This is a genomic window from Qipengyuania pacifica (genome assembly GCF_019857205.1).
Taxonomy (GTDB): Bacteria; Pseudomonadota; Alphaproteobacteria; order Sphingomonadales; family Sphingomonadaceae; genus Qipengyuania; species Qipengyuania pacifica.
Genome location: NZ_JAHWXO010000008.1, coordinates 1 through 162,414, shown reverse-complemented (window position 1 = coordinate 162,414; position 162,414 = coordinate 1). Strand labels below are relative to the sequence as shown.

The following is a 162,414-nucleotide window of genomic DNA, read 5'->3' as shown; positions in this document are numbered from 1 at the left end:
TGTGGCCGGACGGTGTTGTAGTGGATACGCCAGCGCTCGATCAGGATGATTGCCTCCTTCAGAGTGTAGAAGATCTCCCCGTTGAGAAGCTCATCCCTGAGCTTGCCGTTGAAGGATTCGTTGTAGCCATTCTCCCATGGTGATCCGGGTTCGATGTAGAGAGTCTTCACACCAATCCGCCAGAGCCAGTCGCGCACGGCATGAGAAGTGAACTCAGCGCCATTATCGCTACGGATGTGATCAGGCGGACCATGGCGTTGGAACAGCTCGGTCAGCACGGCCAGGACATCATCGCTCTTGAGCTTGCGCTGGACATGGATCGCCAGGCACTGGCGGCTGTACTCGTCGATCACGGTAAGCATGCGGAAGGCCTTGCCGTCATGGGTGCGATCCATGACGAAGTCGTAGCTCCACACATGGCCACTATATTGCGGACGCAGCCTCACGCATGATCCATCGTTGAACCACAGACGCCCGCGCTTTGGCTGTCTCTGCGGAACCTTGAGCCCTTCACGGCGCCAGATCCGCTCGACCCGCTTGGCGTTCACCAACCAACTTTCATTGCGCAGCAGCGCCGTGATCCGGCGATAGCCGTAGCGACCATATTGCTGGGCCAGCCGGATGATTGCAGCTGTCAGCGGCTTCTCGTCGGCTGGTGGTGCGGGCAGCTTGCGCTGGGTCGAGCGGTGCTGGGCAACGACCCGGCAGGCACGGCGCTGGCAGATATCCAATGCCTCCTGCACATGGTCGATGGCCAGCCGACGCCGTGAAGGGCTCAGTACTTTCCCTCGACAACCTCCTTCAGGATCAGCGCATCGAGCGTAAGATCAGACACCGCCTTCCTGAGCCGCTGGTTCTCCTTCTTGAGATCCTTCAATCGCCGAGCCTGGCTGACCTTCAGCCCACCGTACTCGCGTCGCCAGCGATAGTAACTCTGCTCCGAAATCCCCAGCGATCGGCTGATCTCCCCGATCTTCTCTCCGTGCGAGAGCCGAACTTCGGCCTCACGCAGTATCCCGATAATCTGTTCCGGCGTGTATCTCTTCCGTGCCATTCATCAGCCCCTTTCAAGCCGTAAATAGCCGAAATCCTAACTCTCAAAACGGACCACTTTTCGGGGGGAAGGTCACCTCTGGCCGATGGGAAGGACGCTGACAGGCTGGAAACCGCAGTTGGGCGGTTGGGGCTTGATCGACCTTAGAAACGCGCAATCGGTCGATCCGTTTTCCCTGGCCTCAGATGAACTCATTGAGGTTACCGACTGGGAACTACTTGATTTTGCAGTTCAAGTTGTCAAGCAATGGCTCCAAAGGAAGGGTTTCGAGATCATGTCCACTCACTCAAATCCCAACGTCGATCCGAACATCTGATTTGTCGGAGACAATGGACCCGAGTGGGTAATCGTACGAGCAGCGCGATATCCAGAAAAGGTGGCTCAGATCCCGAGCAACGTAGAGGCCATCGCTAAGCAATGCGAAGCTCTCAGTCACTTGGGGAATTTCGCATCTTTTGGCTTTGCGTTGGCGGAAAACGTTGAAAGGCCCATCTGGCGGGGACACGCTGCCGATGTCCAATTCGAAGGCTTTAAGCCGATCTGATCCGGAAGCTCTCATTGCTCCACGCAGGTGTGCGATCTCTTGAAGAATCATGCGGCCATATTCGTGCTCGGCGGTCGCTTTTGGGGTGTAATATAGCCGCCGCTCTGCGCCAAAACACCAGACGTCCAGACCGGTAACGGCGTGGGCTGTAGACTGGAGTTCGTTCGACCTGAGGCCGGTCGGATTACGACTTCTTACCAGTCGTCGAAACTTTGAATTTTGCTCAGATTGGAAACCTCATTCAAGTGCGTTTCCAAGTGATGGCGTTCCTCATCCCAAACCGCAAACAGATGTTCTGCGCCAGAATTCTCAATGTTGTTTAATTCGAAATCGTACACATCGAGAAACAATTGCTCGTAGTACTTAGAGAGACGATTCTCCATGCTGGTGAATGTCACGTATAGCTGGGCATTCTTCGGCCATTTTTTTGACGTGGCTATCAACGCGAAGCTCAGCAAACCCTTTCCCGACATACACGCATAACATCGTGTAATTGCCATGGTCGTCGCAGGCGTCATAGTCTACCCACAGGTGATAGAGGCCTGTCTGACCACGGAGGAATTTAAGATAGAGCTTGTACGTTATGTTCCCAATACGAAGTTCGTCGTCGACCGGCAGTTCCGCACAAAATGCGCTCTCGTTCACCAACTCATGGGCAGAAATTGGCTGGCTTAGTTCTAAGAGCGCTATTTGATCGAACGCATCGTACTCTTGATTTTGACACGGGAAATCTTGTTCGATGCACTTTGTCATGATCGGCTCGACCTACTCAATATTGTATGTTCCTTAATAGGCGCCGGTGGCTTCCGAAATCAGCTCGGTTCTTGCAGCGACGAGCGCTCCCAATACTCGAGGGTATCGGGCCGACTGCTTCGATCCGGCGACCGCGCAAAGGATGCCTTTGACTGCCCCTGTCGATGGCACGTCCGCCTCCAACCAGTCAGCTCCAGACCAATAAGCGGTCACTTCAGGCGGTCCGAAATCCAGGCCTCCACTTCGTCTTCTGCCCATGCGACCGCATATCCACCCAGCTGCACGGGCTTCGGAAACTTGCCCTCGGCCATCCAGCGATAGATTGTCGAACGGCCAAGCCCGACGCGATGCTGAACTTCGGGCAGGCGAATGAGCCGCGTCACCCGCCGGGTTTCGGTCGCTCCTTTGTCTATCTCTTCACCCACGATGGCCTCCCTCGGCACCGGCAAAGACATCGCCAAGCAGCGCATCCTTGCGTTCGAGCTCGTCGATGTGGTCGGAGAGCAAGCGGGCGACGCGGTGCGCGGTCCCCTTGGCCCAGCGCGGCTTCACATCGTGAACCTGGTTGCCCAAGACACGCTCGAGCGCTGAAGGCAGTTCGCCGGAAAAGTCCTCGAAGAATTGCGCGAGGTCCGATTGCAGCCACGCAATCGCGTGATCGCCGCCGCTGACGAGGAACAGGAGCAGGTGTGCGTGCGGCGCGACGCCGCTCGCGGCAAGAATGCGCAAGGCTTCGCCGAGGCTGGCCGAGCGTTCGCCCGCAAGAACACGGCGCAGGGCATCCTTATGGATCTGCGCGTCGCGAGCGATGTCGCAGCGGGCACGGCCGCTGGCTTCGACGGCGGCCAAAAGCAGCCGGGCGAGGTCGGCGCGAACCTGTTGTTCGGCAAAGAGCGCCATGTTGGTCATCGACGAATCCTTATCTCCAGAGTGATCGACTCTCCGGCTAACCGCGAAGGAAGCCTGTAGGAAAACAAAAAGAACATTTAGAGAACATAGAGGAAGGAACGATCAGCTTCCTCCGACGATTCGCGCGAATTTCGGTCGCCTGCGCGCATATCGCGGCTCTCTTCGCTCAGATGCCGGCACAGTCAGCGCTGTTGCGCGATCAGCCTGCGCGAATCCCGTGCATCGCACCTCCCGATGTCGCTTTTTGCTTGGTCGAAAGCCCCAAAATCCAATTCCCGATTTCCTACAGGCATATGTTCTACTTATGTTCTATATCGATTCGAATCAATGGAGCACCACTCGAGATGACCCGCCTCAATCGTCGGACCGCGATAGCGGTCGCCTGTTTGGGAATGATCGCGACCTCCTCTCAGCAAGTCCGCGCCCAGGATTTCACCTTGTTCGAACACGCGGTCGTTCCGCCGAAGACGGACCAGCAGCCGGCAAGGCAATATCTTCCTGCAATCTACCAGGCCGAGCCAGCAAACATATCCTATCGGGAAAGCCTGTATATGGCGGCGATAGCCGAGGCTGAGCGCCGTTACGGGCTTCCGACCAACCTGCTTCGTGCTCTTATCTGGGCTGAATCCCGCTTTAATCCGATGGCTGTGAGTCCAGCCGGTGCTGCCGGGCTGGCGCAGCTTATGCCGGCCACGGCGCGCGAACTGGGCGTCCGGAACCGTCATGACCCTCTTGCATCGATCGACGGTGGCGCCCGGTATCTTCGCGATATGTTGGACCGGTTCGACGCGGTCCACCTGGCCTTGGCTGGTTACAATGCGGGCCCAGGTGCCGTCTCCCGATCACGCGGCATTCCCAGCAACGGTGAAACACCGCAATATGTCCGGTCCGTGTTGGGACGTTGGCAAGCAATTGGTACGTACAATTGACGAAACTGCCTGATTTCCGGCTATTGTCTGAAATCATGTGCCGGAATGAAAACGGACAACGCTAGTGAATGAGACCCCCGGTGAGCCGTTCGATTTTCGCAAGTCGTTGAAGGCACAGAAGCGCCGGAAGCTGAGAAAGGAGATCGCGTTGGGATTGGGAGCATTCGCGATCGTATTTGCTGGAGGGATGCTGGCACTCACCTGGCCAGTCCATGATGCCAGCATTGCTAACGACGATCAGCAGCCTCAAACTTTATTCCAGCAAGCGAGCTTCCCACAATTCGACATTTGCGGATCCGTCCGGCGCACATGCGTCGTGGATGGAGATACCTTCTGGCTTGATGGCGTAAAGATCCGCATTGCTGACATCGATACACCAGAGATCAGCGAGCCTCGTTGCGATTATGAATACCAACTCGGCATGCGCGCGACGCATCGCCTTGTCGAATTGCTCAATGGCGGACCCTTTGAACTGAGGACCATCGGAAGCAGAGATGAGGATCAGTACGGTCGTAAACTGCGGGTCGTAACGCGCGGCGGCCGCTCGCTTGGCGATCAGTTGGTCAGCGAAGGGCTGGCGCGGACCTGGACCGGGCGACGTGAACCATGGTGCTGAACCGCGATCAAGAATTGTGGGCCGTTGCACTTTGGGTCGAAAAGAACCATGGCGAAGAGGGAGCCGCGTTTATCGCAAAGCAGATCCAGCGACTTTCCAACGAAGGGGACGAGGCAGGCATAGCAACGTGGAAGACTGTTGCTGAACGGTTCGATCAGCTTAGCTGCCAAAGCTCTGCGAACTGAGGCTCAGCACGATGCGGAAGTGGCTTAAAGTCTGGGGCATCAGAATTGAGTTCGCCTTGCTCGCGTCAGTGTCCCTGATAGGGCTCGTCCTGAGCCTTCAATCCTGCACTGGCTGAGAAGAAATTCGTTCTTCCGATCAACCATTCGCAAACTTTCCCATGATGACCTTTCCTCCTGTCCGGAGCTCATCGAGGTAGTCGCTCCACCATTGAGCCATGCGCACGCGCTCTTCCCAATGTTTGCCGCGATGGTAGATGCCACGCACAACATTGCTGTCGCCATGTGCCAGGGCACGCTCGATCGCATCGGGATTCCAAAGGCCCGACTCGTTCAGGAATGTCGATGCTGTCGCCCGGAGTCCATGCGCGGTGACTTCTTCCTTCGAATATCCCATGCGACGAAATGCGGCATTGAGCGTGTTTTCACTCATGGGACGCTTGGAGCTGCGCGCAGACGGGAAGACATATCCTTCGCGGCCGAGCATCTCGGCCAGGTCTGTGAGATAACCTCTAACTTGCTTGGACAGCGGGACGGCATGCGCTCGGCGCGCTTTCATTTTACCGGCAGGGATCTTCCAGACCCCATCGACCAGGTCGATCTCATGCCATTCGGCGTGGCGGAGTTCGCCGGGACGTACGAACACATGCGGCGCGATCTGCAAAGCAAACTTGGTCACCATGTAGCCAGTGAAGTCGTCGATTGCGCGCAGCAGCCCGCCTAGCTCGGTGGGCTCGAGGATTGCTGCATAATGCGTGGCTCTCGGCGTTACGAGAGCGCCCTTCAGCATACTGGTCGGATCGGATTTGCAGCGGGTGGTAGCGACACCGTAACGAAACACGCGGCCTGCGAACGAGCGGCATTTCTTCGCAGTCTCGTGCTTACCAGTGGCTTCCAGTCGTTTCAGAGGAGCCAGGACTTCGAACGGCTCGATCTCGTGGATGGGTCGGTTACCGATGGCAGGCGCAAGCTTGTCGAGGAAATAATTGGCCTTGACGATCGTGCCATCGGCGCGGCCATTCTGGACCATCATCTGCTCGATATATTCACGCGCGACTGCCTCGAACGTCTGTGCAGAAAGGAACTCGGCGCGGATTTTCCGCTTCCGCTTCTCAAAGGCCGGGTCGCCCCCAGAAGCAACAGCTCGTCGTGCCTCGTAGGCTGCGTCTCGGGCTTGCTTGAGGCTGATGTCAGGATAGCTGCCGATGCAGAGCTTCTTTTGCGCACCACCGATCCGGTATCGGAATCGCCAAAGCTTGCTGCCGGTCGGCGTGACCTCGACATATAGGCCGCGCTCATCGGTTACCTTGTACGGTTTGTCCTTGGGCTTGAGAGCGCGGAGGCGAGTATCTGTCAGCGGCATGTGGGGGCCTTTTCATCTGGGCCTTTGCGAAACGGCCTCAAAAGGCCCACAAAAGTGTCTGGAACCCCCGAGAACAGGCGGGACGATCCGGAACGATCCAAGGGCCAAATCCCTAGGATTTCTGCGGGTTTTATAGATTATTTGGGAGAACGTGAGAAGAACAAATGGTGCCCAGAAGAGGACTCGAACCTCCACGCCCTTGCGAGCGCCGCCACCTGAAGACGGTGCGTCTACCAATTCCGCCATCTGGGCACACTTGTCGCAAAGCCGGTCTTCGAAGCACGGCTGCGGGTAGGCGCGGGCCACTAGCGAAGGGCGCCCTCCTCTGTCAATGGCTTTCGCACATGTCGGAACGCTTGCGGCACAGCGAAGGTTGGGGCTAGGGGCGCAGCAACGATTCCACCTTCGAGGATACAGGCGAATACCATGGCGAAAAGCGGCGCGTTGAACGGCAAGCTGGTAGTGCTGATGGGTGGCAGCGGTTTTCTCGGCAATTACGTTGCCCAGGCCCTGCTCGAACGTGGCGCGCGCGTCCGCATCGCCAGTCGTAATCCCGACAAGGCTTTCAAGCTGAAGCCCCTCGCCAATCTCGGCCAGATCCAGTTTGCGCGCTGCAATGCGGCAGATCGCACGTCAGTAGAGCGTAGCATCTCCGGGGCCGACGCGGTCGTGAACCTGATCGGTGCGTTCGATGGCAATCTGCGCCGCCTGATGGGCGATGCGCCAGGCTGGATGGCCGAAGCCGCCGCAAGCACAGGCGCCCGCGCCTTCGTACATGTCAGCGCGATTGCGCCCGAACCGGACGAAGATGCCGAAATCGAATATGCAGCAGCCAAGCGGCTGGGCGAAAAACAGGTTCTTGCGGCCTTTCCGAAAGCGACCATCCTTCGCCCCAGCATCGTGTTCGGCAAGGACGACAAGTTCATCAACATGTTTGCAGGTCTGATTTCGAACCTTCCGGTGCTGCCCGTTTTCGCTCCGGATGCCAAACTGCAGCCGGTCTATGTGGACGACGTGGCCGAAGCCGCCGTCCGTGCGCTCGAGCAACCCGATGTTTTCGGCGGCAAGATCTACGAGCTCGGCGGTCCGGAACAGCTTTCCATGATGGACATCAATCGCGCGATCGCAGAGGCGCAATACCGCGATCGCAGCTTCCTGCCGATGCCCGATGCGATTTCGGCGATTTTCGCGGCCCTGCCCGGCACTCCTATGGGGAGCGACCAGTGGGAACTGTTGAAATCCGGCAATGTCGTTTCGGGCGACCACCCCGGCTTCGACAAGTTCGGCATTTCGCCGCGGCCGCTAAGCCTGTTCCTCGACAAATGGATGGTGCAGTACCGCAAGCACGGCCGCTTCAACGAACGGGCGAGCGTCTAGATCAGGCGTCTTTCGCCGCGCTGCCGTCGAGCAAGGCGACCGGCTCCACCAGCAGATCCGAGCCCCTGCTCCCGATGATGCGTACGCGCGTGCCGATATCGGCATCGCTGCCGCGCGCGTTCCATTCGCCGTCTCCCACCTTGACCCGGCCCGAGCCGCTTTCGATCACTTTCGTCACCAGTGCGGTTTCCCCCACCAGCCTGCCGGTCCGATTGTTCAGCAGCGGGTCGGAGGAGATGATGGGCCGATCGCGCAGCCAGCGCTTGGCGGAAAAGGCAAAGATCAGCGACAGCGATACCCAGGCGATGATCTGCATCGCGAGCGGCGGCCCGGAAACGAAAGCCAGCGCGGCGATCGCCAGTGCCGCCATCGCCATCCAGATCAGATAGACCCCGGGCACGATCATCTCGAGCGCGGCCAGGGCCAGTCCCACGATCAGCCATATCCAGTATGTTTCGATGCCGTCCATGGCCCCGCCTCTATCCGTTCCTGGACGGGGGAACGCTGGGCCGGCGTACCGGGGCGCGGTCGCGCGGTTCGGCGATCGGTGTGCCCGTGTCGGCCGGTCCCTCCGCCTTGTCGAAGGCGCCCCGCATCAGTTCACCGATCCCGCCGAGCGAGCCGATGAGCTGGGTCGCCTCGACGGGAAACAGGATCGTCTTGGCATTGGGACTATCGGCGAACTTGCCGACCGCCTTGGTATATTCCTGGGCGACGAAGTAATTGATCGCCTGATTGCCCGACGATGCGATCGCGTTCGACACCATCTCGGTTGCGCGCGCTTCGGCTTCGGCTGCGCGTTCGCGGGCCTCGGCATCGCGGAACTGTGCCTCGCGCTTGCCTTCCGCCTCGAGGATGGCCGACTGCTTGCGGCCTTCTGCGCGAAGAATCGAACTGGTCTTGTCGCCTTCCGCCTCGAGGATTTCCGCACGCTTGAGCCGTTCCGCCTTCATCTGGCGCGCCATGGCTTCGGAAATATCCATCGGCGGACGGATGTCCTTGATCTCGACGCGGGTGATCTTGATGCCCCAGGGCGAGGTGGCATGATCCACTACGCTCAGCAGACGGGCATTGATCTCGTCGCGCTTCGAAAGTGTTTCGTCTAGGTCCATCGAACCCATCACCGTGCGCAGATTGGTGGTCGTCAGCGCCAGGATTGCATTGTGCAGGCCCGACACTTCATAGGCGGCCTTCCCCGCGTCCAGTACCTGAAAGAACACCACCGCATCCACGCCGACCATGGCGTTGTCCTTGGTGATGATCTCCTGCCCGGGAATGTCGAGCACCTGTTCCATCATGTTGATCTTGTGCCCCACGCGGTCGATGAAGGGGATGATCAGATGCAGGCCGGGATCGGCGGCAAGTGTGTATTTGCCCAACCTCTCGACCGTGTAGACATACCCCTGCTTCACCACGCGCACGCCCATCATCAGGAACAGTATCGCGACCAGAACAATCAGCGCCAGAACGAGCGTACCGCCCATGTTGGAAACCCTCCTCTATTCGGGGGGTATCGTAGCGAACGCAGGACTGGCGGCAAGCGAAAGCGGCGCTGCTACTTCGCCCCGATGTAATCGGCACCATAGATGGCGTCGCGAATATCGTGGTGCAGCGTGCCGTCGAAATCGATTTTCTGGGTCGCGAACACCACGGCCATGTCCTGCACCGGATCGACCCAGAACAGCATGGACGGCAGCCCGTCCCAGAAGAATTCGCCGGTCGTGCCGCGGTTTTCCTCGGCATCGAGCGGCGGTCCGGTGCGGACGAAAAAGTCGAAACCGAAACCGCCGTTCCCCTTGCCGACCAGCCAGCTGCGGTTTTCGGGCCCGATGCGCGGGTCCAGGTGATCGGTCGCCATAAGCTGCACCGTGGCAGGTTCGAGTATGCGCACACCATCCAGTTCCCCCTCGCCCAGCAGCATGCGCGCAAACCGCATGTAATCGTCGACCGTGGTGACGATGCCCGATCCGCCCATCGTCATCGGCTTGCCCATGAAATTGGCCTTCAGCCATTCATCGCGCGGCATGGGTTCCAGCGTGCCGTCATCCTGCGCGATGTAAATGCGGGCGAGCCGGGCCAGGTCCGCCTCATCGCGCTTCCAGCCGCTGTCGGCCATGCCCAGCGGGTCGAAGATATGCTGCTTCACATAGCTGTCGAACGGCTGGCCGGAGAGGACTTCGACCAGCCGGGCCTGCACATCGACCCCGGCGGAATAACTCCAATGCGTGCCCGGTTCGTAGAGCAGGGGAACCTGCGCCAGCTTCTGCGAAAACTGCGCCAGGGTATTGTCGGCGCTCAGCGGGTCCAGCTCCTGCCATGTGCGATCGGCAGCATTCTGCGGCTCGCCGCCCGGGCCGTAGCTGAAACCGGCCGTATGGCGCAGCACGTCGCGCACTGTGATGGCGCGTCTGGGCTGTGCCACGATGGCGCTGCCATCTTCGCCCTCGCCCGTCAGAACGCGGGTCGCCTGATATTCAGGCAGGTACCAATGCAGCGGATCGTCGAGGCCGAATGCGCCCTTCTCCCACAATTGCATCAGCGCGACGCCGGTGACGGGTTTCGTCATCGAAAACACCTGCACCAGCGTATCCCGGGAAAACGCCTTCCCCTCTTCGCGAACAGCATCGCCGGAAGCCGCGAAGCAGGCCTCCTCGCTGCCTTGCCATATCAGCACGGATGCACCGACGGTGCGGCCTTGCTCAACGGCCTTGCCGAGAAATTCCTCGGCCGCGGCGCAATCGGGTTCGAACTCCTGCGCTGCCAGTGGTGTCGCCAGCACCAGAGCAGCAAGAGCGACCGAAAGGCGCATCAAAGCGCGGCGGAATACAGGCGAAGCAATCTGGCCCATGCCCGTTCCGCCTGCTCGCGGTCATAGGCAGTGGAATCCGGCACGCACCATCCGTGGTCGGCGGGATAGACTTCTATCTCGGCCTCGCACCCGGCAGCAGTCGCCGCATTGCGAAGCGCGGTCTTTGCGCCCGGCGCCTGGGCATCGTCATCCTGCGCTATGGCGATTAGGTAATGCGCATCGGCGCGCAGCATGGTGTGCGGGCTCGGCCCGTCTTCGCGCACCAGTCCGCCCCCATGGAAACTGGCGCCCGCCTGGATGTGGTCGTCTGCCGACGGTGCGACCACGGCGAAGCTGCCCGTCATGCAATAGCCCTGCGTTCCGATCCCGCGATCGGTATCGACTTCGGGCTGTTCCAGAAGCCACTCGGCGCAGGCGCGCGCATCGGTCTGGATTGTCGCCGGTGTGAACTTGCTGCGCCAGGGTTTGACCCTGTCGAAACCGCCATTGGCGGCAAAACTTGCAAAATCTTCAAACTGCTGCCCGGCAACGTCGCGATAGTACGGGTTGGCCAGCAGAACCGCGTAACCCTCACCGGCCAGCCGCTGTGCCATCTGCCGCTTGGCCGGGCGAATGCCGGCGATATCGGGCCACAGGATTACGGCAGGGTGCATGCCGCTGGCGGGATGAAAGAATTCGCCATCCATCGTGCCGGCAGGTGTTGCGAAAGTGACCTTGCGTCCGCTCCTGTTCTGCGCGGCCGAACTTTCGGCTGCCCGCTCTACAGGTGCACAGGCCACGGCCCCCGCTGCCATCGCGCCCGCCCCGAAACCGCGCCGCGTCATCGCCTGCCGTCCCCAGCGGGCCAGCATTTCTTGGTCGCACATCGTTCGTCTCTCCTCTGTCCCGTCAGTCCGGCACTGTTGCAGCTAGCCAGCGTATGGACAAGCTTTCGCTGGAGAGGCAAGATAGGTTGCATAGAGCGACGCAAATGTCGCCGGGGGAGAGAGCGATGCGAGGGATCGGTTGGGCGGCGCTGGCCGCGCTGGGGTTTGCGGGCGTCTTGTCGGGATGCAGTGTGGGCGCGGCCGAAGAACCGGCAGGCGGCATAGACAATATAAGGCTGATAAATGCGGCCGACGATCCGGCGAACTGGATTACGCATGGCGGCACATATGCCGAACAGCGCTTTTCGCCTCTCGACCAGATAAACCGCGAAAACGTCTCCGGGCTCGGCCTTGCCTGGTTTGCCGACATGGACACGGCCCGCGGGCAGGAAGCGACCCCGTTGGTGATGGACGGCAAACTCTACGTCACCAGCGCATGGAGCAAGGTCTTCGCCTTCGATGCCGCGACCGGGAAGGCATTGTGGAGCTACGATCCCGAAGTACCCGGCGAAACCGGCGTGAAGGCTTGCTGCGATGTGGTCAATCGCGGGCTCGCCGCCTGGGGGGACACGCTTTTTCTCGGCACGCTGGACGGGCGGCTTATCGCACTCGATCGCAATACCGGCAAAGTCGTCTGGGAAAAGGTCACCGTCGATCAGTCCAAAAGCTACACCATAACCGGCGCCCCGCGCGTGATCGATGGCAAGGTGCTGATCGGCAATGGCGGCGCCGAATTCGGCGTACGCGGCTATATTGCGGCCTATGATGCGAAGGACGGTCACGAGCTCTGGCGTTTTTACACTGTGCCGGGCGACGATGGCGATGACGCGCCCGAATATCTGAAGGCAGCTCAGTCAACCTGGAGCGGCGATGCGCTTTCGGGCGAAGACGGGATCGGCGGCGGCGGGACCGTGTGGGATTCCATGGCCTATGATCCGGATCTCGATCTGCTCTATATCGGGGTTGGCAATGGCAGCCCGTGGAACCGCGCCTATCGCAGCCCCGGCGCCGACGGCACCGGCGAAGGCGACAACCTCTATCTGTCCAGTATCGTCGCCATCCGGCCCGATACCGGCGAATATGTCTGGCACTACCAGACGACACCGGGGGAAACGTGGGATTTCACTGCGACCCAGCACATCATCCTGGCCGACATGAAGATCGGCGGGCGGGATCGAAAGGTGCTGATGCAGGCGCCGAAGAACGGCTATTTCTACGTTCTCGACCGCGCCACGGGCGAATTCATTTCCGCCGAACCCTATATCCCGCTCAACTGGTCGACCGGGATGAGCGCCGACGGCCGGCCGCAGATGAACCCGGAAACGCGCATCGACATCACCGGCAAACCGGCGCTGGTCATGCCGGGGCCGCTTGGCGGGCATAACTGGCATCCCATGGCTTACGACCCGGGCGAAAACCTCGTGTACATTCCCGCATTCGAAGCGGCGATGCTCTATTCCCCCGAAGCGAACTGGAAACCCGACAGGGCCCGCGGTTTCAACATCGGCTACGATCTGGGCGCGGGCGATCTGCCGCCCGATCTGGGTATCAGGCGCGAAGTGCAGGGAACGATCAAGGGGCGGCTCGTCGCCTGGGATCCGGTAGCGCAGAAGCCGCGCTGGACGGTCGAACATCCCGGGCCATGGAACGGCGGCGTTCTGGCGACAGGTGGCGGGCTCGTATTCCAGGGCAATTCGGGCAGCGACTTCGCCGCCTATAATTCCGCGACCGGGGATCGTTTGTGGCGTTTCGCCGCGCAGACGGGCGTTGTCGCCCCGCCCATCACCTATTCGGTTGATGGCGAGCAGTATGTCGCAGTCCTCGCCGGATGGGGCGGTGCTTTCGCTCTGTCGGTCGACGGGGAACTGATCGACAACATGCGCCCGGTTCGCAACATAAGCCGGCTTCTCGTGTTCAAGCTCGGGGGCAAAGAGCAATTGCCGGCAGAGCCGGACTTTGCCCTGACCCCGCTCGATCCGCCACCTTCGCGCGCCACTGCAGCTACGATAGAACTCGGCCGCACCAAATATGCGCGCTATTGCGCCGTGTGCCATGCTCCCGGTGCGGTTGGATCGACCGAGCTTCCCGACTTGCGGCGTTCGGGTGCGCTGGACAATCAGAAGGCCTGGGTTCAGATCGTCCATGGCGGGGCACTGGAAGGAAACGGCATGGCCAGCTTCGCCAAATCCCTGTCGGAGAGCGAGGTCGAGGCAATCCGTCAGTATGTGATCAAGCGCGCCAACGAGGACAAGGCCATGGAAGCCCAGCGCGCCAAAACCCGCACCGCCGCGCAGTAGGCATGGGCGATCCGTCCGATATCAGAAACTGGCGCAGGCGTTCGGACGCGATCACCACTTCCGGCAGGTTGGAGGCCGGTGATCCCGCCAGACTGGCGGCCCTGGGCGTGCGTCACGTCGTGAATCTGGCGCTCGACGATCACCCCGAAGCGTTACCCGATGAAGCGGAAAAGCTGGCAGCCGAAGGGATCGGCTATTCGCACATTCCGGTTCCCTTCGATGCGCCGCGGCGCGAACATGTCGCCGAACTGGCACGCGTGCTGGCCGATACGAAGGGCCCGGTTCATGTGCATTGCATCATGAACTGGCGGGCGACGGCGTTTTTCTACTTGCTGGACCTCGAAAACGGCGTTCCCGAATACGAAGCGCGCGCACGCATGGCCACGGTATGGGATCCCCTTGCCAGCGACGATCCGCGTTTGGCGCCCTGGAAGGCGTTGCTCAGCTCCTGAAGACGACCGTGCGCTGGCCGTTGAGCAGAACGCGGTCTTCGAGATGCAGACGGACGGCTTCAGCCAGAACCCGGCTTTCGATATCGCGACCCTTGCGCACCAGCTGATCGGGCGTGTCCGCATGGCTGATAGGCTCGACGTCCTGATGGATGATCGGTCCTTCATCGAGGTCGGCAGTGACGTAATGCGCGCTCGCGCCGATCATCTTGACCCCGCGCTCGTATGCCTGGTGATAAGGCTTTGCGCCCTTGAAGCCGGGCAGGAAACTGTGATGGATGTTGATGCACCGCCCGCTGAAATGCGCGGCCTGTTCGTCGGACAGGATCTGCATGTACCGCGCCAGCACGACCAGCTCGGCCCCACTCTCTTCGGCGATTGCGCGCACCTTTGCCTCCTGCGCGCTTTTCTCGCCGCTCGTCACGGGGAGGTGATGGAAAGGGATGCCCCCCAGATGCGTATGCTCGATTGCCGCGCGCGGATGATTTGAGATGATCGCCACGGGCTCTATCGGCAATTCGCCGATCCGCCAGCGGTATAGCAGGTCGGCCAGGCAGTGATCGAACTTGCTGACCATGATGAGCACCCGCCGCGGCCGGTCGCGCAGCGCAAGCTCCCAATCCATCGCGTGTTCGGCGGCAATCGGTGCGAACTCTGTCCGAATCATTTCGCGCGAAGCCTCGCCCGGATCGAACTCGACCCGCATGAAGAAGGCATCGCTCGACCGGTCGTTGAACTGCTGCGCTTCGAGAATGTTGCCGCCGCGTTCGAACAGGAACGACGTGACGCGCGCGGTGATGCCCGGGCGATCGGCACAGGACAGGGTCAGGACTAGGGGCTCGGACATCCCGTTTCCATGTCCTGCCATTGTGGGTCGGTGCAAGCGCTATGCGCTTGGGGCGCGACAATCAGGAATTCATCCGTCGAATTCGAACACCACCTTGCGCATGCCCGCTTCGATCAGCGCGGTCCGCACGACCTCCATGTCGGCCTCGCCCAGCGGGGATTCGCAGCTGACCACCCGCGCGATCGGATCGCGCAACGAAAAGCCGCCGGTCGCGATGACCTGCCGGATCCCACGCACGATCGTGTCCTCCAGATAGCGCGGGTTGGCGACTACGGAACTGTCCGAAGAGAACGCATATTCCGCGCGCTGGTCTACGAACGTGTCGGTGGGGCGATGCGTCACCTGCACCCGATCGCGATAAATCGCTATATCGAGATCGAGGCGATGAATCGTCATCTCACCGGCGCGCGAGCGCTTCCTCGCTCTGGCTCATCAGCTTTTCGATGATGACGGCCACCGGCTCTTCTTCCTTCAGCATGCCGACCGACTGGCCCGCCATGAGGCTGCCGTTCTCCACATCGCCATCGATCACGGCGCGGCGCAGCGCACCGGCCCAGTAATGTTCGATCTGGAGCTGCGCTTCGGCCATCGCGATTTCCTCGCGGTCGAGCACGCCTGCCACCTCGATCTGCTTGCGGGTGAACTCGTCCGTACCCTTGTTCTTGAGCGCGCGCACCGGGATCACCGGCAGCCTCGGGTCGACCTGCACGCTGGTGATGGCATCGCGCGCGCTGGCGCGGAAGAAAGCCTTCTTGAAGTTGGGATGCGCGATGCTTTCGGTGGCGCAGGCGAAGCGCGTGCCCAGCTGGACGCCCGCCGCGCCCATTTCCAGATAGCCGGCGATCGCCTGGCCGCGGCCGATCCCGCCGGCGACGAAGATGAGATGGTCTTCGGCAAGTTCGGGCAGCATTTCCTGCGCCAGGACGCTCGTGGAGACAGGGCCGATATGGCCGCCCGCTTCCATGCCTTCGATCACCAGCGCGTCCGCGCCGGAGCGCAGCAGCTTTTTGGCGAGAGCCAGCGTCGGCGCGAAACAGATCACCTTGGCGGGGTTCTGCCCGCCCTTGATCGCTTCGACACTGCCCTTGGGCGGAATGCCCCCGGCCAGCACCACATGGCCCACGGCGTGCTTTTCGCACACGGCGATGAGGTCGAAGAGCTGCGGGTGCATGGTGATGAGGTTCACGCCGAACGGGCGGTCGGTCAGCTTGCGGGTTTCGGCGATTTCGGTGTCGAGCAGATCGGGCGTCATCGCCCCGCAGGCGATCACGCCGAACCCGCCGGCGTTCGAAATGGCAGAGACGAGATTGCGTTCGGACACCCAGCTCATCGCCCCGCACAGAATGGCGGTTTCGCTGCCGAGAAAATCGCAACCGCGCTGCATCAAACGCGAAGTCTTGGAGTAACTGTTCATGATGAGATCGCTTAAGCCCACCCCGCAATCCTAGCAAGCACATGCACTCATTCGATTTAACTAGGCATCCCGTACTTTTACTGTAGCCGACATTTGAATGCCATCGCTTCTACCTGATTCGGTCGCCGCTTATCACCCGCTCATCGGGCTGATACTCCTTTTCCTCCTGTTCGCCGGCTTCGTGGTGGAACGTCTGCCGCCGGTGGTCGTGGCCACGCTCGGCGCGCTGATCATGCTGTTGCTGGGGTTCATTTCCACCGACGAACTGCTCGGCGTGTTCTCGAACCCCGCGCCCATCACCATCGCGGCGATGTTCGTGCTGTCGGGCGCGCTGCTGCGCACGGGCACGCTGGAAGAAGTGTCGGGCTGGATCATCCGCCGCACCCGGCGCAAGCCCCGGCTGGCGCTGGCGGAAATCGGCTTCGGCACCATTGCGGCCTCGGCCTTCATGAACAACACGCCGGTCGTTCTGGTGATGATCCCGGTGGTCAAACGCCTCGCCCGCTCGCTCGGAACCGCGGCCACGCGCCTGCTGATCCCGCTTTCCTACCTCTCGATCCTGGGGGGCACGCTCACGCTGATCGGCACCTCGACCAATCTCCTCGTCGATGGCGTCGCGCGCGAACAGGGGCTCGCTCCGTTCGGCATGTTCGAAATCACCGGCGTGGGTCTCGTCGCGGCGCTGGCAGGCACCGCCTATCTCGTGCTTGCCGGGCCCCGGTTGCTGCCCGATCGCCCGCAGCGCGCGCTCGACGATGATACGGAAAGCGATTTCTACCTCTCCCACCTCGTCGTTTCCGAAAACAGCCCGCTTATCGGCCAGGAACTCGGATCGACCAAGCTGGTGCGCCGCCCCGGCGTGAAGATCATCGGCATCAAGGCCGGGGGCGAGGTGATCCGCAAGGATATCGGCGAACATATCCTCGGCGTGGGCGACCAGCTGGTGGTCGGGGCCAGTCCCGCCGAACTCGCTTCGCTGGCGGAAGCCTTCGATTTCCGCACCGGCCTTACCGGCGTGGGCGGCGGCGTCGATACGGCGGGCAGCGGGCGTCCCGCCGACCTGTCCCTGATCGAAGCGGTCGTTTCCAGCTCCCACCCCATCATCGGGCGGCGGCTTGCGGAAATTCCCATGCTTGCCAAGCTCAAGGTGCGCGTGCTGGGCCTGTCGCGTCCGCGCCATATCGCCGGTCCGGAACTTGCCGAAGTGCGCGTGAGGGCTGGCGATCGCCTGCTGATCGCAGCCGGTGCCGATGCCGTGCAGGCGCTGCAGAACAACGTCATGCTCGGCACGGTGACACAGGCGCCGACCCGCGCCTTCCGCCGCGCCCGCGCCCCGATCGCCATCGGCACGCTGGCCGCGGTCGTCCTGCTCGCGGCGATCTTTTCCTGGCCGATCCAGGCGCTGGCCCTGATCGGTGCAGGTCTTGTGCTGGCGACGCGCTGCCTCGAACCGGAAGAAGCGTGGTCGGCGATCGACGGAAATACGCTGGTGCTCATCTTCGGCATGCTCGCCTTCGGCGTCGGGCTGGACAATGCCGGTACGGTCGAACTGATCGTGGCGACCCTCGAACCGGTCTTCGCCAATGCGTCGCCGCTGCTGCTGCTGATTGCGATCTACGCCCTGACCAGCCTGCTGACCGAAAGCGTGACCAACAATGCCGTCGCGGTCATTCTGACGCCCATCGCCATCGGCCTTGCCGGGGTGACGGGCGCCGATGCGCGCGAACTGGTGGTCGCGGTCATGCTCGGCGCCAGCGCCAGCTTCGCAACGCCCATCGGATATCAGACCAACACGCTCGTTTACGGCGCGGCGAACTACCGGTTCATGGACTTCGTGAAGATCGGCCTGCCGATGAACGTGGTCGTCGGCATCGCAACCTGCTTCGCCATCGACGCCTTCTTCGGCTGATCAGTCGCCGTAGACGATCCGCACCTTGTGTGCCGCTTCGCGCGCCTTGCGCCGGGCTTCGTCGGTATCGCCAGCCGTCGCCAGGGCCACGCCCATCCGCCGATAGGGTCGGCTGTCGGGCTTGGCGAAAATCCGCAGGTCCGCTCCATCGGCCATCGCTTCCGCCAGCCCTTCGTAGGACAGGCTCTTCGAATCGCGCTCGGCCAGGATCACGGCGCTTGCCGCCGGGCGGGCGCGCAGATCGGCCGGAACGGGCAGGCCCAGCACGGCGCGGGCGTGCAGGTCGAATTCGGTCAGGTTCTGGCTCACCAGCGTGACCATGCCGGTATCGTGCGGCCGGGGGGACAGCTCGGAAAAGATGACCTCTTCGCCCTTCACGAAGAACTCGACCCCGAACAGGCCATAACCGCCCAGATCGTCCACCACGGTCCGCGCCATTTCCTGCGCCTTGGCGATGGCCTGATCCGACATCGGCGTCGGCTGCCAGCTTTCCTGGTAATCGCCGCGCTCCTGCCGGTGGCCGATGGGCGGGCAGAAGGTCACGCCGTCCCTGTGGCGAACTGTCAGCAGGGTGATCTCGTAATCGAAATCCACGAACTGCTCGACGATCACGCGCTGCCGGTCGCCGCGCATGTTGGCGTGGGCATAATCCCATGCCGCCTCCAGCCCGGCCTCGTCGCGCACGGTCGACTGGCCCTTGCCGGACGAGGACATGACCGGCTTGATCACGCAAGGAAAGCCGGTGTGCTGCGCCGCCGCCTTCACCTCTTCGAGGTTCTTGGCATAGTGATATTTCGACGTGACGAGGCCCAGCTCATGCGCCGCAAGATCGCGGATCGCATCGCGGTTCATCGTCAGTTGCGCCGCGCGGGCCGACGGGACGATGGTAAAGCCCTCGTCCTCCAGTTCGGCCAGCACGGATGTGCGGATCGCCTCGATCTCGGGGACGATATAGTCGGGCCGGTGCTTCTCTGCCGCTTCGCGCAGCTTTTCGCCGTCGAGCATGGAGAACACCTCGCGCGCATCGGCCAATTGCATGGCCGGCGCATCGTCATAGGCATCGCATGCCACCACATAGGCACCCAGCCTCTTTGCCGAAATGACGAATTCGCGGCCCAGCTCGCCCGAACCGAGCAGCAGGATTTTCGCGGTATGGCTCATGTGCGCGTCGCTCCCAGACCGATGACAACCCCGGCCTCATAGGCCAGATAGACCAGACCCACCGCCACCAGCACGCTTGCAATCGCGGTTGCGACGCGCCGGATCACGCGACGGCCTCGTCCACCGCATCCAGCCCGTAGGCGGTGTGGAGGACCCGGACCGCCAGTTCGGTCTCGTCCTCGTCGATCATCACGCTGATCTTGATTTCGCTGGTGGAGATCGCCTGAATGTTGATCCCGCGATCCGACAGCGCGCGGAACATGGTGCTGGCGACGCCTGCATGGCTCTTCATCCCCACCCCGACCACGGAAATCTTGGCGATCTTGCTGTCGGTGATCAGGCGGTTGAAGCCGATGTCCTCGCGCTTGTCTTCCAGCAGCGCCTGCGCGCGTGCCAGATCGGTCTGCGGCACGGTGAAGGTCACGTCGGTCTCGCCCTTGTCGCGGCCCACGTTCTGGATGATCATGTCCACATTGATGGACGCCGCCGCCAGCGGTTCGAAGATATGCGCCACCGCCCCCGGCTTGTCGGGCACGCGGGTAAGGATCACCTTGGCCTCGTTCTTGTCATGCGCGATGCCGGTCACGTGCTGGCGTTCCATATCGCCCTTCTCCACCAGTTCGTTCATTTCTTCTTCCGACACGATCATCGTACCCGGAAGGTCGTCGGCAGGGATGGCATCCTCGCCGACGAAGCTGGAAAGGACCTGCACCCGCACGCCCTCTTTCATGGCAAGCCCGACCGAACGCGTCTGGAGCACCTTGGCCCCCACGCTCGCGAGCTCGAGCATTTCTTCGTAAGTGACCGCCTTCTGCTTCCTCGCCTTGGCGACGATGCGCGGGTCGGTCGTATAGACGCCGTCGACGTCGGTATAGATATCGCAGCGATCGGCCTTGATCGCCGCTGCCACGGCCACGGCCGAGGTGTCCGAACCGCCGCGTCCCAGCGTGGTGATGCGGCCATCGTCGCCCACGCCCTGGAATCCCGGGATCACGGCGATCTCGCCCGCTTCCATGCTGGCGATCAGCGCATCGCCATCGATCTCGTCGATGCGCGCCTTGGCGTGGGCCTCGATCGTGCGGATCGGCAATTGCCAGCCGAGCCAGCTTCGCGCCTGGCTGCCCAGCGATTGCAGCGTCAGCGCCAGAAGGCCGCTGGTCACCTGCTCGCCGCTCGCGACCACCACGTCGTATTCCGCCGGATCGTACAGCGCATTCGCCTCGCGGCAGAAATTCACCAGTCGGTCTGTCTCGCCCGCCATGGCCGAAACGACCACCGCGACCTCGTGTCCGCGCGCCTGCTGTTTGCGCACGATATTGGCCACGCGCCGGATGCGCTCGGTCCCCGCCATGGAGGTTCCGCCGAATTTCATCACGATACGGGCCAAGCGAGGAGGTCTCCGTGCTGGAATAGCTGGGTAACGGCTGCTAGCCAGAGCGCATGAGTGATGCAACCACGCAACCGCGAAGCAATACTTCGGGCGGCCAAACGATCCGCCCCGATGAAGCCGCCCATTTCGGCAAGCTGGCCAAGGACTGGTGGGACCCGAAGGGGTCTTCCGCCATGCTTCACCGCCTCAACCCGGTCCGGCTCGCCTTCCTGCGCGAATGCGTGGATATGCATTGGGACGGCGATATTTCTCAGCGTCATCCCCTCGCGGGCAAGACCGCGCTCGATGTGGGTTGCGGTGCGGGCCTCCTGTGCGAACCCATGGCGCGACTCGGGGCAGATGTAACCGGCGTCGATGCCGCGCCGGAAAACACCGCTGCGGCAGCCGTCCACGCCGATGGTGCCGGTCTCGATATCCGCTACATCGCGGGTGAAGTCGGCTCACTCGACATCGGCACCTTCGATCTGGTCACGGCGATGGAAGTGATCGAACATGTCGCGGACAAACCCGCCTTCATCGCCGCGCTCGCGGGCAGGCTGGCATCCGACGGGCTGATGGTCCTGTCCACACCGAACCGCACGCCGCAGTCGCGGTTGCTGATGATCGGTGCGGCAGAAGGCCTCGGCTTGATCCCCAAAGGCACGCATCACTGGGACGATTTCATCACGCCGGAAGAACTGGGCGCGCTGCTGGACGATGCCGGGCTGGAGATGGGCGAACCGCGCGGCATTTCCTTCCGGCCCGACAAGGGCCTCCACCTTTCGGCCGATCTCTCGCTCAACTATCTGGTCACGGCGCGGTACCGATAGGCTCGGCAAAGTCCCGCGATGGCTGCCTGACGTCGATCAGTCGCCTGCATTCATGGCCGGAACCACCAGTCCGGGATCGTCGGTGAAAACGCCATCGAGCCCGGCCGCCCTCAGCAGTGCGACCATCGCCGGCACGTCGCCTGCCGCATTCTCCGCACTGCCGCGACGCAGTGCTGGCGGCAGGAAGGCGTTTTCCTTGCGCAGCGTCCAGCCATGCAGCTTCAGGCCTGCCCCGTGCACCTTTTCTGCCAGCCCGGTCGAGGTCCCGTCCGCGTTGAATACCAGCCGCAGGTCGGCCCCGATGGCATCGGCATATTTGGCCACTTCCGCCAGCCCGGCAGGTGTCAGCATTTCTTCATAGGACAGGGCCGGTTCGTCCGCCGGGCCGCTACCCGGCGTCACCAGCAGCACCAGCGGCACCTCGACCATCGTGTTGAGGCGGCGCAGCGTGCCCACCTCGAAGCTCTGGATGAAGACCGCATCCTCCGCATCGTCGAGATCGGCCTGGCGCAAGGCGGTGACCAGCAGGTCCACCGTGTCGAAACCCTGCTGCAGCAGGAAATCGGGATGCTTGAGTTCGGGATAGATGCCGACGCGCCTGCCCGTCTCGGCTTCCTTGGCCTCCACCAGCTGCAGGATCTCGGCAAAGGTGGGAATGGCATAGAGACTATCGAACTGCGCATTCTTCGTCCGCAGGCTCGGCAGGCGTTCCTTCGCGCGCAGGGTGCGCAGCTCGGCCAGGGTGAAATCTTCGGCGAACCAGCCGCTCACCAATCGCCCGTCGATGGTCTTGGATCGCTTGCGGTCGGCAAATTCCTCATGGGCGGCGACATCGGTCGTGTCCGACAATTCGTTTTCATGGCGCGCGACCAGCACCATGTCCTTGGTCACCACCAGATCGGGTTCGATATAATCCGCCCCCTGATCGATCGCGCGCTCATAAGCGGCCAGCGTATGCTCCGGCCGTTCGCCGCTGGCGCCGCGATGCGCGATCACGATGAAGTCGGAAGCCTGCAGCGGCAGCGCCGTCAACAGCACGGCAAGGAGCGCGATCGATCGAAGCGCAGGCCAATGGGCGAAGATCGCACGGATCATGGTCGACAAAGCTCCTGTTCGTGGCCGTTTCGTACTGTTCGGCAGGGATGTTCGGCGCAGATCAAACGCTCGATTAACATGCATATCGCCAACCGTATGGTGCCCGGCCGGTCGTTACTTGAGGGCAGCGGCCCATTCGGTTTCGTCGAACCCGACCAGCAGGCCGCCGGCATATTCGACCACGGGCCGCTTGATCATGCTGGGATTGGCCTCAAGCAAACCTACCGCTTTCGTCTCGTCGATATCGGCCTTCTCCGCGTCCGCCAGCTTGCGCCAGGTCGTCCCCCGGCGGTTCAGGATGGTATCCACGCCCCTGGCCCCGATCCATTCCCGCAGCTTTTCCGGATCGGCACCCTCTTTCTTATAGTCATGAAAAACATAGGGAATTTCTTGCCCATCGAGCCATTTTCGGGCCTTCTTGACCGTATCGCAATTGGGGATGCCATAAAATTCGATCGTCATAACGTCCTCGTCAAATGGGCGTCCGCAATGGCCACCGCCAGCGCATCGGCCGCGTCCGCTCCCGCGATTTTTACGCCTGGTAACAAGACCTTGACCATCGCCTGCACCTGCGCCTTCTCCGCTGCGCCGGTGCCCACCACCGCCTTCTTCACCAAGCGCGCAGCATGCTCGTTGACCGCCAGCCCCGCCGTTCCGCACGTCGCCAGCACAGCCCCCCGCGCCTGCGCCAGCTTAAGCGTCGTTTGTGCATTTTTGTTGACGTAGATTTCTTCCGCCGCCGCCCGGCCGGGCTGGTGGACGGCAATCACTTCCGCGAGCGATGCCTGCAACAGCCCCAGCCGCTGCGCCATGCTGGCTTTCGGATCGGTCGGCACCTGCCCGTTGGCGATATGCGTGATACGTGCGCCCTCGGACCGGATCACGCCCCACCCCGTGCAACTGAGCGAGGGATCGAGACCGAGGATGAGCACGGCTGGTTTAATCCAGCTTTTCCATCACTTCATCGGAGATATCGTAATTGCCCCACACGGTCTGCACATCGTCATCGTCGTCGAGGGCGTCGATCAGCTTGAGCAGGGTGGACGCATTCTTCTCATCCATGTCGACGGTAAGGTTCGGCTTCCACGCCAGCTTGACGGTTTCCGCTTCCCCGAGCGATTTCTCGAGATCGGAGGCAACCTGGTGGAGATCTTCGGCCGCGGTCCAGATTTCGTGGCCGTCATCCGAACTCGCGATATCTTCCGCCCCGGCTTCCATCGCCGCTTCGAGGATCTTGTCTTCGCTGCCTGCTTCGGCCGGGTAGAAAATCAGGCCAAGGCGCTCGAACCCGTGGGCAACGCTGCCCTCGGTGCCAAGATTGCCGCCATTCTTGGAAAAGGCGGTGCGGATGTTGGTCGCGGTGCGGTTGCGGTTATCCGTCAGTGCTTCGACGATAATCGCGCTGCCGCCCGGGCCATAGCCTTCGTAACGCACTTCTTCGTAGTTCTCGCCGTCCTGCGCGCTCGCCTTATCGATCGCGCGCTGGATGTTGTCCTTGGGCATGGACTGCGCCTTCGCCGCGTTGACCGCCAGGCGCAGACGGGGGTTCATGTCCGGATCGGGCATGCCCATCTTCGCCGCGACCGTGATTTCGCGGGACAGCTTGGAAAACATCGCGCTGCGCTTCTTGTCCTGCGCGCCCTTGCGATGCATGATGTTTTTGAATTTGGAATGACCGGCCATGGTTTCGCTTCGTAGCTCGATTGGTTGGGACGTTTCTCGTCAGAGATTCTCGGGGGTCGCCTTAGCCGCATGAACGCCGGAACGACAAGTCTTGCGCCTGCGATTTCGATGCGCAGCGAATGGGTTCAATTCGCCCGCTTTCTGAAGCGCCCGACATTGCCCGCCCGCGCCCCCTTGCCAAAAATCATGAGCCTTATCGCCGTACTTCGGCTGTTCGTCCTCGATCTGATCGTAATGAGCGTGCTTCTGGGGATCGCCGGAGCGGCGATGTCGGCCGGTATCGACGTGCCCGAAACGGCGCTTGCGGGCATGGAAATCGGCCCGGCCATCATATTTGCGGTAATCGTGATCGCTCCTCTGGTAGAAGAGACTCTATTCCGCGGCTGGTTATCGGGGCGCCCGGGCCACGTTCTTGGAATTCTTCTGGCCGTTCCTGCCGGCTTGCTGGCGGCCGGTATCTTCACAGCCGTCGGCGGCGGGACCTTCGCTAATCCATGGGCCGGAATGGCTGGGGCCGTGATGGTGGGACTTATTGTGGCCCTCGCATTCGTTTTCCTGCTGCGCCGACGCGATGCCATGCGTTGGTTCAAACGCTTTTTCCCGCTGTTTTTCTGGTTAAGCACGCTGGGTTTCGCCAGCGTCCACCTGTTCAATTTCCAGCCCGGTCAGATGGCCATGGCCTTGCCGCTGGTGCTTCCGCAATTCGCGACGGGCACGATGTTAGGCTATTTGCGGGTCAGATACGGGCTGTGGTCAAGCATCCTTCTGCACATGCTTCACAACGGGGCGTTCATTTCGCTGGTGCTGCTGGCGGGAAGCGCCGCCTAGATCTTTACGGCCGTCCCGCTAGCACTGACCATCAGCATGGAACCGGTATCGCCGATTACCTCATAATCGAGATCGATACCGACCACGGCATTGCCGCCCAAGCCCCCGCATTCAGCCTGAAGTTCCTGAATGGCCTGCTCTCGTGCGTCGCGCAGGATGCGTTCGTAACTCCCGGAACGGCCGCCCACGATGTCTCGAATATTGGCAAACAGGTCGCGGAAGAGATTGGCTCCGACGATCACTTCACCGGTGACGATGCCGAGATAGTCCTGGATGGGCTTGCCCTCGATAGTCGGGGTTGTTGTGACGATGATGCCGCGAGCATCTTTCCAAGGGCCTGCCATATCCGGATCTCCTGTTCCTTGCTGTGTTGCCAACATAGGACGGCTGACACGGTGATCAACCGTTGACGATAATGCCCCCGTTGGGATGAAGAACCTGTCCTGACATGTAAGAGCTGTCTCGACAGGCAAGAAACAGGAAGGCGGGCGCCACTTCGTTCGGTTCGCCCGGTCGGCCCATTGGCGTGTCTTCGCCGAAACTGTCCATATTTTCGGGCGGCTGCCCACCCATGGGATTAAGCGGCGTCCAGATCGGACCCGGTGCAACTGCATTAACGCGAATACCCTCGCCGACCAGATTTTCAGACAACGACCGGGTAAACGCCGTAATCGCCCCCTTCGTGGCGCTGTAATCCAGCAGTCCGCCAGAACCCTGATACATCGTTACGCTGGTACAATTGACGATCGCCGCCCCGTTCTTCAGATGCGGACGCGCGGCCTGCGTCATGTAGAACATCGAAAAGATGTTGGTCTGAAAGGTGCGCTGTAGCTGTTCGGTCGTGATATCGGTTATGTCGTCGTCCGGATGCTGTTCGCCGGCATTGTTGACCAAAATGTCCAGTTGGCCCCATTTCTCGATGACGGCCCGAACCAGTCCCTTGCAATGTTCCGGATTGCCGACGTCGCCAGCGGAAAGGAGCACTTCGGCGCCTTCCTTTTCGCATGCATCCCGCGTAATTTGGGCGTCGTCGTGCTCTTCGAGATAGGCGATCGCGACCTTCGCCCCTTCTCGGGCGAACAGCACCGCGGTTGCTCGCCCTATGCCGCTATCGCCACCGGTTACGATGGCGACCTTGCCTTTCAATCTTCCCGATCCGGGATAGCGCGGCTGCCATTGGGGTTTGCGATCGAGATCGGTTTCCGATCCCGGCATCCGCGGTTCTTCAGGTGTTTCTTCGATGAAGGCAGTATCGACGGGCTGGGTGTTGGCCATGGGTGAATTCCTTTCACCCGACCAACAGCTTGAAGCGGCGCCGTGTTCCGACAGCCCGCCGCAGCAAAGCGTCAGCCCATGCCAAGCGCGGCCTTGTAGGTATCGAGAATGGTTTCCTGCTCGCTGCGCTCGTCCGGCTTCATCTTCCGCAGACGAATGATCTGGCGCATGATCTTCGTATCGTAACCGACCGCCTTGGATTCCGCGTAAACGTCGCGAATGTCGTCGGCGATGCCCTTCTTCTCTTCTTCAAGCCGTTCGATGCGCTCGATCAGAAGGCGCAGGCGGTCGTCGGTGGCTTCTGCCATCTTGTAAAACTCCAGAATTTGAGAATCGGTTGGCGGCTCGATAGCCAGCCTGTCGGCGGTGGTGAAGGCGGCGACTCGCTACTCCACGCGATTTTTCGCAATGCTGGCCTCCATTCGGGCAAGCTGTTCTTCCGTCGCCGGGGCCTGGCGGGTCGATTTCCATTCATCCATCGGCATTCCATGGATCAGCTCCCGCGCCGCCAGTTTGTCGCCTTCGAACCCGGCATCGCGGATCCAGTCGGCAAGACAGTTACGGCAGAATCCGGCGAGGCCCATCAGTTCGATATTCTGCGCATCGTGACGGTGCCGAAGATGGCGTACCAGCCGCCGAAATGCCTCTGCCGCTACGGCATCGTCGAGTTGATCGAGGGCATCGGGCGCATTCGTAGTCATGTCTCTATCGTCCTTGCTTTGTCGCATAGCAGTGCCATAGGCCATTCCCATGGCCAATTCCGCCCCCAAGCTCGATCCTCGCGGCCGCAAGGTCAAGATTCTCGCCACCGTTGGTCCTGCCAGCCGCTCGCCAGAAATGCTCGCCAGGCTGTTCAAGGCCGGGGTCGATGCGTTTCGCGTCAACATGAGCCATGGCGAACATGCCGATCATGCAAAGACGATCGAAGCCATCCGCGCGATGGAAAAGCAGTTCATGCGCCCGATCGCGATCCTCGCTGACCTTCAGGGTCCAAAGCTACGCGTAGGCAAGTTCAAGGACGGACAGGCGGTCATCCGCCATTCCGGGCATTTCAAGCTCGATCGCAATCCTGAGCCCGGCGACGAGACGCGCGTCGAACTGCCGCATCCAGAACTGTTCGGCCTGCTGGAGAAAGGCCAGCGCCTGCTGATCAATGACGGCAAGATCCGCCTGAAAGTGATCCGGGCCGACGAGAATGAAATTCTCTGTTCTGCAGAAGTCGGAGGAGTCATTTCGGACCGCAAGGGCGTCAATGTACCCGATGCCGAAGTGCCGATCCCGGCCCTTACCGACAAGGACCGCAAGGATCTTGCCTTTGCAGTCAGTCAGGGCGTCGACTGGATCGGCCTAAGCTTCGTACAGCGCCCGGAAGACCTTGCCGAAGCCCGTAAGCTGATGGGTGGTTACGGCGCGCTGTGCGCCAAGATCGAAAAGCCCATGGCCGTTCGCCGGCTCGACGAAATCATCGACATGAGCGACGGCATCATGGTTGCTCGCGGCGATCTGGGGGTCGAACTCGAACCGCAGGAAGTCCCGCCTCTCCAGAAGCGGATCGTGAACGCCACCCGCCTCAAGGGTAAACCGGTGATCGTGGCGACACAGATGCTGGAAAGCATGATCGAAAGCCCTGCCCCGACCCGGGCAGAAGTCTCCGACGTGGCCAATGCAGTATACGACGGCGCCGACGCCGTCATGCTTTCCGCAGAAACCGCTGCGGGCGACTGGCCCGAAGAAGCGGTCACCATAATGCACAAGATCGCACGCCAGGTAGAGGGCGATGAAGCCTATCTCGCGCGGGTACGGTTTCTGGACACGCCACCGGACAGGACAACTGCCGACGCACTGGCGCATGCCTGCATGACCGTGGCCGATACGGTAGCAGTTAGCGCGATAACGGTCTTCACAGGTTCGGGATCTACCGCCCGCAGGGTTGCGCGCGAACGCCCCAGTGTGCCCATGCTCGTGCTGACACCGAGTATGAAGACGGCGCGCCGCCTGGGTCTGCTATGGGGTGCCCACGCCGTCGCGACCAAGGACATTGGCAGTTTCGAAGAGATGATCGCCAAGGGCAAGCGCATGGCGCTGCGTCATGGCTTCGGGGAAGCGGGCAGCAAGCTGATCGCACTGGCCGGCGTCCCGTTCGGCACCCCCGGTTCGACAAACCTTCTGCATGTCGTGACGATCAGCGGTGACGAACTGGACAAGCACGACGTGCAACCGGAATGACGGGCGGACACTTTCTTTAAAAGCACCGCCCGTCTTCGGATTATCAGGCGCCGATCGCCACGATTGTAATTCCGCCGAGCAGCAGGATTCCTGCCAAGACGGTCAGAACCATTTCGACCAATCCAAGCCTGTCGATATGGGCGGATCGAAAATCGCTATACTGCTGCCGCAAGCGTTCCTTGCTGGCCAGGCTGGCGACTTCGAGCGCCGAAGCCTCTTTGTCGAACCAGCGTTTTAGATCGGCCAGCTCCGTACTGTCGATTTCCGGATAACGCAGTAAGGTCGCCTCGATCTGGTCGAAGCGGTCGGTGACGGCACCGCCGTCGATATCGGTTGTCATTGTAAAGATGTCCTGTCTGAACAGAATTGGCGCCCCACGGGGACGCGGCGGCTCAGATCAGGCGGGGTGGTTCCCGTGGGGATGCCAGAGAACGTGGCGGCGGCTTCAGCGGAGGTGCGCGGGGCCCATGCGCCGGCCAGGGCTTTTGTTGCAGGCCCGCGTGCAGGCTCGCCTTAGGTGTCAGAATACTCGTGAATGGAGCTGTTTTGTCCGGACATGGCTGCGCTACCGTGCAGACGATGCCGGAATTGTCCTCCCTCGGAGGAAGCGTGACTTCCGCCGTTGCCGCACTGAATACCGGACCACGTCCGCGATCGAGCGAGATGGGCTGGGAAGGAATCGCGTGCGCGAAAAGAACCGCCAGTAACAGCGCAACCAGCGGGCGCGCCCGGGATCTGTTCAGCACATCGAGCATGGTGCCCCAAGGTAAGGGCCGCCGCGCCATGCCGCAAGTCGGCGGAAATCTAGCTGGTCGCGGCCTTGGTCAATCGCGCGCGGGCTTCCCCCTCGCCGATCAGCGGCAACAGTTCCCCCATGTCCGGCCCGTGATCCATACCCGTCAATGCCTGGCGCAACGGAAGGAACAGCGGTTTGCCCTTGCGACCGGTCGTATCCTTGAGCGCGCCGGTAAGCGAACGCCACGGATCATCGCTCCAAACGAGCGTGTTCGCTGCTTCGGTGAGATAGGCACGATCATCCTGCGTAAATTCCGGCTGGTCAATCGGGCCGGTGACCAGCGCCCACCACTGCCCCGCCTCGTTTACATGCGCGAGGTTCGGCCTGATGGCATGCCAGCCAGCCTCGTCCATACCCTGCGGCAGCCTGTCGGCGACCTGGGAAAACTCCATCTGATGGACAAGCGCTGTGTTGATACGGTCAAGTTCCGCATCGTCGAACTTTGCCGGCGCCCGTCCGAATGTCGAAAGATCGAAAGTTTCGAGAAGCGCCTCGATTTCGGCGATTGGTTCGACGGGAAGCGATGTGCCGAGGCGCGCCAGTAGCGCGATGATCGCTTCCGGCTCGATACCACGTTCGCGAAAGGCATCGCAGCCAAGCGATCCGAGCCGTTTGGATAATTTGCCTTCGGCCCCCACCAGCAAAGCCTCATGCGCAAAGCTGGGAATTTGCTGCGCTCTTCCTCTTGCAGCAATTAGTGCGGTAAACATCTGAATTTGCACCGCAGTATTGCTTACATGGTCCTCTCCGCGCAGGACGTGGGTAATACCCATATCGAGATCGTCCACCGCACTCGGCAGCATGTAAAGCCAGCTTCCGTCTGCCCGCCGCACGACCGGATCGGACAACTGCGCAGCATCGAATTTCTGTGGCCCTCGCACCCCATCGTTCCAGGCGATCTGCTCGTCATGATCGAGCATGAAACGCCAATGCGGCACGATACCCTGCGCCTCCTTGGCCGCACGGTCTTCCTCGCTCAGTTCAAGGGCCCCGCGATCATATATCGGCGGCAGGCCACGTCCGAGCCGGATCTTGCGCTTCAGCTCGAGTTCCTGCTGCGTTTCGTAGCAGGGATAAACGCGGCCGGCCGATTGCAGCGAAGCAAAGGCCTCTTCGTATTTCTCCAGACGCTCTGACTGACGCGCTTCGTCATCCGGCAGAATTCCGAGCCACGCCAGATCCGCCCGGATCGCGTCGACATACTCCTCGCGGCTGCGCTCGGCATCGGTATCGTCGATCCGTAGTATGAATTTGCCGCCAATCTTTCTCGCCAGCATCCAGTTATGCAGGGCGGTACGGATATTGCCGACATGAAGCCGCCCTGTAGGCGACGGAGCGAAACGGGTGACAGTGGTCATATCCGCGCCGATAGCGGAGGGCGGCTGGCTTGGCGAGAGGTCAGCTGGCGCGTCGTGGGCTTTGCTTCACGCTTGCCTCGCGCGTGCGGCGGTAGGCCAGTATCCCACTGACCGCCCCACCGCGCATGGCGGCATCGACGGCATCGGCCGTGGCGAAGTTCTCTCCAGGCACCGGTTCGCAGATCAGATAGCCCTGCGCTTCCTGACACCCGAGCCTGCGCAGGAGATCGAGCTGGTCGCGCGTTTCGACGCCTTCCGCCGTGGTCGCCATGCCCAACGCTTCGGCAAGCTTGGTGATGCTCGAAACGATCGCCTGGTTGTCGGCAGAACTCTCCACTCCGTCGACGAAGTCCTTGTCGATCTTGATCCGGTCGAAGGGAAAACGGCGCAGGTAACTCAGAGAAGAATAGCCGATGCCGAAATCGTCCAGCGCGATGCGGCTGCCCAACTCCCGAAGCTTCTGGAGATTGCCCATGCTGATGGAGCTTTCCTGCATCAGGACATGCTCGGTGATTTCGAACTCCACCCTTTCGGGCGCAATGCCATGTGCATGCAAAGATTGGGCAATCACCTTCACCAGATGCGGGCTGCGCACCTGTGTAGGCGAGAGATTGATCGCAATACGGAAATGGCCTTCCCACTTTGCCGTTTCCGCAAAGGCCTGCCGGATCGACCACTCGCCAATCGGAACGATCAAGCCCGTTTCTTCCGCAACTTCGAGAAAATCCGCCGGGCCGATAATTCCGCGCTTGGGATGGTACCAGCGCAGGAGCGCTTCATATCCGACAACCGAACCCGATTGCAGGTCGATCACCGGCTGATAATGGAGGTTGAGCTGTCCTCGGGCCACCGCTTCGCGCAAATCGATTTCAATTTCGCGGCGCTCTCGGGCCGCAAGATCGATGGACTGATCGTAGAGTGCGAGAGTGTCGCGCCCTTTGTTCTTGGCAGCAAAGAGGGCAAGATCCGCGCGGCGCATCAATTCCTCGGCATCGCAGCTTCCGTCACTGCTTCTGGCGATGCCAACGCTGCCCGACACGCGATAGATCTGACCATCTATTTCGAATGGATCTCGGATAGCGGCAAGGAAACTGTGCGCCCTTTCGATAAGCATGCCGGCCCCGGAACGCGTTTCGACGAGGATGGCAAATTCGTCGCCCCCCAGCCTCGCGACCAAATCCTGGCCGCGGACTTCCTGTTCAAGCCGTTTACCGACCTCGCGGAGCAACCTGTCGCCCATGAGATGTCCGCGCGTGTCGTTGACAGCCTTGAAGTCGTCCAGATCGAGGTAGAACAAGGCAATATTGCGCACCCTCTCGTTCTGATCCAGGGCAGCACGCAGGCGTTCGTTAAAGAGATAGCGATTAGCGAGCCCTGTCAAATTGTCGTAATGCGCCATGAAGGCGACGCGCTCCTCGATCATCCGATCGCTCGTCACATCCCGTGCAACGCCGCTGATTTGGCCATCGTCGCGCGGCCTTGCGGAGAGCTTCCAGTAGCGCATCTCCCCATTGATCCTCAATTTGAGCACCAGATCGTGGAAGCGGCTGCGTTCAGTGAGATGCCGCGCAAAAATGGCGCGGTTCGCATCCGCCATGAACATGTCGATCAGCGGCTTTCCTTCGAGCGTTTCGGCAGGCTTCTCGGCTGCCATTGCGAACCGCTCAGCCACGTTACGGAGATTGCCGGCTTCGTCGACCGTCCAGAGCCAGTCGGACGAATGCTCTTCGTAATCGTTCAGCAACAAGCGAACCGTGTCGGTCGCTTCACGGCGATTCATCTCGGCTTCGAGCCACTCGACAATCTGCCGCTCCTGCTCGCGCGTCGAGCCGAGCAGCGCGATGACGAAAAGGGCGAGCAGGATCAGGGCAGGCAAACCCGCCATACCAGTGCCGGTCCAGATAGCAGCGGTGATTGAAATTGCCATCACGACTACGTGGAAGATCGCAGCACTCGGCGCCGTTCTGTGAACCAGCAAAACGCCGCAAAGCACGGCGATTGCCACAACTGCGAGCACAACTGCGTCCAGACCATGTGCGACCGGCGCCAAATACGGAAAGATTCCGGCCCAGGCCAAGGAGCCAAGCCATTGCAACAGAACGAAACGGCGCCAGTGTCTGCGCAACTCCCCTAGGGAGGGACTTTCACGGTCGAGAATGCTGTCAAAGACCACATAGACCGCGATCAGCACCAACTGCATGGTCGCCCAACCTATCAGGACCGCAAGATCAACCTGATCGCGGAAGGTGTAGACAAGCGCCACAATCGACCCGAGCGCTGGAAGCAGGGACAACGTCGCCCCGGTCGTGAAATCTCTCATTCTGCGGGTCAGCAGAAGTTGTCCGACCGCAGCGTGCCCGTCCGGACTTCCGCCGGTTCCATACGCTTCGGTATCGGGCCCTTCTACTGCCACGAAATTCCCCGCATTGCGGTCACTTTCCCCCATGTGCCGATAGTTAAGGTGCAACTACTCAAACCTGCCGTCAAGCAAACAAGCGCGGGCGTGCTTTGCGCCGAGTACAACGAAAAGGCCCCGCCGGATCGCTCCAGCGGGGCCCTTTCTGTGCGGTTGCCGTAAGGCGGACTTATTCGCCGTCTTTCGCATCCTCGTTCAGGTAGTCGCCTGCATCGGCGTCGGTGCCGTGGGTTTCCCCTTCCATGGTCGCCAGCGGATCGTCGCCGATTGCCGCCTCGGGTCCCTGCGCAAGTTCGGCTTCGTGCTCTTCCGCCGCGGTATTGGCAGCGATGATCGCATCCTGAGCCTTCTTCCACTGGGCCCGCAGAGCAGCATCGCGGCTCGACGCGGTGATGCGCATGCGGTTCATGCCGGCACCCGTGCCTGCCGGAATGAGGCGGCCAACGATCACGTTTTCCTTCAGACCGACCAGCGTGTCCTTCTTCCCTTCGACCGCGGCCTGCGTCAGCACGCGCGTGGTTTCCTGGAACGAAGCCGCAGAGATGAACGAACGCGTCTGGAGCGAGGCCTTGGTGATGCCGAGCAGGATCGGGGTACCCTTGGCGGGTTCCTTGTTCCTGCCGAGCTTCGCATTGGTCTCGTTCAGTTCTTCCAGATCGACCTGCTCACCGGGAAGCAGAACGGTGTCGCCACCGTCCGTGATCTCGACCTTCTGCAGCATCTGGCGAACGATCACCTCGATGTGCTTGTCGTTGATCTTCACACCCTGCAGTCGGTAGACTTCCTGGATTTCGTTGACGAGATACTCGGCCAGTGCCTCGACGCCCATGACTTCGAGAATGTCGTGCGGGTTGGGCGAGCCGGAAATCAGGGTATCACCCTTCTTCACGAAGTCGCCTTCCTGCACGTCGATCACCTTGGTCTTGGGGATCAGGTACTCGACTGCATCACCTTCCTCGGGGACGATCGCAATCTTGCGCTTCGCCTTGTATTCGCGAACGAATTCAATCTTGCCCGAAATCTTGGCGATGACCGAATTGTCCTTCGGCAGACGCGCTTCGAACAGTTCGGCGACACGCGGCAGACCGCCGGTGATGTCGCGGGTCTTGGCAGCTTCACGCGAAGCACGGGCCAGGATGTCACCCTCCGAAACCTGCTGATTGTCTTCGACCGAGAGAACGGTACCGGGTGCCAGCATGTAACGCGCGGCTTCGCTTTCGTCGCCGGCATCGTTGAACAACGTCAGACGGGGACGCAGATCATCCTTCTTGCGACCAGCGGTACGCATTTCGGTGACGACGCGCTGAGCAATGCCGGTAGCATCGTCGACGCGTTCTTCCATCGTCGTACCGTCGACAAGGTCCTGATACTTCACGACACCCGACTGTTCGGTGATGATCGGCAAGCTGAACGGATCCCATTCGGCCAGACGATCGCCTTCCTTCACCTTGCCGCCATCCTTGTGCATCAGCACGGTACCGTATGGCACCTTGTGGATTTCGCGTTCACGGCCTTCGGCGTCGATCACAGCCAGTTCGCCGTTGCGGGCGAGCGACAGTATCCGACCCTTCTTGTCGACGATCGTCGGCATGTCGCGATACACGACCTTACCGTCCGAGATCGCTTCGAGATGGCTCGTTTCGTTAAGCTGTGCAGCACCGCCGATGTGGAAGGTACGCATGGTCAGCTGCGTGCCGGGCTCACCGATCGACTGCGCGGCGATCACACCGACAGCTTCACCGATGTTGACCGGCGTACCGCGAGCAAGGTCACGGCCGTAGCAGGTGGCGCAAACGCCCTGGCTTGCTTCACAGACCAGTGGCGAACGGATCTTGGCCACCTGTACTTCGGCAGCTTCGATTTCCTTCACCATCGGCTCGTCGATCAGCGTACCGGCCTTGACGATGACCTCATCGGTCGCCGCGTTGACGATGTCCTCGGCCGTGGTCCGGCCGAGAATACGTTCGCCAAGCGAGGCGATGACCGAGCCGCCCTGTACGATAGCGCGCATTTCCAGCGCATTCTCGGTCTTGCAGTCTTCCTCGATGATGACGCAGTCTTGCGACACGTCGACGAGGCGGCGGGTCAGGTAACCCGAGTTAGCCGTCTTCAACGCGGTGTCCGCGAGGCCCTTACGGGCGCCGTGGGTCGAGTTGAAGTATTCAAGGACGTTCAGGCCTTCCTTGAAGTTCGAGATAATCGGGTTTTCGATGATTTCGCCACTCGGCTTGGCCATCAGGCCGCGCATGCCGGCCAGCTGCTTCATCTGAGCGGGCGAACCACGCGCACCGGAGTGCGCCATCATGTAGATCGAGTTGATCTCGGCCTGAACACCATCGTCGCCGATCGGTCGAGCCTTGATCTTTTCCATCATCGCATCGGCCACGCGGTCGCCGCACTGGCTCCACGCATCGATCACTTTGTTGTACTTTTCCTGCTGGGTGATCAGGCCGTCCTGGTACTGCTGCTCGTAATCGGCAACCAGCGCCTTGGTCGTTTCGACCATGCCTTCCTTTTCTTCGGGGATGATCATGTCATCCTTTCCGAAGGAAATGCCGGCCTTGAACGCGTGGCGGAAACCGAGCGACATGATCGCGTCGGCAAACAGCACGGTGTCCTTTTGGCCGGTGTGACGATAGACTTCGTCGATTACGTCGGCGATGTCCTTCTTGGTCAGCAGGCGGTTCACGATGTCGAACGGAACCTTGTGGTTCTTCGGCAGACATTCGCCGATCAGCATGCGGCCGGCAGTGGTCTCGAACCGCTTCATGGCGATATTGCCATCTTCGTCAGCCTGCGGAACACGGGCGAGGATCTTGGTGTGGAGCGAGACCTGCTTCGTTTCCAGCGCCTGATGAACCTCTGCCATGTCCGAGAACATCTGCAGCTTCTCGACCTGGTTGCCGTCTGAATCCTCGGCGAATTCGGGCGTCTTTTCCTGGCGTTCCATCGACAGGTAATAAAGGCCCAGGACCATGTCCTGCGAAGGCACGATGATCGGCTTGCCGTTGGCAGGCGAGAGGATGTTGTTGGTCGACATCATCAGGACGCGCGCTTCCAGCTGCGCTTCGAGGCTCAGCGGAACGTGAACGGCCATCTGGTCGCCGTCGAAGTCGGCGTTGAAGGCGGCGCAGACCAGCGGGTGAAGCTGGATCGCCTTGCCTTCGATCAGCACCGGCTCGAACGCCTGAATGCCAAGACGGTGGAGCGTTGGTGCGCGGTTCAGGAGAACCGGGTGTTCGCGGATGACTTCATCCAGAATGTCCCAGACTTCCTTGCGCTCCTTCTCGACCCACTTCTTCGCCTGCTTCAGCGTCATGCTGAGGCCCTTGGCGTCGAGGCGGGCGTAGATGAACGGCTTGAACAGTTCGAGCGCCATCTTCTTCGGCAGGCCGCACTGATGCAGCTTGAGTTCCGGGCCGGTCACAATGACCGAACGGCCCGAATAGTCGACGCGCTTACCCAGAAGGTTCTGACGGAAGCGGCCCTGCTTGCCCTTGAGCATATCGGAGAGCGACTTCAGCGGACGCTTGTTGGCGCCGGTGATGACGCGGCCACGACGACCGTTGTCGAACAGCGCGTCGACCGCTTCCTGAAGCATGCGCTTTTCGTTGCGGACGATAATGTCCGGGGCGCGCAGTTCCATCAGCCGCTTGAGGCGATTGTTACGGTTGATCACGCGGCGATAGAGATCGTTGAGATCCGACGTCGCAAAACGGCCACCATCGAGCGGCACCAGCGGGCGCAGTTCGGGCGGGATGACCGGCACGACTTCGAGGATCATCCACTCGGGGCGGTTGCCCGATTCGATGAAGCTTTCGACAACCTTGAGCCGCTTGATGATCTTGGCAGGCTTGAGCTTCGACTTGGTCGTCGCCAGCTCTTCCAGAAGGTCCTCTTTCTCACGGTCGAGATCGAGATCCATCAGCATGAACTTGACCGCTTCCGCACCGATACCGGCGCTGAAGCTGTCTTCGCCATACTCGTCCTGCGCTTCGAGCAGTTCGTCTTCGGTCAGCAGCTGGAATTTTTCCAGCGGCGTCAGGCCGGGTTCGGTGACGATGTAGCTTTCAAAGTACAGCACGCGCTCGAGCTGCTTAAGCTGCATGTCCAGCAGCAGGCCGATGCGGCTGGGAAGCGATTTCAGGAACCAGATATGGGCAACCGGCGCGGCCAGTTCGATGTGGCCCATGCGCTCGCGGCGGACCTTGGTCACGGTCACTTCGACGCCGCACTTTTCGCAGACGACGCCCTTGTACTTCATGCGCTTGTACTTGCCGCAGAGGCATTCGTAGTCCTTTACCGGACCGAAGATGCGCGCGCAGAACAGGCCGTCACGTTCAGGCTTGAACGTGCGGTAGTTGATCGTTTCCGGCTTCTTGATTTCGCCGAAGGACCACGAGCGGATGCGCTCGGGGCTGGCGATGCCGATCTGGATCTCGTCGAAGGTTTCGGGCTTCGCGAGCTGGTTGGTGAATTTGGTCAGTTCGTTCATGACTTAATTCCCTAAACGGGTGAATTCTCTGGGACGGAAGCGGTGGGGGCCGAAGCCCCTATTCCGCCGCTATAGCGAGGCCATCGTCGTCATCGTCGGTCAGAGACTTGAGTTCGACATTGAGGCCCAGGCTGCGCATTTCCTTGACGAGCACGTTGAAGCTCTCCGGAATGCCCGCTTCGAAGGTGTCGTCGCCCTTGACGATGGCTTCGTAGACCTTGGTACGTCCGATCACGTCGTCCGACTTCACGGTGAGGATTTCCTGCAGCGTGTAGGCAGCGCCGTAGGCCTGAAGTGCCCAGACCTCCATTTCCCCGAAGCGCTGGCCACCGAACTGCGCCTTACCGCCCAGCGGCTGCTGGGTGACGAGGCTGTAGGGACCGATCGAACGGGCGTGGATCTTGTCGTCGACGAGGTGGTGCAGCTTGAGCATATAGATGATGCCAACGGTGACCTTGCGGTCAAAGGCTTCACCCGTGCGCCCGTCGAACAGGACCGACTGGCCGGAGCTGTGCAGACCCGCCTTTTCGAGCTCGATCGTTACGTCGCCTTCGCGCGCACCGTCGAACACCGGCGTACCCATCGGAACGCCTGCGGTCAGGTTGCTGGCCAGTTCGACCACTTCGGCGGTCGAACGGCTGTCGATCGCGTCGTGATACTCCTCGCCGTACACCTCCTTCAGACGGTCGATAACGGCTTCGGGCGGCTTCGCCTGGGCATAGTCTTCCGAAGCGTTGGGGTTGGCCTTCTTCCACTCTTCAAGCTGCTCACCGATCTGGTGGCCCAAATTGCGGGCCGCCATGCCGAGATGCGTTTCGAAGATCTGGCCGACGTTCATACGACTGGGAACGCCGAGCGGGTTGAGCACGATATCGACCGGTGTCCCGTCTTCGAGGAACGGCATGTCCTCGATGGGCAGGATGCGGCTGATGACGCCCTTGTTCCCGTGACGGCCGGCCATCTTGTCGCCCGGCTGCAGCTTGCGCTTCACCGCGACGAAGACCTTGACCATCTTGAGCACACCCGGAGCGAGTTCATCACCGCGCTCGAGCTTTTCCTTACGGTCTTCGAACTTCTCTTCGATGATCTTGACCGCTTCGTCGTACTGCGACTTGACCGCTTCGAGTTGCGCCTGACGGCCATCGTCCGCCACGGCGAACTTGAACCATTCGTGCCGATCGATTTCGTCCAGAAGCTCTTCGGAAATCTCCGTGCCCTTCTTGACGCCTTTCGGCGCTGCCGAGGCGGTCTGCCCCGTGAGCATATCGCGCAGGCGGTTGTAGGTCGCCCGGTTGAGAATGGCGCGCTCGTCGTTCGAGTCCTTGCGGAGACGTTCGATTTCCTCGTTCTGAATCGCGCGGGTACGGTCGTCGATCTCGATACCGTGACGGTTGAAAACGCGAACCTCGACAACGGTGCCTGCAACGCCCGGGGGCAGGCGGAGCGATGTGTCGCGCACATCGCTGGCCTTTTCACCGAAGATGGCGCGCAGAAGCTTTTCTTCCGGTGTCATCGGGCTTTCGCCCTTCGGCGTGATCTTGCCGCACAGGATATCGCCCGGATGCACTTCCGCGCCAATGTAGACGATGCCCGCTTCGTCGAGGTTGCGCAGGGCTTCCTCGCCGACATTGGGAATGTCGCGGGTGATGTCTTCAGGGCCGAGCTTCGTGTCGCGAGCCATGACTTCGAATTCCTCGATATGGATCGAGGTGAAGACGTCGTCCTTCACGATCCGTTCGGAGATGAGGATACTGTCCTCATAGTTGTAGCCGTTCCAGGGCATGAAGGCGACGAGGCTGTTCCGGCCCAGTGCCAGTTCGCCCAGATCGGTCGAAGGACCGTCAGCGATGATGTCGCCTGGCTCGACCGTTTCGCCCACCTTCACCAGCGGACGCTGGTTGATGCAGGTGTCCTGGTTCGAACGCTGGAACTTCTGCAGCGTGTAGATATCGACGCCCGACTGTCCGGCCTCGACATCGCCGATCGCACGGATAACGATACGCGTGGCGTCGACCTGGTCGACAATACCGCCTCGCGTCGCTGCGATGGCAGCGCCGGAATCGCGGGCCACGGTTTCTTCCATACCGGTACCGACCCAAGGCGCTTCAGCCTTGACCAACGGAACGGCCTGACGCTGCATGTTCGATCCCATCAGCGCGCGGTTGGCGTCATCGTTTTCCAGGAACGGAATGAGCGATGCCGCGACCGAAACGAGCTGCTTGGGGCTGACGTCCATCAGGGTGATGGATTCGCGCGGCGCCATCAGGTTGTCGCCGTCGTGACGGGCCGAAACCAGTTCCTCGACGAACGAACCGTCCGTGGTGAGATCGGCCGAAGCCTGCGCCACCGTGTGCTTCTGCTCTTCCATCGCCGAGAGATAGATGACCTCGTCGGTGACCTTGCCATCTACGACCTTGCGGTACGGCGTTTCGATAAAGCCGTACTTGTTGACGCGGGCGAAGGTCGACAGCGAGTTGATCAGACCGATGTTCGGGCCTTCCGGCGTTTCGATCGGACAGATACGACCATAGTGCGTCGGGTGAACGTCGCGGACTTCGAAGCCTGCGCGTTCGCGGGTAAGACCGCCCGGGCCGAGCGCCGACACGCGGCGCTTGTGGGTGACTTCCGACAGCGGGTTGGTCTGGTCCATGAACTGCGAAAGCTGGCTCGAACCGAAGAACTCGCGCACGGCGGCCACGGCAGGCTTCGCATTGATCAGGTCGTTCGGCATGACGGTCGATACATCGACGCTGCTCATGCGCTCCTTGACGGCACGCTCCATGCGCAGAAGGCCAACCCGATACTGGTTTTCCAGCAGCTCGCCCACCGAACGCACGCGGCGGTTGCCGAGATTGTCGATGTCGTCGACGTCGCCCTTGCCGTCCTTGAGGTCGACCAGTTCCTTGACCACGGCCAAGATGTCTTCCTTGCGCAGCGTGGTCACGGTGTCTTCGGCGTCCAGCTCGAGACGCATGTTCAACTTCACGCGGCCGACGGCAGACAGGTCGTAACGCTCACTATCGAAGAACAGGCCTTCGAACAGGGCTTCTGCAGTTTCCTTGGTCGGCGGTTCGCCTGGACGCATGACCTTGTAGATCGCCTCCAGTCCTTCGTCACGGTTTTCGGCCTTGTCGACCTTGAGCGTGTTGCGCATCCACGCGCCGGTGCTGACGTGATCGATGTCCAGCAGATCCATCGCATCGATGCCGGCAGCATCAAGGACTTCGAGGTTTTCTGCCGAAACTTCGTCGCCCGCTTCGATGTAGATACGACCGGTCTTCTCGTCGATCATGTCACGCGATGCATAATGGCCGAAGATTTCCTCGGTTGGCAGCAGCAGCGTTTCGAGACCGTCCTTGGCAGCCTTGTTGGCCGCACGCGGACTGATCTTCTGACCGGCGGGGAACACTTCCTCGCCCGTCTTCGCATCGATCAGCGGGAAAGCCGGCTTCTGGCCACGCCATTGCTCGGCGACGAAAGGAATATTCCAGCCTTCACCTTTCTTGCCCGTCGCCCGCTTCCAGGTAACGGTGTTGTAGAAGTGCGAGAGAATGTCTTCGTCATCCAGGCCGAGCGCGAACAGCAGCGACGTGACCGGCAGCTTGCGCTTGCGGTCGATACGCACGTTGACGATGTCCTTGGCGTCGAATTCGAAATCGAGCCACGAACCGCGATACGGAATGATGCGGGCAGCGAAGAGGAGTTTGCCCGAAGAATGCGTCTTGCCGCGATCATGGTCGAACAGCACACCCGGCGAACGGTGCATCTGCGACACGATCACACGCTCGGTGCCGTTGATGATGAAGGTACCATTGCCCGTCATCAGGGGCATGTCGCCCATGTAGACGTCCTGCTCCTTGATATCGAGAACCGAGCGCGTTTCGGTTTCCTGGTCCACCTCGAACACGATCAGGCGCAGCGTGACCTTCATCGGGGCGGCATAGGTGATGCCGCGCTGGCGACATTCCACGATGTCGTATTTCGGCTGCTCGAGCTCGTAATGCACGAAGTCGAGTTCGGCTGTCCCGGCGAAGTCGCGAATCGGGAATACGCTGCGAAGAGTCTTCTCGAGGCCGGAAACGTAATCGATTTCCTTGTTCGAACGCAGGAACTGTTCGTAGCTCTCGCGCTGGACCTCGATCAGGTTCGGCATATCGACGACTTCGTGGATGTCGCCGAAGATCTTGCGGATACGACGCTTCGCCGTGCCCTGCGCGTTTGCGCCCCGGGTTTTCTTCGGAGCTTTCGCCATGGTAGCCATAAGGGGTAGTTACCTCTTCTCGTGTGCGCCGGCACCTGCGCGGACAGGGCCGGAATTCGTTTCTCATGCGCGTGAGATCATAGCCGGGACGCGAAAAGGCCGCAGCGTCCTGCACACCGGTTCCGGTGGCCTGCTGCAGCTTCTCTAGCGTCGCGATTATGGAAACGCCGCTTCCATCCTGTGTCCAATTCCCGCGCATGAATCGGACTCGCTCGAAGCGTGCGGTCGAAGGGGCATATAGGAAGCAAGCCTCGCACGGTCAAGTGACGCGGATTTCGCGCTCCTTATCGAATAACGATATTATTGCTTTACAATAAGGTCGGCTAGATGCATATCGATTTTCGATAAGGGAGGAGTTTTTATGTTTTCCGCGATCACTATCAGCCTGCGCATTGCAAACTGGCTCAACTGGTTCTTCGGTGCCCTGCTAATGGTTACGCTAAGCGCCATAGTCGGCGACTGGGCGGGCCTTGGGACGATGGTCTTCACGCATATCGAACCCGCCAGCACGCACAACGCGATCCGAGGGTATTTGTTTGCGATGGTAGTGATGATGCCTCCTGTTATGGTGGCAGTGCACTGGATACTCACCCGCCTCGCCGCCCTGGTCCGCGACGCGGCCGTGGGTCACGCGCTTACCGATGCTAATGCTGCGCGGCTTCGCGCGATCGCTTGGGCCACGCTGGCGATCGCCATCGTCGACCTTTGCTTCGGCTGGGTATCCGTGGCCACTAGCAAGGCCACCGGGGAATATTTCGGATGGTCCCTCTCACTGACCGGCTGGATCGCGGTGCCTTTGCTTTTCGTACTGGCCCACGTTTTCCGCGAAGGCGCTGCGATGCGCGCCGATCTCGAAGGCACCGTCTGATGCCCACCGATGAAGCCAGTGCTATTGCCATTCGCCTCGATGTCTTGCTGCAGGATCGCGGGATGACGCTCACCGAACTCGCCGGCCGCATTGGCATTACTCTCGCCAATCTGTCGATCCTGAAGACCGGCAAGGCCCGGGCGATCCGCTTTTCCACGCTAGAGGCAATCTGCCGCGAACTTCAGTGTCAACCTGGCGATCTGCTACAGTACGAAAGGAATGGGCTATGATCTGGCTTCGGCGCTTCTTCGCGGATATGATCGGCTCCTATCTCGATAGTCTCCGCGCGCTACGCGCTTTGCCTTGGTTGTTCGCCGCTATCGTGCTGTGGGAATTTGCCCAGCATGTTGTCGAAGTGCGGATCGGCATGTTCGAAAGCCGGGACATGGCCCGTTTGACGAACGATAATGGCCTGCGCATGGCTTTCGGCTGGATCAAGATGACTTCGATCTACGTGGGCGCGTTCTTCGTTATCCGCCATTTCGCCAGCCAGCGCGAAGGGCGTGTGCTCGCCCCACTGGATACCGCAGCGCTGCGCTTCTTGCCCTATGTTCTTTATGCGCTCGTTGTGTTCGCAGCAATGTTTTACGCTCGCGCACTCGTGCCCGAGGTGCACGTCACCGCGTTACGCAGCGCCTTGGGCCTCGGCCAGTTGCTCATCGAGCCTCTGCTAATGACCTGGGTGGTTGCCGCCGCGACTGACGGGCGCGTCGCCAACCCGCTCGTCTCGGCGCGTCGATTAGGATGGCTGTACGGTCTCGCCTTGCCGCTGTACATCCTGACGCGGCTGCCGTTCAGTCTGCTTCACCAGCAGTTAAATAGGCTATCCATTGGGGAAGCGGGGATCCAGCTTTGGGGACTGCTAGCGCTCGATTCGCTGGTAGTTGGCTTGATCGTGGCAATCTCACCATCGGCGATGGTACGCATCGCGCATTGGACCGAACTACGTCAGGCTGGCGCTAAAACGCGAGAAACGGCGGTGGTTTCCCCCTAATCAATAAAAAAGAGCGCGGTTTTGCAGAATGTGTCTTTTCCCGGGCAAAAATATGGCTATTTTAAGGCTACGCCAATCAGGGCGTTACAGGAACATTGTCACATGAAGAAGATCGCTCTCGTCGCCGCACTTCCGTTCGCGCTGACTCTCGCCGCTTGTGGCGAACAGGCCGCTGACGAAACCACCGCAGACGAAATGGCTCCGGCTGAAGCAGTCGACGAAACCGTTGTTGTCGAAGAAACCCCGGTTGCCGATCCGATGGCAACCGAAGGCGCCATGATGGAAGAAACCGTCACCGCCACCGAAACGCCGATGGCTGAAGAAACCACTCCGGCTGAATAATCGGACTTCCGTTTACCGCGCCCTGCGCGAAACGGTACGATTGACGAAAGGCCTGTCCCTCATGGGGGGCGGGCCTTTTTCGCGTCAAAAGGGCTTTTTTGGAACCGATGGCAATTGTGGCGGTTTTATGGCCATGCTCTCGAAAGGAGATTATGACATGAAGAAGTTTGCTATCATCGCCGCCCTCCCCTTCGCCCTTTCGGTTGCCGCCTGCGGCGACTCCGTTGACGGAACCGACACCACGGATCTCGAAGCCAATGCTGTCGAGCCTATGGATCAGGGCATGAGCGATCCGATGGAAACGCCCGCACCGATGATGACCGGCACCGAAACCGGTACCATGGACGATACCATGACCACTCCGCCCACCGACACCGCTACGGGTGAGCCCATGGAATCGGATCCGATGGCCGAATAACGCCGGGGTCGATGACTCACGCGGGTTCTGCTTGACAGAATCACCCAAATCCTTAGAGGCCCGCCACCGAACGGCGGGCCTTTTTGGTTTGCCCGTTCATCCGTCCGAGACAGTTGGTGACCGGAATGTGCCGGTCTTAATTTCCAGCCTAGACGGGGAACAGAGATTTCATGACGATGTTCTCCATCGTCGTTTCGCGCCTGTTGGTGCACCTCCTTCCCCCTCAACGGACTCGCCCGTGTCGCTTCGGCGGCGCGGACAAACGTAGCCGGTCGTTCGCTGCAAGCGAACGGCCATAGTGAAGGAGTATGGCATGGATCGTTCGCAGAAAGCCGATGCGGTCGCCCAGCTCAGCGAAGTCTTCAACCAGGCTGGCGTGGTCGTCGTGACCCGCAACCTGGGCCTTACGGTCGCTCAGTCGACTGAACTGCGCTCGAAGATGCGTGAAGCCGGTGCGACTTACCAGGTAGCGAAGAACCGTCTCGCCAAGCTCGCCCTGAAGGACACCGACTACGCAGGTCTCGACGAGTACCTGTCCGGTCCGACCGCCCTCGGTTATTCCGAGGATCCGGTTGCTGCGGCCAAGGCCGTGGTGGATTTCGCCAAGACCACCGACAAGATTGAAATCGTCGGCGGTTCGATGGGCGCGCAGAAGCTCGACGAAGCAGGGGTCAAGGCACTCGCCTCGATGCCGAGCCTCGACGAACTTCGTGGCACGATCGTGGGCCTCCTCAACGCGCCGGCGACCAAGGTCGTCCGCACGATCAAGGAACCCACCTCGATGCTCGCACGCGTATTCGGTGCCTACGGCGCCAAAGAAGCCGCGTAAGAGCTGGTTCCCGCATAGAACACATATTCATCGGGGCAGACCCAATCGGGCTCCCCGGCCTTATATTTGGAGTGAAACATCATGGCCGATATCGCCAAGCTTGTTGAAGAACTGTCGAAGCTGACTGTCATGGAAGCCGCTGAGCTTGCCAAGGCGCTTGAAGAAGAGTGGGGCGTTAGCGCTGCTGCTGCTGTTGCCGTTGCTGGCCCGGCTGCCGGTGGTGACGCTGGTGCGGCTGCTGAAGAGCAGACCGAATTCGACGTCGTCCTGACCGGCGACGGTGGCAAGAAGATCCAGGTGATCAAGGAAGTCCGCGCCATCACCGGTCTGGGCCTCTCGGAAGCCAAGGCTCTCGTCGAAGGCGCGCCCAAGCCGCTCAAGGAAGGCGTCAACAAGGCAGAAGCCGAAGAAATCAAGGGCAAGATCGAAGCAGCCGGCGGTACCGTCGAGCTCAAGTAAGCCTTTCGCTTACGCTTCGATCTCGTTTCGAGATCACGAAAGGGCGGCACCGCAAGGCGCCGCCCTTTTAGTTCCAGTTCGTGAGTAGCGCTAAGGACGCCACTGCCCTAACCGGCTGATTGCTTCCGGCTTATCCTGGAATGATATCAAACTGGAGATGATTGGTGTCGAAACCGTTCGCTCCGGGGGCAATGGAAACATCGCAGCTTCTTATTCTCGGCCCCGCACTTCGGCTGAGTACCGCACGACCAGACCCGTCAAGAATGATCGAATCCGATCCTGCCGCCAAGATGGCCCCCCGGAGCGCGCCCGGAGTATAGTTCACCTGGACCGTATATCCCCTTGGCGAGTTACAATATTCCCTGAATGTCCCGAGCGAATACGCATCTCCGACGCGACTGATCGAGCCCGCCGGAATGTGCCCCAACTTGCACAATTCCGGTACAGTTAGGCGCAAATTGAAAGTCTGGCTGGCGGCGGCAAAGGCTACGACAGGCTGCAGGAGCAGCGCTGCGGTCCCGGCAGCGAGAATGGTCGTCCTGTACATCACGCGTCCTTTCAGTTCGGCTGAACTTCAGGACGATGATTACGCCGATGACCCTAAAATCCGGTAAATCGCCACATTCGGGTGGCCTCTGCCGGTTATCTGTTCAACGAGCTCTGACTGAAATCGATAAAGTGTCCGTATATGAGCCAGCCCGGACATCGTCGATCTTTCCGATTACAAACCGCATTGGCAGCGAATCCCGCCTCAGCCCGCTCTCCGGGCGATTGGCAATCGATGCCGGCGCCCCAAGATTCGTAACCTGGCCATCAATCGCGACGGAATAGGGGATCGACCATTCGCTCGAACCGAGGCGCAAACGCCCATTATTGGCCGATACGATGTCGATTTCGTAAGGCCCCGTGCTGCTTAGACGCAACTGAAGGGGGACGGGTGCCACACCTTCGCGCAGCGGGCCGAGATCCACGGTCGCCTGGCCTCCGGAGACTGTGTAGGCCCCGGATAGACCGATGCGGGCCGATGGTAGCACGGTCAACCCCAACGCTAACGGTGCGCCGCCAATCGTGTTGAAACGCCGGTCGACGGCCTCGATCGTAACTTCTTGCGAGAATGTGCCATCGCGTTTCACGCCTCTTGTGTCCGGTACGAACCTGTAAAGGATCGTCCGGCTTTCACTCGGATCGAGAGAGATCGTCGCGCTAGCATTGCGGGCAAAAGTACGGCCGCTGCGCGGTGTTACATCGCGTGCTTCGGTCAGATCCACAATGGCGTATTTGAGGGGTGCTTCCAAACCGTCGGAAAGGCCCAGAGGCGGCTCACGCAGCTCGAAACTCGGAGTGAAGGCGCACACGCCGTCGCTGTCGTTGACGTAGGTGACACTGTACGTCCCTTGTGCCTCTTCGTTGGCGAACGGATCGTATCCGGCGATAATCCAACTCGCCGGACTCGGCGTGACACGAATGCGGCAACCCGTCGTTGGCAACTCGCTGGGATTTCCTTGCGGCTGGGCAGCAACGGGGATGGCGACACAGGCCATCAGACATGTCGTTAGGAAGCGGGCTATCATGTGATATTACCTTCCGGTTTCGAATAATCTGATACGATCAACTTTCGCATCAAACTGCATCCGTTTGTTCAGATGTCGGTGCCGATCCGTCACGATCGTCGAGGGTCGCCACCACGACGGGTCGGGGCGATCGCCGAGGCGAAGCGAATACCTCGCTGAGAAGGCTCACCTGCGGTGCCGTTGAAACAGCGTCCTCGCGCACCTCGAGTGCTTCCGCAGACTGATCCACTTCTCCAGCGGGCCCCTCGATCTCATCGCTCTCCGGCGTAGCTTCTGGCGGGGTGGCTTGATCTTCGCCGACGCTTGCCCCGGTGGGCCCTATCCGTCCCAGATCGAACAGTCCGTCCGTATCCTTCGGCACAGTGAAGTCGATGCGATATCCGATAGTACCGTTTCGGCCATATGTCTCGATCAGGTATCGGCGACCCGGAATAAGGCCCGATATTGCGAAGCGCCCTACCGAATTGGTGAAGAACGGTAGCGGCTGCGGATTTTCACCGTCCTGGACATCCTGAAGCGTGACGCGCCCGCCCACTAGCGACACGGGGTTCTTCGGCGTGAGGAGCAATGTGCCCATCGCACTTGCATAAGCCTCCGTACCGATGCGCGCAGCGTAACCACTCTTGTAGGGCGGATGCACCCTGAATACGCCGGGTCCGGTATCATACCCCGCGGGTGGATCTTCGACATCGTATTGCACTGTCTGGTTGGCGTAGGATCCGAGGAAGTTGTTCACCGCCGCGCCCAGGGCACCGCTTTTTGCGATGTAATCATTCTGGGCCAAGGACTGGCCAGCGACAACGCTTCGTCCACCCAGGTTCTCATGAGGGTGCAGCAGCATGAAACTATCGTTGATGCGCCGGCCAACGCCGAAAATGCCGTCGGCAAAGGCGATGGTCGTTCCTACACGTGCACTGGTGGCGTTGACGGCCGTAAAGTCGGACAGCGACGGACCAAAGCTGGCATGGCTGGCCGATACGTCAAACCGGTTGGCGGCGTAGAAAGCGTATCCTTGCGCCAGCGCCTGCCCGTCCTGGCGCGACACTATCCCGCCGAAGCCAACGCTGTTCAGATTATTCAGGCCGCTCTGGTTGTAGGAAAGTTCGCTCAGATTGTTTCGACTCTCGTACCGCGCCTCTGCGCGGCGGCGGTAATCCGGCTGGAAGACCAGACCGATCGAAAGACTGATTCCATCACCCTGAACGAAACGGCTGGGGAATTTTGCATATTCTGCTCCGGCTCGCAGCGACCATTTCCGGTCCAACCGGTAAAAAGCCGTGGTGCCCAAGCGATAGCTGTCGCCGAAGCCTCCTCGGCTCTTTATGTAGGAGGCCGTCGACGTCGAAGTGAGCCGCAGGTTCAACTGGCGCGTGTACTGGGCAGAAATCGTATAGGCCGTCGAATTGAAAGCTTCCGGATTGCTGAGTGTAGCGAACTGGTCCGATATGTAGTCGGCGCGCAGCGTCAAGCTGTCGGTCAGCCCGACACGGTCGAAATAATGTTCATAGCTTGCGCCCGCTGCAAAACCTTGGCCCGCCTCGTCCGAATTACTGACCCCGCCATCGAGCAAGAGGCGTCCGCCATTGGGCAGAATGAACTGCGTCTGGCCGGTCAAAGTCTGCACGTTCTGGCTCGCTTGCAAGCCAATTCCGATGGCCGGGCGATTGAAAAATGCCTTGCGAAAAAAACCTGTGAACGCAACCGGACCGGAATAGTCCGGCGACCCGGCGAAGGTCCGGCTGGTCGGGCCGACATATGCGCCGTATTCGTAATCTCCCGGATCGAGATCGATCGGGTCCAGATACTGCTGGTAACCCAGATTCTGGATTGCGCCTGTATCGTCGATGACCTGGATGTCGATGTCATTGCTTCCCGCGATCAGGGGAAGCGAACTATAATCGTACCGGCCAGGGTCCAGGCGAATTTCCCGGTACAACGCTCCGTTTCTTAGGAAGCGAACCGTAGATTCGCGCTGTATGATCAATTCCCGGTTCGACTGAAGGACCGCCGAACGAAACGCATTGAAGCGTCGGCGCTGGCGCAGGACCCCGACCCCGCCCATGGAAACATAGGATTGCTGTCCGCGCGTTTCCGGATCGAGATCACCGGCCACCCATCGGCGAAACTGCTCGGGTTGGTCGTAAACCAGCCGCGCGTAATTTCGTTCGAAGGTATAGCTGCTGCCAGATAGTTCCGAACGTTCGCGGAACTGCGCATCTCCTTCGAAGACGAAACGTCCGACGCGCACGGCTCCGTCGAAAGTAACCGTCGGCGGTCTGACGCTCTGGTCTTCCCAGATGTGGGTCTGGGACACGTTTAGGTTGAGATAGCCGGATACATGTGCGGGATGCAGGGAATTGTCGGTCACGTCGTCGCGGGGCGGCGCAAAAAGATCACGCACCGCGCGCTTCTCCGCGTCCACCTCAATGACCACGACCGCCAGGGTATTGGGATCGTAGGTGATCCCTACGCCCGATCCGGCGAGGTCTGTCGTTTCAAACTGATCCTTGCCGGCAAGTTGGGATGCCAGTTCAGCATGAGCTTCCGCGTTCAGAATCGTCTCGACGAGGCCGAGGAACTCACGCGTTCCAAGCAGTAGCCGATCATCTGCCGTCAGCCTGATCGGCACCTCACCAAGACTGTCCGACTGGAACGTGAGCGGGACGGTCATGTCTATGTCGCGGTCGTAGGGATTGATGTCGGGGCGCCCATGCTCGCCAATCGGCAGTCCCTGAAGACCTGTGGGGTCGGGTTCCATTGCCGGCTCTTGTCCGGGCAAGGTAACGATTACCGGATCCGCAGGATCAGGAACAGGCGGATCATCAACCCCTGGCGCAGGCTTGGGCTCTTCGACAGGAGTGGTTGGCAGTATGACTGTCGTCTGCGCGAAAGCGCTCCCCCCCAGAACGGAAGGCAGCGCGATCGAACAGAGAAGGAGTGACCGAAGCCTCACTGCTGGAACGTCAACTTGATCGGTTCCGGGCCGAAACCGCTTATCGGCAGATAGAATTTGCGCGAGCCGAGAGCGGGCACATAGCCTGTTCCGACCGCAGTCGTCAGCTCTTCGGGCGATACATCAACCCTGAGCCACTGCCCACTCTTGTCCTTACCTTCAATCTTCCAACCGAAATTGGACATCATGGCGTGGCGACGGCCTTGGTTGGTCAGAATAACTTCTACGCCTTCGACGGGCGCAGGGGCTTCGCTCTGACCCTCGGCTGGGCGAGGCTGATAAACTATGGGTCTAACCGAAGTCGCGCTTACCTCCGGCTTTGCTCCCGGAGGGGCAACAACGGCGAGTGCGCGCATATTATAGAGTACCTGGACCTTTGCAGCTACAGCGTCGTCCGAGCCAGGCGCCAGCGTAACCGGCAGCTGCTCCACAGAGATATAGTACGCCTCCGATGTTGCAGGCGTGGGATCTCCAACCCACTGTAAGCGCAAAACCTGTTTGCCACCGGGCGGAAGTGCACCTTGCGGAGGAAAGACGAGAAACTGGTCGTCCGCGGGGGTTTCCGTCATCTTTCCGTCTTCATCGATCTCCATACGGAAAATGCGAGTCTCGAACGGAAGTGTGTCGGGGCCGGTATTCTGGACTTCGATACGCGCGACAGCATCGGATCCTTGCGATTCCATTTCCACGACCATCGGCGATACGCGCATGGCAGCAGCTGGCGACACGATAAGGGCCGCCGAAAGGAATGAAAGGCAGATGGCGAAAAGACGCGCGCTGCGTTGAATAAGACGCATGCAGACCCCCTTGTGGACAGATACGGACTGTCTGGCAGAAAAATCTAAAAATTTGACAACAAGGCAGGAGAAAGCGGTTCGCCTTCTCCTGCCCATCGTTGTTTAACCCTGAGGCTTAGAGAGCGCGCAAGGTAAGCGTGGTCTTGCCGGTGTAGGTACCAGCGACCAGGCCCTTGTCCTGGATAACCGGAGCATTGATGTCGATGGTCATTGCCGAACGCCATGCGCCCTGCAGCTTGGTTGCGCTGTTCTGCGCAAGACCGACTTCGAGCTCCTGATTGGAACCAGCAGCGATGGTGCTTACGCCAACGCCATTCCACCTGGCGGTGACGCTGTAAGGGATGTTCGCCTGGAATTCGTTGGTGTCGTAACCGCTTCCATCGACGTTCACCATGCCGCGAACATCGTCCTTGTTGATTTCAACGGCATTGTTGAAATTGCAGCCCGCAGTCAGCGTCTGGATTTCGGCTTCTGCAGCGCCGACCATCTGAAACGCATTATTGACGTTTTCGTTGTTGCCCGTGCGGACGCCAATCACGCCGAAATCGATGTTCCGTGCGCCGGCCGTATTGCCCGAATAGAACGAGCAATCCTTGTTCACCGAACCTGTCAGCGTGAAGACGACGTTCACGGTGCGGGTCGCAGCAGTACTGTCGGCGGGAGCATTCGCTTCCGTCGTGTAACGCGTACCGATACCGTTGGCGAGAGCGAGCTCATTGCCAACAATGATAAGGCCGTCAACGAAGTTATAAGGCGCGCTAACAGTGCCAGTTGCGCCAATGTTCGGGCGTGCATAGTGGATCTGGTCTGGCTGAGCAGCAGCCGGAGTTGCAGCGATAGCTCCAAGAGCCACGGCGCCAAGAAGAAGTTTTTTCATCGTATTCTACCCTCAATTTGAACTGCCGGATTAAGGTGGCAGCTCGGTTGTGCATCGTTGGATAACGAAGCCGGGTGCATGCGATGCCCATCGCAACCGGCATAATTCCGCTCGCCTCGTCCGGCGAACGAAGCTCTAAAGTGGCGACACGGTGATCGTGATGGTTTCCGAATAATCTCCGGCCAGCAGTCCCGCTTCGCCGGTGCCGTTTCCGATTTCCACGCGCAGCGTCATGCCGTCGGTCGCAATCCCGCCATTGCTGGAAAAATCGCCGCCGGATTGCAAATTCCTGCTATCGAAAGATCGCTGGAGCACGCGGGTCGATGGGTAGCGCACCGGCATGGTCACGCCGATGCTGTAAGGAACACTTCCCCCATACGGACCCTGCCCCGATGGCATTACAGTATGGATCAGCGCACCGTTGGCGCTCTTGATCCGCATGTTGAAGGGGACGTTGCAATTGAAGGCGACCGGCGTTTCCGCGCGTAGTCCTTTCCGCTCCAGATTCCCGAAATCGATATTGGCAATCGATCCCATCGAGCAATGTTGCGGAATGGAACCCTTTACCGCGAGATCGAAGGATTGTGCATTGTCGATTTGTTCTGCGCTTACAGGCGCAGCGATGATGAGCGTCAGAAACGCAAAACGGGTCCAGCCCATTGCCCCCTCCCGCCAGTCCGGTTCGGACTGCGAATAATTAAGAAATGTGCAGTGGAGCCCGCGACCCATCGGTTCCGCTGTCTGTTCGGTTAACTTCCAAGTAACCTAATTCCCAAGCCTGTCCAGCCGTCCAAAAGTTAAAGCACCCATCGGACGACCATCCGCCTCCAATCAAGGGGCTATTAAGCCATTGATTGATAGCGAAAATATGAAATCTCCGGGATTCTGATCGAGCATCGCAATCTGGAAGGTGTTCAGAAACGGGACGCCCAAGCTCTTACCAAACTTGGTTAAAAGTTACCTTTGAGGCAACGGATGGAGGTTGCTCACCAAGCGCAGGCATTCGGCCCGGGATCGTTACCCAAGCGAATCGCTCCTGTTCTTCCCTGAAGAAATTCAGTCCCAGTCGATCGTTATAACGACTTTGGAAGGATCGACGCCGGCGCGCCGGGCAATGCGGGATCGGCACCGCCCGATACATTCGGGCAGGCTTTCCCCTTTATCCGGGCCATCTTCGGCTAGCGCCCGCGGCGACGGCGTAAACCCTGACGGTTCGTCGGCACCGTATAGAAGCAGGGCAGGGGTCGTGTTCAGCGCCTGAGCCAAGGCATCGAGAGCTCCTTCGCGGGGGCGCGCCTTGCCCGATTCCCATTTCCACACGGTCGGCTTGGAAACCCCGACGATTTTTCCCAGCTCCAGCATAGTCATGTCCGAAGCGCGGCGTAGCTGTCGTATTCGCGCGCCGAATGCCTGAAGGATTTCCTGGCCGATCGGGTCGTTGACCAGATTGGATGGCCTTGCCCTCAATGCCGCATGGGCAAGTTCGGCTGGCGTCAATGCGCGTTCGAGATAGCATCCCAGATTCTCGCCTGCCGCCCATGCGACAGTCGCTATTATGTTATCCTCCGCGCGATCGCTCAGTTCGATCTCGACCTTGTCGCCCTGATCCAGCGGAACCGCTCCTCGCAGCAGCATGCCGCGTTGCGATATATCCATTATCTCAAGCGTATATGTCCGATCCCCACCTCGCGCACGCGCCAGCAGACGCACGCGCCGCCGCTCGCCGCTCCTCCGCTCGGAACTACCCGATCCGGTCGGCAAGGCCGGCTTCAGTTGCATTCGTTTCTCCGATGTAGGCCACCTTGTTAGCACATCTGGCCCGCGAAAGAGACTGTGATATTTTGGTGGCAGGTTCGCAACAGAGTCTGTGCAGGGTACAGGAACTCATTGGTCTTGGACGCTTGGCACAATATCCGGGCCGGCTTATCATGGCAGACCTAGCCCCTCTGACACCCCCGCGGACACGCGGCGACGGTTGGCGCGATGAACTTCGCGCGACGCTGCGGCTGAGCTGGCCGTTAGCGACGGCGAACCTGTTGCAGATGCTCACCTACGCCATCGATGTGATTTTCATTGCGCGGTTGGGCGAAGACCAGCTGGCCGCGTCGGCGCTGGCCGTGGCCGTGTTCGGGCTGGTCATGTGGGCTCTGTGCGGCCTGACCGGCGCTGTGGCCCCGGTTGCGGCGGCAGAGCTCGGCGAGCGCGCCCCGGCCTTGCGGCCCGTGCGCCGATCGGTTCGCATGGCGCTGTGGCTGGCCCTGTTTGCCGGCATCGTGGGCATGGGTCTGTGTCTTCTACTCGGCCCATTGATGCGCGTGACAGGGCAGGAACCCCAGATCATCGCGCTGGCGATCGAATATAATACGCTGCTCGTCCTTTCGATGGTGCCGATGCTGTTCAACAACGTGCTGCGCAGTTTCGTCTCCACTCTCGACCGCCCGATTTTCGCCACGGCGATCACTGCCGGCGGCATCTTCGTCAATGCGGTGGCAAATTACGCCTTTATCTTCGGCAATTTCGGCGCGCCAGAGCTTGGCCTGCAGGGGGCCGCGGTGGCGACGATCATAACGACTTTCACGACGCTGCTTGCCTATATCGTCGCCATCCGGCTCGATCCGCGGCTGCATCGCTATCACATCTTTGGACGTTGGTGGTCACCGGACTGGGCGCGCTTCCGGCATATTGCTGCCATAGGCACGCCAATCGCGCTTACAATCACAGCAGAAGCCGGGATCTTCGGAGCTGCCGCCTTCCTGATGGGCAATATCGGCGCGAGCGAGCTCGCCGCTCATACGGTGGCCCTGCAGATCGCGGCGCTGGCTTTCCAAGTGCCGTTCGGCGTGGGACAGGCTGCCACCATCCGCGTGGGTTATTTCTATGGCGCGCGCGACGAGGGCGGCATTCGGCGCGCGGGATGGACCGCAATCGTGGTTGGTACCGGCTTCATGGTTCTGACCGCACTTGCCATGGTGGTCATCCCCAAGCCGCTGATCGCGATCTACGTCGATCCGTGGGATCCGAAAAACGCCGTCTTGGTCGGCTTCGCGCTGCAATATATCGTCATCGCCGCCGCCTTCCAGCTGTTCGACGGGATGCAGGCCGTTGCCGCCGGCGCATTGCGGGGATTGCAGGACACCCGAATTCCCATGTGGATTGCCGCCTTCGCCTATTGGGTACCGGGTATCGGAACCGCGCTGGTGCTGGGCTTTGCCACCCCGCTCGAAGGGACGGGCGTCTGGATCGGCCTTGCAACGGGCCTGACCTTTGCAGCGGCCCTGCTGGGTTGGCGCTGGCATCGACGCGAGGCGCTTGGTCTGACCCTGCGCCCCGCCAGTCGATAGCTCAGGCGCTGCGCTGCCAGATGTCGCGCTGCGGGAACGGGATCGAAATACCGACGTCGTCGAAACGCGCCTTGGTCGCCTCGGTCAGATCCCAGGAAAGCGCCAGATAATCACCTGTGGCGCACCACACGCGCATGCCGATGCCCACCGAACTGTCGTCGAGCGAGCTGACGAAGGTCTGCGGTGCCGGATCCTTCAGCACGCGCTCATCCGCTTCGGCCAGTGCCAGCAATTCCTGGCGCGCCTGCTGCATGCTGTCATCATAGGCAATGCCCACGATCAGTTCGAGCCGGCGGGTCGGATGACGATTGAGATTGACGATCGCCTGGTTCCACAGCTCCGAATTGGGGACCATGACGAACAGGCCGTCGAACTGCTTGAGCTCGGTCGTGAACAAGCCGATCTGCTGGACGGTACCGGAAATGGAACCGGCATTGATCGATTCCCCGATCTTGAACGGCTTCTGCACCAGGATCATCACACCCGATGCCACATTGCTGAGCGTGCCTTGTAAAGCCAGGCCAACGGCCAGCGCCATACCGCCCAATGCAGCGAGGATGCTGGTCGTTTCCACGCCGAACTGTGCCAGCACGGTGACCAGCACCAGCGCCCACAGCGCATATTTGACCAAGTTGGAAAGAAAGTTGGCGACCGTGGGATCGATGCGGTCGGACCGGTTCAGTGCGCGCGCCACCCAACCCGACAGGATCCCTGCCAGCAGCAGGCCGATGACCAGCACGGCGAAGGCGCCGGCGATTTCCACCATGTTCAAGCGCAACCACAGCCAGATCTGTTCGGGAATGGTCAATGCGGCAATGGTTTTGTCGGTCGTCATGACGGGCTGGCCTCTTGCTGGCTAATCTGGAAATTGGGGCGCGCGATAGGGAACCGGGCGCGTCTTGGCCACCCCCTGCCCCGGCCTGTCGCGCCGACCGAATTTTTTCCCTCTGCCCCCGTTGACACCCTTGGCGCCTGACCCCAAATGCCCCTCGCTGGCACTCTCGATGTGGGAGTGCCAACGAACATTCACACTCATTCAAGAGGTCACACACAATGGCATTTCGTCCGCTGCATGACCGCGTACTGGTCCGTCGCATCGAAGCTGATGAGAAGACCGCAGGCGGCATCATCATCCCCGACAGCGCCAAGGAAAAGCCCAGCGAAGGCGAAATCGTCGCCGTCGGTTCGGGCGCCAAGGCTGAAGACGGCACGGTTACCCCGCTCGACGTCAAGGCTGGCGATCGCGTTCTGTTCGGCAAATGGTCCGGCACCGAGGTCAAGCTCGATGGCGAAGACCTGCTGATCATGAAGGAAAGCGACATCATGGGGATCATGGGCTGAGCCCATCTCCTTCGTCATGACACTGTCAACTGTGTCAACTTCAGTAATCTGATCGAATAGAAATCTGAACGGAAAGGACAGCATTATGGCTGCCAAAGACGTAAAATTCAGCCGCGATGCCCGCGAAGGCATTCAGCGCGGCGTCGATATCCTCGCCAACGCCGTCAAGGTGACGCTCGGCCCCAAGGGCCGCAACGTCGTCATCGACAAGAGCTTCGGCGCTCCGCGCATCACCAAGGACGGCGTCACCGTCGCCAAGGAAATCGAACTCAAGGACAAGTTCGAGAACATGGGCGCGCAGATGCTCAAGGAAGTCGCTTCGAAGTCGAACGACGCCGCCGGTGACGGCACCACCACTGCCACCGTGCTTGCCCAGTCGATCGTGACCGAAGGCATGAAGTCGGTTGCAGCAGGCATGAACCCAATGGACCTCAAGCGCGGCATCGACATCGCTGTCTCGAAGGTCGTCGAAGACCTCAAGACCCGTTCGAAGGACGTGTCCGGCTCGAATGAAATCGCACAGGTCGGTATCATTTCGGCCAATGGCGACCGTGAAGTCGGCGAAAAGATCGCCGAAGCCATGGAAAAGGTCGGCAAGGAAGGCGTGATCACCGTCGACGAGAGCAAGGGTCTCGAATTCGAGCTCGAAACCGTCGAAGGCATGCAGTTCGATCGCGGCTACCTCAGCCCCTACTTCATCACCAACCCGGACAAGATGACGGTCGAACTCGAAAACCCGTACATCCTGATCCACGAAAAGAAGCTGTCGAACCTTCAGGCGATGCTTCCGGTGCTCGAAGCGGCTGTCCAGTCGGGCCGTCCGCTGCTGATCATCGCTGAAGACATCGAAGGCGAAGCGCTGGCTACCCTCGTGGTCAATAAGCTGCGTGGCGGCCTCAAGGTTGCTGCGGTCAAGGCTCCGGGCTTCGGCGATCGTCGCAAGGCGATGCTGCAGGACATCGCGATCCTGACCAAGGGCGAAATGATCAGCGAAGATCTCGGCATCAAGCTCGAGAACGTCACGCTCGGCATGCTCGGCGAAGCCAAGCGCGTCACCATCGACAAGGACAACACCACCATTGTCGACGGTGCCGGTGACGAAGGCGACATCAAGGCCCGCGTTACGGAAATCCGCACGCAGATCGACAATACCAGCAGCGATTACGACAAGGAAAAGCTGCAGGAACGTCTTGCCAAGCTCGCTGGCGGCGTAGCCGTCATCAAGGTCGGCGGTGCTACCGAAGTCGAAGTGAAAGAACGCAAGGACCGCGTCGACGATGCGCTGCACGCAACCCGCGCAGCTGTCGAAGAAGGCATCGTCCCGGGCGGCGGTACCGCGCTGCTCTACGCGTCGAAGGCTCTCCACGGCCTTTCCGGCGAGAACGACGACCAGACCCGCGGCATCGACATCGTCCGCCGTGCGCTGACCGCTCCGGTTCGCCAGATCGCAGCCAATGCCGGTCACGACGGTGCGGTTGTTTCGGGCAAGCTGACCGACGGCAACGACGAAAACCTTGGCTTCAATGCCGCTACCGACACCTATGAAAACCTGGTGTCGGCTGGCGTGATCGACCCGACCAAGGTGGTGCGCACTGCCCTGCAGAACGCTGCATCGGTTGCCGGTCTACTTATCACGACCGAAGCTGCGATCGTCGACAAGCCGGAAGACAAGTCGTCTGCCCCCGCAATGCCCGACATGGGCGGCATGGGTGGAATGGGTGGAATGGGCTTCTAAGTCCTATTCGACCAACCCGGAGATTGGGCCCGGCAGGAGCGATCCTGCCGGGCCTTTTCTTTAGAGATTCGCAAGTGTCGCCCAACTTGCTGCACTCAACTCATCGCAGGTGAGCGACATGTCTGGGTATCTGCCTTCCTTTAGACACAATTGAACCCACCAGCTGTTCGCAATGCCGACCATCATGCGCATATCGGTTGCACAGGGGACACCAGTCCAAAGGAAAACACTATGAAAACCCTCAATATTCTTCTCGCAGGCTCCGCCATGGTTCTTGCTAGCGGTGCTGCCGCTCAGTCCATGGAAGAACAGACCGCGGATCCGGCAACCACTATGCCAGCCCAGGAAGCACCTGCTCAGGATGCGCCGGCAAGCCCGGCAATGGGTGAACAGTCCTCTGATGCAGAATTTACCGATACACAGGTGAAAAGCTTCGCTGCAGCGGTCGTCGAAATTCAGACTCTGTCGGGTGATGAAGCTGCCAAGCAGCAACAGGCTGCGCAAATTGTTGCCAACTCCGGTCTCGATGCCGAAACATTCAATGCAATCGGTACGGCAATGCAAACCGATCCGGCGCTGGCCCAGCGTGTACAGCTCGCGGCCGCAGAAGTGCAGTCCCAACCCGCCGGCTAGGGTTCCAATCCCTCATATCGAAAGGCCCCCGCTGATCCGATCGGCGGGGGCCTTCTCGTTAGCGCAGTCGAGACGGAGAATTCATCCGCCTTTGCGGCTGTCCTCGGCTGCCGCAACCAGCGCGTCGGGCCATGTCACCTGGGTCTGTGTTTGCGGGTTGAAGACGCCATCGGCGTACAGCGCACCTTCTGCAGCCGCGATCTCCTCGGCCGTCAGGAATTCGCTCGGTTCGAGTGCGAACACATCCAGACCGCGGCTGATTTCCGTCGCATAGATCCGCCCCTTGTACCAATAGGCCGACCAGTAACCGCCCGTGACGAGTTGATCCTTGTCGATCGGCCCGCGGTCGAAATAGGCGATTTCGTGGATGTTCTGATCGTCGGTGAAGTCGATCACGCTGATGCCGCCCTGATACCACGCCTGCACGAAGATATCGCGCCCGGGAACGGGGATGATCGATCCGTTATGGGCAACGCAGTTTTCCTTGTCGCCCTGCGGCGCCGGAAGTTTGTAGGTCCCGCGGTAAACCAGTTTGCCGTTCTCGATTCCGTAGAACGCGTCCGCGCCCCAGTTTTTGGGGTCGCCGGCCTGGCAGCGCGGCCGGCCGCCCCCGCCCCATTCGTCGGTGAATAGCACTTTGGTACCATCATTGTTGAAGGTGGCCGAATGCCAATAGGCAAACCCTTTGTCGGTCACATCGTCGATGCGCTGCGGCTTCAAGGGATCGGAGATGTCGAGAATGATGCCATTGCCCGAACATGCCCCGGCCGCCAGCTTCTTTGCCGGGAAAACGGTAATGTCGTGGCACTGGTTCGTCTGACTGGTGTCCTGCGTGCCGTCGCCGTGATCGCCCCCGCCCCACAGACCGGCAATTTCGCCATCGCGGGCAAATACCCGGGGCCGGTCAACAATGCGGGCTTTCGATGGATCGGCGACGGGAATCTCGATCACGTCGATGCTGAAGAGCGCCGTGTTATCACCGCCCGCGCTGAAGCAACCCGGAACCTCTTCGGAATCGCGCACATAGCTTGTGCCCGAATTATACACGATCAGACGGCGATCGTCGGCGTCGACGATCGAATGGGTATGGCTGCCGCGACAGGTCTGCACCAGACCGACCTGCTTGGGACGCGTGATGTCGGAGATGTCGAAAATACGCAGCCCGCGGAAACGCTCGTCGCTGACCTTGTCATCCACTCCTTCAAGGCCGCAGTCGATCCGGCCCCGGCGATCTTCGACGCTCATGACCAGCAGATTGCCGGCAATAGATACATCGCCCTGTCCGCCCGGGCACACGACCGAGCTGATCAGTTGCGGCACGCCGTCCTGTCCGAGACGATAAGTGTTGAAACCGTGGTAACTACCCGCAACCATCATATCGCCGCTGAAAGCCATATCGGTGAAGGCAAAGCTCAGCAGCGAACCGCGCTCGCCGAATTGAGGCTCGTCTTCCTCCTCGTCGCCGTCCCTGCGAGAGGTATTCTTCGCTTCGTCCTTGCCTTTGTCGCGCTCCTTGATCGGCTGCAACTGAGCCGGGTTTTCGGGGTCGAAGAATCCTGCAGGCTTTTGCAGCGCCACCACGTGGCGCATATTGGAAATCGCCTCGCCCGCGTCGCGAAAACCGGGCTTCAGCGTTGCGCGCGGATCGGTCGAGAGCGTCGCAAGCGTTGCATTCATTCTATCGATTTCGGACCGCTGGTCGCTGACGACATCATTGGTGAATTCGTACATCACCGGATCGTAGGCGCTGCCCGACACGCCATGCAGTTCATCCACCATGTCAACCGCCCCTAGGTGGTGGGCGACCATGAGCTCGAGAAACAGGCGGTCGAAGGCGGTGCCGTTCGCGGCGGCCAGTTCGCGCATCTGCTCCGGCGACGCCATTCCTTTCATCGTGTGATGGGCATGGCCCATGCCCTGCATGGCCACGTCAAGATTGCGGTCCTCCAGCCAGGTCCGCATGAAATCCATTTCGTCTTTCTGCCCCGCTTCGATCCGATCGGCCGTCTTTAGCACCGCTTCGTTATTGGTGCGCTGCCGGACCAGTTTCGCCATATCGACAGCTTGCTGATGATGGACGATCATTCCCTGCATGAAAGACACATCGGCTGGCGAAAAGCGTGTATCGGAAAGAGCAATGGCTTCTGCTGCGTCGATGACGCGGGGCTCCGCGCCCGGCGCACCCGGAAGCACGATCGGCGCCCCCTGTGCAGCGAGCGGTGCAGTGGTCACGAGCAGTGCGGCAACCAGCGATATACGTGCGATCATTGATAACTCCCTCAAGTCGCTGCAATGGCTAGCATCCCGGGGGGGCTTGGCAATGTCGTTTGTCGATCACCCGTATTTCCCGCGCTTCGGACCAAGGTAGCCGAACAGGTACGCAGCCACCTTACGCATCTGGATTTCCTCCGCACCTTCGGTGATGCGGTAGCGGCGATGGTGGCGATAGATGTGCTCGAACGGCTTGTGGCGTGAGTAGCCGATGCCGCCGTGCACCTGCATCGCCCGATCCGCGGCTTCGCAAACCAGCCGGTTTGCCCAGTAGTTGCACATCGAAACCTTGTCGGACATCGTCTTCTCGATCTCCTCATGGTCCAGTGCGTCCATTTCCCATGCGGTCTTGTAGATCAGCAGGCGCAGCATTTCGCATTGAGTGGACAGTTCAACCAAAGGGAACTGAATAGCCTGGTTCTTCGCCAATTCTTCCCCAAACGGCTTTCGCTCTCGCGCATAGCGCACGCTCTCTTCGATACAGAACTGGGCTGCGCCCAAGCTGCTTGCCGCCTGGCGGATACGGTTCTGGTGCACGAAGCTTTGCGCCAGTGCCAAACCGCGACCTTCCCTGCCGAGGATGGCGCTGTCCGGGACCCAAACCCCTTTTATCGATAGGCGAGGGTGGTCGGTGGGCATGTTGAAGGTCCACATCCATTCTTCGATCTGCAGCCCTTCGGTGGGATTGGGGACGAGAAAGCAGGTGATCCCCGTGGCCTCGCCATCTTCGCCCGAGGTACGCGCGAACATCGCGCAATGCGTGGCCACGTGCATTCCGGTGATCCACATCTTCTCGCCATCGATCCGCCACCCGTCCACGCCATCGCGAGTCTCGCGCACAGCGGTCGTTTCCATCCAGGTCGCGTCGCTGCCATGATCGGGTTCCGTCAGCCCGAACGCGACGCGCCGCGTCCCTTCGAAACCGCCACTGATGAATTCCCGTTTCTGCTCCTCAGTCCCGAACGTTTCGAACATGGCGACGAAGGGAAAGTTTCCGACGATGGAATGCTCGTTCTGCAGATCGTTATGGAGACCAAGGCCGCGCTGCGCGAAGCGATCACGGATGACAGCCATCCACAGGTTCGAGCCGTCCTTCCCGCCGTATCTCTTCGGAGCAGAAAAACGCCAGTGACCCGCCTCGTCTGCAGCCTTCCGGGCCTGGCCCAGCAATTCCTCCCATAGTTGGGACGGCAGCCCGCCCCGCTCCCAATCCGTGCGTGCGTCTTCCCGACGGTGGTCGAAGAAACGCTGATTGTCGTCTTTCGCCACCATCGGCTCGATGACCGTCCCGATGAAGGTTTCGAGTTCGGCGTAATACTCCTCGAGCGCTTGCGGTATTGCGAAATCCATCAGTCCTCTCCTGTCCACTTTGCGCGAGCACGTTCGAGCATTGGGTATTTGGGCACGTCTGCAACAAGCTTGTCCAACGCGGCACGGCGAAGGGCAGCAAGCACCCCGGGATTTCTCAAAGAGCATTCCCCACGGAGCAATTGCTGCGCGAGATGTCTGTCTTCGCATTCAGACACAATCTGGTCGCCCCGCGCCAACATGCCCAGCGCATTGCGTGCCACTGCAAGCTGGAACCGGTCATGGCCTTCCATGCGATCTTTTATCGTGGCCAACCATTCCGAAATCGCACTTGCGATTTCGCCCATACTCGCCTCCCCCTGCGGCTCTGGCCGTTTCTCAATCGGAGGCACCGGGCGTGCCCGCTCCTCCTCGGGCGAGTCCTCTTCCAACAGCAGAAGCAGGTCGAGCTCTTGTTCGCTCGTGCGGCGCGAGATCACGACGCGTTCAAGCATGCGGTCATCGCCGCTACGCCAAAAACTCGCCATGCGGAGGCAGCCGAGGGCCCACCAAACCGTGCGATAGATCAGCCAGAAACGGAAGCGATCCAGGTCCACGCCAAAACCGCTCTCCTGCTCATATGCAACCACATAGTCTTTTAACGAGCCAAGCCCCAGCGCGAGGCGATCAATCCGCGAAAACCGCCAGACGGCCATACATCCAAAGGCGAGATCTTCGTGTCGGTCCCCGAAGTGGCATAACTCCCAGTCCAGTACGCCGGTGAGATGTGAATCTTCGGCAAGCAAATTGCCAAGACGGAAGTCGCCATGGTTGAGCACTGGCTCGACAGGCTCCGGCAAATGGTCTCGGAGCCACTTGAGGCCAAGGGCAATGATAGGCCGGTCGCCGCCAGAGTCTTCGAATTGCTGTTTGAGGCCATCGACGGCTTCTGCGTAATCCAGTTCCGGCACATCGTCGGGTAGTGCGGAGCGAGGTATGGCATGGATTCGCGCAAGGTCGCGGGCGACTTCCTCAAGAAGCCGCCCCGGCTGCTTCATATCCAAGATAACGCGCGGTTCTGCCGTACCCGGCAAAGCTCGCATGACGAAGCCACTGCCGATCCCATCGGCCGGCTCCAGCCCGACAACCACCTCCGGTGCCATCACGCCCGCATTGTGAGCGGCGTTTATGATCGCAGCTTCGACTTCATGGCCGAAGGGTCGCCCCTCCATGAATGACAAGCTGGGTGCGCGGCGCAGGACAAAATCCTCGGCGCCGCTGGAGAAAAACCAGCTTTCCATCGTGGCCCCGCCGGTGAGCCGCCGCAATCCTTCTGGTGCAGCCAATCCTACGCGTGCAAGCGCTTTCGCCAGGCCGGGTTCAAGCGCGCTTGCGCCGTCGATCTCTCCCATGCGGTCAATGTGTGCCGCGAAACGCTCCGACGCTCAAGTCTGGACCTCTTGGCACTCTCGCTCGTTCCATCTCGTGCAAACGAAAACAACAGGAGACAAATTCCATGCGCCTTCCCAACAATGCCCATGTTGCCATCGTCGATGGGGAAAATTTCATCGTGATGCGTAACAGCGGCACAGCTTTGGAACCCAAGCTCGGATCATCCGAAAAACCGGATCTAAGTGTCACGAACTTCAGTGCAGGAGTGAAGCATCAGGATCCCGTCAGCCAACAGCACGGCCGGACCGATCTGAACGAGCTTGCACACGGCGCTGCAGCGGCAGAATGGCTGAACGAGAAATCCATATCCGGAGAGATTTCGGACGTGCTCGTGATCGCCGATCCTAAAACGCTTGGCGAAATGCGGCGCCATTATCATTCGGAGTTGGAAAAACGCCTGGTCGGTGAAATCGACAAGACATTGTCGGGTGAAACCACGGCGAAAATCGAACAGGTTATTGTCAATTCCTAGCGTCTTACGCGGTCAGTTGTAACAACCGGACGGAATGAACTGTCTTCCTGACGACACCTTTCGTCGCCATGCCCTTGTATCGACACATTTTCGAGGCATTAATATTTGCCTAACCATAGAGGGTGTATGGGGTCGATATGGGAAAAGGAATTTTCGGACGGTTGCTTGCAATCGGGGCTATGGCCTTTGCCGCCCCGGCGCTCGCACAGGGAAGCGGCTTCGAAGCGCAATTCGACAATACTCTGGGCACCGAGTTGCGCGTGCCTCAGAGTCAAGGGACGCTCTATTCTTCGCCCCTTGAAAGCCGGATTGCTCAGCTTGCCGATGGATCGAATGGGCGGATCGGTGTCTATGCGGTCGATCTGACGTCTGGCCGGGAAATAGGCGTACTCGCCGATCAGCGGTTTCCCTTGGCAAGCACCAGCAAGGTCGCCATTGCAGCTACCTATCTCGCGGGAGTGGATGAGGGCCGGTGGAGCCTCACCAGCGAATATCGGCTTCCCCGCCCCGGCGGCGCATATATGCCTGCATACCGCCACCTCAGCCTGATGATCAGCAAGAGCTGCAACGACTGCACCGATGCCCTTCTTAACGCAGTTGGTGGACCGTCCGCCGTCAATAAATGGATGCGAGGAGCGGGTATCGAAGGCTTCGAACTCACCCGCAATATCGCCACTCTTATTCGCCAGGACGGTAGCATCGATCCGGCCTGGAGCGTCGATACGAAGGATAGCGCAACCCCGCGCGCGATGGGCCAACTGCTTGCCGGCATTTATCAGGGCAAATGGCTGAGCGAGCATTCCCGCCGCGTCTTGTTGGATGCGATGCTTGAAACGACTACTGGCAAACGGCGCATGCGCTCGGTCTTGCCGGTAAGCGCCAATCTTGCTCATAAAACGGGTACGCTGGCTCGTACCGCTAGCGACATTGGTATCTTTCTGACGCCCGACGGGCGTGCGATTGCCGCCGCGATTTATGTGACTGGCCAGAGCCCGTCCATGGCCGTCGAGAATGGTAGCCGTAGCGAAAAGCTCAATGCACGCGCCAACCGCGATTCACGTATCTCGACGATTACGCAGGCACTTTATAATGGGTTCGGCACAAGAGCGCAGGATGGACGCAACTGGGCGAGTGCCGATTACGGCGGCGAATAAGCTCGCTCTCATCGACCATTAAAAAAGGGCGGTGCCGAAAGGCACCGCCCTTTTCTATACGTGAACGGGAAACCGTTCGCGAAGCAGGTCGATTAGTCGGCCTGAGCTTCTGCGGTGGTTTCGTCCTGCACGTCTGCTTCGACTTCGGCAGCAGCGTGGTCAGCGTCGGCAGCCATGTCTTCAGCGCCAGCTTCCATCGACTGACCAGCCGATTCCATTGCGTCGCCAGCAGCTTCCATGTTCGCTTCAGCGTCTGCAGCAGCGTTGTCAGCAGTGGTCGCAGCCGAATCTTCGGTAGCTTCCGAACAGGCGGCGAGGGTCAGAGCAGCAGCCGAAGCAGCAGCGAAAAGAGCGATCTTGCGCATAGGTATAAATCCTTGAACAGCGAGTTTTGCTTACGGTACGAAAGACTTGCGTCCCCACACCGAGCGAGCGCCCAATTGAGGCGTCACAGTGGCTGAATAGTGGCGGGATTGAGGCATCGCAAGGATAATCGCACTCTCACCGCCACATTTCCGCCTTAATTAGGGCGAGCTCTCCGTGATTCCCGTGCGATCTTAATAGGGAGAAAAAGTCGCTCCCCAATAGGTCTGCCCGTTGCTAAGCCCCGGCCATGGGTGACAAACCACATCTCTATCTCGTTGACGGCTCGGCCTATATCTTCCGCGCCTACCATCGCCTTCCCCCGTTGACCGACCCTGAAGGCACGCCGGTTGGCGCTGTTTACGGTTATACCACCATGTTGTGGAAGCTGGCGGACGATCTTCATAAAGCCGACGGCCCGACGCATCTCGCGGTGATACTCGACAAGTCGAGCCACAGTTTCCGCAACGATCTTTACGACCAGTACAAGGCCAATCGGCCCGACCCACCTGAAGATCTGGTGCCACAATTCCCTTTGATTCGAGACGCAACGCGCGCCTTCAGCCTGCCTTGCATTGAAGAACCTGACGTCGAAGCGGACGACATGATCGCCTCTTATGCCCGCGCGGCGACGCGAAAGGGCTGGGACGTCACGATTGTCAGTTCTGACAAGGACCTGATGCAGTTGATCGGCCAATGCGCCGACGAAGATCTCGAACCGGGCGTCGAGGCAGGCGGCTGCATCGATATGCTCGATACGATGAAGAATGCCCGCATCGGACGCGACGAAGTCATCGAGAAATTCGGTGTGCCGCCGGAGCTCGTGGGCGATGTACTCGCGCTGATGGGCGATTCTGTCGACAACATTCCCGGCATCTTCGGCGTCGGGCCGAAAACGGCCAGCAAGCTCATCGCCGAACACGGCACGCTGACCGCCGCGCTCGACGCAGCGGAAGGCATGAAGACGAGCAAGCTGAAGGAACGCCTGCTCGAACATCGCGCAGACGCCGAGCTCAGCCGCGTGCTCGTCACATTGAAAGAGGACTGCGGCCTGCCCGTCTCGCTGGACGACATGAAGCTGGTGGAAGTGCCGCCTGAACCGCTGGCTGCCTTTCTCAGCAAACATGGCTTTACCAGTCTGCTGAAGCGGCTCGACGCCGGCACTGGCAGCCCCGCGCGAACGACCGAACTCGATCCCGCCCGGCAGGATACCAAAGGCGTGACCCCCGGCGAGCAAGGCAATCGCCAGCCTCCGCCCGATTATCCTGCTGTCGATCGTTCCAGCTATGAATGCGTGCAAACGCTGTCCCGGCTCGAAGAATGGATCCAGCGCGCGCATGCCGCCCGGCTCGTTGCCGTGGATACGGAAACCAGTTCACTCGATTGCATGCTGTGCGATCTGGTCGGGATCAGCCTGGCGCTCGGTCCGAACGATGCATGCTACATCCCCTTGGGTCATCGCGGGAACGATATGTTTGCAGAACGGCCGGAGCAGATCGAAAAGGCTCCCGCGCTCGCCGCTCTGCGACCACTGCTGACAAGCGATGCCGTTACGAAAGTCTTCCACAACGGCAAATACGACCTCAACGTCCTCGCTCGCAATGGCATTGCGGTATCCCCTGTCGAAGACACGATGATCATCAGCTTCGATCTGGACGCCGGCCGTCAGCTCGACGGCATCGGCGGCGGACACGGGATGGACGAGCTTGCGGACCGCCACCTTGGCCACACCTGTCTTACCTTCAAGGAAATATGCGGCACCGGGAAGAAGGCGATTCCCTTCGGTGAAGTGCCGCTCGACAAGGCGACGGAATATGCCGCGGAAGACGCCGACGTAACCTGGCGTCTGTATAAATTGCTCAAGCCCCGGCTCGCCGTTGAAGGCGGCACGAAAATCTATCAGCGCGTCGATCGGCCTCTCGTGCCTGTCGTCGCCAGCATGGAACGTCATGGCATCAAGGTCGATCGCGCCCAGCTGGCGCGGTTGTCGGAAGAATTTGCGAGCGAAACGGCGCGGCTGGAGAAGGAAATCCACGGCATAGCCGAGCGCGAATTCACCGTCGGTAGCCCCAAACAGCTAGGCGAAGTGCTGTTCGAACAGCTGGGCTACAAAGGTGGCAAGAAGGGGAAGAGCGGGCAATACTCCACGGATCAGAGCGTACTGGAGCGCCTGTCCGCCGATGGAGCGGAAATCGCCGACAAGGTGCTGGAATGGCGGCAGCTCGCCAAGTTGAAGAGCACGTATACAGACGCCCTCCAGCAGGCGATCAATCCCGAAACCGGGCGTGTCCATACCAGCTATAGCCTGGTCGGTGCACAGACGGGTCGTCTGTCTTCAACCGATCCGAACCTTCAGAACATTCCCATTCGTACAGAAATAGGGCGCCAGATTCGCGAAGCGTTCGTTGCCCAGGACGGCAACGTACTCCTAGCTGCCGACTATTCGCAGATCGAGCTTCGCCTAGCCGCACACATGGCTGACGTGCCAAGCCTGAAGGAAGCCTTCGCCGACGGCGAGGACATTCACTCGCGCACGGCCAGCGAAATGTTTGGCGAGGTCAATCGGGATACGCGCGCGCGCGCAAAAACGATCAATTTCGCCATCCTCTACGGTATATCGCGCTGGGGTCTTGCAGGTCGCCTCGGAGTGGAAGCCGACGAGGCTCAGGCCATGATCGACACCTATTTCCAGCGCTTTCCCGGCATACAGAAATACATCGTTCGCACCCTCGAGCAGGTCCGAGAATGCGGTTATTCGGAAACGCTGTTCGGTCGCAAGACCTGGTTCCCGCGGATAGGGTCGAAGAACCAGGCGGAACGCCAGGGTAGCGAGCGGGCCGCCATCAATGCTCCGATCCAGGGGACCAGCGCCGACATTATCAAGCGGGCGATGGTTCGCATGATGCCTGCCTTGGAAGCTGCAGGGCTCGCTCATGTGCAGATGCTGCTTCAGGTCCACGACGAATTGGTGTTCGAACTGCCCGAAAGCGATGTCGATACAGCGCGCAAGGTCATCGAAAACGTTATGGTCGGTGCGGCCGAACCTTCTGTAAAGCTTGACGTTCCGCTAGGTGTCGATATCGGTACCGGAACCAGTTGGGGGGCAGCACACTGAGCGAGATCGAAGACTTCGTCGCGCGTACGCGAAACCCGCGCTGGATGAATGTGGCCCTGCTGCTTGTCATCGCGGCGGCCATGTTTGCGACCATCGTTCTAGCCTATCAGACCGTAGAGGCCGAACGCGCACAGCGCCGTCAGGTCGAACGTACGGTAGAGGTGCTGGAAGAACTGCGCCAGATCAACAGCGCCGCGCTTAGTGGCGAGACCGGCCAGCGCGGTTATCTCATCACGCTCGATCGGCGGTATCTTGCACCCTACCAGATGGCCCGCGAACAGCTGGAGCCGTCACTCGATCGGGTACGCGTACTCCTCGGTGATGATGCGACGGCGCGGCAGGTCGAACTGATCGATCAGATTGACGCCTTGGCGCGCGCCAAGTTCGATGAAATGGCTGAAAGTGTCGAACTGCTCGAAAATGGTCGTCTGCTCGATGCCCGCCGTGCGACGCTGACGGATGAAGGCGTCGAAGCGATGGAGCGGCTGGTTCGCGCCATTGCGGAAATGGAAGATATCGAAAGCCGGATTCTTGCGGAACGCGCTGCCGAAGCTGCACGAAGTGAAGCTCGGGTTCTGCCGCTGCTCGGCGCCCTGTTCGTGCTGCTCATCATCGCCATGCTGGCAGGGGCACGCCTTGTCGGTCGCGCCGCGCGGGCGGAAGCCGAAGCATCGCAGGCAGCCGCAGTCAGCGAAGCGCGCGATCGCGCCGATTTGCTCGCACGCGAACTCAATCACAGGGTGAAGAACCTGTTCGCCGTCATCCTCGCGATCGTCCAGATGAGCGCGCGCGATAAGCCCGAAGCGAAGGAAGTCACCGACAGTATCGCTCAGCGCATTCGCGCGCTGCTGACCGCGCATGAGGTCAGTCAGGGCGAGCTGGAGAGGCCCGTCGCCTCGCTCCGCGCATTGGTCGAAACCTCGCTCGCTCCGTATCGCTCCAGCAAGCATCCGGCCGAGATCGAAGGTCCGGACGTCATGCTGCCGGCCAAGCGTGTTACGCCTTTGGGTCTCGTTCTGCACGAACTGACCACCAATGCCGTCAAATACGGAGCCTGGAAAAACAGGGGCACAGTCCATGTCAGCTGGACGGAAGATGATGGCATGCTCACGCTAACCTGGCGCGAAAGCGGTGCCGATCTGGAGGAACTGCCGGAACGGAAGGGTTTCGGCAGCCTGCTCATGACCAGTGCTGCCCGTCAGTTCGGCGGGACATTCGAACGCAACTTCACCAAGGACGGCTTGCAAGTCTCGATCGTATTGCCTGTGACGGATTAAGGCACCGGCTGCTTGGACTTGCGTTACCCAGCGTGCCTCCATACCGATTACGCCGATGCTTGACCGCTACTATCCTGCCAATTGGCCGATCTCCGTCGAAGGCCTGATCCACACGTTGATCGCGCTTGCGGCATCCATCTTGATCGCCGTCGTGATACACTGGATCGTGTTCGCCATTCTGCGTCGAATTGCGCGGACATCGACCAGTGTCTTTGACGATGTTCTAGTCGAAGCAGTCCGTAAACCGCTGCGCTGGGCCGCGATAGCGTTCGCGGTTGCCATTTCCGCAGAGAACGATGCGCTGACCGGCCGCGGCTGGGATATCCTGACACGCTTTCTGATCCCCGCCGTGGTAGGATGGGTCGCCTATTCTGCCGTACGCGGTCTCGCCCTAGGATTTGAAAGACAGATCGGATTCTCGGGTGACCCGGTCGCGCACCGTGGTCGCCTCACACGGATTGCGATCCTGTCGCGCACTGTAAAGGTCGGGATCGTCATCATCACGATTTCCCTGATCATGCTCAACATCCCCGGTGTTCGCGATGTCGGGACTACAATGCTGGCCTCGGCAGGTCTCGCCGCCCTGGCAGTGGGCGCCGCTGCGCAGCCTGCACTCAAATCGCTTATTGCTGGACTACAGATGGCTTTGACACAGCCTCTACGGATCGGGGATCTGGTCAAGGTCGATGATCAGGCCGGGCGCGTGGAAGAAATCCGGATGAGCTTCGTGACGGTCCGCACTTGGGACGAACGCGTTCTGGTCGTTCCTACGACACGCTTTCTCGACCAGAGTTTCGAAAACTGGTCGCGGGTAAGCGAGCGGCTGACAGGGCCGGTCATGCTGCATCTCGATCCCATCGCCGAGATCGATCCGATCCGCGAGGAATTCGAACGCTTCGTTCAATCCAATCCGTTGTGGGATGGGCGCAATCTGGAATTGTTGATGACCGAAGCCTATCCGGAAAGCGTCGAGTTGCGTCTGTCGATGAGCGCAGAGACGATTGGCGACCTATGGACGCTGCGCTGCGAAGTCCGCGAACACATGCTCGGCTGGATCAAACAGAACCAGCCAGACGCGCTGATCCGCCACCGACTCGAAGTGGAAGCGGCGAACCAGCGCGCAACCGGAGCTTAGTCCCCGGCCGGCGGCGAGTGCTTCTCGTCACGCGTGCTTTCGACCATTCCTTCGTAAACGAAGCCGATCGGTCGCACATCTGCAGCGCGCTTCTTCAGTTCGCCCTGCATCTTCTTGTACTCCGCTTCCATCTGAGACGTCACGGTGGCGCGGCTGTCTCCCAAGGCCTCGGTGAAATCGGCACCGGTCACTTCCTGCACGTCGCCACCTGCTCGGTGGAGCGCGTTGAGGCCTGCCCGGCGCACCACGTCTTCCAGGTCCGCGCCGGTAAAGCGTTCGGTCTTCGAAGCTACATCGACCAGATTGACGTCGTCAGCCAGCGGCATGTCCTTCGTGTGTATCCGCAGGATCTGTTCGCGACCGCCCTTGTCGGGTGTTCCGACATAAACCAGTTCGTCGAAGCGGCCCGGGCGCAGCAGCGCAGGATCGACAAGAGTGGGACGATTGGTCGCACCAATCACCACCACCGACTGCAATTCTTCGAGCCCGTCCATTTCGGCCAGAATGGTATTCACCACCCGCCCGGTCACCTGGGGTTCGCCCTGCCCGCTTCCGCGTGCCGGAACCAGACTGTCGATCTCGTCGATGAACACGACGCAGGGCGCGACAGCCCTCGCCCGTTTGAACATCCGTGCGATCTGCTGTTCGCTCTCGCCATACCATTTGGATAGCAAGTCCGAACTTTTCATCGAAATGAAGTTCGCCTTCGCCTCCTTGGCGACGGCCTTTGCCAACAAGGTCTTGCCTGTACCGGGGGGTCCATAAAGTAAAAAGCCCTGAGCAGGCCGGATACCGAGACGATGAAACGCCTCGGGGTTTTTCATTGGCAGCTCGATGCCTTCCTTGAGCTTGCCGATAGCATCGCCGACCCCGCCAATATCGGACCATGCGACATTGGGCACCTGAACCATGACTTCGCGCATGGCGCTTGGTTGGATACGCTTCAGCGCAGAGAGGAAATCCTCGCGGCCTACATATAGGTCGTCGAGCACTTCAGGTGGAATGGTTCGCTCGTCCAGATCGATTCGCGGCATGATCCGCCGTACCGCGTCGATCGCTGCTTCTCGCGCAAGTGCCGCGATATCTGCCCCGACGAAGCCGTAAGTCGCCTTGGCCAGTTCGTTCAGGTCGACCCTGTCGCCCAGCGGCATTCCGCGTGTGTGGATGCCAAGAATTTCCCGGCGCCCACTTTCGTCAGGTACGCCGATCACGATCTCGCGGTCGAAGCGTCCAGGCCTGCGCAATGCCTCGTCGATCGCTTCAGGTCGGTTGGTCGCAGCAATCACGACCAGGTTCGAGCGGGCTTCCAGCCCGTCCATCAAGGTCAGAAGCTGCGCAACAAGCCGCTTCTCCGCTTCGCCCGGAACGCGATCTCTCTTCGGCGCGATCGAATCGATTTCGTCTATGAAGATGATGGCCGGTGCTGCCTTCGTCGCCTGCTCGAAAACTTCACGCAGCGCTTTTTCGCTGTCGCCATAGCCCGACCCCATGATCTCGGGACCGTTGATGGTGAAGAAGTTGGCATCGCTTTCATTGGCGACTGCCTGAGCAAGCCGGGTCTTGCCCGTTCCCGGCGGGCCGTGCAGCAAGACGCCCTTGGGCGGATCGACACCCAAGCGCGTGAACAATTCTGGGTAACGCAAAGGCAACTCGACCATCTCGCGCAATTGCTGGATGGTTTCACCCATGCCGCCGACATCGTCATAATTGACGACCGCACGCGCATCGCGCGGCGGCTCGAATTCGGCGCGCAGTTCAACCTCGGTATTCTCGTCGATATGGACGATGCCCTTGGGTGTCGTCGCGACCACACTCAGGCGAATCTGCGTGAGGGCATAGGCTGGTGCGTTGAACATGCGGCGCACTTCCGGTGGCATGTTCTGAACCGGCTGCTGTCCGGTCGTCGCAACTAGGTCGCCCGCGACAAGAGGCTTTCTGAAGAAGTTGCGCTTCAGCGCCTGCGCCGGGCCCTGCAAACGCATTTCCCGCTGCGCCGGCGCAAACACCACTCGGGTCGCAGGGCGCGATTCGGCGACAACCACGTTCACATGCTCGCCCGACCCGACCTGTGCATTGCCGCGCTGGAGACCGTCGAGCCGCACCACATCGAGACTTTGATCTTCGTCATAAGCGGCCATGGCGATGGCAGCGGTTGCGCGCTTTCCGGTAATCTCGACGACATCGCCCTCGGTAATCCCCAGCGCCTGGAAAGCAGAACGCGGCATACGCGCGATACCCTGGCCACTTTCTTCCTGCCGCGCTGCTGCGACCTGCAATCTCACTGTCTTTTCTTCTACCGCTGTCGCAGCGTCCGCATCGGCCATTGGGTCGTATTCCCGTTCCTGTTCGTCTTGCTGGTTCACTTGGGGGTGGCCCCTGTGAGATACAATGAAGGAAGACGCCGCGCGGGTCCGCTCAAGCCAGAAAAAAGCCCGGCTGGAAAACCAACCGGGCTTAAAAGTCTTGGGAGAGGATGCCTAAAAGGCACGAGGAGATATGCGTGCCAAGCGGCTTTTGTGCAAGTGCGAAAAGGACAATTTTGATTGCATAATGCGCAACAAACTTCGCAGCCTCGTCATTAACGCAATGATTTCCCTTAACTTGCGTCAGCGGCTTCGGCGCGCCTTCCTGCTGCGTTGCACAATTATTGTAGTGTTGAGAATGTTATCAATTTTCAGGGGGCACAAGGTTGATTTCGACGCGAGTTTCTGGGTCGCAAGGACCTGTGGCGCGTACATAGTCAACCACTTCCGGTCGTTGATACAGTCGATTGCGTTTCCATGGCTTGCTGTGGCAAATCCCGCGACCTGCATTCTCTTGATCGTTCTGGACCTTTTAAATGAAACAAATTTTGACCCTCGCCGCCAGCGCAGTGGCCCTAGCCGGTTGCGCGACCATGAATTCGGGCCCTGTCGCTGGCTCCGCGACGGCGGGGAACGTGAAAACGGCGCCGGACACCATGCGCTGGCTCTACGGTTCGGGCGAAGCTGCAGCGGCGTCTATCCAGACCTGGCGTCAGATCGCCGATTACTCGATCGCCGTTGTCCGCCAGCGAAAGGCTCCGCAATCGGTTCCCATGGGTCTGCCAAACGGGACCACTGGCAGCATCGGAACGCCGTCCTGCATCAAGGCCGACGGTACTGCCAAACCATTTGCAGCCGTGTTCGACGTCGATGAGACGGTGCTCCTTAATACAGGCTATGAATACTGGCAGGCACTGACGGGTAAGCCGTTCGATGCCGACGAATGGGCACAATGGGCCAATAACGGCGCCGGGATCGCGCAACCGGTCCCTGGTGCAGTGACCGGCCTGCGCCGCCTTCGTGAAGCCGGAATTACGGTCATCTTCAATACCAACCGCGATTCGGACACCGCTGCTGGTGCCGTGGCAGCGATCGAAGCAGCGGGGACCGGGCCGGCTGTACACGGACAAACCCTCTTTCTGCGCGGCGACGACGATATGGGAAGCCGCAAGGATGGGCGCCGGGCGAAGATAGCCGAGAATTACTGCGTGATCGCCATGGCAGGCGACAATCTCGGCGATTTTGCCGACGTATTCAACGCGGATGAAAGTGCGATTGCTGCGCGGCGGACAATGGTCGCGCGCGGCGAATACGCACAGCTTTGGGGCAATGGCTGGTTTCTCGTACCGAACCCCGTTTACGGGGCCTGGCAAAAGGGTACTCTTGACGAGGTATTTCCGCCTGAAACCCGGTGGAAGCCATCGCCCGGCGACGCTCCGGTTACGATGACCCGCCCGTAAAGGCGGCTTGCACAGCCGAGTGCGCGGGATAGGCTGTCTCCCAGGAGGACATGCCCATGCCGATGAACCGCATATGTGAACTGACCGGGGCGGAGTTTCCACTCTTCGCCTTCAGCCACTGTCGCGACGTTGTGGCTGCCGTCAGCAAGGCGGGCGGGTTCGGGGTGCTGGGCGCTACGCGCTTCAGTCCCGAGCAGCTCGAGCAAGAGCTTGCCTGGATCGATTCGCATGTGGACGGGGCACCTTACGGCGTGGATGTTCTCGTTCCCGAAGTGATCGATCCTCGCGTCAGCGAATTGTCCGATAACAAGAGCCGGGCTGCGGCTATCGATCCCGCCTATCAAGGCTTCGTCAATTCCGTTCTCGGCCAATATGGAATTGCGCCCGAAGCCGAGATGCCGATCCTTCGCGAACGCATGGGTATCACCTCCGAGAACGGCCTTGCCCTGATGGAAGTCGCATTCCGACATCCCATCCGGCTGATTGCCAACGCATTGGGCATTGCCCCGCCCGCGATGATAAAGGAAGGCAAGCAGTGCGGCGTGCCGGTAGCTGCGCTGGTCGGGGCCAAGGAACATGCGATCCGCCAGGCCGAAGCGGGTGTCGACATCATCGTTGCGCAGGGCACGGAAGCGGGCGGCCACTGCGGCGAAGTATCGACGCTGGTGCTCGTCCCCGAGGTCGTGCGCGAACTCGCCCACCACGGTTATGATATCCCGGTGCTCGCTGCCGGGGGCATCATGACCGGGGGTCAGATGGCCGGAATGATGGCGGCGGGTGCACAGGGAGCATGGACGGGATCGGTCTGGCTCGCCACACCCGAAGCGGAGACGAGCGAGGCTTTCCGCGCCAAGATGGTCGCAGCGCGCAGTCGCGATACGGTCCGCTCGCGCAGCCGGACTGGCAAGCCCGCTCGCCAACTCAAGACAGCATGGCACGATGCCTGGGATGCGCCGGGCGGTCCGGGAACCCTCCCCATGCCGCTGATGGGGATGGTCTCCGAACCCGCTTTCGCCCGGATCGAACGGGAGGCTGCGTCGGGCAATAAGGGTGCGAACGAGCTGGTAAGTTATTTCGTGGGTCAGGGCGTGGGGTTGGTCGAACAGGTTCGTTCCAGCCGACAGGTGGTTCAGGATTTCCGCGAAGAATTCCTCGATGCCATCGGCAGCCTCGCCGCATCCGTCGGCATGGAGTGACTTGACCGGCGCGAAGCTGCCGCGCAAGCCGCACGCCATGTGGCTCGATACCCCTCGCAATCCGAACGCTCCCCTTGCCGGGCTGAAAGTCCTCGAACTTGCGCGCGTCCTGGCAGGCCCGTGGGCTGGCCAGATCCTCGCCGACCTCGGTGCCGACGTGATCAAGGTGGAAAGCCCCGATGGCGATGGGACCCGCAAATGGGGCCCACCCTGGATTGAGCGCGACCACGGGGAACGTGAAGCCGCCTATTACCACGCCGCCAATCGGGGGAAGCGTTCGATTATCGCCGATTTCAGGGACGAGGATGATCTGGCTCGTATCCATGATCTGGCATCCTCAGCCGACGTAGTGCTCGAAAACTTCAAAACCGGGACACTGACGAAATTCGGCCTCGACTATAAACGCCTCGCCCAGGTCAACGCCCGGCTCGTTTATTGCTCGATTACGGGGTTCGGGCAGACGGGACCGCGTGCGCACGAAGCAGGCTACGATTTCGTTATTCAGGCGATGAGCGGTTTCATGGCCCTGACGGGTGAGCCGCTGGGACAGCCGATGAAGATGGGCATTTCCATATCGGACCTCACCTGCGGACTGTACTCCGTTATCGGCATTCAGGCCGCGCTCGCCATGCGCGCGCGGACAGGTCGCGGACAGCATGTCGACATGGCACTGCTGGACTGTTCGGTAGGTTTGCTTGCCAGCCAGGCGATGCATTTTCTCACTACCGGCGAAAATCCACCCCGAATGGGTAACGAGCACGCACAGGTCAGCGCCTATGGCGTATTCCCCGTCGCCGATGGCAAGGTTGTGCTCGCACCTGCCAACGACGGCCTTTTCCGCCGCCTCCTGACCCTACTCGGTCGCAACGATCTGCTGACCGACGAACGCTTCGCCACCAACGAGGGACGCCTGGCCAATCGCGATGAGCTCGATGCGATTATCGCAGGTGAAACGTCCAAGTGGCAGATGGACGAATTGCTTGCCGGTTGCGCGGCGGCTGGGATCCCGGCCGGCCGCGTCAACGCCGTGGATGCCGTGTTCGACGACCCTCAGGTGAAAGCCCGCGGCATGCGTCTCGATCTCGATGGCATTCCCGGCGTACGCACGCCGCTCACTTTCTCCGATGCGGAGCTGGCACTCGATCGCCCCAGCCCGCGCAAGGGAGAACACGGCTGAACGTTAGTTTAGCGCAGCCTTCAGATCGTCGACCAGATCGGTGCGCTCCCAAGGGAAGTGCTCGCCATCGGCCTGACGACCGAAATGGCCATAGGCCGCGCTCTGGCGATAGATCGGCTTGTTCAATCCGAGATGCATGCGGATACCGCGCGGGGTAAGACCACCCAGTTTCTCGATCCCGCGGATCGCGTCCTCGAGTGCCTCATCGGTGACGCCATCGGCACTGGTGCCGTGAGTATCAACATACAGCGAGAGAGGCTTGGATACTCCGATCGCATAGGACAGCTGGATAGTGCAGCGCTTGGCAAGTCCGGCCGCCACGATGTTCTTCGCCAGATAGCGGGTGATATAGGCGGCTGAACGGTCGACCTTGGTCGGGTCCTTCCCGCTGAAGGCGCCGCCGCCATGCGGGGCCGCACCACCATAAGTATCGACGATGATCTTGCGGCCGGTAAGGCCGGCATCACCATCGGGTCCGCCGATTTCGAACGCCCCGGTGGGATTGATATGCCATTCGGTTTCGTCGGTCAGCCAGCCTTCGGGCATGATATCGCCGACAACCTTTTTCACATAGGACTTGAGTTCGGCTTCCTTTTCGCCCTCATGATAGCCTTTGCCATGCTGGGTCGAAACGACCACTGCGGTGCAGGCCACCGGCTTGCCGTTTTCATAGCGCAGCGTAACCTGGCTCTTGGCGTCGGGCTCGAGGAAGGGTGCAGTGCGGCTCTTGCGGTCAGCGGCCAGCTGTTCGAGGATCTTGTGGCTGTAGTCGAGGGTCGCCGGCATGAGATCGGGCGTCTCGTCGCATGCGAATCCGAACATGATGCCCTGATCGCCTGCACCTTCGTCCTTGTTGCCGCTTGCATCCACGCCTTGGGCGATCTCGGATGACTGGCCGTGAAGGTGGTTTTCGAAGGTCAGCGTCTTCCAGTGAAAACCGTCCTGCTCATAGCCGATATCGCGCACGGTCTGGCGAACAGCGCGCTCGATCTCTTCCTTCGCACCGGGTGCCCATCCCCCGTTGACGGCCCAGTCGGAATTCTTGGCGTCGTACATGGGCGCGCAGCGAATTTCGCCCGACAGGATGACACGCTGGGTGGTCGTCATGGTTTCGCAAGCCACGCGCGCTTCCGCATCCTTGGCCAGCATCAGATCGACGATGGCGTCGGAAATCTGATCCGAAACCTTATCGGGGTGCCCTTCCGAAACGCTTTCGGATGTGAACAGGAAACTGGTGCGCATAGAGATCGAAATCCTGATATAAAGAAGTCTTTATGTGTCTTTCCTGCGGTAGCCTTCCATGCGTCGTCTGGCAACCAGTGAAAGCGCAAGCAGAGCGACGCCCCAAAGCAGCGTGAGCCAGTGGCCAAGTCGGGCGAAGGGCGTGGCAGCATGCGGCGGAGGTACGAGCGTATCGATTCGCCCTGCAACATTGCGCCCGATATGCTCGCGCACAACGCCGCGAGCATCGATCACGGCGCTGATCCCGGTCGTAGTGGATCGCAGCACCGGTAGTCCTTCTTCCGCAGCACGCATTCGCGCCTGCGCAAGGTGCTGTGGCGGCCCCCAGAGGCCGAACCAACCATCATTCGACGGGTTGAAGATATAATCGGGGCGGTTGGCCCGATCCACCACTTCGCCGGAGAACACGATTTCGTAGCAGATCTGCATGCCCGCGCGCCCATAGTCGCTCAGGTCCTGGGTCTGCGGGCCCGGTCCCGGGATGAAATCGATTGTCCCGGCAACGAGCCGCGAAAGGCCCAGTGGCTCGAGCAGGCTGCGCATCGGCAGGTATTCGCCGTACGGCACCAGATGCGCCTTGGCGTATCTCTCGCCCAATTGACCCTGCGGATCGACCGAGGTGACCGTGTTATACGCCCCCACCGCTTTTTCGCGCCCGTCGACCATTCCGATTTCGAGGTCCACGACACCGGTCAGCAACAGGCTGTCCGGACCGATGGCCTGCCCCACGCGTGCGCGGGCGAAGGCGGGATCGCCCGCCGCCGTCATCTGGGTGTAGTACCGCTGCGGATAGCCATCGCGCAGGTAGTCGGGGATTCCGCTTTCCGGCCACAGTACCAAGCGCCGGCTTTGCGGCCCTTCGGCACGGCTCAGCCCGGCGATGCGCTGGAATTGTTCCTCGAACTTGGAAGCATCGTCGATCTCGTCCTGTCGCAGATTGGGCTGCACCAGCGTCAGCGGCAAACTCCCGTCGCGGCCCTTCCCAGCCGGGAAATAGACCATGGCAACCACGAAACAGACAAGCCCTATGCCGACGAACCGTTTCGCCTGCCCAAGCCAGACAAGTGCGACGGCGAGGGCGACCGTTATCCCCGACAGGGCATAACTGCCGGCATAAGGCAGGAGGACGGCAAAGCCCGGTCGATCCCACGGGCCCAGCATCATCATGGAGAACGGCCCCCAGCTGTAACCGCTGAAAACCCAGCTACGCAGCCATTCGGCTGCGATCCACATGGCGCCGAAGGCTAGGGCAAAGGCGAGGAGGTTTGCCCGGCGCGCGATCAGCCAGGCCGCGCAGGTGGCAAAAGCGGGCCACACGGCGAGATACAGCGCCAGCAGCGGAACGGCAGCCCAACCGAGGATCGCAGGCATTTCCGCCTGATAGGTAAAGGCAGTGGCAATCCAGTTGTCGGTGACGGTGAAATGGGCGACGCCGAACAGCCATCCGGCCAGAAGCGCGCGTTTCCAGCTTGGCGAATAAAAGGCCAGCCAGCCGAAAGTCCCCATAGCCGCCAGGCCGAGCGGCCACAGGTGAAGGGGCTGGAAACCGAAAGCGGATGCCGCGCCCAGCAAGAGCGCGGCAATATTCGGGTGCGATCGGGCCAAGCCGGGGATTTTCTCCATCGGCCTGACCCTTAAATCGTCAGGTCAGCACTGCAAGCGCGATCAACCGACAGCGCTTACTTCGCTATCGTCTTCCTGCTTGCGCCGACGGCGGCGCGGTGCAGGTTTTTCATCGGAATCGTTCGCGCCGATCGACGGCGGCAGCACGGTGGCATCGATACCGCCATCGCTTCCCGCCGAGCTATCGCTCGTCTTCGGCTTGCGCGGTGCGCGACGCTTCTTGGGTGCTTCACCCTCTTCGTCGCGGCGTGTGAACGGATTATCGGAAGGCTCGAACTCGCTTTCGTCATCACCGCCATCGTCGTTGCGCGGTTTGCGACCGCGCGGCTTGCGAGCACCGTCGTCTTCGTTCTCGGAACGGCGAGCGCGCGGCTGGCGCACTTCGTCTTCATCGTCATCCCGATCGTCGCGGCGAGCGCGCGGCTTGCGATTGTCGTCGTCCTGATCGTCGCGGCGACCGCGCGGACGCCGATTGTTGCGGCGATCATCACCGTCGTCATCATCGTCGTCATCGTCTGACTGGTTGTGTCCGCGCTCGTCGTGGCGTTTCGCCTTGGCTTCGTCCTGACGGGCCTTGTTGTCGGCGATGACACGGAAATAATGGTCGGCGAACTGCAGATAATATTCGGCCTGCACGCGGTCGCCATTATGCTGGGCGTCCTGGGCAAGCTTCTTGTACTTGTCGAGCAGTTGCGGGGCATTGCCGCGAGCGCGGCTGTCGATCCGGTTGCCCGAATTGGCGCCGCCCTGATTGCGATTATTCCCGCGTCCGCGACGGCGGTTATTATTGCGATTGTTGTTCAAGGGTAGCTGGTCCTCATTAAATGCGCGGCGTAGACCATAAAACCGGTCCACAACTGGCCGCGTGACCCCTTGCGCGCCTGCGCCTGTCGCAGTTCGCGTGCCCCGGTTTGTGCATGGTATGCGGGGCCGGAGCCTCGCACCAAAACTGCAATGTCGGAGCTGGAACCGGTGGGGAGGCGTTAGCCGCGCACCACTGGCCTGGGGCCAGAGTTAAGCGTTCGAATCGCCTTTGCCAAGTCTTTTATCTCAGGATCAATGCGCGCGGTCGATCGGCAAGGTCGCGGCGCGTCTCCACGGCGAAGCCCGATTCGCTCGAGATAGCTCCGACGGCTTCGGCCTGCCCTGCCCCGATTTCGAATATCGCGACGCCGCCGGGCACAAGCAGCTTGCCAAGTTGTGGAACTACGGCCCGATAGTCGTCAAGTCCTTCCGGCCCGGCAAACAGCGCCGTAGCCGGTTCGAATTCGCGCACGTCGGGATCGAGGACGGCATCGCTTTCGACATAGGGGGGATTGCACAGCACCAGGTCGAAACGGCCCAGATCGTGCTCCCAGTCCGCCTCCAGCCAGTTCGCTTGTACAAATTGCGCGCGCTTCGCCAGCCCCAGCCGCTGGCCATTGGCGCGGGCCACGGCAAGAGCAGCAGCAGAGGCGTCGATGCCCACCCCCTTTGCATCGGGCCGCTCGTGCAGGAAAGCCAGCAGCAGCGCGCCCGACCCTGTCCCCATATCGAGCACGCGGGCATCGTGCCGGGCATAATCGAGCGCTGCCTGGACGATCGTTTCGCTGTCGCCGCGCGGGATCAGCGTATCGGGGGTCACGGCGAACTCGAGCCCGAAGAATTCCTGTACGCCCAGCAGATGCGCCACAGGCTCGTGAGCCGCGCGTCGTTCAACCAGCCGATCGAAACCGGGCGCATGCGGCGCAGCCTCGTCACGCATCCGCAACAGCAGCAGTTGGGAACGTGACACGCCCAGCACATGCGCCATCAGCAGTTCGGCATCGAGCCGGGCGGTATCGCTGGTGGCGCAAAGTCGCTCCGCTGCCGCGCGGATCGCGTCGGCAATGGTCATGCGGCCATCCATCGGGTCACACAGACCACGGCGTTATTCGGCCATTGCGGCAAGCCGCTTTGCCTCATCCTCGGCGATCAGTGCGTCGACCAGTTCGCCAAGGCCCGGCCCGGCAATGATCTGCGGCAGTTTCTGCAGAGTCAGGCCGATCCGGTGGTCGGTCACCCGGCCCTGCGGATAATTGTAGGTGCGGATGCGCTCCGAACGGTCGCCGCTGCCTACCATGGCCTTGCGCGCTTCCGCTTCGGCCCCTTGCGTCGCCTCGCGCTGCGCATCGTAAAGCCGGGTACGCAGCACCTGCATCGCCTTTTCGCGGTTCTTGTGCTGGCTGCGGCCGTCCTGACAAGTGACGACGGTATTCGTGGGCAAGTGCGTGATGCGGATCGCGCTGTCGGTGGTGTTGACGTGCTGCCCGCCCGCGCCGCTGGCCCGATAGGTGTCGATCTTGAGGTCGGTCGGATCGATCTGCACGTCGACCTCGTCCGGCTCGGGCAGGACGGCCACGGTCGCGGCAGAGGTGTGGATGCGCCCGCCGCTTTCGGTCTCGGGCACGCGCTGCACGCGGTGCACACCGCTTTCGAACTTCAATTTCGCGAAAACACCGGTGCCGGTGACATTGGCAACGATTTCCTTGAAACCGCCGACCTCGCTTGCGCTCATGCTGACCGGCTCGACCTTCCAGCCCTGCTCGGCCGCGAAACGCTCGTACATGCGATAAAGATCGCCCGCGAAAAGCGCTGCCTCGTCGCCGCCCGTCCCCGCGCGGATTTCGAGCATGGCGGGTTTGGCATCGGCGCTGTCGCGCGGCAGCATGGCGACGGCCAGCGAATGCTCTGCCTCGGGCAGGCGCTTCTTCAGCGCAGCGATTTCCTCTTCGGCCATCGCTTTCATTTCCGGATCGGCGAGCATTTCCTCCAGATCGACAAGCTCCGCCCGCATCGCCTGAACCTCGGCAGCGACCTTGGCCACCGGCTCGAGTTCGGCATAATCGCGGCTCGCCTGGACGAAGTCATCGCCTTCGAGCTGGCCAGACGCCATCCGCGCCTCGAGCTCGGCGAAGCGGTGGGTGATCTGGTCGAGGCGCTCGGCTGGAATTTGCATCTTCAATACGTATCGTCCGGGATGTCCCAGCGGCTAGTGAAAGCAGCGAAAGCTTCATCCTGGAGAGTAATTTCTGGAAGCGTCACAACCCAATTCTGCCGAGCTGTGCCGTCCTCCCGCAAATCCATTGAAACCAGCACTCCCGGATCGGTCTTGCGCGCTTTGTCATACCGCTTGCGGGGGCTTCCAGTTGCAAATAGCTCTGTCGAGATTCCCATCCGACGAAGCATTGACACAGCAGCGATGGCATCATGCTCGCGCGCAGAATTTTCAACGACGACCGCGATTTCGACGCGCTTCTCTTCTTGAGCCCCCACCAGCATCGCCAACCGTTCGATCCCCGCAGCCCAACCGACCGCGGGCGTAGGCGCACCGCCGAGACTTTCCATCAGCCCATCATAGCGTCCGCCGCCGAGAATAGTGCTCTGGCTCCCGAGTTTGCCTGCCGCTTCGCTGCCCTCATCAGGGATGAATTCGAACGCCGTGTGGCGGTAATAGTCGAGCCCGCGCACCAGGCTTTCCGCGCGCGTCCACTTTACGCCCGCGGCATCGAGGCCGCTGGTCACCGCATCGAAGAAGGCTTTCGCTTCGTCCGTCAGGAAATCGTCGATCTTCGGCGCATCGGCAACGAAACGCTGGTCGCGGCGATCCTTGCTGTCGAGAATGCGCAGCGGATTCTTCTCCAGCCGCTCCTGCGAATCTTCGGACAGTTCGTCTTTCACTTCGCGGAAGTGCTCGACCAGCGCGGCGCGCCATGCCTCGCGGCTATCGCCATCGCCCAGCGTGTTGAGGTGCAATGTCACGCCCTCGATGCCCAGTTCCTTCAGCAAATGATCGGCCATGGCCAGCAGCTCGACATCTGCTTGTGGTTCCCCCGCACCGATGATTTCGGCGTCGATCTGGTGGAACTGGCGATACCGCCCCTTCTGAGGGCGCTCGTAACGGAACAGCGGCCCATGCGTCGCCAGCTTTACCGGGGCATGCTGCTGCCAGCCGTTCGACAGAAATGCGCGGGCGATCCCGGCGGTAAATTCGGGACGCAGGGTCAGGCTCTCGCCGCCGCGATCGTCGAAGCTGTACATTTCCTTCGAGACCACGTCGGTCGTCTCGCCGATCGCGCGGCTGAATACCTCGGTCTTCTCGAACACCGGCATTTCGGCGCGGCGGAAGCGATAGAGCTTGCGCACACGCTCGAAGGTTTCGACCACGAAGGCGAAAGCCTCGGCATCGGCGCCGAAAATATCCTGGGTGCCACGGATGGCTTGCGGGGTCTTGCTCATGGCGCGCGCTTTAGGTGCGTTGGGCCTCGGCAGCAAGCGGTCGGCACGCCGCCACCCTTCTGCACGTCGGTGGAGCCGAGCGTGCCGCTGGTCGAGGGCGGCCTTGCCTTCCGCAGGCCGCCCAAGCATCTACACCGCCATGAAAATCACCACCGTTCCCGCTACGCTCGTCGCTGCCCTGCTCGTCTCCAGTCCGCTCCAGGCCCAGCCGGATACCAACTCCGCGCCGATCGCGCCGCAACTTGGCGATGCGACTCCACTGCCCCAGGATACGCCGTGGCCCGGTGGAACGATCGGACTCAATATCGATGCCACCGATACCCGCCGTGCGGTCTATTCGGTTACCGAGACGATCCCGGTGCCTGCCGGAATGCGCGAACTGGCCCTCCTGCTTCCCGAATGGCTGCCGGGGAAACATTCCGCTCGCGGGCAGATCAACCTGCTGTCGAACATCCGCTTTACCGCCAACGGCCAGCCACTCGAATGGAAACGCGATCCGCTCGACGTTTTCCGCTTCGTGGTCGACGTGCCGGAAGGTGTCACGGAAGTAACAGCACAGTTCATGCACACCTCGCCCGTCACCGGCCGCGAGGGACGGATCACCATGACGCAGGAAATGCTCAACCTTCAGTGGGAAGCGATGAGCCTCTACCCCGAAGGCCATTACACGCGCCGCATTGCGTTCAAGCCTACGGTCACCGTTCCGCAGGGTTGGGAAGTGTTCACCGCGCTCGATGGCAAGGCGCGCAGCGGCGACACGGTGACCTGGGAAACGGTCGACTACGAAACGCTGGTCGATTCGCCGATCTTCGCGGGCCGTTACGCGAAGCAATGGTCGCTAGATCCCGAAGTCACGCTCGATGCAGTGGCCGATGCGCCCAAATATCTCGAGCTTGCACCTGAAAACCTGCGCACCTTCGAAAAGCTGATCGACGAGGCGGATGCGGTTTTCGGCGCGCGCCATTTCGATCACTACAATTTCCTGCTGGCGATGACCGATCGCATGGGCGGGATCGGGCTGGAGCATCACCGGTCCAGCGAAAACCAGTACGAGCCGGAAGCGCTGATCGACTGGGAAAAGATGGATTGGGCCCGCAACGTCGTCAGCCACGAACTGGTTCACAGTTGGAACGGCAAGTTCCGCCGGCCAGAGGGCCTGTGGACGCCCGACTATCGCACCCCGATGCAGAACTCGCTGATGTGGGTTTACGAAGGCCAGACCCAGTTCTGGGGTTGGGTGCTGGCGGCTCGTTCGGGTCTGCAGGAAAAGGACACGGTGCTGGGCATGTTCGCCAATGCCGTGGCCAATTATTCCGAAGGCCAGCCCGGCCGTGCCTGGCGCAGTGTCGAGGATACGACTTACGACCCGATCACCAATTCGCGGCGTCCCCTGCCCTACAGTTCCCTCCAGCGTAGCGAGGACTATTATGTCGAAGGCGCGCTCACCTGGCTGGAAGCGGACCAGATCATCCGCGAAGGCACCAGGGGGCGCAAGGGTCTCGACGACTTCGCCAAGGCATTCTTCGGCAAGAGCGATGGCGACTGGGGCGTGTCGACCTATGACTTCGACGAAATCGTGGAGACGCTGAATGCGATCTATCCCTACGACTGGGCCGAATTCCTCGACACACGGCTGCGCCAGCCCGACCAGCCCGCCCCCGTGCGCGGTCTCGAAAAAGCCGGCTATCGCCTCGTCTGGAAAGACACTCCGAACCCCTATGCCGAAGGGCGCAGTTCCAGCGGCAAGTCGCTGGATCTGTTCTATTCGCTCGGCGTCGTTCTCGATGGCGACGGCAAGGTGTCCTCCACCTTGTGGGATGGGCCTGCATTCGATGCCGGTATCGTCAACGGCGCCACGATCGTCGCCGTCAACGGCGATGCCTATTCCAAGGACGTCATTCGCGATGCAGTGACCGCGGCCAAGGATGGTAGCGAACCGATCACCTTGCTGGTCAAGCGGGGCGAACGCTTCGATACTCTGGAAATCCCCTATCACGGCGGCCTGCGCTATCCGTGGATCGAACCGGTATCGGGCGGCACCCAGGGTCTCGATCGCCTTCTGGCAGCGCGCACGAAATAGGCAGCAAGGCGGGTTGCTAGCCGGACGGACGGACTATAAGGCGCGGCGCGAAGTCTTTCTGGGGAGAGGGGCCGACCACAACGAGAGATTAGCTGCAATGCGCATCGAAATGATTCCGACCGGCGACAATCCGCCCGAAAGCCTCAACGTCATTATCGAGGTCCCGACCGGCGGCGAACCGGTAAAGTACGAATTCGACAAGGAATCGGGCGCCCTGTTCGTCGACCGCATCCTGCACACGCCGATGCGCTATCCTGCGAACTACGGCTTCGTGCCGCACACGCTTTCGCCCGATGGCGACCCGCTCGACGCGCTGGTCATTTCGCGCAGCCCCTTCATTCCCGGCTGCGTGGTGCGGGCCCGTCCGATCGGCGTGCTCAATCTCGAGGATGAACATGGCGGCGACGAAAAGCTCGTCTGCGTACCGATCGATACGACCTTCCCCTATTATTCGGATGTCGCCGAAACCAAGGATCTGCCAAGCATCATCTTCCAGCAGATCGAGCACTTCTTCACCCACTACAAGGACCTGGAAAAGGAAAAGTGGGTGCGGATCGGCAATTGGGGCGATGCGGCCGAAGCCAAGCGCATCATTCTGGAAAGCGTCGAGCGCTACAACAGCTCCAACTAGGCGCTATTCGACGGGGCGCGAGTGGTCGAGCAGATCCTTTTCCTGCTCGCTCCCGCCGCGCCTTCGTTCCTGTTCCACCATCTCGCCGATTTCGTTTGCAGGCCGGATGTCCTCCGCCTCGGCAATCGTTTCGAGCGATGGCTTCGAGGGCTTAGCCTCGCTGGTCGCGACCTTGCCTGATTCGCCTGCAGGCATCATCGGGATGGTGGCCGAACGCGAATCGAAGCGCAGGCGATAGATCGGTTCCGGCAAGGCAAAGCCCGCTTCTTCCAGCGCCACCTTGAGCGTCGCGATCGCGCGCGTTCGCGCCTTGAAGAAATCCGCCTCGCCCTGGTCGATCCAGCCGAGGAATTTCAGCACGATATTGGAATCGCCGACTTCTTCGATCCGCGCTTCGGGCGGCGGCTCGGCAAGCACGAAGGGCAGGCCAGCCAGCGTATCGCGCCCCAGCTTCAGCGCCGCCGTTGGATCGTCGTCCGCATCCACGCCCAGATCGAAATCGAACCGGCGCTGCGGGTTGCGGGTGTAATTGAGGATGACCGCCTTGAAGACCTGTCCGTTGGGAATGCGCAGCTGATTGCCGTCCAGCGTCATCAGCACGGTCGCGCGGCTCGTCAGGCGAATGACCCGCCCTTCGAGGTCGTCGATCACCACATGGTCGTTCGCGCGAAAGGGCTGCCGCAGCGACAGCATCAGCGATGCGACGTAGTTTTCGATCGTGTCGCGCATCGCAAATCCCAGCGCGATACCGATCAGCCCTGCCCCGCCCAGAACCGCGCCCAGCAGCGCCGTCGCCCCGATGATGTCGAGCGCGATGACCAGCCCCAGCACCACGAATACGAAGCGGATCGCACTGGAGATCAGTTCTGCCAGGAAGCTGTTGGGAGCGATACGGTGCCACACGCTCCCCAGCCCCGCCAGGAGATAACCGAACAGGGCGATGATCGCCCACACGGCCAGCGCGGCGGCAATCAGCGGCAGCATTCTGAGGAAGCCGTTCCAGCGGTCGGCCAGATTGGAAATCCCCGCACTTCCCGCCGACAGCGACAGGTCGCGCTCCAGACCGTTCTCGACCGTCACTACCCCCGATACCCGGCTCGCGATGGCTTCGGCGCGGCTCACGTCTTCCGGCTTGGGCACCGTACCCGACAGCGAGACCACGCCTTCCCGCACCATGATGTCCACGCCGCGAAAGGCGGGCAGCTCGGAAAAAATGCCGGAGATCCGCTCTGCGATCCGCTCGTCGTCGCCGGCATCGCGCGTCGCTGCGATCGTCTGCTCCGGGGTCGGCGTTGCAACCGGATCGGACGGCGCCTCGAGCTGGGCCGCCGCCGGCACTGCCAGCAGCAGGGCCAGTAGGGCGAACAGCCGTATCACTGCCCCGCCACGAACATGCCGTCGATGCGGAAGGTCGGCACATCCAGCCCGCGCACCAGTTCCAGATCGCTCGCCGGTACGAGTGCGCGGAACATTTCCGGCAGCGTCCCGGCGATGGTGATTTCGGCCACGGGTTCGGCCAGCTCGCCATTGCGGATGCGCAGCCCGCTCGCACCGCGGCTGTAATCGCCGGTCACCAGATTGACGCCCTGACCGAACAGATCGGTGACGAACAGGCCATCCTCGATATCGGCGATCAGTTCGGCAACGCTCGCTTCGCCTGCGGCCAGATAGATATTGCCCGCCGCCACGCCCGGCGATCCGCCCCCGCCCCTGCTGGCATGGCCGGTCAGGCTGAGGTCGAGCTGCGCGGCACTGGCGACATTGGTCAGCCAGCCGAAGATACGGCCGTTCGACACCAGATCGCGCGGCACGCTGGCCACGCCCTCCCCGTCGTAATTGCGCGACCGCAGGCCCCGCAGGCGCTGCGGATCTTCGGCGATACGGATCGCACTGTCGAAAAGCTGCTCGTCTTCCCGCCCGATCAGGAAGCTCGCCTTGCGCGCGATGGAAGGCGCGGTCATCGCGCCGAGCAGGTGGCCGATGATGCCGCCACCCACGCGCGGGTCGAACACCACGGGCATCTTGCCCGACGGGATCGACACCGGGCGCACCTTGCGCACCGCGCGCTCGCCCGCTTCCTGTCCGATACCGGCCGGGTCGGGCAGATCGCTGCGGTGGCGCTGCGTGCGATAGGCATAATCGGTCTGCTTGTCGGCGCCTTCGCCTGCCACGACGCTGGCGGAAAACGTGTGCGATCCGCCGGAATATCCGCGGGCAAAACCGTTGGTGGCCGCAAGTGCAAAGACCGACCGGGATGCCGATGCACTGCCCCCGTTGGAATTGGTGACCCCGGCAACGCCGCGCGCCGCATCTTCGGCGGCCAGCGCGGCTTCGCGCAATTCTTCCGGCGACGGGTCGACCCCGTCGTGCAGATCCAGATCGACGCCATCGCCGCTGAACAGCGCATCGGCCGGGGCCAGCCCGCCATAGGGATCTTCCGGCGCCAGCCGCGCCATTTCAACCGCACGTTCCGCCAGCAGTTTCAACCCTTCGGGCGCAAAATCGCTGGTGCTGATCGATGCCGATCGCCGCCCGACGAACACGCGCAGGCCGATCTCTTCGCTTTCCGATCGCTCGACGTCCTCCAGGGCACCGAGGCGCACGCCGACACTTTCGGAAGCGGATGCGCGGGCAACGGCATCGGCCTCGTCCGCGCCCATCTTGCGGGCCAGTTGGATCAGGTCCTGGCAGCGGGCCAGCGCGGTGTCGGGCCCGATCATGGCATCAGCCGGAAGTGTGCAATCATCCGCGCGAGGTAGGGCGCGCCCTTCCCGCTGACAACCGGTGAATGGATCAGGAGAAGAGCAGCTTGAAGAACATCGTCAGTACGACAGGCAGGCCGATGGCCAGCAGCCAGAGCATGATCTGGTCGCGGCGGAAGGCCGGCTTCATGTCCGGGTCGGCCGCCCTGGCGTCGGACAGTCCCGACCAGCGCCGCTCGAACCAGCGGCAGGCAGGAATGATGCCGCCCACCAGAATGACGAGGGCGAGATAGGGAACGATGGAAGAAACGCCGTCTTTCATCGCGTTGACAGTCATGAATATCTGAAGACCGGTATAGACCAGCAGTGCGAATGCGACATTGTCGCTCATGGATCGTCGCCAGTCGCGAGCCCTGCTTGTCCGGTGCCCGCTTGCGATGTCCTTTTCATAGAGCGCTTTGCTCATTGCACTGTTCCTCTCTACCCCTTCTCGAATCGCATTGTTTCAAAAATGCCGCACCCTGGCAAGCAATCGTGCGCACGCATGCTCCACTTGTCCATATATGGTGCGGCACATCGCCCATGCACGAATCCTGCCAGTTGGTCGAAAAGGGCCGCATGCGGGGTTCTCATGGCTGGAACGCGTGCTATGTCGCGCCCATGGCGGATGTAGAGATGAGCCCTGACAACGACGCGGTCCACGAAGCCGCCCCTCCCATCCCGCAGGGGGGACTGGAAGTCATTTCCATAGCCAAGAGCTATGACAATCGCGCCGTCCTGACGGATATTTCGCTCTCGGTGGGCAAGGGCGAAGTCCTCGGCCTGCTCGGCCCGAACGGGGCCGGCAAGACCACCTGTTTCTATTCCATCATGGGCCTCGTGCGTCCCGATGCGGGCCGCATCCTGATGGATGGGGAAGATGTGACCAATCTCCCCATGTATCGCCGCGCCATCCTCGGCCTCGGCTATCTGCCGCAGGAAACCAGCATCTTTCGCGGGATGACGGTCGAACAGAACATCAATTGCGTGCTCGAAATGGTCGAACCCGATGCCGACACGCGCACGCAGGAACTGGAACGGCTGCTGGACGAATTCGGCCTTACCCGCCTTCGCTCCAGCCCCGCCATGGCGCTTTCGGGTGGTGAACGGCGCCGCGCCGAAATCGCCCGCGCACTGGCGGCCAAGCCGTCGATCATGCTGCTGGACGAACCGTTCGCCGGGATCGACCCCCTGTCCATCAGCGACATTCGCGACCTGGTCAAAGATCTCAAGACTCGCGGAATCGGCGTTCTGATCACCGATCACAACGTCCGCGAAACGCTGGAGATCGTGGACCGGGCCTGCATCATCTATGGCGGTCAGGTACTCTTTGCCGGCACGCCGGAAGCCTTGGTGGCGGATGAAAACGTCCGCCGCCTCTATCTGGGCGAGAGCTTCACCCTGTGATGCCCGCTATCGCGAGGATCTAGCTCATGGCGCTGGGGCCGCGCCTCGATATCCGGCAGACCCAGTCGCTGGTGATGACGCCCCAGCTCCAGCAGGCGATCAAGCTGCTGGCGCTGTCCAATCTCGAAATCGAAACCTTCGTTGCCGAAGCGCTCGAATCGAACCCGCTCCTCGAAATGGGCGAAGTCCGGCGCGAAGCGGGCGAGGATTCGCCTGCCGAACCGTCGGAGCATGACAGCGCGCCCGATTTCGGCGGCGAAGGCGCGCTCGATGTCGCCGACCATGCGCTCGATCCGGAAGCTGCACCGGGCGATTTCATCCACGGCGAAGGCGGCGACTGGAGCCGCGGGGACATCGCCAGCGGTGCCGAATTGCCGGATCTGGAAAACCGGTCTTCCGGCAGCCCGACCCTGTCGGATCACCTTGCCAGCCAGATCGGCCTCGTCGCCCATGACGAACGCGAGGCGCTCATCGCCCTGCGGATTATCGGCGAACTCGACGAGGCCGGCTATCTGCTGACCGATCTGCGGCAGGTGGCCGATGAACTGGGCATCCCGCTGGCAGAGGCCGAACGGGCGCTGGCCACCGTCCAGTCGCTCGATCCCACCGGCGTAGGCGCGCGATCGCTGGCGGAATGCCTGGCGCTGCAGGCGCGCGAGGCCGATCGCTACGATCCGTGCATGGCGCGGCTGATCGACAATCTCCACCTGGTTGCAGCCGGCGACATCGGACGGCTCAAACGCATGTGCGAAGTCGACGATGAAGACTTCGCCGACATGCTTGCCGAATTGCGCAGTTACGATCCCAAGCCCGGTCTCGCCCATGCAGGCGGCGATGAAGGCGCGGTGGTGCCCGACGTACTGGTTACGCCCAGCGCCGATGGGTGGGACATCCGCCTCAATGAAGCCAGCCTCCCCCGGCTCGTGGTTAACCGCGAATACTATCTCGAACTGAAAGGCGGGGCGCGCGACAAGGCTTCGCAAAGCTGGCTCAACGAACAGCTCGGTGAAGCCGACTGGCTTATCCGGGCGCTCGACCAGCGGCAGAAGACGATTCTCAAGACGTCGGCCGAAATCGTGAAACGGCAGGAGCGATTCTTCCGCGAAGGGGTGACGGCGATGCGCCCGCTGACCTTGCGCGAAGTGGCCGAGAAGATCGAAATGCACGAATCGACCGTCAGCCGCGTTACCAGCAACAAATATCTGTCCTGCCCGCGCGGCACGTTCGAACTGAAATATTTCTTCTCGAGCGGCGTCGCCGCGGCCGATGGCGAAGGCGCCTCTGCCGAAGCGATCAAGGCGCGCATCCGCGCCTTGTGCGATGCCGAAGACCCCAAGAAAGTCCTCTCGGACGAGGCTCTGGCCGGGCTTCTCAAGCAGGAAGGCTACGATCTCGCACGGCGCACGGTCGCCAAATATCGCGAGGCGATCGGGATCGGGTCCAGCGCGCAACGGCGGCGGCAGAAGAAACTGGCGGCGCTCTGACACCTGTCTGCCACAGGGAAAAAAGTTAACGCACTTTACTTCGCGTTAACCTTTTTCCTTCAGACCAAATGTGGTTAATACAGGACAACACCTCTATGGGTGTTACCGACGGACACTAGGGAACCAACGGGGGACATCCCAATGCGTGTACTGCTGATCGAAGACGAGCCGACAACGGCCAAGGCCATCGAGCTTATGCTCACGACCGAAGGCTTCAATGTCTACTCGACCGACCTCGGCGAAGAAGGCTTGGATCTCGGCAAGCTGTATGATTACGACATCATCCTGCTCGATCTGAACCTGCCCGACATGCACGGTTACGACGTGCTCAAGAAACTCCGCGTCGCCAAAGTGCAGACGCCGGTCCTGATCCTTTCGGGCATTGCCGAAATGGACAGCAAGATCCGCTCGTTCGGCTTCGGTGCCGACGATTACGTGACCAAGCCCTTCCACCGCGAAGAACTGGTCGCCCGCATTCACGCCGTGGTGCGTCGCTCCAAGGGCCACAGCCAGTCGGTCATCCGTACCGGCAAGCTGGCCGTCAACCTCGACGCCAAGACCGTCGAAGTGGATGGCGCCCGCGTTCACCTCACCGGCAAGGAATACGCCATGCTGGAGCTGCTTTCGCTCCGCAAGGGCACCACGCTGACCAAGGAAATGTTCCTCAACCACCTTTATGGCGGCATGGACGAACCCGAACTCAAGATCATCGACGTCTTCATCTGCAAGCTGCGCAAGAAGCTCAGCCATGCCTGCGGCGGCGAAAATTACATCGAGACCGTATGGGGCCGCGGCTATGTGCTGCGCGACCCGAACGAAGAGGCGGAAGCCGCCTGACACTGCATATCCCCGGACGGGATCATGAGACGCCCCGGACAGCCATCGCGCTTCCGGGGCGTTTCCTATTCGGCCCTGATCGCAAGCTGCGCGAAGTCCTGCCCGCTCGGATGCTGGAAGATGCGCAGGCCGAACTCGGGCAGGATGGCCAGCATATGATCGAAGATGTCGGCCTGGATCGCTTCGTATTGTGGCCACTCCACCGTGTCGGTGAAGCAGTAGATTTCTAGCGGCAGGCCCTGCGGCCCCGGCGGTAGCTGGCGCACCATCAGCGTGAACCCTGCCCCCGCAATGCGCGGATGGCTCTTGAGATAGGCGATCACATAGGCGCGCAACGTGCCGATATTGGTGATCCGGCGCGCATTGATCGTGTCGCAATCGCTGGACAGTTCATGCCGGTTCCATTCGGCAATCTCCTCCTGCTTGCGCGCCAGGTAATCGTCCAGCAGCCTGAAGCGCTTGAGATCGTCGGTTTCCTTGTCGTCCAGGAAGCGGATCGAATTCTGGTCGACGACCAGCGCGCGCTTGATGCGCCGCCCGCCGCTCTCGTTCATCCCGCGCCAGTTGCGAAAGCTGTCCGCGATGAGCCTGTGCGTCGGGATCGTCGTGATGGTCTTGTCGAAATTGCGGATCTTCACCGTGTGCAGGGCGATATCGACCACGTCGCCATCCGCGTTCATGCCGGGCATTTCGATCCAGTCGCCGACCCGCAGCATGTCGTTGCTGCTCAACTGGACGCTCGCCACCAGGCTCAGGATCGTGTCCTTGAACACCAGCATCAACACCGCCGCCATCGCGCCGAGCCCCGATAGCAGCAGCAGCGGCGATTGCTCGATCAGAACCGCGATCATCAGGATCGCCGCCCCGAAGTAGATGGCGATCTTCACGACCTGCACATATCCCTTGATCGGGCGACTGCGCGATTCCGGGCGGCGGGAATAGAGCTCGTTCGCGTAATCCAGAGCACCGCCGATCGCCATGGCGATCGACAGGACGATCATCGTGCGCGCGATGTTGACCGTCACGTTCACGACTTCTTCCGGCAGGTGCGGCACCAGGCCGATCCCGCGCGAGACGAGCAGCAGGGGTATCACCGTGGTGAGCCACGCCGCCGACCGGTCCACCGTATCGGACCGTGCATCCAGATAGGGCGCGGCGATGCGCAGCAGGACCTTCTTCAGCAGCCAGTTGACCGTCAGCGCCGCCACCGCCAGCGCGCACAGGGCGATGAGCGACTGGAGCCACAGCGGGAGGCCGGAGTAATCGTCTAGCAGTCTTTGCATGCGCGGCCCCTAGACTGCGGTTGCCCGGCGGTTCAACCCTGCCGAACAGACGGAATTTTTGCCCGATCAAACGTATGATCGACATGCGTACCATCTGGACGCACGAGGGGCGGATCGTTAGTCGCCCGCGCCATGAGCGCATTCAAGGAAGGTGACCCGACAACTCTCAACCGCCTGTACGGGCGCAGTCAGGGCAAGCCCCTGCGCGCATCGCAGCAGGATCTGGTCGACCGTCTGCTACCGCAGATTTCCGTGCCCGACGAAGGGCCGGTGACGTCGGAAACCCTCTTCGGTTTCGACCGCCCGCTGCATTTCGAAATCGGTTTCGGCGGCGGGGAACATCTCGCCGAACGCGCCGATCTGCTGCCCGATCATGGATTCATCGGCGCGGAACCCTTCGTAAACGGGGTCGCGCAGGCCCTCACCCACGTCCGCGACCGCACGCTCGCCAATGTCCGCATCCACCACGGCGATGCGCTGGAAGTGCTGCGCCGCGTGCCCGACGGCGCGCTGACCATGCTCTATCTCCTGCACCCCGATCCATGGCCCAAGAACAAGCATGCCAAGCGCCGCATGATGAACGATGGCCCGGTCCGCATGTTCGCCGACAAGCTGAAACCGGGCGGTGAATTCCGCTTCGGCACCGACCACGCCGTCTACCTGCGCCACGCCCTGATGGTCATGCGGCGCTTCGGCGACGACTTCGAATGGATCGTCGATGGCCCGGCCAGCTGGCAGAACCGCCCGTCAGGCTGGCCCGAAACGCGCTACGAACACAAGGCCCGCACCGTCTATGGGCATGAGGTGTGGTACTTTCGATTCAGGCGACGCTAGACTACGCTGATGTTGTAAAAACAACGACTTAGCGCAAAACACTTACGCCAGAATTGCCTCCAATTCGCCCCTTTTTCCGCTTGCGTGATTACCCGGTGATTGCCAGAAAAGGCCACGAGGTATCGCATGGCAACAGGAAAAATCAGCAAGCGCACGGTCGATTCGCTCCCGGTTGGACCAAAGGAAAACTATCTTTGGGACACCGATCTCAAGGGCTTTGGCGTCAAGATTACAACTGCTGGATCAATCAGTTACATAATCCAGTTCCGAATGGGCGGACGAGAAGCGAAGACCCGTCGTTTCACGATCGGATCACATGGATCGCCTTGGACACCGACTACTGCACGCTTGGAAGCTGAGCGATTGTTGGTGATTGTTGCGCAGGGCATTGATCCGGTTGATGCGGAAAAGCAGCGCCGCCGGGAAGCTGTCGACCTCGCCTTCTCGAATTACGCTGACCTCTTCACTCGCTCCTGCAAACGCGAGGGATGGCGTCGCCTCGTGGAGCGATCCATTCGCCTCTACCTCAAGCCCACATTCGGAATGAAGGCGCTGCCAGCGATTACGAAGATCGACGTCGTTTCGGTTCTCGATCAGATGCCGCCCAAGCAGGTGGCAAACCGGCGAAATGTCTTTGCCGTTATGCGCCGCCTGTTTCGCTGGGCCGTCAGTCGCGGAGATATCGATCGCAATCCGATGGAGGGCATGGAAACGCCGCCTCCGGTCAAGCCACGAGAGCGCTGGCTCAAGGATGGCGAACTCCGCCATATCTGGAATGCGGCGCCGGAATGTCATCGCTGCTTTGGTCCAATTGTCAGGCTTCTGATCGTAACCGGACAGCGCCGTGAAGAAGTCTCCGGGATGCACTGGCAGGAGCTCAGTCGCAGCGAAAGATTATGGACCCTGCCCGGATCTCGAACCAAGAACGGAGAACCTAACTCCATTCCCCTCAACGATCTTGCAATCGCCGAGCTCGACCGGGAGGCTCGCGGCGAGAGGTGGCCGCGTAAGGGCCGTGTTTTCGCGACAGCTAGCGGGGCGGGCTTTACGGGATACGCCAAAGGGAAGGTGAAGCTCGACAGCCTGATCGAGGAACGTTGCGAAGAGCCGCTCGAAGCCTGGCGCCTTCATGATCTACGACGAACCCTCGCAACGAACTTCCAGCGGCTTGGCGTTCGGTTTGAAGTCACCGAAGCCGTTCTCAACCATGTGGGCGGATCTCGCGCCGGAGTCGCCGGCATCTACCAGCGCCACGACTGGAAGGACGAAAAGCGCCAGGCGCTCGATGCCTGGAATGACCACCTCGCGACGGTTCTGTCCGAGAGTGGGGAGACGACCTAAAATATTGGCGAGGGCTAGGGCGTCTGCTGGTTCAAACGTCCGACAAGAGCGGGTACCAGATCCTCAATGTGTTGATGATATGCGCGTACCGCTCGGTTTGAGCCATCGAACCCTTGCTGCGCTTTTCGCTCAATTTGCTCAAGGGCATGCGGCGCGCCAGGCCAAATCACCGGCTCGAGTTCACGTAGCGGATGGAGTCTGTCGCTAATGCGTTCGACCAAATGTACGCGAAACCGATTGCCTGAGCTTGCCGCGATGTCTCTGAAGGCGCGCGCCAATCGGTCGGCATAAGCACCTCGCGTGTCGTTTGATCCTTCGTTGATTGGCAGTGATTTGTGATCGTTGTCGGGAGCCTGCTCCAAAAGCAGGGCGTTGACTTGCAGAATGTCGCGCAAGGCCTGTTCGGTAAGCAGCGGTACGCGAAATCCTTCGCCGGGCGTGAGGTCGACCAGCCCTTCACCGACAAGCTGGTTCAGGCTGTCTCTTACCGGCGTCATGCTCACTCCGAAATCGTCAGCGAGTCGCATCGCCTCAAGCTTCGTACCGGCCCGGAAGCGCCCTTCCAGCAATGCATCTTTCAACCGCCTGTACGTAGGCTCGAGGACGTGAGCGGGACTCATCGTCCGCCGCGGCGCGTCTTGGCGAACTCACGAACCGCTTCTTTCTGGTCGGGGCGCAGACTATCGGTTGCCTGAGGGAATTCGGGCACCTTGTCGCTCAGCAAAACCGACGGGCATTGCCCTTCGAAATTACCCAGGTTCGGACGGTGCTGCACATATCCGGCGAGCTCGGCGAGTTCGGGAGAGAACTCTTTTGCTACTGCTGGTGGATAGGCCAGCCAGAGATTCTCGTAGGGTTTGAGCCAGCCGAGACTGTAGCCGATTACGACACCGCGGCGGACATCCTCGGTCTGGTTTGGTCCCGCTCCATGGACGGTGGAGCCGAGAAAGCAGATCGCATCGCCGGGCTTGCAAACAGCTACTATGGGATCGTCGAGACTTTCGAGATTGTCGACAGGCTTCCTGTGCGTCCCGGGGTAGATGCGTGTCGCGCCATTGAGGCGAGTAAATTCGGTCAGCGGCCAGATGACGTTGAGAAGATATTCGTGATCGCCCTTGCGGCCTGCCCACATATCCTGATCGCAATGCGGAAACTGTTCTATCTCGCCGGGATGGATCGCGATCGCCTGGGCGACATTGAGCTGTATCCGGTCGCAGGCGCTGCCGAGAATTGCGCGGGCGAGCGATAGGACTAGCGGCTGCAGGACTAGATCGCCTGCGACCTGCGACCGGCGAAGCAGGCTTCCAAACCGTTTGGTCCGATGGCCATAGAAGTCTCCCTTGCCGAGGGGCGCCTGCGCAAATGCACCTTCCAGGTCGGCATCGAGTGCGGCGATCTGTTGCTCGGCGACAAGCTGCGGAATGATGCAATAGCCATCCTCTTGCAGCTGATCGAGCCAATGCGCCTCCCTCGGCCCAGTCATGCTGCCAGCTCCATGCCGCCATAGGCTTCCGGCTTAGGATTGCGGCAGTAGATCCCTGCGTTGGCGAGTTGCGCGCGTGTATCTTGGTCGATGTCGATCCGAAGAGCGACAAGCTGCTGCCCATCGATAGAAACGCACGGTCCAAGCTGCTGGCAGCGCCAGCCGAACTGGGCGATCTGACGGAACCAGGGCACTGGGGCGACCGCCGAATAACCAGAGATCCCTTCCGATATTGCAAAATCGGCGAGTGCGGAGACGAGCTGGTTGCGGACACTCCGGCGATCAGCGCGCGGCAACGTGGGATCGATACAGAATCGGGTAATCTCGCGAAATGCCTCATCCTGCGGAACAGGTCCGGTGCACAGCTGCGGAAAGAGATCGCGTAAGATATGAGGTCCATCAGAACGCAGGAGCCGGGCCGATGCGCGATGCTCGCACTTTTCGCCGGTGAGGACGAGATAGGCGGCCGAGGGCGTATCGAACTGGTCGATTTCAAAGGTCCCGTCGAGCACCGGAACGTCCCACCCAAGAAGATCCACGAACACGCGCTTGCGCGCCTCGAACATGGCGCGAAGTGCCGGATCGACCAAGTTTGCACCATTTATACCGCTGCTTTGCTGCATGAAGATTACCTGTGAACTTGATGACTGCTCGCATCTCATCAAATCCGGATAGGCAGCGACATACCAAGAACTGGGGAGGGCCACATCTGGCGCTCTACAGGGGAGAGTTTACTGGCCATCCCACCTTTGCGATGAGCGTCAGCGTTTGAAAATCATCAAGATACGACAGGTATCTTATCGGTCCGATTCTGTTCATCCCGGGAAGGTCACAAGCTGGCTATGAATGCAAAAGTCATCACGAACTTCCAGCTTGGCAGCCGCGAATCCTCTTCGGCGCCTGATGTCTTGCCCCTCGCTACAGAGCATGCGCTGCAATCCGCCGGAGCTGCTTTCCATGCGCTCGCCGACACCATGCCGCAGATGGTATGGTCGACTCTTCCCGACGGCTCCCACGATTATTACAATGCGCGCTGGTATGAATTCACGGGTGTCCCTGTCGGATCAACCGACGGCGAAGGATGGGCCGGGATGTTCCATGAGGATGACCAGGCCGACACATGGAAGAAATGGAACCACAGCCTCGCTACCGGCGAACCGTACGAGGTTGAATATCGCCTGAGGCATCACAGCGGCGATTATCGCTGGATGATCGGTCGTGCGCTGCCGATCCTCAACGAGGAGGGTGAGATCCAGCGCTGGATCGGCACTTGTACGGATATCGACGAGCAGAAGCGCACCGCCCTCCAAAACGAAATCCTGAGTCAAGAGCTCAGCCATCGCATCAAGAACATCTTCGCGATTGTTTCCGGTTTGATCAGCCTGACAGCGCGCGCAAATGAAGCGTTCGGTGAAGCGTCGCGCGACCTGCTGGGCCGGATTTCCGCGCTGGGGCGCGCGCACGAATTCGTCCGGCCCCACAGCGAAAAGTCCCAGCCCGAGGGCAAGGAAGTGACCCTCGCCACGCTGCTTGCGACGATCTTCGAGACCTATCCTGCCTTTTCCGAAAGAAGGATTGCTATTTCCGGCCCCGATATCGCGGTCGAAAGCCGCGCCGCCACGCCGGTTGCATTGGTGTTCCACGAGCTGGCTACCAACGCGATGAAGTACGGAGCTCTGTCCAATCCCGAGGGAAGGATTTCGCTGGACCTTTCAACCGAGGACGAGATGGTCCGCTTCCGCTGGAGGGAACACGGAGCTCACATCGACAAGGCGAGTGGGCCTCAAACGGGTTTCGGAAGTCGCCTCATCGAGTTGGCCGTGAAGCAACAGCTAGGAGGCAATTACGAGAGAACCTGGCATGACGATGGCGTTGAACTCGTCATGGATGTCCGAAAAAGCAGGTTGCAGGAGCCTAGTTAAAGAAGAGCCTAAGACGGGCTGGCGGATCGATTTTTTCGCCCTTCCGGACCGCAATGACATAGTCGAGAACCTGCTTGAGAATGCTAAGATCGACCGGTTTTTCCAGCGCGCCCAGCGTTCCGCTCACCCCTTCGCCGAGTTGTGCGGGATTGGCGGTTACGAAAATAACCTCGATCCCGAAATCCGCAGCAAGCTTCTCGCCGATCCTCGGACCAGTGGCTCCATCGGCCAGATTGACATCGACGAGCGCCACATCGATCGCGTCTGAAGCCTTTGCCAATGCCGATTGCATGTCGTCGGCTATGCCTGCGGATTCATGACCGAGATCGTGAACCACCGCCTCCATTTCGACAGCTATGAGGAATTCGTCTTCGACAATCAGAATGGTGGTCGGCATGGAAAGCTATCAAAAGTTAAATGACGAGGCTCTGTAGTGAGGGGACGGACAGGGCGCATATTCGTTCCCTCGCCTCGTCGCATCCGGCTTCGATCGAAATAGCTTCAAGACGCGCACCCGTTCCGACGGCATAGCTTCACTATCGGGCGCCAGGACCACGACCAAAGAGCGTAGCTATGATGGGGCATTCCGGAACATCACCGCCTTCGCAGCGGGCTGATACATCGGCTAGCGTGCGCTCCAACCTAGTCAAATCAGCAATTTTAGCTCGCACGCTGGCCAGATGGTTATTGGTCAGATCCCGAACCTCGCCGCAGCTGTAGGGGTGCGAATCAACGAGGCTGAGCAGGCTTTTGAGCTCCTCGATCGAAAAACCCAGATCGCGGCCGCGCAAGATAAAGCCGAGCCGCGCCTGGTCGCCGGGTGGATAGAGCCTGTGCCCGCTTGCCGTACGCTCGGGAGGCTGAAGCAGACCGATGTTCTCGTAGTAGCGGATTGTCTCAAGGTTGCAGCCCGACCGTCTGGCCAGTTCTCCCCGTTTGATCACTTGCGATGCTGTCATGAGCCATATGCCAATTAGTGCTTGAACCTGTAGTTACTACAGGGAGTACATTGGTTTCCATGGTCGATCAAATGCACAAGAACGCGCAGCGCTTATGGGCGAGCGGCGGGACGCTCGGCGCGATACTCGCCTCGTCCTGCTGTATTGCCCCGCTGTTATTGCTGAGCCTTGGCATCAGCGGCGCGTGGATCGGCAATCTCACTGCGCTCGAACCGTACAAATGGGTATTTATCGCCATTGCGGTTGTCTTTTTGGCCCTTGGATTCCGGCACGTCTATTTTCGGCAAGCCGAACCTTGCGAAGACGGAACATATTGCGCGCGGCCCGGAGCAAACCTGCTCGTCAAAAGCTCCCTGTGGCTGGCGACCGTATTGGTCGCTGCCTCGTCCACGGTCGAGTGGTGGGCGCCGCAATTCTACTAGGAGTTCGAAAGATGAAGAAGACGATGATCGTCGCAGTTGCGATACTGGGACTGGCCGGAGCGGGTATCTGGGCAGCGACCTTGTTTCCGCCAAACTCCGACGAACGGGTTCAACAAAATTCCGCGCATCTGCAATCGGCAAGTTTTGCGGTCGAGAATATGACCTGCGCGACCTGCCCGATAACGGTTCGGCGCGCGATGGAAGGCGTGGCAGGCGTGCACGAGGTGACTATCGATTACGAGACCAGGACGGCGACTGCGCAGTTCGATCCTGAGCGAACAACCACAAGCGCGATCGCCGCGGCGTCGACCGAGGCCGGATATCCGGCGATCCTTTCAGAGAGCGCGCTATGATCGAACTGAAGTCCGAGATCACATGCCCTACTTGCGGGTACAAAAAGCTCGAAAGAATGCCGACGGATGCCTGCTGGTTTTTCTACGATTGCAATGGTTGCGGTGTGAAACTCCGCCCCAATGCGGGCGATTGCTGTGTCTTCTGCTCATTCGGCACCATCCCCTGCCCGCCGATCCAGGAAACGCGTGCCGATCGCAAGGGCGCCACATGTTGCGGAGGGCGGTGAGATGAGTACGCGAAACTTCGATCTTATAGTGCTGGGTGTTGGTATGGCGGCCGTAAATGCCGCCAACAAATGCGCCTCAGCCGGTTGGTCGGTCGCGGTGGTCGACGAACTGCCTTATGGCGGCACCTGCGCCCTGCGCGGCTGCGATCCGAAGAAAATGCTCCGCCGCGGGGCGGAAATCATCGACGCAGCGCGGCTCATGCACGGCAAGGGCATCGAACCGAACGACATCGCCATCAACTGGCCCGATCTGGTCGCCTTCACGCAGACGTTCACCGACAAAATGCCCGGTCGGATCGAAAACGGTCTGGAGAGCAACGGCGTCACTACCCTTCACGGGAAAGCGCGCTTCGTCGGCGAAGATACCGTCGAAATCGACGGCGAGGGGCAGTTTCAGGCAAACCATTTCCTGATCGCAACGGGTGCCAAGCCGCGGACGATAGATGTTCCCGGCTCCGAACACCTTACCGACAGCACCGAGTTCATGCGGCTCGATGCGCTGCCCGAACGCATCCTGTTCATCGGCGGCGGCTTCATCTCGTTCGAGTTTGGCCATATCGCAGCACGCGCCGGCAGCGAGGTGTGCATGATCGATCGCGGCGAGAGACCGCTTAAAGGTTTCGATGCCGATCTTGTTGAAAGACTCGTCGCGCGAGGCGAGGAAGTCGGCGTCCAACTGCGACGGCGCACGTCACTCAAATCCATCAAGAAGGACGGGACGGACTTTCTTGTCACGGTAGAAACGGGTAGCGAAACGAAAGATTTGCGCGCCGATCTCGTCGTCCAAGGCGCGGGCCGCGTCGCGGCAATTGATCAGCTCGATCTGGCCGCAGCCAATGTCGAGGCAGGTGACAAGGGCGTTGCGGTCAACGCCTACCTGCAAAGCACGTCCAACCCGAAAATCTACGCTGCCGGGGATGCCGCCGATACGCAGGGTGCCCCGCTTACGCCTGTCGCGGTTTTCGAGGGCAAGGTAGCTGCGTCCAATATGCTCAAGGGCAACCGGACCAAGCCGGATTATTCGGGAGTTCCGAGCGCTGTATTTACCGTACCGGAGCTAACCCGCGTTGGCATGCTCGAACAGGATGCACGAGAGGCCGGGCACGATATCCGCGTCGTCGAGAATGACACCGGCGACTGGTATTCCAACCTTCGCGTTGGCGAAAGCTGCGCTGCAACCAAGGTTATAATCGATAAGGACAGCGACACTATCCTGGGCGCCCATCTGCTCGGACCCGAATATGGCGAAATCATTAATTTCTTCGGTTTGGCCATCCGACTTGGACTGACAACAAGCGATCTCAAGAAAATGGTATCGGTGTATCCGAGCGTGGGCTCCGATCTTGGCTCCATGCTATCGTAGTTGCGCCTCGCTTGGTCCAGTAAAGCCATCAACCGGGTAATCCCGTTTGCGATCGACAGTCGAAATCTCGATAGAGGTCAGATGATGACCTTTCTCGCATATCTCGGTGCTGCAATTGCTGAAATTGCGGGCTGTTTCGCTTTCTGGGCGTGGTTGCGTATGGACAAGTCGGCTTGGTGGCTCGTTCCGGGCGTGGCTTCACTCGTCCTTTTTGCCTATTTGCTAACGCTGGTCGATGCCGAGCATGCAGGTCGAACTTATGCTGCCTACGGCGGGGTCTACATTCTGTCCGCGCTTTTGTGGCTTTGGATCGCAGAAGGCGTGAAGCCCGATCGGTGGGACACTCTGGGCGTGGCGATCTGCCTTGTAGGCGCCGGCGTCATCTTGCTCGCCCCCAGACCGGTATGAGGCACATCCGCATCAAGCCAAAGGGAATATACCACGCGTCCGATTGGCGATCGCTACCAGCGACAACATGACAGGCACTTCTACGAGGACGCCTACCACCGTAGCCAAAGCAGCTCCGCTCCCTAGGCCGAACAGGCCGATCGCAACCGCCACCGCCAGTTCGAAAAAATTGGACGTGCCGATAAGAGCGCAGGGCGCGGCTACTGCGTGCGGGACCTTCCACGCTTTGGCCCAGCCATAAGCGATGAAGAAGATGCCGTAGCTTTGGACAACAATGGGCGCTGCAATCAGCGCGATCAACAGCGGTCGGGCGACAATGGTTTCCGCCTGGAAGCCGAACAGCAGCAACACCGTCAGCAGCAGGCCGATGATCGAGAGCGGCTTCATGCGCCCCGTGAATTCGGACACCGCCGCTTCATCGCCGCCATGGGTCGCGAGAAGCCGATGCCGCACAATGGCACCGGCTGCGAGCGGCACGACCACATAGAGCGCGACCGAGAGCAGCAGCGTCTCCCACGGGACCGCAATGTCGGTCACGCCCAGCAGCAGCGCGACAATGGGCGCGAAGGCCACGATCATGATGAGATCATTCGCCGCGACTTGCACCAGCGTATAGGCAGGATCGCCCCTGGTGAGCTGCGACCATACGAAGACCATCGCGGTGCAAGGGGCCGCACCCAGCAGGATCAGCCCGGCGATGTATTGCTGGGCATCGGCAGGCGCGATCAGGTCGGCAAAGACGACCTCGAAGAACAACACGCCAAGTGCAGCCATCGTGAAAGGCTTGATGAACCAGTTCACTACCAGCGTGATGATCAGGCCCTTTGGCTTGTCACCGACGCGACGCACCGCGCCGAAATCGACCGCCACCATCATCGGGAATATCATCGCCCAGATCAGTACTGCGACGACAAGATTGACCGAGGCGTATTCGATGCCCGCTAGCGAGGCGAATAGCTCTGGCGCTGCATTGCCGAGCGCAATCCCGGCGAGGATCGCGCCGCCGACCCAGACCGAAAGCCATTTCTCGAACAGGCCTAGCCCCGCCGCGCGGGCGTCCATGTCAGCAGCTGCAGCGGTCATTGTTCATCCGCCTCGTGGCCAATGGCTTGCAGCTTTTCGCGCAGGGCAATCTGCTCGAAGCTGGCAATCGGCAGCGCCAGCATCAGGTCGATACGGCGCTTCAGCATGCGAAACGCATCGAGGAAGGCCGCTGCCTTCTCTGCATCGCTGCCCTCGACCGCCGCCGGATCAGGAATGCCCCAGTGCGCGGAAGTCGGACGACCCGGCCATACTGGGCAAGTCTCGGCCGCCGCGCTGTCGCAGACGGTGAAGATCAGATCGAATTCTGGTCCTTCGGCAAACTCGCTCCAGCTCTTTGAGGAATAGCCATCTGCCGGATAGCCCAGTGTCTTGAGCGTATGGATCGCCCAGGGATTCACTGTGCCGATCGGATTGCTTCCCGCGCTGTAAGCCTTGAAGCGCCCTTCGCCGTCAAGGTTGAGGATTGCTTCGCCCAAGATCGAGCGAGCGGAATTGCCCGTGCACAGGAACAGCACGTTCAGCGGTTGATCGGACATTTGGTAACCTCAGCAGCAGGAGGTCTTGGCGGGCGTCAGCTGCGGTGCACAGCAAGCGCTCGACGCGGCGTCGGCGGAGGCAAGTTGATGGAGATCAGGATTGCCGCCGTAGGTCGTGCTCTCGCCATCGGTAAGAAAGGCTTCCCACACCACGCCATCGGGATCGGCGATCCAGCTCTTTTCCGATTGCGCATAGCAACAGGTGGTCGCGCCCTCTTCGAGCACGGGTCGATCAGCAGCCTTGAGGCGATCATAGACCTCTTCGAGTTTAGCCTTGTCCTCGACCTGTAAGCCGACGTGCTCGATGCCCTTGGCCGCATCCTCGCGCATCGAGATCGCAAAATTGATGCGGGGATCGTCGAGCATCCACTTGGCGTAGTCGGCCTTCACCACGGAAGGCTCGGCACCGAACAGGCTCGAATAAAAGGCAACGGACTTGTCGATGTCGGCAACGCCGACATGCACATGGAAGCGTTTCATCAGGCGCTCTTTCGTTGAGGGGAAGGAAGGCAGGCTGCATCCTCGGAGCAGGACATGCCACCGCAGCAGTTCTCGGTGAGGTAGCCCATCAGGCCATTCATCGCGGCATAGTCCGCCGAATAGATGATCGAGCGGCTTTCGCGCCGCTGGGTGACCAGCCCCGCATTGGCCAGTTGGGCAAGGTGAAAGCTCATTGAAGACGGAGGCACTTGGAGCTTCTCAGCTAGCACCCCAGCGGCAACGCCTTGCTCCCCGGCCTGTACGAGCAGGCGGAATGCGGCGAGGCGATGCTCCTGTGCCAGAGCAGATAGGGCTCGGATCACGCGGTCGGCTTGCATCGCTCACTCCAATGATTCGATAACTATTAAAATATCGAAATGCCGAGAGAAGTCAAATTGCTTTCTGAACGGTTGCGAAATAGGCAGTACGGCCATGTTCGAGTGATTGAGAGGCAGTGGCGCGAAAACTAGCCTGTGTCCCGCCAACGGATGATGTCGGCAAACCCGATCAACCCGTCGAACAGCGCCGCGACGACGAGGGACTGTTTACAATGGACCTGGTAGCGCTCGCGGGCCATCTTAAGATGCTGAATGACGGTTTCGGTGCTGATTTCGAGTATCATGGCCGTTTCAGCTGCAGTCTTCCCTCTTGCAACCCAAAGCAGACACTCCCGCTGCCGATCGGTCAGGGAAGGGACCTTCTCATCGAACTTTTCTGAACTCAGGCCCAGCGCACAGCTCAAAGCCAGCGTCCCGATCATTTCCGCGACGGCGAAGCGCCGTCGGGGCAGTTCTCGCTCGGGTCGAACAGCAAAGGTGCAGGTGCCGCGCCCTATCCCGGGCAAATGCCGCGGAACAGTATAACCATTGCCAATTCCGCATTCCCGGCCGACATTGAGCATTTGACGGTCGCCGCGCGTGAGAGGGACGAGTTCGTCAATCCAGTCCCAGGCGAAACCGATGATGGTCTTGTCGCAGGCTCTTCGCACCGGATCCTGCCCTGCGAGGTCGAAGGCGATATAGACTTTCGCCCATTCGTCGGGATAGTCGTGCAATAGCAGGCCCGGTGCCTCGCACGATGTCGAACGCATCTCCAGGCTAAGCGCGAAATGGTCGAAGCCAAGGCGCCGGGAAACCTGTTTAAGGGCGCCGTCGAGTTCAGTGTCCGAACGGACATTGATAAGTTCAGTTGCGAATTCCTCCGCGAGATATGCGTACATAGACCTGCCGTTCGATCGGCAGCACGCAATCCAACACGCCGCCACCCGACCGCCTGCTCGGTGCCTGATCAGAGGGTTCCATTCCACCTGTTCCAGCAGTTGCAGTTGCGACCCTGAAGGTCTGGATCCAATCCGGGCGCACCACAGAATTCAGCGGCTTGCCCAAGAAAAACCATAGTGCATTCAGTGCGTTTGAAAAGGTCGGAGCCGGTTTTGACGCAGCAGGCCGAGATAGCCGTGAGATGCCATCCTCCGTGCCTCGGCGATGAGACGCTGGGTCTGTCGGCGTTGCGATGACGATTTCCAGTCTATGGCGCGTTGCGCAGACAATCCGCGATAGACGAGGGTTTCCGCAATCTCTCGGAGGGTGACACCCTCATGCGCTCGGCCCAGAGTATCGAGTATGGTAAGCAGCAAGCGGAGGCGTTGGGACTGATAGGTGGTGGGCCGCAACGGGTATCGCTTGGTGGGCACAGCGGAGCCAGCGACGCAGCAGTGAAACGCATCGAGCGCCGCTAGCCTGATCGGAACCGACTGGTCTTGAGGGATCAGATAAGTGTCTCCACCCAACCGGGCGGAGGCCATAACGAGCAACCGATGGCGAGCGCCACCACCGGCGAGGACCAGATGATCTCCCGCATTGCTCGTTCGCTTGGCGATCAGGTCGCACGCTGCGCGCGCCGCCACTGCGCCGCTACCGCTAAGAATTACAACATTGGGGTTTTCTCCGGCTTGCCAGATCGCCGGATGGCTGCGAGCTGAAAGCTCGGGATCAATCGGGAAATTCAAGGCCCCATGAACGCGCCATTCGACGGCAAGCTGGGGAATGCACGTCGAAACCGCTCGCGCTCGCAATCCGGGCGTATTGTTGCCGGTAAGCGGAATTGCGGCGCAAGAACTCCTGCGCGAAATCCGAAAAGTCGTATCCGCCAGTTCGGTCGTTGCTGTCAAATGGTCGAGCCATGAAGCACCTCCTTTCTCGCCGAATGCGCTAGAGGCGCCAGCACCGCGCCGACACTCCAAGACCAAGGGGGCCGCCTCCCCAATATTGGGCATGTTCGATCCGATGTTCGTCAAACCCTGGCGTTCTTAGCGAAGGCGACGACCGCTGCCACGGGCGGGTCCAAAATGGCTCCAATTGCCTCTTGCAAGCCACTCCTATGTTGGGCAGATTGACGGCGCGTGGATTGATATTCTGGCACCGTCCGCGTGGATATTTCCGCCGGACATCATGCACGCCGGTCCATCGCAGGCCCGGCGGCCGAACCGATCAAGGGGCACAAACCAGGCCCCGGACGGCGGCACAGACCTGGAACCCGCACGCAGTTCGCCACGGCGAACTCAGGTTGCGGCCGCCTCCAAGCTCGAAGCATGACTCAAATTGTCGCCGAAATTCGGCACTACCCCCCCCAGTCCGTGGGCCCCGCATATTGCGCTGCAAAGGTAAGCCGAACGGTCGGCCGCCGCCGCACACTCGATGCCCTCTACCGCGAGGAACGGGCTGGACTGATCGCATATCTTGCGCGCCGCGTGGACTCCGAACGCGCTCGCGACCTGGCACAGGACGTGTTTCTGCGTGCAGCGACCAGCAAGCAGCTAACGAAACTCGTCAATCCGGCAGGCTTTCTGAGGCGGATTGCATTCAACTTGCTCGTGGACGAGGCGCGGCGGCAAAAGTGCCGGGTCAGGACCCAGCCACTTCTGGAGAACTCAGACGCGCCAAGCCGCGCGGCGCAAGAAGATGCTGTGCATGTCCACGAAACCCGGCAAGCGCTGGAAATCGCGCTCGCAGAGCTCCCCGAAAAGTGCGCGCGTATCTTCGCGATGAACCGCTTCGAGAAGAAATCCTACCGAGAGATACATATCGAACTCGGCATCGCACTGCCGACGGTCGACTATTACATGATGAAAGCTCTGGCGCATTTGCGACAGGCGCTCGGCCACAACTGCGAACCTGAGAATCCCAGCAGGATCTCAAGCGGAATTTAATTTCTATTGAAACTAAGGTGTTCGCGAAAGCGAGCGTCATTCCCTGTAGCGGCCCGACCGCGTCAGAACAGGGAGATCCCAAATGTCATTGAGCATTCGCACAATTTCCATCCTGCTCGCCGGGAGCGCGCTTTTTGGCGCAGCTCCACCGCTTTTCGCCCAAGAAGCGCCCGGACAAGAGGACGAGCACGATACCACCGAAGTTGGCACAGATACTTCAGACGAGAATGATGCTGCGATCGTGGTCACTGGAACGCGCATTCGGGGTGCCCGGGTGGTCGGCGAGGTGATCGCACTCGATCGAGAGACAATTGTCGAGGCAGGCCAGGTAGACCTGGGAGAAGCAATTCGCTCGTTGCCTCAAAACTTCGCTGGGGGCCAGAACCCTGGAGTTGGATCCGGAGCCGGCCTCGGGAACGATAATGTGAATTCGGCGTCAAGCCCGGACCTGCGCGGCCTGGGACCCGATGCGACCCTGACGCTCATCAACGGACACCGTGTTCCCTACAATTCGGCGTACCAAGGGGTCGATATCTCTGCCATCCCGCTCGCTGCCGTGGACCGGGTCGAAGTCCTGCCCGATGGTGCGTCGGCCCTGTACGGCTCGGACGCTGTCGGCGGTGTAATCAACGTCGTTCTGCGTCGCGATTTCGAGGGATTGACGACCTCCGGGCAGCTCGGCGCCAGCACTGACGGCGGCTATTTCCGTCAACAATTCGATCTGGTTGGTGGCACGATCTGGGACGGAGGCGGTGTCATGCTCGCCTACGACTTCGCAAACAATTCCGACATCATTGCTGATCAGCGAAGCTACACGCAATCGCTGGATCCCCAGGTAACTCTCTATCCCAAGATGCAGCGTCATGCCGTGACGCTTGCGGCCCATCAGGAGATATCGAACGCTGTCCGCATCGCCGTCGATGGCTTTTACTCAAGGCGGCGCTCGAGTGACACGAACGGGGCACCCGTCTTCCGCATCTCGCGCGATCCTCGCCTTGAGGGCTACGCGATCTCACCGTCCATGGAGATCGATCTGGCGGGGGACTGGCAGGTCAAGATTTCGGGGGTATATGGGCGAGACCAGAGCCGTTTCAGAACGACAATCGTCAGGCAAGGCGCAGAACCGAATCTAGCGCAAGGCCGATACTTCAACGAAATCGCGACTCTGGAGGCGGGGGCCGAAGGTCCGCTGTTCGACCTGCCGGGAGGGGACGCCCGCCTCGCAATTGGAGCCGGCTTCCGAAACAACCGCCTCGACTATGCGCGTAAGGACGCGAATTACGATTCCGCCTTTGACATCACGCGCCGAGCCCGCTTCGGGTATGCGGAACTCTATCTGCCGTTCGTCGCTCGACGAAACGCGCGTCCCGGTCTGGACGAATTCACAATTTCCACAGCGGTAAGATACGAGGATTATCCGGGACTCGACCAACTCGCCACCCCCCGAGTTGGCGTCATCTATTCGCCAGTCGATGGTTTGACACTGAGCGGCAGCTGGTCGCGCTCGTTCAAGGCGCCGACCCTGTATCAGCAGTATATCTTTATGAGACGGTCCTGCTCCCTGCTTCGATCGTCGGGGCGGGCAGCGGAACGGATACGATACTGTTGGTTGCCGGGGGCAATCCCGATGTCGGCCCCGAACGGGCCCGCAGCTGGACGGCGGGTCTCGAGCTGCAGCCCCCTTCACTTCCTGAGCTTACCTTCTCCGCATCCTGGTACGATATCCGGTACACCGATCGCGTGACCGGCCCGATTTCAGGGTCCATTCTGGCCGCATTCGGCGATCCGGGATATGCCAGCCTGATCGACTTTATGCCGGATCCTGCGAGCCTAGCGGCACTTATTGGAAGTGCGCAGTTCGGCCTCGCCAATTTTACCGGCGCGCCCTACGATCCTGCCAGCGTTGTCGCTGTGGCAGACAACCGGAATACCAATGTGGCGGCGTGGGCGCTCAAAGGTATCGATGCTCGGCTAACTTGGGATCAGGCTCTTGGCGAGGGACGGTCGCTCGGTCTCGAGATCGCCGGCAGCTGGATCGACAGTGAACAGCGGATCACAGCGGAGCTTCCGGCAACCCAGCTTGCGGGGACAATCTTCAACCCCGCAAAGCTGCGGGTGCGCAGCACGGCGCGGTTCGTAACAGGCCCACTGACCGCCAACCTTGCTCTCAACTATACCGGGGGGCTCGAAGACCGCCGCTTCGATGAGATCCGCCGACTCGCACCAACTGCAACTGTCGATATCGGCGTATCGTATACCCTCGTTCGAGGAGAAGGCCGGGACCCAGGTCTCGAAATATCGCTGACTGCACAGAATCTTTTCAATGAACAGCCTCGAGAGATCGGTCAGCTCGGACCCTACGATACGCCGTATGATTCAACCAATTATTCGCCGATCGGTCGTTTCATCGCATTCGGCATCCGGAGGCATTGGTGACAGTAGTGCTTGCTCTGGCAGCGGCGGTTCAACCGATTGTACCCTCCCCGATCCTAGAAACAACAGACACGGATCCATGCGCAGACTTTATGGAACTAGGCAGTCTTGATGGGACGGATCGGCGAGTCGGCATCGACGATTTGGCCTCGGTAGCGGACATTGGGCCGGCGATCGCTGAAAACAATGCGCGTTCAGTGGGTATCTCGCCAAGCGGAGATCGAATTGCATTCGTGGTCAAGCGGGCGAATCCGCGAACCAATGCCTATTGTCAGCGGCTGCTCATCGTTTCCGCTTCGGGTTCCGGGGAGGTGCTGGAGGTTGCTCGCGGCGGCGCCTACCTGCACGCGGATTTCGCACTGCGCGATTTTTCGGTCGTGCGCGCAGGGTGGGATGTAGCCAATGCGCCTCGGTGGTCGCCTTCGGGAAATCGCATCGCCTATCTCCGCCGCGAAGGCCCGACAACCCAGGTTTGGATCGTCGATCCTTCTGGCGAAAAACTTCCCACCCAGGTCACGGCAATGGCCGACGACGTCGACGACTTTGCCTGGACCGAGGACGGACGCGGCTTGGTCGTCATCACTCGTCCAGGCTTGCGGGACGCGATGAGCGATATCGGCGAAGAAGGTCTAAGCGGCTATCTCTTCGACGAGCGGTTTTCGCCGCAGTTCGCGGATCATCCGATTGCGTCTGGACCGCTCGCTCGGATCTATACGTTCGTCAACTTGCGCGACGGATCGCGCAGGGCCGCGAGCGAAGCTGAAAGAGCCCTGCTGGCACCCGACCTGCCTCCTCAGGCACCTGCTAATGCACAAGCTTACCGACCGGGGTCCGGAGGCCGCTCGGCGTGGCTCGAATCGGATTTCCCCGACCGCATTGTCAGCCCGACCCACGTGGTGATGGTCGGTCCGGATGGGCAACGCAGGATCTGCGAAAGCGCAGTGTGTAACGGCGTTCAGGATATGTGGTGGTCGAATGAAGGCGGCACTTTGATCCTTCAACAGAGAACCGGGTGGGCGCGCGGCGAAACTGCTTTGCTGCGTTGGGAGGCGGACGACCGCGCTCCCCGCCGCATATTCGGTTTCGAGGGTTTGCTGATTGGCTGCGTGACCCTGAGATATGAACTGGTCTGTGGCCAGGAAGCATCCACTCAACCCCGCCGCCTCGTCGCTATCGACACGCGCAGCGGAACCGAACGGGTGATTTATGATCCCAACGCCAGACTGCGAAACAAGGACTTTGGAGAAGTCCGAAGGTTACGCTTCCGCAATACCTATGGAATCGAGAGCTTTGCCGACCTTGTCCTCCCGCCCGGGCGAGAAGAAGGGCAAAAGCACCCCATGGTTGTGGTGCAATATTCCAGTCATGGTTTCCTTCGGGGAGGTACGGGCGACGAGGTCCCGATATATCCCCTGGCCGCGCACGGCTTCGCAGTACTGAGCTTCCAGCGCCCCGGCCTTCTCCCGGCGGCCTCCGAGGCGCGCAACGAGATCGAGACACGCACACTTCTTGCCGATCCGTGGGAGGATCGACGGCATGTCTTTGCCACCCTCGAAGAGGCGATCGACATGGCAATCGCTACCGGCGCCGTCGATCCCGACCGCCTGGGGATCGACGGTTTCAGCGATGCCGGTGCGACCGTCCAGTTCGCGCTCATCAATTCCGACCTGTTCAAGGTCGCAACGTTCGGAACCTGCTGCCAGGACATGACCGCTCAGCCACTCGCTGCGGGACCGCGTTTCGCGGACTACTTTCGCGCTATGGGCTATCGCTATTTCGAAAGCGACGACGAAGGATTCTGGCAACCAATCTCGCTGCTGGCAAACGCCAGCGCAATAGACACTCCCATACTGATCCAGGCTGCGGACAGCGAATACGAAGGCGGGCTCGATGTCGTTGAAGCCTTCACAAACCGCGACAAGGCGATAGAGCTGAGGGTCTTTCCGGACGAAACGCATTACAAATGGCAGCCTGCGCATCGGCGCGCGATTTACGAACGTAATCTCGAATGGTTCGGATTCTGGCTCAACAACGAGCGGAACTGTACGCCGGGAAAGGATGCTCAGTACGAGCGCTGGCTAGCCATGGAAGGGGCACCGATGCGAAGCGAGCTACGCTGTTCTGATACTCCCGTGCTCGTGCCATAGGCGTGCCCAGTTTTCGGCCTCGAGAAGGTCGAAGACGCGATCTATCAGGAAGTCGTCTTTGGACTCGTCGACCCGCAGGGCGACTTCCAATGCGGGCACGTCGAGAAGATTGTGTGCGGCAAGCAGACCATCGAGCAACCGGCTGCGGATTCGGCTACGGTGAGCTACAAAAGCGCCCCGGATATAGCTGTCAGGACCGGCCTTGGACGTCCGAGCAACGATAGCGGGAGGTAGAGTGTCCGAGTACGCCGCTCTGGCAACTGCGCGATTCCGACCGCCCGTGGCCCAGAGCCAGGTGGGAACAGAGAGACAGAATTCGACAAGCGGCTGGCTGGCGAGTGGGGAGAACCGGCGCAGGTCTCCCGTGACACCGTGCACATGGTTTTGTGCATGCATCAAGAGCCGTAAATGATCGTGGCTCCCCGATCGGCGTCCGGATCCGCAGTGAGGCCAAACCGTCAGGGGCTTTGGGTCAGCAGGGACCAGATCGGGATTGAGAAGGCGGATATCGGGCGGCCAGGGATCGCCGCCCTCGCGATTGCGAAGGCGGCCAACCGTCGCTGCCACCATGGTAGCGATGCTGCAATCGGTGACGCGACACATATCAAGCAATGTTGCAATTGAACCGGCCTTCAAACCTTCAGTGCGCAGATGGTCGGCAACAGGCGCGGCAGAATGGAGGAGACAGAAGAGGTTGTCTCCGAAATTGCCGTCCATCACCACCGCCGCGCGGACTTCCTCTCGCGCGCTTTCGAGCGCTCCATCGAGTGTTTTGAGAAATGCCCGACGAGCTGGCCTGGGGATGTTTCCCGAAGCGGAACCGTCAGGATCAAAGCGAGTGGGATCGAACGTCCGGAAGAGACATTGCACGCCCAGTTTTTCCGCAACTGCTCTGGCGTAGGGCCGTTCATCCCCGCTGCGATCTGCAGTCCCCACGGTGACACAATCGAAGGTCGCATCGGCTTCGGCAAGCGCTGCGCAAATCAGCGAGGAATCGACCCCACCTGACGCTGCCACAACCGTCTGACCGAATACACCGGACCAGCTTTTCAGGACACTTCGAGATACTTCGCGCAGTACCGCAGTCGCGTCTTCGAAGTGCGGGACCGAAACTGGGAAGTGGTCGGCAGCCTTCCAAAGCTGGAGCGGCGCAGACCGCATTGGTCGCAACGGACTTATCGAACCCGGGGGAATTTCGTCCACATCGATAAGGCATGTACTCGCTTGGCGAAGTTCGGGACGCAGTAAATGAACACCAATGTCCGTGTAGGAAGGGCGCAGCGAAAACAATGCTGGATCGGTCGTGAGAATGATATGGTCACGACCCTCGTAACGATAGACCGGTAAGAACCCCGACGGATCGACAAGGATTGCCGCAGGTCCGTCACCTGGGTCATGGAGGATCGCCACATAAGCCCCCCAATATTGCTTGATCAGGAACTCCGCGACATCCTGTGCACTGGATTGCTGCGGCACGTGCAGCCCGGGTTCGAGGCTTGTGGATCCGGTTGATTTGTCGAACAGCACGCCGAGCACGCGGCCATGGTTAGCCAGCGTCACTGTGGGCGTGCACTCGTCTATCCATAGTGTTGGGCGATTTGTCAGGATCGCCTCTGGAGACGCCGCATCCGCAAACACTCTTACAGTGCTTTGGGTTCGAGGCAGCGCGAGGGCGAAACGCACGCGCATTATATGACGAGGATCGGCGTGTAGCGCAGGACCTCCTCGTGCGTGTCGTTGAGTACGACATCGCCTTTCTGGGCCCAGCAATGCGCACTGAACGGCAAAGATGTTACGCCGAGAACGACCTGGCATTGATCGCCCGTTGCCGCGAGACAACCTGCGAGGGCGATCGAACGGGCAAGGCATCGATCCGCCGCGGTGCGCAGGAGCTTTGAATACTCGAAGGCCCTGATGGTATCGTTGGCCACGTCGCTCAACTCTTCGATGTCGGTTTCAATGCGAATTTGCGCGCGTCGGACATCATTCAGAACGGAGAGGAAAGGGGTGTGGGAAAGCCGACGCTCGACGCGCTTCTGCACCCATATCGCCTTGGCAACTTTCGACAGTCGGAACTCGCCTGTGTGTCGCGCCGGAGATGATAATTTGGGAAAGCGCCAATTATTCGGGCGGGGGAAATCTGGCGGCTGATGCCAGTCGAGTGCTCCGCTCGCGGTCCGTTCCTGCTGCCAAGCTTTTTCGGCCTCGGGAGAAAGACGAAAATATCGGTCTCGCTGCAGATCGAGAAAGACGAAATTGTCGCCAGTGTTACACCAGGCGGTTGTCGCATTGTCGGGGTCGATCATCGGGCGCAGCCGAGAGTATCGGGGCGCGGGTCACCGACGCGCGCCCCAATCCAGGTCAGTCTTCGAGAGTTCCGGCCACCGCATTACGCTGACCGCCGCTATCGTCTGCGAAGACGATGCCCGCTCCCTTTGTTTCGACCGACGCCTTTCCGAGATCGATCATCTCGCCTTCACGTGTTTCGAGATCCTTCATTGGTCACTCCTCTGGTTCGACTGCGACTCCAAATGTCGCAACATCGAATTTGAAGTAAGCCAACAGATCAGGCCAACTTATAATGGTATTATAAACACATAGAGCTGGGGATCGCGAAGTACGACCGGGCGATGGAAGCACCCGTTGGCAAGTGCAGCGACGCCTTTAGCTGGAACGCCTGGACATGCGCATCGCAACCCGGTCGCGAGGAACCTGAGTTCCCTTCTTCACGATAAAGCCAATCATGCCTGCTGAGACAGCGCAATTCTACCTATTGGCGCAATTTGTATTAAATTATGGCTTGGAAGAACCAGAAAAAGTTCCGATATTGAAGGTGCTTATTGTTTGGATAGTGCGCGCGATCCTCTGCGTGCCTTGGCAAAATCCCGGTCGCCTGCGACGAAGCGCTCGATCATCGGCGGAATAAGCAGCTCAGGCACAGGCGCACCCTCTGATACCCCGCCATTGAGGACAACCCCATATTCGACGAGCCGGCGATGGAGCCGCGCAGGGACCTCGATCGTCAGCTTGACGGGCTTGCCATCGGCGATGTCGGAGAGCTTGAGCCGGGTCATGCCCCACCCTCCAGCACAATATCGCGCGTCACCAGAACGCGTACGGGAAAGCCGGGCCGAATGGTCAGCGTCGGGCGGATATTAAGCTCGCGTGCAACGACCTGCTCGCCCGCCCGATTAATGCTGTCCTGGCTGCCGCGGCGAACAGCGCGGATCAGATCATCATCTCCGCCTGCGCCGAGTTCGCCGCCAATCCCGAGCAAAGTGGAAACGAGCGCAGCCTTGACGACACCGCCCCAATGGTAATCGACGCCGTCCTCCAGTCCGGCATAGCCCGACGGATCGGCGACTGGCTGACGATCCAGCACAATCGAGCGACCATCGGGCAGGACGAGCCTGTTCCAGGCCAGCAGCACCCGGCGTTGCCCGAACCCAACATCGGATTCGTACTCACCGATCAGGCGCGCACCCTGCGGGATCAGAAGGTGCCGCCCGGTCAGGCTGTCATAGACATTCTCGGTAACCTGCGCGGTCACGAGGCCGGGCTGGTCTGAGCGGATGCCGGTGATCAGCGCTGCCGGAATGATCGACCCGGCCTGAAGCAGCGCGCCAGATGGCACCGCCTCAAGCCGCTGCACGGACGCTGTCCGCGTCTCGGCAGGCTGTTGGAGAAAACTTGCCCGCGCGGTCGAGACGGAGGGCTGAAATGGTACTGCCGGTTGTGGCCCAGTCCCCGAAGCTGCCGGACCGGAACTGGCAGCTTGTGTCCCGCCGCCGAAAAACAGGCGGCTGCCGCGCGCCGCCTCGCGTTCCTGTTCCAGGCGTTCGCCCTCTATTTCTTCAGGGCTCGGCGCCGCCCGCTGGGGCGGGACCGGAGGCGACGCGCCGACAGGGGGCAGCGCGGCAATAGCACCGCGATCCTGCGCCTCGAGGATCGGTTGACCGAGATCGCCCGGCAGCGGTGGCCCTAACCTCGGAACCTGGGAATAGTCCGCCGGGGCTGCGGCAAGCCCGTCTGCCACAGCGATCCCGTCGGTGTTCACCAGCTCTTCGCCGCTGTCCTGTGAGGGCGGCTGCAGGCCGTAGAGCAATATACCGCCAAGGACGGTCAGACCCGCGGCGCTGGCAATGCCGATAGCCTTGCGCGACAGCCTGACCACGCGCAGCCCTTCCCCGCGCAATTGAACGATACTTTCGGCATCGGGTGGCGGCTCGGTCTTGCTTTCCTCGTTCACGACCGGCCCCGCTTGCGGTTTTCAATCTTCACGCGGACCTGTCTGCGACCGGCACCGAGGCGCAGTTCGGCCTTGTGGAAGAGACGGTCGATGATGAGATAGCGCCCGGAGACCCGGTAATTGACCAGCTCGGCTGCGCCATCGGCGCCCACCACGAAGAATGGGGGCATTTCGCCCCGGGCGATGTCGGGTGGAAACTCGACCAGGGTCCGTCGTCCGTCGTCGAAGACGCGAATGGGCCGCCAGCCGGGCTCATCTCCCGAGATGCGGTAATCGAAATTGAGCGCCTCCAGAGTGAACCCCTCGGTGACCGGTGCGGCTCGTACCGCTCGCTCTTCTTCGCGGCGCAGCGCGATCAGTTCGTCTGCCGGATAGGACCAGCTGACCGAGGCCATATAGATGTTCGGGTTGGCGCGCAGTTCGATGTGGTAGGTGCGGCGGTCGGTATTGATGACCAGATTGGTGGCGATATCGGGCCGCGTCGGTTTGATGAGGATATGAACCCGCTGCGTTGCTCCCGAGCCGCTCAGCGTGTCGCCGATCATCCAGCGTACGGTATCACCCGCAGCGACCGGTCCGGGGCCAACCAGCGTTTCGCCTTCCTGCAAGGCGATGTCGGTTACTTGCCCGGGCTTTGCGTAGACCTGGAACAATGCACCTTCGCGATAGGCATAGCGCTGGATGGCATTGTCGAATCCTGCATTGTCCGGTTCGATCCTGGCGGCCTCATTCGCCGCTCCCACATGCCCCTCGGGGTCAGAGGCAGGGGAGCGGCGCGCGGCGGTGGGGGAGGCCTGCCGCGAGGGAGTGGTGGCATATGCAAGGGCCTGAACAAGGCGGGATGCATCGGAGATGCCGATGGCCGCGATCGCGCGCGATGCGGCCTGTGCCTGCGGAGCAGGCGTCGCGACTGCCGGCGACCCGGCAAAGAGCAGAAGGCCGGCTGCGAGCAGCGCCGGACGGAAGAATGCAAGTAGGTGGGTCATCAGCCAAGCTCCTTTGACCAGTTGATCGATGTGACGAAGATTCCGAGCGGATTGCTGGTGAGCGCGTCGGGTGTTCGGGGAGGCTGGACGGCAACGCCGAGAATGGCGGTCCAGCGAGTGGTTTCAGCGAGCGCGCCGTCGCGGTAGCGCCGCTCGACCCAGGCCACGCGGAAGCTGCGCGGCGAGGCGCGGATCACGCTGGTGACATCGACCGCCACCTGTTCGCGGCCAATGTTCGCGAACGGGTCGTTGGCCCGCGCATAATCGTTGAGCGCCAAGGCACCCTTGTCGCTGGCGAACTGGTAGGCTCTGAGCCAGTTCTCGCGCACCACAATAGGATCGTCGGGGATGGCGCGGACATGCTCAATAAAGCGGGCAAGGTGGAAGGCGATTTGCGGATCGGTCGGCTCGAAATCCGCGGCAGCGGGAGCAACGGTGCGGGCCTCGCCCAGCCTGTCGACCTCGACCACCCATGGAACGATGGTGCCGCGTGCATTCTGCCACAGGAGACCGCCGGTCAGCACGGCGGACAGGCCGAGCGCGCCGAAAAAGGCATAACGCCAGCTCTTTGCCTGGACGCGGGCCGAGCCGATGCGCTCGTCCCAGACCTGCGCCGCGCGCTGGTAGGGCGTCTCTGCTTGAGGCGTCTTTGCGTACCGGATCGAAGGCCGTTTGAACATTGGAAGCTAATCCTTCTCTTTGGTGTCGATGGAAGCGCCTGCGCCGGAGCCGTCGCCGGCACGCACGGTGTGCGCGGCAAGCGAGGCCGAATGGCCAAGGCTCTGCCTGTGCTTCATGGACCGCGCCCAGGCTGGCGGGCCGTTTGTCTGTTCCGGATCTGGTGACGATGCACCGGAAGCGGGCAAGATGCGCCCACCCATATTCCCGACCGATGCACGCGCGCCCTCGCGGAAATTGCTCCTGGCGCTGTCTGCCGCCTTGCGCAGCGGAGACATTGCCGCTCCCCCTGCTGCGCGGCCAACACCCGCCATTCCGCCCGCAACTGCGGCGCCGCCGCTCTTGCCCGCCGAACCGGTCGCATAGGCCATGGTCGCACCTCCGGCGGCGCGTGAGGTGCCTTGCGCGACGGAAGAGGCTGCACTGGCGACCGCGCCGCCAGCGAGCTTGGCACCGGCCACGCCGCCGACCGCAGCGCCGCTTGCCAGAAGCGCGGTGCCTGCGGCAGCGCCTGCGCCGAGCTGCGGACCGCCCGCAACTATGCCATTGGCAATGCCTGGCCCAAAAATACCGAGACCGAGTAGGGTGAGGCTGGCGAGCACGATGGCAAGCGCATCCTCGATGGTCGGCTCGCCGGGGATGGCGCCGGTGAATTCGGCGAAGAGCGTCGAACCGATGCCGATGATGACGGCAAGAACGAGCACCTTGATCCCCGACGAGACCACATTGCCGAGCACGCGTTCGGCGAGGAAAGCGGTCTTGCCGAACAGGCCAAAGGGAATGAGCACGAAACCCGCCAAGGTCGTCAGCTTGAACTCGATCAGGGTGACGAACAGCTGGATGGAGAGAATGAAGAAGGCGATGATAACAATCGCCCAGGCGACAAGCAGGATGATGATCTGCAGAAAATTCTCGAAGAAGCCGACATAGCCCATCAAATCGGCAATCGATTCGAGGAGCGGCCAGGCGGCATCGATGCCGACCTGCGCCACCCTTCCCGGCTGCAACAGATCGCCCGCGCCGAGCCCCGAGCCGCTCGCCTTCAGGCCTAGCCCGGCAAAGCTGTTGAACACGATGTTGGCGAGCGCGCTCCAGTTGCCGATGATGTAGGCAAAGATCCCGACAAAGAGCGTCTTCTTGACGAGCCGGGCGATGATGTCGTCGTTCGCGCCCCAGCTCCAGAACAGGGCCGCCAACGTGACATCGATCACGATCAGCGTGGTCGCGATGAACGCCACTTCGCCCGAAAGCAGCCCGAAGCCGCTGTCGATATATTGCGAGAAGATCGCCAGAAAGCGATCGACGACGCCCGTGCCGCCCATGTCAGTCCTCCCCTCGCGCTTCGCCGGAAGAGGACCCAGGCAACGCCCGATCGCCGATCCCGGAATAAGCCTCGGGGTGATCGACGCCGAAGAAGCGGCGGCGCTTCTCGGCCCAGGCGGCGCGGCAATCGGGCGAGGACAGCGCCAGTTCGCCCATTTGAGCGCAAACCCTCAGCTGTGCCGGCAGCGGATCGCCGTCGGGCACCCATATGCGCCGGTCGGCTTGCCGCACCGGCGCGGGCTCCTCGCGCAGCTGTACGATCGTCATCGCGATGGCGAGACCGACGAACACAGCGGCACCGGTGCGCGCGAGGAGCTTGGTGTCCATCGCGGATCAGTCCGATCCGCCGGGCAGATAGCGCGGACGAATAGCGAGAAACCGCCTCAGCTGTTCGCGCGCCTGCGCCTTGGCCGCCGCGCGCTCGGCCGCATCGAGCGCCTGCGCCCTGCCAGTAGCGGCGAGCGTGGCGGTCAGGTCGGCCAGCTGGCGGGCCTGCAATGCCAGCAGCTGGTTGCCAGCCTGTGCTGCCTGCAAGGCACCCGTGGCGGACTGGCTCGCCGAAACGAGGCTGCCGAGCGCTTCGCGCGAACCGTCGATATTGGCAACTGTGCCCGCCTGGACCTTGAGGGCATCTTCGAAGGCCGCCACGCTGTTTTGCCAGCGCGCCTCGGCGCCGTCGACCATCGCCCGCTGCGAGGCACCGAGCGGAACGTTCTTGTAGTGGAGGTCGAAAGCGCCCTCGATGGTGCGGACATCGTAGGCGATGCGCTGGGCTTCGTTCAGCAGTCGCTGGGTCTGCTGGATCTGGTCCTGCAAGGGCTGCACGAGCGTGAGCGGCAGGCTTTCGAGATTTCTCGCTTCGTTGATGAGCGAGTCCGCCTGGTTCTGGAGCATGCGTATCTGGTTGTTGATCTGCTCGAGCGTGCGCGCAGCGGTCAGGACGTTCTGCGCGTAATTGGACGGATCGTAGACGATTCCGCCGAACTGGGCGTGTGCGGGCGATGATACCAAGGCGCTCGTACTCGCCATGGCGAGCGCGGTGCCCATGGCGATGCTGCGGACAATTCTTAGACGGGTCATTTCAGGTCTCCTTCTGGGGGGCTTGGGGGGTCGGAAGAGTGCGCATTGTTGCCGAGCAATTCGGCGGCCCAGTCGAGGCCGCGATGCCGCAGCCAGTGCGCGGCAAAGCCGCTCCGGCCTTGCTCTTCGACGATGCGGGAAATGGTGAGCTGGTCGCTCTTGGAAGATGCGGCGGTAAAGGCGAGCGCCACTTCGCCAAGGCCCAGTTCGAACAGGCGATTGCCGCGAGAGGACTGACAGTAATAATCGCGCTTGGCCGTTGCCCGGCTGAGGATTTCAATCTGGCGGTCGTTCAGTCCGAAGCGGCGATAGATACCCAAAATCTGGGGTTCGACTGCCCGGTCATTGGGCAGGAAGATGCGCGTCGGGCAGCTTTCGATAATCGCGGGCGCGATTGCCGAGGTCTCGATATCGGCAAGGCTTTGGGTGGCGAAAACGACGCTCGCATTCTTCTTGCGCAGGGTCTTGAGCCATTCGCGCAATTGCGCGGCAAAAGCTGGACTGTCGAGCACCAGCCAGCCTTCGTCGATGATGATGAGCGTCGGCGAGCCATCAAGGCGTCCTTCGATCCTGTGAAACAGATAGGACAGCACGGCAGGCGCAGCCGCCGATCCGGTCAGCCCTTCGGTCTCGAACGCCTGGAAACTCGCTTCGCCCAGCCGTTCGCACTCGGCATCGAGCAGCCGTCCGAACGGCCCACCGACGCAGTAGGGGGCAAGCGCCTGCTTCAATGCCTGTGATTGCAAAAGAACAGCGAGCCCGGTGAGCGTGCGTTCGGCGACCGGCGCGCTCGCCAGCGAGCTCAGCGCCGACCACAGACGGTCCTTGGTCTCCGGATCGACTGTGACGCCCTCCGCAGCGAGGATCGCCTGGAGCCATTCTGAGGCCCAGTTCCGCTCCGCCGGCTCATCGATCCGCGCCAGCGGTTGCAGCAGGACCGCCTCATCGCTGTCCTCGGAAAGACTCGATCCCAGATCCTGCCAGTCGCCGCCGCAGGCGAGCGCCGCCGCACGGATCGAGCCGCCGAAATCGAAAGCGAAAATCTGCGACCCGGCATATCGGCGAAACTGCATCGCCATCATCGCCAGCAACACCGACTTGCCCGCCCCGGTCGGACCGACGACGAGGCTGTGTCCGACATCGCCGACATGAAGCGCAAAGCGAAATGGGGTCGAGCCTTCGGTCTTTGCGTAAAACAGCGGCGGCGCGTCAAAATGCGCATCGCGTTCGGGTCCGGCCCACACCGCCGAAAGCGGCATCATATGCGCGAGGTTCAGGGTAGAGACCGGAGGCTGGCGAACATTGGCATAGACATGGCCGGGCAGCGATCCGAGCCAGGCCTCGATCGCATTCATGCCTTCGGTCACGCAGGTAAAATCGCGGCCCTGGATGACCTTTTCGACCAGCCGCAGCTTCTCGGCGGCAAGCGCCGGTTCCTCGTCCCACACCGTAACGGTCGCGGTGACCAGCGCGAGCCCGACATGGTCGGCGCCCAGCTCCTGCAGCGCGGCATCGGCATCCTCGGCCTTGTTGGCGGCATCGCTGTCGACCAGCACCGAAGCCTCGTTGGTCATCACTTCCTTGAGGATCGCGGCGACCGATTTGCGCTTGGCGAACCACTGGCGGCGAATTTTCGAAAGCAGCTTCGTCGCATCGGATTTGTCGAGCATGATTGCCCGCGTCGACCAGCGATAGGCAAAGCCTAGCGCATTGAGTTCATCGAGCAGGCCGGGGAATGTCGCGCTCGGAAAGCCGATCACGGTCAGTGTCCGCAGATGGGCCGCACCCAGGCGCGGTTCGAGACCGCCGGTCAGCGGCTCGTCGGCAAGCAGCGCATCGAGATGCATCGGGGTTTCGGGAACGCGTACATCGTGCAGTCGCGTCGAGATGCAGCTGTGAAGATAGCTCAGGGTCTCGCCATCATCGAGCCATTGGACCTCAGGAAAGAACCCTTCGAACAGGCGCAGCAGCCGGTCGGTCCGATCGGCGAAGCCCTCGAGAAGCTCGCGCGGATCCACGCCTTTCTCGGCCTTTCCTTCGTAGAGCCAGCTTTCAGCCCGCGCGGCATCCTCGGCAGGCGGCATCCATAGGAAGGTCAGAAAATAGCGGCTCTCGAAATGCGCGCCCTCCTCTGCGAACTGCGCGGCGCGCTCTCGTTCGACCAGTGCCGAGGCCGGATCGGGAAATGCGCAGACGGGATAATCCAGTGCCGGACGGCGCACGGCCTCGACGAAGATCGACCAGCCCGAACCGAGCCGGCGCAGCGCACTGTTCAGGCGCGCCGTCGTTGCAACCAGTTCGGCAGGGGTCGCGCTGTCGAGATCCGGCCCGCGAAAGCGAGACGTGCGCTGGAAGCTGCCGTCCTTGTTGAGCACGACGCCGGGGGCGACGAGCGCCGCCCATGGCAGGAAGTCCGCAAGCCGGTCGGCCTTGTTCCGATATTCGCGCAAGCTCAGCATGGCTCAGACCTGCAGATGCGCGGGGAACCGCAGATGCCGCCGCGCGACATCGACGAATTGAGGATCGTGCCGGGCGGCCCAGACCGCGACCATGTGGCCGAGCGCGAAAAACGCGGCGCCTGCGATCCACAGCTGCAGACCCAGTCCGATTGCGCCCGCCAACGTCGCATTGGCGATAGCGAGCCCGCGCGGCGCACCGCCGAGCAGGATATGCTCGGTCAGCGCCCGGTGAACTGGAACAGCAAAGCCGTTCGGCAGAGGAGATTGACCGCTGTCCATCAGACCAGCGCTCCGCCGCCGAAGGAGAAGAACGAAAGGAAGAAGGAGGACGCGGCAAAGGCGATCGAAAGCCCGAAGACGATCTGGATCAGGCGCCTGAAGCCTCCCGATGTATCCCCGAAAGCGAGCGCCAGCCCGGTGGCGATGATGATGATCACCGCGACAATCTTGGCGACCGGGCCCTGGATTGATTCGAGGATCGCCTGGAGCGGCGCTTCCCACGGCATCGACGAGCCGGCGGCCTGGGCGGGCGCCGCAAATGCCAGCGCAATGACGCTCCCAACGATCAAAGCGGACAGGCGCGGTCGCGCCCGCGAAAAGATATGGGTCACGAATGGTCTCCTGTTGTGGATGGAAGGGGTGCGAGGACGTATTCGCCCGCGGCATCGAGTCCGCGCACCTCGGCGAGTTCGGCAAGGCGCCGCCCGGTGCCGTCGCGCACAAGCACGGCGATAATATCGATGGTCTCGGCGATCAGCGCGCGCGGCACGGTGACCACGCTTTCCTGGATAAGCTGTTCGAGCCGCCGCAGTGTGCCAAGCGCCGAGCCGGCGTGAAGCGTGCCGACCCCGCCTGGATGACCGGTGCCCCAGGCTTTCAGCAGATCGAGCGCCTCGGCACCGCGCACCTCTCCGATGGGAATGCGATCGGGCCGCAGGCGCAGCGCCGACCGGACAAGATCGGACAAAGTCGCAACGCCGTCCTTGGTTCGCAGCGATACCAGATTGGGCGCTGCACATTGCAGCTCCAGCGTATCCTCGATGAGGACGACACGGTCGGACGTGGCTGCGACCTCGGCGAGCAACGCATTGGTGAGCGTCGTCTTGCCGGTCGAGGTGCCGCCGACGACCAGAATGTTCTTTCTCGCAGCGACCGCACCGGCAAGCGCTTCGGCCTGCCATTTGCTCATGATCCCGGTCGTCACGTAATCGGCCAGCGAGAACACCGCGATGGCTGGTTTGCGGATGGCGAAGCTCGGGGCGGCAACCACCGGTGGCAGCAGACCTTCGAAGCGCTCGCCGCCTTCCGGCAGTTCGGCGGACACACGCGGTACGCTTGCATGCACCTCGGCGCCGACATGATGGGCGACCAGCCGGATGATCCGCTCGCCATCGGCTGCGCTCATCAGACATTCGCTCGCCGCGAGACCCTCGCCCAACCGGTCCACCCAGAGACGCCCGTCGGGGTTGAGCATGACTTCGATGACATCGGGCTCGTCGAGCCAGCGGGCGATGTCGCCGCCAAGCGCAGTGCGCAGCATGCGCGCGCCGCGCGATGAGACTTCGGATCGAAGGGGGATGACCCTCATGGACTGCCTCGGATGCGGCAACCGACCATCGGCTGCATTCGCGAGGCAGATCAAAAAGACATTACTTTGCCCTCAGGCAATAGCGATCTGCGATGAGGGTAGAAGAGCGAAGAATAAGAAAGAAAGGAAAAGGCCAAATCGGAAGGTCGCCGCCGTCCAAGCTCCAACGCCGCGCGATCATGGTTGCTTTGCATGGCCAGGTTTGGTCTTATCGGTGCACCGATTTCAATGAAGGTTGTTCCTTGCGCAGACCCGGCCCCGCCTATCTCGATTTCATGGCCTCAACTCCGGTCGATCCCTCGGTGATCGATGCGATGGCGGATGCGATGAGCAATGACTGGGGCAATCCGCATTCGGATCATGCGCATGGCCTGCAGGCCTCGAAAATTGTCGAACGATCGCGCGAAGCGCTCGCAACGCTGCTCGGTGCCGGAGAGGACGAAATCCTCTTCACCAGCGGAGCAACCGAGGCGAACAACCTCGCCATCAAAGGTGTCATGAGCTCAGCGGAACGACGCGGAAACCATCTGGTGGTGTCATCGATCGAGCACAAATGCGTGCTGGAGGCCGCCCGTTCGCTCGTGAAAACCGGGATCGAGGTCACCGAAGTCAAACCGGGGGCAGATGGCCGCGTTCGCGCAGAAGCCATCGCGCAGGCCCTGAGGCCCGACACGGCGCTCGTATCGGTCATGCACGCCAACAACGAAACCGGCGTCATTCAACCCGTGCGCGAGATTGCCGAAATCTGTCATCGCCAAGGTGTCCTGTTTCACACAGATGCGGCGCAGACCGTCGGAAAGATCGATGTCGACTTCAACCATACCGGTGCCGATCTGCTGAGTTTCTCCGGTCACAAGTTCTACGGTCCAAAAGGCATCGGCGGCCTTGTCGTGTCGCGCGCCGCGCGGTTACGGCTCGTTCCGCAGCTTGATGGCGGTGGACAGCAGCCTCTCGGACGCAGCGGTACAGTGCCGGTTCCGCTTTGCGCCGGGCTTGCAGCGGCGGCGCGGCTTTACGAGCGCCACGGCCAGTCGGCACGCACACATATTCAATCATTACAAAGACTTTTCGAAGATCGGGTCACCAGGAAGGGATGTCCTTTCACTATCAATCCGCATGCCGAGCGCATCCCGGGTTGCACAAGCCTCAGGGCCGAGGGAGTGAATGCGGAAGACATGCTCTTGCATGCCCGCGGCGAACTATCGGCATCGACAGGCTCCGCCTGCAACTCGGGCAGCATCGAGCCGTCTTACGTCCTGTTGGCGCAAGGGCTTTCCTTTGACGAGGCTTCGTCGTCCGTTCGCATCGGGATTGGCCGAACCACTTCCGAGGCCGATATCGACCGTGCCGTCAGTGCGCTCTTGGCCGCGCACGAAAAAGCCTACCGCGCCGCTGCCTGAGGCCTAAATGTTCGCACAAGAGCCGCGACAGGGTTGCCAACTGGGGGAAATCCCCAGTAGGAACAAATCATGCTCAGAGGACCCCTTGGACAACCCGGCGTCAAGACACGCTTCGCGGGACATGAAACCTTCCCGCTGAGGCGGCTGTGGCTGCGCAAGGCTTACGATGCTGTCTGCGAGGATGCGGCGGCGCCGGTCCCCAATACCTTCGACAAGGACGAAGGGATCATCCGGTTCGGGGTCGGCAAGAATATGGTTGCGGCGATCAAGCATTGGGCGCTCGCGTGCCGAATCATTGAAGAAGACCCGGAGAGGGGTGTCGGTGCCTTGAAGGCAACGCCCTTCGGAGATCTCATCTTTGACCGCGATTCAGGTCTCGATCCGTTCATGGAAAGCCTCGCGACCACATGGCTGCTCCATTGGCAGATCGCCAGCAATTTCGAGCGCGCCACGACGTGGTATTATGCGTTCAACCATCTGAATGCACACGGGTTCGACCGCGACGGCATTGCCGAGCCGATCCGGCTGCTGTGTGCCCAACTCGACCGGTCGCGGGCCTCCTCCACAACGATCAAGCGCGACGTGGAATGCTTTATCAGATCCTATGTCGCCAAGGTCGGCGCGGGCGCGGTCGACGATCAGGTAGAAACCGTACTTGGCGAACTAGGCCTCATGCGCGAAGTGTCATCGCGATCTTTCGCTTTCCGCCACGGACCCAAGCCCGGTCTGCCCGACGGCATCTTCCTTTTTGCCCTTGCCGATTTCTGGGCAAGGCGTGCGCCCGAACAGGCAACGCTCGCCATCGATACGCTGGCGTACGAGCCGGGATCGCCGGGGCGGATCTTCAAGCTAGACGAGGACGCGCTGATCGACCGGCTTGTCGATATCGAAAGGGCCGCCAAGGGCGCCTTTCTGTGGACCGATAGCGCAGGCGTGCGCGCGATTGCGAGGCGGGGAGAAAGCTTGCCCGATCCGGCCTCCTTCATCGCCAGCGCCTATCCGCACACTAAGGCGCTCGCGGCATGACCCAGACCTATCTCGCAGACCATGTTTCGGTCGCGCCGCGCTACCAGCGATCGGTCAGAATCGACGCCGATTTTGGCCAGGCCGACCCCCTGTCCGGTTATGTACTGCAAGGATCGGCGCGCGATGCGTTGACCACCACGCTCCGCCTCGCGACAAATGGCCAGGGCGCGTTCACCTGGACGGGCCCTTATGGCGGCGGCAAGTCGAGCCTCGCGCTCGCGCTTGCCTCCTACTCGCTCGGGCGCGGACCTGCCTTCAAAGAAGCGAAACAACTCCTTTGCGATGTGCCCGAAGTAACCGCCGTTTTCGGGCGGGCGCCCAAAGACTGGCTCTGCGTGCCGCTGAGCGGTCGGAGGGGCGATCCGGTTGCCGACCTGCGCGAAGCGCTCGCATCAGCAATCGCTGGCGAGCCGGGCCACGCGCGGACCAAGCGGTCCAAGATGGAAGCCGCTGACGGGCGCGATATCGTCGAGCGGCTGCAGCGCGAGGTTGAAGCGCGTCCCAAGGGCGGGGTTCTCGTCATTGTCGATGAACTGGGCAAATATCTGGAAGGTGCTGCCGATCACGCCATCGACATCCATTTCTTTCAGGATCTCGCAGAGGCCGCCAATCGCAGCGAGGGAAGACTTATCGTCGTGGGCGTGCTGCACCAGGCTTTCGAGCGCTATGCGGATCGCCTCGGACAAAGCGTCCAGGACGAATGGCGCAAGATTCAGGGCCGCTTCGCGGATGTCCCGATCATAACGGCTGTCGACGAGGTCATCGAACTCGTCGGTCGTGCTGTCACGACAGAGCGTTCGCACCCTCAGTCGCATGCGATTGCTGCCGTTGTTGCGAGCGAAATTGCCGAACGGCGACCGGGTGTGCCCAAAGACCTTGCGGAAAGGCTCGGCGATTGCTGGCCTCTCAACCCTGCGGCGGCAGCGCTGCTTGGGCCGATCACCCGGCGGCGTTTCAGCCAGAACGAACGCAGCCTGTTCGGTTTCCTTGCCTCGGCCGAACCCAATGGCTTCACCGAATTCCTCCAGCGCACGACACTCGCCTCGGGAAGAACCTTCGGCCCGGCAGAACTGTGGGACTATCTGCAGGTCAATCTTGAACCGGCGATCATGGCTTCGCCCGACGGCCATCGCTGGGCACAGGCCGCAGAGGCGATCGCGAGGGCGGCCCGCGACGGCAACTACCTGCGCTTGCAGATCGCGAAGACCGTGGCGGTCATCGATCTGTTCAGCAATGGATCGGGGCTGGCAGCCTCGTCCCGGACGATTGCGGCAAGCCTCGAGCAATCCGATACCGAAGTCGAAGAGCAGCTTGCCAATCTCGTCAAGATTTCTGCGCTGGTCTACCGTCGCCACCTCGGCGCCTATGCAATCTACGCCGGAAGCGATTTCGACATCGAGGGCGAAATCGAGGCCCGCATCGCCGAACGCGGACGGCTCGAGATAGCGGCGCTGAACGACCTTGCCTCGCTGCAGCCGATCTTGGCCAAGCGGCACTACGCCGAATACGGCACTCCGCGCTGGTTCGACGCGCAAATCGGCGAACTGGCGCCGCAGGGGCTGGGTCCGAAAGACGGCCGGGTGAGCGCCGGGGCAGCTGGCAAGTTCCTGCTGCTACTGCCTGGGATCGACGTCGATCCCGACGAAGCGGAGGCGAGCGTGATCGAAGCCACGCGCACGAAGCATCGGCACGGTCTGCCCGTGATTGTCGGTCTCGCCTCGAACAGTGCGGATATCCGCAAAACAGCGATCGAGCTCGAAGCTGCGCGCGACGTGCGCAACGAAAGCCCCGAACTGGCCGGCGATGCAGCCGCCCGCCGCGAGATCGATGCCCGGATTGCCCACTTGTCCGCGCAGCTGGAAGGTCTCCTGAGAGAGGGTTTCGAGCGCGCGCACTGGTTCGACACGGGTAAGCCGCTCGATTTGGACTCGCTTTCCTACGGCCTGTCGCAGGCAGCGAGCGATATCGCCCGGCGGACTTTCCGGCAGGCTCCGATCGTGCATTCCGAACTCATCAATCGTCGGCGTCCGTCGAGCAATTCCAATGCGGCGCTGCGAGCCCTGCTGCATGCTATCGTAGTCGGCCGCGGCGAGCAGCACTTCGGGATCACGGGCTATCCGGCCGAAAAGGGCCTAGCGGTCACCGTTCTGGAACGCGCGGGTCTCTATGTTCGGCAAGGCGAGCGGTGGGACTTCGTTCCGCCCAGCGAAACCAGCACCTTCGCCCCTCTCTGGTCGCTGACCGATGGCCTGCTCGAAGCCGGCGAGCAGGTTTGTGTTGCCGACATTTACCGGGCGTGGGGCGAGCCGCCTTACGGCGTGCAGCAAGGCGTGATGCCCCTATTACTTGTGACCTATCTATTCTCGCGCCGTCACAGCACCGCGGTCTATGCGAAAGAGGCCTTCCAGCCGGCCATATCCGATCTGGTCATGGATCTTCTGCTGCAGGACGCCGAACATATTGCGCTAAGATCGGTTCCGACCGATGCCGCGAATGCGGCCGCGCTGAAGCAGTTTGCAGCCGTTGCCGGCGAATTCGTCGAAGAGGCTCCGTCGGAGGAGCCGCTCGAGATAGCGCAGGCGCTCGTGCAGTTCGCGTACACGCTTCCCAACTGGTCGCGCAAGGCGCAAGCCACGCTCTCCAAGCAGGCCATTGACGTGCGCCGCCTGCTGCTTGATGCGGACGATCCCTACCAGCTCCTCTTCGTCGACATTCCCGAAGCGCTCGATGCTTCGGGCAAAAGCGCCGCCCCTGCGCTGCGCACGGTCCTGAGCGAACTTGATCACGCTTACCCAAACATGATCGAGGATCTGAAAGCCCGGATGCTCGAGGGTCTGAAACACCGCGACGCAGGAAATCTCGCCGAGTTGGGGGAGCGCGCCAAGCGAATAGCGGGTCACGGCGGAGACGACCTCAAGCTCCGGGGCTTCATCACCAGGTTGGCCGAGTTCGACGGGTCGACGCAAAACATGGCGGACATTTGCGGTCTCGTGATGGGCAAGCCGGTGACGACGTGGCACGATCTCGAGCCAAGCCGCGCGGCGATGCAGCTTTCGGAATATGCCTACAGGTTTCGCCGCGTGGAACTGTTCGGCGACAGTGACCAGCAACCGACCCAGACCGCGGTCATGGTAATGGCAGGTGTCGGGTCGACCGGGCGAAGCGTCGTCCGCAGGGCACAGATTGCAACCGAGGCGCAGAAGCGCCTCGAGCCAATCCTCGACGAGATCGGCAAGACTCTCGACGCCGCACAGCTCGAGCCCGATATGGTGCTCGCCGTGATAGCGGAGCTCGCACAGCGTCATATCGAGGACGACGGTGAGCGCGATGTCACTGTGCCCATCAGCGCGGAGAAGGAAGCGTGACCGGCGAGGCGATGCATGTTCTGGGCCTGTCTGGTGGGCGAGACAGCGCTGCCCTCGCGGTCTGGATGCGCGATCACCGTCCGGACATCGATGTGCGGTATTTCTTCACCGACACCGGCAAGGAGCTACCCGAGGTCTACGATTATCTCGGCCGCCTTGAAGGCTTCCTTGGCAACACCATTGAAATGCTCAACCCTGGTCGGGATTTCGATTTCTGGCTTGCGGAATACGGCCATTTTCTACCCTCCCCGCGTACCCGCTGGTGCACCCGGCAGCTCAAGATTCAGCCGTTCCAAAAGTGGCTCAAACCCCATCTTGATGCGGGAGTTGAGGTTCATTCCTATGTCGCGATCCGGGCCGACGAGCCGAACCGTTCGGGCATGATCACGACCCATCCCAACATGCACGTCCACTTTCCCCTTAGGGAGGCCGGTCTCGACAAGGCATCGGTCATCGGTCTGCTGGAAAACTCCGGGCTCGGCCTCCCGGACTACTATCGCTGGCGCTCACGCAGCGGCTGCACGTTCTGTTTTTACCAGCAGAAGATCGAATGGGTGCGGCTAATGCGCGAGCACCCCGATGCGTTCGAAGAAGCCAAGCGCTACGAGAAATCAGCCATCGAGCACGGTTCGCCGTTCACCTGGACCCAAAACGAAAGTCTCGAAGAACTGGCGCGGCCGGAGCGGGTTGCCGAGATCGAGCGCAATCATGAAGAGCGCAAGGCGCAGGCCCTCGCGCGCAGAATGCCAAACCCGCTAAGAGCACGGATCACCGATGAGACGGTGGAGCAGATGCTTGCGGACGAGGACAGCGGCTGCCTCGTCTGTCACAAGTGACGAAGCCTGCCAAACATCGAGGCGATGCGCTCAAGTTTGCCCTTCGTGATGCTGAACCCCTTTACCTTCTGCCCAAAGACGATGTCGCCGAGTCAGTTCTTTCTCCTGCGCTAGCGGCCTGTGAAAGGGCAGATCTGATGGTGGGCTTCTTCTCAAGTCACGCGCTGGCAGAAATTGCTCCCGGTTTAGCTTCGTTTCTCCGCCAGTCGCAACAATCGTTGCGACTAATCGTCAGCCCTTTTCTGACGGAGGAAGATCAGGCTGCGTTACGTGAAGGCCAACTTACGGCAGCATCTCTCGCCAAGCGCAGCCTTGACTCATCCATTCCCGATGCGAACGCATTGGCACACCACACTTTAAAATGCCTCGCTTGGCTGATTGCAGAAGGAAGACTTGAGTTCAAAATCGCGCTGATGCGCGACGCACTCTTTCACCCCAAAGTTTGGCTTTTTCATGCTGATAGCGAACTCGCCGCACTGCATGGCTCGGCGAACCTTACGGCCGCGGGCCTTGGCCGAAACCGCGAACAACTGAGTCTTTCTCGGTCTTGGCACAGTCACGAAGGACAGCTGGTCTGCCAACGCTTGCAGGACGAATTCGAGATGTTGTGGGGCGGTGGTGATGACACATGCATCACGCTCGACCTACCTCGTGCGTTTAGGGATCGTCTTCTACGCGACTATCGCACTGACAGCATGCCGTCAGAGGCCGACTTTCGTACGCTGTGGCATCAAGCAATACCCAATTTGAATACTGCCGAGTCACCAAAGGTTACTGTTCGACCAGTTGAATTCAAAATCCCGAAATGGCTCGAATACCGCGCGGGTGACTACGCGCATCAAGGCGATGCGGTGGACGCATGGCGGGCGTCTGAGTGGCGAGGGATCCTGGAAATGTGCACGGGATCAGGCAAGACGCTCACGGCCATGGTTGGAGCTCATGAACTGCACCGGCAAGTTGGTTCGCTGCTGGTCGTAGTCACTGCGCCTTACAACGTCTTAATTCACCAGTGGTGCGACGAAATAGCTCAATTCGGTCTGCGGCCAATCAATATGTCCTCTTGTCCCGGTTCGAAGGGGCGAGGAAAAGAAATTGCGCAGGCACGGCGCCGACTTTCTATGAACATAACACCACTGGAAATTGTCGTGGTGTCAAACGACACCTTGGTTTCCTCAGAATTTCAATCACAGATCGGAACGATCGACGGACCCAAGCTGCTGATCGCCGACGAATGCCACAATCTCGGATCGGCCGGATTCGTGGAGTCTCCACCGGAGATGTTTGACTATCGTCTCGGTCTTTCTGCGACACCAGTTCGACAGCACGATGATGAGGGAACCGGAAAACTATTCGCTTACTTCGGCAAGCCGTGTTTCGAGTTTGGTCTCGATCAGGCGATCGGACGCTGTCTGACGCCCTATGATTATTTTGTCCATTTCGTTTCTCTCGAGGCAGGCGAGATGGAAGAGTGGCGAGAATTGAGCGAACAGATCGCCCGACATTCCTGGAGAATTGAAGCCAGAGCAAATGACGATTATCTCAATAATCTATTCTTGCGTCGCCGCCGTGTTTTAGAAACGGCGAATGCTAAAATTGGTTCGTTAGATCAATTGCTCGATAACGAAGACCTCAATAGGCTTCAGTACACTCTCATCTACGCCACCGACAAGGACCCCAACCAACTCAATCGCGTCAATGCCATACTTACCCAGAAGAATCTTTCATTCCATCAACTTACTGCGTCAGAAACCAGCGACTCCAAATTATCTGCTCGGGTTTTAGAGCGTTTCCAGTCGGGCAAACTCCAGGTACTTACTGCCAAGCGAGTGCTCGATGAAGGGGTTAATGTTCCGCAAATTGAGCGAGCCTATATTCTCGCAAGCACCACGGTACGCCGTCAATGGGTTCAGCGTCGCGGTAGATTGCTGAGAATGTGTAAAGAGATTGGCAAAACGCATGCGATCATTCATGACTTGGTGACATTGCCGCCGGGCACGATTGAGGGGGAGCACATGGACGAGGATGCGAAGAAGATCATTCGTTCAGAGCTTGAACGCATCTGGGAATTTGCGCGTTTGAGCAGAAATGGGGCGCGGACCGGCGGTCCTTTTGAGCAAGTTGAGCGTTTGCGGACCGCACTTTTAGGTGCAAATTAAGATGGCATACAAAGACGAGCGTGTGATTAGCATTCTGTTGGAGCAGTCCGAAGCCATCGACGAGAGGGTTCCTGGCTATCGCGAAGAGTTGAAGGAGGCCGTCGCGGACATCATCATGCTAGAGCGTCAGAACAAATTTGCCAGAACCAATGTCGCCGTCAAGGTGGCCGATATCGTCGGCCGCGTCGGGACATTTCTGAATACTCGCTCAAAGGCCTCGGAATAACAATGCGTTTGATCAAAGCGCGCTTCGATGGTTTTCGTCTCCTCGACGAAGTTGAACTTACTTTCTCCGTCGATAAATCTAAAAACGTCACGGTCATTCGCGCTGCGAACGAAAGTGGGAAAACGACTCTCCTCAGCGCACTGCAATGGGCTTTGTTCGGCGATGATGCGTTGCCAAGCAGCTATTCAACAATCTCGATGGACATACCTGATGGGCAGGTCGGGACAACCACCGCCGAAGTGACCTATGAAGTGGAAACCGCCAAGGGTTCTCGACGTTATCGCCTGACGCGATCGCTTAGTGATCGCGCGGGCTCCTCGAACAGGCCCAAGTCCACCGTCGAGCTCGAGGAAATCAAGCCTACAGGCAATGATTCGATACCAAATGTCGAAAGTTACCTTGGACAGCATATGCCTGCCGATTTGAGGGAAGTTTTCTTTACTGATGGGGATCGTGCGCTCAGTTTTATCGAGGGAGTGCGCGCTGCTGATCGTCAAAAACGTGTCCGCGGTGCGATTGAGCAGCTCATGGGTTTACCACTGCTTGAAGCGGGTCTTGAGCATACCAAAAAAGCAGAACGCGGTATCCGCACAAAGGCCGATAGCATTGCGGGTAGTGACGAGCTGAAGGAGGTGCGCTCGCAGCTTGAGGCCGTGGACATTGCGATTCCGGAAAACGAGGCGAAGCTCGCCACTGCGAAGGAAGAGATTGCCAACCTGGGCGATCTATACAGCCGGGCCGACCGCGCGCTCCAAGACGCGCTAAAAAAGGGCAATCGCGAGGAGATTGCGGCAGCGCTAGAATCAATCGGCAAACAGCTAACGGATGCTGAGGCGCGCAAGCGTCGTGCAGACCTCGTTCAATCCGAGCTCTTAAGTGGTCTGGATTTTGCCAAAGAAATGCTGGGCGACAAACTTACGGTAGCGAGCGGTATTTTGGAAGGCCTGCGGAAAAAGGGGCAAATTCCCAATTCGACTATCCCCGTGCTGGAAGACAGGCTGAACCACGCGGATTGCATATGCGGAGAAACTCTCGATCCCAATACCACAGATGGGAAGCGGCGCCGTGACGCAATCGAAAGCCTTATCGAGGACAGCCGTGCGACCGACGCTTTGAAGTCCCGCATTTCATCGCTCTACTACGAGAGCAGCCATCTCACCGATGGCGAATTGCATTGGCGAGACAAATACATCGAGGCCTATGGCGCAAGAGAGCGCGAGCAGGCGACCTACGACGAGCTTGGCCGTCAAGCGGCTGAACTTGAAGCTCGCTTGAGCAAGGTGAAAGATAACGATGTCCAATCAGCACGAGAAATGCGCGACACCTACTTGCAACAGCTGACTGACAAGCGAGACCAAGCGACGCGTCTTGATGTGGCATTGCGCAACTTGCGGAGTCAGCGTGGGGAGCTCAGCAAAAAGCATGAAACTCTTCTCGCAAGAGAGACGAAAGGTAAGAAATTCGCAGCCGAACTCGCCGCCGCAGGCGATATCCGCGAAATACTCGAGCAGACATTGAACACCATGAAGACCCGCGAGGTCGATGCAGTCTCGCGTCGAATGAACGAATTGTTCATACAAATGATTGGTGCGGATCCGGACCGAGCAATGATCCGCCGCGCAGCGATAACATCAGAGTTCAACATCATCGTGTTCGGTCGAAACGAACGGCTGCTCGACCCCTCTCAAGATCTGAATGGAGCGTCGCGCCGAGCGCTGACCATCGCCTTTATCTTGGCTCTGACCCAAGTCAGCGGAGTAGAGGCACCGAACGTGATCGACACACCGCTCGGCATGATGACCGGCTTCGTCAAACGGGAGGTAGTCAAAGTTGCGGCTGCTTCGAGCTCGCAGCTCGTTCTCTTACTCACGCCGGACGAGATACACGGATGCGAAGATATCCTTGAAGAAGTTTCTGGGAAAATCTTCACTATGACCAACCCGGCTCATTATCCGGTGATGCTCAAACATAACCCAGGGACGACAGATGCACGGGTAATTGTCTGTCAATGCGACCACTTGTCGTCGTGCGCAATCTGTGAACGCAAATCTCCGGGTGGTCCTAGTAAGAAAGCGGAGGCTGCCTGATGGCTGAGAATCCCTTTGCCGGGCAGGACGTCGTCGTTGCTGACGATTTTCGCAAGCACTTCGACTCCTTTGTCCAGCGCCGCGAGGGAAAAACCGCCCGGCCGGAACATCAACCCTTTGACCGGAATGTCGACTTTTGGTTCGCTGCTATATGCATAGCGGCGAAGAGGGGCTTGAAACCTACACTCCCCAGCGGAAAGACATACAAGGCCGCAGAAGGCGTCGCCATTGGGTCCCCTGATTGGAGGCCCACCGCCCTTACCCTCCTCGCCATCGCAGAAACCGCGGACGCATCTGTAGTGGATCGTCCAGGGGAGATGATGCGGATTGCAAACGGTTACGCCAATGTAGGCTTTCCGGAATTGCTCGACATCCTGGAAAGCCGAGGGGGTGACACAGCGCTGGACCATCTTTCGGAAACTGTAGTTGCAATGATCGGTCAATGAGTAATCGTCTCGCTCAGCGGCAGGCTGCACTGTGAACCCAATCCGCAACCCATACTCGCCGGGCGCGGGAAATAAGCCTCCAGAACTTGCCGGTCGCGAAAACGTAATCGAACAAGCCGACCTCATGTTCGAGCGAATGCGGGCCGGAAATTCCGTGCAACCGATGATCCTCAATGGGCTTAGGGGAGTCGGAAAGACCGTCCTGCTTAGACGTATGCACGATGCGGCAAAGGCATCGGGTTATGAAGTGGTTTTCGCTGAAGCGACGGAGGGCAAGCCGCTTCCCGATCTTCTCGTGGTCGGGTTAAGAAAAGCGCTTCTCAACCTCAGCATGATAGAGGCGGCAAAGGATAGAGCAAAACGCAGTCTTGGAGCGCTCAAAGCTTTCGTCGCCGGCTTCGGGGTTTCGATCGGCGAGTATGCCTTAACTTACGACCCAACTCTTGGAGTAGCCGATAGCGGGGATCTCGAAACCGACCTTGGTGATATTTTCGCAGAGGTTGGCGAAGCGGCTGCCGCGGCCAACAAATGCGTCGTCTTGTTTGTCGACGAACTACAAATACTCGAAAAAACAGAGCTAGGTGCATTGATCGCCGCGATCCATCGGATCAGCCAGCAAGGGCTGCCAGTAACCATCATCGGTGCCGGTCTACCTCAAGTCCTGGGGCTTGCTGGATCGGCGAAATCCTATGCCGAACGCCTTTTCATCTTCCCGCGTATAGACGCCTTGGGTGAGGAGGAGGCTGCTTGCGCTATTGAACACCCAGCAAATGCTCTCGGCGTTCAATTTGAGGCTGATGCCGTCGCTGAGATACTCCGCGTGACCGAGCGCTACCCATACTTCCTTCAGCAATGGTCATATTGCGCTTGGAATATCGCGCAAGACGAGAAAACAATAACGTGGAACGATGTTGTTGAAGCAACCGACGTAGCGCGGGAAAAATTGGACGAAAGCTTTTTTCGCGTCCGTTATGATCGCTGTACTCCTGCCGAGAAAAACTATCTTCGCGGACTTGCTGAGCTAGGCAAAGGCACACAACGCTCCTCGGAAGTAGCCGTCCAACTTGGCTGCGATATGGATAAGGCGAACCAACAGCGTACAACGTTAATCAAGAAGGCGATGATTTACTCTCCGGCGTACGGTGACATTTGCTTTACGGTCCCCCTATTCGACGAGTTCATGCGGCGCGAGATGCCCGACTTTGTTCCACACAGCTAGTCGGATTGTCGAAACCTAGGTCCTGCATCACAAAGAGGGCTATTTAATATCCAGTTCGGTTTTCAGCTTTTCCAGCCGCTCCGAACACACCTCGTGCACTACGCGGCCGAGCTCCTCGACTTGCTCACCGAGCCATTCGAGCTCTTCCTTGGTGATGCGGTAGTGCTTCGAGTAACGAGCCTTGACGTAGGCTTCTTTGAGTTTCTCAAAGCGCGCGCGATCACGCTTAGTTTCGCGCGGCCAAACATAGGTCAGGCGGGGGTCGATCCGTTCCGCCTGGGTGCGCAGGAACCCAAGGTTGTGCACGTGCGGAGTGTAGAAGGTGCAGACCAACAGCACGCAATGATAGAGGCGCTCTGTCGCTTGATGCAGATCGAACGCGGCATCTTTGAAAAACTCTCGTGATATGTCGAACTTCGCGATTTCGTAGCGCTTTAGCGCTGCGGAATACCATTCATCGAAATACTCCTGCGCCATGCAAAGTGCCTGTTCAGGTGTCTTGGGCTTGGGCGTGTGCAATTCGGTATCGTCGGATTCGTAGAGCGCGATCCCGTCCTTCGCGACGTCCATGAAGAAGTAGCGTCCATGCGCCAGACCATCGTTCACTTCCTGCAACGTGTGAACGATGAAATTGACCGGAGTCTTGAGCGTCTTGGTAACGCCGTATTCGCGCATGAGCCGCTCATCGAGGTTGGACCAGTATTTCACCCGGTCGACCAGCCGCTTGTCGTTGACGATAACCAGCAGATCATAATCCGACTGGTAGCCTTTGGCGGTGTGAGGTTCGTCGACCCAGGTGCCGCGCGCATAGCTGCCGTAGAGCACGACCTTGAGAATGCGCCCGGCCTTTTTCCATTCGTGCTTGGCGAGCGCAAAGGCATCATCGAATTCTTCGAAGATCAGCTGCACCACGCGCTCAAGTTCGCGTTGTTTTTGTGGAGGCAGATGATCGAGTTCGGTGCGCATTACTGAACCTTTAGCAAGCACTTGGAATTGTTGCACCCTCGCATTGCTGTACAGTGCGGCGGCGCATCCAAGAGAGCGTCCCTCTCCTCTATTCGTAGGGTTTCCCTGCCGGACTATCGAAGGTCTTTGTCAGGGCTGCGCCGGAGACTCCGGACCGTTTCCGTTTTCATTCTCAATCTCACCCAGCTCTGGTTCCGGAGCCGCGCGAATGAGATCGTCAGCGAGATGCCTGCCCGTCTCCATGCGCCGCGCGAGCGCTTCGACGAAGAAGTCGAACCGCTTTTCAGCATCAGCACGCGCGGCGGCACCGGTTTCGGCCGGGATTGCCGGCGTCACCGCCAGCCATCGCCTGAGATAAAGGGCGAAGGCCTCATTCCCGACCTCGATATGATAGTCGAGCTTGCCGATCTGTCGGCTTATGCGATCAAGTCGGCGACTGAAGGCCGCTTCCATGCGTTCCGATCCATCGGGAGAGAGAAAAGAGGCAATGGCGGCCTCCACTACCGAAGCCTGCGAGACGCGCTTGCGGCCGGCATAGTCGGCGAGTTGCCTGGAAAGGGCCGGCAGCAAGCGAAAGGTGTGCTTGATACGGTTGCCCTTGCTCATAGCTCGATCCCGTCGCCAGGATCGAGTGCAGCCCGCCGCGCATTGGCCTGCATCCGCTCGGCCATTCTGCGATTGCGGTTTGCCTGATCGTCGTCCGTTCGGTCGGCAAACTCAAATTCGTTGGGGATATCGACGGGCGGCGGCGCGACATCTTCGTAGTCCGGCAATTCAGGCGATTGGCGGATCCCGCCATCGGACTGGCGATCATCGACCTCGTACTCTTCAGACCCGGTCAGCAATTTCGCGGATTGCGCAGGCGCGGTCACAAGTCTCCCGTGCCATTCGCTCTCATCCGCCGCAAACTCGCCCTTTTGGACCGTTGGTGGACGCTCTACCCGTTTGCTGAGCCGGGGGTCGTGGTAGTAGCGCGCTTTCCTGGCACGGATCGGATGCACGCCTGCGAGCATCACGATTTCGTCGGTATCGGGAAGCTGCATAATTTCGCCCTGGGTCAGAAGAGCGCGCGCCGTCTCCGAGCGCGAGACCATCAGGTGACCAAGCCAGGGCGAGAGGCGGTGTCCGGCATAATTGCGCATCGCCCGGGTTTCGGTCGCGGTCCCGAGTGATTCCGAAACGCGCTTGGCAGTGCGCTCGTCATTGGTCGCGAAGCACACCCGCACATGGCAATTGTCGAGGATGGCATTGTTTTGCCCATAGGCTTTCTCGATCTGGTTCAACGACTGCGCGATCAGGAACGCCTTGATGCCGTAGCCCGCCATGAAGGCGAGCGCGCTTTCGAAAAAGTCGAGTCGGCCCAAGGCCGGAAACTCGTCGAGCATAAGGAGAAGCCGCTCGCGATCGGCACCCTCCTGCAGGTCCTCGGTCAGGCGTCTTCCGAGTTGGTTGAGGATGAGCCGGATGAGCGGCTTGGTGCGGCTGATGTCGGAGGGCGGGACGACGAGATAGAGTGTGACCGGTCGGCCCTGTGCCACCAGGTCCGCGATGCGCCATTCGCAATGCCGGGTGACCCTGGCGATCACCGGATCGCGGTACAGCCCAAGGAACGACATGGCGGTCGAGAGCACGCCCGAGCGTTCGTTCTCCGACTTGTTGAGCAATTCTCTCGCCGCGCTCGCGACAACCGGATGGATGCCGTCTTCCCCCAGATGCGGCGTGTGCATCATGGCGGTCAATGTCGCCTCGATCGATCGGCGCGGATCGGAGAGGAAGTTCGCCACCCCGGCGAGCGTCTTGTCAGGCTCGGCATAAAGCACATGTAGAATGGCCCCGACGAGCAGCGCATGGCTGGTCTTCTCCCAGTGGTTGCGCCGTTCAAGCGAGCCTTCGGGATCGACCAGTACATCGGCGATGTTCTGCACGTCGCGCACTTCGTTGATGCCGCGTCGCACTTCCATCAGCGGGTTGTAGGCTGCCGATGCCTCATTGGTCGGATCGAACAGAAGCGTGCGGCTGAAGCTGGACCGGAACCCAGCGGTCAGCTCCCAGTTCTCGCCCTTGATGTCATGGACGATCGCCGAGTGCGGCCAGGTCAGCAGCGTCGGCACGACAAGGCCGACCCCCTTGCCGCTGCGCGTCGGCGCGAAGCAGAGCACATGTTCGGGCCCGTCGTGGCGAAGATAGAGATTGGCGTGCTGGCCGATAATGACGCCCTTGCCTGCCAGAAGGCCAGCGCGTGCTATTTCGGAACGGGTCGCCCAGCGCGCCGAGCCATAGGTCGCACTGTTCCTGATTTCTCGGGCGCGCCAGACCGACATGCCGATCGCGACAACTACCGACACGAGACCGCCCGATGCAGCAATCATTCCGCCGGTCTCGAAGATGCGCGGCGCATAGGCTTCGTAGCTGAACCACCACCAGAAAATGGCATAAGGCGGATAGACAGGCGCTCCGGAAAAGCTGAACCACGGCGGGCCCAATTGCGCCTGATAGCCGAGCGCGTGCGCCGTCCACTGAGTGCCCGCCCAGATGCCTGCGAGCGTCAAGGCAAACACAGCTACGATCTGGCCCCACAAAATTCTCGTCGCAGACACGATGTCCTCCTTTTGCCAAAGCAGGTCGACGTAGGGATCACCGATATGCAAGGTGCGAATTCGTGGATCGCACAACGGCGTAGCATTAGAAGGTTTGGGGTATGGCCCGACGCTTCGCGTTTCCGGGCACAGTGGAAGCCCTCTTATATCGAGAAGCTCCGATGGTCTGACTACACATTTGAGACAAAATCCGTCCCGAAACTGCCCACACCGGGCTCGCCTCGACACGATGAAGAACGATCGACCGCTTCCTTCCTATCAAGACCGCCTATCTCAGCGCCCACGTAGAAAAGCCGGAGTTGCCAAACTGAGAGGAGCAAACTGCATTGCCCTTTCGATCTCCGATCGCAGGTGTGTGGGGTTTAAGAGATTCAATCTACGTTTGACGTTCTGCATTGATAACTCTGCGATCACGGAAATCGAAGGCTTGATACGATATTCTCAAAATACCAAGATCTGGCAATCATCCGTCAGCCGTACGACCTCCAACCTCGCTCATAGCGTAGTGGCCAAGCCAATTCTGGAAACAGTCCGTCACGAAGAAATACTCTCGTCAAATTTGCGCCCCAATTACAGCCACAGAGTAGTGCTCCCGACAACCTTCAAAGCCGACGTCGATCCAAATGCATCAAGCTTTACTGGGCTGATCTGCTCGAGCCATGTAGACGACGATGGAGCTTGCTTTAAGGGCGGCAAGCATCACGAGAACGATCGAGTGCATTGAACCGCGTTTTTTAGCTGGAGAATTCAGCCATTCCGTCCACTTTCTATCTTAGCACCCCACGCATCAAGGCTTCACGGAGAGCGACGTTGAAGCGAAAACTCCCTTTTAGCTTACCGGGGGCGGGGCTCTGCACTCCAGTCTAACAGCGGTGGTCGCGGTTCCGAAGCGACGCGATCGGCGAGAATTCTCATTTCCTGCCATCTCGCGTTCTGTTCTGATTTAGCATGGTCACCACTCAGCTCGTCTTTGAGCCAGAAGCCGAACCAGTCGACCATAAGTTCACTGCCAACTCTGCGGTGGGACATCTTGATCAAATCATGGGTTCCATCCGGAAAGTGCCAGAATTCAACCGGAACTTGGAGATGGCGCAATCCAACGTACACGTCCCAAAGGTCGATCACGTCTTCACCGGCTGACCACATGAGCATCGGGGCACGCCAGCGATTCAGGCTGAACGTAGGTGCCGTTTCCAACATCGCCTCAAGACCTTCACCGAAAGATGAGGCACCCAGCACCTGATCCATTTCTTCGATAACGTTGTACGACATGTAGCCCCACCACCCGATATCGCCGCCGTCAGTTATCATGGTGGCTGCAATCGGGTATTCCGAGTGGGTCGCCATGAAATTTGAATACCAGGCTGTTCTGCTAAAACCGACTAAGCCGACACGTTCGCGGTCGATCAGGCCCCGACTCGCCAACTCATCAATTGCGCTTTCATAGCCCTCACGACTGCGCGGTAGCTCAGCAGGCGTGCCGATCACATCGTTAAGGCCCGTTTCCGCCATCTGAAGGACAATCATTCCGGCTGAGGCAAGCGGTTGAGCCGCATAATTTCTCTGATAGCCGTAAGGCGAAAACTTGCCGGGACGATATCCGTGCGTGAGGATCACAAGCGGATAGCGCTGCCCCTCGATATAGTCGGTTGGATAATAAATCGCACCATCCCAATTGTACCCTCCCGCGCTTTGCCACTTGATCTCTTCGACATGGCCTAGATCATATCCCGCGAGCCATGGATTGGGGTCAAAAACCTGATAGCGAGCACCCGTGCTCGTATCTGTAGCGAACAAAACGGGTCGATCATTGGGCGATTCGGAGACCTCGAATGTCACGCGACGAGGAGCTTCAGCAGCCTTCGGCTGCTTAACCCGAGTCCAGCCCTTCGCGGAGGCCTGTAATGCGAGAGTGAGATCAGGAGAGCCGTCGCGACCGATCAAATCGACTTTCAAGATCCGGTCGGACTGGTTCCATTCGGCATTGGCGACTCTTCGATAGCGCTTGTTATCCAGCTCAAAAGCAAATTCGGTTTCGCCCGTTCGAGGATCAACCGCGATGACCCCTAGTCGCGACGCGCGTGTTTTTCGTTCCGTCTCACTGACATCGACTAGTGGTTCAACTGCGCCAAGCAGAAGGACGCGTTCACCACCATCAATCCATATCGGGCTGAATGGCTGAGAAAATCTCAAGAAGGGAGCCGAAGAAAGCGGCCTTATTTCGTCAGAGCGAACATCGAGAAGCATGTACTGGTGTGCATAGCCCTCGTCTTCGGCATCAATCCTCTCTGAAAATTGTGGATCTACCGTATATTCAGACCACCATTCCGGCCAGTGGGACACGCCACAAAAAAACAGAGCGTAACCACCATCCGGTGACAGACCCCCAGGTATTATGTGGTTCGGAAAGCAGTCGCTGATGCCGTCAATATCGTATAGCGATGTCAGCTGCCTCCTCGTGCTATCAGCACCATAGTGGGTGATTTCCCCCGGATACCAGACACTTGTTCCGGCCGAGTTGATTGCGTCCGTCAAGCGACCGGGGCTTACAAGACACCCGACAGTCAGACATTCTGGCTTGTCCTTGGCCTGCACCTGATCCGCGTAGGTGAGGACCAAGACATCTTCTAAATCTTTCGTCGTCGAGAATGTAACGACAGGACGATCTTCACTGGTGATTCTTGCAAGCGACCTTGTTTGCAAGTCAAATCGGTAGATCTGGACGGGGTCGTCACCTTCGACACCCGCAAAAACAAGTGTGGTGTTGTCGACCCATCGCAACCCAGCGATTGGCTGGAAATTCGTTCGCGACTCGAATTCGACAAGCGTTTCAGGGCTCGGCGTTTCTTTTCCAGCGAGGATGGCGGAGGTCTGGAATAGGAGGAGCCGACCGCGGAACGAATTTCCATCCGGATCGCCCTCCTGAACGACAACTACAACCTGTGATTCGTCTGGCGAGAGATGCGCGATAGTGGTGTCGCTTCCGAGCCAACCAATGACCTTGGGGTCACCAATCGTCGCGATCTTCAACATCGCATCTACATCAAGGCGCTTTGCTTCAGGCTCTACGGTACGGTTCGGTCCAGCACGGTCTGCACCATATGCAACGGCCGACATCGCAGGATCATAATCATGGGAAAGCTGCTGCGCCGACAAGGGCGCAGCAAACAAGGTGATGCAGAGATTTAGGACGAGTGCAGTCAGGATGGCGCGGATCATTTTGTCCCCTACTTCGGTACCTACTTCATTGGTTTAGAGGACAAACCTGGCTTCAATTTGGGTAACGTCAGTAGGTCGAAATTCGCACCGTATCGCCTTCACGCTGAATGTTGAGCCCATAGGCATCGCGAAGCAAGCGCACGAAAGAATCGGTACTCGATGTCTTGAACGAGCCACCTATAAGTATATTTGCCGCATCGTCGTCGGATACTAACAACTTTGTCTCATTGTAGCGATTGAATTCTGATACTACTTCACTTAGGGGCGCTTGTTCAAAGCTCAGCTCCCCTTTTCGCCACGCGAGTGAATTTCTGACTCTTTTCGCTGACTTTGCCGCCAAAAGAATCGACGAATTTCGCGAGTAAGCAGTGCCCCCATCTTCGACAATCGTCACCTTGTGTGAAGGACCGGCGAGCTCATCGATACGCACTCTGCCCTCAAGCACGCTCACTATCGCGTGGCTCTCATCGCGCCGGACAGAGAACTTGGTGCCGAGAACGGTTATCGTTTTGCCCCCGGCATGAACGATAAATGGGCGATCTGGATCGTGGACAACATCGAAGAATGCTTCTCCTGAATCCAGCCAGACCTCTCTTCGCGCTTCAGACACTGCGGCGCGCACCGTAGTACTCGTGTTCAGCTCCACTCGGCTTCCATCCGGCAGCTCAAACTCCTCACGACCGCCAATTGCAGTCTGATGCTGGACCTGCTGCACAATCGTACGGGGCTGATTGGCGAGGTCGGGTCCGAAGGCAAAGGCGCCGATCGCCAGAAAGGCGACGAGACTCGCAGCTGCTGCAAAAGGAATCCACCGGAATCGAGCCTGGCTACGAGCGGCGACCAGACCAGCCTTCAGGCCGAGTGACTGCAGCCTATCTGTTTGCCGCCATCCATACTCGGCTCGCCAGAACGCAGCCTTGTGCGCGATCGACTCATTAAGCCAAGCGTCGAGATCGTCATGGTCGTCGCTCGCCCATTCCGGGCTTTGGCGCTTAACAAGCCAGTCGAGCGCCTGATTTTCGATGCTTGCCTGTCGCCTCATGGCTTCTTCACCCGCTTTTTGCGCGCTCGGTAATCGCTTCGCACGATCCGCCCTGATCCGCCCAGCATGTGGTCGATGAGCGCCTTCATTCCCAGCTTGATCTGTCTGCGGACGGTCTCCACAGACACGCCCAATATCTCTGCCGCCTCACGATCGGTAAATCCTTTCACCTTTTGAAGGATCACGATCTCACGACACTTTGGTGGAAGCTTGTCGATACCGGTCTGGGCAAGCCTTAGTTTGTCTCGAGCATCCAAAACCCGCTCGGCTTCGAAGAGGTCGAGCGACCGGTCGACGGTATCGAGATCGGCCACCGCCTCAATACTCACGATCTGCGATTTTGTCGCTTGGTTGATCAGATGGTTGCGGGCCACAGTATACAGATAGGCACGTGAGTTAGATGGGATGCCTCTTCGTGCTCCAGTCAATGCCCTCTCATAAATATCCTGTCGCAGTTCGAGTACGTCTTCTGCAGTCCTCCAATTCCGACGGATATATCCTGTCAAACCTCTCTCGAGAGGCAGGATATCTCGCACGAACCATGAGTGAAGAGTGTCGTCGTCAATCATTTAATCGCCGGCAACCGCGAACGGAGACCTCTTCAGCCTTGAACAAGCAAAACCGAAACATGTTGGCACCCTGAATTAGAATGACAGCGAGGAAAGCTAGCCACGATACGGTCGCGCGGCTGCTTGCGCCAATGTGAAAAGGGCTATCTAGATTGGCTTGAGAGTTCATTGCTTACCAATGTCGTCTTATACCAAACGCGATGAATCGACCGATCGGCGAATAATTGGTTGAGTCGTATGGAGTGTCCGTAGGGCCTGTCTGGCTAATGGTGTTCGGCTTATCGTTCAAAACATTTTGAACAGTAATCGATATTTCGAGCCCTGGATCGCGCTTCTCGCCGGAGATTAGCTCGTAGTGCAGCCCGAAATCAATCGTGGCGCTCGGCGAAAGGCGCTCGATTTGAGCAATACGCCGATCTTCAAGCGCGCCGATGTAATTGACAGCTGCGTTGGTTGTGATTGGACCTGCTTGATAGCGAACGGTGCCCCTGCCTCTGAAGCGCGGTGGATTGAAAATAGTCCCTGCGAGCCGGACAGGCGGCAAGTCCGGCGTGATCTGCTGCTCGCTTTTCAGCCAACTACCAGACAGATCAATGCCAAACGACCTGTCGCCTTCGAAATCGCGACGCCAAGCGATGTTTGCGTCAATTCCTTTGATCTTCCAGGCTGCGACGTTGATGTTACGATTGTCGTAGAGAACGACAACATTCGCCGGATCGTATGGCTGTCCCGTGAAATTTTCCAAACCAAACTGGGCACTGGCGATCAATGCATTCAATTCCATCGGATCAGGTGAGAAGTCGATCAAGCTTGCATAGCCCGGATTCCTCAGCGCAGCTGAGATACTCCCGGATATTGGCCTTACAACACGGTCCTCGTAGTCGATATCGAACCAGGATGCCGAAATGGAAAGGCCGGGCAGTGCATCGGGTGTGAACTCGAACCCTAGGGTCCAACTCTCCGATTTTTCAGGCGTAAGATCGGGGTTTCCGCCACCGATCAGCAGCAGAGCATCCGAGCCCGAACCCACTCCAAAGAATGTGGACGGGATGAGGATGGCTTCGGTAATGAAATTCTGTTGATACAGTGTCGGTGCCTTGAAGGACCGCGCCCAGCTTCCGCGGAACACCAGCCCCTCGACCGGTGAGTACACCGCGCCGATCCGTGGAGTGGCGAGACGATCGAGCGATTCATAATCCTCGTATCGCACGGCGGCAGAAAGAGTCAGGAGCTCAATTCCGTCGATGGAGTTCTGATCGGAGAAAATCGGAACGTACAATTCCGAATATGCGAAGCGCGAACGTTGAGTGACGTCAAACTCGGGGGTCAGGCCGGGAGTGATCAAAGCATAATCAAGACGATTGTTGCGAAATCCCGCTCCCGCCGCCAGTCGGACATCGCCACCCGGAATGCTGAACAACGGCCCTTCCACACCACCTTCCATCGAGAAAATCTCATGGGTATATCTTACGGTGTTCGTAGTTGTGGCGCCTACCGCAGGAATCGTGTCACGAAAGACCTCGGTTCGATCGCTTCCGTACACCGCGACGAGGTTCGCCCGCCAGTGAGAACCCAGATCGAACTTGACAGAAGGTGTTACGGCAAATGTTTCAAGCAAATTGTCGCGCTCGAACTTCTGCGTCGGCGTACCTCCGGCGACTGTTGACTCCCGATACGAGTACAATGCGTCGAGCGCGATCTCTACGTCCGGCGTAATTCTATGGTGTCCTGCAAGCGTCGCCGCATGGCGGGTCATCGGTGGGAAGAGTGTAGTTTCGGGCAGAAGGATGCTGGTATAATCGCGATCTCTCGCTTCGATCCGGGAGTTGTCAGCAAAGTCATACGCCAGCACCAGTCCGCCCTGGTCCCAGACGGTCCCGGCCACTACGTCGACCTGCTTTCGGAAGTAGCCGCCATCTGTGCTCGTACCGATTTGACCCGAGGTGGTTACGCCCTCGAAGTCACGACGCAGGATCACGTTGATGACGCCACCAACCGCGTCAGACCCATATACCGCAGATGCTCCATCCGGAACGACCTCGATCCTTTCGACCGCCGCAATCGGGATGGCCGAGATATCGACACCCTGAAACGCCGAGTTGTATGGCAGACGGTGCCCATTCAGGAGAGTAAGTGTAGCGTCTGGCCCCAAACCTCTTAGGTTTGCACTGGACGCCGAACTCACGTTCTCGTTTACCAGGCCACCGCCCGAGCCGACACCGGGATTCTGACCTCCGGAAAAGTTTTGGGGCAAGGATCGGAGGGTCTCCCCAAGATCGACTTGGCCTGCCTCCAAGATCTGTTCTCGCTCGACAGTCGTGACCTCGCCCGTGCTCCGCGCCCCCCGGATTCGCGATCCGGTAACAACGATCTCGTTATCAGTCGTGTTTTCGCTGTCCTCTGCCGCCACCGGGGACGTGCTGCGATCATTCCGCCCCAGCTGCACAATCGCAATCAGTTCCCCATCAATACGCGATGCAAATCCGCTTCCCTCCAGCAGCGCTGCCAATGCCGCCTCGGGCGAGAATGAACCGCGAACACCAGATGATCGTGCTGTTCGGACCTGGTCGGCACGGTAGACAACCTGCCGTCCGGATTGACGTATGTAGGCGTCGAGTGCATCTTTCAGTGTGCCTTGGGCGATGTCGTACTCCCGAGTCTGCGCGGCAGCAGGCGTTGCCAGGGCAACGATGCAGGATGTCGTGGCTAGTGCGGCTGCGAGTGTTCGGATCATTATCCCCCCAAGAAAAGTCTATGTTGATATTTTTTGTCGGCTGTTGCGTTCAGACAATCGGTGAGGTGAATTTGGTAACGCAGACGGAGTACGGCGGGTCTGACCAGGGGAAGTGCACGTTAAATGCGCGCTTCCTTTGAATTTTGAGAATCATCAAATCTCATTGGTGAGCGTCAGCTCTGCAGCCCTTCTCGCCACAAGCGGAAGGTCAGCTCACGGCCCCACTCTCGTCATTGGCCAATGCTCGTTCCTACGCGCGAAGATCTAAACGCCACCGGTCAGCATCCCACTTGGTTGCAGAAGCTTTGGGTTCGATAAATCATATCAACTAAACAATCCGACCAGATCGCTTGCCTTGACCGTCCGATTCATAGGGACCTTTTAGTAATGGTGATGCACGCGGCTTGATTGCTTCCCAATCAAAGGCAGGATTGCCAGACCAAGTCAGCCGGTACATTGCTCCTTGCGCGACCGATTGCACGACATTGGGCCACAAGGCCGCGATGCAGGTTCCGCCCGCATGGCGGACCGAAGGATAGATAATGCCGTTATGGCCGGCGGCGCGTGACTGCGCCGCTAGAGCATTGCCGACAGGATAGCCTTTCGTCTTGTCCGGATCGAGGGCCGGGTGACCAGGCAGGTCGCGCAAATCGATGAAGACGCCCGCCATGCTGGCAATCATCTCGCCATATTCGACAACGGCATCGAAATCGCCGGCATCGGCGAGCGCCTGTGTCAGGTGATGGCCGACCTCGGCAATACAGGTCTCGACACCGAGCGCGGCATACCATGCCCCGCGGTTCGCGGGGTTGAAGCGATTGGGCTCGCGCGGTTTGGCATAAGCAAAGCTCGCATTGATAAATCTGGCATGCGGCACGCCGTGAACCAGTTCGTCGGCTGTCAGTTCGCCAAACCCGCGCTCTTCAGCAATTAGCCGCGAGCTCGTCGCCCCCTCTATTTCAGCGAGCAGCGCGAGATCTTCGTTACTGTCGGCAAGCGGAGCCATGACCGCTTCGCGCAAACGCGCGCTCGAAACGAGTCGGACCGTCCGCTCGAACGCTTCGCGAATCTGCGGCGGCGCGCCTGCCTCCTCAGAGCCCGCCACGAAGAGCGTCGATATATTGTCTGGTCTCGAGCATGCGCGGAATACCGCCTTCGATCATTGCCTGGATGGGCGAGCGGCGATCGAAGACCGGCGCCCTGTTTTCAAGCTTCGGCCAGCGGTCGGCCATGTCGTTAGCAAACAGCAGGTGCAGCCCCTTGAACAGGCCGATCAGCGCCGACGCGCGGGTCAACTGGTCCTGACCGAGCGAGCCCTCCCATGTTCCGGCTTTCATCCGGTCCCAGGTGCTTTCGGAGACGCCAAGCAGCGCGGCGCCTTCAGCGTTGCTCGCACCCCAAGCATCGGCAAGGCGCAACACGGCTTTGACCGCAGCGCCAGTGAGGCGATTGCGATCACCGTCGCCTGCAAAGGTCTGAAGCCCCGTGGGAGCCTTGGCATGCTGAACTGCCGCATTGGCCATATCGCATCTCCTGACGCTTATATAGGCATCACGTGGTGCTTTTGTCAAATCTACTTGCGACTGCGATGAGCCTGATCCCTGAAGATAAGGGACGACCCAGAACCACAGTTTTTGCTCTATCCGACCAGCGAATGCAGACGGGCAGCTATATGGTGCGCAGCCTGTCAGCTCACGTTGACGTGAAGAACAGCCATTGGCCGACAATAAATATTCCAACCGCGATGATCGTGTAGGAAAAGACGCGGGTAAGTGCCTGCTTGCGGTCACCCAGGCGACGAGACGCCAGTGAGCCCAGGAAACCGCCGATTGCTCCTCCAACGATAAAGCTCACCGCGATGTGCCAGTCGACCAGACCGTCAAGCGCATAATTGGCGGCGGTTGTCGCGCCCAGCGCCGAGACTGAGACAAGAGAGGATCCGATCGCGTTCAGGATTGGCATCGCCGTTGCAGCGACAAGGCCGGGGACCACCAGAAACCCGCCACCGATACCGAAAAAACCAGCGAGAGCACCGACCAACACGCCGCCCAGCGCAAGGCGCGGTGTAAGTCGAAGCGCTGTTTGCGATGTCAGCTTCACGTCGGGATCGCTGCCACCCTTGCGATCACGCAACATTGCAAGTCCGACGGCGACCATCACCAGACCGAACAGTCCCAGCAGGAGATCCCCCGAGGTCAATTTACCGAGCGTCGATCCAATCGCCGCACCGATGACGCCGAAGGTGGCGAAAGTTCCGGCACAGCGCCATTTCACCGTCCCGTTTCTGGCATGAAACACCAAATTGAATAGGGCGCTTGCCGTCACTGCCGCAGCGGAGGTCGCAATAGCGACATGCATATCCCGTACCCCCACGACATACAGCAGCAAGGGAACGGCAAGGATCGAACCGCCGCCGCCGATCAGGCCGAGCGCAAAGCCAACCAGTCCGCCCGAACCTATCGACAGCATATACTGCAGGAACGATGCCTCCATCATTCAGGCGGCAATTCAGAGGCCGGCGACAAGGTCTCTCCTGGCTCCTTGCAGTAGAGATCATAAAGCGTTTCGAGCACTCGGCGCGGCGCATCTCCGGCAAGCGAGTAGTAAATGGTTCGCCCTTCGCGTCGCGGGGTGACCAGACCATCCTTGCGCAGCAGCGCAAGCTGCTGCGAGGCAGCGGCCTCGCGGATGTCCAGCAGATCGGCGAGATCACCTACGCTGCGCTCGCCTTCGACCAGCTGGCAGGCAATCATCAGCCGGTTGTGACTGCCCAGCGCCTTGAGAAGGGCAAGTGCTTTGCCAGCCTGCTCATACATGTCTTCAGGTTTCATAGTTGCATATATGCGAAGGTATGCATATATAGTCAAGTCTGACGGCGCTAAGTTGCGTCATTGCAAAACGAAGGCGAGAATATGAACGACGTGAAACAGATCGGTAACCGCTATGCGGTCGGCATGGCTCCCCCCTCGAGCGAAGACCTGTCGCAGCTGGCCCGAACCGGCTACAAGTCGGTGGTAAACCTGCGCTGCGAAAACGAGCCCGACGCGCCCATGACTCCCCAGCTCGAGGGTGAGAAAGCCACTGCGCTTGGCTTGGAATACCGCAACATTCCCGTCGCAGGCGATGCGCTGACCGGTGACCTCGTCGACCGCTTCCGAGATTGCGTCAAATCACTACCGGGCCCGCTCTTTGTACATTGCGCGTCCGGAAAACGAGCGGGCGCTTTCACAATAATGCATGTCGCGGCTGAAAATGACCTCAGCGGCGACGCCGCGCTCGCGCAAGCACAAGAAATGGGCTTTGCCTGCGATCAACCCGCGCTCGCAGAATTCGTACGCGATTATATCGACGCGCAGCGTGGCTAAACGAGCGACCCGCATCTCCTCCTGCACATAAAGATGACCGACATGCACCCCCAGATCCAGCCATTCTTCGACGAGTTTACGAACACGATAAGTTATGTCGTGCGCGACCCGGAATCGACAGCCTGCGCCATTGTCGATCCCGTGTTGGACTTTGATCCGGCCTCTGCCCGTACAGATACGAAATCCGCTGACGCGGTGATCGACTACGTGGAGTCCCACGGACTAGACTGCCAATGGATACTTGAAACGCATGTGCACGCGGATCACCTTTCGGCGGCCCCGTATATTCGCGAACGCCTCGGCGGGCAGCTCGCAATAGGCAGCCGAATTTCCCTGACTCAGGAAACGTTCGGTCCAATCTTCAATGCCGGACAGGACCTTGCCAGCGATGGCAGCCAGTTCGATCACCTTTTCGAGGATGGCGATCAATTCTCGGTCGGGGCCCTATCTGCCCGCGCGATCCACACGCCCGGCCACACGCCCGCGTGCATGACGTATCTGATCGGCGACGCGGCATTCGTAGGAGACACGCTCTTTATGCCCGACTTCGGAACTGCGAGGGCCGATTTTCCCGGCGGAGACGCGCGGACGCTCTATCGCTCGATCCGCAAGATCTATGCGCTGGCCCCGGAGACCCGCCTGTTCATGTGTCACGACTATTTGCCCGAAGGCCGGACCGAACATCGCTGGGAAACGACCGTTGGAGAGCAACGGCGCGGCAACGTCCACATGCGCGATGATGTCACCGAAGACGAGTTCGTCGCGATGCGCGAAGCGAGGGATAGCCAGCTTGGAATGCCCAAACTGATCCTGCCTTCGATCCAGGTGAATATAAGAGCCGGCAGGATGCCGCCAGCCGAAGACAATGGCACCGTATACCTCAAGTTGCCCGTCAATGTGCTGGGCACCCCCCATTCACCTGAAGAAGCCGGCCCCCGGACGCAGTAGTCCCGGCCGCTCCCGAATTGCCCCAAATCGAATGCCAATAGCAGGATGAGAGAATACGCATGCTCAGGAAGCTGGACAACGCGCTTGCTCGAATGGCCGAGAAGGTCACAGTAGTCGATCCAGTCTTCCGTCTATCGATCAGCCTGATCTTTATTATCGGTGGCCTTGGGCATTTCTTCGCTCACCAGCACATGCTCGGTAGAATGCATCTCTCGCCGTGGAGGTCCCACGTCGAGATTATCGGCAACCCCTCAGTCCTTTTGTGGCTTTCCGGTGCGATTTTCATAGCGGCGGGAATTACACTGGCCCTGGGATACATGACGCGGATTTCGGCAGCAGCCCTTTTCCTGACACTCGTTCCGATTACCGTCGCCGTCCATGTCGCCCCCGGGCACACCGGGCCATTGTTCAAAAACGTAGCGATCCTGGGATCACTTATCTATCTATTCGTTCGCGGGCCCGGTCGCTGGGCGCTGGACCATCAGCTTCAGCCATTCAATACACGCCGCGACAGGTAAGTCCGACCGCCCTGGTGACGGTGGTCCAGCTTCGCTGCCTCCTTGCCAATTTGCGCAACTATCCTGACCCTTCGTGATGAAGTTGCGAATTGTGTCTTCATCAGATTCCCTTTTGCGGAGAGCGCGCAAAGCTCCAATCGATACCTCCGCGCGCATTGGCCTTGCCTGTGATTTCTTCTCCCAGATGCCGCTCAAGGTCGCGCCTCCAAGGCACGAGCTGGAAGCCCACTCCGTCATCGACCATGGCAAAACGGCCCGAGGCGAGCGTGATGCGCTCGCGGTAGAGGCCGGAAACATGTTCGTCCTCCGCAATCGGTCTTGCCAAACGGCCGTGACGCGCGGCCAACGCTTCGCCCGCTGCGTCCAGTTCCTGCTTGCGAAGCGTTCCCAGCAGATTGCGGTCCAGGGTCACGCTCTTCCCATGCCGCTTCGCCAGCCCTTGATCGACAAGCCAGGCACGGCGCTCATCCAGAGCCTGGCGGACTTCGTTGCCAAACCCGCATCCCAGTGTCTCGGCTCGAGGCGACAACATCTGCCGATCGAGCCAAGTTGCGCCGCGAGCGTCGACCTGCCGCTCGAGCGGCAGGTCCGAACGCACCAGCAGGCTGCTGCGCCGTCGCCCCTTGCGGTCGGTCCATTCGCTTGTTTCGACGATGGCTCCAGGCTCTGCATCGCTCGTCTGGTCCAGATCGGGGAAGCGAAGATAGTGCGCGCGGCCGTCAACTCCTTCGATGATCGCATAGGCCTCGCCTGTTAGCTCATTATGAAGACCGCGCTCGACCAACCTTCCAATGACTCGGCGGTTCTCGTTTTCTCCATGCAACGCTAAAGGTGCAAGGGCGCCCTGCGCGCCGCGTCCACTCATCGCCTTGTGCAAGGTCTTGATAATGTCGCCGCGCTCGCCAAGCGCGCGCAAGGTCGGTTCGCAATCTGCGGCCAAGGTCCAGCGCGCCGCCCCGATCCGCTCGGCCAATCCCATGCGTTCGAGCGTTCGTGCGCGGCCGATAAGGAATGCGCGGTTGCTGCGGCGTGTCGCATCGACTTCGGGGGACAAATCGACCACGCCGAGATCGTCGCGTTGCTTTTGCAGCCGGCGGTCGAGTGAGGTCCAGCGCTCGGCATCGACCTCGCGGCGAAGCGCTAGCTGAATATCGCGCTCGCTGCGCGGCCCGAGTTCGATAGTGACGCGCTCCTGGGCACGGGCACGCATGCCTTCGCTGATATAAGAGCGATCAATCACCAGGTCCCTGCCGTCCGAGGCAACTCCGCGGACCAGAACATGGACGTGCGGGTTATCGGTATTCCAGTGATCGACCGCTACCCAGTCGAGGCTGGTGTCGAGGTCGCTCGCCATATCTTCAAGCAGTTCGCGCGTGAAAGCGCGCAGGTGAGCCATCTCGCTCGCGTCTTCCGGCGACACGATGAAGCGGAAGTGATGCCGGTCGTCTTCGCAGCGCGCGGCGAAGGCATCGCCATCGACCTCATCCGACGAGGCATCGAACATCTGGGCATCCGATCCGTCACGGGTGACGCCGTCGCGTTCGAGATAGGCGATGTGGCGAGCGAGCGGTGCAGAGCGGAAGCGGCTGCCGCCATGACGAACGACGCGCGCCTTGATGATGACCCGCCGCTGGAAAGCATGGGGGCGGCCTCGGAACGCAGCCCTTTTGCCGCGTCCCAGATGTCCGGTTCCGCCGCCAGCCCGGCCTCGCGTGAGCGGTGTATAGCCTGACCGGCGCGAAACCTGCAGCACGCGTCCGACCAGCGAACCGGCCTTGCGATAGGCGCGCGCATCGCTGTCTCGCGACCGACCCCGCCTGATGTTGATTTCATCGTCAGCCATAGACTGGAAAATCGGCAGACGGCGCTTTCAGCATTGAAAAGCCTAAGGATTTCGGTCCAAGCGCCTGCAGGCGCACAGCAGAGATGGCGCATAATCTCCCGCAAAACCAACCACCTGCACCCCGACCGACGGCGGTGCTTTTATCTCGCCATCCCTCCCTTCCTTTGGTGCGCAAGCCTCCCGTCCTTCGCCCGCTTTCGCCAGGGAACGCATGGCTGCGCGAAGGTGCGAGGCTCGCTTTCATTGGGAGGAAGCCGTCGAGACGGGCGCGAATAGATCGTGCGCGGCTTGTTCCGGTCGCGCGAAGGGGTTCGCCGCGGGGCCGGGCATAGCCACCTCGTCCAACTCTTTTCGCGCTGCGCCGGGAGGCTGCAAGGCGCCAGCCGGAACATTCCTGGCTTGTAGAGGCGCCGCCGCAAACATGCGCTCGGACTGCAACAGCGGCGCAATCCGGGCGACATAGCGGCGCGTTTCGAGTGGCAGCGAACGCCGTCCGGCAAGCCAGTCTTCGTAGCGTCCCGGACCTGCATTGTATGCCGCGAGGAAACCTTGCGCGCCGTAGCGATCATACATTTCGCGCAGGTAAGACGTGCCGGCCAGAATGTTATCGCGCGGGTCGAACGGGTCTTGCCCGAGCGAGAACCGGGCGCGCTGCCGCGACCAGGTTCCGGGCATGAGCTGCATGAGACCCATCGCTCCTGCTCTGGAAACGGCTCGCACCCGGCCCGCACTTTCGACCCGGATCACCGCGTAGATCCAGTGCTCGGGAATGCCGAATTGCTGCGATGCTTCGCTGACATGCGCTGCAATCTCGATACGCGGCGACAGCCGGATGAATTGCGGCGATTGCGCAAAAACCTGTGCCGGACTCGCCGCCAGCATGGCGGCCAGAAGTCCCTGCAGAAGATACGGGCGGAGCACGGAATCAGCCCTTTGCCGGGCGGCGCGCGCCGCGCGACCATATCAGGACATGGCTCTGGTCGTCAGAACTGAACAGATTGGCACGCAAGGGCCGCGCCAACGCAGGATCGTCGATCAATAGTGTAACGAAGCTGCCAGCCTTGTCGCCGACATGCTTCCAGCCTGCGCCCACTTCGTAGGTTTCCTCGCCGTTGCCCGCCATGATGCGATAATCCGGGGCGTTCTCGGTGTCGCCGGGGTCGGCGGCCACGAGGGTCAGTGGTCTATCGATAGTCAGGGTTTTCAGCCGCCCCTCGAAGCCGTCGGGTGTGGCTGTAAAAGTGCCGATACAGGTCATTGTGCGTCTCCTTCAGTGACGTTGGGGATGGGAAAGTCGGCGAGCGGGGCAAGCAGGACATAGTCTCCGCCGCCCGCTTCATCGGTCCAGACAGGCCGCGCCCGCCCGATGACATCGGCGCGTGCGACAGGCCCGAAATAACGCCCGTCAAAGCTGCCGGGGGCGCGCCTGTTCATCACGAACAGTTCATCCGCAGCGATCGTCCGGCACCCTTCCCAGACAGGCAGTTCGCGTCCAAGGCTGTCGAGCCGGCGCGCCGCTCCCGCAGCCGTCCCATTGATTGTGACCAGAAGGTCGTGCCGGCAGACCGTATCCCCGCCAAACGCCGCAACCTCCTTGATGAGCGGGACGCCTGCGGGAAGATAACCCCTCGAGGCGAGGTATCGCTGCAGCCTGGATGCAGGTTCGATCGCGACGCGGTCGCCTCTTTCAAGACCAGTCTTTCCGCCGATAGAGTACAGGCCAACCGGCACGCTGGCAGTCGCGTTCCAGACGAAAAGTCGCGCGAGCGGGAATGCAGTGCTGGTCAGTGTCGCTGCCGCAACCATGCCTGCCAGAAAGACGGTGCGCCGCTTCATGATTGCAGCTTTCGCCGCCGCATCCAGTCGCGATGGCGCGCAGGGGAATAGGAACGTGCCTGCATGCCCGCTGCCAGCCTGTTGTGGACATGACGCCAGTGGTCCGGAGCCACATCGCAGGGATCGATGCCGTGCTCCTCGATCGCATCGATCAGCGCAAAGGCCTGGCGGACTTTGGGCCAGCCTTTCACCGACAACAGGATTTGCGCGCCGGGATCGACCTGCGGCAATGTGGTCAACGGGTCGCCGATGCCGACGGCGCGGGCGATTGCGAACGCCGAGCGGATAGTCCCGTAATCGTTCGAAGCCCACCGAACCAAGGCAAAAACCTGTCCCGGAGCATAGCTTTCGATACGCGTCCGGCGATCAATAATGCGCTCTTCAACGGGCTTGCCGAACCGAAGCCAGTCTTCCTGCACGCCGCCGCGCCACACCAGTGTGACATGCGTGAGTGGCGGATCACCGGCACCTGCGTCGACCCTTTCCGTGGGCGAAAGCGAAGCGCTCGCTGCGCTTTTGCACAGGCGTGGCTGTGTTAGCAGGAATCTGGAAGATTCCTTGTTAGCATTGTTAAGGGCTCCGCGAGCGCTGCGTTTCCGGCGAGTCGAGCAGGCTTTTGGTTCCTGATAGTCCGGGCATCGGGTTCCCGATCGTCCGAACGTTATGGTTCCTGATAGTCCGAACATCACACGCCCTTTTCCACAGGGGGCAGACCGATGCGGCGGCGCGCAGCTGTAAAGGGATCGACAGGCGTCGCGACGAACAGGAGACGCTCGCGGCCGAACTGGTGCTCAAGTGCGAGACTGTAGCCCGGGAGGGACTGGCGGCGGACGATGGTCCGCACTTCGAATGCGAAGCGCTTCAATGGCGACAGCGCGCCCGACTTCACATGCAAGTGCGAAATGTCGAAACTCCATCCGCCCTTCTGTTTCCCGCCATGCTTGCGTACGATGCGATAGAGCCAGCGCTCGAGACCGCCGGTGAGCGCGAAATAAGCCGGATCGATGGTCAGGACGAGCGCACGGTCGAGCACGCCCTCGTAGAGCCAGTCTGGCACGATCATTTCGATACCGAGTGCGCGCCCCTTGTCATCGAGCCGTTCGCGCCATTCGTTGATCCAGGAAAATCGTCTCCGCCGCCGCGCCCCGGCCTGCCGGATCGAGGTGGCGATGCTGGTCGACTGCAAGCGATCGAGCGCGGCCTTCAGGCGCTCATAGCCTGCTTTTCCGGTTCCGCGCCGGGTGAAGGTCAAGATTTCATGGGGCGTTGCTGCGATCAGGCGCGAGGTGGCTTTGCCGGCATCGCGCGCTTCGACGATCTGGCTGGCTACCCAGATCAGCACATCGGCATCCCAGATCGTGGCCATGCCATGCTCGGCGGTCGCTTCGACCAGGATGGCGACCTCGCCCATACGAAAGTCGATCGGCTTCACTCGCTTCGACTTGGCGAGGCTGAAGAAAGGCCAGGCCATCAGATCCTGCGCATCGCGCGCGGCGATGTCGCTGCCCGCGCCGACGAACAGGTCGAGCTGTCCGGCCCCGCCGTCCGATGTCTTCAAGGAGCGCATGGTACCGCTTCAGCGCCGGACCGGACCGGTGTAGCCGTCGATCCGCTTGGCAGGATGAACGACGCCCTTGCCCGGATCGCTGGTGGAACGGCGCAAGCCCTGCTCGGCCCAGGCGTCGAGATCTTCGGGCCGGTAAACGATGCGGCCGCCGAGCTTGTGGTAGACCGGCCCTGTTCCATAGCATCGGTGCTTTTCGAGCGTGCGCGGCGAAAGCCCCAGATGCACCGCGGCATCCGGGGTGCGCAGGTAGCGGGGACGGACCGGATCGGGAACGGCGGGCATGGGGTTAGCTCCAGGAGGCTTGGGTGGCTGCGGCTAACTGCCGCTGATTGCGGAGGGTGATGGCGCATGCCCTGGCAATGGGGGGAGCGACACGATGCCGCGTTCGGATTTGTCGCCCCTACCGATCTGAGCTCGGCAGGATCGAGGAGGGGCGGCATCCGCGCAGAACCCGACGCTATCGCGCTGCCCGGCAGGCTTTCGGCTGCAATGCCGAAGGCTCAGAGCAATGAACCGCACCTGCGAGAGAGGCAGTGGCCAAGGGCCTGTGGGAAGCAAGGCAAGCGGGACCTGTCGCGGCCGTAGCTTCCCGCTCGCCCGACCCGCTGCCGGTTCGCAAGTGCATGCGGGGCCCCAAAAACACGTAATGCCGCACCCTCAGGAGCGTATCGCCAGATGCGCGGGACAGAGTGCGTCCCCAGCCCCGCTCCATTTATCCCGATCGCCAGTTGGCCAAGCCGATGTTTGGAGAACCGCCGATTGCTGCTGGATCGAAACTTGAACCTGTAGCTCAGCCCATAAGAGACACGAAAAAAGGGCAGGAACCGCTGCCGGTCCCTGCCCTGCAGAATGCCTCAGAATTCGTCGAGCATTCCGCCATGGACGGTATGAACGACCCGGATCGCAAGATGCGGGGGCAGCGCATTGTAGTCGCCTTCGTCGACCGCGCGATATCCGAGTTCGTCATCCTCGATAACATGCTGGTCGAAGAAGCTGTGCAAGGCCCGTTGCTCAGCTGTTTCCAGAGCCTCGAAATAATTGCGCGAAGGCAGTGTGCATTTCGTGAAATAGGTCATGATAATCCTCCTGAAATCTGTCGCGAGACGACAGGAGGTTGGCCGATGGGCCCGGGCAGACCGGGTCACAGGATCGCCTGACAGGGCGACCGCGAAGCGGCGCAGGGGGAAACGGTTTTGTCCGGTGCCGGATGCAATCCGGCGGCGGACAAAATGGTGGGGCCCCTGCCGTCCTTGATGCGGGCGGCGCGGGACCATCATGCTGGAAATGCGGTAAGCCAGGCCAATCCAGTCCACCTCAAACGACCGTTTCAGATGATCGCTGCCATAATGGGTCGGGCCCTCCGGGCAGCGCCTGGCTATTCCCCGGAGAAAAGACCGAGCGAAAGGAAGG

At 60.4% G+C, this 162,414-nt stretch carries 151 protein-coding genes, 1 tRNA gene and 2 pseudogenes; 59 read left to right on the top strand and 95 right to left on the bottom strand.

What is annotated here, in order from left to right:
- A protein-coding gene (locus KYK83_RS13465; RefSeq protein WP_248284462.1) for an IS3 family transposase occupies positions 1-1,054 on the bottom strand; the annotation gives its coding sequence in 2 pieces (ribosomal slippage) (positions 1-796 and positions 796-1,054; 1,055 coding nt annotated over the 2 pieces). This gene is flagged as partial in the annotation.
- Between the two features lie 85 nt (positions 1,055-1,139).
- Between KYK83_RS13465 and KYK83_RS17665 the strand changes: the two are divergent.
- Positions 1,140-1,598, top strand: a pseudogene (locus tag KYK83_RS17665) (hypothetical protein).
- 363 nt (positions 1,599-1,961) lie between these two features.
- Here KYK83_RS17665 and KYK83_RS13455 read toward each other — a convergent pair.
- The 3 genes from KYK83_RS13455 to KYK83_RS13445 form a co-directional block, all read right to left on the bottom strand.
- Positions 1,962-2,351, bottom strand: coding sequence for a hypothetical protein (locus KYK83_RS13455; protein WP_196793211.1), 390 nt, complete (start codon positions 2,349-2,351; stop codon positions 1,962-1,964).
- A 209-nt stretch (positions 2,352-2,560) separates the two neighbouring features.
- The gene (locus KYK83_RS13450) at positions 2,561-2,776 is read right to left on the bottom strand and encodes a helix-turn-helix transcriptional regulator (RefSeq protein WP_006834205.1); all 216 of its coding nucleotides are present in this window, start codon (positions 2,774-2,776) and stop codon (positions 2,561-2,563) included.
- Positions 2,769-3,260: a hypothetical protein gene (locus tag KYK83_RS13445; protein WP_006834206.1), complete on the bottom strand. Its 492-nt coding sequence runs from the start codon at positions 3,258-3,260 to the stop codon at positions 2,769-2,771. The genes KYK83_RS13450 and KYK83_RS13445 overlap by 8 nt, the downstream gene beginning before the upstream one ends.
- A 344-nt stretch (positions 3,261-3,604) precedes the next feature.
- On the opposite strand from KYK83_RS13445, the gene KYK83_RS13440 reads away from it, so the two are divergent.
- The 3 genes from KYK83_RS13440 (at position 3,605) to KYK83_RS13430 (ending at position 4,990) form a co-directional block, all read left to right on the top strand.
- A complete protein-coding gene (locus KYK83_RS13440) occupies positions 3,605-4,189 on the top strand; it encodes a lytic transglycosylase domain-containing protein (protein WP_222828597.1) in 585 nt (194 codons plus the stop codon).
- A 64-nt stretch (positions 4,190-4,253) separates the two neighbouring features.
- Positions 4,254-4,805, top strand: coding sequence for a thermonuclease family protein (locus tag KYK83_RS13435; RefSeq protein WP_176267529.1), 552 nt, complete (start codon positions 4,254-4,256; stop codon positions 4,803-4,805).
- Positions 4,796-4,990 carry a DUF6961 family protein gene (locus tag KYK83_RS13430; protein ID WP_176267530.1) on the top strand — a complete coding sequence of 65 codons (195 nt, stop codon included), beginning with the start codon at positions 4,796-4,798 and terminating at the stop codon, positions 4,988-4,990. The genes KYK83_RS13435 and KYK83_RS13430 overlap by 10 nt, the downstream gene beginning before the upstream one ends.
- A 136-nt stretch (positions 4,991-5,126) precedes the next feature.
- Here KYK83_RS13430 and KYK83_RS13425 read toward each other — a convergent pair whose 3' ends face one another.
- Together KYK83_RS13425 and KYK83_RS13420 are read right to left on the bottom strand one after the other, a co-directional pair.
- Positions 5,127-6,350 (bottom strand): tyrosine-type recombinase/integrase, encoded by a 1,224-nt coding sequence (locus tag KYK83_RS13425; RefSeq protein WP_222828596.1) that lies wholly within the window; start codon positions 6,348-6,350, stop codon positions 5,127-5,129.
- A gap of 165 nt (positions 6,351-6,515) precedes the next feature.
- A tRNA-Leu gene (locus tag KYK83_RS13420) sits at positions 6,516-6,602 on the bottom strand.
- A 174-nt stretch (positions 6,603-6,776) separates the two neighbouring features.
- On the opposite strand from KYK83_RS13420, the gene KYK83_RS13415 reads away from it, so the two are divergent.
- Positions 6,777-7,727 carry a complex I NDUFA9 subunit family protein gene (locus KYK83_RS13415; RefSeq protein WP_222828595.1) on the top strand — a complete coding sequence of 317 codons (951 nt, stop codon included), beginning with the start codon at positions 6,777-6,779 and terminating at the stop codon, positions 7,725-7,727.
- 1 nt (position 7,728) lies between these two features.
- Here the strand turns inward: KYK83_RS13415 and KYK83_RS13410 are convergent, their stop codons facing one another.
- The 4 genes from KYK83_RS13410 to KYK83_RS13395 form a co-directional block, all read right to left on the bottom strand.
- Positions 7,729-8,196 carry an NfeD family protein gene (locus KYK83_RS13410; protein ID WP_222828594.1) on the bottom strand — a complete coding sequence of 156 codons (468 nt, stop codon included), beginning with the start codon at positions 8,194-8,196 and terminating at the stop codon, positions 7,729-7,731.
- Positions 8,197-8,206: 10 nt separating this feature from the next.
- The gene (locus tag KYK83_RS13405; protein WP_103023040.1) at positions 8,207-9,211 is read right to left on the bottom strand and encodes an SPFH domain-containing protein; all 1,005 of its coding nucleotides are present in this window, start codon (positions 9,209-9,211) and stop codon (positions 8,207-8,209) included.
- Between the two features lie 71 nt (positions 9,212-9,282).
- A complete protein-coding gene (locus KYK83_RS13400; RefSeq protein ID WP_248284461.1) occupies positions 9,283-10,575 on the bottom strand; it encodes a serine hydrolase domain-containing protein in 1,293 nt (430 codons plus the stop codon).
- On the bottom strand, positions 10,536-11,402 hold the full coding sequence (locus KYK83_RS13395; RefSeq protein WP_222828593.1) for a dienelactone hydrolase family protein: 867 nt from the start codon (positions 11,400-11,402) through the stop codon (positions 10,536-10,538). Before KYK83_RS13395 ends, KYK83_RS13400 begins: the two co-directional genes overlap by 40 nt.
- Before the next feature lie 125 nt (positions 11,403-11,527).
- On the opposite strand from KYK83_RS13395, the gene KYK83_RS13390 reads away from it, so the two are divergent.
- Complete coding sequence (locus KYK83_RS13390) at positions 11,528-13,699, top strand: PQQ-dependent dehydrogenase, methanol/ethanol family (RefSeq protein WP_222828592.1); 2,172 nt, start codon at positions 11,528-11,530, stop codon at positions 13,697-13,699.
- A 2-nt stretch (positions 13,700-13,701) separates the two neighbouring features.
- Positions 13,702-14,151: a protein tyrosine phosphatase family protein gene (locus tag KYK83_RS13385; protein ID WP_222828591.1), complete on the top strand. Its 450-nt coding sequence runs from the start codon at positions 13,702-13,704 to the stop codon at positions 14,149-14,151.
- Here KYK83_RS13385 and purU read toward each other — a convergent pair.
- From purU to KYK83_RS13370, 3 genes are all read right to left on the bottom strand, one after another.
- The gene (purU, locus tag KYK83_RS13380) at positions 14,141-14,995 is read right to left on the bottom strand and encodes a formyltetrahydrofolate deformylase (protein WP_222828590.1); all 855 of its coding nucleotides are present in this window, start codon (positions 14,993-14,995) and stop codon (positions 14,141-14,143) included. The two genes, KYK83_RS13385 and purU, sit on opposite strands and share 11 nt — an antisense overlap.
- Positions 14,996-15,064: 69 nt before the next feature.
- Positions 15,065-15,391, bottom strand: a complete 327-nt coding sequence (locus KYK83_RS13375) for a hypothetical protein (protein ID WP_103023034.1) — start codon at positions 15,389-15,391, stop codon at positions 15,065-15,067.
- A 1-nt stretch (position 15,392) separates the two neighbouring features.
- Positions 15,393-16,409, bottom strand: coding sequence for an NAD(P)H-dependent flavin oxidoreductase (locus KYK83_RS13370; protein WP_222828589.1), 1,017 nt, complete (start codon positions 16,407-16,409; stop codon positions 15,393-15,395).
- 97 nt (positions 16,410-16,506) lie between these two features.
- Here KYK83_RS13370 and KYK83_RS13365 point away from each other — a divergent pair, with 97 nt between their 5' ends.
- On the top strand, positions 16,507-18,318 hold the full coding sequence (locus KYK83_RS13365) for an SLC13 family permease (protein WP_222828588.1): 1,812 nt from the start codon (positions 16,507-16,509) through the stop codon (positions 18,316-18,318).
- Here the strand turns inward: KYK83_RS13365 and purT are convergent, their stop codons facing one another.
- Both purT and KYK83_RS13355 read right to left on the bottom strand, forming a co-directional pair.
- Positions 18,319-19,479 carry a formate-dependent phosphoribosylglycinamide formyltransferase gene (gene purT / locus KYK83_RS13360; protein ID WP_221597085.1) on the bottom strand — a complete coding sequence of 387 codons (1,161 nt, stop codon included), beginning with the start codon at positions 19,477-19,479 and terminating at the stop codon, positions 18,319-18,321.
- A gap of 103 nt (positions 19,480-19,582) precedes the next feature.
- Positions 19,583-20,866: an aspartate kinase gene (locus KYK83_RS13355; RefSeq protein WP_234036483.1), complete on the bottom strand. Its 1,284-nt coding sequence runs from the start codon at positions 20,864-20,866 to the stop codon at positions 19,583-19,585.
- Between the two features lie 53 nt (positions 20,867-20,919).
- On the opposite strand from KYK83_RS13355, the gene ubiG reads away from it, so the two are divergent.
- A complete protein-coding gene (gene ubiG, locus KYK83_RS13350; protein ID WP_222828587.1) occupies positions 20,920-21,678 on the top strand; it encodes a bifunctional 2-polyprenyl-6-hydroxyphenol methylase/3-demethylubiquinol 3-O-methyltransferase UbiG in 759 nt (252 codons plus the stop codon).
- 36 nt (positions 21,679-21,714) lie between these two features.
- Here ubiG and KYK83_RS13345 read toward each other — a convergent pair whose 3' ends face one another.
- The 4 genes from KYK83_RS13345 to KYK83_RS13330 all read right to left on the bottom strand — a co-directional run bounded on the left by KYK83_RS13345 (position 21,715) and on the right by KYK83_RS13330 (position 24,456).
- On the bottom strand, positions 21,715-22,773 hold the full coding sequence (locus KYK83_RS13345) for a glycerophosphodiester phosphodiesterase family protein (RefSeq protein WP_222828586.1): 1,059 nt from the start codon (positions 22,771-22,773) through the stop codon (positions 21,715-21,717).
- 114 nt (positions 22,774-22,887) lie between these two features.
- Positions 22,888-23,235 carry an arsenate reductase gene (locus KYK83_RS13340; protein WP_222828585.1) on the bottom strand — a complete coding sequence of 116 codons (348 nt, stop codon included), beginning with the start codon at positions 23,233-23,235 and terminating at the stop codon, positions 22,888-22,890.
- A complete protein-coding gene (gene ruvC, locus KYK83_RS13335) occupies positions 23,232-23,705 on the bottom strand; it encodes a crossover junction endodeoxyribonuclease RuvC (RefSeq protein ID WP_103023027.1) in 474 nt (157 codons plus the stop codon). Before ruvC ends, KYK83_RS13340 begins: the two co-directional genes overlap by 4 nt.
- A 7-nt stretch (positions 23,706-23,712) precedes the next feature.
- Positions 23,713-24,456 (bottom strand): YebC/PmpR family DNA-binding transcriptional regulator, encoded by a 744-nt coding sequence (locus KYK83_RS13330; RefSeq protein WP_103023026.1) that lies wholly within the window; start codon positions 24,454-24,456, stop codon positions 23,713-23,715.
- A 69-nt stretch (positions 24,457-24,525) separates the two neighbouring features.
- Here KYK83_RS13330 and KYK83_RS13325 point away from each other — a divergent pair, with 69 nt between their 5' ends.
- A complete protein-coding gene (locus tag KYK83_RS13325) occupies positions 24,526-25,284 on the top strand; it encodes a CPBP family glutamic-type intramembrane protease (RefSeq protein WP_222828584.1) in 759 nt (252 codons plus the stop codon).
- On the opposite strand, the gene KYK83_RS13320 is transcribed toward KYK83_RS13325, so the two are convergent.
- The 4 genes from KYK83_RS13320 to KYK83_RS13305 form a co-directional block, all read right to left on the bottom strand.
- Positions 25,281-25,628, bottom strand: coding sequence for a heavy metal-binding domain-containing protein (locus KYK83_RS13320; protein WP_248284460.1), 348 nt, complete (start codon positions 25,626-25,628; stop codon positions 25,281-25,283). The two genes, KYK83_RS13325 and KYK83_RS13320, sit on opposite strands and share 4 nt — an antisense overlap.
- A gap of 55 nt (positions 25,629-25,683) precedes the next feature.
- The gene (locus tag KYK83_RS13315) at positions 25,684-26,559 is read right to left on the bottom strand and encodes an SDR family oxidoreductase (RefSeq protein WP_222828583.1); all 876 of its coding nucleotides are present in this window, start codon (positions 26,557-26,559) and stop codon (positions 25,684-25,686) included.
- A gap of 71 nt (positions 26,560-26,630) precedes the next feature.
- Positions 26,631-26,867 (bottom strand): DUF2312 domain-containing protein, encoded by a 237-nt coding sequence (locus tag KYK83_RS13310; RefSeq protein ID WP_050601763.1) that lies wholly within the window; start codon positions 26,865-26,867, stop codon positions 26,631-26,633.
- Between the two features lie 78 nt (positions 26,868-26,945).
- The gene (locus tag KYK83_RS13305; RefSeq protein ID WP_103023094.1) at positions 26,946-27,260 is read right to left on the bottom strand and encodes a DUF1244 domain-containing protein; all 315 of its coding nucleotides are present in this window, start codon (positions 27,258-27,260) and stop codon (positions 26,946-26,948) included.
- 49 nt (positions 27,261-27,309) lie between these two features.
- Between KYK83_RS13305 and pyk the strand changes: the two genes are divergently transcribed.
- Complete coding sequence (pyk, locus tag KYK83_RS13300; RefSeq protein ID WP_196847513.1) at positions 27,310-28,785, top strand: pyruvate kinase; 1,476 nt, start codon at positions 27,310-27,312, stop codon at positions 28,783-28,785.
- Positions 28,786-28,828: 43 nt separating this feature from the next.
- On the opposite strand, the gene KYK83_RS13295 is transcribed toward pyk, so the two are convergent.
- The 5 genes from KYK83_RS13295 to rpoB all read right to left on the bottom strand — a co-directional run bounded on the left by KYK83_RS13295 (position 28,829) and on the right by rpoB (position 42,111).
- Positions 28,829-29,125, bottom strand: a complete 297-nt coding sequence (locus KYK83_RS13295) for a hypothetical protein (RefSeq protein ID WP_221597069.1) — start codon at positions 29,123-29,125, stop codon at positions 28,829-28,831.
- Between the two features lie 464 nt (positions 29,126-29,589).
- Positions 29,590-30,939, bottom strand: coding sequence for a glutamate--tRNA ligase (gene gltX, locus KYK83_RS13290; protein ID WP_222828582.1), 1,350 nt, complete (start codon positions 30,937-30,939; stop codon positions 29,590-29,592).
- 40 nt (positions 30,940-30,979) lie between these two features.
- Complete coding sequence (locus tag KYK83_RS13285) at positions 30,980-33,352, bottom strand: putative bifunctional diguanylate cyclase/phosphodiesterase (protein WP_222828581.1); 2,373 nt, start codon at positions 33,350-33,352, stop codon at positions 30,980-30,982.
- 172 nt (positions 33,353-33,524) lie between these two features.
- Positions 33,525-37,850, bottom strand: coding sequence for a DNA-directed RNA polymerase subunit beta' (rpoC, locus tag KYK83_RS13280; RefSeq protein ID WP_103023020.1), 4,326 nt, complete (start codon positions 37,848-37,850; stop codon positions 33,525-33,527).
- Positions 37,851-37,908: 58 nt separating this feature from the next.
- Positions 37,909-42,111 (bottom strand): DNA-directed RNA polymerase subunit beta, encoded by a 4,203-nt coding sequence (gene rpoB, locus KYK83_RS13275; protein ID WP_222828580.1) that lies wholly within the window; start codon positions 42,109-42,111, stop codon positions 37,909-37,911.
- A 361-nt stretch (positions 42,112-42,472) separates the two neighbouring features.
- Here rpoB and KYK83_RS13270 point away from each other — a divergent pair, with 361 nt between their 5' ends.
- The 7 genes from KYK83_RS13270 (at position 42,473) to rplL (ending at position 46,021) form a co-directional block, all read left to right on the top strand.
- Complete coding sequence (locus KYK83_RS13270) at positions 42,473-42,979, top strand: DUF2975 domain-containing protein (RefSeq protein WP_196847508.1); 507 nt, start codon at positions 42,473-42,475, stop codon at positions 42,977-42,979.
- Positions 42,979-43,209, top strand: a complete 231-nt coding sequence (locus tag KYK83_RS13265; RefSeq protein WP_222828579.1) for a helix-turn-helix domain-containing protein — start codon at positions 42,979-42,981, stop codon at positions 43,207-43,209. Before KYK83_RS13270 ends, KYK83_RS13265 begins: the two co-directional genes overlap by 1 nt.
- A complete protein-coding gene (locus KYK83_RS13260) occupies positions 43,206-43,973 on the top strand; it encodes a hypothetical protein (RefSeq protein ID WP_222828578.1) in 768 nt (255 codons plus the stop codon). Before KYK83_RS13265 ends, KYK83_RS13260 begins: the two co-directional genes overlap by 4 nt.
- Before the next feature lie 102 nt (positions 43,974-44,075).
- Positions 44,076-44,315 (top strand): hypothetical protein, encoded by a 240-nt coding sequence (locus KYK83_RS13255; protein ID WP_103023015.1) that lies wholly within the window; start codon positions 44,076-44,078, stop codon positions 44,313-44,315.
- Between the two features lie 157 nt (positions 44,316-44,472).
- On the top strand, positions 44,473-44,733 hold the full coding sequence (locus KYK83_RS13250; protein WP_222828577.1) for a hypothetical protein: 261 nt from the start codon (positions 44,473-44,475) through the stop codon (positions 44,731-44,733).
- A 313-nt stretch (positions 44,734-45,046) separates the two neighbouring features.
- Complete coding sequence (gene rplJ, locus KYK83_RS13245) at positions 45,047-45,562, top strand: 50S ribosomal protein L10 (protein WP_103023013.1); 516 nt, start codon at positions 45,047-45,049, stop codon at positions 45,560-45,562.
- 81 nt (positions 45,563-45,643) lie between these two features.
- Positions 45,644-46,021 carry a 50S ribosomal protein L7/L12 gene (gene rplL, locus KYK83_RS13240; protein ID WP_103023012.1) on the top strand — a complete coding sequence of 126 codons (378 nt, stop codon included), beginning with the start codon at positions 45,644-45,646 and terminating at the stop codon, positions 46,019-46,021.
- Between the two features lie 650 nt (positions 46,022-46,671).
- On the opposite strand, the gene KYK83_RS17285 is transcribed toward rplL, so the two are convergent.
- From KYK83_RS17285 to KYK83_RS13210, 6 genes are all read right to left on the bottom strand, one after another.
- On the bottom strand, positions 46,672-47,592 hold the full coding sequence (locus KYK83_RS17285) for a hypothetical protein (RefSeq protein ID WP_248284459.1): 921 nt from the start codon (positions 47,590-47,592) through the stop codon (positions 46,672-46,674).
- A gap of 49 nt (positions 47,593-47,641) precedes the next feature.
- Positions 47,642-50,350 (bottom strand): fimbria/pilus outer membrane usher protein, encoded by a 2,709-nt coding sequence (locus tag KYK83_RS13230; RefSeq protein ID WP_222828576.1) that lies wholly within the window; start codon positions 50,348-50,350, stop codon positions 47,642-47,644.
- A gap of 191 nt (positions 50,351-50,541) precedes the next feature.
- Entirely contained in the window at positions 50,542-51,342 is an 801-nt protein-coding gene (locus KYK83_RS13225) for a fimbrial biogenesis chaperone (protein WP_222828575.1), read from the bottom strand.
- 115 nt (positions 51,343-51,457) lie between these two features.
- Complete coding sequence (locus tag KYK83_RS13220; RefSeq protein WP_196847502.1) at positions 51,458-52,219, bottom strand: hypothetical protein; 762 nt, start codon at positions 52,217-52,219, stop codon at positions 51,458-51,460.
- A gap of 135 nt (positions 52,220-52,354) precedes the next feature.
- Positions 52,355-52,879 carry a hypothetical protein gene (locus KYK83_RS13215; protein ID WP_103023009.1) on the bottom strand — a complete coding sequence of 175 codons (525 nt, stop codon included), beginning with the start codon at positions 52,877-52,879 and terminating at the stop codon, positions 52,355-52,357.
- A gap of 396 nt (positions 52,880-53,275) precedes the next feature.
- On the bottom strand, positions 53,276-53,998 hold the full coding sequence (locus KYK83_RS13210; RefSeq protein WP_222828574.1) for a helix-turn-helix domain-containing protein: 723 nt from the start codon (positions 53,996-53,998) through the stop codon (positions 53,276-53,278).
- Between the two features lie 149 nt (positions 53,999-54,147).
- On the opposite strand from KYK83_RS13210, the gene KYK83_RS13205 reads away from it, so the two are divergent.
- Positions 54,148-55,560 carry an MATE family efflux transporter gene (locus KYK83_RS13205; RefSeq protein WP_221597044.1) on the top strand — a complete coding sequence of 471 codons (1,413 nt, stop codon included), beginning with the start codon at positions 54,148-54,150 and terminating at the stop codon, positions 55,558-55,560.
- Between the two features lies 1 nt (position 55,561).
- Here the strand turns inward: KYK83_RS13205 and KYK83_RS13200 are convergent, their stop codons facing one another.
- Positions 55,562-56,395: a mechanosensitive ion channel family protein gene (locus KYK83_RS13200; RefSeq protein ID WP_103023006.1), complete on the bottom strand. Its 834-nt coding sequence runs from the start codon at positions 56,393-56,395 to the stop codon at positions 55,562-55,564.
- 218 nt (positions 56,396-56,613) lie between these two features.
- On the opposite strand from KYK83_RS13200, the gene groES reads away from it, so the two are divergent.
- The 3 genes from groES to KYK83_RS13185 all read left to right on the top strand — a co-directional run bounded on the left by groES (position 56,614) and on the right by KYK83_RS13185 (position 59,269).
- Entirely contained in the window at positions 56,614-56,901 is a 288-nt protein-coding gene (groES, locus tag KYK83_RS13195) for a co-chaperone GroES (protein WP_103023005.1), read from the top strand.
- A gap of 85 nt (positions 56,902-56,986) precedes the next feature.
- Positions 56,987-58,636 carry a chaperonin GroEL gene (gene groL, locus KYK83_RS13190; protein ID WP_222828573.1) on the top strand — a complete coding sequence of 550 codons (1,650 nt, stop codon included), beginning with the start codon at positions 56,987-56,989 and terminating at the stop codon, positions 58,634-58,636.
- Positions 58,637-58,867: 231 nt separating this feature from the next.
- Complete coding sequence (locus KYK83_RS13185) at positions 58,868-59,269, top strand: DUF4168 domain-containing protein (RefSeq protein WP_222828572.1); 402 nt, start codon at positions 58,868-58,870, stop codon at positions 59,267-59,269.
- Positions 59,270-59,350: 81 nt separating this feature from the next.
- Here the strand turns inward: KYK83_RS13185 and KYK83_RS13180 are convergent, their stop codons facing one another.
- The 3 genes from KYK83_RS13180 to KYK83_RS13170 form a co-directional block, all read right to left on the bottom strand.
- Positions 59,351-61,537: a DUF305 domain-containing protein gene (locus KYK83_RS13180; protein WP_222828571.1), complete on the bottom strand. Its 2,187-nt coding sequence runs from the start codon at positions 61,535-61,537 to the stop codon at positions 59,351-59,353.
- Between the two features lie 66 nt (positions 61,538-61,603).
- Positions 61,604-62,890, bottom strand: coding sequence for an acyl-CoA dehydrogenase family protein (locus KYK83_RS13175; protein WP_222828570.1), 1,287 nt, complete (start codon positions 62,888-62,890; stop codon positions 61,604-61,606).
- Positions 62,890-64,239 carry a phosphotransferase gene (locus KYK83_RS13170; RefSeq protein ID WP_222828569.1) on the bottom strand — a complete coding sequence of 450 codons (1,350 nt, stop codon included), beginning with the start codon at positions 64,237-64,239 and terminating at the stop codon, positions 62,890-62,892. The genes KYK83_RS13175 and KYK83_RS13170 overlap by 1 nt, the downstream gene beginning before the upstream one ends.
- A 104-nt stretch (positions 64,240-64,343) precedes the next feature.
- Between KYK83_RS13170 and KYK83_RS13165 the strand changes: the two genes are divergently transcribed.
- Positions 64,344-64,751 (top strand): baeRF12 domain-containing protein, encoded by a 408-nt coding sequence (locus KYK83_RS13165; protein ID WP_103022999.1) that lies wholly within the window; start codon positions 64,344-64,346, stop codon positions 64,749-64,751.
- Positions 64,752-64,888: 137 nt separating this feature from the next.
- Positions 64,889-65,905: a serine hydrolase gene (locus tag KYK83_RS13160; protein WP_222828568.1), complete on the top strand. Its 1,017-nt coding sequence runs from the start codon at positions 64,889-64,891 to the stop codon at positions 65,903-65,905.
- A gap of 92 nt (positions 65,906-65,997) precedes the next feature.
- Here KYK83_RS13160 and KYK83_RS13155 read toward each other — a convergent pair whose 3' ends face one another.
- Positions 65,998-66,270, bottom strand: a complete 273-nt coding sequence (locus KYK83_RS13155; protein WP_103022998.1) for a hypothetical protein — start codon at positions 66,268-66,270, stop codon at positions 65,998-66,000.
- 248 nt (positions 66,271-66,518) lie between these two features.
- On the opposite strand from KYK83_RS13155, the gene polA reads away from it, so the two are divergent.
- From polA to KYK83_RS13140, 3 genes are read left to right on the top strand one after another with little or no spacing between them, the layout of a single operon-like run.
- Entirely contained in the window at positions 66,519-69,383 is a 2,865-nt protein-coding gene (gene polA / locus KYK83_RS13150) for a DNA polymerase I (RefSeq protein ID WP_222828567.1), read from the top strand.
- A complete protein-coding gene (locus KYK83_RS13145) occupies positions 69,365-70,660 on the top strand; it encodes a sensor histidine kinase (protein WP_247714207.1) in 1,296 nt (431 codons plus the stop codon). Before polA ends, KYK83_RS13145 begins: the two co-directional genes overlap by 19 nt.
- 55 nt (positions 70,661-70,715) lie before the next feature.
- Positions 70,716-71,795 carry a mechanosensitive ion channel family protein gene (locus KYK83_RS13140; protein WP_222828566.1) on the top strand — a complete coding sequence of 360 codons (1,080 nt, stop codon included), beginning with the start codon at positions 70,716-70,718 and terminating at the stop codon, positions 71,793-71,795.
- Here KYK83_RS13140 and KYK83_RS13135 read toward each other — a convergent pair.
- Positions 71,792-74,119 carry a CDC48 family AAA ATPase gene (locus KYK83_RS13135; protein ID WP_222828606.1) on the bottom strand — a complete coding sequence of 776 codons (2,328 nt, stop codon included), beginning with the start codon at positions 74,117-74,119 and terminating at the stop codon, positions 71,792-71,794. The two genes, KYK83_RS13140 and KYK83_RS13135, sit on opposite strands and share 4 nt — an antisense overlap.
- Before the next feature lie 515 nt (positions 74,120-74,634).
- Between KYK83_RS13135 and KYK83_RS13130 the strand changes: the two genes are divergently transcribed.
- From KYK83_RS13130 to KYK83_RS13120, 3 genes are all read left to right on the top strand, one after another.
- Complete coding sequence (locus KYK83_RS13130; protein WP_222828565.1) at positions 74,635-75,558, top strand: 5'-nucleotidase, lipoprotein e(P4) family; 924 nt, start codon at positions 74,635-74,637, stop codon at positions 75,556-75,558.
- A gap of 62 nt (positions 75,559-75,620) precedes the next feature.
- Positions 75,621-76,754, top strand: a complete 1,134-nt coding sequence (locus KYK83_RS13125; protein WP_248284458.1) for an NAD(P)H-dependent flavin oxidoreductase — start codon at positions 75,621-75,623, stop codon at positions 76,752-76,754.
- Between the two features lie 37 nt (positions 76,755-76,791).
- Entirely contained in the window at positions 76,792-77,931 is a 1,140-nt protein-coding gene (locus KYK83_RS13120; protein ID WP_222828605.1) for a CaiB/BaiF CoA transferase family protein, read from the top strand.
- Between the two features lie 3 nt (positions 77,932-77,934).
- Here KYK83_RS13120 and metK read toward each other — a convergent pair whose 3' ends face one another.
- The 6 genes from metK to hisS all read right to left on the bottom strand — a co-directional run bounded on the left by metK (position 77,935) and on the right by hisS (position 85,053).
- Complete coding sequence (gene metK, locus KYK83_RS13115; RefSeq protein ID WP_222828563.1) at positions 77,935-79,173, bottom strand: methionine adenosyltransferase; 1,239 nt, start codon at positions 79,171-79,173, stop codon at positions 77,935-77,937.
- A 30-nt stretch (positions 79,174-79,203) separates the two neighbouring features.
- Entirely contained in the window at positions 79,204-80,796 is a 1,593-nt protein-coding gene (lnt, locus tag KYK83_RS13110; protein WP_222828562.1) for an apolipoprotein N-acyltransferase, read from the bottom strand.
- A gap of 42 nt (positions 80,797-80,838) precedes the next feature.
- Complete coding sequence (locus KYK83_RS13105; RefSeq protein WP_222828561.1) at positions 80,839-81,600, bottom strand: DUF4167 domain-containing protein; 762 nt, start codon at positions 81,598-81,600, stop codon at positions 80,839-80,841.
- A gap of 241 nt (positions 81,601-81,841) precedes the next feature.
- Positions 81,842-82,672, bottom strand: coding sequence for a peptide chain release factor N(5)-glutamine methyltransferase (gene prmC / locus KYK83_RS13100; RefSeq protein ID WP_222828560.1), 831 nt, complete (start codon positions 82,670-82,672; stop codon positions 81,842-81,844).
- Positions 82,673-82,705: 33 nt separating this feature from the next.
- On the bottom strand, positions 82,706-83,773 hold the full coding sequence (gene prfA, locus KYK83_RS13095) for a peptide chain release factor 1 (RefSeq protein WP_196847485.1): 1,068 nt from the start codon (positions 83,771-83,773) through the stop codon (positions 82,706-82,708).
- A gap of 2 nt (positions 83,774-83,775) precedes the next feature.
- Complete coding sequence (gene hisS, locus KYK83_RS13090) at positions 83,776-85,053, bottom strand: histidine--tRNA ligase (RefSeq protein WP_222828559.1); 1,278 nt, start codon at positions 85,051-85,053, stop codon at positions 83,776-83,778.
- A gap of 139 nt (positions 85,054-85,192) precedes the next feature.
- Between hisS and KYK83_RS13085 the strand changes: the two genes are divergently transcribed.
- Positions 85,193-87,133 carry a M61 family metallopeptidase gene (locus tag KYK83_RS13085; RefSeq protein ID WP_222828558.1) on the top strand — a complete coding sequence of 647 codons (1,941 nt, stop codon included), beginning with the start codon at positions 85,193-85,195 and terminating at the stop codon, positions 87,131-87,133.
- A gap of 97 nt (positions 87,134-87,230) precedes the next feature.
- A complete protein-coding gene (ppa, locus tag KYK83_RS13080; protein ID WP_103022989.1) occupies positions 87,231-87,764 on the top strand; it encodes an inorganic diphosphatase in 534 nt (177 codons plus the stop codon).
- A 3-nt stretch (positions 87,765-87,767) separates the two neighbouring features.
- On the opposite strand, the gene KYK83_RS13075 is transcribed toward ppa, so the two are convergent.
- From KYK83_RS13075 to KYK83_RS13065, 3 genes are all read right to left on the bottom strand, one after another.
- Positions 87,768-89,141, bottom strand: coding sequence for a mechanosensitive ion channel domain-containing protein (locus KYK83_RS13075; RefSeq protein ID WP_346729469.1), 1,374 nt, complete (start codon positions 89,139-89,141; stop codon positions 87,768-87,770).
- The gene (locus tag KYK83_RS13070) at positions 89,138-90,484 is read right to left on the bottom strand and encodes a TldD/PmbA family protein (protein WP_222828557.1); all 1,347 of its coding nucleotides are present in this window, start codon (positions 90,482-90,484) and stop codon (positions 89,138-89,140) included. The genes KYK83_RS13075 and KYK83_RS13070 overlap by 4 nt, the downstream gene beginning before the upstream one ends.
- Positions 90,485-90,557: 73 nt before the next feature.
- Positions 90,558-90,932 carry a hypothetical protein gene (locus tag KYK83_RS13065; protein ID WP_103022987.1) on the bottom strand — a complete coding sequence of 125 codons (375 nt, stop codon included), beginning with the start codon at positions 90,930-90,932 and terminating at the stop codon, positions 90,558-90,560.
- Positions 90,933-91,141: 209 nt separating this feature from the next.
- Here KYK83_RS13065 and lptB point away from each other — a divergent pair, with 209 nt between their 5' ends.
- The 3 genes from lptB (at position 91,142) to ctrA (ending at position 94,233) form a co-directional block, all read left to right on the top strand.
- On the top strand, positions 91,142-91,912 hold the full coding sequence (gene lptB, locus KYK83_RS13060) for an LPS export ABC transporter ATP-binding protein (RefSeq protein ID WP_234003092.1): 771 nt from the start codon (positions 91,142-91,144) through the stop codon (positions 91,910-91,912).
- A 26-nt stretch (positions 91,913-91,938) separates the two neighbouring features.
- The gene (rpoN, locus tag KYK83_RS13055; RefSeq protein ID WP_103022986.1) at positions 91,939-93,396 is read left to right on the top strand and encodes an RNA polymerase factor sigma-54; all 1,458 of its coding nucleotides are present in this window, start codon (positions 91,939-91,941) and stop codon (positions 93,394-93,396) included.
- A 141-nt stretch (positions 93,397-93,537) separates the two neighbouring features.
- Positions 93,538-94,233 carry a response regulator transcription factor CtrA gene (ctrA, locus tag KYK83_RS13050; RefSeq protein ID WP_050601718.1) on the top strand — a complete coding sequence of 232 codons (696 nt, stop codon included), beginning with the start codon at positions 93,538-93,540 and terminating at the stop codon, positions 94,231-94,233.
- Between the two features lie 65 nt (positions 94,234-94,298).
- Here ctrA and KYK83_RS13045 read toward each other — a convergent pair whose 3' ends face one another.
- Complete coding sequence (locus KYK83_RS13045; RefSeq protein WP_196847480.1) at positions 94,299-95,516, bottom strand: mechanosensitive ion channel family protein; 1,218 nt, start codon at positions 95,514-95,516, stop codon at positions 94,299-94,301.
- Between the two features lie 132 nt (positions 95,517-95,648).
- On the opposite strand from KYK83_RS13045, the gene trmB reads away from it, so the two are divergent.
- Together trmB and KYK83_RS13035 are read left to right on the top strand one after the other, a co-directional pair.
- Positions 95,649-96,350, top strand: coding sequence for a tRNA (guanine(46)-N(7))-methyltransferase TrmB (gene trmB / locus KYK83_RS13040; protein WP_222828556.1), 702 nt, complete (start codon positions 95,649-95,651; stop codon positions 96,348-96,350).
- A 126-nt stretch (positions 96,351-96,476) separates the two neighbouring features.
- The gene (locus tag KYK83_RS13035) at positions 96,477-97,691 is read left to right on the top strand and encodes a tyrosine-type recombinase/integrase (protein WP_029140603.1); all 1,215 of its coding nucleotides are present in this window, start codon (positions 96,477-96,479) and stop codon (positions 97,689-97,691) included.
- 14 nt (positions 97,692-97,705) lie between these two features.
- Here the strand turns inward: KYK83_RS13035 and KYK83_RS13030 are convergent, their stop codons facing one another.
- From KYK83_RS13030 to KYK83_RS13020, 3 genes are read right to left on the bottom strand one after another with little or no spacing between them, the layout of a single operon-like run.
- The gene (locus tag KYK83_RS13030) at positions 97,706-98,272 is read right to left on the bottom strand and encodes a GntR family transcriptional regulator (RefSeq protein ID WP_248284457.1); all 567 of its coding nucleotides are present in this window, start codon (positions 98,270-98,272) and stop codon (positions 97,706-97,708) included.
- Between the two features lie 35 nt (positions 98,273-98,307).
- Entirely contained in the window at positions 98,308-99,174 is an 867-nt protein-coding gene (locus KYK83_RS13025; RefSeq protein ID WP_010239387.1) for a phytanoyl-CoA dioxygenase family protein, read from the bottom strand.
- Complete coding sequence (locus KYK83_RS13020; RefSeq protein ID WP_050775909.1) at positions 99,171-99,797, bottom strand: acyl-homoserine-lactone synthase; 627 nt, start codon at positions 99,795-99,797, stop codon at positions 99,171-99,173. Before KYK83_RS13020 ends, KYK83_RS13025 begins: the two co-directional genes overlap by 4 nt.
- A gap of 219 nt (positions 99,798-100,016) precedes the next feature.
- Between KYK83_RS13020 and KYK83_RS13015 the strand changes: the two genes are divergently transcribed.
- Positions 100,017-101,096: a sensor histidine kinase gene (locus KYK83_RS13015; RefSeq protein ID WP_222828554.1), complete on the top strand. Its 1,080-nt coding sequence runs from the start codon at positions 100,017-100,019 to the stop codon at positions 101,094-101,096.
- On the opposite strand, the gene KYK83_RS13010 is transcribed toward KYK83_RS13015, so the two are convergent.
- On the bottom strand, positions 101,089-101,493 hold the full coding sequence (locus KYK83_RS13010) for a response regulator (RefSeq protein ID WP_010240358.1): 405 nt from the start codon (positions 101,491-101,493) through the stop codon (positions 101,089-101,091). The genes KYK83_RS13015 and KYK83_RS13010 overlap by 8 nt on opposite strands.
- A gap of 139 nt (positions 101,494-101,632) precedes the next feature.
- The gene (locus KYK83_RS13005) at positions 101,633-102,055 is read right to left on the bottom strand and encodes a MerR family transcriptional regulator (RefSeq protein ID WP_222828553.1); all 423 of its coding nucleotides are present in this window, start codon (positions 102,053-102,055) and stop codon (positions 101,633-101,635) included.
- A 59-nt stretch (positions 102,056-102,114) separates the two neighbouring features.
- Here KYK83_RS13005 and KYK83_RS13000 point away from each other — a divergent pair, with 59 nt between their 5' ends.
- The 5 genes from KYK83_RS13000 (at position 102,115) to KYK83_RS12985 (ending at position 104,828) form a co-directional block, all read left to right on the top strand.
- Complete coding sequence (locus KYK83_RS13000) at positions 102,115-102,477, top strand: mercuric transporter MerT family protein (RefSeq protein ID WP_010240364.1); 363 nt, start codon at positions 102,115-102,117, stop codon at positions 102,475-102,477.
- An 11-nt stretch (positions 102,478-102,488) separates the two neighbouring features.
- The gene (locus tag KYK83_RS12995) at positions 102,489-102,830 is read left to right on the top strand and encodes a heavy-metal-associated domain-containing protein (RefSeq protein WP_047819462.1); all 342 of its coding nucleotides are present in this window, start codon (positions 102,489-102,491) and stop codon (positions 102,828-102,830) included.
- On the top strand, positions 102,827-103,057 hold the full coding sequence (locus KYK83_RS17465) for a GDCCVxC domain-containing (seleno)protein (protein ID WP_082379137.1): 231 nt from the start codon (positions 102,827-102,829) through the stop codon (positions 103,055-103,057). The genes KYK83_RS12995 and KYK83_RS17465 overlap by 4 nt, the downstream gene beginning before the upstream one ends.
- A gap of 1 nt (position 103,058) precedes the next feature.
- On the top strand, positions 103,059-104,420 hold the full coding sequence (locus KYK83_RS12990; RefSeq protein WP_054522829.1) for a dihydrolipoyl dehydrogenase family protein: 1,362 nt from the start codon (positions 103,059-103,061) through the stop codon (positions 104,418-104,420).
- Between the two features lie 81 nt (positions 104,421-104,501).
- On the top strand, positions 104,502-104,828 hold the full coding sequence (locus KYK83_RS12985) for a YnfA family protein (protein WP_054522830.1): 327 nt from the start codon (positions 104,502-104,504) through the stop codon (positions 104,826-104,828).
- A gap of 12 nt (positions 104,829-104,840) precedes the next feature.
- Here the strand turns inward: KYK83_RS12985 and arsB are convergent, their stop codons facing one another.
- The 7 genes from arsB to KYK83_RS12950 all read right to left on the bottom strand — a co-directional run bounded on the left by arsB (position 104,841) and on the right by KYK83_RS12950 (position 109,071).
- Positions 104,841-105,911 (bottom strand): ACR3 family arsenite efflux transporter, encoded by a 1,071-nt coding sequence (gene arsB / locus KYK83_RS12980; RefSeq protein ID WP_054522831.1) that lies wholly within the window; start codon positions 105,909-105,911, stop codon positions 104,841-104,843.
- Positions 105,908-106,408: an arsenate reductase ArsC gene (locus KYK83_RS12975; protein ID WP_222828552.1), complete on the bottom strand. Its 501-nt coding sequence runs from the start codon at positions 106,406-106,408 to the stop codon at positions 105,908-105,910. The genes arsB and KYK83_RS12975 overlap by 4 nt, the downstream gene beginning before the upstream one ends.
- A gap of 9 nt (positions 106,409-106,417) precedes the next feature.
- Positions 106,418-106,888 (bottom strand): ArsI/CadI family heavy metal resistance metalloenzyme, encoded by a 471-nt coding sequence (locus KYK83_RS12970; protein WP_151884826.1) that lies wholly within the window; start codon positions 106,886-106,888, stop codon positions 106,418-106,420.
- Positions 106,888-107,226 (bottom strand): ArsR/SmtB family transcription factor, encoded by a 339-nt coding sequence (locus KYK83_RS12965; RefSeq protein WP_151884825.1) that lies wholly within the window; start codon positions 107,224-107,226, stop codon positions 106,888-106,890. The genes KYK83_RS12970 and KYK83_RS12965 overlap by 1 nt, the downstream gene beginning before the upstream one ends.
- A gap of 128 nt (positions 107,227-107,354) precedes the next feature.
- On the bottom strand, positions 107,355-108,107 hold the full coding sequence (locus tag KYK83_RS12960) for a LuxR family transcriptional regulator (protein WP_054522832.1): 753 nt from the start codon (positions 108,105-108,107) through the stop codon (positions 107,355-107,357).
- 183 nt (positions 108,108-108,290) lie between these two features.
- Entirely contained in the window at positions 108,291-108,896 is a 606-nt protein-coding gene (locus KYK83_RS12955) for a DUF2285 domain-containing protein (RefSeq protein WP_222828551.1), read from the bottom strand.
- On the bottom strand, positions 108,880-109,071 hold the full coding sequence (locus KYK83_RS12950) for a transcriptional regulator domain-containing protein (RefSeq protein ID WP_222828550.1): 192 nt from the start codon (positions 109,069-109,071) through the stop codon (positions 108,880-108,882). Before KYK83_RS12950 ends, KYK83_RS12955 begins: the two co-directional genes overlap by 17 nt.
- Before the next feature lie 407 nt (positions 109,072-109,478).
- Between KYK83_RS12950 and KYK83_RS12945 the strand changes: the two genes are divergently transcribed.
- The 4 genes and pseudogenes from KYK83_RS12945 (at position 109,479) to KYK83_RS12930 (ending at position 114,676) form a co-directional block, all read left to right on the top strand.
- The gene (locus KYK83_RS12945) at positions 109,479-110,096 is read left to right on the top strand and encodes an RNA polymerase sigma factor (RefSeq protein ID WP_192796950.1); all 618 of its coding nucleotides are present in this window, start codon (positions 109,479-109,481) and stop codon (positions 110,094-110,096) included.
- Positions 110,097-110,178: 82 nt separating this feature from the next.
- A pseudogene (locus KYK83_RS17460) lies at positions 110,179-111,624 on the top strand (TonB-dependent receptor plug domain-containing protein); the annotation flags it as partial.
- 77 nt (positions 111,625-111,701) lie between these two features.
- Positions 111,702-112,532 carry a TonB-dependent receptor gene (locus KYK83_RS17455; protein WP_283249954.1) on the top strand — a complete coding sequence of 277 codons (831 nt, stop codon included), beginning with the start codon at positions 111,702-111,704 and terminating at the stop codon, positions 112,530-112,532.
- An 89-nt stretch (positions 112,533-112,621) separates the two neighbouring features.
- Positions 112,622-114,676 carry an Atxe2 family lasso peptide isopeptidase gene (locus KYK83_RS12930; protein WP_151884821.1) on the top strand — a complete coding sequence of 685 codons (2,055 nt, stop codon included), beginning with the start codon at positions 112,622-112,624 and terminating at the stop codon, positions 114,674-114,676.
- Here KYK83_RS12930 and KYK83_RS12925 read toward each other — a convergent pair.
- The 14 genes from KYK83_RS12925 to trbB form a co-directional block, all read right to left on the bottom strand.
- A complete protein-coding gene (locus KYK83_RS12925) occupies positions 114,641-116,236 on the bottom strand; it encodes an asparagine synthase-related protein (protein ID WP_222828548.1) in 1,596 nt (531 codons plus the stop codon). The genes KYK83_RS12930 and KYK83_RS12925 overlap by 36 nt on opposite strands.
- Positions 116,237-116,364: 128 nt before the next feature.
- Positions 116,365-116,982 (bottom strand): lasso peptide biosynthesis B2 protein, encoded by a 618-nt coding sequence (locus KYK83_RS12920; RefSeq protein ID WP_222828547.1) that lies wholly within the window; start codon positions 116,980-116,982, stop codon positions 116,365-116,367.
- A gap of 55 nt (positions 116,983-117,037) precedes the next feature.
- Positions 117,038-117,175, bottom strand: a complete 138-nt coding sequence (locus KYK83_RS12915; protein WP_222828546.1) for a benenodin family lasso peptide — start codon at positions 117,173-117,175, stop codon at positions 117,038-117,040.
- 338 nt (positions 117,176-117,513) lie between these two features.
- Positions 117,514-117,750: a DUF2274 domain-containing protein gene (locus KYK83_RS12910; protein ID WP_222828545.1), complete on the bottom strand. Its 237-nt coding sequence runs from the start codon at positions 117,748-117,750 to the stop codon at positions 117,514-117,516.
- Complete coding sequence (locus KYK83_RS12905; RefSeq protein WP_222828544.1) at positions 117,747-118,925, bottom strand: TraB/TrbI/VirB10 family type IV secretion system protein; 1,179 nt, start codon at positions 118,923-118,925, stop codon at positions 117,747-117,749. Before KYK83_RS12905 ends, KYK83_RS12910 begins: the two co-directional genes overlap by 4 nt.
- Complete coding sequence (trbG, locus tag KYK83_RS12900) at positions 118,922-119,911, bottom strand: P-type conjugative transfer protein TrbG (RefSeq protein ID WP_248284456.1); 990 nt, start codon at positions 119,909-119,911, stop codon at positions 118,922-118,924. Before trbG ends, KYK83_RS12905 begins: the two co-directional genes overlap by 4 nt.
- On the bottom strand, positions 119,911-120,591 hold the full coding sequence (gene trbF / locus KYK83_RS12895; RefSeq protein WP_222828543.1) for a conjugal transfer protein TrbF: 681 nt from the start codon (positions 120,589-120,591) through the stop codon (positions 119,911-119,913). The genes trbG and trbF overlap by 1 nt, the downstream gene beginning before the upstream one ends.
- Before the next feature lie 6 nt (positions 120,592-120,597).
- Positions 120,598-121,911 (bottom strand): P-type conjugative transfer protein TrbL, encoded by a 1,314-nt coding sequence (gene trbL, locus KYK83_RS12890; protein ID WP_222828542.1) that lies wholly within the window; start codon positions 121,909-121,911, stop codon positions 120,598-120,600.
- A gap of 1 nt (position 121,912) precedes the next feature.
- Positions 121,913-122,239 carry a putative entry exclusion protein TrbK-alt gene (trbK-alt, locus tag KYK83_RS12885; protein ID WP_222828541.1) on the bottom strand — a complete coding sequence of 109 codons (327 nt, stop codon included), beginning with the start codon at positions 122,237-122,239 and terminating at the stop codon, positions 121,913-121,915.
- A gap of 6 nt (positions 122,240-122,245) precedes the next feature.
- Complete coding sequence (gene trbJ, locus KYK83_RS12880; protein ID WP_222828540.1) at positions 122,246-122,992, bottom strand: P-type conjugative transfer protein TrbJ; 747 nt, start codon at positions 122,990-122,992, stop codon at positions 122,246-122,248.
- Positions 122,989-125,451, bottom strand: a complete 2,463-nt coding sequence (gene trbE / locus KYK83_RS12875) for a conjugal transfer protein TrbE (protein WP_222828539.1) — start codon at positions 125,449-125,451, stop codon at positions 122,989-122,991. The genes trbJ and trbE overlap by 4 nt, the downstream gene beginning before the upstream one ends.
- 3 nt (positions 125,452-125,454) lie before the next feature.
- On the bottom strand, positions 125,455-125,730 hold the full coding sequence (locus KYK83_RS12870; RefSeq protein ID WP_010240658.1) for a VirB3 family type IV secretion system protein: 276 nt from the start codon (positions 125,728-125,730) through the stop codon (positions 125,455-125,457).
- Positions 125,730-126,053 carry a TrbC/VirB2 family type IV secretion system protein gene (locus tag KYK83_RS12865; protein WP_369813978.1) on the bottom strand — a complete coding sequence of 108 codons (324 nt, stop codon included), beginning with the start codon at positions 126,051-126,053 and terminating at the stop codon, positions 125,730-125,732. The genes KYK83_RS12870 and KYK83_RS12865 overlap by 1 nt, the downstream gene beginning before the upstream one ends.
- 5 nt (positions 126,054-126,058) lie before the next feature.
- Positions 126,059-127,039, bottom strand: a complete 981-nt coding sequence (trbB, locus tag KYK83_RS12860; RefSeq protein WP_222828538.1) for a P-type conjugative transfer ATPase TrbB — start codon at positions 127,037-127,039, stop codon at positions 126,059-126,061.
- Positions 127,040-127,281: 242 nt separating this feature from the next.
- Between trbB and KYK83_RS12855 the strand changes: the two genes are divergently transcribed.
- From KYK83_RS12855 to KYK83_RS12815, 9 genes are all read left to right on the top strand, one after another.
- Positions 127,282-128,439, top strand: coding sequence for a cysteine desulfurase family protein (locus tag KYK83_RS12855; RefSeq protein ID WP_222828537.1), 1,158 nt, complete (start codon positions 127,282-127,284; stop codon positions 128,437-128,439).
- Between the two features lie 69 nt (positions 128,440-128,508).
- The gene (locus KYK83_RS12850; RefSeq protein ID WP_222828536.1) at positions 128,509-129,465 is read left to right on the top strand and encodes a DUF4007 family protein; all 957 of its coding nucleotides are present in this window, start codon (positions 128,509-128,511) and stop codon (positions 129,463-129,465) included.
- Positions 129,462-132,830 (top strand): hypothetical protein, encoded by a 3,369-nt coding sequence (locus tag KYK83_RS12845; protein WP_222828535.1) that lies wholly within the window; start codon positions 129,462-129,464, stop codon positions 132,828-132,830. The genes KYK83_RS12850 and KYK83_RS12845 overlap by 4 nt, the downstream gene beginning before the upstream one ends.
- Complete coding sequence (locus tag KYK83_RS12840) at positions 132,827-133,666, top strand: phosphoadenosine phosphosulfate reductase domain-containing protein (RefSeq protein WP_222828534.1); 840 nt, start codon at positions 132,827-132,829, stop codon at positions 133,664-133,666. Before KYK83_RS12845 ends, KYK83_RS12840 begins: the two co-directional genes overlap by 4 nt.
- 137 nt (positions 133,667-133,803) lie before the next feature.
- The gene (locus tag KYK83_RS12835; protein WP_222828533.1) at positions 133,804-135,822 is read left to right on the top strand and encodes a DEAD/DEAH box helicase family protein; all 2,019 of its coding nucleotides are present in this window, start codon (positions 133,804-133,806) and stop codon (positions 135,820-135,822) included.
- A gap of 1 nt (position 135,823) precedes the next feature.
- Complete coding sequence (locus KYK83_RS12830; protein ID WP_222828532.1) at positions 135,824-136,048, top strand: hypothetical protein; 225 nt, start codon at positions 135,824-135,826, stop codon at positions 136,046-136,048.
- A 2-nt stretch (positions 136,049-136,050) separates the two neighbouring features.
- A complete protein-coding gene (locus KYK83_RS12825; RefSeq protein WP_222828531.1) occupies positions 136,051-138,135 on the top strand; it encodes an AAA family ATPase in 2,085 nt (694 codons plus the stop codon).
- Positions 138,135-138,581, top strand: a complete 447-nt coding sequence (locus KYK83_RS12820; protein WP_222828530.1) for a hypothetical protein — start codon at positions 138,135-138,137, stop codon at positions 138,579-138,581. Before KYK83_RS12825 ends, KYK83_RS12820 begins: the two co-directional genes overlap by 1 nt.
- 31 nt (positions 138,582-138,612) lie before the next feature.
- Positions 138,613-139,800 carry an ATP-binding protein gene (locus tag KYK83_RS12815; protein WP_222828529.1) on the top strand — a complete coding sequence of 396 codons (1,188 nt, stop codon included), beginning with the start codon at positions 138,613-138,615 and terminating at the stop codon, positions 139,798-139,800.
- 39 nt (positions 139,801-139,839) lie between these two features.
- Here the strand turns inward: KYK83_RS12815 and KYK83_RS12810 are convergent, their stop codons facing one another.
- The 11 genes from KYK83_RS12810 to KYK83_RS12760 form a co-directional block, all read right to left on the bottom strand.
- A complete protein-coding gene (locus KYK83_RS12810; RefSeq protein ID WP_222828528.1) occupies positions 139,840-140,766 on the bottom strand; it encodes a HEPN domain-containing protein in 927 nt (308 codons plus the stop codon).
- 129 nt (positions 140,767-140,895) lie between these two features.
- On the bottom strand, positions 140,896-141,372 hold the full coding sequence (locus KYK83_RS12805) for a CopG family transcriptional regulator (protein WP_222828527.1): 477 nt from the start codon (positions 141,370-141,372) through the stop codon (positions 140,896-140,898).
- On the bottom strand, positions 141,369-143,363 hold the full coding sequence (locus tag KYK83_RS12800; protein ID WP_222828526.1) for a conjugal transfer protein TraG: 1,995 nt from the start codon (positions 143,361-143,363) through the stop codon (positions 141,369-141,371). The genes KYK83_RS12805 and KYK83_RS12800 overlap by 4 nt, the downstream gene beginning before the upstream one ends.
- Positions 143,364-144,197: 834 nt before the next feature.
- Positions 144,198-146,582 carry a hypothetical protein gene (locus tag KYK83_RS12795; protein ID WP_222828525.1) on the bottom strand — a complete coding sequence of 795 codons (2,385 nt, stop codon included), beginning with the start codon at positions 146,580-146,582 and terminating at the stop codon, positions 144,198-144,200.
- Between the two features lie 67 nt (positions 146,583-146,649).
- A complete protein-coding gene (locus tag KYK83_RS12790; protein ID WP_222828524.1) occupies positions 146,650-147,624 on the bottom strand; it encodes a FecR family protein in 975 nt (324 codons plus the stop codon).
- Positions 147,621-148,193: an RNA polymerase sigma factor gene (locus tag KYK83_RS12785; protein ID WP_222828523.1), complete on the bottom strand. Its 573-nt coding sequence runs from the start codon at positions 148,191-148,193 to the stop codon at positions 147,621-147,623. The genes KYK83_RS12790 and KYK83_RS12785 overlap by 4 nt, the downstream gene beginning before the upstream one ends.
- A 172-nt stretch (positions 148,194-148,365) precedes the next feature.
- A complete protein-coding gene (locus tag KYK83_RS12780) occupies positions 148,366-150,927 on the bottom strand; it encodes a TonB-dependent receptor (RefSeq protein WP_222828522.1) in 2,562 nt (853 codons plus the stop codon).
- A gap of 328 nt (positions 150,928-151,255) precedes the next feature.
- Complete coding sequence (locus KYK83_RS12775; RefSeq protein ID WP_222828521.1) at positions 151,256-152,032, bottom strand: RES family NAD+ phosphorylase; 777 nt, start codon at positions 152,030-152,032, stop codon at positions 151,256-151,258.
- On the bottom strand, positions 152,019-152,450 hold the full coding sequence (locus KYK83_RS12770; protein ID WP_222828520.1) for an antitoxin Xre-like helix-turn-helix domain-containing protein: 432 nt from the start codon (positions 152,448-152,450) through the stop codon (positions 152,019-152,021). The genes KYK83_RS12775 and KYK83_RS12770 overlap by 14 nt, the downstream gene beginning before the upstream one ends.
- Positions 152,451-152,619: 169 nt before the next feature.
- On the bottom strand, positions 152,620-153,423 hold the full coding sequence (locus KYK83_RS12765; RefSeq protein WP_430299225.1) for a sulfite exporter TauE/SafE family protein: 804 nt from the start codon (positions 153,421-153,423) through the stop codon (positions 152,620-152,622).
- Positions 153,420-153,758 carry an ArsR/SmtB family transcription factor gene (locus KYK83_RS12760; protein ID WP_222828519.1) on the bottom strand — a complete coding sequence of 113 codons (339 nt, stop codon included), beginning with the start codon at positions 153,756-153,758 and terminating at the stop codon, positions 153,420-153,422. Before KYK83_RS12760 ends, KYK83_RS12765 begins: the two co-directional genes overlap by 4 nt.
- Positions 153,759-153,839: 81 nt before the next feature.
- On the opposite strand from KYK83_RS12760, the gene KYK83_RS12755 reads away from it, so the two are divergent.
- From KYK83_RS12755 to KYK83_RS12745, 3 genes are read left to right on the top strand one after another with little or no spacing between them, the layout of a single operon-like run.
- Complete coding sequence (locus KYK83_RS12755) at positions 153,840-154,292, top strand: protein tyrosine phosphatase family protein (protein WP_222828518.1); 453 nt, start codon at positions 153,840-153,842, stop codon at positions 154,290-154,292.
- A 42-nt stretch (positions 154,293-154,334) separates the two neighbouring features.
- Entirely contained in the window at positions 154,335-155,240 is a 906-nt protein-coding gene (locus KYK83_RS12750; RefSeq protein ID WP_222828517.1) for an MBL fold metallo-hydrolase, read from the top strand.
- Between the two features lie 59 nt (positions 155,241-155,299).
- Positions 155,300-155,758 carry a DoxX family protein gene (locus KYK83_RS12745; protein ID WP_248284455.1) on the top strand — a complete coding sequence of 153 codons (459 nt, stop codon included), beginning with the start codon at positions 155,300-155,302 and terminating at the stop codon, positions 155,756-155,758.
- 100 nt (positions 155,759-155,858) lie between these two features.
- Here the strand turns inward: KYK83_RS12745 and KYK83_RS12740 are convergent, their stop codons facing one another.
- The 8 genes from KYK83_RS12740 to KYK83_RS12705 form a co-directional block, all read right to left on the bottom strand.
- Positions 155,859-157,601: a relaxase/mobilization nuclease domain-containing protein gene (locus tag KYK83_RS12740; protein ID WP_222828516.1), complete on the bottom strand. Its 1,743-nt coding sequence runs from the start codon at positions 157,599-157,601 to the stop codon at positions 155,859-155,861.
- Positions 157,602-157,841: 240 nt separating this feature from the next.
- Positions 157,842-158,522 carry a lytic transglycosylase domain-containing protein gene (locus tag KYK83_RS12735; RefSeq protein ID WP_430299224.1) on the bottom strand — a complete coding sequence of 227 codons (681 nt, stop codon included), beginning with the start codon at positions 158,520-158,522 and terminating at the stop codon, positions 157,842-157,844.
- 4 nt (positions 158,523-158,526) lie between these two features.
- Positions 158,527-158,859, bottom strand: coding sequence for a DUF736 domain-containing protein (locus KYK83_RS12730; RefSeq protein ID WP_222828515.1), 333 nt, complete (start codon positions 158,857-158,859; stop codon positions 158,527-158,529).
- Positions 158,856-159,437, bottom strand: a complete 582-nt coding sequence (locus KYK83_RS12725) for a S26 family signal peptidase (protein ID WP_248284454.1) — start codon at positions 159,435-159,437, stop codon at positions 158,856-158,858. The genes KYK83_RS12730 and KYK83_RS12725 overlap by 4 nt, the downstream gene beginning before the upstream one ends.
- Positions 159,434-159,961, bottom strand: coding sequence for a DUF2840 domain-containing protein (locus KYK83_RS17450; RefSeq protein WP_430299241.1), 528 nt, complete (start codon positions 159,959-159,961; stop codon positions 159,434-159,436). Before KYK83_RS17450 ends, KYK83_RS12725 begins: the two co-directional genes overlap by 4 nt.
- A gap of 161 nt (positions 159,962-160,122) precedes the next feature.
- The gene (locus KYK83_RS12715) at positions 160,123-161,004 is read right to left on the bottom strand and encodes a replication initiator protein A (protein WP_222828513.1); all 882 of its coding nucleotides are present in this window, start codon (positions 161,002-161,004) and stop codon (positions 160,123-160,125) included.
- Between the two features lie 9 nt (positions 161,005-161,013).
- Entirely contained in the window at positions 161,014-161,286 is a 273-nt protein-coding gene (locus tag KYK83_RS12710; protein WP_010240237.1) for a helix-turn-helix transcriptional regulator, read from the bottom strand.
- 572 nt (positions 161,287-161,858) lie between these two features.
- A complete protein-coding gene (locus KYK83_RS12705) occupies positions 161,859-162,080 on the bottom strand; it encodes a hypothetical protein (protein ID WP_010240235.1) in 222 nt (73 codons plus the stop codon).
- Positions 162,081-162,414: the final 334 nt, after the last annotated feature.

What these genes read in the sequence shown, in the direction of transcription:
- KYK83_RS13210 (WP_222828574.1), bottom strand. Translation starts at nt 53,998, where the DNA reads ATGCAACTGAAGCCGGCCTTGCCGACCGGATCGGGTAGTTCCGAGCGG.
- KYK83_RS13310 (WP_050601763.1), bottom strand. Translation starts at nt 26,867, where the DNA reads ATGGCAGAAGCCACCGACGACCGCCTGCGCCTTCTGATCGAGCGCATC.
- lnt (WP_222828562.1), bottom strand. Translation starts at nt 80,796, where the DNA reads ATGGAGAAAATCCCCGGCTTGGCCCGATCGCACCCGAATATTGCCGCG.
- KYK83_RS12965 (WP_151884825.1), bottom strand. Translation starts at nt 107,226, where the DNA reads ATGCAAGCCGACCGCGTGATCCGAGCCCTATCTGCTCTGGCACAGGAG.
- KYK83_RS12915 (WP_222828546.1), bottom strand. Translation starts at nt 117,175, where the DNA reads ATGAAGGATCTCGAAACACGTGAAGGCGAGATGATCGATCTCGGAAAG.
- KYK83_RS13315 (WP_222828583.1), bottom strand. Translation starts at nt 26,559, where the DNA reads ATGGCCAACACCCAGCCCGTCGATACTGCCTTCATCGAAGAAACACCT.
- groES (WP_103023005.1), top strand. Translation starts at nt 56,614, where the DNA reads ATGGCATTTCGTCCGCTGCATGACCGCGTACTGGTCCGTCGCATCGAA.
- KYK83_RS12755 (WP_222828518.1), top strand. Translation starts at nt 153,840, where the DNA reads ATGAACGACGTGAAACAGATCGGTAACCGCTATGCGGTCGGCATGGCT.
- KYK83_RS13170 (WP_222828569.1), bottom strand. Translation starts at nt 64,239, where the DNA reads ATGGGAGAGATCGACGGCGCAAGCGCGCTTGAACCCGGCCTGGCGAAA.
- purT (WP_221597085.1), bottom strand. Translation starts at nt 19,479, where the DNA reads ATGAGCCATACCGCGAAAATCCTGCTGCTCGGTTCGGGCGAGCTGGGC.
- KYK83_RS13015 (WP_222828554.1), top strand. Translation starts at nt 100,017, where the DNA reads ATGAATGCAAAAGTCATCACGAACTTCCAGCTTGGCAGCCGCGAATCC.
- KYK83_RS13370 (WP_222828589.1), bottom strand. Translation starts at nt 16,409, where the DNA reads ATGAACAGTTACTCCAAGACTTCGCGTTTGATGCAGCGCGGTTGCGAT.
- KYK83_RS12985 (WP_054522830.1), top strand. Translation starts at nt 104,502, where the DNA reads ATGATGACCTTTCTCGCATATCTCGGTGCTGCAATTGCTGAAATTGCG.
- arsB (WP_054522831.1), bottom strand. Translation starts at nt 105,911, where the DNA reads ATGACCGCTGCAGCTGCTGACATGGACGCCCGCGCGGCGGGGCTAGGC.
- KYK83_RS12795 (WP_222828525.1), bottom strand. Translation starts at nt 146,582, where the DNA reads ATGATCCGCGCCATCCTGACTGCACTCGTCCTAAATCTCTGCATCACC.
- KYK83_RS12715 (WP_222828513.1), bottom strand. Translation starts at nt 161,004, where the DNA reads ATGCGCTCCTTGAAGACATCGGACGGCGGGGCCGGACAGCTCGACCTG.
- KYK83_RS13010 (WP_010240358.1), bottom strand. Translation starts at nt 101,493, where the DNA reads ATGCCGACCACCATTCTGATTGTCGAAGACGAATTCCTCATAGCTGTC.
- KYK83_RS12930 (WP_151884821.1), top strand. Translation starts at nt 112,622, where the DNA reads ATGGAACTAGGCAGTCTTGATGGGACGGATCGGCGAGTCGGCATCGAC.
- KYK83_RS13430 (WP_176267530.1), top strand. Translation starts at nt 4,796, where the DNA reads ATGGTGCTGAACCGCGATCAAGAATTGTGGGCCGTTGCACTTTGGGTC.
- KYK83_RS13265 (WP_222828579.1), top strand. Translation starts at nt 42,979, where the DNA reads ATGCCCACCGATGAAGCCAGTGCTATTGCCATTCGCCTCGATGTCTTG.
- groL (WP_222828573.1), top strand. Translation starts at nt 56,987, where the DNA reads ATGGCTGCCAAAGACGTAAAATTCAGCCGCGATGCCCGCGAAGGCATT.
- KYK83_RS13020 (WP_050775909.1), bottom strand. Translation starts at nt 99,797, where the DNA reads ATGCAGCAAAGCAGCGGTATAAATGGTGCAAACTTGGTCGATCCGGCA.
- rpoC (WP_103023020.1), bottom strand. Translation starts at nt 37,850, where the DNA reads ATGAACGAACTGACCAAATTCACCAACCAGCTCGCGAAGCCCGAAACC.
- KYK83_RS13455 (WP_196793211.1), bottom strand. Translation starts at nt 2,351, where the DNA reads ATGACAAAGTGCATCGAACAAGATTTCCCGTGTCAAAATCAAGAGTAC.
- KYK83_RS13305 (WP_103023094.1), bottom strand. Translation starts at nt 27,260, where the DNA reads ATGACTACGAATGCGCCCGATGCCCTCGATCAACTCGACGATGCCGTA.
- KYK83_RS12770 (WP_222828520.1), bottom strand. Translation starts at nt 152,450, where the DNA reads ATGGCCAATGCGGCAGTTCAGCATGCCAAGGCTCCCACGGGGCTTCAG.
- KYK83_RS17465 (WP_082379137.1), top strand. Translation starts at nt 102,827, where the DNA reads ATGATCGAACTGAAGTCCGAGATCACATGCCCTACTTGCGGGTACAAA.
- KYK83_RS13250 (WP_222828577.1), top strand. Translation starts at nt 44,473, where the DNA reads ATGAAGAAGTTTGCTATCATCGCCGCCCTCCCCTTCGCCCTTTCGGTT.
- trbG (WP_248284456.1), bottom strand. Translation starts at nt 119,911, where the DNA reads ATGACCCACCTACTTGCATTCTTCCGTCCGGCGCTGCTCGCAGCCGGC.
- KYK83_RS17285 (WP_248284459.1), bottom strand. Translation starts at nt 47,592, where the DNA reads ATGATAGCCCGCTTCCTAACGACATGTCTGATGGCCTGTGTCGCCATC.
- KYK83_RS13270 (WP_196847508.1), top strand. Translation starts at nt 42,473, where the DNA reads ATGTTTTCCGCGATCACTATCAGCCTGCGCATTGCAAACTGGCTCAAC.
- trbJ (WP_222828540.1), bottom strand. Translation starts at nt 122,992, where the DNA reads ATGACCCGTCTAAGAATTGTCCGCAGCATCGCCATGGGCACCGCGCTC.
- KYK83_RS12745 (WP_248284455.1), top strand. Translation starts at nt 155,300, where the DNA reads ATGCTCAGGAAGCTGGACAACGCGCTTGCTCGAATGGCCGAGAAGGTC.
- prfA (WP_196847485.1), bottom strand. Translation starts at nt 83,773, where the DNA reads ATGCAAATTCCAGCCGAGCGCCTCGACCAGATCACCCACCGCTTCGCC.
- KYK83_RS13085 (WP_222828558.1), top strand. Translation starts at nt 85,193, where the DNA reads ATGAAAATCACCACCGTTCCCGCTACGCTCGTCGCTGCCCTGCTCGTC.
- ctrA (WP_050601718.1), top strand. Translation starts at nt 93,538, where the DNA reads ATGCGTGTACTGCTGATCGAAGACGAGCCGACAACGGCCAAGGCCATC.
- trbF (WP_222828543.1), bottom strand. Translation starts at nt 120,591, where the DNA reads ATGTTCAAACGGCCTTCGATCCGGTACGCAAAGACGCCTCAAGCAGAG.
- KYK83_RS12830 (WP_222828532.1), top strand. Translation starts at nt 135,824, where the DNA reads ATGGCATACAAAGACGAGCGTGTGATTAGCATTCTGTTGGAGCAGTCC.
- KYK83_RS12825 (WP_222828531.1), top strand. Translation starts at nt 136,051, where the DNA reads ATGCGTTTGATCAAAGCGCGCTTCGATGGTTTTCGTCTCCTCGACGAA.
- KYK83_RS12995 (WP_047819462.1), top strand. Translation starts at nt 102,489, where the DNA reads ATGAAGAAGACGATGATCGTCGCAGTTGCGATACTGGGACTGGCCGGA.
- KYK83_RS12790 (WP_222828524.1), bottom strand. Translation starts at nt 147,624, where the DNA reads ATGAGGCGACAGGCAAGCATCGAAAATCAGGCGCTCGACTGGCTTGTT.
- KYK83_RS13395 (WP_222828593.1), bottom strand. Translation starts at nt 11,402, where the DNA reads ATGTGCGACCAAGAAATGCTGGCCCGCTGGGGACGGCAGGCGATGACG.
- trbE (WP_222828539.1), bottom strand. Translation starts at nt 125,451, where the DNA reads ATGCTGAGCTTGCGCGAATATCGGAACAAGGCCGACCGGCTTGCGGAC.
- KYK83_RS12990 (WP_054522829.1), top strand. Translation starts at nt 103,059, where the DNA reads ATGAGTACGCGAAACTTCGATCTTATAGTGCTGGGTGTTGGTATGGCG.
- KYK83_RS12970 (WP_151884826.1), bottom strand. Translation starts at nt 106,888, where the DNA reads ATGAAACGCTTCCATGTGCATGTCGGCGTTGCCGACATCGACAAGTCC.
- KYK83_RS13135 (WP_222828606.1), bottom strand. Translation starts at nt 74,119, where the DNA reads ATGGCCGATGCGGACGCTGCGACAGCGGTAGAAGAAAAGACAGTGAGA.
- KYK83_RS12950 (WP_222828550.1), bottom strand. Translation starts at nt 109,071, where the DNA reads ATGGCTCGACCATTTGACAGCAACGACCGAACTGGCGGATACGACTTT.
- KYK83_RS12835 (WP_222828533.1), top strand. Translation starts at nt 133,804, where the DNA reads ATGGTGGGCTTCTTCTCAAGTCACGCGCTGGCAGAAATTGCTCCCGGT.
- KYK83_RS12805 (WP_222828527.1), bottom strand. Translation starts at nt 141,372, where the DNA reads ATGAGCAAGGGCAACCGTATCAAGCACACCTTTCGCTTGCTGCCGGCC.
- KYK83_RS13375 (WP_103023034.1), bottom strand. Translation starts at nt 15,391, where the DNA reads ATGACGATTCATCGCCTCGATCTCGATATAGCGATTTATCGCGATCGG.
- KYK83_RS13120 (WP_222828605.1), top strand. Translation starts at nt 76,792, where the DNA reads ATGTGGCTCGATACCCCTCGCAATCCGAACGCTCCCCTTGCCGGGCTG.
- purU (WP_222828590.1), bottom strand. Translation starts at nt 14,995, where the DNA reads ATGTCCGAGCCCCTAGTCCTGACCCTGTCCTGTGCCGATCGCCCGGGC.
- trbK-alt (WP_222828541.1), bottom strand. Translation starts at nt 122,239, where the DNA reads ATGGACACCAAGCTCCTCGCGCGCACCGGTGCCGCTGTGTTCGTCGGT.
- KYK83_RS13125 (WP_248284458.1), top strand. Translation starts at nt 75,621, where the DNA reads ATGAACCGCATATGTGAACTGACCGGGGCGGAGTTTCCACTCTTCGCC.
- ppa (WP_103022989.1), top strand. Translation starts at nt 87,231, where the DNA reads ATGCGCATCGAAATGATTCCGACCGGCGACAATCCGCCCGAAAGCCTC.
- KYK83_RS13140 (WP_222828566.1), top strand. Translation starts at nt 70,716, where the DNA reads ATGCTTGACCGCTACTATCCTGCCAATTGGCCGATCTCCGTCGAAGGC.
- rplL (WP_103023012.1), top strand. Translation starts at nt 45,644, where the DNA reads ATGGCCGATATCGCCAAGCTTGTTGAAGAACTGTCGAAGCTGACTGTC.
- ubiG (WP_222828587.1), top strand. Translation starts at nt 20,920, where the DNA reads ATGAGTGATGCAACCACGCAACCGCGAAGCAATACTTCGGGCGGCCAA.
- hisS (WP_222828559.1), bottom strand. Translation starts at nt 85,053, where the DNA reads ATGAGCAAGACCCCGCAAGCCATCCGTGGCACCCAGGATATTTTCGGC.
- KYK83_RS12730 (WP_222828515.1), bottom strand. Translation starts at nt 158,859, where the DNA reads ATGACCTGTATCGGCACTTTTACAGCCACACCCGACGGCTTCGAGGGG.
- KYK83_RS12975 (WP_222828552.1), bottom strand. Translation starts at nt 106,408, where the DNA reads ATGTCCGATCAACCGCTGAACGTGCTGTTCCTGTGCACGGGCAATTCC.
- KYK83_RS13260 (WP_222828578.1), top strand. Translation starts at nt 43,206, where the DNA reads ATGATCTGGCTTCGGCGCTTCTTCGCGGATATGATCGGCTCCTATCTC.
- KYK83_RS13365 (WP_222828588.1), top strand. Translation starts at nt 16,507, where the DNA reads ATGCCATCGCTTCTACCTGATTCGGTCGCCGCTTATCACCCGCTCATC.
- KYK83_RS13255 (WP_103023015.1), top strand. Translation starts at nt 44,076, where the DNA reads ATGAAGAAGATCGCTCTCGTCGCCGCACTTCCGTTCGCGCTGACTCTC.
- KYK83_RS13325 (WP_222828584.1), top strand. Translation starts at nt 24,526, where the DNA reads ATGAACGCCGGAACGACAAGTCTTGCGCCTGCGATTTCGATGCGCAGC.
- KYK83_RS13330 (WP_103023026.1), bottom strand. Translation starts at nt 24,456, where the DNA reads ATGGCCGGTCATTCCAAATTCAAAAACATCATGCATCGCAAGGGCGCG.
- pyk (WP_196847513.1), top strand. Translation starts at nt 27,310, where the DNA reads ATGGCCAATTCCGCCCCCAAGCTCGATCCTCGCGGCCGCAAGGTCAAG.
- KYK83_RS12710 (WP_010240237.1), bottom strand. Translation starts at nt 161,286, where the DNA reads ATGCCCGCCGTTCCCGATCCGGTCCGTCCCCGCTACCTGCGCACCCCG.
- KYK83_RS12725 (WP_248284454.1), bottom strand. Translation starts at nt 159,437, where the DNA reads ATGAAGCGGCGCACCGTCTTTCTGGCAGGCATGGTTGCGGCAGCGACA.
- KYK83_RS13130 (WP_222828565.1), top strand. Translation starts at nt 74,635, where the DNA reads ATGAAACAAATTTTGACCCTCGCCGCCAGCGCAGTGGCCCTAGCCGGT.
- trbB (WP_222828538.1), bottom strand. Translation starts at nt 127,039, where the DNA reads ATGAGGGTCATCCCCCTTCGATCCGAAGTCTCATCGCGCGGCGCGCGC.
- KYK83_RS13295 (WP_221597069.1), bottom strand. Translation starts at nt 29,125, where the DNA reads ATGACAACCGATATCGACGGCGGTGCCGTCACCGACCGCTTCGACCAG.
- trmB (WP_222828556.1), top strand. Translation starts at nt 95,649, where the DNA reads ATGAGCGCATTCAAGGAAGGTGACCCGACAACTCTCAACCGCCTGTAC.
- lptB (WP_234003092.1), top strand. Translation starts at nt 91,142, where the DNA reads ATGAGCCCTGACAACGACGCGGTCCACGAAGCCGCCCCTCCCATCCCG.
- KYK83_RS13165 (WP_103022999.1), top strand. Translation starts at nt 64,344, where the DNA reads ATGCGCCTTCCCAACAATGCCCATGTTGCCATCGTCGATGGGGAAAAT.
- KYK83_RS13320 (WP_248284460.1), bottom strand. Translation starts at nt 25,628, where the DNA reads ATGGCAGGCCCTTGGAAAGATGCTCGCGGCATCATCGTCACAACAACC.
- KYK83_RS13225 (WP_222828575.1), bottom strand. Translation starts at nt 51,342, where the DNA reads ATGCGTCTTATTCAACGCAGCGCGCGTCTTTTCGCCATCTGCCTTTCA.
- rpoN (WP_103022986.1), top strand. Translation starts at nt 91,939, where the DNA reads ATGGCGCTGGGGCCGCGCCTCGATATCCGGCAGACCCAGTCGCTGGTG.
- KYK83_RS12920 (WP_222828547.1), bottom strand. Translation starts at nt 116,982, where the DNA reads ATGATCGACCCCGACAATGCGACAACCGCCTGGTGTAACACTGGCGAC.
- KYK83_RS13180 (WP_222828571.1), bottom strand. Translation starts at nt 61,537, where the DNA reads ATGATCGCACGTATATCGCTGGTTGCCGCACTGCTCGTGACCACTGCA.
- KYK83_RS12810 (WP_222828528.1), bottom strand. Translation starts at nt 140,766, where the DNA reads ATGCGCACCGAACTCGATCATCTGCCTCCACAAAAACAACGCGAACTT.
- KYK83_RS13160 (WP_222828568.1), top strand. Translation starts at nt 64,889, where the DNA reads ATGGGAAAAGGAATTTTCGGACGGTTGCTTGCAATCGGGGCTATGGCC.
- KYK83_RS13035 (WP_029140603.1), top strand. Translation starts at nt 96,477, where the DNA reads ATGGCAACAGGAAAAATCAGCAAGCGCACGGTCGATTCGCTCCCGGTT.
- KYK83_RS13045 (WP_196847480.1), bottom strand. Translation starts at nt 95,516, where the DNA reads ATGCAAAGACTGCTAGACGATTACTCCGGCCTCCCGCTGTGGCTCCAG.
- KYK83_RS13445 (WP_006834206.1), bottom strand. Translation starts at nt 3,260, where the DNA reads ATGACCAACATGGCGCTCTTTGCCGAACAACAGGTTCGCGCCGACCTC.
- KYK83_RS12850 (WP_222828536.1), top strand. Translation starts at nt 128,509, where the DNA reads ATGCTCAGAGGACCCCTTGGACAACCCGGCGTCAAGACACGCTTCGCG.
- KYK83_RS13000 (WP_010240364.1), top strand. Translation starts at nt 102,115, where the DNA reads ATGGTCGATCAAATGCACAAGAACGCGCAGCGCTTATGGGCGAGCGGC.
- KYK83_RS13175 (WP_222828570.1), bottom strand. Translation starts at nt 62,890, where the DNA reads ATGGATTTCGCAATACCGCAAGCGCTCGAGGAGTATTACGCCGAACTC.
- KYK83_RS12845 (WP_222828535.1), top strand. Translation starts at nt 129,462, where the DNA reads ATGACCCAGACCTATCTCGCAGACCATGTTTCGGTCGCGCCGCGCTAC.
- KYK83_RS13390 (WP_222828592.1), top strand. Translation starts at nt 11,528, where the DNA reads ATGCGAGGGATCGGTTGGGCGGCGCTGGCCGCGCTGGGGTTTGCGGGC.
- KYK83_RS12910 (WP_222828545.1), bottom strand. Translation starts at nt 117,750, where the DNA reads ATGACCCGGCTCAAGCTCTCCGACATCGCCGATGGCAAGCCCGTCAAG.
- KYK83_RS13385 (WP_222828591.1), top strand. Translation starts at nt 13,702, where the DNA reads ATGGGCGATCCGTCCGATATCAGAAACTGGCGCAGGCGTTCGGACGCG.
- KYK83_RS12945 (WP_192796950.1), top strand. Translation starts at nt 109,479, where the DNA reads ATGACTCAAATTGTCGCCGAAATTCGGCACTACCCCCCCCAGTCCGTG.
- KYK83_RS13070 (WP_222828557.1), bottom strand. Translation starts at nt 90,484, where the DNA reads ATGATCGGGCCCGACACCGCGCTGGCCCGCTGCCAGGACCTGATCCAA.
- KYK83_RS13155 (WP_103022998.1), bottom strand. Translation starts at nt 66,270, where the DNA reads ATGCGCAAGATCGCTCTTTTCGCTGCTGCTTCGGCTGCTGCTCTGACC.
- KYK83_RS12960 (WP_054522832.1), bottom strand. Translation starts at nt 108,107, where the DNA reads ATGTACGCATATCTCGCGGAGGAATTCGCAACTGAACTTATCAATGTC.
- metK (WP_222828563.1), bottom strand. Translation starts at nt 79,173, where the DNA reads ATGCGCACCAGTTTCCTGTTCACATCCGAAAGCGTTTCGGAAGGGCAC.
- KYK83_RS13405 (WP_103023040.1), bottom strand. Translation starts at nt 9,211, where the DNA reads ATGGGCGGTACGCTCGTTCTGGCGCTGATTGTTCTGGTCGCGATACTG.
- KYK83_RS12765 (WP_430299225.1), bottom strand. Translation starts at nt 153,423, where the DNA reads ATGATGGAGGCATCGTTCCTGCAGTATATGCTGTCGATAGGTTCGGGC.
- KYK83_RS12820 (WP_222828530.1), top strand. Translation starts at nt 138,135, where the DNA reads ATGGCTGAGAATCCCTTTGCCGGGCAGGACGTCGTCGTTGCTGACGAT.
- KYK83_RS13410 (WP_222828594.1), bottom strand. Translation starts at nt 8,196, where the DNA reads ATGGACGGCATCGAAACATACTGGATATGGCTGATCGTGGGACTGGCC.
- KYK83_RS12705 (WP_010240235.1), bottom strand. Translation starts at nt 162,080, where the DNA reads ATGACCTATTTCACGAAATGCACACTGCCTTCGCGCAATTATTTCGAG.
- prmC (WP_222828560.1), bottom strand. Translation starts at nt 82,672, where the DNA reads ATGACCATTGCCGACGCGATCCGCGCGGCAGCGGAGCGACTTTGCGCC.
- KYK83_RS13005 (WP_222828553.1), bottom strand. Translation starts at nt 102,055, where the DNA reads ATGACAGCATCGCAAGTGATCAAACGGGGAGAACTGGCCAGACGGTCG.
- rpoB (WP_222828580.1), bottom strand. Translation starts at nt 42,111, where the DNA reads ATGGCTACCATGGCGAAAGCTCCGAAGAAAACCCGGGGCGCAAACGCG.
- KYK83_RS12785 (WP_222828523.1), bottom strand. Translation starts at nt 148,193, where the DNA reads ATGATTGACGACGACACTCTTCACTCATGGTTCGTGCGAGATATCCTG.
- KYK83_RS12870 (WP_010240658.1), bottom strand. Translation starts at nt 125,730, where the DNA reads ATGGACAGCGGTCAATCTCCTCTGCCGAACGGCTTTGCTGTTCCAGTT.
- KYK83_RS13425 (WP_222828596.1), bottom strand. Translation starts at nt 6,350, where the DNA reads ATGCCGCTGACAGATACTCGCCTCCGCGCTCTCAAGCCCAAGGACAAA.
- KYK83_RS13205 (WP_221597044.1), top strand. Translation starts at nt 54,148, where the DNA reads ATGGCAGACCTAGCCCCTCTGACACCCCCGCGGACACGCGGCGACGGT.
- KYK83_RS12780 (WP_222828522.1), bottom strand. Translation starts at nt 150,927, where the DNA reads ATGATCCGAACACTCGCAGCCGCACTAGCCACGACATCCTGCATCGTT.
- rplJ (WP_103023013.1), top strand. Translation starts at nt 45,047, where the DNA reads ATGGATCGTTCGCAGAAAGCCGATGCGGTCGCCCAGCTCAGCGAAGTC.
- KYK83_RS13200 (WP_103023006.1), bottom strand. Translation starts at nt 56,395, where the DNA reads ATGACGACCGACAAAACCATTGCCGCATTGACCATTCCCGAACAGATC.
- KYK83_RS13065 (WP_103022987.1), bottom strand. Translation starts at nt 90,932, where the DNA reads ATGAGCAAAGCGCTCTATGAAAAGGACATCGCAAGCGGGCACCGGACA.
- KYK83_RS13025 (WP_010239387.1), bottom strand. Translation starts at nt 99,174, where the DNA reads ATGACTGGGCCGAGGGAGGCGCATTGGCTCGATCAGCTGCAAGAGGAT.
- KYK83_RS13345 (WP_222828586.1), bottom strand. Translation starts at nt 22,773, where the DNA reads ATGATCCGTGCGATCTTCGCCCATTGGCCTGCGCTTCGATCGATCGCG.
- KYK83_RS13400 (WP_248284461.1), bottom strand. Translation starts at nt 10,575, where the DNA reads ATGGGCCAGATTGCTTCGCCTGTATTCCGCCGCGCTTTGATGCGCCTT.
- KYK83_RS13230 (WP_222828576.1), bottom strand. Translation starts at nt 50,350, where the DNA reads ATGGAACCCGACCCCACAGGTCTTCAGGGACTGCCGATTGGCGAGCAT.
- KYK83_RS12750 (WP_222828517.1), top strand. Translation starts at nt 154,335, where the DNA reads ATGCACCCCCAGATCCAGCCATTCTTCGACGAGTTTACGAACACGATA.
- KYK83_RS13220 (WP_196847502.1), bottom strand. Translation starts at nt 52,219, where the DNA reads ATGAAAAAACTTCTTCTTGGCGCCGTGGCTCTTGGAGCTATCGCTGCA.
- trbL (WP_222828542.1), bottom strand. Translation starts at nt 121,911, where the DNA reads ATGGGCGGCACGGGCGTCGTCGATCGCTTTCTGGCGATCTTCTCGCAA.
- polA (WP_222828567.1), top strand. Translation starts at nt 66,519, where the DNA reads ATGGGTGACAAACCACATCTCTATCTCGTTGACGGCTCGGCCTATATC.
- KYK83_RS13215 (WP_103023009.1), bottom strand. Translation starts at nt 52,879, where the DNA reads ATGGGCTGGACCCGTTTTGCGTTTCTGACGCTCATCATCGCTGCGCCT.
- KYK83_RS12740 (WP_222828516.1), bottom strand. Translation starts at nt 157,601, where the DNA reads ATGGCTGACGATGAAATCAACATCAGGCGGGGTCGGTCGCGAGACAGC.
- KYK83_RS13440 (WP_222828597.1), top strand. Translation starts at nt 3,605, where the DNA reads ATGACCCGCCTCAATCGTCGGACCGCGATAGCGGTCGCCTGTTTGGGA.
- KYK83_RS13340 (WP_222828585.1), bottom strand. Translation starts at nt 23,235, where the DNA reads ATGACGATCGAATTTTATGGCATCCCCAATTGCGATACGGTCAAGAAG.
- KYK83_RS12760 (WP_222828519.1), bottom strand. Translation starts at nt 153,758, where the DNA reads ATGAAACCTGAAGACATGTATGAGCAGGCTGGCAAAGCACTTGCCCTT.
- KYK83_RS13415 (WP_222828595.1), top strand. Translation starts at nt 6,777, where the DNA reads ATGGCGAAAAGCGGCGCGTTGAACGGCAAGCTGGTAGTGCTGATGGGT.
- gltX (WP_222828582.1), bottom strand. Translation starts at nt 30,939, where the DNA reads ATGACCACTGTCACCCGTTTCGCTCCGTCGCCTACAGGGCGGCTTCAT.
- KYK83_RS13185 (WP_222828572.1), top strand. Translation starts at nt 58,868, where the DNA reads ATGAAAACCCTCAATATTCTTCTCGCAGGCTCCGCCATGGTTCTTGCT.